This is a genomic window from Shewanella frigidimarina NCIMB 400 (assembly GCF_000014705.1).
GTDB lineage: Bacteria > Pseudomonadota > Gammaproteobacteria > Enterobacterales > Shewanellaceae > Shewanella > Shewanella frigidimarina.
Map to the genome: position 1 here is coordinate 403,413 of NC_008345.1, position 230,686 is coordinate 634,098.

Consider the following 230,686-nt stretch of genomic DNA (forward strand, 5'->3'; position numbering starts at 1 on the left):
GTAGTAGGTGATTACCATCAAATGGGTAATATGGTTAGTGGCGTTGCCAAGTTACCCCGAATTGTCAGTCTGCATGATTTTAGTATCAAGCAGAATGATGCCGGTGGATTATCGATGGATATTCTCGCTAAAACGTATCGTTTTAAAGAGGGGGCTGAATTAACACAACAGGCCAATAAGGGGCAGAAATAATGAAATTTTTGCCTTTATTGTTATCAATGGTGTTTTTATTGAGTGGTTGTATTGGCGAACGCAGCGATTTAGAGCTATTTGTTACTACTACAAAAGCGCAACACGTTGCCCGTATACCACCATTGAAACAAACACCGAAGTTCGAACATTTTGCTTATCAAGCTGAATTAATGCGCAGTCCGTTTGTTCCACCATCAAGGGAATTGACAGAAGAGGTGGTTGATACATCTAGAGATTGTTTACAACCAGACTTGAAACGTCGCAAAGGTCGCTTAGAAACTTATGCATTAGACAATTTAAGAATGCGCGGAACATTGAGTGAAGATAGTACTATATGGGCTTTAGTCGAATCTAGTGATGCCAATGTTTATCGCATGGGTGTAGGTGAGTATTTAGGGCTTTATCATGGCCGAATTGCTAAAGTAACGCCGCAATTTATCGAAATTATAGAATTAATCCCTGATGGTTCAGGTTGTTGGGCAGAAAGATCCAGCAATTTAGAATTATCAGGAAAATAACGTGCGAAGGATGAGAGAATAATGGAATCTTCTGCCGCGATAAAAAAAGCAATAACAAAGTTATTATTTTTTAGAGCGTTTTTAGGCGCAGTATTATTAATGGGTTTAATACCTAGTGCGATAGCTGCTAATCGTCTTATGGACGTCAAATATCATTCAATGGTTGATCACCAATTAGAATTAGAGTTGATTTTTGAATCATCAATCATGTCACCGTCTGTTGATTTATCAGCAGACCCAGCTGAAATTATGTTGAATTTCTCAGACACTATTTCTAATTTAAGTAAAAGTAAAATTCCGGTAAATGCTGTTGGTGTAAAAGAGTTAACCACACAACAACAAGGTGGCGATTTACAAATCATTGTTGCAATGACAAAAGTAAAACCATATCAAGGTAAAATTGTTGGTAATAGTTATCGATTAACTATTAATGATGATGTGTCTGGTCCGGTTGAGGCAAACAATCCATTTGTTAATGGTATTAGCAGTATTGATTTTCGCCGCAATAAAACCGGTGGTGGAGAAATATTATTTAATCTTAGCAATCGTTCTGTAGCAGCGAATGTGGAACAAGTTGGTTCAAAGCTTGAGATAAAACTCTATAACACCGATATTGGTAATGACTTACTTTACGTTATGGACGTACAAGACTTTGCTACACCAGTGAATAGTTTTGAAACTTTTAAAGATGATTTAACTGCCCGTATTTTGGTTGATGTTGACGGCAACTATGACTATAACTATCGCCAAGATGGCAATGTGTTTAAAGTTAGCGTAGATAAAGTTGAGCGTGTCTCTGTAGCTAAAGAGGCTAAAAAATATAATGGTCGTTCATTGTCACTAAACTTCCAAAACATTTCAGTTCGTACTGTGTTGCAAATTATTGCTGATTATAACAACTTTAACCTGGTGACGAGCGATACTGTTGAAGGTGAGATTACCTTACGTTTAGATGATGTGCCTTGGGATCAAGCTTTAGATCTTATCTTGCAAACTAAAGGCCTCGACAAGCGTATTGAAGGTAATATTTTAATGGTGGCACCGAGTGAAGAACTTGCCATTCGCGAAAGCAATGACCTGAAAAATCGCCAAGAAGTAAAAGAATTAGCACCGCTCTATTCTGAATATTTACAAATAAACTATGCTAAAGCTATAGATATTGCCGAGTTACTTAAAACTACGGATTCAACGTTATTATCATCTCGCGGCAGTGTCGCTGTTGATGAGCGTACAAATACGTTACTGGTAAAAGATACCGCTGAGATTTTAGAAAATGTACACCGCTTAATAGAAGTATTAGACATTCCTATTAAACAAGTACTAATTGAAGCGCGTATGGTGACAGTGAAAGACGATGTATCTGAAGATCTCGGTATTCGTTGGGGCATAACTGATCAACAAGGTTCTAAAGGCACATCTGGCACCATTGGAGGAGCAACGAGTATTGCTAACGGTACTATTCCAAGCATCGATGATCGCCTCAATGTTAATTTACCGGCAGCAGCAAGTTCAGCGACCAGTATCGCTTTCCATGTGGCTAAATTGGCAGACGGTACAGTACTCGATTTAGAGTTAAGTGCATTAGAGCAAGAAAACAAAGGTGAGATCATTGCCAGCCCACGTATTACCACATCTAACCAGAAGTCGGCATACATTGAACAGGGTGTTGAAATCCCTTACGTAGAGTCTGCATCTAGCGGTGCTACAACAGTAACCTTTAAGAAGGCCGTGTTATCGCTACGTGTAACTCCGCAAATCACTCCGGATGATAGGGTGATCCTAGATCTTGAAATAACCCAAGATTCTCAGGGAACAACTGTTGCTACAGCAACGGGTGAAGCGGTTGCTATTGATACTCAGCGTATTGGTACTCAGGTACTAGTCGATAATGGCGAAACAATTGTGTTAGGTGGTATTTACCAACAAAATCTCATTAGCCGAGTAAGCAAAGTTCCGGTACTGGGTGATATTCCGTTAGTTGGTTTCTTATTTAGAAATTCAACCGACACAAATGAGCGTCAAGAACTGTTAATTTTTGTAACCCCTAAGATTGTGGCTGACAAACGTTAATTTTTTACACGCTAAAGTAATAGTAAAAAGCCAGCGACTTTCTTGCTGGCTTTTTTTATGACGGTTATTTATGGGAAGTAATGACCAAACGCGTTAAATGGCGCATCACTAAATGTTACTCCAATTGAACAAATTATCGTTTTAGTGGTAATAATAGTAACTTCCTTAAAGTTTTAAGGTATTAACTTTAATTAGATAGCGCAGTGCTAATCGACCTATAGTCTTTGCATTAACAAAGACTTAATCGAAAAAATTACCTTTTATTTGAGGTTTTAAACATCAGTGACATAATAAAATCATGATAAATAGCTGTGATGACTTGCAAGCGGTAGCCCTTAACTGAGATAATCCTCCGTCAAGTCTCATTAGAGCAAGGTTAAATTATAGGTCGGCTTGAGTTTAAGTCGATAAGGCATTCTTCCATATAAGATTCAGACGTATACGAAATGGCTGAAAAACGCAATATTTTTCTGGTAGGCCCTATGGGCGCAGGTAAAAGCACAATTGGTCGCCATCTGGCGCAAATGCTGCATTTAGATTTCCACGATTCAGATCACGAGATTGAACAACGTACCGGTGCAGATATTGCCTGGGTGTTTGATGTTGAAGGTGAGGAAGGCTTCCGTAGACGTGAAGCTCAAGTCATCGGTGATCTTTCAGAAAGGCAAGGTATCGTTCTCGCGACAGGTGGTGGTTCTGTTCAGAGTAAAGATATCCGCAACTATCTTTCTGCTCGAGGTATAGTAGTTTACTTAGAAACAACTATAGACAAGCAAGTCGCGCGCACTCAGCGTGATAAGCGTCGTCCGTTGTTACAAGTAGATGATCCACGTGAAGTGCTTGAAAGCTTAGCGGAAATTCGCAATCCTTTATATGAGGAAATTGCGGATGTTATCGTTAAGACAGATGAGCAAAGCGCGAAGATCGTCGCAAACCAAATTATCGAGCAACTTGGCTTTTAGGTAACAACATGCAACAAATTCAGGTTCAATTAGGTGATAGAAGTTACCCCATTTATATTGGCCAGGATTTGATGAATGATAGCGAGCTATTTGCTCGCTACCTAACAAACAAAAAAGCCTTAATTGTTTCAAATGACACCATTGCTCCGTTGTATCTTCAACAGATACAACAAGCGATGAGCGCTTGCGCGCGCATTGAAACGGTTATTTTGCCGGATGGCGAAAAATTTAAAGACTTACAACATCTAGATTATATTTTTACTGAGTTACTTGAGCATAATTTTGCCCGAGATTCAGTATTAGTTGCACTAGGTGGTGGTGTTGTTGGTGATATGACTGGTTTCGCGGCTGCGTGTTATCAGCGTGGTATTGAGTTTATTCAAGTGCCAACTACATTACTGTCCCAAGTTGATTCTTCTGTTGGTGGTAAAACGGCAGTCAATCATCCGCTTGGGAAAAATATGATTGGTGCATTTTATCAGCCTAAATCAGTGATTATTGATACGTTTTGCTTACAGACATTACCCGCAAATGAGTTTGCTGCAGGTATGGCTGAAGTGATTAAGTACGGTATTATTTGGGATGCTGACTTTTTTCAGTGGCTTGAAGCAAATGTTGATGCGTTAAAATCGCTTCAAACAGATGCGTTAAACTATGCCATTGCGAAATGTTGTCAGATTAAAGCTGATGTTGTCGCACAAGATGAAACGGAACAAGGTGTAAGAGCGTTATTAAACCTTGGGCATACTTTTGGGCATGCTATCGAAGCTGAAATGGGCTACGGTGTTTGGTTACATGGCGAAGCTGTCTCTGCTGGTACTGTTCTTGCGGCTCAAACAGCATATAAGTTAAATCTATTAGATGAGCAAAGTGTCGAGCGTATTTGCCGATTGATGCAAGCGTTTGATTTACCTATAACGGCTCCAGAGTCGATGGGTTTTGAACAGTTTATCAAGCATATGCGTCGAGATAAAAAAGTATTAGGTGGTAAAATCCGCTTGGTATTACCTACAGAAATAGGCAAAGCTGATGTCTTTAGTGATGTGAGTGAAGACTTATTGAAACAGGTTATTAGCTGCGTATAAATTATTCCGTATATATCTATGCTAGCTATAAATTATAGTGTGGTGAATCATTGACGACTCCAGGACTATTACTACTCCCTACCCAAGAAGCGCTCATTCAGCGTTTACAGCATATTGCTAGTTATAGCGAACAGTTGTTGGTTATTTGTGGTGATAACGGTTCAGGTAAGTCGACACTGACGGCTGCATTAGCCAGTGAGCTAGATGATTATAATTCAGCATTGGTCATTTGTCCTCAACACGCTGATAGCGCTGAAATTCGTCGAAAAATTCTGGTTCAATTAATCTCCGCGCCAATTTTTGATGATGAACGTCCTTTGATGGACACCGTACTGAGAATCCAATCTAGTTTAAAAAAACCGTTACATATCATTATTGATGATGCTGATTTATTGCCTAAAGATATTTGGGCTGAGTGCATTCTGCTGAGCCAAATTCACTGTGCAGGTAAACCTGTTGCAGTAACAGTGACCGTCACTCCTAGCTTTTGGCATACTTTAGTGGCTGAGTTAACTGATGAGACTCGTGCTAGATTACTGCCTGTGACGATTGAGCCTTTATCTGTACCTGAGCGTGATGGTCTTTATCAAAGTTTATTACTCCGTAGCCAGCAAACACCGTTTATCCCGCGTGAAATTATTCATAAGCAATTAGAGAAGCAACGGGGTACGCCAGCTGAAGTAGTTCAATTATTAGCGTTAGCATTAGAAGAGCCACAAACAGTGCGTTCATCTTGGTCTGCGTCTATTAAAATGATGATTGCTTCTGTCACCATATTAGCTGGCGTGGCGATGTGGTGGGGGATTAGTACACAATTACCTCCTCCGATTTCAGCATCATTGTCGCCAGTATTAACAGCCGAGCAATCCGCTGTACGTGTAAAAGCCGCTCAATATGTCATTGATTATGCCGACAGTTCATTAAGCGCTTATTTTGCCCATAGGCAATTGGTCTTAGCTAAGTCGAGTGCCAATGAACAAGCACATTTTATCATCGAGCAGCAAATGACTGCTGATAGTTCACTAGTAGAGCAAGGTGAGACTAATCTCATAGAAGAGGTTCCTGCAGATAATCACATTGACGTAGTGGTTAATTCATCATTAAAAGGTTTGTCTTTCCGAGGTAAGTTACCCAAAGCGCAAGTTAACACTGTAAATAAGCCGAATGATATTGTTGAGCGTGATAATACCCCTAACCTAAAGGTGAAAGGTTTTACGCTGCAACTTGCTAGCGTGAATGACAAAGACTCACTTACACCAATTTTAGTTAAACTGGCACAAGAGCCGCAAGTTTACATAATGAAATACAAACAACGCCACGTTATATTACTGGGTGATTTTGATACCGCATCGGCAGCTAGCTCAAAAGCGAAAAGTCTTCAGAAAAAATATAGTTTAGCGGCTCCATGGGTAAGAAAGTGGGCAGACTTAAGTGATTATAAGCGACAAGATTAACAATCTTCATATTCCGCAGCATCCAAGTCAATAGGATGAAAAATCAACTAATAAAACTGCTTTATCCGATGATAATTATCGTTAAACAGAGTACAATCATCAGCTTTAATTTTGCTGGCATAATTCCTATTCATGATAAAAAAGCATAGAGCCTTTCTAAAGTGGGCAGGCGGTAAATATAAGCTCGTTGATGAGCTAGCAAAACACCTTCCAGCTGGAAATAGACTGATTGAGCCTTTTGTTGGGGCGGGTTCGGTATTCCTCAATACACAGTTTGATGATTATTTATTGTGTGACATCAATCAAGACTTAATCAATTTATACCAAATTGTTCAGCAACAGCCAGATAAATACATTAAAGCGGCCAAGGCCATGTTTGTCGATGAGATGAATGACAAAGATGCTTATTATCGTGTTCGTGCTGAATTTAATCTCTGTAGCGATCCTTTCATTCGTTCGGTTTACTTCCTGTACATGAATCGCCATGGTTTTAATGGCTTATGTCGATATAATCGCAAAGGTGGTTTTAATGTACCGTTTGGTTCGTACAAAAAACCGTATTTCCCTGAAGCTGAAATTCGTTACTTTTCATTAAAAGCGCAAAAAGCGACCTTTAAATGTATCAGTTACGAACAAGCCTTTGATATGGCAAACAGTGGTGATGTTATTTATTGTGATCCGCCTTATGCGCCGTTATCAACCACAGCCAGTTTTACCACTTATGCAGGTCCGGGTTTTAGCTTAGATGATCAAGCATTACTTGCTCGTCATTCACGGCTCATTGCCCATGAGAGAAATATTCCGGTATTGATCAGTAATCATGATATTCCGTTAACGCGAGAGTTATATCGTGGTGCATCTTGTTCAACGATTTCGGTGCAACGTAATATTAGCCCTAAAGGCGGTTCACGCAATAAAGTGGATGAAATTATGGCGCTATATGATCATCATTATCGTGAAGAAGAGTAATGCTGCAAAGCGTGGATAACGAAAGCTAGCGGTTAACTTAAGACTTGGTTTACGATTAGCATTAATGAAATGACTAAGGCTATGGCTAAGATAATACCCATAATGATAAATGGTAATGGGGATTGAGTTTGAAAATCTTTTTGGCGATTTTGCTCCGTCTGTACGCCGAAGAAGGCTGCTACAGTGCTACTAAACACTCGCCAAATAGACATTAACGCGATATCTGAGTTGGGTTGCCTGAGGTAGGCATATCATTTAAAGGTTTGTCTTTGTGACCGTGGATTAACTCAAGTAAATCAATAAAGTGAAACTGACTAGAGCGGCTATTACCTGTAATCCAATTCCCCCAACTGACATCATTTGATTGTTCTGCACAGCGATTTGTAGGGTGACTACTGGGTAAACTCGCATTGTAGTTGGTGGTGCTATTACAGACACAGGCCTTACTATTAGCCGAATTACTTTCGGTTGCCATCAATACTTGGCTTAACAATAACGCCAATGCAGACGTTGCAAATACAGCAAAAACCGGTGCTGACAATAATTTGCCATCACGACCAGAAAGCTTGCGTAGTAAGTGCTTTACCATAAAGTGTGCCCTATCCATGGTGTAAACTCGAATGATGCTACAACAGGTTTTAAATCTTCAGTTGGACAACTAAGATAACAACTTTTTACATTATAGCAAAATAGCTTAGTTATTGAACACTGGTTTCTGTATAAAAAATAGCAAATCCGACTTATTGTCTAGTTTTTAACTAAATTCTATTGAGGATAGTGGTTATTTCCCTTGTTAGACTAGAGGCTTGCGGCTGCAAAGGGTAAAATGTCGTCACTTTGATCTGCCAATAGAGAAGATTATGCGCCCATTTTTAATTGCACCATCGATTTTGTCTGCTGATTTTGCCCGTTTAGGTGACGATGTGAAAGCCGTATTAGATGCGGGTTCGGATGTTGTTCATTTTGACGTTATGGATAATCACTACGTACCAAATTTAACAATAGGTCCTATGGTATGCACCGCGTTGCGCAATTATGGGATCACCGCTGATATTGATGTGCATTTAATGGTTAAACCCGTTGATCGCATTATTCCTGATTTTGCCAAAGCCGGTGCTTCAATTATCACTTTTCATCCAGAAGCATCAGAACATATCGATCGTACACTGCAGTTGATTAAAGAATCTGGCTGTAAGGCCGGATTAGTCTTTAATCCTGGCACACCACTGCACTATTTAGATCATGTAATGGACAAGCTCGATGTTATTTTATTGATGTCAGTTAATCCTGGTTTTGGTGGTCAGTCTTTTATCCCGCATACGCTAGAAAAACTTCGCCAAGTTCGCGCGATTATTGATGCCAGTGGTTTTGATATTCGCTTACAAGTGGATGGTGGTGTTAAGGTCGATAATATTGCTGAAATAGCGGCTGCGGGTGCAGATATGTTTGTGGCAGGTTCGGCAATTTTCAATCAACCTGATTATAAAGTTGTTATTGATCAAATGCGTGCAGAACTCGCTTCGATATCATAATTTCTTTTTCCATATCCAGTGGGACTCTACATGATGCAATGGTCAAATATTCGTGCAATCGCCTTTGATTTAGATGGTACGCTGATCGACAGTGTGCCTGATTTGGCCGCGGCCACCAATGCCACATTAGCACAGAACCAATACCAACCAGTGACAGAAGCATTGGTTCGCAGCTGGGTAGGTAATGGTGCCCAAGTACTAATGCAACGAGCGTTAAGTTATGTGTCTGCTATGCCAGAAGATGCTCCTGAGCTGCAGGTAATGCTTGAGCAAATTATGCCGCAATTTATGCATCATTATGGTGAACACTTACAAAAACATAGCCGTTTGTATCCGGGAGTTGTCGACACGTTACAGCTGTTAAAACAAGCAGGTTTTAAACTGGCTATCGTTACCAATAAACCATATCGTTTTACAGTGCCGTTACTAACCGCCTTTGGTCTTGATGACCTATTTTCCGAAGTTCTCGGTGGCGATTCATTGGCAAAAATGAAGCCAGATCCAATGCCATTACAACATTTGCTTAAACAATGGCAGTTGGATGAATCGCAATTACTGATGATAGGTGATTCAAAGAATGATATTTTAGCGGCTAAAGCTGCGAATGTTATGTCTATTGGCTTGACCTACGGATACAACTACGGCGAAGATATCGGTCTTAGTCTTCCGCATGCGATATGCGAAAACTTTGCTGATATAGAGCAATACTTACTTTCATAATAATTTGAATTTTATATAGATAATCTGGAGCAATAAACACATGACCAAACCCATAGTTCTTAGCGGTGCGCAGCCATCAGGCGAATTAACCATAGGTAATTATATGGGCGCACTTCGTCAATGGGTTGCCATGCAAGATAGCCATGATTGCCTATATTGTGTTGTTGATTTACATGCGATTACCGTGCGTCAAGATCCTAAAGCACTGCGTGAAGCTTGTTTAGATACGCTAGCCTTATACCTTGCTTGTGGTGTTGACCCTAAAAAAAGCACCGTGTTTATTCAGTCGCAAGTACCACAGCATACTCAACTCGGATGGGTATTAAACTGTTACACCCAAATGGGTGAGTTAAACCGCATGACCCAGTTTAAAGATAAATCGTTAAAGCATGCCAATAACATTAACGTGGGCTTATATGGTTATCCTGTTCTAATGGCGGCAGATATTTTGCTTTATCAAGCCAATGAGATCCCTGTTGGGCAAGACCAAAAGCAACATTTAGAGCTTACCCGCGATATCGCAACCCGTTTTAATAATGCTTACGGCGACACATTTACTATCCCAGAACCGTTTATTCCTGAACACGGTGCTAAGGTCATGTCGTTGCAAGACCCGCTTAAGAAAATGTCGAAGTCTGACGATAATCGTAATAACGTTATTGGTTTACTCGAAGATCCTAAAGCGATTTTAAAGAAAGTTAAAAAAGCCATGACCGACAGCGAAGAGCCACCAGTAGTGCGTTTTGATATGGAACAAAAGCCAGGTGTGTCGAATCTACTCAGCTTAATGTCAGGGTGTACTGGTCAGTCGATTGCGTCTTTAGAAGCAGAGTTTGAAGGCAAAATGTACGGTCATTTAAAAGTGGCTACTGGTGAAGCTGTCGTAGGAATGCTTGAGCCATTACAAGCTCGCTTTAAAGAGTACCGCGCCGACCATGCTTACTTAAGCCAAGTGATGGCGGAAGGTGCTGAAAAAGCTCAAGCTCGTGCAGAAGTCACCATTAAAAAAGTGTATGAAAAAATTGGTCTTATTGTGTAAGTATTATTTCAGCTAATGTTATCTATAAGCCAGCAACTTGCTGGCTTATTTTTTGGTTAACCATTGTACAAATGCAGCGATAGCGGGCTCCTTTAAACGTCGCTGTTTACAACTAAAATTGAATTCAAATCCAGTCAACATAGCGGGTAAATCAAGTGCGACTAATGCTCCCTTACTAATATCTCGTTCTACCATAAAATCTGACGCTAGCGCGATCCCCTGACCAGCAATTGCCGCTTCAATAGCTAACAACACATGGCTAAATACATGCTGTTGTTGCGTAGCCGCTATGCTGATGCTGTTAACCTTTAACCAGCGCTCCCAATCAAAGCCTATTGGCCCTTCATCTACAGTGAGTAATGCATGTTGCCGTAATACACTCAGCGCCGAGTGGTCGGTATTTAATAGCCCCGGGCAGATCACTGGGATCAGTCTCTCTTGGTGTAACATGCGATGTACATAACCCGGTTGGCCACTTTGACCAGTAATAAACATATCAGCAACACTATCACTCATCTGTGGGTCGTCGGTGATCATATCTAGGCGAATTTTAATCTGTGGATGTAAACGATGGAAATCGCTTAAGCGAGGAATCAGCCACTTAATGGCAAATGAACTGTATACCGCTAAGCGGAGCTGATCATTACAATCGCCAGTGATTTGCATGCTTAAATCATTCAACTCATTAAATATTCGCTCCAGTTCATGGTAAAGCACATTGCCTTTACTGGTTAAGCAGAGCTGCCTACCTTCGCGGATAAATAATCGTTCGCCAAAATGTGCTTCAAGCAGTCTCACTTGGTGCGATACCGCACTTTGAGTAATGCACAGCTCAGTTGCCGCCCGAGAAAAGTGAGCATGCCTTGCGGCCGCTTCAAAAATTTGTAGTGCCCGCAGTGGTGGCAGTTTGCGCATATACACCTCAAATATGAATTTATTTTATTAAAATTTATTAAGTATGAATTTAACTCATGCATGGATTAAAAACATCATTATTCGATATTAATTGATAACTATATGATGCAGCCAATTATTGGTCCTAAGGTTGTAAGTGTAATGAAATCCACAATAGCGATTGGCATGATGTTATTAGTTGTCGGTAACCTTTTTAGTGCTATGTATGATGTGTCTATAAAATGGCTCCCAGATGGCAGTAGCGCTGCAACATTTCTGTTAATCAGACAGTTAACATCAGTATTAATGTTGCTGCCATTGTGGTTTGCAACTAAAAAACCAATCAGTCGCCATATAAAGGTGCACTTAGTGCGAGCTAATACTGGCGCTATTGGAGCTGTATGCTTAATTATGGGGTTAATTGCGCTACCTATCGCCACTGTAAGCTCGTTGTTTTATTCGGCGCCATTAATGATTGTATTAATGGGATTTCTATTTTTAAAAGAGAGCGTCACCGCTACACATTGGCTGGCAGCTATTTTAGGATTTCTGGGCATCATTATTTTGCTACGACCAAGTGAAATTAACTGGTTTGGAATTGCAGTACTTATCTCTGCATTTATGTTTGCGATAAACCAGTTGGCATTGCGCAAACTCCCCAGTACAGAAAGCCCTGTTGTAACGTTAATGCTATATAACTTACTCAGTATTCCTTTGGTGTTGGTCATGGCATTGGTGCAAGGCATAGAGGCAATCAGTTGGTCTTTAGTGGCTATTGCGGTGTCGAGTAATGTGTTTTTATTGGCGTATCAGTGGTTTTGCGCGTTGGCTTATCGTCAAGCACAAGCCAGTCAAATAGTGGTGGCAGAATATACAGGACTATTATTTTGTGTCTTTTTTGGTTGGTTGTTTTTTGATGAATGGCTTGATGGTTTAAGTTGGGTTGGGGCTGGGTTTATTGTGTTGCCGTCGCTGATTATCCCGTGGGTACAAGCAAAAAGATCCCAAAAAAAATTCATCGAACAAAATGCAGGATGAATTTCTAAATCGCGATAATAAAAATGTACAGCAGGATTAAGATTCAGTGTATTCAAAAACCTTAATCACTTTGCGAACGCCTGCAGTATTTCGCGCGATATCAACCGCTAAATCAGCTTGCTTGCGGTCAATTAACCCAAGCAAAAAGACTTCGCCGTTTTCGGTAATCACTTTCACTCGAGTAATATCGAGTGATTTTTCATTTAACATGCGGCCTTTCACTTTGGTTGTTACCCAAGTGTCGTTGCTGCGTGTGGTAAATGACGTTGGCGTGCCAATACGAATTTGGTTATGTATTTTGCCGCCAATTTGTAAATCTTGTACCACTTTAATCGCTTTATCGCGCAGCATTGAGTTAGGTGCTTGGCCTATCATCAATACATTGTTGTTCATCACAACCGCGGCGATATTGGTTTGATTATTAAGGTCATCATGTTTTGATAGCGCACTAGCAATAACAAAGTCAGCATTAGTGTCGCTGATTTGAGTGCTCATGCTGCGCTCATCATTTACCATCTTGGCACCGCTAACGGCGCCAACCATGACAGCACCAGCACACCCCTGCAACATCGCCAGGACTGAGATGATGAGTAACCTTCTTATCATGCTTGTTCATCCTGTGGGAACAAGGTGCGGTCGATGTTATCGCATAAGCAGTGAATAACCAGTAGGTGAACTTCTTGAATACGTGCAGTAACGTTTGACGGTACGCGGATTTCGACATCTCCTGCGCTCATCAAGCCAGCCATTGCGCCGCCATCTTTACCTGTTAGGGCTACAATAGTCATGTCGCGGCTTAACGCTGCTTCCATGGCTTTAATAATGTTGCCAGAGTTACCGCTGGTTGAGATAGCCAATAAAATATCGCCTGGTTGACCCAGTGCAAAAATCTGCTTCGAGAAGATTTCATCGTAGCTATAATCGTTGGCGATAGCGGTAATCGTTGAAGTATCACAGCTTAATGCTATAGCAGGCAGCGGTGGACGTTCAATTTCGTAACGGTTTAATAATTCAGCTGAGAAGTGTTGAGCATCGCCAGCACTGCCACCATTACCACATGACAGAATTTTATTACCGCCAAGTAGACATTGCACCATCATCTCTGCAGCTTTTTCAATAGACTCAGGTAATGCTTCTGCAGCATCAATTTTAGTCTGAATCGATTCGGTGAAACTATCTCTAATACGTTCTAACATGCAACAATCCTTACGCTAAATTATGTCTACGTATGTCTCTGATTAGCTTTTTTATCATTGCTCATCAGTTAGACTCGGTAATTTGACTATATGATGCCATAAATCAAGGTTATGGTAATCAATTGCCGCTTAAAAACAGCCTTGTAGCCAGTTTATTTCATCAATATTCATCGCAATGACATCAAAGCGACAAGGTGGATTTAATTTTTGTCGTTGTAAATAATGTTCAGCGGCTAATCTTATCCGGGTAATTTGCTTACTTGTTAACGCATTTAAGGCGCCGCCAAACTGATTTGACGACCTAAATTTTACTTCAACAAACACCCAGACATCTTGCTGGCGCATAATTAAATCTATTTCACCAAATGGATATCGAACATTAGCATCTACAAACGTTAGACCTTGTTGCTCAAGGTAAGTTCGCGCATGTTGCTCAGCTAATTGTCCACTGTTCATAGTGGTGTTAATTGTCCTTGGTTATATTTGCCCCAAGACAGTTGACGATCAATGACCCCATTAGGCTTCACTGATAATGCACCACTGCGGCCGATAAATTGATAACCCGGGAAAGCGCGCATTTGCGCTAAACGATTAACCAATTCAAGCGCATCATAACCCATTGCGTATAGGCGTTTTTGGCTGTTATTCCAACCACTCCATAGCTCAGACACCAGTTGGGTTTCGCTGTTAGATTGCATTAGCCATGGTACATCGCTAATGATCAAGTTATTCAGTTCTTGTGCCGACTGCGCTGACTCGCTTTCAAGACGGCTACGGCTAGTGGTATATAAGGTTACCGGTTCAGAGAACACACTAAAGTTAACGTCTAAAAAGGGTTTTAGCAGGGCTAAATCTTGTGAACCCGAAATCATGTAAATCGCATCAATATCCTGGCGAGAACGAAAATCTGATTCTAAGCGGCTACCCAATAAATCACGCATTCTGCTAATACGTGCTTGGCTATCTTTCACACCTAATGCTTCTTGAACTGTGACCTTCATTTGATCGCCAGCATCATAAAAATACACTTCGGCATCATTGCTGGTTAAGGTTAGCCAAGTTTGCTTAAAACTGTCGGCCATACGTTTGCCAATGGGATCGTTACTTGCCAATAGTAGTGGCAGCTTTACGCCATCGCTATACAGCTTATGTGCTGCATCACTGGCTTCTTGTGCTGGTGACAGTGAAAAGTAAAATAGGTTTGGTTGTGGCGTAAACGTATCCGTTTGGTTCAAATACAGCTGCGGCACTGTGGTCTTTTGTTTATCGTTGATTTTCTGTAGTTCTTCAACTTCATTGGGTAACAATGGCCCAATGATAAACTCTGCGCCTTTGGCTACAGCTTGTTGATAAGCGGCAGCAACCCCTTGCTGCGTGTCATAAAAGTTAATTGACACATTTGCATCATAGTCAGACAGATAGCTCGACATAAGACCTTGACGAATAGGTTCAGCAACCACAGCGCGTGGGCCACTTAACGGTAATAATACTGCTATATTTTGCGGCCTAAACGGTTTGGCATTGAGGGCTTTTTCTAAATCAGCAGGTAATTTCACTGCACCTGGATGATAAGGGTTGTTACGCTGCCACTCACCTAAATAACGCACCAATTGCGTCGGCTCAACCGCGTAATGTTTAGCGATAAAGGTTAATTGTAACCAACCAGCAAAAATCGGATTTGATTGATCGCGCATAAACGACTGCACGGTTTCTTCATGTAGTGGTTGCAGTAGCTTCCAAATAACATTATTGATCGCCGTGGTTTCAGACTTTGGCAAGTAATTGCTTAATAGGCTTAATTGCTTAACTTGGTCAATTGGCTGTTGAGTATTTTTGTACAATTTGGCTTTAAATTGGTGATAACTTGCCATTTGCCAGCGTGGGAGCTGCCAATGTGGTGGATACTGTAAAATATCTAATGCGGCCTGGCTGCTATTGGTTTTTTCAGCAATGCGAGCGCGCAGATAAATATGCTCCGCTTGAAGCGAGGGCACGTTCACCATCGACTTTTGCATTGACGTTAATACATTAACGGCAGAATTAAAGTTACCATCATTAATATAAGCATGAGCGGCGAGTAATAAATAACGATCACGCTTTTCTGGTAAACTGCTATTCGTTGCCTCGGCTAAATAAATTTTAGCCGGATGTTCAGCGGCAACGAGCGATGCGCTAGCGTCAACATTATCTTGCTGTTTTTTGGTGGCACAACCAACCACCAATACAGAGAAAATCAACGCGCACACGAATTTTGTAGTATTCAGTCTTTTTAACACTTGGCTTCACTCTGGTAAGATGCTGTCACTAGTTTAACCTGCTCTTACGCTTGGCGAAAGTATCAGGTAGATTCATTATCGAGGTAATTATGGACCAAATGGTCGCGCTGTATATTGTTCCCACCCCAATTGGTAATTTTGGCGACATCAGCGCTCGAGCAATAGAGGTGCTGCAACAGGTTGATTTAATCGCCTGTGAAGACACACGCCACAGCGGAAGGTTGCTGAGCCACTTTGGTATTGAAACCCGTAAAACGGCATTACATGATCATAATGAACGTGATCGAGCGCAATGGATAGTTGAACAATTAAATGAAGGCAAATCAATCGCGCTCATTTCTGACGCGGGTACGCCGTTAATTTCAGACCCTGGCTACCATTTAGTTAACCATGTTCGTCAAGCTGGCCACAGAGTCGTGCCTTTGCCTGGAGCATGTGCAGCGATAACAGCCTTAAGTGCATCAGGATTACCGTCTGATCGTTTTAGTTTTGAAGGTTTTTTACCCTCAAAAGAAAAAGCCCGTATCGATAAACTTGAATTTCTTAAAGAAGATCCTCGTACTTTGATATTTTACGAATCTCCTCACCGCATACTTTATAGCCTTGCCGCTATTGTTGACGTTTTAGGCGCCGATAGGCAAGTGGTAATGGCACGTGAAGTCACTAAAACCTTCGAAACCTTCTTATCTGGCACCGCTGCAGAGGTATTAGCGCTGGTTGAAGCTGATGATAATCAACAAAAAGGCGAAATGGTCATTATGTGCCATGGCTTTACATTATCTGATGAAGAAGGGATTCCAGCAGTTGCAGTTGCTACGCTAAAGTTACTTTGTGAAGAATTACCGCTTAAAAAAGCTGCCGCTATAGCAGGGCAAATCCATGGTTTAAAGAAAAATGCCCTATATAAATACGGTTTAGAACTGGATTTATAAAAAGGCAGTCGCTTTGGCATTGGTTTGTTGCGCAGCTTAGGCTATAATCCGCGCCGAGTTGGCCAGACAGTTGCCGCGTACGCAAGTACGGGGAGGAAAGTCCGGGCTTCAAAGAGCGGGGTACCAGGTAACGCCTGGGCGGTGTGAACCGACGACAAGTGCAACAGAGAGGAAACCGCCATTTTGGCCTAGGCTAAGATGGTAAGGGTGAAAGGGTGCGGTAAGAGCGCACCGTGCGGCTAGTAATAGTCCGTAGCAAGGTAAACTCTACCCGAAGCAAGACCAAATAGGGTTCCGCATGGCGCTGCTCGCGTTGGAACCGGGTAGGTTGCTTGAGCCTGTGAGCGATTGCAGGCCTAGATGAATAACTGTCCACGACAGGACCCGGCTTATCGGCCAACTCACCTCTTTATAAAAAAAGGCCTCGCAGCAATGCGAGGCCTTTTTTTCGTTAACACGAAAATATTGGTGTCTTAACCTTATATAGTCAACCCGAGTAGATGTTGGTTATTGTTTCTCTATATTTTAACTTCAGTGTTATCCATTATTTTCGCCTCATGATCTAACGTTTGAGTTGACTGCATCCGTTCAGTAAACGTTGCCGGAACATTGAGGGTTTACAAAGGCTGATTTATTAACACGAATGCTCTTGCTCTGTTGTGACCTCTATCTTAGTGGCTATAGCCCATAATAAATACCCTCTCAAACCACAAAGTCTCTAACCATTAACACTATCAATTAACAAACAAGCACAAATGTAAACTGTCAAATGAGAATAGTTTCCATTAGCGTTTAATGTTATATTGCGGCCAAATTTTACTGTTGCTGATGAGTAAGCTGTTATGCATTTGAACGTGATCAATCTTGGGATATTAAGTCTGCTGTTACCTGTACTGAGTGTCAGTGCGAACGAGAAAGCGGCCGACGTTGATTTGACTGAGTCGATTGAGAAAATAACCGTAATGGGGCGGGCACAAACCTTTTATCGTGAATCTTCTACGTCCGTGGGTGCCAAAGTTGAAACCGATATTATGGATTTACCGCAATCGGTGCAGGTGTTGAATGAGCAGTTGATTGTTGATCAAGCCGCACGTGAAATTACTGACTTATACCGCTCTATAGCAGGAGTGAGCATTTACAGTTATTCAGGTGTGACCTTTCGTGGTTTTCGTGATGACAGCAATGTGTTTTATGACGGTGTAAGAGGCGACCCTTTTTCTGGTTTTGGTGTACCACAGTTATTTAATATTGAGCGAGTTGAAGTGTTAAAAGGTCCTGCCGCTGCGTTATATGGTGGTGGTGAGCCTGGCGGGATGATTAATTATGTCAGTAAAAAACCGAGTTTTGTCCAAAATACTGAAGTGACATTAACCACAGGTGATAACGACCGTATGGGCGGGTCAATTGATTCTAAAGGTGGTTTAACGGATTCAATTGCTTATCGTTTAGGCGGTTTTTATGAACAAAAAGACAGTTTTCGAAATAATGCCGACTCTGAAAATACCGAATTAACAGGTGGATTATTATTTCAACTTGGCGATGACACCACGCTCACAACAACGATTGATTACATCAAACAAGACTTAGGTGGTAATCGTTTACGGGGTGTACCCGTTGACGATGATGGTAATTTTTTAGTTGATCCAAGCTATAACGCAAATGAAAAATCCGACTATCAAAACTTAGAGGCAACTGTGCTTCAAGCGGAATTAAAACACTTTTTCAATGATGATTTGAGCGTGAATACCACGGTTCGCTATCTCGATAATGAACGCGAGCAAGCCTACCATGAGTCCAGAAGTTGGGCTGATGTTAATGGTGACGGTGTGGCCAATATTGACGATAAAACCATTAAGCGTGAATACCGCAAACAATACCGAGCCAACAAAGAGATAAGCGCAACATCTGATTTTGTCTATCGTTTATCTTCTGGCAGCATTGATCAAACTTTGTTATTTGGTGCTGATTATCATCATGTTGATTCTGACTACGATTATTGGTTTGCACGTTATGAAGCTGATGGGATTAAAAATTTGAATATTTTTGATCTTAATTATGGTGAAACCGATCCTTCAACTTATTCACTGACAGACCAAAATCGTGATGGTGCAAAAACCGAACGCCTTGGTTTATATGCTCAGGACCAAATAGCATTAACTGAACAATGGTTGTTAATGGTGGGATTACGTTACGACCATTTTGATGATTTTGATAAAGAAACCGGTTTTGAATATAACGATAATCACGTATCGCCACGCGCAGGTATTGTGTATAAGTTTTCACCAGATCAGTCGTTTTATATTAATTATGCCGAAAGCTTTAACCCGACATCGATTGGCGACCAAGATACGGCAAGTGCTGATGGTGGCTTATTACCTGAAGTTGGTAAACAGATAGAACTTGGGGTTAAAAGTCAGTGGTTTGATGGCAGCGTAATGACCACAGTAGCGGTTTATCAAATTGATAAAAAAGATGTTGCAATGAACAATCCCAATTATACCGATGGCAGCAATGGTGCTCCAGCGTTGGTCAGTCTTGGGCAAGTTGAAAGTAACGGTGCTGAATTTACGCTAACAGGGGATATTACGGAAAATTGGACCGTTATGGCCAACTATGCTTATAACGATACCCGAGTTACTGAAGGCGATGTGGGTGACACTTATGCCGACGGCAGTAAGTTTATCAATGCGCCGCGCCATCAAGCAGGTTTGTGGACTCGTTACGATATTGACAGTTTGAACTCAGCCATTGCGTTTGGGGCCGATTATGTCAGTGAGCAAATGAGTGGCGGTGCGCAACGTGTTAAGCCATTTACCGTATTTGATATGAGCTGGACCACGACATGGCAAGAGACACAATTTCAATTAAACGTGAAAAACTTGTTTGATAAAGAATATGCCGTGAGTGGTTTTTCTGAGCGTAATGGTCATTTTCCTGGTGCGCCAAGAGAAATGGTATTACAGGTATCGCATCACTTTTAACTTAAGACTAATAACGTAAGACCATAAGGTCTTCTTGAATAAAAAGGGAGTAAACAATTTATTGTTTACTCCCTTTTTGCTATCTTGCTGAAGGTTAAAAGCTGGCTTTTATACCTACATTGATAGTGGTACCCAGTGCTTGAGTATAGTAACTCGCGTTAGTAGAAGCTTGTGAGCGAGCAGAAAAATAATCTTCATTAAGTAAGTTTTCTACACCTAATGAGAGCTGCCAATTATTGAGTTGATAACTACTGGTTAGGTTCACAACGTTATAATTTTCTATAGGGCCTTGAGAACCAATATATGCGCCATCAACCGGCTCAAATCGGTCACGGTCACCAACATACATGTAGTTAATACCAATACTCGCTTCTTCAACGGGCTGCCAACTAATATAAGCTGTTAATTTAGGAGGGGATATGGTGCCACCATCTATATAAGTATCCGTTTCAGTGTCTTTACCTTCAACCCAACTATAGCTTAAACCTGTATTGAGATTATCTAACACTCGATAGTCAACTTGTGCTTCGTAACCCCAAATTTTTTGTGGTGCGCGTACAGGTAAGTAAATGCCTGTTGTTGCATCAAAGCTGTTACTTGTGCCTAATTCTGACTTACTTCGGTAGGCGGCAATTTCATAATTCAGATCACCAAGTTGGCCAGAAAAGCCGATTTCATAGTTATCAACAATCGATGATTCAGTGCGGATTAACGCAATATCATCGACAGTGGCGGTTCGTAAAAGACGGCCAATATCTGAAATATCTGCACCTTGGGAAAAGCTCATAAACGGGTTAAAAAACTCGTTCATATTGTAACGTAAGCCAATATTATAGGTGGTTGAGTTATATGTTAATTCTCCGCCTGTGACATCAAAAGGTACTGAGCACGTACTTGGCGTTCGGCAAAGTTTTAAGGTTTGATAATCATCGACCGTTAAATCAACACTGTCTTGGCGGATACCGGCTTTAATAACCCAATCATCGGCAATAACAAACTTAGTTTGTAAATAAACCGCTAAGTTACGCATGTCCATTTCAGGCACCCAAATTCGGCCGTCTTCTAATGGTTGTGAACTGATGTCTTGCAGCGCATCAATACCGTAAATGAAGGTTGATTCAACATTATCCCAATCAACTTGGGTAGCAAAGTTAACGCGTAAGCCTTTCTTTTCTGACTTGATGAATGATTGTCCCCCTTCGTAACCTTCGCTTAGGTTAGCTAGTGCAGTTGAAAAGAAAAACATGTTTTCAATTTTTTGCAGATAACCATCAACGGTTAATTGGGTGTTAGTGAATATATCTTGGTCGACGTATTTTAACATTAGGTTATGATTGCCACGCGGCCCTTGAGGTACGCCCAGCTTTACAATCCCAGTAGTATTGTCTATCGAGTAAGTTTTTTCGCCTGTGTTAGCATTGCCAACAACATCTATGTAGTCAGATTCTTGTTGGGCTTCGTAGTAGTTATACGTCAGTTGAATCGACTTGTCGTCGTCGAGTTGATAGCCGAGTTTGGTAAAATAATTATTCGATTTAGTTTCTGATAAACCATAGACTAATCCGATAGCGTCACCTTCTGAATCACGTTCAACACCTGTTTTTTCGGTAATGGCACTAAATACGTAACTGAAATTATCAACCGTGCCGTCTATTGATGTATCCACTCGATAACCGGCACTGTCTTGTAATTTTACCGCACTAAATTTACTGGAAGCCCCAACCTTAACTCGTGCTTTATCTTCACTGGCTCGTTTAGTGATGTAGTTGATGATGCCGCCTGAAGCGCCATTGCCATAAATTGAGGTCGCTCCTTTAATCACTTCAATACGCTCAATGACCCCTGCATCGATAGAGCTTATGCCTAATTTTCCATTTCGTAATGGGGTAGATTGTGGCACGCCGTCAATCATGACTAGTGCGGCACGACCGCGTAAGTTTTGTCCCGAGTTACTTGATGTGCCAGTGCTTGGCGCTAATCCAGGAACGCGAAATGCGAGTAAGTTTTGTAACTGCGAAGTCATTAACATGTCTTGTGCGAGGGTTTGTTGCTCAATAAGCGTGACTGAAGAAGGGACTTCCTCTATCCGTTCAGCAGAGCGACTACCAGTAATAATCATTCGCTCCATTGAAGTTTGGTTTTCTGTGGCTTGTGTTGAAGATTCTGCATTGGCATGAGTTACGGGGAGTACTAATAAAAATAATGCACAATGTGTCGCAATAGCCAATTGGCTAGGCTTAAATAACATAGGTATACCGATTAACAAATAATGAAAAGTAGTTAATGATATTCATTATCATTAACTAGTACACATTATTTACATTTTTTACTTTTTTGCATTAAATCAGTTAGATATTAATAATTCATTTAACTAAGGGCTGTAGATCTTCATTATGAATTTCACTGCTGCTTGTCGTCATTGTATAAAAATCTGAACGCGTGATATGTCGTTGCTCTGTAGGAGTAAGCGATAATGCAGAAAACTGAAACCATAAGTTCAGTTAGAAGAGACCTGTTAAGCAGTCTTGCTTATTTTATCGTAAAAAGTTTGCAACAAGTGATTCGTGCATAATGACGATATAACCTTGCTGTACATGGTTGTATAAAGTAAATCGTTTTGTTGGGCGGATCATAACCGCCAAAGATCAGCAGCACCTGGTGCGTTTTAAGCGTTTAGCCTAAATTTTTCACACGTTAGTACTAGCTGTTCTCGTTAGATACGATAGCAATCGAACGGTTTGCCGGATTAAAAATGGTCTTTAACTTGGAATCTGAACTCCCAAGCGTTGATGTCGTTGCCCGTAGTGATCGGGACGGCAATATCAACATGGGCTACGTTACCGTAACTGGATTTAGAAGAGTAAATCCGTGCGCCAATACCAATACTACCAATAGGGCCATCAACTTCGTTTTGCTCATCTGGGCCACCGCTTGCTTGACCTATATCGGCAAAAACAGCCCAACCTAACTCGGCCAGTTGATATAAATTGATGTTTGGATAGTATCGGATTTCACTCGTGAGCAACCATTGATTGTCACCATGTTGGTAGTCGTTAGGATATCCCCGTACACCGGTTTCGTCGCCAAGAGCAAACGTTTGATCAAGATAGTTATTGTGTGAGGTTGCTATACGCGCCTTGGAATAGGCTGTCCACTTAGGGCTGATTTGGTGGAAAAATTCAGCGGCTAAACCGACATTATAAAAATCTTGTTGGCCAGTTTGAATATCCGTTCGAGCATTAAGGGTCATTAGCAATAATTGATTGTCTTCCTGCCAACCGCGACTGCTTGAAGCCGTTACGTGATAACCCACAGCAGCACTGTCGGCAACGTCATTGGTTTCCAATCCTAAACTTACAGTGTGGTGCCAACCTAAGTTAAAGTCTTCGTTATTATTAATTAGATGAATATTGTTCAGCACTGTGTATTGGTCTTGCAGGTATTCGTAGCTGATCCAAGGGTAAACAAACTCACGATCAAACGGTAATGGTGAAATAGGGTAATCGTCGATGTTATTGAATTGATGTTGGTCTTGGGTTATCCCTAGGCTAATACGGTGCAATTGATCTGGCGTTTTATCGACTAACCAACCAAATCCAACGTTAGCATAATCAATAACATGTTCAAATTCGTTAATGTCTTGGCCATTTTGTCTTATGGTGTCGATGCGGGTATCTGTTAACCATGACAGGGCGTACATGTTTTGAGTGTCTAAAGTATAAAAGGGCTTATTAAAGGCGATAGCAGATGCTTGGCCGTCACTGTTGTCGTAAAAATCGACCGACACATTACCGTGTTTAATCCATCTTACTGGAGCATCAAAGGCAAACTTATATCCGGTGCGGTCGGCACTCGATTGGTATTTTATTTTAGTTTTAACCCCTAAACCCAGTAAGTTATCTTCCTTCATACCAAACGAGTATTTAGTGTCGCCGCCATTTTTACTCAAACTGACTGTTGGCAGTAATGACCAGTTATCCCATGTCTCTACTAATACCACGTCTTCAACGTTGTCGTCGGCTAGTGGATCTTTTCTGGCAATGTTGATATCTGCATCGCGAATGTAAGGTTCATAGCGCAATAAGCGCTGCGCTTCTTCAAGATCTTTTTGAGTAATTTTTTCGCCTTTTTCAAAGCTTAAGCTATTGAGGATGGTCGACTCTTTGGTATTAATATGCAGATAGTTTGCCCAACGGTGAAGGAAAATAGCGTCCGGAGCTGACTCATCAAAAATAGGATGACTAACAATTACAATGTTCGCGACTTTTTCGACATCATGCTTATTGATTGTCGATGGACTAGAGGGCGTAGTGACAGAGTCATCGTTGGCTTTTAACTGTGCCGCACTGTTAGCAATAGTTGCTTGAACAGCAGGCGAAGAAAGCAGGATGACGAAAAAAAATACTGCCATAAATATGATTGGCATAGCTTCGTCCTTATTTTTATTGTTATATTTTTTTGAGAGGTCTGTAAGAATAGAACTATTGTTTTCAATATGAACTTTTTATGTTGCCTCTTTGTTTCATATCATACCTGAATAACATAATAGTCAAGCATTTAGCTTGAATAAAATTTCATTAATCCATTTAAATTATGTGGGTATTTGAGTTGTTAAAAAATAAGGGCAGCCTTTATAGCTGCCCTTTAATACCGATAGGAAGGTAATGTTAACTTGTAAGATTTATAACGAACGGCGAGGGGGCACGATAACGTTAGCAAAAATAAGCCCAGCGATTAAGGACATAAAAATTAAGAATATTTGTGAGCCCAAATGGGCTTGATTGAGCATGGTTTCGCCCGAAATTAATGCATTGAGACCAATATAGGTTTTGCTACCAGGAACGAGAATAACGATACCTTGCAGTAACGCAATCGACACAGGCGCTTTCATCCAACGCGCATACAGATTTGAATAGATACCCACGGCTAGTGCACCGACAAAAATACCAATAGACTCACCGAGATAAATCCCACCTAGCATGGCAGAGAAAAATGCCACAATGCCAGCAAATATGCCCCAAGGAGAGTCTTTTAAGCGTGCTTTAAATATAATAACCAACGACATAGACAGTAACGGCACCGCAGACCAAATCGCCCAGCGAGGCAATGGTATTGGTTCAACATAGATAGTTTCACCAAAGATAGCTTTACCAATGGTCATGCCAAGCACGGCACCAAAATACAGTTTAAATAACTGCATCACCGCATCCATAATACGTGCCGTACCAGAGATTAAATCTCGGGCGGCCAGTTCTGCTAAGCCGAGAGTGAGTGCAAGACCGGGAACAAAAATAATAATCCCCGATAAAATGGTTACAGGTAAATTGATACTCGGGTCTAATTGCGCAATCCCCGATGCCAAGATAGCGCACACTACCGCTGCCATCGGTTCGAGCATTTCTGCGATACGTTTTGAGCGTTCGGCCCAAAAAACTAAGCTGTATACCAGTAAACCAAAAATAGCTGACCAAAAAACGTCATGCCAACCGGTACCCATTAACATGGCGAAGGCACCCGCGCTTGAACCAAAAGCTAACAGCGTCAGTTTATGGCCATAAGGATTGGGTTTATTGGCGATTTCTTCTAAGCGTTCTAACGCTTCTTGTAAGGTTCGCTGTCCAGAACTGAGCTCTTCAACCAACTCAAAGGTACGAGCTAACGAGCCTAAATCTAAGTCGCCAGGTTTAACGCGTGCAACGTGATTGTATTCTTGCTCAGTGTCATGTTGGAGTACAAATGTCATCGATGTTGGCGATATTAAAAAATATCCTTCAATACCAAGGGTATTACATACCGTTTGCAAATGGGATTCTAAGCGATACGCAGGAGTACCAAATTTGTGCAGGTACTTACCTAATTTAATGATAAATCTACGTTTTTCTAAAAAATCCTGATTATCCACTGGGCAGTAGTCACTCTTGTTAAGGTATTGAGCTTATTTTGGCGCGAATATTAACCGATTAAGGCGTGTGTTTACAGCCAAACTGATTCAAAATGTAGTGATAACATCAACAAATCAAAGATTAGTATAATAACAATAATATAGACGACTTAAGGAATAACACATGACATTGATGGTATCGGGTTTATATGCGGGCTTAACGGCGCTGTTGGTTTTAGCATTATCTTATAAAGTGGTTAAATTTCGTCGAGCAAATAAAATTGGTATCGGTGATGGTGGCCATCAAGGATTATCCATTGCAATAAGAGCTCATGGCAACTTAATTGAAAATGCGCCCATAGCACTAATTTTGTTAGCACTGGCTGAACTGAATGGTATGCCGGTTTACTTGATTCACAGTTTGGGCACGGCATGGATTGTTGCGCGTTTATTACATGCTATTGGATTAAATCAAGGTCAAGGCGGCCATCACTTCGGTCGTTTTTGGGGCGTGTTAACCACTTGGATTGTGCTATTGGTTTTAGCGGTCGCTAATATTGGCTTCTTTCTAGGGTTATAGCATTGAAAGTATACGGGAATAGCAATATTCCCGCGTGTTTTACAGGGTTATAAAGGGATAAAAATATTTCACTTTTGATGTTTTTTTAGTCACACTTAGTGTCGCTGTACTGCTATACTCCGCGTCCGTTAAATTCAGCCATAGGCTGATGTTGTCATCGGATCAGCTAGGCTGGTTTTCCCCATTTATGTAGGTCATATACATGCAAGTTGAGTCAACGTTATTTAATTATCCAAAGTTTTGGGCTGAATGCTACGGAACGGCACCTTTTTTACCCATGTCTCGTAAAGAGATGGATATTTTAGGTTGGGATAGTTGCGATATTATTGTCGTGACTGGCGACGCGTATGTAGATCACCCAAGTTTTGGTATGGCGGTGATTGGGCGAATGTTAGAAGCCCAAGGTTATCGTGTGGGTATTATTTCGCAGCCTGATTGGTCAAACAAAGAAGACTTTATGCAACTAGGTCGCCCAAATCTATTTTTTGGGGTAACCGCTGGTAACATGGACTCGATGATTAACCGTTACACCGCTGACCGTAAGTTACGTCATGATGATGCTTACACTGCCGGCGATATTGGTGGCAAACGCCCCGATCGTGCCGTGACCGTGTATACCCAGCGTTGTAAAGAAGCTTTTAAAGACGTACCGGTTGTTATTGGTGGAATTGAAGCCAGTCTTCGCCGTATTGCCCATTACGATTATTGGTCAGATAAAGTGCGTCGCAGTGTGATTTTTGACGCCAAAGCCGACATTCTAATCTACGGCAATGCTGAACGGCCATTAATGGAAGTTGCACGCCGTATTGCTGCGGGTGAAGCCATTGGCGATATTGACGATGTTCGTGGTACCGCAACAATGCGTAAAGAGCCTATGCCAGGTTGGCGCGGTATGGATTCGCGTAAAATAGACCAATTACATAAAATTGAGCCATTACCTAGCCCATATGGTGCTGATGATGTTGGTTGCAGTAATTTGTCAGGTCCAACAGACGAAAAGATTTTTGATAACGAGGCTCCTAAGGCCATTAGCGTTCAACCGCCTCGTCCAAAGCCATGGGAAAAAACCTATGTGCTACTTCCTGCCTATAACAAGGTCAGCGAAGACAAGTATTTGTATGCCCATGCCTCGCGTATTTTGCACCAAGAGCAAAACCCGGGTTGTGCCCGTGCGTTGTTTCAACCACACGATGCCAACCGTGGTGTATGGGTAAACCCACCTGCGTGGCCATTAAACACCGACGAAATGGATGCGGTATTCGATTTACCTTATCAACGCATCCCGCATCCGATGTACGGCAAAGAAAAAATTCCTGCCTACGATATGATTAAGACATCTATCAATATCATGCGCGGTTGTTTTGGTGGTTGTTCATTCTGTTCGATTACCGAGCATGAAGGACGCATTATTCAAAGTCGTTCGCAAGAGTCGATCATCAAAGAAATTAAAGATATTCAAGAAAAAGTGCCTGGTTTTACCGGCGTCATTTCTGACTTGGGTGGCCCAACGGCGAACATGTACCGTTTAGGTTGTACCAGTGAGAAAGCCGAGAAAACCTGTCGACGTTTATCGTGTGTGTTCCCGTCTATTTGTGGCCATTTAGGCACAGACCATAAACACACCATCGACTTATACAAAGCGGCACGTGAAGTACCGGGCATTAAAAAAGTGTTAATTGCTTCGGGCGTTCGTTACGATTTGGCTATCGAAAACCCTGAATATATTAGAGAGTTAGCTAAGCATCATGTGGGCGGTTATTTAAAAATTGCCCCTGAACATACCGAAGAAGGCCCGCTCAGTAAAATGATGAAGCCAGGTATGGGAACCTATGACAAGTTTAAAGAACTGTTTGATAAGTTTTCTAAAGAAGCGGGTAAAGAACAGTTCTTAATTCCGTATTTTATTTCGGCGCATCCTGGTACTACCGATGAAGACATGGTTAATTTGGCATTATGGTTAAAAGGGCAGAAATTTAAGCTCGACCAGGTGCAAAACTTTTATCCATCTCCGATGGCAAATGCGACCACGATTTATCATACCGAACTTAACTCACTGAAAAACATTAAGCATGATAGTGAACAAGTGACAGTACCGAAAAAAGGCCGTCAGCGTAAATTGCATAAATTCTTATTGCGTTACCACGACCCAATGGGTTGGCCGATGATCCGAGAAGCGTTAGTGGCTATGGGTAAAGAGTCGTTAATTGGTAATGGTCCAAATCATTTGGTGCCACCCGAAACGCGTAACGAGCAAACTAAAGTGAAGTGGGGCCAAAAGCCATCGGCTAAAGCGAAAGAACAAAGCGGCCAAAAAGCCATGACTCGTTTTTCTGCCGATCAGTTTGAAGACCGTAAAGGTAACGCTAAAGCAGATAAAGGCAGTGCTAAGCCTGTAGGGCAAAAAACCAAGTCTCCAGCTAAGGCTTCGGGCCAAGTGGCAAAAGGGCAAGCGCCTAAAAGCCAAGGCGCTAAGCGTCCAGCTAAAGCGACCACTTGGGCGACTAAGTCTAAATACGCCAAGTAAGCTAACACGTTAACTTATTGTCATAAAAACCCGCATTAACGTTGCGGGTTTTGTTTTTCTAGCAGCAATAGATTCAATAACAAGGTAATCTGCTTCGATACTTACGTCTTTTAATTTAGTCTGCTCAGTAGTCGTTTTGTTATACTACTGTACTTATTGATTAAATTACCCAATGGTTTGATAAACAAGGAACGATCATTATGCCAACGTTAATTAGGCTTAGCGCATATCTCAGTGGTGTATTGCTGTGTGGTAGCACTTTGTTGGTTAATCCTGCTTATGCCGCAAACTCGGTACAGCAACAGCAATTTTTTGAAGCTATTAGCGCTCTGTGTGGCAAAGCTTTTGCCGGTAAGATCACTGCTGGTGGCAGTGAAGGAGATGGTTTTAGTGGCAAACCATTAGTTATGCATGTAAGAGATTGCACCAATCATCAGTTACGTATTCCATTTCATGTTGGCGATGATCACTCTCGCACTTGGGTGATAACTCAAACCGATACCGGATTGCGCTTAAAGCATGATCATCGTCATAAAGATGGCACCGATGATAAAGTGACTATGTATGGTGGAGAGACCCGCGATACTGGCACTGCCAACTTACAAACGTTTCCTGTGGACGATGAGTCTATTGCCAACTTCAAGCAACATGGCTTAACACAATCGGTCACTAATGAGTGGCAGATGATGATTGAAGCGCATACTTTTACTTATCGTTTAACCAGAGAGAATCGCGATTTTAAAGTTGAGTTTGATTTATCTCAACCAGTGGCATTACCGCCAGCGCCTTGGGGATATAAATAGGTTTTTGATAAGTATATCGTGCGGCCACTAACGTCGTGGCGCTTCGCCCACACCAGATTTATCAAACTTCGTTTGAATTAAGACCGCAAGGTTCCACCCTGCACGGGCCAAAAGGGGATCAACAGCAATCCCCTCTTGGATCACCCCTGCCGTTCCGGCAACATTTTCGCTATTTAACCAAACAACAGCAGCGAAAAAGTCGCGACGGAAATTAATCCAGCTTTAAACTTCATTTTAGTGTTCTTCGGTCTTATTCGAAAATGCTAACGCTTCCGATGGGGCGTCCCTTCCCCTCGAAAGCTAGCTGGCCATATATGGACGCTCCCGGTGAGTCAAGATAATACTCTGCTTACCCAAAGCTTTTTGGCCTTAGTTTTCTATTCTATTGCTTCACACTTGTCATTGTTTTTGATGCGGCTCATTTACCGCTAGAAGCGGTTGAACTGCCATATATACGGGCTTAACAGTCAAGCTGCGCCCCTAATGAAATCCGTACCACTGCGCCTATCAATTGAAACATCCATGCGGATTAGGTTTACACTATCCTTGGCCTATTCAGGCTAGCACTGGTTGGACTGAGCCATTTATTCATCGTTAACAACAACCTTGGTGAGTGTTTAATGTGCTATCTTGCGGCTATTATCATCCAGTCGGGTTTATTACCCTTGGCCAGCCCGAGCTCAGCAAGATAGCGACAACAGTGTTAACAAGTACCATGGTTTACACCTTGATTTGCAGCATATTGCGGAACATAAGGCACTTGTTTTTGTAATAAAATCCATATTAGTCTGGCGAGTCTATGGGCGGTGGCAACCACCGTACTGCAGATGCTTTTTCGGCTTCTTAACTGCATTATCCAAAGGTTTAAATCATCTTGTTTTTTACTAGCGTGGCTGACGACTGCTCTGGCACCATGAATAAGTTGCTTGCGTAAATAGCCATTGCCTCGTTTGGTAATACTGCCATTAACACTTCTATGGCCAGAGGCAAATTGTTTAGGAGTTAACCCCAGCCACACACCCAACTCTTTAGCGGTATTAAAAGCCTGGCCTCGGCCAATTGATGCGACAAATGCTGAAGCGATGATGGGGCCGACACCTGGAATACTCAGTAATATTTTGCCATTAGGGTCACGCTCAATAAGCTTTTTTATCAAGGTATTAATTCTGTCTAAACGTGTATTTACACTTTGATATTCACCCCAGAAGTCATTTGCCATCAGCTTGATTATGGGACGTTGTGATGCATCATTAATGATGTCCCAAATGGCCACTTCAAACGCTTTATAGCCTTGGGCAAAACAAATGCCAAAATCAACTAAGACACCTCTAATTTGGTTAGTACAGGCGGTTTTCTCCTTTACTAATCGCTCCCTGATACGGTGCAACATCAATATCTCTTGCTGCTCTTCGGTTTTCACTGGCACGAAACGAATGTTAGGCCTAAAGCTGGCTTCATAAATCGCCATAGTGTCATTGTTATCATTTTTACTGCCTCGCACGAACGGGGTGACATGTTGGGCAGGAATGAGCTTAACGTTATGCCCCATAGCGAGAAACTTACGCCCCCAGTAATGGGATGAATAACAAGCCTCGAAGACCACATCGCAATTGGGTTGTTGCAGCATAAATTCGGTCAGTTGAGTGCGATTTAAACGCTTATTGAAGACTTGTTTTGCATGACAATCCATCCCAAGGACTTGAAATACATTCTTGGCCAAATCAATCGAAATAGTGGTAACTTTCATGGTGGACGCTCCTTAAGTAACTGTGTGGTTCAACATCAGTTTGGCGCATTAGGGAGCGTCCATCTCATCATCCTTGGCCAGCTCACGTAATTTCTTCAACGTCCTCAAGTTCAGAGTTGAACCCGTCTATTTCCAAGTAAAGAAAACTAACTCGTTTTTGCCCCAAAGCTTGCTAACACTCGTTTAGTGAATAGATATTGACGAACGAGTTGCCTTACAAAATCTCATCTATTAACTCTGCATTTAGCGCTTTATCTAATTGTTTGAAATTGGATAGCTATACAATCGTATTAAAACCGAATGGGTTTTAAGTGTTTTTAAAATCATTAGATTACGCGTTTTTTCGGATGGTGTATTTGATGAGAAGCTGATAAGTTACGTGTAACACAGTTAGTTAACTGTGCACGTTTTTACTGCTCTAATTAGGTAAACGCGCATGCGCACTATACAAATGTTATGTAGTCTGAGCTTGAGCTACCCTATATCTAAGTGTCCAAAAAGGTTAATATTAAATTGGCATCATCGTCTAACGGTAAGACATCGGTTACTAAAAGTTATTATTTAAACCCGAAAATGCAGGTTCGAACCCTGACAATGCCACCACTAAAGGCCTCTATGTCTGAAACAACATATTTAAAAGTGTTTTTAGATGATATTGGACACAGTGTTCATTGTATGAACACGATTGCAGTATCACTTTCACAATTAACACCTGAAACTACTCCTCCAAAAGAGTTGAATATTTCTTGGAAGCCCGGAAATGTTACTAGCTCAAGCATTAATGCTAGGCGATTTGCAATAAAATCATCGATTGTCTACTCGGTCGAAAGTCTGTTCGAATATCTATCAAAGATAAGTAAAGACAACTTTTGGTCAGGAACCGGAAAAAACTTTAATGAGTCATCTAAACAAAACATATCGAAAGCAGATAGAGTTGCAGACTTCTTAACAGGCATTCCAGATATTAAAAAAGAATGGATCATTTTTACTGAACTGCTCTGCCACTGGCGTAATAAAGTAGTTCACGCTAACTCATCAAATGCTTGTATCTCGAAATTATCTAAGCAGTATTTAGTCGAAAATTCACAACGAATATTCGATGATTTTTATCATTTTGATGTGAATCTTGCCTTAGATAACTTCGGCAACAATAAATTTACACTAAAGGATGTCACGACCTTAATTACTATGCTTATTAAATGTGCGAGGGCGGTCGACGCTTACTTTATATCAACTGTAAAATCACAAAGTGATGATGCTATTTATGAAGTAATATTAAATAACCATTCGTTCCAAACCATTATGAAACAGCAGGAAAGTGATAAACGGTTTCGTCAAGCTATTAAGTGGGCCGAATTAAATTATGGATTTTTAGGAATGGGTACAATTACACGTGTTATTAAAACCACATAACAAATCAATCAACTTCACGCCTTTCAGGTGCCGGATGCAGCAAAGCTGCACCAGTTATTGAGGTTTTTAACTTAACGGTCTCACAATGAAGTATAAAACTAAACCAAGAATACAATCAGAATTAGAACTTTCATTTCTAGCTGAAGTAAAAAAATATGATGATGTTTTAAATGCAACAAAGCTCATCTCACTAAATCAGCATGGAATAATGACTACTGGTCGTGGTTTGCGAGCAACAAGAATATTTACTAGGCAAACAGTACTAGGAGTTAGTCTTGAGAAAATATTACCAAGACCTACTAAAAAAAAACCTCTAGATTTCTGTCATTGGGATGTTGTTTCATTGGCATCATTTGCCAGAAACATACTAGAAGGCTATTTAAGCTTTCATTACTTTGGCATTGAAGATATATCTAATGAAGAAGCAGAGTTACGCTTTTTCATATTACAACAGCACAGAAATACTGAATGGTTTGAGATCCAAAAACTCAATAATGAAGATAACCTAGATGAATTTGAAAAAGGCATACCTGAACAAAAAGAAAGAGTAAAAAAACATCCATTTTTATCTTCACTATCAAAATATCAACAGGGACTTGCCCTTAAAGGGCTAGAGATGTACAAGACAAAACAAAACTTTGAAGAATCCCTCCCAATATGTAAAAACCTTCGTAGAGATTATCGATTGCTGTCCAATTTGGTGCATCCATTACCTATTGCAATTGAACGCATAGATAATGAAAAAGGTAGAGGTATAGGTTCTGACGCGGATATTAGTTTTTCACTTTTATGCCTCATCATTGCCAGACAATATTTAGCAGCAAGTACAGTTGGTATGGCAGATTTTTTCCACGAAAAATTTTCTGATAAAAAATACTCTTCATCTATTGCTGCAATTAGATCGTTTGTGTCGGAGTAGTCGTCAAGTTTAACAAAAACTTGAAACTAGACGGTACTACGTGCCGCCATTTAAGTAAAAGTTAATACATAGAAATTTTAATCTGAAACTGACTGAACAGAGCAAAGGAACTATCACGTTTATGTCCATAAATGAGTCAGAAGTCATGATTTAAAATGGATAAATTCAACTCTGAAATTGAGGCCGTTGAAGAAAATAGCGTGAAGCTCACATGGATGTGAGCTTAGCTTTCGCGGTACAGGATGTACCATCGGAAGCGTTAGCATTTTTGAATAAGGCCGAGGTAGGATTCAAATGAGGTTTCAAGCTGGATAAATTTCCGTGACAATTTTTTCGCTGCTGTTGTTTGGTTAAATAGCGAAAATGTTGCCGGAACGGCAGGGGTGATCCAAGAGGGGATTGCTGTTGATCCCCTTTTGGCCCGTGCAGGGTGGAACCTTGCGATGTTAGTCTGGTGTGGGCGAAGCACCGCGACGTTAGTGGCCGCAGGCCATAAGTACAACGTATAAAAAAGCTGGATTCCGGCTTAAAAACATTGCCGGAATGACAAAGTATTTGGCCCGTGCAGGGTGGAACCTTGCGATGTTAGTCTGGTGTGGGCGAAGCGCCACGACGTTAGTGGCCGCAGGCCATAAATACAAACACCTAGATCCCGGCTCAAAAGCATTACCGAGATGACGAGAAGGTTGTCCACAAATATATCAGCAAGGTTAATTTGGCCACTGTGCATATGCTCATTCCATTGTTTGGACTCTGCGATAATAAACCACTTATTCCAAATAATTCAGGCTGCCAATGGCAGCCTGAATGTTATGTACTTAACGAGTGTTAAGACTCGCAGTGGTTACTTACCATCAAAGGTAAACGACTGACCTGCAAGAGCGGCTTCAAACATTAACCCACCCTTTGCGGCGGTAAATATCGCCATACCATTAATATAGGCTGCTGCAGCGGCATGATTACTGCCTGCTTGTCCTGCGCCTGCTGAATTACCTGTGGTACCTACTTGCGCATTGGCACCAACGTTAATTGCCACTGCTGACGCTTGCGCGCTAAATTCAAAGCTACCGCTGGTGAACTCATTATAAGCTTTGGCATCTTTAAAGAAGATAATTTCACTATAGGCTTGTCCGCCTAACTGAAAACCAATGGATAGCTGGGTTAATGTGGAATCCCCCATATAAGCATCGCTTTGGTATACACGACCATTACCATATGCGGCACCAATCCCGATGCCGCCTTTGGCTACGGTAGGGAAGACGGCATAACCGTAAGCCGTATCAAATAAATGTCGGCTTTCATTGGCCTTTTTAAAATTAGTGATGGCATCGTTATAAGCATCTTCGTCTGCAAAACTAGGAGCTGAAAACGCGAAGCTTAATAACACGAGTAAACTGGAAACAACTAAGCTAATTGAACGTTTCATAAATAACCTCGGTGACTAAATTGTCATGGTAAAACTCACCTTAGAGTAGCATAACCCTTAATTGGCGCGAGTTAATAAACATTTATACTTGGCGATCATCGGTAAACAGTGATCATTATTTTTAGGGTGATGAGCACGGGAAAATCAGTCTGTTTTCTGCCTAGCTAATCCTTTTTTTTATCCCTATCTATAACTGAGTTATCGTTTGGGTCGCTCTCATCTTCATCGCCCATTAGATGGTGCAAATAAGTTATTTCTTCCTCATCGAGTAGCGGATCAGTGTGCGGCTCTTTGGTTGGTGGCGTAGCTTGACTGGTGGCATTGAGCGAACCGCGCAAATAGGCCGAACGGGTGACTTGTTGGATGCCATATAATGCAAACACATATACGGTCAGTAATAGGCTTAAACGCGTTACCGCTTGGGTTAATAATAAAACTGAGTCGCCTAAGTAAAACGGTAAGTAGACCAACACGATACGCAATACCCAATTAATGAGAATGCCGATGGTTAATACACTTAGCCAGCGAAATCGAATCACTTGTAAGTTAGGCTGCCTATTGGCCAAATATTGTGGGCGATAACGGGATAATAAACGATAAATAGCCCAGAAATACCCAAAGGTTTGTAGCATTAATAGGATGGGTAAAACCATGGCTAATAGATTAATACTGCTTATTTCCCCCAGAGTTCCAATGCTGTTATTTGAGTTTTTGGGATCGATACCAATATGAAATAATATGGTTGAACTGGTGACTAATGCAATGATGATGGCAAAGCCAAAATGTTTGATTAACAGTGGTTGATAATCTTGTGCTGTTAGGCTGCTTTTACAATATAAATACAGCATTGGCATTAGCAGAAAATAGATTGGAATAAACAGCGTAAGGGTTAAATGTATCGGGATAGGGGTGGTTTCTGGGGTCAACAAACCCGTTAAAAAATAACAGCCGATAAGTAAAAAGATCCCAGCCAGCAGGCTATGGCTGCGGGTGGCACTTTGGTAAATATAATGAACATACAAGCCGACTCCAAGACAATGAATGCCTCCGAGCAAGGAGAGCCACCAGTATGTTTGAATGAATAAATCGTTAAATTGGTTCATTTTCACTCTCTTTGACGATAGTGAATACTAACCTACTTTGTGTAAACCGAGTAGTTCTCGGTTATTAACTTTGCTTTAATTTACGTAAATGTCTGTTTGAGACTCTTTCTGGTGGTAGACCTGGTGCCGGTTTGCGTTCTGCCAATAAATGCTTAATGGCAAAAATTGGATGAGGCAATAACATTCTTGGTCCTGCATACATCATGATTTCTCGTGCTCTTTGTTTCATATGAGGTTTGTAGCAATGTACAGGGCATTTATTACACGTCGGTTTATCTTGGCCGTAGGGGCAACGATCGAGTCGAGTATTGGCATAGCTTAAAAACTCGCTACATTGCAGGCATACACCTTGGGAGGGTTTAAGAGGATGGTGCGCTTTACAGTAGATTTCGACCATTGCTTGCATGGTTCGAAATTCGTAGAGTAACTTGCCACTTAATAGTTCTGTATCAGCCATAGCGTTATCTCTTATTAAATACCTTAGTAAAACAGTCGGATATTTAATAGTGTAAGCTTGCCAGTAGTAGCAGACAAACTCCGTTTATTTAACTTTGATCTTAGGCTCAAAATGTCCTTTTTTTGAGGTTGGGATCGCAAAAATGATTAAAACTGATGTGAAATGGTGAGTAGTCTACGACTTGTTACAGATTAAAATAGATAAATACTTGATTTTATAGTGTACATTGAAATAATAATGGCTAGTGCTTAAAAAAACAGCGCGGTATCATTAAAACCATTACATTGCCTCACAATGAATGCAGTTGTGAGTGAGATAAAATAATGTGCTCTGGCACATAATCAGCAAGGTGGAAGCCTAATGAAGGTAATTTTAACTGTCATATTGATTGCAATTGCTCTGTATTTATATAGACGTACTCAAGCTGTGGCAAAACAAGAACGTGATAAAACCGATCGTAATGCCACATCGCATTCATCTAGTGAGGTTGCTCAACCTTCAACGGCAGCAGACGATACGACTATGGCAGAATCTGAGCATGTCGGTATGGATAAGTCGGCAGCAGATGAGGTATTAACTGAAGCTACCCTGAAGACCGATGAACTTGTTTCTGTTGATGTAGATCTTGTTGATCCTGTTAACGAGTCCAGCGAAAAATCGAAAACGCCTGCGGAGCAGGTTAGTGAGCCTGTTGATGTTGTCGAAATTGCTCCTGAAGCGATTCTTGAATCCGAAAGTAAAGTAACTGACGTGGTTTCTGAGCCTGAAGTTGTCCCCAAGGATGTTGCCGCGGTGGCTGACGTGAGCAAAGCGAGCGTTAGCAAGGCAGATGTCGAGCCTAAAGTGTCTATTACAACAGCCGTTGATGCGCCAAGTGATCAAGGCTTGTCCTTGAACCTAAACCGTGTTGAAGGCGATTGGGCCAGCGAAAGTTTTCTGCAACAGATTGATGCTGCCAACAACGCTAACGATCTTCAAAGCCAGCATAATGGCTTAGCCAGTGTGATTAATCATTGCTATAAAATGCGTAAACAGGCCGATTATTGCCAATATGGTGCGGCGTTACAGTTGACCTATTTAGATTTATATCGTTCATTACATCAACAATATGTTTCTCAAAAAAGCACTGATGAAATCAAATCGCCAGCGTTTATGCAGTTATCGACATTGTTAAATGATGTAGGTCAGTTTGATGAAGCTATTAAGGTGTGCGAGCAAGCGCTTGAATATCAGCTAACCGACGGTACTGTCACTGGCTTTGAAGGACGCATAAAGCGGATCGAAAAGGCCAAAGCCAAAGCGAACTAACAGGCTAATCAATACTGTTGGATGGATATCAGGTATGATATTCAAAAGGAAAGCGGACCTTGGTTCGCTTTTTTGTTGCTTCAAATCCAATGCTTTCAAGGTTTAAAATGACATTAATGACTCGTACATTACCAAAAATATTGCTGTTTACTGCCACTGCGGTTTTACTGGCCGGTTGTATTCGTACACCTGAATGGACCTTATTTTATGTTGCAGACAGAACGCCTATACCGACGACAATAGTACTGCAAGACCACATTTCTGGTTATTACGATTCATTGGAGCAATGCCAAGCTAAAGGCGCCGGAATGTTACGTTTACAAGCCTCGTCAGTGCCAGCAGAACAAGCATTTGTATGTGGAGAGTTGTGTCAGATAGATGAAAAGCAACAATTGCAGTGTAAAACTCAGGTTGTGGGTATAAAACATAATGCAGTTTAAGCAAGATTTCTTTGAACAATTAGAAGGCTTTTATTCGCAAGTTTATCCTTTACCCATCAGTAATCCTCATTGGCTGGGTTGGAGTGATGACGCGGCTCAATTAATTGGATTAGAAAAGCCCAATGCTGAACTGTTGATGCAATTATCGGCCAACTATGCGGCTCCGGGTGCCAGTTATTACGCTCAAGTTTATAGTGGCCATCAATTTGGTGGTTATACACCAAGATTGGGCGATGGTCGCTCAATTATATTAGGTGAAGCTATTGGTCCAAATGGGGCTTGGGATGTCGCGCTAAAAGGCGGTGGCCCAACACCGTATTCTCGTCAAGGTGATGGTCGGGCGGTAATGCGCTCAGCTGTACGGGAGTTTTTAGTATCCGAAGCCCTTGCTGCGCTAAATGTACCTACCAGCCGTGCGTTAGCGGTTATTGGTTCCGATTTGCCCGTATGGCGCGAAAGCCAAGAAACTGCCGCTATAACGGTACGCTTGGCTAAAAGCCACATTCGGTTTGGCCATTTTGAATATTTTTTTCATAGCGAGCAAGGTGATGCAGCCAAACTGACTCAATTAGTTAATTTTACCATTCAACAGCATTTTCCACATTTATCAACCGATGCCGCAGGTTACAAACAATGGTTTTATGAGGTAGTGCAGTCTACCGCTAAAATGATTGCCCATTGGCAGTCTGTTGGTTTTGCTCACGGGGTGATGAATACCGACAATATGTCGATACTCGGTGATACTTTCGATTTTGGCCCATTTGCTTTCTTAGACACTTTTAAAGAGGGCTTTATCTGTAATCACTCCGATCACGAGGGGCGTTATGCATTTGGCCAGCAACCGGGCATTGGATTGTGGAACCTCAAGCGTTTGGCACAAACATTAACGCCTATTATCGAGTCTGACGATTTAATCGCAGCGCTAAATACGTATCAATTTGAATTAGTTCAGCAGTATTTATTACTCATGCGCGCTAAGTTAGGGTTTTCTCAACCAAATCAAAGCCCAAATGCTATTAACGCAGAGGAACAGGCTGATCTCGGTAATAAAGATTTGCAGCTTGTGGGGCAATTAACCGGATTACTTGAAACTAATCAGCTTGATTACACCAATAGTTTACGCCGTTTTGGCCAGCTGGACCCGAGTAGTGCGCATTCTAGTTTACGGGACGATATGGTCGACCTTGCTGGTTTTGATACTTGGTATCAAGCTTATCAAAGCCGAGTAGGTGAAGTGGCGGATGTGAATGCATGGCAATGTGAGCGTAATAGTGCCAACCCTAAATATATTTTGCGCAATTACCTCGCCCAGGAAGCCATTATCGCGATTGAAGAAAATGGCGACAACAGCAAGTTATTGCAACTTCAACAACTTTTACAACGTCCTTTTGACGAACAATCCGAGATGGAAGATTTTGCCAAACGCCCACCCCAATGGGGACAAGGTTTAATTATGTCTTGTAGCAGTTAATTGATGTATTTTATCTGAGTCGATTATGAAATTATTGTCAGCCAAATTAGATCCAGCAGCATTAAGTATTGTTATTCAAGCAGAAGTGGATTTTGAGCAATTTGAACAATTTGCAGAACCGCTAGCGGCTGCACTTGATTGCGACATTCGTGAGCGCCAATGGGGCGCAGATCGTCACCAATGGTTACTGAATTTTGAAGGCAGCCCTTTATGGTTACATTATGAGTTTTATGGTGATATTTGTTGGATTTCCACCGATAGCGCAAACGAGTTAGACGTATTAGCGTTTTTATTAACGCTACTTGCCCCACATATTCAAACTGCTTAAGAAGGTATACATGGACAACGGTACAGGCGCAGAGTTTCATTTTCAGGCATTGAGACCCGATCTCATTTTAGATGCCATCGAAAGCATCGGCGTCTTCCCTGAGACAGGGCTATTAGCATTAAACAGTTACGAAAATCGGGTGTACCAATTCCGCTGCGATCAAGGCATTCGTTATGTGGTGAAGTTTTATCGACCACATCGTTGGAGTAATGAACAAATCCAAGAAGAGCACGATTATGCCTTGGCTTTAGCGGCTGAAGATATTCCTATTGCTGTTCCTATGGTTATTGAAGGTAAAACCTTATTTGAGTATCAAGGTTATCGTTTTGGTCTTTTTCCGTCTATTGGCGGGCGGGCATTTGAAGTAGACAATCTTGAACAACTTGAATCGGTAGGCCGCTTTATTGGTCGAATTCATCAATATGGCGCGATGCAGCCTTTTAAATATCGTGAATCGCTGACCCCTGCCATTTTGGGAGATGAGTCTTATCGCTATTTACGTGAAAGTGGTATTGTTGCCAGTTCGATGCAAACGGCTTTTTTTACCGTTGTAGAGCAAGTTTTAGATAAAGCCAAGCAGATATGGCAGCAGCACAATTTTACCTCTATACGCCTGCACGGAGACTTACACCCTAGTAATATTTTATGGACACCAGACGGACCTGGATTTGTTGACTTAGACGATGCTAGGCAAGGGCCCGCAGTACAAGATTTATGGATGATGTTGACTGGCGATCGTCAGCAGCAATTATTACAAATTGATATTTTATTAGAGGGATATCAAGAGTTTTGTGATTTTGATGCGAAACAGTTGGCACTCATTGAGCCATTAAGGGCATTCAGGATGGTGCACTATAATGCGTGGTTAGCCAAGCGCTGGGATGACCCTGCATTCCCGATGAATTTCCCATGGTTTGGCGATATTAAGTATTGGGAGCAACAAACACTGGCGTTTAAAGAGCAGTTATCTGCGCTTAATGAGCCGCCATTGAGTTTACCTAGTTTTAATTAACATTATTTCATAATCACTACCTAATCGTATTTAGTTACAAATACAATTGGCTAGCGATTGAGTTACAGGCTAACGCTAGACTATGATAGAGCCAGCGTATTTATATTTTTGCCTATTTAGAAGGAAGTAAAATGAAAAAAGCATTACTGATGGCTGCTGCACTACTGCTAGCGCCGATGGCTGCGATGGCTGCCGATTATAAAGAAGGTGTACATTACACTGTGATTAATGACGGCCCTGAAACAGCCAAACCAGAAATTACTGAGTTTTTCTCATTCTATTGTCCGCATTGTTTTAATTTTTCTAAAACAGTAGTACCTAAAATTGAAGCGAACTTACCTGAAGGTGTGGCATTTAATCAGTCGCACGTTGAGTTTATTGGTCGTGATATGGGCGTAGAAATGTCTCGTGCCTTTGCGGTCGCTCAGCAGCTAAATGTTGAGAAAAAAATGGATGCAGCTCTATTTACTGCTATCCACGACAAGCGTCAGCAATTTACTCGCCCAGACGATATCAGAGCAATATTTATCGCTAATGGCGTAGATGGTAAGGCTTATGATGCAGCGGCAAGTTCATTTATGGTGAACGCTCAAATGTCGAAAATGAAGCGCGATACTGAAAATGCTAAAATTTCTGGTGTACCAACATTAGTGGTTAACGGTAAATATCGCGTAGAAACCAGCTCGATTAAGTCTTATGACGAATTAATTGATATCGCATTTTACTTAACATCAATGAACAAAAAGTAATCTACACAACTTATGTTTGTTAAATGAGGAGCTTCGGCTCCTTTTTTGTTGTCCAAATTTTAACAAAGGGTATTGGAGAGTACTGACACTTATGAAGAAGAGGCGACGCTGTTATTTAGGCGGATTGTTGATTAGCGCGCAGTGGAAGTTTATCGCAGGCAAAAAAAAACCGTATGTCTATAAAAGACAATACGGAGATGAGTCAAGTGACTCTTTTTTACCCTGAGTAACGTCAAAGATCTTAACATGGCGTCAAAATATTGGCAAGCGGCATTAAACTGTCATTTTTATTTTGTTCGATGGATCTGAACAATAAAAATAACCTATTAATGAAACTCTTTTGGCTTCGGGTGGTCAAATTCGATGACATTGAAGTTGTGCTTAACAAGAAAGTGAATAGTGGTTTTATATCTGCTTTGGACATTTACATTTCTTATTTATACATGGCTTATCGTCGTTATTTCATTGCACCTCAGTGCATGTTATTTTCTTGGAGGAAGTCGTATGAGAATGTTCCCTGTTTATGCACCTAAACTGATAGTTAAGCATGCCAGGATTTTTTTGAGTGGCGTTATTTGGGTAAAAGACTTAGGGTTGATCGAGTTTGATAAGGGGCGTTTTTTGCAGACGAAAAAAAGCCTGCCGGAAGTTAAGCAGGCTATCAGCGAATTAAATGCTTTGATTGAAATACAATCAAAACAGCATTAATCCATTTAGATTTCGTTATTCAATAAACCAACAAGGCCGTTGACCTTATCACTCCAAGAGTTTAGGTCTTGCTGCAATTGTTGGTTTTTTTGTGTCAATTCTTGTTGCTGTGAAAGCAACGCTTCGTTCTTTTGCTTCTCTTCATCAAGCTCCATTTTTAGTAGCTCAATATTTTCGAGAGTTGCCTGGATTTTGGTTTCCAGTTGGGACAATAATTCGAGGCTCATGGGGAGTCCTATACGTTTCTGGATGGAATCCCGATTCTAGCAGTGACAAGGCCTATAGGAATAGCCTTTAAAACTAAGTGGCTAAAATATATTCAATAAATCGTACTATATTGTGCTTTATCTGAGATCGCGCTATTTTCATCTGCTAACCAAGACAGTAAAAGACCTTTTTATGACAATTACCCGACTCGATGTTAACACTCGTATGAGCAGTATTGTGATCCACAATAATACCGTTTATCTGTGTGGGCAGGTGGCTAAAGACAAGTTCACCGACATTAATACCCAAACTATTACCATGCTAGAAGAGGTCGAAAGCTTACTCGCACAATCTGGTAGTCGACGCGATCATATTTTATCAGCCACTATTTACCTTAAAGACATGGCCGATTACGATGCTATGAATCAAGTGTGGGACAGCTGGTTGCCTAAGGGGCATGCACCTGCAAGAGCTTGTGTGCAAGCAGCGATTGCCGAGCCAGAATATTTGGTTGAAATATCGGTAATAGCGGCAGTGGTAAGTTAGCCATTAATGGTTAATCATCCTGATGACAATAGACTGATTTATTTTGATTGATCCATTGTGATTGGCTTGAGATAAAATGATAGATGCACTGACAGTTTGTCTGTTGCAGTATGAATAAATATATTGATGCTTGTTACGTTCAATTGACGTATTTTGATTTAGGATCTAGGGCTGCGACTTGACATTAATCTCTAGCCTCCATAGTCTGCAAGCTCAGTTTTTAAGGTGGTATGCAATGGACATAAAATATAATTTAAAATCAGCGTCAGAGCGCCGCACAGAACCATTTAAGCCAGAAGGCGATGTAGGTTTCGGTAAGCTTCGTACTGATCACATGTTTTTGATGGATTATCGTGATGGTCAATGGTGCGATCCGCGCATAGTCCCTTACGGTCCGTTTGAAATGGCACCAGGTGCAATGTCATTGCATTATGGCCAATCGATTTTTGAAGGCGCTAAAGCCTTTATGCACGAAGACGGCGAGATTTACACCTTCCGCTTAAATAAAAATGCTGAGCGCATGAACCGTTCTGCCGATATCGTGTGTATTCCCAATATCGATGAAAGCATGCAAGTAAAGGCTATCAATGCCCTTATTGATGTTGACCGTTTATGGTTCCCACAGCAACAAGGCGCGTGTTTATACATTCGACCTTTTATTTTTGCAACAGAAGATCGTTTGTCTGTTAGCCCTAGTCAACAATATACATTCTGCGTAATGCTAAGCCCATCTGGAGCGTATTATGCCTCTGGGGTTAATAATGGTATTCGCTTGTTAATCAGTACTAAGTACCACCGTGCAGTATCTGGTGGTACTGGAGCTTCAAAAGCTGCTGGTAACTATGCAGCCTCACTGCGTGCAGGTAAAGCGGCTGTAGAATATGGCGCATCGCAGGTATTGTATTTAGATTCAACCAATACTCAAATTGAAGAAGCTGGCGCGATGAATCACTTCCACATTTTAAAAGATGGCACTGTGATTATTCCAACGTTCACTGATACCATTTTAAAATCCATTACCTCTCAGTCCATTATGGAACTTGGGGATATGCTGGGTTGTGAGGTGAGACAAGAGACGGTGATGTTAGATAAGTTCATTGCTGATATTGAAGCGGGTGAAATTATTGAAGCGGGTGGATTTGGTACAGCTGCAGTGGTATCGCCTGTAAGCTCATATATCTTCGAAGATGGCCGAATTTTGACGGTTGGCGACGGTAAAGTAGGTCCCAATATTCAGCGTATTTATAAGCTGTTTACTGATCTACAAAAAGGCAACGTCGCTGCACCGCAAGGCTGGGTAAAACGCGTTGAACGTGTTGCTCCGTAGTTTATTTAATCAATAAAATACACTTAAAAGCTCCTAAATGGAGCTTTTATTTTGCCTTATGAATGGCTAACCTCTGATTTGTCTTGCGTTAATAATGCCAGGCAATCAACCGCACTCAGTGGTTTACTGAGCAAGAAGCCTTGCACTTGATCACAACCTCCCTCACGTAAGAAATTCAATTGCGCTTGGGTTTCAACGCCTTCAGCCACAACGTTAAGCTCTAAACTGTGGGCCAAGGTTATAATGGCGCTAGTGATGGCAGCATCGTCAGGATCTTCAGTTATATCACGCACAAACTCACGATCAATCTTCAAGGTATCAATTGGGAAGCGTTTCAAATAGCTTAAGCTTGAGTATCCGGTACCAAAGTCATCAATAGCAATGGTCAAACCTAAGGCTTTGAGCTGCGATAACACGGTCACTGAATCTTGTGGGTTACCCATAATCATTGACTCGGTTAATTCGAGTTCTAGAGCACTTGCCGGTAATCCAGATACCGCTAATGCGACTTCTATAGTCGAAATGATATCGGCCTTCAATTGTCTGGCTGAAAGGTTAACGGCAATAGAGATATGCTCAAACCCTTGTTGGTGCCATTGCGCCAGTTGGTTACAGGCTTGTTGAATAGCCCAATGACCAATCTGATTAATGATGCCTGTTTCTTCTGCTAGCGGAATAAACTCAACCGGTGAAATAAAACCAAGTTCTGGGCTTTCCCAGCGCATTAACGCTTCCAGTCCGATAATTTTTTCAGTTTTTACATCATATTTAGGTTGATAAACCAAATATAGCTCATTGTCTTGAATCGCTTTTTTAAGACCAGCCTCTAACTGAACATGACGTGTTGCATATTGGTTTAATTGCTCGGTATAAAATTGGAAGTTATTGCGTCCCAGTGATTTTGCGTGATACATGGCGGTATCAGCATACTTAATTAATGAGGTGGTATCATCTGCATCTTCTGGGTACAAACTGATACCAATAGACGGTGAGATAGTCAGTATTTTATCATCAAGTAAAAAAGGTGTTTGAAAAGCATGTAACACTTTTTCGGCAATAATGGTGGCGGCTTTCGTTTTGGCAACGCCTTCTAAAATAATGGTAAATTCATCCCCACCTAAGCGTGCAACAGTATCACCATCTCGAACTGCATTTTGCAGGCGATGTGCGACGGCTTTAAGCAGTAAATCACCGATGTGGTGCCCCATTGAATCATTGATATGTTTAAATCGGTCAAGGTCTAAAAATAACAATGCCACGATGCTATTGGCACGGTGTGCTTTAGTCACGGCTTGATTGAGCCGGTCCTGGAATAAAGTGCGGTTAGGCAGTCCAGTCAGTGGATCGAAGTTAGCCAGTACTCGTAAATCTTCTTCGGCTTTTTTACGTGCTGTAATATCGGTGAATACTGCCACAAAGTGACTTGTTTCACCTTTATTATCGATAACTTGGTTGATTTCTAGCCATGCAAGAATGCCGCGACGGTTGCGGGTTCTAATGTGAATTTCACCGGCCCAATGTTTGTGTCTTAATAGTTGGGTTTCAACTGAGTTATAAAACTCGCGCGACTGCTTTCCCATGGTTAAAAACAAGAAATGCTTACCGACAACATCACGGTGTTTAAAGCCAGTAATGCGGCTAAATGCTGGATTTATTGAGCGTATTTGATAGTCCAGTTCACCGACGACAACGGCTTCGTTCATGCTAAACAGTACTTGTGATGATAGCTTAAGTTCGTTTTCTGTGATCTTTCGGCTAGTAATGTCTTTATGAGTTCCGGCCATTCGCACTGGAATATTATTGCTATCACGTTCAACAATTTGGCCACGGTCGAGCACCCAAGCCCATTGTCCGGGTTTAGTTTCAACGCGATACTCTGCTTCAAAAAACTCACTTTCACCATTGAGGTGATCGTTAAGCAATTTTTGCACTCGTGGTCTGTCTTCCGGATCAATGTTTTTAATCAATAATTGATCTTTTAACGAAAAACTCATCGGCTCGACCATGTTGGTGCGATAGACTTTATCGTCTTTAATGTTCCAGTCCCACATTCCGTCACCAGAGGCCCAAAGTGCCAGTTTTAGTCGCTCTTCAGAGGCGCGAATACTGTTATCAAATTCGCGCTGCTTGGCCACTTTTTTCTGTCTTGCATAAAAAAACCAAATAATAATCAATAACCCGACTGTCACATACAGTATATAGGCTGTGCTGGTCATATACATTGGTGGCACTACTGACACATTCACATTGAGGGTGTATTCACTGTATCTATTCGTTCCTAGCGCATGGCGAACCGCTAATTTGTATTCACCCGGTGGTAAGTTGGTATAAGTGATTTCGTTACCATGGGATAGTTCACGCCAATCGTTATCATAACCGTCTAAAAAGTAGCTAAAACGGCTTAATCCAGGGTAACTAAAATTGAGTGAGCCGATCTCAAAGCTGATGAGTTGTTGTTCATAAGGCATGATAATGCGCGGAGCATGGCTTAAGTCGCGAATAGGGTGTTGGGTTTCACCAATAGTGTATTTTGTCAGTGCCAGTTTGTTTTCAGCTCTTTGGCTTGGAATAGTGCTTGGATTAAACTGGTTAAGGCCTCGAATACCACCAAACCATAAGGTACCGTTAAGCTCTTTAAACTTGGCTGCACCATTAAACTCATTGGCTTGCAAACCTTCGAATTTATTATAGGAAATAAAGCTTCGAGTACTAGGAGTAAAACGTGAAACCCCCGAGTTAGTACTTAGCCACAAATCATGCTTATCGTCTTCTAAAATAGCATAAACCGTATTACTGCTGTTATCAGCATTGACGTCCATTCGTTCAAATTTAAACGTACCATATTCAACTGTTAGCTTGTCTATACCACCATGAGTGGCCACCCAAAAATCGCCATTTTCTGCCTGTAAAAAGTCTCTCACACGATTGTCACTAAGACTGTAAGGATTTTCTGAGTCATGGCTTAAAAAATCTAGTTTTCGTTCTTCAACTGAAAGCCTAACCACTCCGCCCATTGTGCCGAGCCATAAATAACCCTGGCTAAAATAGAGCCTAATAATTTGGTATTTGAATGGTGAGAAATCAGCCTGAAAGCCAAAGTTATAAGCCATCATACGATTTGTATATTCAGAGATAAAATACAAACCTTGTGAGCTGGCTATCCATAAACGGTCTTTGTCATCAAAGGCTAAGCTGCGGATCTGGGTATCGGTATGAAATTGTCCGTTTGCCGGTTTAATTTGCTGCAGGGTATTACTCTTATCTAAGGTAAACAGCCCTACATTGGTGGCAAACCACAGTACACCTTGTTTATCTTGTTTAATATCATGCACTATCAACGATAATTGTTCTGTTGGTATTGCTAATTTTTTTGCAAATAAATCGTTGATATAGTGATATTGGTTATCATTGGGGGCCAAATACTTAAGCCCCGCACCATCGGTACCTATCCATAGGCGTTGCTGTGTATCCCGCAAAATCACGCGGATCATGTTTGCCATGCCTGGAGCATTAGTTTGGTAGTCGTAAAAGTGGCTAAAATATTGATGGCTGAGATTCAGTTTATCGATGCCCGAATAACCTGTACCAATCCATAGGGTGCCGTTTTGATCTAGCATTAGGTTTTGCAGGGTATTAGCACTGATGGTATTGAGTTTTTGCGGATTATGCTTATAAAGCGTGCTGCGCCACTTACCATCAATAAAATCGAGTTTGAATAAGCCTGTATTGTTGCCGATAGCAAATATCTGATTGGCATTCACCACGACAAAATCAATAATCTTACGGTTATTACCCAAACCATTGTCATGCGACCATATTAATTCTTTTTTATGAGTATCGAGATTGTAACGCCAAATTTGGTTGTCGATGGCTAGCCAGACGGAATAAACAGAGCTGGATTTGATTTGGTTTACCGTCATATTGACCGGGATATCAAGCCGAATAATGGTATTACTATCAATGGCAAATGTGCCATGTGATTGAGTGCCTATGACAATATATTTATCGTCAATATTGGCAATGCTGGTTATATTTGGAGTGATATTATTACCTAAACTGACAGGAATAATTTTTTCGGTTTTTAAGGATAATATGTACAGACCCGAACGCGTTCCCACCCATAAGGTATCTCCAATCACTGCAAGATGGGTTACCTGAAGCTCAGTTAAGCCTTGAGGTTGTTTAAACGCAGTGAATTCCCCTGTAGTGAGGTTGAGTCTATTGAGTCCATTGTTGAAGGTGCCTATCCATAAATCGCCGTCAGGTGACTGCAAAATATCTGTGATAAAATTGCCTGAGATAGAGTTGATATTTTTTGACTGTTTTAAGTATAAATCAAACTCAACACCATTATAGCTGTGTAGACCGTCTTGAGTTCCTATCCATAACATGCCAGAACTGTCCATAAACAGACGAGTAATTGAGTTTTGATTAAGGTCTCCCTCGGTACTGAAGTGATCAAACTTTACTTCGGTTAGGCTGTCATAAGGATCATTTTTTTGCGCTGAAACAGACACTGAAAAACTCAATGTTATGACTAAAATTAGCCAGTGTGTTAAAAGCGTGAATGCACGAAAATTCAAATTTCACCTATAAAAAATTCATTGGGAAGGCTGTGACAAATTTCAATTATATAAACAATAAAATGCTACATTAAGTCTTGCACATTTAATTGTTAATTCATTTTATCAATTTAGTTATCGATAAACTCTTTTTCCTTATAAAACTGACAGTTTTACACCTTCAACGCAACAGAAAATCGTCATTTGTCGGTTTTATGACAGTTTAATCTCTTTAATGCAGTTATTGCTGTTGGTAAGCTTTTATTATGTCATCAATTTGCTGATCTTTTTCGACCCAAAGCTGATTCAACCAACGTTGAAATTCAACACGAGTTTCTGGGCTTGAAAAGTAAACTTCTGAATCCACTTTTGGCACAGGCAGAGTTTCAATACGAACCACAACTTTTTTAGTGCGTCCATGCATGACATTAGTCAGCACTTTTTCCGACGTTTCAGGATAAACCAAGGTGATATTTAATAAGCCGGTAAACTGTTCGCCCATTGCTGAGAGTGTAAAAGCTATCCCACTGGCTTTAGGACGTAATAAATGGCGATAAGGTGAATTCTGACGTAGTCGTTTTTCTTCGGTAAACCGACTGCCTTCAACATAATTAATAATCGAGGTTGGCATGTGCTTAAAACGTTCGCAAGCTTTGCGGGTTGTTTGCAGATCTTTGCCTTTCAATTTAGGATTTTTTTTCAGCTTAGCTGCGCTAGTACGATCCATAAACGGCATGTCGAGCGCCCAGCAACCTAGCCCCATTATTGGTACATAAAGTAGTTCTTTTTTCAAAAAAAACTTCAACATTGGGATATGGTTACGCAATAAATATGTTTGGGCTGCAATATCAAAGCCGCTGACATGATTACTGATCAGTAAATACCAACCGTTTGGATCGAGTTTCTCTAACCCTTTTACATCCCATTCAATATTAGATATTAAATATAAAATACCGCCGTTACATGTGGCCCAAGACCACATAAAACGGTTCATTATTCGAGTGAGTAGTTGGCGTGCAGGCAAGAAAGGCAGTAATAATTTTGCTACCCCACCAATCGTTAATAATGTGCTCCACACAACAGTATTAATGATTAATAGCGACAGGCTGATAATAAACAGTATCGGACCAGGTAAAAAAGCCAGCATATGTCGTTAATCCTCTTGTTTTGCTTGTGAAGCAAAATTCTGTAATTGCAGGTCTTTTTCTAGCCATATTTGATTGAGCTGCTCTTGAAACTCAATTTTAAATTCGCGATCTTTCAGATAATCGCCACGCATACGCTGAGGGATATCAGTGATTTTAATGTCCACTCTTACTTCGGATAATCCACCACAAATATAGTGCCAATAAGTCGGTACGGTATCAGGATAATATATGGTGACATTAACCAGTTTATTAATGTGCTCTCCCATAGCAGAAAGTGCGAATGCCATTCCTCCAGCCTTAGGTTTTAAAAGGTGCTGAAAAGGTGACCCTTGTTTATCATGTTTAGCTTCCGTAAAACGTGTACCTTCAACAAAGTTCATAATACTCACAGGTTTCGTTTTAAATTTCTCACAGGCTTTGCGAGTAATTTCAATATCTTTACCCTTCAACTTGGGATTTTTTCGTAACTGTGATGTGCTGTAACGGCGCATAAATGGAAAGTCTAATGCCCACCAAGCGAGGCCGAGTACCGGGACAAAAATAAGTTCTTGTTTGAGGAAAAACTTTAAAAAGGGAATTTTGCGGTTAAATACTCGCTGTAAAATGAGGATGTCGACCCATGATTGATGGTTAGCAATAACCATATACCATTCTTGTTCAGAAAAAGATTGATCGCCTGTGACATGAATACGCATTGGATGAAAAATAGATTCTACTATCGTATTGACACTGATCCATGCCGTAGCGCAATTATCGAGAATATAGCTACAGATTTTTTGACAAATGCCAATCGGGATCAATTTAACAATACTGAACGCCAAGATAGGGATGGTCCAAAAAATGGTATTAAATAAATAGCATAAGAATGCGATTGAACCTTTGATTTTCGAAAGCAGCGACATTTTTCTCTCCTATTAAACGGAGGGCTATGTTACTCGTAGTCGCAGTTTTGCTCAATCTATACGATAGGTTAAATTACGTTTATTGCTGATTCAATTTTGCCAGTAATCGGTCCATGGCCCGATAACCAAGGGCTTGAGCAATGTGACTGCGCTCGGTAGTAGGGGATTGCTGCAAGTCGGCAATGGTGCGTGATACCCGTTGAATACGATGAAAACTACGTACTGACAACCCTAAGCTCACGACACTTTGTTCCAAAAAAGCCAGATCTGGCTGAGTAATCGCGCCATCTTGTTTGAGTTGTTTTGGGGTTAACTCACTGTTTAATACACCAGAACGGCTGAGTTGTAGATCGCGTGCTTGCTTGACTCGCTTAGCTATTTCAACGCTAGACTCACTGGGCTGGTGTTGTTGGGTTAACGTACCTGCAGGAAGTTTGGGAACATCAACGGTTAAATCGAAGCGGTCTAAAAAAGGCCCCGATAAGCGCGATAAGTAACGCTGAATTTGATCTGGGGTCGAACGTGCTCGCTCCGTATCACCGCAAGGGCTTGGGTTCATGGCGGCAATGAGTTGAAATCGACTTAAAAAGGTCAATTTTGCTGCGGCTCGAGAAATCTCTACTTGGCCAGTTTCTAAAGGCTCACGCAGACAATCCAGTACCTTACGAGGAAATTCTGCTATTTCATCAAGAAATAATATCCCACGATGCGCTAATGATATCTCACCTGGTTTGGGATGGCTGCCGCCACCAATCAGTGCAATAGATGATGATGTATGGTGCGGCGAGCGAAAAGGGCGATTAAGGAAGTTTTGCGGTTTTACATGTAATCCAGCGACAGAATGAATGGCGGCTACTTCAATGGCTTCGTCGTAGGTAAGTTTTGGCAGTAATGGGATAATTCGATTGGCTAACATACTTTTCCCCGTCCCTGGGGGGCCAATAAACAACATGTTATGTCCTCCGGCCGCGGCGATTTCAAGCCCGTGTTTGGCCTGATATTGGCCAATGACATCGCTCATGCACAGCGATGATTGCGCTTGAATTTCTTCTTCAATCCATTCGGGCAAGGTGTCGAGTAACGGTAATTGTGCTTGGCCATGTAAAAATGCCGCTAAGTTTTGTAAGTGGGCGACAAAATAACTGTGCTTATAGCCAACGAGCTCTGCTTCATGGCGGTTTTCGATGGGCATAAAAAAATGGTGCTGATCATTGCGCGCGGCAATAATGGCTGGTAATAATCCACTGCAAGGGCGAATTTGCCCAGAAAGAGCCAGCTCACCCACAAATTCGCATTGGTGCAATGCTTTAGCTGGAACTTGATTTGATGCGGCGAGAATACCGACTGCAATAGGCAAATCATAGCGGCCACCTTGTTTTGGTAAATCTGCTGGGGCCAGGTTGACGGTAATTCTTTTCTGAGGGAATTCAAATCCTGCATTAATCAACGCACTTCTGACACGCTCTTTGGCTTCTTTAACTGAGGTTTCCGGTAGCCCCACTAGATTAAATGCGGGTAAACCGTTGCTTAGATGAACTTCAACAGTGACTCTTGGCGCTTCTACACCGCAACTTGCTCGAGTAAATACACAGGCTATCGCCATCAACAATTCCTTTTGTTTGAATAATATACAAATGAATGGGTGGTTACAGTCTAGCAGCGATGTGTTTTTTTGCGTGATAAAGGCTAAATAAGTGAGATAAAGTTGTGCTTGTAAGCTAGTTTAAATGACTGATGTTGAGTAGAATACCGTCGCTTTATAGTTCGCAAGGACCAAGTATAAATAGGTCTGTTGTCGTGAAACACTATAATGATATTCCATCATTCGTTATTTCTATCTGCATTGAATCATTAGCCTTATTAATTTGAATGTTAATAAATGGCTGAGGTCTTGCATTTGCCCATTTTGCAACAAAGATATGTACATACATTCCTGATATTTTGGCTAGTATTCGGGTAAAGGTAAACTATGAGCCTCTCTGATAATTTATTGATCATCTTGTGCCTGATCGGCATTAGTTGTTTTTTTTCTATGTCTGAAATTGCCCTAGCGGCATCACGAAAAATGCGTTTACAATTAATGGCCGATGAGGGCGATTTGCGCGCCGCTAAAGTGCTTAAACTTCAGGCGCATCCAGGCAGTTTTTTTACCGTGGTACAAATCGGACTCAATGCGGTCGCGATTATGGGCGGTATTGTGGGTGAATCGGCCTTTAGACCTCATTTTGAACAATTACTGTTGCCTTTACTCGGCAATGAATGGGGTTTACAGCTGAGTTTTGTTTGTTCATTTGTGACGGTTACCTCGTTGTTTATTTTATTTGCTGATTTGATGCCTAAACGAATTGCGATGGTGATCCCAGAGCAAGTCGCGGTCACTTTTGTAATGCCAATTATTTTGTGTATTAAAGTGTTAAAGCCGTTTGTGTGGATTTTTAATGGCTTGGCCAATGCAATTTTTAAATTGTTGCAAGTTCCTACAGCACGTAACGACCAAGTCACCCATGATGATATTTACGCCATGATGACAGCAGGTACTGAAGCTGGGGTGATGGATAAAGGCGAACAACAAATGATGGAAAACGTGTTTGAAATGCAGTCTGTTTCGGTAACCTCTGCAATGACGGCGCGTGAAAGTTTAGTGTATTTTTTACTGCAAGACAGTGAAGATGACATTAAACAGAAAATTGCTAAAAATCCGCATAATAAGTTTCTCGTTTGTGATGGCCAACTGGACATGATCAAAGGTTTTGTTGATGCAAAAGAGTTACTGATTAGGGTAATTAACGGCGAGAACATTACCTTAAAAGGTAGTACGTTAGTGCATAACTGTCTCATCATTCCTGATACGTTAACCTTGTCTGAGTCGATGGAATATTTTAAGAATAATCGTTCCGACTTTGCGGTGGTGATGAACGAATATGCTTTGGTTGTTGGCATTGTTACCACCAATGATTTACAAAGTGCCGTTATGGGCGCTTGGTCATTACATGAAAGTGAAGAACAAATTGTTGCCCGTGATGGTAACTCTTGGTTAGTCGATGGGGTGACACCGATTACTGATGTAATGCGAGCATTTAATATTGAAGTGTTTCCGCATAATCAAAATTACGAAACCATTGCTGGTTTTATGATGTATATGTTGCGCAAAATTCCTAAACGTACTGATTTTGTCAATTATGCGGGTTACAAATTTGAGGTAGTCGATATTGATTCATACAAAGTCGACCAACTACTGGTTACTCGGCTAGACATTGAGACGCCGCCTCTGCCTTAAGTCAATTAGCTTAAAAAATCTAACCGACACCATTAAATGATGTCTAAGAACGCACGAATGATAGGATCATTGGTGCGTTTTTCTTTGCAGCAGCAACCTAATTCAAATGGTGGGATCGGGATTGGCGAAGCTAGAGTTTGGATGCGATCGCGTACCGGACTATTGTGGATCACCGCTTCTGGGCTTATACCAACACCACAGCCGAGTGCGACCATAGACACAATAGCTTCCTGACCAGAGACTTGGGCATAAATATTGGGTTTTATGCCCATTTGCTTAAACCACAAATCAATCCTTTTTCTGCCGGGACCATGGTCCGGTACGATATAGGGCAGTTTAGCCCAGTCAATTTTTGCTTGGCTTACCCATTGCTGAACTTGGCATTGTATTGTGGGCGCAATGACGGAAATCGGTACTTTATCAATCGGGGTAAAATGCAAGCTACTAGGAAATGCCTCCGGTAATGCAATAATCGCGATATCGGCGCGATTTTTTTGAATTTGGTTTACCGCATTGGCTGGATCTCCGGTGTTGAGATTGATATCGACATGGGGATGCTCACGTCTAAACCGATCTAACAGTGCCGGTAAATGGCTATAAGCTGCGGTAACTGAGCAGTACAAATTAAGATTGCCGCGTAAAAATTGCTGGCTTGGGTCAATACGACTGCGCAGCTGGGTCCATTCCGATAATGTCTGTTCTGCAAAACGTTTAAATTCAACGCCCGCGTGGGTAATAGTGACGCTTCGATTGTCACGGTCAAATAATTTACTACCCACTTCATCTTCTAAACGCTGCAACGCACGGCTTAAGGTTGATGGGCTGACATGCGATTGCTCCGCCGTTTTGGCAAAATGCAGGCTATCGCATAAGTGTAAATACATTTTAAGTGAACGGATATCCATCACAGCACCTTCAAGCACGCATTAAGTTGAGTGTAAGTTAAATATTAGGTTAAGCATTCCATGTTGCATTAATTGCAACGTCATGTCCCGAATATATCATTTTAAGCAATCATATGCATGCGCTATAGTGACTTCAATCACAACGCTTAAGGTCGCTGACTTATAAGATGTTGAGTCCCAAATTACTAAATTTTATAGGTGGTATCAGATGGCTAACTATTTTAACTCTCTGAATTTACGTCAACAATTAGCTCAATTAGCACAATGCCGCTTTATGGACCGTACTGAATTCAGTGACGGTTGCCAATATATTAAAGATTGGAATATCGTGATTTTAGGTTGTGGCGCACAAGGCCTTAACCAAGGTTTAAACATGCGTGATTCAGGCCTAAATATTTCTTTTGCCTTACGTCCGCAAGCTATTGCTGAAAAGCGTGCATCGTGGCAAAAAGCCACCGATAACGGTTTTAAAGTTGGCACCTTTGAAGAGCTTATTCCTGCAGCTGATTTAGTGTTAAACCTTACACCAGACAAGCAACACACTAACGTCGTTAATGCGGTTATGCCATTAATGAAGCAAGGTGCTACGTTATCTTACTCACACGGTTTCAATATCGTTGAAGAAGGCATGCAAGTTCGTCCAGATATTACTGTGGTTATGGTTGCACCAAAATGCCCAGCGACGGAAGTTCGTGAAGAATACAAGCGTGGTTTTGGCGTACCGACATTGATTGCAGTACACCCAGAGAATGATCCAAATAGTGATGGCTTAGCGATTGCTAAAGCTTATGCAAGTGCTACTGGTGGCGACCGTGCCGGTGTATTAATGTCATCGTTTGTGGCTGAAGTTAAGTCAGATTTGATGGGCGAGCAGACCATTTTGTGTGGCATGTTACAAACGGGTGCCATTTTAGGTTACGAGAAAATGGTGGCTGATGGTGTTGAACCTGGTTATGCCGGCAAGTTAATTCAGCAAGGTTGGGAGACTGTTACCGAAGCACTTAAGCACGGCGGCATTACCAACATGATGGACCGCTTATCAAACCCAGCCAAAATCAAAGCATTTGATATGGCTGAAGAGTTAAAGGTTATCCTTAAACCGTTGTTCGAAAAGCACATGGACGACATTATTAGCGGTGAGTTTTCTCGCACTATGATGGAAGATTGGGCTAATGATGACACCAACTTGTTACGTTGGAGAGCTGAAACTAACGAAACCGCATTTGAAAATGCGCCAGTGTCATCTGAACATATCGATGAACAAACCTATTTCGACAAAGGTATTTTCTTAGTAGCAATGATTAAAGCAGGTGTTGAGCTGGCGTTTGATACCATGGTTGCCGCAGGTATTGTTGAAGAGTCGGCTTACTATGAGTCGCTACATGAAACACCGTTAATTGCCAACACTATTGCGCGTAAGCGTTTATATGAAATGAACGTGGTTATTTCAGATACGGCTGAATACGGTTGTTATTTATTCAACCATGCAGCAGTACCGATGTTACGTGATTATGTTAACGCTATGTCATCTGAGTACTTAGGTGCTGGACTTAAAGACCAAGCAACAGGTGTTGATAATCTGCGCTTAATCGATGTAAATGATCAGATTCGTAATACAGAGGTTGAGTTTATCGGCGCTGAGTTACGTGGTTACATGACAGATATGAAAAGCATTGTTGAAGCAAGCTAACGTATAAATTGGCTGGTGAAGTACCTGTTCAGTGTTTTTTGCAACATGTTTATGTTGCCGTTGTCGGACAGGCATCAATCGAAACGTCCTAATCTTATTGATTGGGACGCTGAAAAAACAAATATTAGATTGAGTTCTAATTAATTATTAGTAGAACTCATACGTTAAGTTTTTGTTGTTGTTTGCATTGTCTCGGCAGGGAAGCTGAATTTTTTTTACAAAGGCAATTTTTTAGTTGTGTTCGGTAAATCTTTTATGGTACTTGTTAGTTATACCGTAACGTTATTTGAACATAACCAAACGAATTATTTAGAAACTTAGGATACTGTCTAAAACATGTTAAACCACACAGCCATTCTCATTCTCGAAATTATTACCGTAGTGATTATTAAGTCACAGCGGGGGTGGCGTTTTGGCAACTAGACTGACCTAAGAGTCACACAGATTGCAAAAACCCCCGCTCCGAAAGGACCGGGGGTTTTTTAGTTTTAGGCTTAAGTAAAACCACAGATCCAATATTACACAGCAGAGCAGCAGATACATTGACGAAGTAGAGAGCAACATATGGAAGCAGGACAGAAAATGCGCGGCGCGGATGCAGTAATCAAAGTACTAGCAGCACATGGTGTGACAACCGTATTTGGTTATCCTGGTGGGGCGATTATGCCAATCTATGACGCCCTTTACGGCGGTCCTGTGGAACACTTGCTTAGCCGTCATGAACAAGGTGCCGCGTTTGCTGCCGTAGGATATGCTCGTGCGAGTGGTAAAACAGGGGTGTGTTTTGCAACATCAGGCCCAGGGGCCACTAATTTAATCACCTCACTTGCCGACGCTTTACTTGACTCGGTGCCGTTAGTTGCCATAACGGGCCAAGTGTCTACCAGTGTTATCGGCACTGACGCATTCCAAGAAATCGATGTATTAGGCATGTCGTTGTCATGCACCAAACACAGTTTTATGGTCACCGACATCAATGAGCTTATTCCCACCTTATATCGCGCTTTCGAAATTGCCGCCGAAGGACGTCCTGGTCCGGTGTTAGTAGATATACCCAAAGACATCCAACTTGCAGCATTAGAATATAAAACTCCCCTTCAAAGTGTTGCTGATGAATTACAGCCTCAGGTTAATGACTTAGATGCCGCCGCAGAGTTAATTAAGCACGCTAAAAAGCCTATGTTGTATGTCGGTGGTGGTGTGGGTATGGCTGGCGCCGTTGCGCATTTACGTCAGTTTATCGACACCACAGGCATTCCATCAGTGGCGACGTTAAAAGGTTTAGGCAGTATTGCACATGGCACTAAAGGTTATTTAGGTATGTTGGGTATGCACGGTGGCAAAGGGGCAAACCTTGCAGTGCAAGAATGTGATTTATTGATGGTGGTTGGCGCACGTTTTGATGACCGTGTTACCGGCCGGCTTGCGAGTTTTGCCAGTAATGCCAAAGTGTTACATTTAGATATCGATGCCGCCGAAATTGGTAAATTACGTCAAGCTGACGTGGCGATAGCTGCTGAACTTAGCATAGTGTTACCTGCATTAACGGCCGCCGTTGCTGATACGCTAGACATTGCTCAATGGCAAGCTGATGTAGAGGAGTTATCCCGTAAGCACCAATGGAATTACCAACATCCGGGTGATTTAATTTATGCGCCAGCAATGTTACGCCGTTTAGCTAATAAACTACCAGAAGACAGTGTTGTTGCTTGTGATGTCGGCCAGCATCAAATGTGGGTTGCACAGCACATGTGGTTTCGTCGTCCTGAAGATCATTTATCCAGTGCTGGCTTAGGTACTATGGGTTTCGGCTTACCTGCTGCTATTGGTGCCCAAGTTGCCCGACCTGATGCGACGGTGGTCACTGTCTCTGGTGATGGTTCGTTTATGATGAATGTTCAAGAATTGACCACCATTAAGCGCCGTAAATTGCCGGTAAAAATCTTACTGATTGATAATCAAAAACTGGGTATGGTTAAGCAATGGCAACAGCTATTTTTTGAAGAACGATACAGTGAAACAGACTTATCTGACAATCCTAACTTTGTCCTTATGGCATCAGCATTTGATATTCCAGGTCGAACGATAACGCGAGCAGATCAAGTTGAGCAAGGGTTAGATGATATGTTGAATAGTAGCGGTCCTTTTATGTTACATGTGTCGATTGATGATGCTTTTAATGTATGGCCTCTAGTGCCACCGGGTGCGAGTAATAGTGAGATGATGGACCAAATGGAGAAGCAAACATGATGCATGCATTAGAAATAACCGTTCAACAACGTCCTGAAGTACTGGAACGGGTGCTGCGTGTTACTCGCCATCGTGGGTTTAAAGTCACCCAAATGCAGGTTCGCATAAATGAAGACGCCAGCATGGCGGTCGACTTATGGGTTGAAGCCGAACGTGCCATTGAATTGCTCAGCAACCAGTTAGATAAATTAATTGATGTCACTCACTGTAAAGTGCTATCGGCGGCACCATTAAACCAAGTCGCCAACGGTTAAGGCTTACTATTAAGCCAAGCATGATTTAGTTAGATACTATTTAGTTAGAGATTGTGTAGTTAGAGATTATTTTAGTCGTTATAAGGTGAATAAACCGATAACGCGCACCACATTAAACAAAGGATATTAGCAATGCCAAAATTACGTTCAGCTACCAGTACCGAAGGCCGCAACATGGCAGGCGCCCGCGCACTATGGCGTGCCACTGGCGTGAAAGAAAATGATTTTGGTAAACCTATCATAGCGATTGCCAATTCGTTCACTCAGTTTGTCCCTGGACATGTGCATTTAAAGAATATGGGATCATTGGTTGCAGGTGCCATTGAAGAAGCAGGCGGCATTGCCAAAGAATTTAATACTATTGCCGTAGATGACGGTATTGCGATGGGCCATGGCGGCATGCTGTATAGCTTACCATCGCGCGAGTTAATTGCAGACAGTGTTGAATACATGGTCAATGCGCATTGTGCCGATGCATTAGTGTGTATTTCTAACTGCGACAAGATTACTCCTGGCATGTTAATGGCGGCGCTACGGTTAAATATTCCGGTGGTATTTGTATCCGGTGGGCCAATGGAAGCGGGTAAAACCAAGCTATCCGATCAAATTATTAAGCTTGATTTAGTTGATGCCATGATCGCTGGTGCAGACTCTAATGTCAGTGACGAAGACAGTAAGCAAATCGAACGCAGTGCTTGTCCTACTTGTGGGTCGTGCTCGGGTATGTTTACTGCTAATTCAATGAATTGTTTAACCGAAGCCTTAGGATTGTCATTACCAGGTAATGGTTCAATGTTAGCGACTCATGAAGACCGTCGTGAATTATTTTTAGAAGCCGGTCGCCGTGTGATGATGTTGGCAGAACGTTATTACAAGCATGACGATGAAACGGCATTGCCGCGCAATATTGCTTCATTTAAATCATTTGAAAATGCCATGGTACTCGATGTTGCCATGGGCGGTTCATCTAATACAGTGTTGCATTTAGTGGCTGCAGCGCAAGAGGCGGAAATTGACTTTACTATGGCGGATATTGATCGCATATCGCGCTTAGTGCCTCATCTATGTAAGGTTGCACCATCAACGCCTAAATATCATATGGAAGATGTTCACCGTGCTGGTGGGGTGATGGGTATTTTAGGCGAGTTAGATAGAGCAGGTTTAATCCATAACGATGTACCGCATGTGGCCGCAGACAATGGTGGCGATTTAAAATCAGTGTTAGCTAAGTACGACATTAAACAAACTAACGATCCAGATGTAATCCGCTTTTTTAGTGCCGGCCCTGCTGGTATTCCAACCACTAAAGCATTTAGCCAAAATTGTCGCTGGGATAGTGTTGATGACGACCGTGAAAATGGCTGTATTCGTTCGCGTGAGTTTGCCTTTAGTCAAGAAGGTGGCTTAGCCGTATTGTCAGGTAACGTTGCCGTTGATGGCTGTATTGTGAAGACGGCAGGGGTTGATGAGTCTAATTTAACTTTTGTTGGCAGTGCCCGCGTGTATGAAAGCCAAGATGATGCAGTTGCTGGTATTTTAGGCGGCGAAGTGGTTGAAGGCGATGTGGTGGTGATTCGCTACGAAGGCCCTAAAGGTGGCCCTGGTATGCAAGAAATGCTGTATCCAACAACCTATTTGAAATCGCGTGGTTTAGGCGCTAAATGTGCGTTAATTACCGATGGTCGTTTTTCAGGTGGCACTTCTGGTTTGTCTATTGGCCACGTATCACCAGAAGCGGCGTCAGGTGGCACTATTGCACTGATTGAAAATGGCGATCAAATTGCGATTGATATTCCCAAGCGTAGTATTCAACTTAATGTCAGTGAAGCAGAGCTTACTCAGCGTCGCACAGCCATGGATGCAAAAGGCCCTTTAGGTTGGAAGCCGGTGTCTCGTGAGCGTTATGTGTCATTAGCCCTTAAAGCTTATGCATTACTTGCAACCAGTGCAGATAAAGGTGCGGTACGCGATCGCACTAAGCTGGAGGGGTAATATGTTGGCTTTGGCGTCTCAAACTCAATTAGATTTAGCCCACTATTATTTACAGAAAATTTTACTATCGTCTGTATATGATGTGGCTAAAGTGACGCCACTGTCGAGCATGAATAAATTGTCTGCTCGCTTTGGTTGTCAGGTGTATTTAAAGCGTGAAGACATGCAACCAGTGCATTCGTTTAAGTTACGTGGGGCTTATAACCGTATCGCTGCCTTGACTCAAGATGAATGTAATAAAGGCGTAGTGTGTGCATCGGCGGGTAACCATGCTCAAGGTGTGGCAATGTCTGCCGCCAGCCGGGGTATTGATGCGATTATTGTTATGCCAAGTACCACGCCCGATATTAAAATTGATGCAGTAAAGCGCTTAGGTGGCACGGTAGTGTTACACGGGCAGGCGTTTGATCAAGCCAATGATTATGCAAAAAATCTGTCGGCAACAGAAGGGCGTGTTTATATCGCTCCTTTTGATGACGAAGCGGTTATTGCAGGCCAAGGCACAATTGCTCAAGAAATGGTGCAACAGCAGCGTGATATTGAAATTGTGTTTGTACCCGTTGGCGGTGGTGGATTAATTGCCGGTATTGCTGCGTATTATAAAGCGGTCATGCCACAAGTGAGGATCATTGGGGTTGAACCCGAAGATGCCGCTTGTTTAAAGGCGGCATTAGAAGCCGATGAACCAGTGACACTGGCCCAAGTCGGTTTGTTTGCTGACGGCGTAGCGGTTAAACGCATTGGTACTGAGCCATTTAGGTTAGCGCGTGAATATGTTGATGAAGTGATTACGGTTACTTCTGATGAAATTTGCGCAGCGGTTAAAGATATTTTTGAAGATACCCGTGCAATAGCAGAACCGGCAGGGGCCTTGTCAATTGCTGGGCTTAAAAAGTACATGGCGCAACAAGGTGACTCCATTGACGCGCCGAAAAAAGTAGCGGCTATATTGAGTGGCGCCAATGTGAATTTTCATAGTTTACGTTACGTGTCTGAACGCTGTGAATTAGCTGAGCAAAAAGAAGCGGTTTTAGCGGTAAAAATACCTGAAAAACCAGGCAGTTTTTTACGTTTTTGCGAGTTACTCGATAAACGGGTGATGACCGAGTTTAACTACCGTTTTAGTAGCCGTGATATAGCAGTGGTGTTTGCGGGTATTCGTCTTACTGGTGGCCAAGCGGAGCTAAGTGAGATTATTGCTAAACTTGAGTCTGAAGGCTTTGAAGTTCAAGATTTATCCCAAGATGAAACCGCTAAACTACATGTGCGTTATATGGTCGGCGGTCACCCACTCGAACCTTTAGAAGAACGCTTATTTAGCTTTGAGTTTCCTGAGCATCCAGGGGCATTGCTGAAGTTCTTAACCACTTTACAGAGTAAATGGAATATTAGTTTATTTCATTACCGTAACCATGGTGCAGCCTTTGGTAGGGTGTTAACGGGGTTTGAAGTTCCGGCTAAAGACGATGTGGCGTTTGCACAGTTTTTAACGGAGCTAGGTTTCGTTTATCAAGAAGAAACCCACAGTCCGGCATATAAGCTCTTTTTAAATAGCACTAAAGCAAAATCGTAAGTCATTTTTAACTGACCTGAACTAGGGATAAGAGACGAAGATATGATATTAAAGATCATAGACTTAGAGGTTTATCACTATCAAACTAGTCATTTGTTTTACTAACAAGGCGAATTGACGCGTCAATAGCGGGTCTATTGCAAGTTAATTCAACACCGTTAGTAAGACAAAGGGCTGTTTGAGAGGCGTTTTTTATCCCGAGTTCAGGTTGACTACCATTCTGAGGAGATTTAGTGCCTCAATGTGGTATTGTCAGTTCGCCTAAAACGAAAAAATATTCGTGGGTTTGTAGAAACTATTACCAACGACCACTAATAAGTTGATGTTAATGTATTTTGCAGCAACTGATTGGTATAGTTTGCTTTATATGTAGGGTAAATTTTTCCAAATTCATACATAGTTATGAATTTTCGACCTCATTTTAAGGAGACTTTGATGTTACCCGTACCAACAATTCAAGCTTTTATGCCACCGCGCCGAATCTTAATGGGTCCTGGCCCATCTGACGTGTATCCCGAAGTGCTTGCGGCACAATCAAGGCCGACTATTGGCCACCTTGACCCATTATTTGTTGGCATGATGGATGAGCTAAAAAGCTTAATTCAATATGCTTTTCAAACCAAAAACGAAATGACCTTAGCTGTATCTGCTCCAGGCAGTGCAGGCATGGAAACCTGTTTTGTCAATTTAGTTGAACCAGGTGAAAAGGTAATCGTGTGTCGTAATGGGGTATTTGGTGAGCGCATGCGCCAAAACGTTGAGCGCGTTGGCGGTGTTGCGGTAGTCGTCGACAATGAATGGGGCGAACCTGTATGCCCAGATAAAGTTGAAGCTGCACTTGTCGCACATCCTGATGCCAAATTTTTAGCCTTTGTACATGCAGAAACCTCAACGGGTGCGCTGTCGGATGCCAAAACATTATGCACCTTGGCGCAATTACATGACTGTATCAGTATTGTTGATGCGGTGACCTCATTGGGTGGCGTTGAATTACTGGTGGATGAGTGGGGCATTGATGCCATTTATTCAGGCAGCCAAAAGTGCTTATCTTGTGTGCCCGGTTTATCTCCAGTGTCATTTTCACCTAAAGCCGTTGCTAAACTAAAAGCTCGTACCACCCAGGTGCAAAGTTGGTTTTTAGATCAAACCTTAGTGATGGGTTATTGGGGTAATGGCAATGGCGCTAAGCGCAGCTATCATCATACTGCACCAGTTAATGCATTATATGCCCTACATGAGTCTTTACGTTTGTTAGCCAATGAAGGGCTCGAAAATGCCTGGGCAAGACACCGTAAAATGCATCTGTTATTACGCGATGGATTAACCAAACTTGGATTGAAATTTGTGGTTGAAGAAGCGTCTCGTTTACCGCAACTTAATACCGTTTATATTCCAGATGGTGTTGATGACGCTGCAGTGCGTAAGCATTTATTGGAAGAATATAATTTAGAAATTGGTGCAGGCTTAGGCGCTTTAGCGGGTAAAGCATGGCGCATCGGCTTAATGGGCTATGGTGCCCGTCGTGAAAACGTCTCCCTTTGCTTACATGCACTAGAAGAGTCTCTTAACCAGAACTGAGGTTAACAAACTTAGTGGATATAAAAAAATGACGCTAAATAGCGTCATTTTTTATGTCTGTAAACTGAGTAAAAACGATTATAGAGTCAAAAATATCAATCGTTATCCCTCGTTCAGGTTAGTTACTCAGCAAACTTTTTTCTAACTCATTCACTTGTGCTTGCAATGCTTCAAGCTTTTCGCGAGTTTTAAGCAACACGTGTTGCTGCACCTCAAACTCTTCGCGCGATACTACGTCCAGTTTCATCAATTGGTTTTGTAATATCTGCTTGCTGCGTTCTTCAAACTCACCGGCAAATTGCTTAACACCGCTGGGTAAGTTATCGCTTAGCTGCTTAGCGAGTTCTTCTATTTTCTTTGGATTAATCATGATGATTCCCTACTGAGACATTGATTTAATTGTAACCGAGGTAAGCGCTTTTCCAAACCCTAACTGTGATTTTTCGTTAACCGTCACCAGTTGATTCTGCTATGATCCGCCTTCGTTTAAGGCTAAGCAAGGTGTAATGATTAATGAAACTCAATCCAGGGCAAAATGAAGCCGTACATTATGTATCGGGTCCATGCTTAGTGCTCGCTGGCGCGGGGAGTGGTAAAACACGTGTAATCATTAATAAAATTGCTTACTTAGTTGAAAAATGTGGCTATAAAGCTCGCAATATTGCCGCAGTAACCTTTACCAACAAAGCCGCCCGAGAAATGAAAGAACGTGTTGCTCAGTCGATGGGCCGCAAAGAAGCGCGCGGATTATGGATTTCTACTTTTCATACATTAGGGCTCGAAATTATTAAGCGCGAACATAAAGTGCTTGGGCTTAAAGCGGGTTTTTCATTGTTTGATGATCAAGACACTTTCGCGTTATTAAAAGAACTGACCGAAGATGAGTTAGATGATGATAAAGACCTGATTAAATCTTTGGCATCAGCGATATCGAATTGGAAAGGGGGATTAGTGATCCCTCAGCAAGCAAAAAGTATGGCAAAAGACGAGCAAAGCCAATTATTTGCCATGTTATATGCTAGGTATGCTCAGCATATGAAGTCCTATAATGCGCTCGATTTTGATGACCTAATCTTAATTCCAACATTATTGTTGCGAATGAATGAAGAAGTGCGCACCCGTTGGCAAACTAAAATTCAGTACTTGCTGGTGGATGAGTATCAAGATACCAATACCAGCCAATATGAGTTAGTTAAGTTACTGGTGGGTGAGCGTGCACGTTTTACGGTGGTAGGTGATGATGATCAGTCCATTTACTCTTGGCGTGGTGCAAAGCCACAGAACCTAGTGTTATTAGGAACTGATTTTCCAAGACTTAAACTGATCAAATTAGAGCAAAACTATCGTTCAAGCCAACGAATTCTCCGAGCAGCCAATATTCTGATTGCTAACAACCCTCACGTGTACGACAAGGCGTTATTTAGTGAGTTAGCTTATGGTGAGCCATTAAGAGTATTAATTGCCGCTAACGAAGAGCAAGAAGCTGAGCGAGTGGTGGCGGAGATAATTCGACATAAGTTTGTTGGCCGAACTAAGTTTGGTGATTACGCCATTTTATATCGAGGTAATCATCAATCTCGTTTACTCGAACGATCGCTTATGACCAACCGTATTCCTTATAAGCTTAGTGGCGGTACTTCATTTTTCTCTCGTGCAGAAATTAAAGATATCATGGGGTATTTGCGTTTAGTGGTTAACCCGGACGATGACAATGCTTTTTTGCGGGTGGTTAACTTACCTAAGCGTGGTATTGGCCCCGCGTCGCTGGAGCGTTTAGGTAATTTTGCCAATCAAAAGCATATATCATTATTTGAAGCTATTTTTGATGTTGAACTCAATCATCATTTAGCGCCTGCAGCGGTTAACTCTTTATATCAGTTTGGTAAGTTTATTGTTGATACCGGTGAAGTCGCCTCGCGGGGTGAGCCTGTTGAAGCGATTAAACAGCTTATTCGTAAAATTAATTACGAAGATTATCTGTACGAAACGAGTACCAGCGCTAAAGCGGCTGAAATGAGGATGAAGAATATTTCGGAATTATACCGCTGGGTTACCGAAATGCTCGAAGGTGATGAGTTAGATGAACCTATGACTTTGCCAGAAGTGGTTACTCGATTAACCCTGCGCGACATGATGGAACGCAACAGCGAGGATGAGGGTGGCGATCAAGTTCAGTTAATGACGTTACATGCCTCTAAAGGACTGGAATATCCCTTTGTATTTATGGTGGGCGTTGAAGAGCGTATTTTGCCGCATCAGTCGAGCATTGACGAAGACAATGTTGATGAAGAACGACGTCTGGCGTACGTGGGTATTACCCGTGCACAACGTGAATTGTGGTTTGTAATATGCCGTGAACGTCGCCAGTTTGGTGAAACGATGCGATGTGAGCCGAGCCGTTTTTTACTTGAGTTGCCTCAAGATGATTTAATTTGGGAAAACCGTAAGCCTGTTCAAACAGAAGAGCAGCGTGTCGAAACCAGTAAAAGTCACATCGCCAACATACGCGATATGTTTAAAAAATAGTGCTAATTGGGTTGGTCTTATTGATTAGGCACAGGCCTTATGTGGCTTTTTTTTTTCGTTAAATAATTTACTGATTGCTCGGCCTTGGCCACGTACATAGCCAAGTTCTAAAAACTGCCTTACTTGTTGTTGTGTGTCTACTGTGGTGGCGTACATATCGAAATTAAGTGTTTGTGCCGTCAGTTGGTAAGCTTTGACTAATTGTAACTGTTTGTCATTGAGTAAATGCTTACTGATGTCATCATCTAGCTTTAATGCCTTAATTGGTAAAAAACTCAGGCAACTGAGTGAGCTGTAACCTGTGCCATAGCCATCGATACCGATTTGCACGCCCAGTTGCGAGATAAGCTCGAAGCCATTGATGTGATTTTCGGTGTCTTGCACTAGTGCTTTTTCGTTAAAGAATAAGATTAATTTCTCAAGATTGATGTGACTACTTTTAATGGTTTGTTTGAGATTGCGTAATACGAATTTATTTTTGATATGCTGGCTGCTAATGGATAGATGTAAGTATACAGACGGTCCATGTTTTGATTTAAGAAACTGATATTGCTCATTTAAGTTAGAAAATATATAACCGTCTATATTAAGTGTGAGCTGGTATTGTGCGGCAAGCTGCTTCATCTTGCCATGTTCAATTAAGCCTTGCTCAGGATGATGCCACTCAATGTGAGGTTCAATGGCAATGATTTCACCAGTAGTAAAATCGACCACTTCAACGTAGTTAATTTTAAATTCTTGTTGGTCTAAGGCCTTTTTAAAATCAATTTCCAATTCATGTTGTAGCTTAGATTGTGCGCTGAGTTTGTCGTCAAAAATAACATAACAACCTTTACCATTGGCTTTAGCCTGATACATGGCAGCGTCAGCATCACGTAGTAGTGACTCGCTGGTGACTAATTTATTGCGTCCACTAAATGCAATTCCGATACTGGCACCTGAGATGAACTCTTGTTTGGCGAGCTGATAGGGCATCGACAACGCTTGTAAAATACGATCACTTACCTCGATAGCATCTTCCGTGGCGTTAATAGAATCCAGCAAAATAACAAATTCATCACCGCCCATTCTTGCTAGTGTGTCGTTTTCACGCACACATGACTTGATACGTTGTGCGGTTTCAATTAAAAAGCGATCGCCTTCGAGATGACCAAAAGAATCATTGATCACTTTGAACCGATCAAGATCGATAAATAATAATGCAAATTGATCTAATCCATGTCGGCGCAAGTGTTTTAATGCTTGTGATAATCGTTCCATTAAATAGCTGCGATTGGGTAAACCAGTCAGCCCATCATGCTGAGCATCGTGTAAGAGCTGATTTTCAATCTTACGGCGCTGATTGATTTCTTGTTGAAGATTGTTGTTCAGTTCAGCGAGTGCTTTAGTGCGTTTAACCACCTTATCTTCTAGCTGCTCATGGCTGTTTTTGAGCGATTCAGTCGCCAATTTACGCTCAATAGCGTTGGCCATATGTTGGGATACGAATGTCAGTAGCTCTAGATCTTTAAATTGATAAATATGAGCGTCATCCAAGCTATAAATCGTTAACGCACCAGCAATATCACCATTAATGATCAGCGGAATGCCTATCCATTGATGCATTCTATCGGTTTTGTTCAATTCTGGAGATTTTGCGTATATTTCGCCATTAGCAACCATATCAGCGATATCTTTAGAGGATAAGAGCCGAGGCAACTTATGTTCTAGAATGTATTCTGTTAGCCCATCCTGCATAGGACGAGAGGCTGGATATTCGGTTGTCATCTGCGAAACATAAAAAGGAAATGACAACATATTGTTATCGTTTATCAATGAGATAAAGCAGTTATCAGCCGGTATTAATTGACTCATAATAGTGTGAAGTCGTAAATAGAAGTCTTGTTGGAGTACATTTGATGCAGATAGATCGGCAATTTCGAATAAAGCTTTTTGTAATTTTTCGGCTTTAACGCGCTCAGTTATTTCTTTTTTGACTTTTTCATAAGCCTGGCTGAGTTCTTTAGTGCGTTCAACAATAGCTTGTTCTAGCTGTTCATGATGCTCAAGCCGTTCCATAACCCCAGAAATATGATGACAAATGAAACCCATTAATTCTAATTCAAGTTCACCGTAAGTATTGGCTTCGTTATAGCTTTGCACAACAAGTACACCACTGACGATTTCCTGGTTCTTGATGGGGACACCGAGCCATTGGTGACTTGGAGAGCCTAGACTTTTAATATCGCCACTGGCGATCAATTCATTAAACTTAATATCGTCGCATAATAAAGGTGTGCCATTACGGAGCACATAACCTGTTAAGCCACTATTGAGTAATGCCGATATTTCTTGGTCTGGGTAGAGTTCCGTTGGGTGAGAATCTTGTTGGTCGGCAAAAAAAGGTAAACTCGTCAGTCCGGTTTTAGGGTCTTGAGAGGCAATAAAAAAGTTCTCAGCAGGGATAAGTTGCTGCAGATGTAAGTGTACTCGTTGATAAAAATCATCAAGAGAAGTGACCTGGGTCGCAATATTGGAAATACCCAGTAAAGCGTTTTGAATAATTTCAGAACGCTTATATTTTTTAGCCAAACGCTTTAAACGAGCTATCCTTTTTTGCAGATGCTCGACTCGTGGAGAAGCTATTGAGTGACTTATTGCAGTATCCATACCCTTGTTGACCGTTATCCTATTAATTATGCGAACAAATTATTGTTGAACAACCATTATAATTACCATAAATACAAATGTGATCCAAGCTAAATTAATGTCAGTATAAAGTTAAGAAGTCTCGTAAATGAGTGCGAATAAGTAAGAAGTGAGCAAATAGTTAGCGCAAATGAGTCAAAAGTTAATCAGTCAGTTAAAAAAAGCAAATCAGGGCTAGACGTGGCGGTGTTTTATCCCTAATATATGCGTCGCTAACCAAGGCGAGCGCCCATAGCTCAGCTGGATAGAGCGTACCCCTCCGGAGGGTAAGGCCGAAGGTTCGAATCCTTCTGGGCGCACCATTCGGCATGTACTGTTTCTGTCGTATTGGTTAGTAGAATTGAAAGTCAGTGGTGATTGTAGCTCAGTTGGTAGAGTCCCGGATTGTGATTCCGGTTGTCGTGGGTTCGAGCCCCATCAGTCACCCCATTCAATTTACAGCTTTATTTTCGGTGATTAGCGCAGCCCGGTAGCGCATCTCGTTTGGGACGAGAGGGTCAGAGGTTCGAATCCTCTATCACCGACCACTTTTATGTATTCCAATTAGTGTCATTTCCAATTGGCCTACCGCTCAAAAATTAAAGATAGATTTCGGTGATTAGCGCAGCCCGGTAGCGCATCTCGTTTGGGACGAGAGGGTCAGAGGTTCGAATCCTCTATCACCGACCACTTTTATGTATTCCAGTTAATATTTTTCAATTGGCTTACCGCTCAAAAATTAAAGATAGATTTCGGTGATTAGCGCAGCCCGGTAGCGCATCTCGTTTGGGACGAGAGGGTCAGAGGTTCGAATCCTCTATCACCGACCAATTAACAAAAAAGCCACTCTAATGAGTGGCTTTTTTGTTTTTCGCGATTTGATTGGTCATTATAATCGTATATTTGATTACTTAATATTGTGCATTAAAAGTGATGAATACCAATTACACCAGCTATTTATATTCGCTACCCTCATTAACTATTCATATTAATGGCGCTAACAGGGCCGACATACAATATTCCATGTCGTTTCCATATCTTTTAACCGCAACGTCGTAGCGCATCTGTTGTAAGTGGGTGGTTGATACAATCCCGCCAACGATAGACATAAATGCCTCTACACTGCTATTTAGGTTGTCAGAGTCGTGCAATGGCATGACTAAACTCCATAGAGCAAGCCTTGGTAGTCGATTAAGTCGCATCACGCCTGTGGAGTTGACTGACCTCATGCTTAAGCTTGAATGAGTTCTCCAGAGCCGTGTAGTACGGCTAGTACAGTGTTATCACTGCTTGGATAACCTCATAGATGACCTTAGTGAGTTTGTCGTTTGTCAATAACTCTGGATATAAAAAAACCACTCCGAAGAGTGGTTAGTCTTAGCTGGTCCAACTGTTCGATATTACTTAGAGACTTAGAGCTTCACATTGACCGGCGGTACAATAAAGCCTTGATAAGCATCGACTCTGAGTTCAGTAAATCGTGTTAACTGCTTTGCTTCTTGGATCCCCGTGACAATCACTTGAATATCTAATCCTTTAGCTACATTCACTAAAGCACGACATAATTCACTGTTGTGTTGATTCTCTTCAATATAAGCAAATGACTGGTCTAGTTTGACATAATTTGGACGCAGGCTTTGTAAGTAGGCCATTGAGCCGAATTGACGGCCAAAATGATCGATACCAAACTGAGCACCAGAATCTCGAATGACTTTGCAGAGATTTTCGCAAGATTCTAAATCGCTATATACACTCGCCTCTGGGATTTCAAAGCAAATACGTTCAGCGTATTTATTTGCCCGAAGAAACTGTTTTAGCCAAAGATGAAAATCAACATCGCTTATGCTCTGATAAGTAAGGTTGATGGCGACGCGTTCATAATTGCGCTCGAGTAAACGATGTTCATTGACTGTTTCTATTAAACAACGATCGAACATAGTGCCTAGTGAAAGTAATTCTATGTATGGTACAAACTGACCTGCGTGCAAGATTGTGTCGCCAATTTGCAGTTGGCAATATAGCTCACGCTGACAAATTTCATCTTTGGCACAAAGTTGGATCGACTGCCAACGAAATTGGAATTTTTTGTTCTTTATGGCATGACTTAAATTATTGCGCCATTCTTCACGGGTAAACAGCTGCTTTTGGGTGTTCTCAAACCAATGGAACACTTTGTCGTCTTTAATGGACTGCTGGAGTGCGTTATCTGCTTGTGCCAACATATCTGACACTGTCATTTGTCCTAGACGTTCTGCGACACCAATATAAAACTGTTCGTTTGGTTTACAGCCAGCTTTAGATATTTCTTTATTAACAGTACGTATGAGGCTTTGTAAATACTTAGCCAGTTGGTCATGTTCACAGTCTTCAACAAGGAAGGCGAATTCATACGCTGCAATACGGGCGATAACAGAAGAAGCTATTTCATCTTGATGATGTTGCAGCTTTTCAGCCAGTATGCGAATAGTCTCATCGCGAACTTGGAAACCGTATTTGCTATGTACATCCTCTAGCCAATCCATTTTGACTAAGTAAAGTGCGCCTGTACTGGGTTCGCTTAACCAACCATTAACTCGACTGACCATATATTGTCTATTTGGTAGCCCTGAGACTTGATCAACAAGATTTTTCTTTCTTAATGCAGAGACTTCTTCGTCAAGAGAATTAAATACTTGTTTTAATTGCGCTGACATACTGTTAAATGCGTTGACTAGCTCTTTAAGCTCCCTCGTTTTTGGCGTTGGCATATCGGGGCCAAATTGTTGTGCTGCTATTTGCTTGGCATGTAAGGAAAGTGTGTTTAAAGGTTTTAAAATCCAGCTTAATCCCACTCGCGCAAATATAATGGCGATAAGAAATAAGATTGAAAATAGAATAATTATGTCGGAAATAATCCGCCATAATTCCTGATAGCCAAACCCTGGGTGAGCTGTAATTTCAAGTGTAGCAAGCTGTAACCAACCAGAGGTAATAGTGGTTTGTTTTTTAATGGTTTTAAACAGGTTAAGATTGATAAACCATTGAGGAATATTATCGACTTTAACAGAGTTATTCCACACTTGTTGCTTACCATCTACCAACCAAGTCAATTTGATTTGTTGATAATAGCCGCCTTCAAAAATAACATTCACTAATGTTTCTGCACCGGCATCATCACCAGCCTCTAAAACAGGAGTAAGCATTAATCCTAATGAATTACTGGCATTATTGAGGTCAGATTCCATTTGTTTGGATAAGAAACCTTGGGTTTCTGAAAATTGTACATAGGCTACGCTTGCAATCGTTAACAAGAAAAGCCCGAAAAGTAACGCATAGATCTGCCTGAACAGGGTCATGTTGTCACTACTCCATGTTGAGTTTGGGTTGGCGTAAGCGGTCTACACCTAATCTAAGTTTAAGGTCAGTCCATTTTTCAAGGCGTGATGATGAACCTGCTAACACACCTCGGCCTCTTTCTTTGTTTAGCCATAATTGTTTACCGTTAAAACTGTAAACAGGCAGAAGATCTTTTCGTTTTGTTGCCAATTTTATGGTTTTATCCAAATTATCGAGCACTAACGGAATCGAATTAGGCTTTTCGTAGTACGCTAATACCATATGATACTGATTCAGCGATGTGGCTTTTACCATAGTGATTCGGAGTTTATCCTCCGGGATACCAAGCTGGAGAAGGGTAAAATACTTTGCGATTGAGAAGTCTTCACAATCACCTCCGTTAACCCCAATAAACTCCATCGGTGATGCCCAATAATTGGAATCACCCCATAGTGTTTGATCATCAATGAATCGAAATAAATTAAAAAACTGATTAACTTTTTCTAACTTATCAATTTCAGCAAGTTGTTGCGAATCATTGACAATTTTAAACCAAGCGTTTGCTCGTAATCCTGCTCGATCGCCATAACGTTTCGATAAAGCCGACACGGTTTTTTGCTGATTTAATTCTTGTGTCGGTGCGGCATATAAACATGAAACTAAAAGGGCCGATGTCATAATAAAAATATGACAGACCCTTTTATGCAACAATGTCGTTACTTTGCTGTCGTCGCGACTCAACTAATCAATGCCTTGTCCGTTAGTCAATCTGCTCATCAACTGTGTAGATATTCCATCTCATTTCTGGAATGGTGTCATCGGCTGTGACTTCCGCTACCACACGGCGATTACGTTCTTCTGCTTCTGGTGTACCACTGTTATCGATAGGGCGATCAAAACTATAACCCGTCGCGTTTAGACGGCTTGGATCGATACCAAATGTGTTTTCTAACACTTCAATAACCGCTTTAGCGCGTTTTTGAGATAACGCTAAATTAAGCTCATAGCTACCACGTTTACTTGTATGACCTTCAATCGTTACCTTAGTGGTAGGGTAGGTTGTCATAACATTAGCGACGCGTTCAATTTGGTTATAATACTGAGGTTCGATAACCACGGAATTATTACTAAAAAGGATTTTTAAGTCTTGGCGTTCATTGATATCTTTGATGCTACCACAACCATAGTTGTCGACAGCAGCGCCAATGAGCGTGCTCGCACAACGCTCTCTGGCCATTATCACACCATCACGATCACTGTCGGCAAGATCAAAATTTTGTTGTGTAGAAGCATTAGACTCGACAATATCGTTTACTGAACAACCTGTTGTAATCAATGCGAGTAAAATTATCAAATATTTCATTATTTAACACCTCCCTCATATTCACGCTCACCACGCCATTCTCCTGGACGTGTAACTCGAAGTGAGTCCAGTAGATCTCCTGTCGCATTCAATACTCGATAGCGAGCTGCAATTTCATCATACTCGGTTTGCAAGTAATCCTTACGCGCTTCAAATAGTTCATTCTCGGTATCGAGCAAATCGAGCAGAGTACGTTGGCCCAAGTTAAATTGTTGCACATAAGCCACTTGAGTCTGCTTTGCTGCCACAACATGTTCACGGATGAACTGTTTTTGTGGGGCTAGCATTTCATAAGCATTCCAAGCTAAAGAAACACCCTCAACAACTTGGCGGTAAGCACGTTGTTGGATCTCTTTTGCTTCGTTGACTTTATAGGCTGTTTCTCTGTCTTTTGAGACGTCTTTACCACCTGAGAAAAGGTTATATTTAACTCGAACCATAGCAACTAAATCATTGTTATAGCCGTTAACATTTTGGCTGTTAATTGCGCTGTAGCCATCTTCACCGTCAGTATCATTATTCCAGTTACCATTAAGTTCCAGGCTTAATTGTGGAAAATAGTTGGCTTGGGCTGAGCTACGCTCTTTTTTTGCGGCATTAATATCGCTTTCTGCTGATTTTAATACTGGGTGTTTCGATTTTGCTGCCATGAGGCCTTTATCTAAACTTTTTGGTAGCATATCGGCATCAGGCACTGGCAATATTAAGTCATCAGGCTTTGCTTCAACAATTCTGATATAAGCTGCTCGAGCATCTTCTAAATTGTTTTGAGCCGAAATCACATTGGCGTTTGCGCGGGCAAGACGACCAGTGATTTGCGATAAATCGGCAATTGATCCTAAACCAGAGTCAGTGCGCTGTTTTATTTGATCGTAAATCTCTTTATGACTCGCAAGGTTTTTCTCGGAAAGTAATAATACTTGTTCACTACGGATGTAGTTCAAGTAGACCTTTGCAACATCCAATGCCATATCTTCAGCTGCAGCAAATAATGCCCACTGGTCAGCACTAGCTTCAAACGAATAACGATCGACTTCGCTACTAGTATAAAAACCATCAAACAGCATTTGTTTGATACTAAAACCGGCTTCGCCACGTTCTAAATCAATCATACCGTCATTATCAACATCGCCTTGGCCTACCTTACGACGAGTTGAAGGGCTATCGGTTTGCTCCCAGCCATAGCCCGCAGAAATATCTACGGTTGGCATATAGCCTGCTACTGCTTGATTAACTTGCTCTTCGCGCGCTTTAAAACGATTAAAAGCAATACGTAAGTCTGGGTTTGTGTCTAGCGTATGCGCAACAGCTTGCTCAAGAGTCTGGCTTGAGGCAGTTGGCGAGACCAACATTAATAAAGCAAGAGCAACAGCGCTTAGCTTTATTTGTTGATTTATAATAGTTGTCATTAAAAAACCCTCCTGGTTCTTCTTAGCGCTCTCTAAGGGCGGTATCTTTCGCTCTTAAAATTGGATTTAAAATGTACTCAAGTATGGATTTCTTTCCCGTAATGACATCTACTGATGTGAGCATTCCAGGGATTATTGGCATCTCTGTGCCATCGTCTTTCATTAAACTGGATTCTTGTGTTCGCACTTTTACAATATAGAAGCTGTTGCCTTCTTCATCCTGTGATGTATCGGCACTAATGTGTTCAACGGTTCCTTTTAGCCCGCCATAACGGGTAAAGTCATATGCGGTGACTTTTACGATAGCGGGTAATCCTGGATGTAAAAAAGCAATATCTTTAGGAGTGATTTTGGTTTCTATCAGCAGTTTATCTTCTGATGGAACAATTTCCATAATCTCTTCGCCTGGCTGCACAACGCCACCTAAGGTATTAAAGTTAATTTTTTTAATTGTTCCTATAACCGGAGAGGCAATGACAGCTTTACTGACCTTATCAAATGCGCCTTTTTGCGCCTGATTCATACGTGATAATTTGGTTTGCATTTCATTAAGCTGTGCACGTAAATCAGTGGCATAAACAAATACGGCTTCTCGGCGCTTTAAGATGGCTTCATCCATAGACGCTTTCACTTTTGGACGCAAGAGTCTAACCGATTGTAGTTCACCTTGAATATCATTTACCGTACGCTCAAGTTTGAGCAGTTCAACTTCAGGAACAATGCCTTTACGAGCCAATGGGCGAGTTAACTCAAGCTCGCGAGATACTAATTGATAACTTGTCGTAAGGGTACTAATTCTAGAGGCTAACTCTTCAATTTCTTGTTGGCGCTGTTGGATCTGACGTACAAGAATTTCTAATTGGTTGCTTAAATTATCCAATCGAATCGAATATTCTTCTTGTTGACGCTTAACCAGTTCTGGCTCTTCGTCAATAATGGTCTGCGGAAATACCAAGTTCTGTTTGGTTATTTTTACCTGTTGGCGCCAGTCTGAAGACATATCTGAAATAATAATACTGTCTAATTCAGTGCGCATGCGAATAATATTAGTTTGTAATCCGAACACTTCTTGTTCTTGTTGGTCGAAATCTGAGCGGAACCGAGTGTCGTCAATCCGGGCTAAAGGTTGTCCTTTAGTGACTATCCCCCCTTCTTGGACATAGATTTCCTGTAAAATTCCGCCATCTAGACTTTGGATAATTTGAATCTGTGAAGACGGAATCACTTTACCGGTTCCTGATGTCACCTGATCTAATTCGGAGAAGTAAGCCCAAATAAAAAAACACACCATCATGGCGGCCAGTGACCAAATGATAAGACGATGTCCTGACGGGGCATCGGTCATCATGGCACCATAAACGTCATCAACCATTTCTAAGTCGGCTACGGTAAGATGCTTACTCATGAGTTTTGGGCTCCAGCAATTGTCCCTGCATTGAGTTTAGCTAGGACTTCATCTTTAGGACCATCAGCCACTATATGACCACGTTCGAGCACAATAATGCGATCGACTAGATTTAATAAATGCATCTTATGGGTAATGAGTAATAATGTTCTGTCGCGACTAACCAGTTGCATTGAGCGAATAAACTGTTTTTCTGCTCTAGCATCTAAGCTGGCAGTCGGTTCATCCATTAATAATATCGACGGATCATTCAATGTTGCTCTGGCTAAGGCGACGGTTTGCCGTTGGCCACGACTGAGTGACAAGCCTCCTTCACCAACTTGTTGATCTAAGCCTTCGGACTCTAGGTTAGTAAACATACTGACACCAGAAAGCTGGATAGCTCTTATTAACTGATGTTCAGTCACTTGCCGAGAACCGAATAAAATATTGTCGCGAATAGTACCGTGAAACAAGGTGACGTCTTGAGGTAAATAGCCAAAGTTACGTCTAAGATCGCTTGGGTGAATTTGTCCTGCATCTAGGCCATCATAGCGCAGGCTACCTTGAGTCGGTTTGTACAGTCCGAGTAGTAATTTGGCTAGAGTGCTTTTACCTGAGCCATTACGGCCGATAATGGCAATACGCTCACCGGGATTAATCTGTATTGATAAAGGGTGTAAACTTGGTTTTTCGGAGCTAGGGAAGCTAAAACTGATATTGTCAGCTTCAATTTTTCCCATAAATCGTTCTTTGCTGGCTAGATTTCCTTTGTCTTCAAACTCATCTTCTTGTTCCATAATGGCGTCTAATTGGCGCAGTGAGCTGATGGTATGATTACCTCGAGTAATTAACCCTGCTAATTGAGCCATCGGAGATATCGCTCGGCTAGATAGCATTACCGCAGCAATGATCCCACCCATGGATATTTCGTTTTCAGCGAGTCGATACACTCCTAATATCACCACTAGGACAACGGTTAATTGCACCATAAAATTAGCAATATGGCTGACATAGTTAGACAGTTTTTTGGTTTTGAGTTGCCAATTGGCTGTATGGCCAATCATTTGTTGCCAGCTTTTTTGTACTAATCCTTCGGCACCATTGGCTTTAATTGACTCTAACGCGGTTAAACTTTCAATCAAATGGCCATGCTTTAAACTGGCAAAGCGATTACTTTCTTCAATTGCTTGTTTCAGTTTAGGTTGTAGATAAAAGGTGACTGCAATAATTACTAAGCTGCCAATCACCGGAATAATGGCTAAATCGCCAGCAACAATATAAATGATGATCACGAATAGTAATGCAAATGGTAAATCAACTAACGCAGTAATGGTTGCGGAGGTTAAAAACTCCCGAATACTGTCAAACTCACCTAGCTGCCTAGCCATACCTCCGACACTTGGTGAGCGTTTAGATAATGGAATACCAATGGCTTTTGCAAATAATTTTGAAGAAACAATAATGTCGACTTTTTTACCTGCGATATCGATTAAATAGCTGCGTAATTGGCGCATGATAAAGTCGAATATGTAGGCAATGCTTGCCCCAATGGCTAAAACCCATAGTGATTCAAATGCAAGATTGGGCACCACTTTATCATAGACATTCATAATAAATAGTGGTGAAACCAATGCAAACAGGTTGACCAATACTGAGGCTATAAGTGCATCGCGGTAAATAGGAGCAGAGTCTTTAATACTTTGTAGCAGCCAATGCGTACTGCTGTCATGCAGGTGAACATCAAAACTTTTGTCACCACGGTAATCTTGTTTAACTAAAAATAAGTAACCTACATATAAGGTTTCTAAGCCTTCAATTGTCAGAGTCTCTTCGCCGCCCGTTTCAGGTAATTGTATAACGGCTTGGTCTTGCTCTAGATCGATTTTTCTTAGAATACAGGCCTTTTTATCTTTTAATAATAAGATACAAGGCAATAATATGTCAGAAATTTGATTTAAATCTTTGCGTGATAACTTAGCTGAAAGTCCAGCTCTGGCTGCAGCTTGAGGGATTAAATCCGGCGTAATGACTGCACCAGACAAAGGAAGACCTGCCGCAAGAGAATCTATTGAGCAAGGACTTCCAAAATGTTCAGTTAATAAAACCAAACAATCGAGTAATGGATCGACGGTTACCCGCTGGGAAGCAGAGATCGTCCACTGCTCACTTTTGTTAGACGCAGTTATAGGCACCTAATCATTATCCTTAATGTCTATTGTTAGAGTAATCAAATATGCGCCACATAATACTATGTGACGCAGTCAATGTGTTGTTATTAAGGAATAATATTTCCATTATGTTGATCAAATAGATCAGCATGACTGGTTCCTGGCGACGGTGCAGGGTTGACGGTTGCAGTATCTACAATGAGTGCACCATCATTAAGCAAACCGTTAATGATCACTCCGTCAGTGGTGCTACCGTATTCTTGCGACAGGTCGACACCATCCAGAACAATAACTTGGTCAATACTACCATTATGGTCGGCATCGATAGAAATTGTCGTGCTGCCATTATTGAACGAGAAATCTAAGTAGTTATCTAAATCGCCGTTCTGTTCATTCTGCAATAAATCACTGATATGAAGGGAGTCATTATTGACTTCGAAGTCTTTAATCGTATCGGTACCAGTATCGCCCTTAGACCATACAAACGTATCGTTACCCAAGCCACCAATTAGCGTGTCATTACCTAAGCCGCCAATAAGAACGTCATTACCTTCACCACCATAGATAACATCGTTGCCACCTTGGCCAAACAGAATATCGTCACCTATACCGCCATCGAGAATGTCGTTACCATCATTTTGGTTGTTGATATTAAATTCATTTACATGGTCACGAATGTAATCATGCACTGCTCTTACATCAACATCACCAACGTTTTGGCCAGTTTTGTCTGCGACATAGGTTTGTAAAGCCACATACCCTTGCTCTGATGAACCGCTAAATCTAACTAAGTCACCAAAGATAATGTCATCACCTTGGTTACCGACAGTATTGTCGTCACCTTGTGATTGAAGTGTCTCAGAACCTGTGATGATGCTTGATAAATCAGATACATCAATCGACGCACGAACATTGCCGTCGGTATCGTATAGCTTAAGATTAGCTTCGCCTACAGGTGTCGAACCATCAGCAGCTTTCAAACTAATAGCTTCTACTTCAGATACTGCTGCTAAAAGGTTGAATGCATGTAATGCTTCGTTTTGAGTGTTTGTCGTACTTGTTGAATCTGTATCGCTGTACGAAGCAAACTTACCGTTACTAGTGAAAGTCATTTTCCCTAGTGTTTTACCGGTATAAATAGAGTACACATTACCATTAGCGTCGACCACTAGCTTGCCATCAAATTTGAGTATTGTACCTTTACTATAATTACTGCCCATCAAAGAACTTAATGATACATATTGAGAAGCGTTGACATCATAACCAATTAATATTTTGGTTATGTCTGTTTCAATTGTACTGCGATTCACTGTACCGTCGGTGATGAAAAATGACAAATTATGCCCGACATTTTGTTGAACTGTACTGCTACTAAACCAATTTATTGCAGCATCAAAGCCTGCTTCATAATTAGTCCATCCATTAGCTGATAGTGAATTTAATTTACTCACTAATGATTGAACTGCATTTGGATCGTCCATGTTTACGGATATTGAAATATTCGACCCTGTGGCAAAGTTGGTTAGCAGCACATTAACAACACCGCTATGGGATCCAGTAGCACTATCTGCTAATGAATTGAATACCGACTCTAATTGCAATTTTGCTGACGCAATTAGATTCGACATACTGCCAGAGGTATCTAATATAAATGCAATATTGTAGTTCTCTCCAGCAACAATCTGTAAACCTTGCTGATCACTAACAATAATATCGTTATTTGGTGTTCCTTTAATAACGTCATTGCCAGGATTACCGTTATAACTGACGTAAGTGGAGCTAGCGTCTGCTTCTCCAACAATGTTAATCGTCACAGTCGCTGTGTCAGTAGCGCCATATTGATCAGTTACAGTATAAGTAAAGGTATCAGTTGCAAGTTGTCCAGCGGTAAGTGCTTCAAATGAATCGTTTGTGTCATAAGAATAAGTACCATCACTGTGAATAGTTAGCAGTGCCCCGCTTGGTAATATAACTACCTGACCATCTGTAACTATTGCGCCATTTACACCTGTTAGAGCAAATGTATTTGTTTGGGCATCAGAGTCATTATTAAGTAGACCTTGACTCGTGCTTGAAATGGTTAATACACCATCCTCTGAAACTAAGTAGGTTCCCATAATAGCAGGACCAGATGCGGTAACATTTGTTAGGAAATAATCCGATGAGTCAACTAATGCTGCGCCACCATTAGCTTCACTAATGGTTTTAGTTGCTTCAAATACCAGTTGGTCGAAGACAATATTACCGGTATCAATACTGAAAGTACCAGCATCACCTGAAGTTGTCTTAAACGTATCACTTGCAACTAATTGACCATTGTAATAAGCCTTCCAAACACCTTGTTCACCATTGTTTTCATTAGAGAACATGTTTGAAACACTGAATGTGGCCTGATTAACTAAGCCATTAAAATCAATCACAATTGATTCAGATGTCCCTGTAGCTGAATCATATTCGATTTGACCTGCAATTTGACCTGAAGTCCTTGGTGAACCAGCAACACCGAGTTTGTTAGAACCAGATTCTATGTTTACTACACCCATTGAGCCATCGGCTGTACGAGCTGAAATTTTCATTAAGCTCTCGCCGTTTGACTGAGGAATGGTCCAAGCGTTAGTTGCACCTGCTGTCACACTAAATGATGTACCAGGAAGGTCATCATTAGCATCAACATTGTTAAGGTCAAAAGTAACAATTGCAGTATCAGTTAAACTGCCATCACTTGTTTCAACATTTAAATTGATTTGGCTGCCATTGTCGTAGTCAATTTTAGTTGTGTCATTAACTGAAATCACACCAGTCTGAGCATTAATGATAAATGCACCATCTTCACTTATTAGACTATTTGATCCATTAGCAAGCACAAAAGAATAAGACAATGTGTCGCCGTCTATATCAGTATCATTTCCGGTATTCGCTTCGTTAACATTATATACATCAGTTCCATTTGCAATTGAATCATTGATTGTGCTGCGATAATCAACAATTACAGGGGCCTCATTGACATCGAGCTCAGTGAGGGTGACGTTAATGTTGGTGGTGTTGACGCCATCAGAGGCGCCGACCACTAAATTGTGCACGTTAGCCAGGGCTTCAAAGTCATTGGCCACCGCGGCAACGCCGGCAGGGGTCAAGCTGATGACGCCGGTCACGGGATCAATCTCAAACCAGCCGTTGCTGTCGCCGCTGACGATACTGTAGCTGACGTCTTTGCCTTCTGGATCGGTGGCGACAACGGTGCCAATCACGGTACTGTCGCTGCTGTTTTCCAAGTAGTTAAAGCTGTAGCTGGTTTCGCCCGCCGGTGGGGTGAACTCAGGGCCTTCATTGACATCGAGCTCAGTGAGGGTGACGTTAATGTTGGTGGTGTTGACGCCATCAGAGGCGCCGACGACTAAATTGTGCACGTTAGCCAGGGCTTCAAAGTCATTGGCCACCGCGGCAACGCCGGCAGGGGTCAAGCTGATGATGCCGGTCACGGGATCAATCTCAAACCAGCCATTGGTGTCGCCGCTGACGATACTGTAGCTGACGTCTTTGCCTTCTGGATCGGTGGCCGCAACAGTGCCAATCACGGTACTGTCGCTGCTGTTTTCCAAGTAGTTAAAGCTGTAGCTGGTTTCGCCCGCCGGTGGGTTGAACTCAGGGCCTTCATTGACATCGAGCTCAGTGAGGGTGACGTTAATGTTGGTGGTGTTGACGCCATCAGAGGCGCCGACCACTAAATTGTGCACGTTAGCCAGGGCTTCAAAGTCATTGGCCACCGCGGCAACGCCGGCAGGGGTCAAGCTGATGACGCCGGTCACGGGATCAATCTCAAACCAGCCGTTGCTGTCGCCGCTGACGATACTGTAGCTGACGTCTTTGCCTTCTGGATCGGTGGCCGCAACAGTGCCAATCACGGTACTGTCGCTGCTGTTTTCCAAGTAAGTAAAGCTGTAGCTGGTTTCGCCCGCCGGTGGGGTGAACTCAGGGCCTTCATTGACATCGAGCTCAGTGAGGGTGACGTTAATGTTGGTGGTGTTGACGCCATCAGAGGCGCCGACCACTAAATTGTGCACGTTAGCCAGGGCTTCAAAGTCATTGGCCACCGCGGCAACGCCGGCAGGGGTCAAGCTGATGACGCCGGTCACGGGATCAATCTCAAACCAGCCGTTGCTGTCGCCGCTGACGATACTGTAGCTGACGTCTTTGCCTTCTGGATCGGTGGCGACAACGGTGCCAATCACGGTACTGTCGCTGCTGTTTTCCAAGTAGTTAAAGCTGTAGCTGGTTTCGCCCGCCGGTGGGGTGAACTCAGGGCCTTCATTGACATCGAGCTCAGTGAGGGTGACGTTAATGTTGGTGGTGTTGACGCCATCAGAGGCGCCGACGACTAAATTGTGCACGTTAGCCAGGGCTTCAAAGTCATTGGCCACCGCGGCAACGCCGGCAGGGGTCAAGCTGATGATGCCGGTCACGGGATCAATCTCAAACCAGCCATTGGTGTCGCCGCTGACGATACTGTAGCTGACGTCTTTGCCTTCTGGATCGGTGGCCGCAACAGTGCCAATCACGGTACTGTCGCTGCTGTTTTCCAAGTAGTTAAAGCTGTAGCTGGTTTCGCCCGCCGGTGGGTTGAACTCAGGGCCTTCATTGACATCGAGCTCAGTGAGGGTGACGTTAATGTTGGTGGTGTTGACGCCATCAGAGGCGCCGACCACTAAATTGTGCACGTTAGCCAGGGCTTCAAAGTCATTGGCCACCGCGGCAACGCCGGCAGGGGTCAAGCTGATGACGCCGGTCACGGGATCAATCTCAAACCAGCCGTTGCTGTCGCCGCTGACGATACTGTAGCTGACGTCTTTGCCTTCTGGATCGGTGGCCGCAACGGTGCCAATCACGGTACTGTCGCTGCTGTTTTCCAAGTAGTTAAAGCTGTAGCTGGTTTCGCCCGCCGGAGGGGTGAACTCAGGGCCTTCATTGACATCGAGCTCAGTGAGGGTGACGTTAATGTTGGTGGTGTTGACGCCATCAGAGGCGCCGACCACTAAATTGTGCACGTTAGCCAGGGCTTCAAAGTCATTGGCCACCGCGGCAACGCCGGCAGGGGTCAAGCTGATGACGCCGGTCACGGGATCAATCTCAAACCAGCCATTGGTGTCGCCGCTGACGATACTGTAGCTGACGTCTTTGCCTTCTGGATCGGTGGCCGCAACGGTGCCAATCACGGTACTGTCGCTGCTGTTTTCCAAGTAGTTAAAGCTGTAGCTGGTTTCGCCCGCCGGTGGGGTGAACTCAGGGCCTTCATTGACATCGAGCTCAGTGAGGGTGACGTTAATGTTGGTGGTGTTGACGCCATCAGAGGCGCCGACCACTAAATTGTGCACGTTAGCCAGGGCTTCAAAGTCATTGGCCACCGCGGCAACGCCGGCAGGGGTCAAGCTGATGACGCCGGTCACGGGATCAATCTCAAACCAGCCGTTGCTGTCGCCGCTGACGATACTGTAGCTGACGTCTTTGCCTTCTGGATCGGTGGCCGCAACGGTGCCAATCACGGTACTGTCGCTGCTGTTTTCCAAGTAGTTAAAGCTGTAGCTGGTTTCGCCCGCCGGTGGGGTGAACTCAGGGCCTTCATTGACATCGAGCTCAGTGAGGGTGACGTTAATGTTGGTGGTGTTGACGCCATCAGAGGCGCCGACCACTAAATTGTGCACGTTAGCCAGGGCTTCAAAGTCATTGGCCACCGCGGCAACGCCGGCAGGGGTCAAGCTGATGACGCCGGTCACGGGATCAATCTCAAACCAGCCGTTGCTGTCGCCGCTGACGATACTGTAGCTGACGTCTTTGCCTTCTGGATCGGTGGCCGCAACGGTGCCAATCACGGTACTGTCGCTGCTGTTTTCCAAGTAGTTAAAGCTGTAGCTGGTTTCGCCCGCCGGAGGGGTGAACTCAGGGCCTTCATTGACGTCAAGCTCAGTGAGGGTGACGTTAATGTTGGTGGTGTTGACGCCATCAGAGGCGCCGACCACTAAATTGTGCACGTTAGCCAGGGCTTCAAAGTCATTGGCCACCGCGGCAACGCCGGCAGGGGTCAAGCTGATGACGCCGGTCACGGGATCAATCTCAAACCAGCCGTTGCTGTCGCCGCTGACGATACTGTAGCTGACGTCTTTGCCTTCTGGATCGGTGGCCGCAACAGTGCCAATCACGGTGCTGTCAGTGCTGTTTTCCAAGTAGTTAAAGCTGTAGCTGGTTTCGCCCGCCGGAGGGGTGAACTCAGGGCCTTCATTGACGTCAAGCTCAGTGAGGGTGACGTTAATGTTGGTGGTGTTGACGCCATCAGAGGCGCCGACGACTAAATTGTGCACGTTAGCCAGGGCTTCAAAGTCATTGGCCACCGCGGCAACGCCGGCAGGGGTCAAGCTGATGATGCCGGTCACGGGATCAATCTCAAACCAGCCATTGGTGTCGCCGCTGACGATACTGTAGCTGACGTCTTTGCCTTCTGGATCGGTGGCCGCAACAGTGCCAATCACGGTACTGTCGCTGCTGTTTTCCAAGTAGTTAAAGCTGTAGCTGGTTTCGCCCGCCGGTGGGTTGAACTCAGGGCCTTCATTGACATCGAGCTCAGTGAGGGTGACGTTAATGTTGGTGGTGTTGACGCCATCAGAGGCGCCGACCACTAAATTGTGCACGTTAGCCAGGGCTTCAAAGTCATTGGCCACCGCGGCAACGCCGGCAGGGGTCAAGCTGATGACGCCGGTCACGGGATCAATCTCAAACCAGCCGTTGCTGTCGCCACTGACAATACTGTAGCTGACGTCTTTGCCTTCTGGATCGGTGGCGACAACGGTGCCAATCACGGTACTGTCGCTGCTGTTTTCCAAGTAGTTAAAGCTGTAGCTGGTTTCGCCCGCCGGTGGGGTGAACTCAGGGCCTTCATTGACATCGAGCTCAGTGAGGGTGACGTTAATGTTGGTGGTGTTGACGCCATCAGAGGCGCCGACCACTAAATTGTGCACGTTAGCCAGGGCTTCAAAGTCATTGGCCACCGCGGCAACGCCGGCAGGGGTCAAGCTTATGACGCCGGTCACGGGATCAATCTCAAACCAGCCGTTGCTGTCGCCGCTGACGATACTGTAGCTGACGTCTTTGCCTTCTGGATCGGTGGCCGCAACAGTGCCAATCACGGTGCTGTCAGTGCTGTTTTCCAAGTAGTTAAAGCTGTAGCTGGTTTCGCCCGCCGGAGGGGTGAACTCAGGGCCTTCATTGACGTCAAGCTCAGTGAGGGTGACGTTAATGTTGGTGGTGTTGACGCCATCAGAGGCGCCGACGACTAAATTGTGCACGTTAGCCAGGGCTTCAAAGTCATTGGCCACCGCGGCAACGCCGGCAGGGGTCAAGCTGATGATGCCGGTCACGGGATCAATCTCAAACCAGCCATTGGTGTCGCCGCTGACGATACTGTAGCTGACGTCTTTGCCTTCTGGATCGGTGGCCGCAACAGTGCCAATCACGGTACTGTCGCTGCTGTTTTCCAAGTAGTTAAAGCTGTAGCTGGTTTCGCCCGCCGGTGGGTTGAACTCAGGGCCTTCATTGACATCGAGCTCAGTGAGGGTGACGTTAATGTTGGTGGTGTTGACGCCATCAGAGGCGCCGACCACTAAATTGTGCACGTTAGCCAGGGCTTCAAAGTCATTGGCCACCGCGGCAACGCCGGCAGGGGTCAAGCTGATGACGCCGGTCACGGGATCAATCTCAAACCAGCCGTTGCTGTCGCCACTGACAATACTGTAGCTGACGTCTTTGCCTTCTGGATCGGTGGCGACAACGGTGCCAATCACGGTACTGTCGCTGCTGTTTTCCAAGTAGTTAAAGCTGTAGCTGGTTTCGCCCGCCGGTGGGGTGAACTCAGGGCCTTCATTGACATCGAGCTCAGTGAGGGTGACGTTAATGTTGGTGGTGTTGACGCCATCAGAGGCGCCGACCACTAAATTGTGCACGTTAGCCAGGGCTTCAAAGTCATTGGCCACCGCGGCAACGCCGGCAGGGGTCAAGCTTATGACGCCGGTCACGGGATCAATCTCAAACCAGCCGTTGCTGTCGCCGCTGACGATACTGTAGCTGACGTCTTTGCCTTCTGGATCGGTGGCCGCAACAGTGCCAATCACGGTGCTGTCAGTGCTGTTTTCCAAGTAGTTAAAGCTGTAGCTGGTTTCGCCCGCCGGAGGGGTGAACTCAGGGCCTTCATTGACGTCAAGCTCAGTGAGGGTGACGTTAATGTTGGTGGTGTTGACGCCATCAGAGGCGCCGACCACTAAATTGTGCACGTTAGCCAGGGCTTCAAAGTCATTGGCCACCGCGGCAACGCCGGCAGGGGTCAAGCTGATGACGCCGGTCACGGGATCAATCTCAAACCAGCCATTGCTGTCGCCGCTGACGATACTGTAGCTGACGTCTTTGCCTTCTGGATCGGTGGCCGCAACAGTGCCAATCACGGTACTGTCGCTGCTGTTTTCCAAGTAGTTAAAGCTGTAGCTGGTTTCGCCCGCCGGTGGGTTGAACTCAGGGCCTTCATTGACATCGAGCTCAGTGAGGGTGACGTTAATGTTGGTGGTGTTGACGCCATCAGAGGCGCCGACCACTAAATTGTGCACGTTAGCCAGGGCTTCAAAGTCATTGGCCACCGCGGCAACGCCGGCAGGGGTCAAGCTGATGACGCCGGTCACGGGATCAATCTCAAACCAGCCGTTGCTGTCGCCACTGACAATACTGTAGCTGACGTCTTTGCCTTCTGGATCGGTGGCGACAACGGTGCCAATCACGGTACTGTCGCTGCTGTTTTCCAAGTAGTTAAAGCTGTAGCTGGTTTCGCCCGCCGGTGGGGTGAACTCAGGGCCTTCATTGACATCGAGCTCAGTGAGGGTGACGTTAATGTTGGTGGTGTTGACGCCATCAGAGGCGCCGACCACTAAATTGTGCACGTTAGCCAGGGCTTCAAAGTCATTGGCCACCGCGGCAACGCCGGCAGGGGTCAAGCTGATGACGCCGGTCACGGGATCAATCTCAAACCAGCCGTTGCTGTCGCCACTGACAATACTGTAGCTGACGTCTTTGCCTTCTGGATCGGTGGCGACAACGGTGCCAATCACGGTACTGTCGCTGCTGTTTTCCAAGTAGTTAAAGCTGTAGCTGGTTTCGCCCGCCGGTGGGGTGAACTCAGGGCCTTCATTGACATCGAGCTCAGTGAGGGTGACGTTAATGTTGGTGGTGTTGACGCCATCAGAGGCGCCGACCACTAAATTGTGCACGTTAGCCAGGGCTTCAAAGTCATTGGCCACCGCGGCAACGCCGGCAGGGGTCAAGCTTATGACGCCGGTCACGGGATCAATCTCAAACCAGCCATTGCTGTCGCCGCTGACAATACTGTAGGTCACTGGTGTGCCTTCTGGATCGGTGGCCGCAACGGTCCCAATCACGGTGCTGTCAGTGCTGTTTTCCAAGTAGTTAAAGCTGTAGCTGTCAGAAACAGGAGTATCATTTATTGGAGTTATCACCGGCGTGTCACTGTCTTGACCGGTTAAGTTGCCATCCGAGACGGTTAAGTCCACTGGCGGTAAGGTACCTTCGTTGTTAACGAGGTCAGCACCGGCTTGGGTTAACACCACTTCGCCGTTGACTAACGCATAGTAACCGTCGTCATTGCTGCCTGGGGTGAAGTCCACGGTCAGTGCATCACCGTCTTCATCAAAGGTGGTGTAGGTTGCGGCCACATCGCCATCGACGGCGCTGTTTTCAGTAAAGTCATTGGCGACCACATCAATGGTCGGCGCATCGTTGGTCGGCGCGATCACCGGTGTGTCACTGTCTTGACCGGTTAAGCTGCCATCCGAGACGGTTAAATCCACTGGCGGCAGGGTGCCGCCGTTGTTCACGAGATCCGCACCGGCTTGGGTTAACACCACTTCGCCGTTCACTAACGCATAGTAACCGTCGTCATTGCTGCCTGGGGTGAAGTCCACCGTCAGTGCATCACCGTCTTCATCAAAGGTGGTGTAGGTTGCGGCCACATCGCCATCAACGGCGCTGTTTTCAGTAAAGTCATTGGCGACCACGTCAATGGTCGGCGCATCGTTTTGACCCGCAATACCCGGCGTGTCACTGTCTTGACCGGTTAAGCTGCCATCCGAGACGGTTAAATCAACTGGCGGCAGGGTGCCGCCGTTGTTAACCAAGTCCGCACCGGCTTGGGTTAACACCACTTCGCCGTTGACCAACGCATAGTAACCGTCGGTATTGCTGCCTGGGGTGAAGTCCACCGTCAGTGCATCACCGTCTTCATCAAAGGTGGTGTAGGTTGCGGCCACATCGCCATCAACGGCGCTGTTTTCAGTAAAGTCATTGGCGACCACGTCAATGGTCGGCGCATCGTTTTGACCCGCAATACCCGGCGTGTCACTGTCTTGACCGGTTAAGCTGCCATCCGAGACGGTTAAATCAACTGGCGGCAGGGTGCCGCCGTTGTTAACCAAGTCCGCACCGGCTTGGGTTAACACCACTTCGCCGTTGACCAACGCGTAGTAACCGTCGTCATTGCTGCCTGGGGTGAAGTCCACCGTCAGTAAATCACCGTCTTCATCGAAGGTGGTGTAGGTTGCAGCCACATCGCCATCAACGGCGCTGTTTTCAGTAAAGTCATTGGCGACCACGTCAATGGTCGGCGCATCGTTGGTCGGAGTGATCACCGGTGTGTCACTGTCTTGACCGGTTAAGCTGCCATCAGAAACGGTTAAGTCCACTGGCGGCAGGGTGCCGCCGTTGTTCACGAGATCCGCACCGGCTTGGGTTAACACCACTTCGCCGTTGACCAACGCATAGTAACCGTCGGTATTGCTGCCTGGGGTGAAGTCCACCGTCAGTGCATCACCGTCTTCATCAAAGGTGGTGTAGGTTGCGGCCACATCGCCATCAACGGCGCTGTTTTCAGTAAAGTCATTGGCGACCACGTCAATGGTCGGCGCATCGTTTTGACCCGCAATACCCGGCGTGTCACTGTCTTGACCGGTTAAGCTGCCATCCGAGACGGTTAAATCAACTGGCGGCAGGGTGCCGCCGTTGTTAACCAAGTCCGCACCGGCTTGGGTTAACACCACTTCGCCGTTGACCAACGCGTAGTAACCGTCGTCATTGCTGCCTGGGGTGAAGTCCACCGTCAGTAAATCACCGTCTTCATCGAAGGTGGTGTAGGTTGCAGCCACATCGCCATCAACGGCGCTGTTTTCAGTAAAGTCATTGGCGACCACGTCAATGGTCGGCGCATCGTTGGTCGGAGTGATCACCGGTGTGTCACTGTCTTGACCGGTTAAGCTGCCATCAGAAACGGTTAAGTCCACTGGCGGCAGGGTGCCGCCGTTGTTCACGAGATCCGCACCGGCTTGGGTTAACACCACTTCGCCGTTGACCAACGCATAGTAACCGTCGGTATTGCTGCCTGGGGTGAAGTCCACCGTCAGTGCATCACCGTCTTCATCAAAGGTGGTGTAGGTTGCGGCCACATCGCCATCAACGGCGCTGTTTTCAGTAAAGTCATTGGCGACCACGTCAATGGTCGGCGCATCGTTTTGACCCGCAATACCCGGCGTGTCACTGTCTTGACCGGTTAAGCTGCCATCCGAGACGGTTAAATCCACTGGCGGCAGGGTGCCGCCGTTGTTAACTAAGTCCGCACCGGCTTGGGTTAATACCACTTCGCCGTTGACCAACGCGTAGTAACCGTCGTCATTGCTGCCTGGGGTGAAGTCCACCGTCAGTGCATCACCGTCTTCATCAAAGGTGGTGTAGGTTGCGGCCACATCGCCATCAACGGCGCTGTTTTCAGTAAAGTCATTGGCGACCACGTCAATGGTCGGCGCATCGTTTTGACCCGCAATACCCGGCGTGTCACTGTCTTGACCGGTTAAGCTGCCATCAGAAACGGTTAAGTCCACTGGCGGCAGGGTGCCGCCGTTGTTCACGAGATCCGCACCGGCTTGGGTTAACACCACTTCGCCGTTGACCAACGCATAGTAACCGTCGGTATTGCTGCCTGGGGTGAAGTCCACCGTCAGTGCATCACCGTCTTCATCAAAGGTGGTGTAGGTTGCGGCCACATCGCCATCAACGGCGCTGTTTTCAGTAAAGTCATTGGCGACCACGTCAATGGTCGGCGCATCGTTGGTCGGAGTGATCACCGGTGTGTCACTGTCTTGACCGGTTAAGCTGCCATCCGAGACGGTTAAATCAACTGGCGGCAGGGTGCCGCCGTTGTTAACCAAGTCCGCACCGGCTTGGGTTAATACCACTTCGCCGTTGACCAACGCGTAGTAACCGTCGGTATTGCTGCCTGGGGTGAAGTCCACCGTCAGTGCATCACCGTCTTCATCAAAGGTGGTGTAGGTTGCGGCCACATCGCCATCAACGGCGCTGTTTTCAGTAAAGTCATTGGCGACCACGTCAATGGTCGGCGCATCGTTGGTCGGAGTGATCACCGGTGTGTCACTGTCTTGACCGGTTAAGTTGCCATCAGAGACGGTTAAATCCACTGGCGGCAGGGTGCCGCCGTTGTTAACCAAGTCCGCACCGGCTTGGGTTAACACCACTTCGCCGTTGACCAACGCATAGTAACCGTCGGTATTGCTGCCTGGGGTGAAGTCCACCGTCAGTGCATCACCGTCTTCATCAAAGGTGGTGTAGGTTGCGGCCACATCGCCATCAACGGCGCTGTTTTCAGTAAAGTCATTGGCGACCACGTCAATGGTCGGCGCATCGTTTTGACCCGCAATACCCGGCGTGTCACTGTCTTGACCGGTTAAGCTGCCATCCGAGACGGTTAAATCAACTGGCGGCAGGGTGCCGCCGTTGTTAACCAAGTCCGCACCGGCTTGGGTTAATACCACTTCGCCGTTGACCAACGCGTAGTAACCGTCGTCATTGCTGCCTGGGGTGAAGTCCACCGTCAGTGCATCACCGTCTTCATCAAAGGTGGTGTAGGTTGCAGCCACATCGCCATCAACGGCGCTGTTTTCAGTAAAGTCATTGGCGACCACGTCAATGGTCGGCGCATCGTTGGTCGGAGTGATCACCGGTGTGTCACTGTCTTGACCGGTTAAGCTGCCATCAGAAACGGTTAAGTCCACTGGCGGCAGGGTGCCGCCGTTGTTAACCAAGTCAGCACCGGCTTGGGTTAACACCACTTCGCCGTTGACCAACGCATAGTAACCGTCGGTATTGCTGCCTGGGGTGAAGTCCACCGTCAGTAGATCGCCGTCTTCATCAAAGGTGGTGTAGGTTGCGGCCACATCGCCATCGACGGCGCTGTTTTCAGTAAAGTCATTGGCGACCACGTCAATGGTCGGCGCATCGTTGGTCGGAGTGATCACCGGTGTGTCACTGTCTTGACCGGTTAAGCTGCCATCAGAAACGGTTAAGTCCACTGGCGGCAGGGTGCCGCCGTTGTTCACGAGATCCGCACCGGCTTGGGTTAACACCACTTCGCCGTTGACCAACGCATAGTAACCGTCGGTATTGCTGCCTGGGGTGAAGTCCACCGTCAGTGCATCACCGTCTTCATCAAAGGTGGTGTAGGTTGCGGCCACATCGCCATCAACGGCGCTGTTTTCAGTAAAGTCATTGGCGACCACGTCAATGGTCGGCGCATCGTTTTGACCCGCAATACCCGGCGTGTCACTGTCTTGACCGGTTAAGCTGCCATCCGAGACGGTTAAATCAACTGGCGGCAGGGTGCCGCCGTTGTTAACCAAGTCCGCACCGGCTTGGGTTAATACCACTTCGCCGTTGACCAACGCGTAGTAACCGTCGGTATTGCTGCCTGGGGTGAAGTCCACCGTCAGTGCATCACCGTCTTCATCAAAGGTGGTGTAGGTTGCGGCCACATCGCCATCAACGGCGCTGTTTTCAGTAAAGTCATTGGCGACCACGTCAATGGTCGGCGCATCGTTGGTCGGAGTGATCACCGGTGTGTCACTGTCTTGACCGGTTAAGTTGCCATCAGAGACGGTTAAATCCACTGGCGGCAGGGTGCCGCCGTTGTTAACCAAGTCCGCACCGGCTTGGGTTAACACCACTTCGCCGTTGACCAACGCATAGTAACCGTCGGTATTGCTGCCTGGGGTGAAGTCCACCGTCAGTGCATCACCGTCTTCATCAAAGGTGGTGTAGGTTGCGGCCACATCGCCATCAACGGCGCTGTTTTCAGTAAAGTCATTGGCGACCACGTCAATGGTCGGCGCATCGTTTTGACCCGCAATACCCGGCGTGTCACTGTCTTGACCGGTTAAGCTGCCATCCGAGACGGTTAAATCAACTGGCGGCAGGGTGCCGCCGTTGTTAACCAAGTCCGCACCGGCTTGGGTTAATACCACTTCGCCGTTGACCAACGCGTAGTAACCGTCGGTATTGCTGCCTGGGGTGAAGTCCACCGTCAGTGCATCACCGTCTTCATCAAAGGTGGTGTAGGTTGCAGCCACATCGCCATCAACGGCGCTGTTTTCAGTAAAGTCATTGGCGACCACGTCAATGGTCGGCGCATCGTTGGTCGGAGTGATCACCGGTGTGTCACTGTCTTGACCGGTTAAGCTGCCATCAGAAACGGTTAAGTCCACTGGCGGCAGGGTGCCGCCGTTGTTAACCAAGTCAGCACCGGCTTGGGTTAACACCACTTCGCCGTTGACCAACGCATAGTAACCGTCGGTATTGCTGCCTGGGGTGAAGTCCACCGTCAGTAGATCGCCGTCTTCATCAAAGGTGGTGTAGGTTGCGGCCACATCGCCATCGACGGCGCTGTTTTCAGTAAAGTCATTGGCGACCACGTCAATGGTCGGCGCATCGTTTTGACCCGCAATACCCGGTGTGTCACTGTCTTGACCGGTTAAGCTGCCATCCGAGACGGTTAAATCAACTGGCGGCAGGGTGCCGCCGTTGTTAACCAAGTCCGCACCGGCTTGGGTTAATACCACTTCGCCGTTGACCAACGCGTAGTAACCGTCGTCATTGCTGCCTGGGGTGAAGTCCACCGTCAGTGCATCACCGTCTTCATCAAAGGTGGTGTAGGTTGCAGCCACATCGCCATCAACGGCGCTGTTTTCAGTAAAGTCATTGGCGACCACGTCAATGGTCGGCGCATCGTTGGTCGGCGTGATCACCGGTGTGTCACTGTCTTGACCGGTTAAGTTGCCATCAGAGACGGTTAAATCCACTGGCGGCAGGGTGCCGCCGTTGTTAACCAAGTCAGCACCGGCTTGGGTTAACACCACTTCGCCGTTGACCAACGCATAGTAACCGTCGGTATTGCTGCCTGGGGTGAAGTCCACCGTCAGTGCATCACCGTCTTCATCAAAGGTGGTGTAGGTTGCGGCCACATCGCCATCGACGGCGCTGTTTTCAGTAAAGTCATTGGCGACCACGTCAATGGTCGGCGCATCGTTTTGACCCGCAATACCCGGTGTGTCACTGTCTTGACCGGTTAAGCTGCCATCAGAAACGGTTAAATCCACCGCCGGCAGGGTGCCGCCGTTGTTAACCAAGTCCGCACCGGCTTGGGTTAACACCACTTCGCCGTTGACCAACGCGTAGTAACCGTCGTCATTGCTGCCTGGGGTGAAGTCCACCGTCAGTGCATCACCGTCTTCATCAAAGGTGGTGTAGGTTGCGGCCACATCGCCATCAACGGCGCTGTTTTCAGTAAAGTCATTGGCGACCACGTCAATGGTCGGCGCATCGTTGGTCGGCGTCACTTCAATGGTTAATGTTGCGGTAACGCCAGTATTAGTGGTGTAGGTAATAACAGGAACGGTACCGTTCCAATTTTCATTGGGTGTGAAAGTATAAGAGCCATCTTCATTGATGATGAGTACGCCACCTTCAAGAGTCACTTCAGTGCCGGCAGGATAGGTTTGGCCGTCAACTTCAAATGTCACCACGCTTAAATCTGAATCTGGATCGCTATCATTATCTAATACATTGCCTGATGCGGGTGTGTCCTCAGATACAGTGACAACATCATTAACTGTTACCGTTGGGTCTTCAACAGGGGTGATTTCAATGGTTAATGTTGCGGTAACACCAGTATTGGTGGTGTAAGTAATAACAGGAACTGTACCGTTCCAATTTTCATTGGGTGTGAAAGTATAAGAGCCATCTTCATTGATGATGAGTACGCCACCTTCAAGAGTCACTTCTGTGCTTGCAGGGTAGGTCTGGCCGTCAACTTCAAATGTTACGACGCTTAAATCTGAATCTACATCGCCGTCGTTATCTAATACGTTTCCAGTGGCGACAGTATCTTCTGCAACAGTATTGCTGTCATTAACAAGTACAGAGACATCATCAACGGGTGTTACTTCAATGGTTAATGTTGCGGTAACACCAGTATTGGTGGTGTAGGTAATAACTGGGACTGTACCGTTCCAATTTTCATTGGGTGTGAAAGTATAAGAGCCATCTTCATTGATGATGAGTACGCCACCTTCAAGAGTCACTTCTGTGCTTGCAGGGTAGGTCTGGCCGTCAACTTCAAATGTTACGACGCTTAAATCTGAATCTACATCGCCGTCGTTATCTAATACGTTTCCAGTGGCGACAGTATCTTCTGCAACAGTATTGCTGTCATTAACAAGTACAGAGACATCATCAACGGGTGTTACTTCAATGGTTAATGTTGCGGTAACACCAGTATTGGTGGTGTAGGTAATAACTGGGACTGTACCGTTCCAATTTTCATAGGGTGTGAAAGTATAAGAGCCATCTTCATTGATGATGAGTATGCCACCTTCAAGAGTCACTTCTGTGCCTGCAGGGTAGGTCTGGCCGTCAACTTCAAATGTTACGACGCTTAAATCTGAGTCAGCATCAGTGTCGTTAACTAAAACATTACCTGATGCAACTTGATCTTCACCAACTGTTATTGCGTCATTGACTAATACTGAAGGGGAATCATTTTCAGTAAGTGCTTCTTCTTGAGTAACTGCTGTTGGGGCAGCAGCTTGTCCGGTTGTGTCGTATCCAGAATTCGCAAGTGTTTCATCACCATCTCTTGTTACAGCAACATAACCAAAGTCACCTTGGTTGGCAGTAGGGGTGCCAGCGGCGGTTTCAGGTAAGTCAGTAGTTGGGTCTTCACCAGATGCAATCAATGCCTGTAAAGCTTCGATTTCATCTAATGCTTGCTGATCTGCTACTTGTGCAACAATCGTGTCATCGAGATTATCGGCTAATGTATTAATCGATTCGTCATTAGGGATGTTAGCACTATTAAAAATAGTACCGTCATCAAACGTAATAACGAAACCAAGATTATTACTGCTGGCAACTATTGCACCAGCCGGCACAACTTGACCGAGTTGTAGTTCCTTGGTTTCATTGTTAATCGTTATTGTTACTGAACTTTCTGAAGCAGAAAGTATTCCATTTTTTGACGTAGTTATCGATCCCATTTGAAGCTCCCAACAGCTTTAATACACTTAAATACCAATATACTAAGATGTACAATAACAGCTTAGTTAAATACTAGTATTAACATTAAAATAAATTTAGACACAATCTGGTAATAATATCATTTGCTGCTAAAGTAGTCAATTTTTTGACGTTGAAGTAACATTAATAATATATTGAAAATATAGAGATAAATACCACCACATTTGTATATATTGTGTACGTTTTAATCTCATAAAAAGTTCATGATTACGGATTAACTCTTCCGCCTTTATATCGGCACCAATAGCAGTAAGATGAACCAATAGATAACAAAAAAGCCTGCAACATTGCAGGCTTTTGGTTTGTACAAAAATAATACTTATTGTTTACAGAATATTAGCTGCATTACGATAGCTATGAGCCGCTGTTGAATTTTCACCTAACTGTTCTTGTGTTTGAGCTAAAGCCAGCCATGATTGATGAGTTGGTGCTATGCGACATACATTTTGCCAATGAGTTTTGGCTTGTTTAGTCTCACGACTTTGAATGGCAAGCTTGGCAAGGCACATTTGATAGTCAGCATCATTTTCATGAGTGGTTTCTAACTTGCTGAGCAATTTACGGATATCTTGATCTTGAGCGGTAATTAAATCAGGTATTGCTGTAAATAACGCTGCTGATGGCGAAGCATTGAGTTGTTTATTAATTAATTTTAGCGCTTGATCTTTATGACCATACTGAATAAGTCCACGAGCATAGGCTAATATCAGTTCATCTTCTTTACGTTCTGATTTATTTAACCAATGCCAACATTTGGTTAACTCCGCTTCAGATATTTTGGCTGCATTGATCATTAAAATACTGTTGGTTTTAGTATTTAATTGGTTGAACTCAGTTTCAGCTAATAATTGACGCTTTTTAAGAATAGGTAACAACAACTTCAATGCCTGCCAGTCTTGCTGCTGTAAGTATAATTCTTGCGCCAATTTAAGCACTGGAGAGCTGCTTTTACTTGTCGGGTTCAGTTTATCTAATATTGCCCGTGCCTTAACCAGTTCACCTTGCTTCATTAAATAACGGGTGCGCGAAGTATAAACCGCTGTCTTTGCAATTGGGTTTTTCTCTGCTTGAGTTAAATAATGATCGCGAGCTGTAATATCACCTTGATAATGTGCTGCTCTAGCTGCTGCAAATAGATTTAATACCGGGATTTCACCTTTTTCAGCCCCTTTTGCCATTGCTTTTTCTGCCGCAGGCCAATCTTCTTCTGCCAGTGCTAAAGCACCGATTAACGTATGCTTTTTAGCGGCTTTTCTTCGCCATTGTTCTGGAAGGTATCGGCTACTTAATACAATATTTAATAACAAGATGATTAACCATTCGAGTAATTGTAGTGCAAAATAAAACACAATTAAGCCAACAATACCGGTCACTAAACTGGTTTCTATTTGATATTCACCAATTGCGATGTAAATGTAACCGCTTTGCCCAATAATGAGTGGGCTTATACACAGCCCAATTAAAATAAGAACAACATAAACTAGCGTCTTAATCATTGCGCAGGCTCCTGTGTAGGCATAATTTCACCATAAATAACCAGTTGCTGCAGTAGTGGCGATGCTTGAAATTTATTGAGCGAAATTTTCTCAATGTTAACCTTGGTAAGCTTATCTAAAGACTCAATCATTGATTTGGTCTTTGGATCTCTCAAGTCAAAGTACTGTTGTAACCATTTGTCTGCTAACGATATAGACTGTTGATAATTCACTTGGTCAAATCGGTACAATGCTAATTGTGCTTGTAATAATTTGTTGCGAATATTTTCGACCAAATACCATTGCTGCTCAGGTGATAATAGTGGTTCTAGATCAGTAGTCCGTTTACGGATAGTGATGAATCCATCAGTTAAATCGTGCCAAGTTCGGGCCAAATTCTGTTGCCAGTCATCAATTGAATCAGTTACTTGTTGAGTGCTTTTATTGTCAGCAAAATTTTCATCAACACGATTTAATGGTAATTGTGTGAAGCCATCAATAAGGGTATCTAAGTCAAAGATAGTATTAGTGATGTCAGTCGTTTTTAATGCTTTAACTTTGGTGATGTCATCTGCTAACGCTTTGCGTAATACTGTTAATGCAGGATCTTTCATCGCACTAATGCGTTCATCTGCCGATTGTAATAAACCAATAGCGGTTTGTGGATCGTTTTCTAACCACAGTTTTCTACCCGCCATGCGTACAAGGTATTCAGCTTCTGATGCCATCCAATGGTTAGGACTGCGCTGTGCAATCACCGCAACACGCTCTTGCAATTGTTTATTCGACTGCTGCAGTTGGGCTAATTTCGCATAAGCTTTGGTATCATTCAGTTGTTGTTGCTCTAACGTGCCAATGCGTTTATTAGTTGCCATTGCCGTTTGCTGTAATTCATATTTTAACGATTTATTTTGGGTTACTTGCTCAGAGATATTTTGCCCTAACTGAGTTTGGCCATTACTTTGTTGATCCAGTTGCAAATACAGCCAATAACAAGCTGCAATAGCCACTATTGCTACGAGTAAACTGAACAGTACTCCAAGACGGATCCACCAAGAACTAGGTTTCGCTTTGCGTCGACTATTATTTACAGGTGAATTAGCAGAGGAGTTTGCCTGGTTATTATGGGTTTTGCTGTCAGCAGATTTTTGGCTGGTTGCATTGCCTTTTTTGGTCTGAGTCGGTTTTTCTACAGGACTTGGTGCAGGAGAAATTACTTTCTCATCCTTGTGAGCAGGCGGGTTTGGATCTTTTTTATTGTTTTCCATGAACAGTCCTTGAAAGCAAAAATACAACCAATAAAAGCAATATTAATAAATGCGTGTCGATGCAAGATAACAATACAATAACAAATTATAACGCAAGACTCGCTAGTATAGCTTGAGTATTTGCTCCATTTGCATTGGAGATATGGCTTAAGCCCATTGCTTTTGCTTGTAATTCGACGCGATTACTGGGGACTATGATATGACATGCACGTAGCCATGCAAATAATTCTTTTGGTACAAGCTCAACTAAGTTGGATAATATTTCACCGCTGGTGACGACAATGGTGTCAATTCCAAACGATTTCCACTGTTGAGTTATCGCTTTACCGTCAAGGTTTGGTATTGCTCGTTGGTAGACTTGCCAATAGTTCACATTGGCGCCTCGCAGCTGTAATTGCTCTGCAAGTGTTTCTCGTCCGCCTAAACCCCGAACAATAATAAATGACTGTTTATCGACATCTTGTAATTGGGCTAGCGACAATAATCCTTCGCTATCTTGACTGTGTTCTGGTGAGGTAAAAGCATTGATATTATATTGAGCTAGACTATCTGCCGTAGCTTGGCCTACAGCAAAATAACGACAGTGAGTCGGAAATTGCTGTTGCAGTTTTTGTGCGGCAAAGTCCACTGCATTGCTACTAATAAACAGTAAGTTGTCAGTGTTATTTAAGTGGGTAGGATTGAGTTGTTCTGTGGTTTCTACAACCGATAATAGCGGAGTAACAAGATAAGCAACGTCTCGCAGCGAGAGTTGCTCTTCCATTGCTTGATTGCGCCCTTGTGGGCGCGTTAACAAGACTTTCATGGTCTGTTATCTTGATAGCACAAGATTAACTGGCATACACAGCGTCTAAAATAGTTTTAGCACCGCGACTCAGTAAATCCTCTGCAAGCGATTCCCCAAGTGCAACCGCATCGGTCTTAGAACCCGAGACAGTGCCTATAATGATTTGGCTGCCATCAGGATTACCAACTAAACCACGTAGAGTTAAATTATCACCGTTTATTTCAGCAAAAGCACCAATAGGAACTTGGCATCCGCCTTCTAAACGAGTATTCATTGCTCGTTCAGCAAGCACTCTATAACGGGTTTCTAAATGTTCTAGTGGCGCTAATAACGCTTTAACTCGCGCATCATCAGTACGGCACTCAATTCCTACCGCACCTTGGCCATTGGCTGGCAGTGATTCTTCGGCAGAAATAAAGTTAGCGATACGTTCGTTTAGCTTTAAGCGAATTAATCCGGCGGCCGCTAAAATAATCGCATCATAGTCACCACTGTCTAGCTTGGCTAAACGAGTACCGACATTTCCGCGTAAATCTTTGATAACTAAATCAGGGCGAGCAGCTCTAATTTGGCACTGACGGCGTAAACTTGATGTACCTACCACAGCGCCCTGAGGTAATTCGCTGATAGATTTATAATTGTTTGACACAAATGCATCACGCGGGTCTTCACGTTCACAAATCACTTGTAAGCCCAAACCTTCTGGAAACTCTACCGGCAAGTCTTTCATGGAATGCACAGCAATATCGGCGCGATTTTCAAGCATGGCAACTTCCAGCTCTTTAACAAACAAGCCTTTGCCACCGATTTTAGCTAAAGGAGTATCTAAAATGACATCACCTTTAGTACTCATTGGCAATAGCTCAACCGTAAGCCCAGGATGAATGCGCTCAAGCTCAGCTTTAACAAATTCAGCTTGCCACATTGCAAGTGGACTTTTACGTGTTGCGATACGAATTATATTTTCAGACATGGTAGTAGATCCAATCAGATAGCCTCATTGAGGTAATGCTATCACCGCTCAAGCTTTGATGTAACAAATCGATGGTAATTGTTTGAAGTCCGTAGGGCTTATTTTTGATTAATATTGTTTGTTAGCTACTGGAGTTATAAAAAATAAATGCTACGATGATCACCATTTCGGTAAAAATGTGATCTTGATTGGCAAAAGTAGTCATAAAGGGTTAGTCTTTTATAATTAGTTGTTACCAGATTGTTGCTTTAGAGAAAAATAAAGGAAGTGAGTCTTGACCGATAAAACGGCTTATTACCAAAAGGATTTAGCTGAAAAGCTCAATGGCATCAGATTGGCAAGAGTGCTCAATGTGTTGCCTGAATCACAGCTGCATTTATTTCATCTTATTCCTTTTTTAATCCATCATAATCAAATCAATGTGCCTGGTATTATCGATCCCGATACACCTTGTGGTATTCACGGTTTTACCTTGTCAGATGCGATAGTGTCGGCATGTGATGCATTGTCTTTATCCATTCCTGAGATGATCCAGCCAAGTGATTGTGTTTTTGAAGGCATATATGCCATGGGAAGCACTGCTAGTTTTGGACAAAACCCTCAAAGTGACGTTGATATCTGGTTGGTTTACAATAGCAAACTGACTGATGACCAGCTAAAGTTAATTGAATATAAAAATAAACTTATCAGTGACTGGTTTGCCGGTTTTGAGTTTGAAGTGAACTTTTATCTTGTGCATCCGATGCAATTTAGAGAGTGCAGCGCATTTGATAATTGCCAGCCAGTAGGATTAGAACACAGTGGTAGTAGCCAGCATTGGCTATTATTAGAAGAGTTTTACCGCTCTCACATCCGGCTTGCAGGTAAAGTTGTTGCTTGGTGGCCTGATGCCAATAGTCAAAATACCGAGTTTGATGCCAGTTTACTTTATCTTGGCGATATCAATTCTTTGCCAGCAGCAGAGTATTTCGGAGCCTCATTATGGCAGCTGTATAAGGGGCTCAATAAACCCCATAAAGCATTATTAAAAGTGTTGTTGCTGGAAACTTACGCCTCGGAATATCCTAGTACAACATTGATTACTCAACAAATTTGGCAATATTGTGAACAACAAGATTTTAGTGTTGATAACGATGCTTATTTATTGCTTTATCAACGTATTGAAACCTACTTGATAGCTCAAGGTGATGATAATCGTTTAGAAATTGTTAGGCGTTGTTTTTACTTAAAGTCAGGTGTCACGCTATCGTGTTTATCACCTAATAGTGCGGCAGACTGGCGGGTAGAGAAAATTCAAAACTTGGTTAAGCAATGGGCATGGAGCCATGAGTTGGTAGCCACATTGGATAATAGTCCTTATTGGCATGCAGGTCAGCTTAAATGGTTCAATCAACAGCTCAGTGAACTGCTATTAGTCAGTTACAAAAATCTATTGCAATTTGCCTCAAAACAAACACTAAGTGAACGTATGCGGGTTGAGGAATTAGGCTTGCTGGCGCGTAAGCTACACACTTATTTTAGTGAAGATACTCATTTGTTACAGCCTTTAAACCGCTTATGGAGTCTATCTACTGCTGAAAAATCGTTGACCATCTTCCATTGTAGGCAAGCATCACGTTTTTATCTTTATCGCCAAGCATACCTTGATAAAGATCCGTCTCAAGCGGTTGATAACGATCCTGCACATGAGTTCGACGATCATTCAATTCACGAAGCGGATAATATATGCAATTTAGTTGCCTGGTCAGTGTTGAATGGCCTCGCAACGGCAGATACTCAATGGTTTCAAGTTGGACGAGGTAAAAGACGGACAGATAAATTAAGTTACTTAACGCGTAAACTTATTCCTATTATGCACAATGTACCCACTGTTTATAAACGTGATTTATGTGAACCATGGTGCTATCAAAAAATTGTGTTGATTACTAATATGGATAGAGATCCGACAACTCAATTGAGTGAGCAAGAATTGATATTGGAACATGTTAATGCCAATATTCTCTCTTTTGGTCAGACAAAAATAAGTATGGTGTCATCTGTCGCAATTGTTTGTTTGAACAGCTGGGGTGAATGGCAGAGTCATCGTTTTAATGGAAAAACCGCATTACTGGAAGCCATTTCATTTATTATTTTGGGATTAAAACGCTCAAATGAGCAGGTTGATTTATCGATTATTAGTTGCTCGGCAAAATTAAAACAACCGATTTTTAATCAGCTCAAAACACTCCTGTTACGTTGTTATGGTTTAATGAAGAAGGTCAATCAGACAAATACATTAATGCACCCGATAACCATTGGTGAGCAGCATTATAGTATGCATTTCAATTCATTAGGTATGATGTATCGTAAAGTTGATTTAATAACAGGTACCGGAAATTTTAATTCATCTGTGTTGCCATATGCAGATTTAGCTGAAGACCCCTATTTGAATTCACCATCGGTAATCCAAAAGTTTATCGTGATGGGAGCGAAGCAGTATTTTTTACGTGAACGTCATCAAACTCTTGATGTGTTTATTGCGGACGATAATAATCAGCTTGAACATTTACAATATCAACACACTAGCATTAATGATTTTGTTGCCAAAGAAAGTCATTTATATGTTTTTGACGAGCAAAAACAACGATCCCCTGTTTTTAATATGCCGCAGTTTTTTCAACTTGTGGATATAGAAGGCAAGTTAACCGTAATACCTTTTGGTTTGTCAGTAGATGAGATGGGCTCAGCTTTTTAAGCATAAGCCCAATCTCAATGACAATTAAATGACTCACTTGGCACTTTGTTACGCTAATTTATTGCGATGTTTATGCGCTTATCTCGAGCAAAATGCCACTTTGTTTGTTGATGGCGTCAATCACAAAAGACATAAACTCCAATCCATTACGAGTATCTAACCATTTGCCATCGTTGTAATTAAAGTGATAACCACCTGATTTTGTGGCTAACCAAATTTCATGCAAAGGCTCTTGTTTATTGATGACAATTTGCGAACTATCTTCAAAAGCCAGCTGTAAAACATTGCCGCTGGCATTGATATCTACATCGGCATCTTGCTCGTCAATTGCTTTTTCTACCGCGTTCTCTATTTCGCCAAACATTTCATCGGCTAATCGATGAAACTCAGTATCTGTAATAGCCATGTATTTCTATCCTTTGCTTTCTGCGTTATGAATGCGATTATAAGACCATTATTCACTAGATGCACAGATGTTGAGAAAAATGAGACTGCTTTTATTTATTATGCTTGCTAGCCTATTGGTAACCGCATGTGGTCAAAAAGGGGTTTTATACAAAACTCCTGAGCCAGTGGCCAATAAAGTCGCCCCAAAACCTGCCAGCACTGATGTGCCGAAGCAAACTGAGGAACTCGACTCTCAACCCTCAACTTCACAACAAGAATAGCATTTATAAGGGACCGCATTTTGGATTACTTTTCATATCAAAATAATTCACTATTCGCAGAAGACTGCGATGTAGCAAAACTGGCCAAAACTCACGGTACGCCGCTGTACATTTATTCTCGTGCCACATTAGAGCGCCATTGGCATGCCTTTAATAATGCCGTTGCTGATCATCCGCATCTTATTTGTTATGCAGTGAAGGCGAATTCAAACCTTGCGGTATTAAATGTATTGGCTCGCTTAGGCAGTGGCTTTGATATTGTGTCTGGCGGTGAACTCTCACGTGTGCTGCAAGCTGGCGGCGATCCTAAAAAAGTGGTTTTCTCTGGTGTGGGCAAAACCGTTGCCGAAATGGAGCAAGCTCTTAATATTGGCATTTACTGTTTTAATGTCGAGTCAAGTGCCGAACTTGAACAGCTTAATGAGGTCGCGAGCCGCTTAGGTAAAGTGGCACCTGTTTCATTGCGAATTAATCCAGATGTTGATGCCGGTACTCATCCTTATATTTCGACGGGCCTTAAAGAAAATAAATTTGGTATCGCCATGGAAGAAGCTGAAGTGGTTTTTGCCCGTGCAGCAGAATTAGCTCATTTACATGTTAAGGGTGTGGATTGCCATATTGGTTCACAGCTCACCGAAATAAAGCCATTCTTAGATGCCATGGATCGCATGCTTGCATTGATCGATCGTTTAGGCGAACAAGGTATCCAAATTGAACACTTTGATGTGGGTGGCGGCTTAGGGGTAACATATAACAGTGAAACTCCACCACATCCAGACGCATATGCCGCTGCATTACTCGAGCGCTTAAATGGTCGTAAATTGAAGTTAATTTTTGAACCTGGCCGTGCTATAGCCGCCAATGCGGGTATTTTTGTCACTCAAGTACTTTATCTGAAAGAAAACAGCGATAAGCGTTTTGCGATTGTTGATGGTGCAATGAATGATCTTATTCGTCCGTCGCTTTATAGCGCATGGCAAAATATTATTCCGGTACAACAAAATGATGCGCCAACTTTTGCTTATGATATTGTAGGCCCAGTATGCGAAACGGGTGACTTTTTGGGAAAAGACAGACAGTTAGCGGTAAAGTCGGGTGACTTATTAGCGATACGTTCAAGTGGCGCTTATGGTTTTGCTATGGCCTCAAATTATAATTCTCGCCCAAGAGTGGCTGAAATTATGGTTGATGGTGGTAATGATTTTGTTGTTCGTCAGCGTGAAACGCTAGAACAACTTTGGCAAGGCGAACATTTACTGCCATAGGCAGTAAGCTAGCGGCATAACGTTTTATAAGGAAACTTTTGTGATCCATTTCACTAAGATGCACGGACTGGGTAATGACTTTATGGTCGTTGATGGCGTAACACAAAATGTGTTTTTTTCGCCTGAACAAATTCGCCGTCTTGCCGATCGGAATTTTGGGATTGGTTTTGATCAACTTTTGTTGGTCGAGCCGCCTTATGATCCAGATTTAGATTTCCATTATCGTATTTTTAATGCCGATGGCAGTGAAGTTGAACAGTGTGGTAATGGCGCTCGTTGTTTTGCTCGTTTTGTTCGCAATAAAGGTTTAACGCAAAAGAATAAAATTCGCGTGAGTACTAACTCGGGTAAAATAACTTTACGAATTGAGCGTGATGGTAACGTGACCGTTAATATGGGCGTTCCTGTCATCGAGCCAAGCCAAATTCCATTTAAAGCCAAAAAAAGCGAAAAAACCTATTTATTGCAAACGCCGATGCAAACTTATTTATGCGGTGCCATTTCAATGGGTAATCCACATTGTGTGATTCAAGTCGAAGACGTACAAACGGTTAACGTGGACGAAATTGGTAGCAGCTTGACCCGTCATGAGCGCTTTCCTAAAGGCGTAAATGTTGGTTTTATGCAAGTGATTAACCCTGGGCACATTAAGTTACGTGTCTATGAGCGCGGCGCAGCAGAAACCTTAGCATGTGGTACAGGTGCATGTGCCGCGGCAGCAGTTGGACAATTGCAGGATAAGCTAGACAAACAGGTGAGAGTCGACTTACCTGGTGGCAGCTTAATCATAAATTGGGAAGGCGAGGGTAAGCCGTTATGGATGACCGGACCGGCAGAACATGTATATGATGGACAAATACAACTATGAGTGACATTACCTCAAAAGTCAGTTTGACTAATGTGGCCGCTGACAATACGGTTAGCAGTGAGCAAGCAAAAGATATTAATTCAATTGGACAAGATCTTGGCATCGACATGATGGCGAGCCTGCAACAAGCACCGTTTGATGAAATGTTGATCCGCGAATATTTATTGGATAATCCTGATTTTTTTAATCGTTATCCTGAGTTATTAGTTGCTATGCGTGTACCGCATGCGGAACGTGGCGCGGTATCATTAGTTGAACGTCGACAAGAGCTGTTACGTCAACGTGTTAGCCAGCTTGAAGAAGAAATTACCTCGCTAATGAATATTGCCACTCATAATGAGAAAATATTCAAATTTAATACCGAATTGTCGTTTAAAATGCTTGCGAGCCAAGATTTAGGTGAGCTGCGTTTAGTGTTGTCAGAAGGATTAAAAAACGAGTTTGGTTTTAGTCATGTCAGGTTAATTACTGTGCACGATATTGACAGCGAATTAGCTAAAATTTGGCGTCATCGCGTCCAAAGTGGTTATTATTTTGGTCGGTTAACTCAATCAGAATCTAAGCGTTTGTTTGGTAGTGAAGTTGGCTCTGTGGCGTTAACTAAATTATCTGATGAAAATGGCCAAGTGATATTTGCTATAGCCAGTAATGACCCAACGCATTTCCACCCCGATATGGACTCATTGTTATTCAGCCAATTGCGTCGTTTATTAGACCATATGTTGCCGAAAATGTAATCGTTAAGCTATGTGTTTTAAATGAGCATTTTTCAACGATGAAATTGACTTAAATGGCGACGGCCTGAGTCGTTACAATCTGGGAGTACCTTGATGAAGCCAACTGACTGGCAAACGATATTTAGCCAACATTTGTCTTCGGAAAGACAGCTCTCAGCCTATACCGTGCGCAACTACCTGTTTGAATTACGTCGTGTCGAAGACATGTTAGCTGAATCAACTCAACTGATTGAGGTTAGCCGTGATCAGCTGCAATCAGTAATGGCAACATTACACCGTAAAGGGCTGAGTCCCCGATCTTTATCTTTGTGTTTGTCTGCCTTAAAACAGTTCTTTGATTTTTTGCTGCGCGAAGGTGCTGTTACGGTAAGCCCGGCACAGACGTTAAGTGCACCTAAACAAAATAAACCCTTACCGAAAAATATGGATGTGGATGCTGTCAGCCATTTATTGTCCATAGAGGGCGATGATCCTTTGAGCTTGCGTGATAAAGCCATTATGGAACTATTTTATTCAAGTGGTTTACGTTTAGCTGAGTTAGCCAGCTTAGATTGCGTTGACATTAAGTTTGATCAAAGCGAAGTTAAAGTGATGGGTAAGGGCAGTAAACAGCGTGTTGTGCCCATTGGCCAAGTGGCATTAACCGCGATCAAAACGTGGTTGAATTGCCGTAACCAGTTATCTTGTGTAGAAGCTGGGGATGCGTTATTTGTTAGCAGCCAAGGCAAGCGATTGTCTCATCGTAGTATTCAAGCGCGTATGGCTAAGTGGGGACAAGAGCAAGCCATGGCGGTAAAAGTTCACCCACATAAGTTGCGTCATTCGTTTGCAACTCATATGCTTGAATCAAGCCAAGATTTACGTGCAGTACAAGAGTTACTCGGTCATGCGAACTTATCGACCACACAAATTTACACCAGTTTAGACTTTCAACACCTTGCCAAAGTGTACGATAACGCGCATCCAAGAGCGAAAAAAGACAGGGGGAAATAATGACATTGCAATTGCCTAAAGCTTCGATGATCCAATATCAGCGCCTACAACCTTTTAGCGCGATTAGTTTTGATTTAGACGATACACTCTACAATAATCTTCCTTATGTAATACATGCCAGTGAGCAGCTGTTCTCGTTAATAAATCAAATCTATCCTGCCACCACAACATGGGACGCTGCTCAATGGCAGCAACTCAAACATGCACTGTTCAAACTACATCCAGAGTTAGCTCATGATACCAGTGCAGCGCGCTACGCCATGTTACATCAAGGTTTATTACACTTTGGTTATAGTGAGACAGAAGCCAGCCAAGGTGCACAAGATGGCATGACATGTTTTCATCATCATCGTAGTAATTTTACTGTTGATGAGAGCGTGCTGGAGTTACTAGAACGTTTAAGCCAACGTTACCAACTTATTGGTATTACTAATGGTAATGTCGACACCCAGCGCATCGGGTTAGATAAAGTGATGCAATTTGTGCTACATCCTGGTCATGGGGTTAAAATGAAACCTGCTGCCGACATGTTTAGCCTTGCTTGTCGTCAATTAGATATTAAGCCGTCGGCGTTATTGCATGTGGGCGATCATCCGTTGTCTGATATCGCTGGAGCTAAAATGGCGGGCTGTCAAAGTGCGTGGCTAAACCCATGTATGCAGCAACGGCATAAAAAGGCGCAACCGGTATTACCGCATATCGAGATTAACCAATTGGATTTACTGCTTCAGTTGCTTTAGCTTCAAATCGATACCGGCTTTTAAGCTCATTTGTTCAACTTGCTCACGGCTCGCATGCATATCGGCATCGCCCACTCGAAAATAGGTACCGCTGTAAGGATCGGTGCCAACATAGATGGGCCTGAGTTTTACATCCACGCAGGGCACATGGATACGAATCAGCTTTTTAGCCATAATTTCGATAATTTGTACGTCGGTAGGCGCTAAAATATTGTGACTGATTTTTTTTGGGTCATGTAAAATTGCCCAAATTTCACTGAGCATCGGCATCGGATTAATAATTCCCTCAATCGTAAAGTCACCTTGCTGCTCTTTTACCCCTAAAATAATTTCCCCGCCTAAGGTGTTGGCAAAAGCGCTGTAGCTTTCCCACATACCTTCGGGCAACATTCCATTACCATCTCTTCCACCTGCTAACTTAAATTCAACTTGGGCAGATTCATGTAAGTTTGCAATGTCATCTAAGGCAAAGGTTGGGTAATGATGAGGCGACATTTAGGCTCCATATTGAGGTACGTAAAACTCATTATGTACTGTATGAAGTTTCGCAAAAAAAAGGAAGCAAATCCGTAAGGATGATCTCGAAGTTGCTTCAAAATGGGGAACCAAGGAGGATTATAGTGCTAAAGCTTTTGGGAATAATAAAGTGTTCTCAATCTCTATATGAGTTTGCAAGTCGGCATCAAATTCAGCCAAGGTGCGATAACATGTTTGCCATGTATGGCAGACACCTGCAGGTGGTGTGTAGTTATTGGTTAAGTTTCGAATGGTTTGCAACATGTGGTCTGCGTTATCGTGTTCATGCAACATCATGTTGATAGGGTTACTAATATGACCAAAGCATCCATCAACGGTTTTGCCTAAGCTGATCGATTTAATCGCCGGAAATAAAATGCGTTCTTCTTTCATTAAATGCGGCATTAATTCGGCAATTAACTCATTAACCGCATGCGCCAGAGGCTTTATCTCGCTGTGATCATCACCGTGCGCGCGGACCATTTTATCTGTGTATTCCACTAATAATGGAGCGGTTTCACGAATGTATTGATGATGAGTCGCTTCAATATGATCTATCAAATCAATTAATGATAAGTGCTGTAATGCGGGTGCTGCTTGTTCGGTTAACATGGCAATTCCAAAGGTGCACATAATTTACATGTATTTTATGTGCATCTTTAACAATGCTCAATTTATTCACCACTAATCTGTTAGCTAACTCACACATTAATCGAAAATTGATGCATTATTGAGTGCAAGACTCGCCTTGCGCCAATGTGCTTAGCAGTACTTTTGAACTGACTTTTTGTTGCTGTAGCATACCGCCGACTCTTAATAAGCTACCTTGCCAACACACTAACCCACGGTGATCCATGCTTGGCTGCGATAGTGTCTGCGGTGTGAGCCATTGCTTAGTAGCCAAGTCGAATCGATAACCATACGAGCTTGCCTCGCTAGGTTCACCGTTATAACCAATACCTGAATAGTTATACGGATTATCACTTCCGCCTAAAAATACAATTTGGCCACCAGTTGTTGTTTTAATCCCGGTAGCTGCCATGCGGTAATGAGCCGTAGCAGTTGCAGCAGTGTTTGATTTGGCAGTGTTTGCTATTGCTTGATTTACGTTTGATTCAGTTATTGTAGATTTACTTACGTTGATATTAGCCGCGACAGAGTAATGCGGCAGTAATTGCCAATCAATTCGCAAATGATTATCTGGATTGACTTCACCATACAAACACACGGGTGATGCTTGGTAACTGCGGCGCGCGTTGATATTAGCTTGTACTTTTACGCCGTCGCATAACACCAGCTGATTACCTACCATTCCTACTGCTTGACCAAATACAGCCGGTGCAGGTATTGGGCTTGCTTGAGCCCAAGTGTTGGTCTGGGTGTCATACACTTGGACTAAATTGACGTTGCCGTCGTTGTGCCAGCCGCCAAATAAATAAATGTATCGCTGTTGGTACGTTGTTGCAGTGGTGTCATCAACGGCCACTGGCATGTCCACAATACGAGTATATTGATTGGTCTTAATCGAGTATTGGTAATTATCAATTGTGCTAATTTCGTCATGATTTTCGGACACGGTATAACCGCCAAACACATACGCCTTATCATTAATACCTATGGCAATTGACGCCAATCTGCCCGCTAAAGGCGCAATGTGAGGGACATCTGCAATTGACTTCCACTGTGAATTTTTTTCTGTAAGTGATAACGCCCAAGCATGATTGTGTACCGCGAGATGGTTTTTTTCTGGGGCTAGTCCCATAAAACTGAGTAAATAGCTTTTGTTGTTACTGTGTACCAATGCGATGGCATTATTACTCACAGGTTGGGGAATAGTGGCAATTGATGTGTTTTGCAGTGGTGCTGCATCAACTGTAGTAATACACAAAGCCCCGATGAGTACTAATGATTGAATAACACTAGAAGTACCTTTTAATGACGATAGCATCGATGTCATCATTGGCGGTAATGAAGCGTTGTGCATGGGTTAATCCTTAAGTGCGAAGTCAGTAATGTATGCAAAAAGCAGATATTATCTCGGTTAATGTTTAATCCCAATCCCGACGCAGATAACGAATAATTTATTCACCCTTATTCGTGAGGCACCACAACATTCTGGTCTAAGTCGGGGATTTTTACGTGAGTGAATTTTGTATTGCATTAGCTGTTTTGTGAATAGTATTCACCGTTAACGAGTGAGATTGCAACAAGCCAGAGTAACAAAAATAATAGAATCATTGTGATGTATTTTTACATAAAACTGCCATGCAGTAGTTGACGTTATTTTATAGCGTAAATGTGCAATTTTGCTTGTATGTGCTGTTTTTTATCATGAATTAATACAACATCATTCGCCATAGTGTCTCAAACACCGTTGATCATCAAACTGCTTACAGCATGTTAACGTTATATTGAGTCAAACTACCGCTATAAAAAATACCCGTTTTGTTTGTTTAGGTTAAGCCGAGTTTTACCAACCGTATTCCCTGAAACGCTCACAGCGGGTATTATCAAGTTAAATCCATCATTGCTCATTATTTACTGTAACGTTATCTTAAATATGAGTCGGTTACCCCCTGAAACCATTTAGTCGTAGGTTTTACTTTGTCATCAGAAAATTCAGTTAGCTTTATCCCTCATAGTTGGTTTGGGCATTTGTATCAGCGTGACGTAAATGCGATCAAATTGACGCAAGAGGGTATTACCTTTATACCTGGCCATGGCCAATTTTTAGCAAGATTTCGGCATAACAATAAGCAACTTATTATTGGGCAGTTATCATGGCAGCAATTAGATCACCCGCCACTGTTTAGTGCCAGTTTACTCGGTAACTTATTGAGTTTTAATGCTGCAGGTACCCATTATCAAATTCCATTTTTAAGTTATTTTGCTAAATCTCATTTTAAGCAACAGGTCGAATTACTCTGGGCTTTATCTCATCAAAAATCGCTGTGCGATTTGATATTACGAGTTGAAAAAGCCACATCGAGTCGGTATTTACGCCAGTCATTAGTAGACAAAATGCGCGCTAGAATCGAACGTGAGTACTTTCGCTGGTTCCCTTGGAGTGAAGGGGCTGAGCTACCCGCTAATATACGTACCGCATTAACTCAATTACACGATTTTTATCACTGGAATAAAGCGGATATAGAGCGCTTACGTGAAAGCTATATTCAATCACAGTTGCTTGCATTTGCGGGCTTTTTTGATCATGTTGAGTCAAATCCACTAACCAATAAACAGCGTCGAGCATGTATTATCGATGATGATAGTAATCTGCTTCTCGCGGGCGCTGGAACGGGGAAAACCAGCGTAATGGTGGGCAGAGCAGGTTATCTAGTGAATAGTGGTCAAGCTCAAGCTAATGACATTCTATTGCTTGCTTATGGCAAAAAAGCCGCCATGGAAATGGATCTGCGAATTAAACATAAGCTGGGCAGTGATGATATTAAGGCCAGTACTTTTCACAGTTTAGGCCTGAAAATTATTGCCGATGTTGAAGGCGTGAAACCTAGCTTATCAGCGTGGGTAAATGATGAACCCGCCAAAGACAAATGGGTGCATGATAGATTAGAAGTTTTGATTAAAAATGAATCTTATCGTAAACAACTTTTTGACTATTTTAGTCGTTATTATTACGTTGAAAAAAGCCCATTCGAATTTTCAACACAAGGTGAGTATTTTGAATATTTAAATGATAACGACATTCGCTCATTGAAAGGTGAAAGGGTCAAAAGTTTTGGTGAGTTGCATATCGCCAATTGGCTGTTTACCAATGGCATTGAATATCAATATGAAGCCAAGTATGAATTTGATGTCAGCACGGTTGATTTTCGCCAGTATCAAGCTGATTTTTATCTACCTGAATATGAGGTTTATATTGAATATTATGGCATTGATGAAGCCAATAATACGGTTCCTTTTATCGATCAAGCTGCATATTTAACATCAATGGAATGGAAACGGCAGTTACATCATCAGCGCCAAACCAACTGCATCGAATTATTTTATTATCAGCACAAGAAAAGTCAGTTAATTAATAAGCTTGAACAAGCTTTAACGGTATTTAAGGTTAACTATTCACCTTTACCTGATGAAGCGATATTGGCAACTCTTTATGAACTGGGACGAGTCACTGAGCTGGCAAAATTGTTTAGCCAGCTCATTGGCTTGTACAAAGCCGCTTGTATTGACGAGGCCGGGCTGGAAAAGGTATTTGCCAATGCTACCCAAACGCGTAAAGCATTTGAATTACTCCAACCCATTTTACAGCAGTATCAACAGTATTTATCTGCTCACGGTGATATCGACTTTGAGGACATGATAGCCAAAGCGCTCGCATACCTGCAAAGTGGTCAATATGTCAGCCCATGGCAATATATCATGGTCGATGAGTTTCAAGATATTTCAGAACCCAGAGCACGTTTAGTGCGAGCCTTGCGAGATTCGCGCACGAAAAAAGGTAACAGCGATACTTCATTATTTTGTGTTGGCGATGATTGGCAGGCTATTTATCGCTTTAGTGGTGCGGATGTCCGTTTAACGACTCAATTTAAACGTTATTTTGGCCATGCCAGCGAAACGTATTTGGATCTTACTTTTAGATTTAATAACCGTATCGGTGAAGTGGCTAGCGCTTTTGTGAGTAAAAATCCGCATCAACTCAACAAAGATATCCATTCATTGGTACAAGTTGCCAAGCCTGCAGTATCAATACTTCGTCGTGGTACCAATGAGGGCGCAACTAAAGATGAGCCGAGTAACAACGCATTAGAGCAAGTCTTAAATGCTCTGTCCGTCCGCGTTACTCAAGCTGTTGATAAGCTTAAAGCTAAACCGACAGTATACTTACTGGCACGTTTCTGGTTTCAGTTGCCAGATAAAGACATGTTGCGTCAGTTAACGGCTAAATACCCGATGTTCGTGATTGAGTGTTTATCGTTTCATGCTTCAAAAGGTAAAGAGGCCGATTATGTGGTGATCATGGGAATGACCCAAGGCATACATGGATTTCCGTCGAAAAAAATAACGCCACCTTTACTTGATGCGTTTTTACCTAAAGCTGAAAATTTTGAGTTTGCAGAAGAACGACGTTTATTTTATGTCGCGCTAACCCGTGCAAAGCACCGAGTTTACGTTATCGCCGATATGACCAATGTGAGCCCATTTATTGTGGAACTGATCCAACAAGATTATGCCGTTGAACAACAAGAATTTAGTACGTCTTTAGTGCAATCCTTGTTCGAACAAATTAACTGTGTCCGATGTACAACTGGGATATTAAAACCACGAGTGGGCAAGTTCACATCATTCTTTTCTTGCTCACACTTTCCATTATGCGATCACAAAGAAGCAGGCTGTGACGAATGCGGCAGTCCGATGACACGCAAACGTTTTGTCGGTTTCAAGGTATGCCTCAATGACAGTTGTGCCCATATGGCGCCGATATGTAACGTTTGTGGCAGTGAGATGAGCTTAAGAGAAAGTGCTAGAGGGGCTTTTTGGGGCTGCAAAAATTATCGGGGTAACAACGTGCCTAGTTGTAGCAATACCATTAATACAGCCAAAATATCTCCGCAACAGGTGCAGTAGTCATTAGACATGAATGACCGTTTCTACTCGTATTTAACACTTGCTGATAAGTGATGTGTTACTACGAGTGTAACTGATAAAACAAAACGGGCTTATCATTGCTGATAAGCCCGTTTCATTACAATCACTTAGACGCTAGTCTTAGTTCATGCCATATTTCTTTAATTTTTTACGTAAAGTACCACGGTTGATACCTAACATATTAGCAGCGCGCGTTTGGTTGCCACGAGTGTGTTGCATGATGATGTCTAGTAAAGGTGCTTCAACTTCGCACAATACCATTTCATATACTTCAGAAGCTTCCTGACCGTCTAACTGAGAGAAGAAGTTAGTTACGGCACGTTTAACTGCGTCACGTAATAACTGCGGCTTGATAGTGCCGTTTGCTGTTTCGATTTTGCCTACGGTAAGCTGGTGAACTTCTGTGTTAGTTGTCTGATCAAACATTCTATTCTGCTCTTTATTAAATTCTAAACTAATTCATCAAAATAACATTCTACGAGGGAATGTTGCTGGGCAGCGGTTTCAAGCCGATTGAAGTCAGCACGAAATTGGCGCTGTTCCTCATGGTTTAGGTACCACCCGACATGCTTTCTAGCAAATCGGACACCTTTGTATTCGCCATATAAGTCATAAAGTTTCTTAAGGTGTTCAAGCATCACACTGCGTTGCTCTTCTGCCTTAATTGGCGCTAACTTTTTACCTGTTTCCAGATAATGTAGGATTTCTTTAAAAATCCAAGGCCGTCCTTGTGCACCTCTTCCTATCATCAGGGCATCGGCGCCAGTGTAGTCAAGTACAAACTTGGCTTTCTCTGGTGTGTCGATGTCCCCGTTAGCGACAACAGGAATTGAGACATTCTGTTTAATTGCTTTAATGGTGTCGTACTCGGCAAAGCCTTTGTACATGCATTGTCTGGTTCGGCCGTGAACGGCGAGCGAGACAATGCCACAATCTTCAGCAATTTGGGCTATTTCAACACCATTACGATGTTCAGGCTCCCAACCTGTGCGTATCTTTAACGTTACTGGCACATCTACTGCAGCAACCACTGCTTGTAAAATCTCTTTTACTAAGCTGGGGCTTTGCATTAACGCAGAACCAGCAAATTTTTTATTCACTTTCTTTGCTGGGCAGCCCATATTGATATCAATGATGTGCGCACCTTGTTCAACGTTGAACTTAGCGGCATTAGCCATTAAATCAGGATCTGCACCTGCTATTTGTACGGAGCGTATACCTTCTTCACCAGAATGCATCATGCGCTGGCGGCTTTTGTCGCTGTCCCAAACGTCGGGATTCGATGAAAGCATTTCTGATACGGCTAAAGCTGCGCCATAGCGTAAACAGAGATTTCGGAAGGCCTGATCGGTGACACCTGCCATTGGTGCCACAATCAGCTGATTAGACAGTTGATACGGGCCAATTTGCATTTCGGACTTCACCTTGCTCTCCAAAGGGGCGCTATAGTAGCCCTTTTTTACGGCCGTGAAAAGGTCAATAAATGACCTAAATGCAACTTTTTTGCTTGACTTTTATTAGCCGTCACATCTTTGACTAATAAATGGCGTTTTTTGGCCATTTTTGAGCACTGGTGCGTGTTGCAGAGAGATGTTTTCCTATATACAAGTGTCAATTATGAATGTTAACAACCTGTAAACGAGAATTTACGCACTCAATTAGCTCGTAATATCGCCAATTATTGAGTGCATTTTAGGCTTACGAGCTGACTACTTGCGTATTCCTGTTAAGCGACTCCAGTCTTCTTTGTTGCTTACTGGATCCATGATGAACCATTGGCTGTAGAAGTCGGATACTTCTTGTGCTTGTTCTTGCAATAAACCCGATAGCGCCAGTTTTCCACCTATTTTGACTTTCTCAGCTATCAAAGGTGCTAACTCTTTTAACGGACCAGCAAGAATATTAGCGACTAATACGTCTGCTTGTAAGTTGGCTGGTTGATCTTCTGGTAAATATAGGGCCAATTTATCAACTACATCGTTACGTTCAGCATTGGCTTTTGAAGCGTCAATAGCCTGATAATCAATATCAACACCGGTCACTTTTTTGGCGCCGAGTTTAATGGCGGCAATAGCCAAAATACCTGAGCCACAACCAAAATCGATGACTTCTTGGTTTGATAAATCAAGGCTGTCTAACCATTCTAAACATAAGGCGGTGGTAGGGTGAGTACCTGTACCAAACGCTAAACCTGGATCGAGAATGACGTTAACAGCGGTCGGGTCAGGAATTTCACGCCAGCTAGGGCAAATCCATAAGCGTGAACCAAATTGGATTGGGTGAAAGCTGTCCATCCATTCGCGGATCCAGTCTTTATCTTCGACTTGTTCAATTTTATGATTAAAACCTTTGCCTAAAAATGGCATTGATTCTAAAAACTCGATTGTTGGTGCTAAGTCAGTACCCGCATCAAATAATGCAATCATTACGGTATCTTGCCACAGTGGTGTTTCACCTAATTTTGGTTCGAAAATAGGCTCGTCTTGGCCATCTTCATAGGTGATGGAAAGTGAACCTTGATCCATTAATAAGTCGCCAAGCAAGTCGGCGTTATCGCGATGTGTGTGAATGCGTAATTGGATCCAAGCCATGGGATTTTCCTAACTATGGTAAAAGTAATATCAAATTGGCGCTTATTATACCCAAGTTATTTTAAGATGCTCGTTTAGGTGAGAGTTTATTGGTTTTTTACTCGGTTAAGATTGACCATTTACGGTCTCGTTTATATTAAAAATCGCGCAGGATATTGCTGATGATTAGAAAACAGGTGAGTCAGTTGCGTTAAATTTGATCTGTCCTAGTCGCGATCATATCACTCCGGTCATGTTGTTATTACGCGATAAGTTACGTCAATATTGCGAGTAATTATTACCATAAAGCCACATTTTTAGATAAAATACTCGATTGTTTTCTCTACCGGAAACTCGTTTCGATATTGAGTTAACTATCAGTATTATTTAAGTTTTTATTTTCTGGTTTGTGTGACCCGCTTCTAACTCCCGCTTAATAATAGGTGAACATTATCACGGTTTGATCATTGTTCATTGCCGCTATTCAAAAACTCTTGATATGGTCAATACTTGTGATTGTGTATAACAGGATATGATGATTTATGGCTGCGAATTCTTTGCAAACGAAAGTCGACAGGGCGGTAAATACCGATAAAGGTTTTGCTCACCCTCTTTGGGCTGCTCGTGCAGATAAACTACAAAGTTTGTCTGGTGTATTACTGGGGCTTTTTCTAGTGATGCATTTGCATTTTGAGTCGAGTATTTTGTTTGGCAAAGAAGCTTTCTACCAAGTAGCACAGTTTCTAGAAGGTGGCATTTTCAGTGAAACTGGCCATGGCTATCCTCTGGTAACAAAAATTTTTTCCTGCTTTATGTTATTGATTCTGCTGATCCATGCGGTATTTGCATTACGGCGATTTCCTACTCAATTAGGGCAATGGCGAGCCTTACGAAATCAAATGCGTTTTTTACCCCATGAAGATACCAAAATTTGGTTTTGGCAAATGATCACTGGTTTTTTATTGTTCTTCCTCGTACCAACGCACTTATTCACCATGATCACCAACCCTGAAATAGGCCCACATCTTTCGGCTGAACGGGTGTATCACCTCAATGCTTGGGCTTTATATATCCTGCTATTACCTGTTGTAGCAGTGCATGCCGTATTTGGTTTATATCGCGTCGTGGTGAAATGGGGCTTGGTTGAGCAACGTTTTGCTATGCTCAAATTTGCCAAGGTGTTGCTAGTGTATTTAATGGTGCTAGGTGTGGCGAGTTTGCTGACGTATATTTTTATTGGCCGCTCTTTAGCATTACCTGTAGTGCCATATGTGTCGATGTTGTAAGGAATTAACATGAAAATTATTTATACCGACACCTTGGTGGTTGGCGCTGGACTAGCTGGATTAAGAGTCGCGATAGCCTCAAAAGAGCGCGGTCTTGATACCTTGGTGTTATCGCTGGTTCCCGCTAAGCGATCGCACTCTGTAGCAGCCCAAGGTGGCATGCAAGCCAGTTTAGCCAATACCATAAAAGGTGAAGGTGATGATGAAGACATCCATTTTCAAGATACGGTTAAAGGTTCCGATTGGGGCTGCGATCAAGATGTTGCTCGAATGTTTGCTCACTGTGCACCCAAAGCGGTAAGAGAGTTAGCTCAGTGGGGCGTTCCTTGGACTCGAGTAACTAAAGGCGATAGACAAGTAATTGTTAACGCTGAAAAAGTCACCATTACCGAGGCCGAAGCGGCTCATGGACTCATCAATGCGCGTGATTTTGGTGGTACCAAAAAGTGGCGTACTTGCTATACCGCAGACGGTGCAGGTCATTCTTTGTTGTATGCTGTCGATAATAAAGCCATTTCGTTAGGCATTCCAGTGCATGAACGGATGGAAGCATTATCGCTTATTCATGATGGTGAACGTTGCCACGGTGTAATCGCTCGCTGTTTAATTACGGGGGAATTACGCGCTTACATTGCTAAATCGACCACTATTGCCACAGGCGGATACGGACGAATCTATTCTGTATCAACCAATGCCGTTATTTGTGAGGGGATTGGCCAAGCGTTAGCGCTAGATACCGGTATCGCGACATTAGGAAATATGGAAGCGGTACAGTTTCATCCGACGGCTATCGTTCCAGTGGGGATTTTAACTACCGAAGGCTGTCGTGGTGATGGTGGTGTGCTGCGCGATAAAGACGGTTACCGCTTTATGCCCGACTATGAACCAGAGAAAAAAGAACTGGCTTCGCGAGATGTTGTGTCTCGTAGAATGACCGAACATATGCGCAAAGGAAAAGGCGTAAATAGCCCTTATGGGCCGCATTTATGGCTGGATATTACCTTATTAGGTCAAAAGCACATTGATACCAATTTGCGTGAAGTTAAAGAGATTTGTGAAAACTTTTTAGGTATTGATCCGGTTAAAGATTGGATCCCAGTTCGACCTACACAACATTATTCTATGGGCGGTATTCGTACTAAAGCCAATGGCGAAAGCCCGCAATTATCAGGGCTGTTTAGTGTTGGAGAGGCTGCTTGTTGGGATATGCACGGCTTTAATAGACTCGGTGGCAACTCCCTCGCAGAAACGGTGGTTGGTGGAATGATTATCGGTAAGTATGTTGCTGACTTTGGTGAGCAAACTAGTTTAGTCGTTGATACTGATTTAATCGCCCAGTTTGGTAAGCAGTTACAAACAGAAGTTGATCAGCTTATTGAGGGTGAAGGAACAGAAGATCCATTTAAACTTAAAGCTTCAATGCAAAAAATTATGATGGACTACGTCGGGATTTTCCGCAATGGGCCTGAACTTGAAGTGGCTGTTAACCAATTAACCGAACTGCTTGAACGTTCGAAAAACCTCGGTTTAAAGTGTAAAAAACGCCACGCTAACCCTGAATTAGTTGAGGCGTTAAGGGTTAAACGTATGTTGAAAGTTGCCCTGACGGTAGCCTGCGGGGCTCATGCGCGTACCGAAAGCCGCGGCGCGCATTCACGAGAAGATTTTCCACAGCGTAATGACCAAGACTGGTTGAACCGTACCTTAACAAGTTGGCCAGATGCTAATAGTTTACGACCAGAAATGAGTTATGAAGCTCTTGATGTGATGCGAATGGAATTGCCGCCTGGTTATCGAGGCTATGGTGTTGATAATGCGATTGCTCATCCTGATACCCAAAAACGTCAGCAACAGGTTGAAGCTATTTTAGCTGAATTAGGTGACGATGCAGATAGGTATGCCAAGCAAGCGGCATTAATGCCTTTTGAGCTACCTGAAGAATATCAACCACGTAATCAGCGCTTCACTGATACTGTAGCCAAAACCGACGCTGAGTCTGGAGAAAAGTAATATGAGCCAAGCACGCACGTTAACTTTTTCAATTTTTCGTTATGATCCGCAAGAGCCTGGCGACAAACCTAAAATGGTGACTTATAGCTTAACAGAAGCACCCGGTATGACGGTGTTCATCGCGTTGAATCAACTACGCGAAACACAAGACCCATCACTACAATTTGATTTTGTTTGTCGCGCGGGTATTTGCGGCAGTTGTGCGATGGTGATTAATGGTTTCCCTACGTTAGCTTGTCGAACTTTAACCGCTAATTATCCAGATGGACATATTAAATTAATGCCATTACCTGGCTTTGATTTAATTGGCGATCTGTCGGTGAATACCGGTAAATTTATGCGCGAATTATCTGAGCGTTTGTCGCTGTGGTTGCATCCTAATAGCGCAGATAATGATATTCATCGTATAGAAGCGCCGATGTCACCAGAGGAAGCCACTAAGCTTTATGAGTTAGAGCGATGTGTAGAATGTGGTGTATGTGTCTCTGCTTGTGCGACTAAACAAATGCGTGACACTTTTGTTGGCGCAGTAGGTATGATGAAAATTGCCCGTTTTGAATTAGACAGCCGTGATACTCGAACCGCTGATGATTTTTACCATGTGATTGGTAATCAAGATGGTGTGTTTGGTTGTATGACGTTACTCGGCTGTCAAGATACTTGCCCAAAAGATTTACCGCATATGCAGCAAATTGCGTATTTACGCCGGAAAATGGCATCTGTTTAGGGGCTGAACGGTAACAGGCGATAGCAAGCGGAAAGACTAGATGCTAGAGCGCTTCGCTGCTAGAAACTATACGAGCTAAAGCTTTAAAGGCTGGAAGATCGATAACAAGCGGTAGAATGATAACAGGCGATGGTAAGTGGAAAGACTAGATGCTAGAGCGCTTCGCTGCTAGAAACTATACGAGCTAAAGCTTTAAAAGCTGGGGGATCGATAACAAGCGGTAAAACGATAACAGGCGATGGCAAGCGGAAAGACTAGATGCTAGAGCGCTTCGCTGCTAGAAACTATACGAGCTAAAGCTTTAAAGGCTGGAAGATCGATAACAAGCGGTAGAATGATAACAGGCGATGGCAAGTGGAAAGACTAGATGCTAGAGCGCTTCGCTGCTAGAAACTATACGAGCTAAAGCTTTAAAAGCTGGGGGATCGATAACAAGCGGTAAAGCGGTAACAGGCGATGGCAAGTGGAAAGGCTAGATGCTAGAGCGCTTCGCTGCTAGAGGCTATACAAGCTAAAGCTTTAAAAGCGGGGGATCGATAACAAGCGATAGAATGATAACAGGCGATGGCAAACGGAAAGGCTAGATACTAGAGCGCTTCACTGCTAGAGGCTATACGAACTAAAGCTTTAAAGACGGGCAGAGTGGTAACAAGCAATGAATGATAACAAGCGATAGCAAGCGGGAAAGGCCAGATGTTACTGCATTTATCGCCGCGAAGCGAAGTTGCAGGACTTAGTCTGCTCTAGGTCTTAGATATATTTTATCGATAATTAGACATAAAAAATGCCGCTAAATTAGCGGCATTTTTGCGATTATTTTGCGTTTAGGTAATGAATTACTTAGCGCGCTTCATTGCAGTGAAAAATTCTTCGTTAGTTTTGGTCATAGCCAATTTATCGATTAAGAATTCCATTGCAGAAACTTCGTCCATTGGATGTAAGATTTTACGTAAAATCCACATTTTCTGAAGTTCTTCTGGCGTCGTTAGTTTTTCTTCACGACGAGTACCAGAGCGGTTGAAGTCAATCGCTGGGAATACGCGTTTTTCAGCAGCTTTACGAGAAAGGTGTAACTCTTGGTTACCAGTACCTTTAAATTCTTCGTAAATTACTTCGTCCATTTTCGAGCCTGTATCAACCAGGGCTGTGGCGATAATGGTTAAGCTGCCACCGTGTTCAATGTTACGTGCAGCACCAAAGAAACGCTTAGGACGATGTAATGCGTTAGCATCAACACCACCGGTTAACACTTTACCCGATGAAGGGATGACGGTGTTATAAGCACGGGCTAAACGAGTAATCGAATCTAACAAAATGACGACGTCTTTTTTATGCTCAACTAAACGTTTTGCTTTCTCGATAACCATTTCGGCTACTTGAACGTGACGGCTGGCTGGTTCATCAAAGGTAGAAGCAATGACTTCGCCTTTAACCATACGCTGCATTTCGGTCACTTCTTCAGGACGTTCATCGATAAGTAATACCATTAACACCACATCTGGGTTGTTATAAGTAATACTTTGAGCAATATTCTGTAGTAACAATGTTTTACCGGCTTTTGGCGGCGCAACAATCAAACCACGCTGGCCTTTACCGATTGGAGAACAAAGATCAAGGATGCGAGAGGTGATGTCTTCTGTTGAACCATTACCGCGCTCCATGCGAAGACGCTCTTCTGCATGTAATGGGGTTAAGTTTTCAAACAGGATTTTGTTGCGAGAGCTTTCTGGTTTATCAAAGTTGACTTCACTGACTTTCAACAGTGCAAAGTATCTTTCGCCTTCTTTCGGCGGCCTGATTTTACCAAAAATACTGTCACCAGTACGCATGTTAAAGCGACGAATTTGACTTGGAGAAACATAAATATCGTCAGGACCCGCAAGGTATGAGCCATCTGAACTTCTTAAAAATCCAAATCCGTCTTGGAGGATTTCTAATACACCGCCACCGAAGATGTCTTCTCCGCTTTTAGCGTGAGCTTTCAAAATTGAGAAGATGATATCTTGTTTACGGGTACGAGCCATGTTTTCCAGATTCATGCTTTCAGCAAGCGAAACTAGATCTGAAATTGGCGTGTCTTTTAATTCTGTTAAATTCATGTATGGGAGTCTTGTTTTGCGCGACGAAGCTTACCGCAATCAATCAGCAAGTTTGAAAAGATATTTTATGATTGATAAACGAGAAGAGGTTAATTGAAAAAATCTGATGAATAAATTAGCACTTTATGTGTTGGTCGTCCAGAAATTTAGCGTAAATAAAACCTAAAAATGGCACAAATTGTTTAAAACTTGTGCCATTTAACGTTTCTAGGCTAATTCTAGTTAGATCTTAGCGTCAATGAACTCTTTTAGTTGCGTCTTTGATAGTGCACCAACTTTAGTTGCTACTAGCTCGCCGCCTTTGAACATTAACAATGTTGGAATACCGCGTACGCCGTATTTCGCTGGTGAAACGTTGTTTTGGTCAACGTTTAGTTTTGCGACTGTAAGTTTGCCTGCGTATTCTTCAGCAACGTCGTTTAGGATTGGGGCAATCATTTTACAAGGACCACACCACTCAGCCCAGAAGTCGACTAATACTGGTGTTTCAGACTTTAATACGTCGTTTTCAAAGCTGTCATCGCTTAGGTATACAATTTTATCGCTCATGTAGTTCTCCAGATTTGGTTCCATTGCTAGTTTATTAATGGCTTACCATGTATATTGGGTCAGTTAAATAGCTTTTCAAGAGACCGTTTTAGTAATGTAGCTATTTCAAACGATCGAATCTTTTTTTGCAACCCCTACAGGTATGCTTGTGCTATGAGCCAAACACATTTATCGACCAAGAAATTCGCCGACTTCCCTTTAAAGCCCGAAATACTCGCGGCATTGAACGAGAACGGCTTTGAGTTTTGCACGCCAATACAGGCGTTATCTTTACCTATTTTACTTAATGCAAAAGATATTGCCGGACAAGCCCAAACCGGCACCGGTAAAACTATGGCATTTTTAGTGGCCACATTTAACCACTTACTTAATGTTGCTGCACCTGAGAGTCGCAAAGCAACTGAACCCCGCGCTATTATTATGGCGCCTACACGTGAATTAGCAATTCAGATTGCTAAAGATGCCAAGTTATTAGCGGCACATACAGGCTTAAAAGTTGGCATCGTTTACGGTGGCGAAAGCTATGAAACTCAGCGCGCTGTATTAGACAAAGGCGTTGATATTCTAATTGGTACCACCGGACGTATTATTGATTATGTGCGTCAGGGAGTGATTAGTTTAAGCCACATTCAAGCCGTTGTGCTTGATGAAGCTGACCGTATGTTTGATCTTGGCTTTATTAAAGACATTCGCTTTTTATTCCGCAGAATGCCTGATGCTAAGTCACGCTTGAATATGCTGTTTTCTGCCACGCTTTCAATGAAAGTGCAGGAATTAGCATACGATCATATGAATGATCCTGAAAAAGTTGAAATCGAACCGTTAGAAAAAACCTCTAAAAATATCAAAGAGGAAATTTTCTACCCGTCGATGGAAGATAAGATGCGTTTATTACTGAGCTTAATTGAAGAAGATTGGCCAGATAAAGCGATTGTGTTTTCGAACACAAAACACAGCTGTGAAAAGTTGTGGTCTTATTTAGAAGGTGACGGTCATCGTGTGGGTTTATTAACCGGTGATGTTCCGCAAAAGAAACGTATCCGCATTCTTGAGCAATTTACCTCTGGTGAAATCGATGTATTAGTGGCAACAGATGTAGCCGCACGTGGTTTACATATTTCTGATGTGTCACACGTATATAACTATGATTTACCTGATGATTGTGAAGATTATGTGCATCGTATTGGCCGAACCGGTCGTGCGGGACAGAAAGGTATTTCAATCAGTTTTGCTTGTGAAGAATATGCACTGAATTTACCTGAAATTGAAACCTATATTAACCATTCTATTCCTGTGTCTAATTACGATAAAGATGCGCTATTAGATGATATTCCGCCTCCGGCGCGTATTCATCGTAAGCCTCCTACATCTCGGACTCGTGATGGTGGAAGTAAAGGTGCTCATCGTAGTGGTGGAAATACTTCACGTCCGCCACGCCATAGGACTCGTAGACCATAGTCAATGCCATTGTTAACTGTATCTCAGCCGTATGCGGCGATAACATTAGGTTCTAACAGTTTTAATATGTTAGTGGCTAATTCGGTAGGTAATAAGCCGATTGTTATCGCTAAATATAAACGTAAAGTGCGCCTTGCCGAAGGTATAGGCGAAGATGGCATGTTGTCTGAGCATGTTATGCAACGTGGTTTAGAGTGTTTAGCCATGTTTGCCGACATGTTAGCGCAGCACCATATTGATAGTGCCAATGTAGCTGTATTTGCAACCGCTACTTTGCGTGTTATCCGTAATGCCGATGAATTTCACCAACGAGCGATGCCAATATTGCAGCATCAAATCGAGGTGATTTCGGGGTTGCGTGAAGCTGAACTGATTTATCAAGGTATGGTGGCCACCACTAAGGGTGAGGGGCGCCGGTTAGTGATTGATATTGGCGGCGCCAGTACTGAGTTTATTATTGGTGATGGCAGTCAGGTGTTGTTTAAAACCAGTTTGCCAATGGGGTGTGTGCTATTTAATCAACGATTTTTTGCTAATGCACCGCTTCAAGCAATCGACTTTGAACAGGCCGTAGATTATGTTAATACGATTTTAGCAGAACATCGTCCTCACTTACTCGATTTAGGTTGGCGAAGTGTTGTGGGGGCTTCTGGTGCGGTTCAATCAGTGGTATCGGTGTTACAGCATCGACAACGGCCAGAAGTGATTACCCTTAAGATTTTGTTTGGTTTTCGTAATGAGATATTATCGCAAGCGGATGCCAGACTTAGTGGCATTAACGGCTTAAATGCCGAACAAGCTCCTACATTTGCTGCCGGGGTTGCGATATTAATTGCGTTGTTTGAAAGCTTATCAATTAGTCGTTTACATCTTGCTGGTGGCGCACTTCGCGAAGGCGTATTACAACTGTTAGCTGATCGCATAGCAGCAAAAGTCTCGATATAGTCACTGCATAATCGTAATAAAAAATAGGTCGCCAATGGCGACCTATTTTTTATTACGATTATTAAGTTATTACTTTTAGTTGTTTAAACAAACATTTTCAATAACTTCTTACATAACTACTTTAAAATCTCAACTAAATCGGCTTCCAATGTAGCTTGAGGGCGTTCAACGATACGGCCTAGCTCTTTGCCTTGTTGCTTAACGATAAACGTTGGGATTCGGCTGAACGCATATTTTGCCGCTAAACCTTCAGGGTCTTGTTTACTTCGATCGACACCAATGTATTCAACTTCAATATTGGGATTGGCTGCCGCTTCAATGATTCGCATAAAGTGCGGTGTTTCGCGATGGCAATCTGGGCACCAAGTGCCAATAATCACGACTATTTGCGTCGGTTCTTTAATGGCTTTGAGTACATCGATCGCTTGCGCATCAACTTGGTAATTGGTAAACCCTTCAGTATAGCCGGGTAATTCAGTTGTTAGAGTTTGTGGTTGGATTACGCCAGTTAAAATCACTTCTTGTTTCTCCTCGCTGCATGTTGCAATAAAGCCTTGTTGATCTTTTTCAAATGCGCAACCTGAATTCGCTGATGCGGCCATAGGCAGCATTTGGGTACTGAAAAAGAGCGCTGTTGTGGCCAATAATGTTCTAACGTTATTGTGCATGATAATGTCTCGGTTAAGAAGAAAATACTGTACTTGACTGTATTCAAGCATGCTTAAACAGGGCTGTTAAGAGACTATGACTTATGATGTAGAGTTGATCACGATAATGAGATGTATGAGACTTGCCTTATGATGTAATTGAATTGCAATTGACGTAGTGCGCAGTGTTGTCTAGTCCTAAAATAGGTTGACGGTTTTTATTAAGCCAGTTGGAACTCCCGACTGGCTTTTTCATGCACTTCGTTTGGGGTTTTCATTCCTAAACTAAGGTGCGGTCTTAACTCGTTATAAGTCCTAATCGATTCTTTGATGAGTATTGCCAGCTCCTTCATCGTACGACAGCGGTAAAGTAAAAACTCTTGCTTCAAAATACCATTCACTCGCTCAGCTAACGCATTCTGATAACAATCATACCCATCTGTCATCGATGGCCTTATCGCATTCGCAGCCAATTTATGTTGATATTCTGCTGAGCAGTACTGTATCCCTCTATCTGAATGATGAATGACATCAGTGGTTGTCTGACGATTCTTTATCGTCATCTCCAATGCTTTAACGACATCACTGGCTTTCATTTCATCACTTAATTCATAACCCATTATTTTTCTTGAATATGCATCTGTGACTAATGATAAATAGTGAGTTCCTTCGTCTGATTTTACATAGGTTATGTCACTGACAAACACCTCTTCACCCCCCTTCACCACTCTGTCTTTGAGTAAGTTTGGGTGTTTTCTCAACCAATGATGGCTATGGGTTGTCTTGGTGTAATTCTTCCTAGGCCTTACTAACATATTGTGTTGTTTCAAATACCGAAATAGGCCGTCCCTACCTAGCTTTATGCCTTGTTTAAGTAACTGTGGCTTGATGAGTTGATAAAGCTTACGCGTACCCACTCTGGGCATGAACTGACGCCAATACATAACCATCGTCATCACCGGTTTTAACATGTCAGCTCTTGCTGCTAAGCGCTGCTTCCATTGATAAACAGCTTGTCTTGATAGGTTAAACTGCCGACTCGCTGTCGCTAGCTTTACAGTGCCTTTTTCTTTGGCAAGCCAGAGCGTTCGGCTAAGTACTTTTTTTCTAAATCAATACCGTACTCATTTTTAAGTAACTCGACCATATCGCCATAAATCATATTTTTCATTTCGAGATTGGAGACTTGTTTCTCTAATCGTTTGATTTTCTGGGCGGGTGTTTCTGTAGATTTGGACATAGGTGAATGCTCAATCGGCTGGGACCAATCTAATCTACCATGTTTTCGTAACCATGTTAGGACGGTACTTCTCCCTTGAATGCCATAATGGTCTTGAGCTTGCTTATACGTTAGCTCGCCTTTTTCTACTTGACTAACAACCGCTAATTTAAAGCCTAACGTGTAATCTCGTTGAGTACGTTTTATATTGATTGATACTGAAGGTTTCATAGATAAGTCTCCAATGTGTCAACTTATCTCAGGACGGGACATGTTAAAATAAAAAAGCCAACCCTAGATGGATTGGCTTTATAACTACGCAATATCGGAGGTTTACGAGTTTTGCTCTTTAAGCCACTGAGCAGCACGTTTGGCAAAGTAGGTTAGAATACCGTCCGCTCCAGCGCGCTTAAAGCAAAGTAATGACTCCATCACAATGGCTTTTTCTGCCAACCAACCATTTTGAATAGCAGCCATGTGCATGGCGTACTCTCCGCTGACTTGATAAGCAAATGTTGGCACTGCTAATTCTGTTTTGACACGGTGTACAATGTCTAAATAAGGCATCCCTGGTTTAACCATTACCATGTCGGCACCTTCTTGGATATCTAATGCCACTTCGTGTAATGCTTCGTCGCTGTTAGCCGGATCCATTTGGTAGCTGTGTTTATTGCCACCTTTTAAGTTACTAGCCGATCCGACAGCATCGCGAAAAGGACCGTAATAACTTGATGAATACTTAGCGGAGTAAGCCATGATTTGAGTATTCACAAAGCCATTTTCTTCAAGTGCTTGGCGGATTGCACCGATACGACCATCCATCATGTCTGATGGCGCGACAATATCTGCTCCTGCAGCGGCATGAGATAAAGCCTGCTTGACTAGGATCTCGGTGGTGATGTCATTCATGATATAGCCAGTGTCATCGATAATACCGTCTTGACCATGAGTCGTGTACGGATCTAAAGCTACATCCGTCATGATACCAAGTTGTGGAAATGCCTGCTTTAATTCACGGACTGCACGTTGTACTAATCCATCAGGATTGTAAGACTCTTCTGCAAGTAAACTTTTTTTATCTGCTGGCGTCACTGGAAATAGTGCAATAAGCGGAATGCCAAGTTCAACAAGTTCAGCGGCTTCTTTTAATAATAGATCAACCGAGAAACGTTCAATTCCTGGCATTGAAGCAATTTTTTCTGAGCGTTGAAAACCTTCTAACACGAACATCGGATAAATGAGATCGTTAACTGTTAAGGTATTTTCAGACATTAAACGACGGCTAAATTCATGTTTACGCATGCGGCGCATTCTGCGCTGTGGAAAGGCACTAGTAATAATATTCAATTTCGACTCCTGGTTTAGATCTCGTCTGTTTCGAGCGGGTAATAGCAGACTTTGTTTCGGCCGCTGCGTTTAGCTTTATACAGGGCTTTATCTGCTTGTTCTAGTAATAGCATTGGGTGCTCATCACTTTCGATAATTGTTTCACTGACACCGATACTGACCGTTAAGGGTATCGTGTGGCCATTATGGACAATAGTAAGCTCGCTGATGGCTTGGCGAATTTGCTCTGCAACTAGCAGGGCACCTTCAATATCTGTACAAGGTAAAATAATAGCAAATTCTTCACCACCAAAACGTGATACGAGATCCGTTGGACGTTTTACGTATTCACATAATGTATTTGCAATCATCTTTATGGTGTAGTCGCCACTAAGGTGACCGTATTGGTCATTGATATTTTTAAATTTATCGATATCAATCATTAACAAAGACATAGGTGTTTGTTGGCGACGGCTAATACGGCCTTCTGCAATTAGACGACGATCAAAAGCACTACGATTTTTCACTCCGGTAAGGCTGTCTATAGTGTTTTGCTCAGTCAGCTTTTGATTGACCTCATTGAGTTCGCGTAAGGTAATTTCTAATTCAAGTGTTCGTTCTTGTACCATTTGTTCAAGTTTTTCACTGTTTTCAGCTTCGTTACGCAGCGCTTCTTCACGGATCTCTCTAAGTCGTTGTGCTTGTTCTAATGTCTGTTGCTGGATCTCAAATTTAGCTTTTCGCTCATCGTTATAACGTAAGGCGAGCACTGCAGCCATAGTGATTACTTCAAAAGTGAGCCCTATCATTACGGGTATCTGTGGCGATATGCTCAGAGTGATTAGGCCGAGATAAATTAGCCCTGTGATAATGCACCCAACCATTAAACCCATACGGCCTATGGCGTATAAAGGAGCATTACGTTGGCCGCCAAAAGCTTGGATCAAGGAGAAAGCCATTAAAATTGTACTCATAGTTAATACTACAAATGCTAGAAAATACAGTGCAAAACTGTAGTTAATAAATGGCATGATGATAGTTAAGCCAAAACAAAGCACTGCCATGATGCGGCAAATACGCAGCATTTTTAGATTATGATATTTTAGCTGTAATACTTTCTCAGTAAACATCAATGAAAACCCCAGTGTTAATGGGATGATTATGATGAAAATATACTGCTGTATGATGGGCCATTGAGGCCATAAATAGCGAAATGATACGCCATGTATTGTCGCCGTGAGTAATGTAAGTCCTAATACATAGCCGCTGTAATAACTGTAACTATAAGATGCTGACGCAAGGGCAATAAATAAACTGAACAAGCAAATAGCGAGTAATAAGCCTATTTGCATACCACTAAACAAGTTCTTGGTTTCGGTTAGCCGTGTTAGGTCGTTTGATGACCACAACACTAATGGCAAACTGATACTACCTTTACTGTCTATTTTCAGATAAAAAGTATGAGTATCACCAGGTTCAAAATTGACTGGATATAAAAAGATATTGCTTTCTAATGGTCGTTGCTTAAATGGCAAGGAGTCGCCCATGACTTCAGTACTGACCAGCTCCCCATTGATCAGGTGGTATATTTTAACACTGTCGAGTAATGGATTATCTAAGGCAATAATGCGTGATAGATGGTCGTTGGGATTAAATATACTAAAACTCACCCAATAGTTTTTAATGCCTATTTTGTATGGTTGATTGGTATCGATTTTTTTCCAGCTGTTTTCTGGCCGTTGTAATAATGTGGTTAGGTTTTCAATATCATTACTTTGATTGGCATAAACCCAGTCTTGTAACTCAATTTTTGTTATGGAATCTGATGTAAGTCTAAGCGGTACCCCAGAGAGTGTACTAGCCCAACAGTTTTGGCTAATCAACAGCAAAAATAATCCAATTAACACCCTAAAGTGATATTTACATTGCTGTTGTAACTGATGAGTTATGAGGGGCATCATCAGTTATTATTCACGTTTAGATGAACTGGCAGTTGGAAAAAATCACAACTGTTTTTATAACATTCTTGCGCCAATGTTTGCGGTGATTGTTGGCGTAAATTAGCCATATACTCGACAATATAAGGTAAGTATTGGGGTAAGTTTCTACTCGACTTAGGTTTAGGCCGCATACTACGAGGTAATAAGTAAGGACTATCGGTTTCTGCCATAATGCGATTACTAGGAATCAACGGCACTAATTGAGCGAGCTCTTGTCCTCGGCGTTCATCACAAATCCAACCTGTAATGCCAATGTATAAATCAGCCGCTAAGCATTCAAATAACTCATCTTTACTGCCAGTAAAACAGTGCAATAAAGCATTAGGGAGTTGAGCTCTGTACTCATTTACAATGGCGATAAAATCACTATGTGCTTCACGACAATGCATAAGTACAGGCATATTGAGTTCGCAAGCCAGCTCTAATTGCGCTGCAAATGCCTTTCTTTGTGCAAGACGAGGTGAAAAGTCGCGATTGTAGTCAAGTCCACACTCACCAATAGCAACCACTGTTTCTTGTGTGGCAAGCTGAGTTAAACGTGCTTTGCTGTGTTGATCCCAAGACGATGCATGATGCGGGTGAACACCTGTAGTGCAGTAGAGTTGTTGCGGGTATTGTTGGCAGAGAGATATTGAGTCGGAGCTTTCATCGAGATCGCTGCCAATAATAATTAACGGCGAAACATGATGTTTCGCCGCGTCATTGATAATAGTGTCAATATCGTGCTTAAGCCTGTCGCTAAGCAGATTGACTGCAATGTCGATGTATTGAGTCATGTAATAAAAGTGCTGTAGTTACTTTAATCTTCTAACTCGGACAGTAGCATTGCGTTCATCGCTACCCAATAAAAATGAATTCAATGCACCCGTTTCAATAAAGATGCGTTGACCTTTTTTTATTTTATAATTCTTTGAATTACTTTGCTTCCATACTTGGCCATTGCTGAGTGTTATCACAAATGCGCCTAATGCATCTTTCTTGACGCTAATGACTTCAGAATAAATCTTATCGACTTCATCTTCTATTACTTTCTTTTGTAGGCCAAAATCATCAACGCTGAGCACTTGAGGGCTTGCTGCAGCTATAGGTGCCACAACTATTGGTGTAGCTGGCGGCCTTGGAGCTTCTGATGGAGCTATCTTAGTTGTATTTGTCGTCGTCATTATATGAGCACTGGGTTTAGCATTAGCTGCTAATTCGTCATAACAAGTTAATCGCACGGTTTTGTCCGTTTTAGCGGCACATATAGACAGTTGCTGACCAAGATTAGTATTGGCATGTGCATTAGCCGACATCAATATGATCCCGACGGCAATTAAACTTAAACGCATTGATTCTTCCTTATTATTTTAGTCAGTAGAGCCTTTCTTTATCGCTTAATTCTCAGCTTGTTCGTTTTCTGGCTCATCTTCTTTTTTGCTGTAGAAACGTGCGGCGATTAGTCCACCTTCAAACAATAACAGCATTGGTACGGCTAGCATAGTCTGCGAGATAATATCGGGCGGCGTGAGTACCATGCCAACAACAAAAGCTCCTACTACAATATAAGGACGTTTTTGGCGTAACTCATCGGGTGTGGTAACACCAGCCCAGCATAACAAAACCACTGCTACAGGTATTTCAAAAGCTAAACCAAAGGCAAAAAACAGTTTTAAAATAAAACTCAAATAGCTGCTGATATCAGTAGCAACTTGCACGCCATCTGGAACTACACTAGTGAAAAAACCAAATACAACGGGGAAAACAATATAGTAGGCAAAGGCTATTCCAAGATAAAACAACAGGGTGCTGCTGGCTAACAAGGGAACAACTAAGCGTTTTTCATGTTTGTATAATCCAGGGGCGACAAAAGACCATACTTGATAGAGTACATAGGGAATGGCGATGAAGAATGCTAGCACGAGTGTTAATTTAAAGGGTGCAAAAAAAGGCGCGGCAACGTCGGTTGCAATCATGCTGCCTGTTTCTGGAAGCGAACGCATTAGTGGTAGAGCTATGTAGTGATAAATATCGTTAGCCCAATACACAATAGTAATGAATACCAATAACACGCTGCCAATGGCTCTAAGCAATTTGTTACGTAATTCAAGCAAATGGCTAATAAGCGGTTGCTGCTGCGACATGGATTATCCGTTTTATTTAGGGGTTGAACTGTTTTCGCTAGTCGCTTCAGATGACTTAGCTTCTACGACTGAAGGAGACTCGTCAGGTGATGCTTTTGGCGCTACAGGTGATGTGTCTTCAACTTTATAAGGGCGATTCACTGACTCAGCGGCTTTTTTCAGCTGATCAATCGACTCTTGTAGCTCTGGCGACAAATTGGCTAAACCTTTGCTTTCAGCTTTTTTTAAATCAGCATGTAACTGATCAATTTTTAGCTCTTGCTCAAGTTCATCTTTGACAGAGTTAGCCATGCGCTTAAGCGCGCGGATCCAACCTGTTAACGAACGTACTGCAACCGGTAGTCTTTCGGGGCCTAGTACTACTAGCCCCAAAATACCGATCAGCAGCAGCTCCATAAAGCCGATACCGTCAAACATAATAAATTACGCCTGTTTATCTTTAGATTCTGTTTCAGGTTGCTTTTCTGCAGCCTGTTGCGAAGTCGCTGCAGTTTGGTCTTTTTCTTTGTCATCTAAAGATTTATTTTCATCTTCTGGAGTCATGGCGTTTTTAAAGCCTTTTACTGCTCCACCTAAATCACCGCCCAAAGAACGCAATTTTTTAGTCCCAAATAATAGAATGACAATTAACGCTACGATTAGAAGCTGCCAAATACTGATGCCGCCCATGAAGATTTTCCTCTTTAAAGTAAAATGGTTTTTGTAGAAAAGTTATTTCAAAATCCATAATAACACTCAATTCTTTAAGTATTATGAACCTCTAATAAATTAGTGCTAGCTAAAATTTACGATTCTTTGGCCTAGATCTCCATCCTATCGCCCAAATCAATATACCTGCACCGATACAGGTATATGCAGGCCATAGTGTAACTATTTGAGTAAATAAAATTGTGCCACAGATCAATAATACAGCCGATGTGATAAGTAGATAATTACTCTTGTGCGATTTCTGTTGGTAGCGCAAGTACTTATCTAACATTTGCTGTTGAGTGCCGAGTAATTTACGACCTAGTTTTAAATTGTCGTAAATCAATTCAGGAAACTCAGGGAGTTTATCTGCCCAAAACGGCGCATTTGATTTTACTTTGTTGAACATGGCTTTAGGGCCGACTTGTTCTGACATCCAATTTTCTAGGAAGGGTTTGGCTGTTTGCCATAAATCTAGTTGCGGATATAACTGGCGGCCTAAACCTTCAATATACAGTAAGGTTTTTTCGAGTAGCACCAGTTGTGGCTGCACCACAATATCAAAATGACGTGCGGTTCTAAACAGCTCCAACAGTACATGACCGAATGAAATTTCATCTAATGGTTTATTAAACATGGGTTCGCAAACTACTTTTACCGCTTGTTCAAACGCAATAATATCAGTGTGTTCCGATACCCAACCTGACTCAATATACAGCTGGGCGATACGGTGATAATCGCGATTAAAAAAGGCTAAAAAGTTTTCTGCAAGGTATCGTTTATCCACTTCGGTTAACGTGCCCATAATGCCGCAGTCTAGACCGATATAAAATGGGTCGTCTGGATGTTCACGACTGATAAAAATGTTGCCAGGATGCATATCTGCGTGGAAAAAATTGTCTCGAAACACTTGGGTGAAAAACAATTCTACACCGCGTTCAGCAAGCAGTTTAAAGTTGGTACCTTGAGCTCGTAACGCTTCGGTGTCAGATACTGGAATACCGTAAATGCGTTCCATGACCATAAGGCGTTGATAACTGTGTTCTTCGTAAACAAAAGGCACATACAGCGAATTGGAACCCAGAAAATTATTGCGCAGCTTAATGGCGTTGAGTGCTTCGAGCTTTAAGTTTAGCTCGCCTAGAATGGTGGTGCGGTAATCTTCAATCACTTCTGCTGGGCGTAAACGATTACCGTCACCTAATAAGGTTTCGAGTAAGTTAGCCGTTTGAGTCATTAACTGTAAGTCAGCTAATATCTGCTGCTCAACATTAGGCCGCAGCACTTTAAGTACCACCGCTTTACCGTTAGATTTTAAGGTAGCAGTGTGCACTTGTGATATGGATGCCGAGGCAAGTGGTGTATCGTTAAAATCGTCGAAATAGGTTGCGATAGGAGCACCAAGCTCAGCTTCGATGGCTTCTCGTGCTAAAGCGGAATCAAACGGAGGTACTCTGTCTTGCAACATGGCCAACTGATAGGCCCATTCGTCGTCAAGTAAATCACGGCGAGTCGACAACATTTGCCCTAGTTTGATGTATACAGGCCCTAAATCTTGCATCGCTAATTTTAAGCGTTCTGCTGGCGATTTAGTTTTATGTTTATTACGGACCCAAAATAAACTGTTGCGCACAATGGCGAAATACCAAGGCTTTTTGTGTTTAGGTATTAAGTCATCTAAGCCAAAATGCAGAATGGTTTTAATGACATGGTAACCACGCCTGATACTTGCAGTTGTCATTGCGTTATTTGATCTCTTAATTGGGCTATCTTGGCTTCGATACGTTCGGTTTGACTGACTAGTTCGTCCAGATTATCACGAAAGTGTAGCCATTCAATTTTATGCGGTGCCAAGCGATATTCTTCAGTGGTTAACTGGCTGATGTGTGAGCGAGTTTTTTGTAAAACCAGTTTGATATCATGGTTAAATTGTTTTGCTGTAGCAACGAGTTTATGCGTCGGAGCATCACCAATATAACGTGATAATGGTTCAGCAAAATCAACGTGAATATTCTGTAAATAATGGCTTAACGATTGCAGTAATTGAATATCGCCTTCCAAACTGAGTTTATCTTGTTTGATAAGCTCCGTTAAATTAGCGCCTTCAGTCAGCTGATATAATGTTGATGCATCAGCTCGTACGGTTACAGCAACATCAGCTTCGTAATGGCTCAGCACTTGAATTTGTTTGGCAAACACCAAATAAATGGGCCAATTTAACTGACTCAATTGAATACAAAATACTTTGCCGTGCAATGACTTTTGGCGAGCATAGTCACTTTTAGCCTGTGCTGGCAGTTGGTTAAAAGCGGTTTCAATGGCTGCACAAGTTAACAAAGCAAAGTGATTAGGGGTCATTAGAACTTATAACCTCTATGCAATGCGACAACGCCGTCTGTCATGTTGGTGTAGTCGACTTGTTCAAAACCTGCATCGACCATCATTTGTTTAAGGGTTTCTTGATCAGGATGCATCCGAATTGATTCGGCAAGGTATTCGTAGCTGTCAGCATCTTTAGTGATTAATGCGCCCATTTTAGGTAACACCTTAAAGCTATACATGTCGTAAACTTTACGCATTAATTCATGTTTAGGTGTTGAAAATTCAAGCACGAGTAGTTTTCCACCAGGCTTTAATACTCGCTGCATTGAACGTAACGCCGCATCTTTATCGGTAACATTACGTAAACCAAATGCGATAGTGATGATATCAAAATGGTTATCAGGAAACGGCAGTGCTTCAGCATTAGCTTGAACATAGCTGACGTTATTGACGATACCTTTGTCACGTAATTTAGTGCGACCGACCTTGAGCATTGAATCATTAATGTCAGCAAGAACGACTTGACCTCTATCGCCGACTAAATGCGAAAACTTAGCCGTGAGATCGCCAGTACCACCAGCTAAATCAAGCACTTTCATACCAGGTCTTGCAGCCGCTACTTCAATGGTGTGGCGCTTCCAAAAGCGGTGAACTCCAAAAGACATCACGTCATTCATAATGTCGTATTTTGCCGCGACGGAATGAAACACGTCAGCAACTAAGTCTGCTTTTTTATCGGCTTCGACAGTTTTATATCCAAAATGAGTGTTTTTCGGTTCGCCTTCAGACATCGGTATATTCCTATAATGTGCGATAATTAATAGCGAGTGTATGCCATTGCGAATGATTGCTGAAATGCTGCGGTGCGAGAGTGTGACAACAATCAATTAGTTGTCTTACCTTACACCTAAATATACATTTCACTTCAACTTGAACGCAGCAATGAGCTTCGCGTCGATTAGCCCCAATAAAAATCAGCAGTTAAGGCTAAAAAATTGTCTGCATTAGAGCATAAAATTAGCCTTTAATGAATAGCCGCAGCTGATTCTAATTCAGACAGGTTAATCGACCCTGAAGATAAGCATAAATTAACTCACTGAGACCTTGACCAGCATCGCGGTAACCCGCTTCTAACCCCGCGTGATGACATGCTGGAGCGGTTTCAGCAAAATGGGCGTAACGGCATGGACAATGCTTAGCAATATAATGCACATAATGGCACGCATCGAGTATCGATATACCGGCAAAAGTCGCTGCGCTACTGGGCATATTGGCAATCGCATCGACATCGAGCTCTAATGCTACTGGCAGTTGGGTTTGATTTAATGATTTAGCAATTTGTTTCAATGCGGTTTCTAGCGACAATTCACGCCGGATCCAAATTTGTTGAAAACTGTTCCATGTGGCGCCAAATAGGCTCAGTTGTTCTAGGGTTTCTTCGCTGTTTTTTAATTCATGCAAGCCGAGAATATGATAATGGTCGAGGGCGCCATTGGCGGCGGCATAACTAAATCCATTACCGCTGTGGCGACCTTCTCGTGGTCTAAAATCACTGTGTGGATCGAGGTTGACGGCTGCGACAGGTAGGCCTGTAGTGGCTTTTGTTGCCATTAATAAACCATAAGCATTATTGTGGCCGCCGCCGATAACGATGGGTTCTAATCCTGCTTGCATGATTTCACTTACAGCAGCAATAACGATGTCATCTAGTTGTGCGGTTGCTTGGCGTAATTGTTCAACGGTAGCGGTTGTTGGTAACGATGTATCAAGACTGATTTGGCCTAAAATGGCACATTCGTTACCATTAAGAAATCGATTGGACTGTAAATTGATCAACTGTTTCATGCTAGCGATAAAGGCATCATCAGCCCCGCCTCGGCCAAGGTTGGCCCGTGGCCCCACATCTTCTGCAATGGCAATAATGGCAAACTGAGCGCCACTAGATTTAGCCCGTTGGGCATTTTGCGCTAATGACAGTTCAGCAGATGCCAGATAAACCTGTTGGCCTATTTTGGTTTCATTAGGGCGTAAATTTAATAATGCATCGCAATGCTGCTGAGTGAATGCGCTAAACATGGTTATTCTCCGAATTACAGCCACAAAAAAACCAGCATAGCTGGTTTTTAAAGGAATTGTCTGCCAGCTTTTTACAAAGCTAAATTGGCTATGACTGATTATTCAATATCTAATGGTTCTGGAGACAGAATAACGCCAGTGTTATCAGCATAGATATGGTCACCCGGTAAGAAGGTCACGCCACCAAAATTAACTGGAATTTCGACTTCGCCCACACCGTTACTTTCAGCACCGACAGGAATCGAAGCAAGCGCCTGGATACCAATATCAAGTTCTTCAAGAGCGTCAACGTCACGTACTGAACCGTAAATGAGGATACCTTCCCAATTGTTGGCTACAGCAATTTCAGCAATTCTAGCATCGAGTAGGGCACGTCTTAACGATCCACCACCATCGACCAATAGTACTTTACCTTCACCGTCTTCTTCTAAAGCATCAGCAATCAGACCATTATCTTCAAAACACTTAATTGTACTGATTGAGCCACCGAAGGAGCTGCAACCACCGTAGTTACTGAACATTGGTTCGACGACATCGACTACATCTATATACATGTCGCAGAGTTCTGAGGTGTTGTATTCCATATTTCACTCCTGTTGGACAGCAAAGGTAAATTGCTGGGTAAAGCAAAGTTAAATGAATTATATGAGCTTTTTATGAAAATAAAAGCCTTATCAATCACTGGATTGTTATAAATCAACTTATGGTGTTACTTATGCCCAAATGACGCATTGACCTAAATAGAGAACAAAGATCAAATTTGTAAGTAATTTTCTTTCAAATTGAACCAATTAGTCGATATATGTTGATTTAGGTCATCCTAATACGTTTTTTAATTACATTTTTGTTCAACAGTTTGTTAGCATATTGCTAGATTTATTAATGTTAGTTTACAAAATAATACTAGCTTTAGGGGCACGGATCCCCCGTTACGCATACGGAAGGCAGAGAGCCTGAAACAGAGGTTCTTATGGAAAATATCAATATTATTGAAGTCTTAGGTTATGCAGCATCAGTTATGGTTGCCATTTCACTAATGATGAAAGACATCGTTTTACTAAGATGGTTAAACTTTGTCGGCTGTTCTTTTTTTGTTGCCTACGGATATGCAATCGAAGCGTGGCCAGTAGCGGGCATGAATGCCTTTGTTGCATGCATTAACATTTTTCACTTAATTAAGATTTATCGTAATAAAAGTGCACAGCCACAAACTGCATAATTGCACGAGTCATATTAAGTTATCGTGTTAGCGAATGACGATAACACGGTCGCGATTGATAACCCCTCAAGCCAAACTTGAGGGGTTATTGCTTTAAATCGCATTAATTTAAACCACAAACAGATATCAAACCGCTTTTCATTCTACTGCCTGCGTTATAACCGCCCGCAATAAGCTCCCTATGAACGTATTAATGCTTCTTTTGAGTAACATCAATTTGTCTAATCTCTTATTCTCAGTTGAAATGATCTCGCCAGTAAACATCGGCAGTTAAGCTTCTACCATGGTGACTTTCTAACGTTAAATTCAGCTCTGGGCAGTGTCATAAAACTTTAGGCTAACTGTCACCTCGTGTTCATTACCTCTGTCTATTATCTAAACTGTTAACAAATACATAACTTTAGTCGGATTAATATTAGGTAAATGATATTGCCGACGTTTGATATGGAGTCAGGCATGAAGAGTATCAGCCAGTTAGATAAATATTGGTTTTATTGGGTAGTGCAATTTAGTCGAGATAACGGTTTAAATCAGGCTGCTAAACGTGTATCTGCAACCGGTGATGGTCACTATTATGCTTATTTATCTGTTGCGCTGTTATTTTTCCATCCCAACGGTCAGCACTTTTTTAATTTAGTGTTGGGGAGTTTCTTGGTTGAGTTGCCGTTGTATCTACTGTTGAAAAATAGCATTCGACGTCATCGTCCTTGCCACGCTTTAGCAGGGTTTGAATCATGTTTTGAGCCAGCTGATAAATTTAGCTTACCCTCAGGGCACACAGCTAGTGCCTTTGTGTTTGCTAGCGTAGTGAATCTGGTGTTTCCTGCCTTAGCACCTATTGCGTTTGCTTGGGCTTGTTTTGTTGGCTCATCACGTATTGCTTTGGGAGTGCATTATCCTGTGGATATTATCGCTGGCGCTGGTTTGGGGATCGGCTCGGTATTACTGGTCGATCAACTCATGCTGTAAAAACTTATGTTAAGAACGCTCATGTAGTAATCGCTCATGCCGTCACAGTACATGTGGTAAAGGTTCTGTAGTCACTCCTCATGTAGTAACTGTTTATGTAGAAAGAAGTACAACGTTTTAATCTTGATCATTCAGCCGTAGAGGGATGTAAGGCAATATGAAAATTTTGTACGGAGTTCAAGGCACAGGGAATGGCCATATCAGTCGCGCACGCGTGATGTCTAAAGCGCTTAAGCAACATAATATTGATGTCGATTTTCTATTTTCAGGCCGAAAACAACAACACTACTTTGATATGCAATGCTTTGGCGATTATCAGACCCGTAATGGTATGACATTCATAACCGAAAATGGTCGAGTTAATTCCGTAAAAACCGCCAAAAACAATTTAACTACTCCTATTTTCTCTGAAATTAAGCAGCTAGATTTAACGGGGTATGACTTAGTATTGAACGATTTTGAACCTGTGAGTGCTTGGGCGGCCAAACAACAAAATATTCCATCAATCGCCATTAGTCACCAAGCAGCATTACAATATCCAGTCCCTAAGCAAGGCAACAGTTGGTTTAATGAATTTTTGCTTAACCATTTTGCACCCGTCGATATTGCTTTAGGTTGTCATTGGCATCATTTTGGCTTTCCTATTTTACCTCCATTTGTAGAGGTGTGGCCCAATGGTGGTGATCATAGCCATCAAATTTTAGTCTATTTACCCTTTGAAGAGCCTGATCGTATAGCGGCATTTTTAGCCCCATTTGATCAATACCACTTTTCTGTTTACCACAGCACTAAACCATTGAAACCATTAGCAGAGCATGTTCATTGGCATGGCTTTAATCGTGAAGGCTTTAAACAGCATATGGCTCAATGTGGTGGGGTGATCGGCAATGCTGGTTTTGAGCTGGCCAGTGAAGCGATGACGTTAGGTAAGAAGTTATTAGTAAAACCGTTACTGGGGCAGTTTGAGCAGTCTGCTAACGTTGCGGCGTTAGAATTACTTGCCGCGGCAGAAAGTATGCAAACTTTAGATTTTGCCGTACTCAAGCGTTGGTTAAAAAGCCCATCACCTAAGCCTATTGCGTACCCACAAGTCGGCGATGCATTGGTAGAGTGGTTAAAAATGGGCGATTGGCATCAGTCACAAAATTTATGTCAACATTTATGGTCACAAGTCGAGTTGCCTGAAAACTGGCATAAACGGCAATAATGTTTGCTGCAATCAAGTTTCCGTATTAAAAAAGTGCGTCAATTTATCGCACTTTTTAATGGGCTGACTTAATTAAGGAAGACGTTGATATAGTAATTCAAGAAGCTGATCTTCTAATTCGAAACGCGACTCCATTGCTTGTGCTAAATGTGATAAATCGTTGTCTAGTTGATACAGCACTTGTTCATCAGATGCATCAGTATATTTATCATTAAAATCCAATGCCGCGTCTGTGCTTTCGCTAATCAGCGGTAATAAGGCGTTGGCTGTTTCGATGCTCGTTTCACCAAACTTCTCGCAAGCTTTAACAACGTTGTCGTAAACCTCAAAGTGGCCTTCTGACACATAATCAACTAATTGGGCACAAAATTGTTTGACTTGATCCATGCTTGGCAGTGATTTTTCGCTGCGCGAATAAGGCGCTAATCCGGCAACGATAAAATATTGGATTAATAATTTGCGGCGATGATTAAGCCATTGATCAATTAAATTATGAGAACCGCCCCAGCGTTTTTCTGCTTTTTCTAATTTTGTTAGCATGTCTTCTCTCTAATTGGCAGTCATTCTGTAACAACTAATGTATTGGACAAAGTGTATTACGATCAACTGTTTTATTTTTATTTGCTTATCGACTAGCTTGCTTTGGGGATGAAAAGAATAGAGGGCACTAATCGGAATAATAAAAAACCCCGTGATGGCATGCCATCACGGGGTAACGAAGTTTTCAAAGGCTCGATTTATCGGGCTTCTTGATTGTTCTTGCTAGCGCACACTTTTTATACCAAACCACTTAGCGTGACGCAACTTATAATCGGATAAATTGCGATTTACACATCAGTATTGTGTGTTTTGTGAGCATAGTAGCGATTGTGTTAATAAAATCGACTATAGATTTAGGAATAGCTCACATAAATTCTGCATGAGTGGTTACATTAATCGCGTAAGTGCTAAACTAACGCCCAGCAGAAATCATAACAGTCTAGGAACAAAGTCCACATGGCAGAATTAAAGAATGATCGTTATTTACGTGCGTTGCTAAAGCAGCCTGTTGATGTCACTCCAGTATGGATGATGCGTCAAGCGGGACGTTATTTACCTGAGTATAAAGAAGTTCGTGCTCAAGCGGGTGACTTTATGTCTTTATGCCGTAATGCCGAATTGGCTTGCGAAGTCACTTTACAGCCGTTACGTCGTTATGACTTAGATGCTGCGATTTTATTCTCAGATATCCTGACCGTGCCAGACGCAATGGGCTTAGGTTTGTATTTCGAAGCAGGTGAAGGTCCGCGTTTTGAACGTCCAACTGACACCATCGATGCAATCAAAAAATTATGCATTCCTGATCCAGAAGATGAATTAGGTTATGTAATGCGAGCTGTAAGTACCATTCGTCGTGAACTGAATGGCTCTGTGCCGTTAATTGGTTTTTCGGGTTCACCTTGGACTTTGGCCACTTACATGGTTGAAGGCGGTTCAAGCAAAACTTTCGAAAAAATCAAGCGTATGGCGTATGCAGAACCAGCTGCATTGCATATGTTATTAGATAAGTTAGCAGACTCTGTGGTGTTATATCTTAACGCTCAGGTGGCTAACGGCGTACAATCGTTAATGATATTCGACTCGTGGGGCGGTGCGTTATCACATCACGCTTACCGTGAGTTCTCATTACGTTATATGCAAAAAATTGTTGATGGCTTAACTCGTTTTGCTGATGGCCGTAAAGTGCCAGTTACTTTGTTCACTAAAGGCGGCGGATTATGGTTAGAGTCTATGGCTGAAACCGGTTGTGATGCATTAGGTTTAGATTGGACTGTTGATATTGGTGACGCTCGTCGTCGCGTAGGTCATAAAGTGGCTCTACAAGGCAACATGGACCCATCAATGTTGTATGCTACGCCAGAGCGTATTCATCAAGAAGTTGATCAAATTCTAGCGAGTTACGGTGAAGGTACTGGCCATGTATTTAACTTAGGCCATGGTATTCATCAACATGTTGATCCTGAGCATGCTGGTGCATTTATCAATTCTGTGCATGAGTTGTCAGGTAAATACCACAAGTAATTCAGTGGTATTGGATAAAAAAAGCGAATCTTCGGATTCGCTTTTTTGTTGATCGTTTTTTGTTTTTTAGCTTTTGAATGTGAGCAGTTAGTTTTTCTATTTTTCTATTTTTCTATTTTTCTATTTTTCTATTTTACGTCTTTCCGGTAATGCTTGTGAGCCGGAATCCAGCTGTTTTTTATGATTTTGATTTAGGTTTTATGGCCTGCGGCCACTAACGTCGTGGCGCTTCACCCACACCAGACCAAGAGGAAACCAACGGCTGCTCCCTCTTTACTCTTGATAAAAAAATTGGCCTCGCCGCCCCGCAATATTTTCGCTATTTACAAAACAATAGCGACGAAAAGGTTGCCATGGAGATTGATCCAGCTTTGAACCTCGTTTTGTAGTTGGCCCAGTCCAACGAGCGATTTATGACTTTCACACAGCGTAACGTACAGATTCTAATATACGAGGCAATATATGAAACAGCAGACATACAAGAATGATAAAAACATATTGATGACGAAACATTGAGATAAGTATGGTACTTTCACTAAATTGATGCAGGGACTGTCTGTTGGTTTTCGCTACTTTATACCATTGATTCGCCAAATTCCGCACCACATTCACAACAACCAAAATGCAATTTAGCAAATCGTTATACGCATTAAATAGGATTGAGTTCAATGGAAGAACAAGCAGTTAAAATTCAACGTAGTTCAAACCTTGTTAAAGGTTTTATGGCTCTGGTAATAATATTCCAAGTAGTTCAGTTTTATCAAACTCGAATGTTAGATTTTGGCGAAATAGCTGGGGTTTTTGGAATATTATTTTTCTTGCGTGGTTTACTCTCGTCGCCATTATTATTAGTAGCTCCGCTTAAGCACTGGTTTAAATCAAATTTGGTTTTTTCTACTGCAAGCTATAAATATTTTATATGTGCTTTTGCGTTAGTTGTAGTTAGTTTGTTTTAACAATATTTATAGTCGGCTACTCGGAGGTAATCTAGTCTCCTCCGGCCTTACATGACACGATTGCTTCGCAAGCGATTTAATCATCCAGAAGTAGAGCAATAGCAGAGTATGTTGCCAAACACTGTTTATTTAGATATTCAATCGCAACAAATCTAACCTCAACCTCAACCTCAACCCCTAACCCTGCGTTACAAGCTCTATCTTAAATTCGCTGCCAACGCCGGGTTGGCTGTCGATTTCAATTCTGCATTTCAATAAGCCCAATAATTGCCTGACAATGGCGAGTCCGACGCCGAGTTGTGGCAGGCTTTGATTCGCTTCAAACGACAACCTTGTCATCGACAATTGCTTCAGGGCGTCAACTTCATGCTTGTGCATGCCAGCGCCAGTGTCACGCACGGTTAACCATTGTTGGCCGTTGTGTTGTGCGTTGACGATTTGTATCTTGCCACCAGCGGGGGTGTAGCGCAGGGCGTTATCGACCAAGTTATTGAGTATGCGGCGCATTAGTGCGGGGTCGGTATAGATTTGGCTGGCATGGTTGATGTCAAAATCTAATTGAACCCCGAGCTTTTTTGCTCGTGGGGTAAAGGTTTGTTCAATATCGCTAAGCAGTTCGCTTAGGTTGACTTGTTGAAGTTGTGCATCGATTTGACCATTTTCTAGGGCGGCCAATTCTAATAACTGTGCTAGTAGTTGTTGCAAGGTTTGGCCTGAGTTTGCTGCATATTGGATCAACGCTTCGTCCCGTTCGTGCTCGGGTAATATTAACCAAGTATCGATATAACCTAACAATGCAGTAAGCGGGGTTTTTAAGTCATGAGACAAATGCAGTAAAAAGTCATGCTTAGCTTGTTGTTGGCGTTTAACTTGTTGTTGCTGCAATTGGATTTCTTGCAATAAATGATTGATATGATGACTCAGTTGGCTTATTTCTAAGCTGCCACGATAACGCTGGGGTAACATCAGTTTGTCTGACATTGGGGTGTTTTTAAGTTCGGTTAAGTCTTGCGCGAGCTTTTGGATTGGGCGGGTAAAATAGCGCAATAAAATCACGAATAGCACTAAGGCAAAAATGATCCAAAATCCGATTGTAGCGCCCCAGATTTTAGGTTGATTTTCGGCGTTAATCAGTGCCTGCCAGCTGTCGTAATCTTCACCGCCAATGATGACATACAAATAACCGCTATGAAGCCCATCTTTGGTGACAAGTTTACTGGCGGAAAAAATCTTGTGGGTATCTACGCTACGCGGATCGGTACCAAGTACAGGTAGGCTGACGCCATTTAAAAACTGCTGAATGATTGCCGTATCGACTCGGTGAGTTTTAATTTTTTCTTCTTTGGCGTCATAAGCAATCACGTTGCCATCAGGGTCTAAGGTGTAAATTTCAAAACTTGGGCCTAGCAACATAAAGTCGTGAAAGGCTTCTTTAAGTGCGGCGTCTGACGTGATCCCTTGCGATAATAAAGGATTGATGTGCGCCATGTGCTCGGCAAGTTGTAGGTGCAGTGATTGCTGAATTTGGTTACGGCTAAATTCATGGTTAAGTTGTAGCCATTGCCATAACGCGACAAACAGTAATAACACGATGATTGTGGATGCTAAAAACAACCGATTAAATAAGCGATTCATTAGTGGGCTTGCACCTCTGGTGGTGAAAATTTGTAGCCTACGCCCCACACGGTTTTGACAAGATCATGTTCAGGCGAGCACAAAGAAAGCTTGTTGCGTAAACGGTTGATGTGGCTGTTTACAGTGTGCTCATAGCCATCGTAGTTATAGCCCCATACCGCTTCTAGCAGTTGCATGCGGCTAAAGACTTGTTGCGGGTGTTTGGCTAAAAATAGCAGTAAATCAAACTCGCGGGCGGTGAGGGTTAACGCTTTATTAAAGGCGGTAACTTCACGGGTGCTGGAGTTAATGGATACGCTGTTAAATTCAATTTGTTGTGTTTGTTCATGTTGCGTTTTGCCGCGTCTTAATAGTGCTTTTACTCGTGCGCGCAGCTCTAATACGCTAAAAGGTTTGACGAGGTAATCATCTGCCCCAGCTTCAAGACCAAGTACCACATCTGCTTCTGAATCTTTGGCGGTTAGTAGCATCAGTGGAACTTCCTTACCGTCTTGGCGTAGTTGCTCACACAGCATAATGCCATCACCATCGGGGAGCATGCGATCCATTAATATAAGGTCGAGCTTTTTATGCTCGATTATGTGCATGGCTTGCTTCAAGGTGGTGGCGTGGTCGACGCTGTAGTTGAGTGCTTTGAGGTTAAGTATGATTAACTTAGCCAAGTCTTGTTCGTCTTCGACTAGCAAAATATGTTGCGGACAAACATGGCCATTATGTTTCGCGGTTCCATTCATGGTGACTTCCTCAAAGCAAATCCAGTAATTGCATTAATACTTAGACCCGCTTTGAGGAGAATAAATTTCAATGTGGTTGAAATTCATTCAGTCGATACGACTGATTAAGATTATTCAGTACGCATAATAGTGACAGCTAACACCGGGTTATCAAAACGGTGCGATGCACCCAGTACCGAATCTGTTAAGCCGTCGTACATTGAAATAACACCCGGATGAATATGCACAAAGTCGACATCATCACGGCTGGCGTTAAAGCCTTCGCCGCCATCAGCGGGTCCTGGCATAGTGCCTTTGGCTTCGCTGTTGGCTTCAGTGCCAGCATCATAAGCCATAAACTTCATCGCGGTTGTAGCGTCCACTTCCATTCCGGCAATGGTGTAACTGTTAATACCGGTAAAGGCATCGTTAGTGTTAACCAACATGGTGGCTAAACTAATGCTCGCTACGTCGGCTTCATCTAGGGTCAAGGTCAGCGTTTCTGACATACCAGGCATTAATAAGCCTGTGCCGTTAACGCTGCTTTTGATCACGCTTAGTGCTGCTATGTCGGCAGTATCACCACCTTCAGCTATTTTCTCTATCGCTTCGCTGGCCATTTCACCGGCGTTCCATAACATGGCATCACTAGCATGAGAGGCTAAGATAACCGGCGACATTGGTTGGTTAGCCGTCAGGTTAGTCACGGTCACCGTGAAGGTTTGCATCACTGGCGCAGGCGGGGTGACAACAACAGTAGTATCATCATCGTTGTCATCGCCACAGGCGGTAAGCAGGGTTGCAGCAGCCAGCATGGCAATTAAGCTGGGCTTAAGTGTAAAGTCAGTGCGTTTCATGGGCTACCTCCTTATTTTACTGTCACCACAACTTTGGCTACAGGATTCAACCAGCGATGAACGCGACTGTCTAAATCACTCATTCCACCAGCAGGGTCCATGTCACCTAAAACGCCAGGGTGAGTATGTACATTGCTATTGTCAGAGTTATCCATCACGCCAGTGCCATTAGCTCCACCGTCACCACCTGGTGCTGCAGGAATACCCGGTACGCCTGACATGCCGCCGCCATTGATGATTTCATCATTGGCTTCTGTGCCAGCATCATAAGCATTGACGTACATAGTGTACGTGCCCGCTTCAGTAGGGATTTCCCAACCATCTAGCCCCATAAAAGCATCGTTAGTGGGTAACACCATAGCTACGATAGATAAATGGGTGTTGTCGCCAGTATCAAGCATTACGCCACTAACATTTGCACCTGCGGCAAGTAACCCCGTTGCAGGATTTGCTGATGTGACGCCTGCATTGCCGGTTACCGCAGCATCTAAGTCGGCAATGTCGCCGCCTTCAGCCATTTTTTGTAAGGCTGCGGATGCTTCAGTTCCGACTTGAAATAGGTGGCTGTCAGCGTCGTGGGCTGCGATCAAAATAGGGGTGAAGTGATTTCCGTGAGTTAAATTGGTCACGCTAACTTCAATATCCGCTGCCAACGTTGGAAGGCTAAATAATCCAGCAGCCATAAGACTTGCAGTCACTAGTGTACGTTTCATAACCGAGCTCCTTTTGTTTAATTGCAGCCAGTATGCACAGGTGATCTCACCTACTTATCGCCAAATTATCACAAAAGATTAACATCGTTAACTTACCGATAATAACGTGTGATAAAGTGAGTTTAAACCAACAAAAATAATAATGATTATGATTAGACAACTGACTCCCGCTGACTTTGATGCAGTGATAACCCTAGGTGAAATAGTCCACGGCAGTGGTTATATGGATATCGCTGAACTGACAGCGATTTATCACAAAGGCATTAAAAATGGCATTAATGCCAATTTTGTCGCGCTTGAAAATGAACAACTTATTGGCTTTCGGTTAACGTATGCCGCGGGACAATGGCCGCAAGATCAGTGGTGTACGGTTGATAAGTGGGGTGTGAAATTTGAAGATGTGTGTTATTTCAAATCAAATACCATTGCTGAATCTGGCCGAGGACAAGGGCTTGGTGGCAAATTATTAGCTGCCTCTAAAGCTGCGGTTATTGCCCAAGGGGCTAAAGCTGGGGTGAGTCATTTATGGCAGCAAAGCCCTAATAATGCTGCGGTGCGATATTTTACTAAGGCGGGTGGTAAGTTAATTAAACAGCATCCGCAGCGCTGGCATCAACGTTATATGGGTGATGATTATATTTGCGTATTATGCGGTGAAGATTGCCACTGTGTTGCCTGTGAAATGCTGTTGTTATTTTAATGTCTGCTCTGTAAATCAATAATAAAAAAGAAGACCAATATGTACGATCCGCTGATTAACTCGCATCCTAATAATCAAACGTTTGCCCCTAGCTATTGGGCAAACACTCAAGCCTTACCCGCACCAGCTGCTGCATTGTCTGGCCGCCAACAAACCGATGTGGCTATTGTGGGTGGTGGCTACACAGGCTTATTAACAGCCTATTATTTGGCAACCGAATTCAATATAGATTGCCATGTGTTAGAGGCCAATCAAGTAGGTTTTGGGGCGAGTGCGCGCAATGCTGGGTTTGTGTTAAAAGGATCGGGGCGTTTAGGGTACGCCGCCATGACTGAGCGTTGGGACTTAGCAACGACCAAGGGCATATACGATGAATTTACCCAAGCCGTGGCTAGAGTCGATGGGTTAATTAAACAACATAATATCGCCTGTGAACCGCAAGAAGCGGGCTACTTAAAGGTGGCGCATAATCCTAAAGCCTTAGTCACGCTGCAAAATGCCGCTAATTATATTCAACAACACTTAGCCAGTAGCCAAGACTCGGGCGCCGAGTTTATTTCAAGCCAAGATTTTCGATCCCAATATTTAGATCATCATCAAGCTTTTGGTGCGCTGCGTTTAAAAGACGGTTTTGGTCTTAATCCGCTTAAATTGTTATTAGGTTATAAGGACATGGTGCAAGCTCAAGGCGTGACTATTTCTGAGCAATCTTGCGTATTAGATTGGATTGAAGAGGGTGGTAAACATCGTTTAATTACCGATAAAGGCGAACTGATTGCCAACAAAGTGATTATGGCGGGTAATGCTTATACGCCTAAACGGTTTAACCAGCGCATAGACGATAAATTTTTGCCAATATTAAGCAATGTGATTGTCACCGAACCGCTTACCGCGCAAGAGCTTGCAGAGGCGGGTTTGCATACTCATCAAGTGACCATGGATACCCGTATTTTAAAATACTATTACCGTTTATTACCCGATAATCGATTGTTGTTTGGTGGCCGTGGTGCGGTGTGGGGCAAAGATGCTGCGAATCCCGTTTATGGTGAGCGTTTAAAAATGGCGTTAAATAAGTGCTTTCCAAGTTTAACCAGTAAAGCTATTGCTTATAATTGGACCGGATGGATTGCTGCTGCAATGGATGATATGCCCCATGTGTATAGCAAAGACGGCGTAGGGTACAGCTTAGGATATTGTGGTGCGGGAGTGTCGTTTAGTAGCCAGGCTGCGTATCGCTTAGCACAAAGTATTGCCGGAGAAACATTACCCAATTTGCCTTTGTATCAACAACCCTTGCCTAAGTTTCCCTTCACCCAAGCAAGACGGCTTGGGCAATGGGGTTATTATCATTATGGTTGGTTAAAAGATCGTTTTGGTTAACCGCCCATTCCTAGGTTAATAACGACTTGTTAATTAACCAACGACTTCGCCAGTGCTTATTTTAGTTTCGTCTAATGGTTCAATTTTGAAATTGAAATAAGCATAAGATGCACTGATAAACGGACAAACTAAGTTAAAGAAGGCATAAGGCAGGTAAGCGATAGTGGCTACGCCAAGTGTACTGGCCATAAAGGCACCACAGGTATTCCAAGGCACTAGCGGGCTGGTTACTGTTGCTGAGTCTTCTAACGTGCGGCTTAAATTAACTGCGGCCAACTTACGGCGAGTGTATTCCACCTTTAACATTCTGCCTGGCAGTACAATGGCAATATATTGATCGGCAGTAATGATGTTAGCGCCAATACACACACCAAGAGTAGTAATAATCAAGCTGGCCGTGCCAGTGACGACGGTAAGAATACTTTCTAAAATACGATTTAATAATCCGGTGACTTCCATCACGCCGCCAAATGCCATCGCACACAGAATAAGCCAAACCGTTGTTACCATGCTGCTCATGCCACCACGACTCAATAGATTATCTAATACCTCATCGCCCGTGTTAGCGACATAGCCGTCAAACATGGCTATCCATAAACCTTTCACTAACGCGACCATTGGCAATAATGTGTCGTCGTGTACAAAGGCAATCACGTTATCAAACTGAAATAATGCAGCGCATACCGCGCCAGCTAACGTACCTAATATGACCGTTGGAAACGCTGGCATTTTGCGGTTAGCTAAATACAACACCACTAATAACGGGATCAATAAATGTATTCCTGGGCTGTAGGTTTTATCCAATAAAGCCAATGTATCTACGAGTTGATTTTCAATTGGTACGACATCTGCTGTAAGGCCTAAAAAAGTAAAGCCAATAAGGGCAATGATAATGCTCGGCACAGTGGTCCAGGTCATGTGGCGGATATGGCTAAAAATGTCCGTTCCCGCAACAGCAGGTGCAAGGTTTGTGGTGTCAGACATTGGCGACATTTTGTCGCCAAAATAGGCGCCACTGATAATAGCGCCAGCAGTAATGTTAACGTCTAGTCCCATAGCAGACGAAATACCGACTAAGGCAATACCTAAGGTACCTGCAACGGTCCACGAGCTACCAATACTCAGTGCAACCACCGCACACAATAAACAGCAGGCAGTATAAAAGTAGTCTGGGTTAAGGATTTGCATACCATAATAAATCATCGTCGGAACTGTACCGGCTAAAATCCACGTACCAATGAGCGAACCTACGCTGAATAGAATTAATAAAGCACCGGTCGCCACTCCAATACTTTTGACGATACCTCGTTCCATTTGATTCCAGCTATAACCATTTTTATAACCGATTATCATCGCAATACATGCTGCTAACACTAATGCGATTTGATTGGCGCCTGATGAACTGTCTGAAGAAAACAGATAAACTGCTGCCGCGAGCATAAGAATAAGGGCAAAAACGGGGATAAGTGCATCAAGTAAGCTGGGTTGCTTGTGCTCCGATGAAGACGGTTTGAACGACGCCGATTGAGACATACTACTTCCTTTGTTGTTATTATTTTTGACCAATATCTCATTCGTGTGAGTTGGCTAAGTGTTATCATAATAAGTTAGTAACTTATTTGTAACAGAAGCACATCCTGACATAAAAATGCCTGTTAAGTCGAACATTGTTAGGCTTGAGTAATCATTTATTGATAGGGAAATTGTTGCAGCTTTTCAATCGTATGCTTGGTTAATTACTTTGCGTGGTTATATATGTCAAATAGGTCGGTTAATGTGAATAAATAGCCGCTGAGGATATCTGGTGGGACCAGAAGTATCCTCATGAAAACGTGCAGATTTGATCGTTCTTTGGACGCAATTTATGGCTATTAATGACAATATTAAGCCAGTTATTTATTTAAATGTTTTAAGATGGCCTTTTCGGCATCAGCTTTAGTGGCTTCACCTTGAGGAATATCAATTTTTTCTAGGGCTTTATGGCCTGTCATATCTTCTGCAATATGTAACCAATCTGGATGCCAATAGAAAGAGGTGCCCGAGAAGGTGTCCCAATTATGCACTCCGGCTTTTTCACCTTGATAAATCAGGTCGCTAGTATTAACTTTCATTTTATCCTCCAATAATCATTACGAGTACGTTATCTAAAGTTCAGGAGTTTGAATAACAGCCAAGGTAATCACACTCCTTTTCAGTTACTAGCTTGCGCCTTGAGTAGGGGCATTTTTGTGATCTAAATCATAAAAGTTGCGGGTTATGGATAATGTAAACAGTAATTAATCTTTTGCGTTACAAGCGGATATAAAAAATCCCTGTGATGTTGTTGCCATCAAAGGGATTTTCTAACAAGCTAAACCAAATCTACTATTAGGTTTTAGCTTGTTCACGAGCAATGGCGCGGTAAGCTATATCAGTACGGAAGTACACGTCATCCCAATGAATGGCATCCACTAAATCGTAAGCGGCTTGCTGGGCTTCGGTTACTGTGTTGCCCAGAGCAGTAGCGCATAATACGCGGCCGCCGTTAGTCACCACATGGCCATCTTTCATACTTGTTCCTGCATGGAACACTTTACCGTTAGTGTCGCCAAGGGTTAGGCCGTCAATCACATCGCCTTTATTGTAAGCATCTGGATAACCGCCAGCTGCCATGACAACACCTACTGCTGCACGTGAGTCAAACTCTGCTGTGACTTTGTCTAATTCTCCACGAGTTGCGGCTAAACAAAGTTCAACGATATCTGATTGCAAACGCATCATAATAGGCTGGGTTTCTGGGTCGCCAAAGCGGCAATTGTATTCAAGTACTTTGGCGCTGCCATCTGGTGCAATCATTAACCCGGCATATAAAAAGCCGGTGTAAACATTACCTTCAGCTGTCATGCCATCAACTGTTGGGCGAATAACATTAGCGATAGTCCAATCGTGTACAGCTTGTGTTACCACAGGAGCTGGTGAGTACGCACCCATGCCGCCAGTGTTAGGGCCTTGGTCTGCATTGTCGCGAGCTTTATGGTCTTGGCTGGTGGCCATAGCAAGAATGTTTTTGCCGTCTACCATTACGATAAAACTGGCTTCTTCACCTTTTAAAAACTCTTCAATCACTACGCGTGAACCGGCATCACCAAACTTATTACCCGCGAGCATGTCATCAATCGCGGCATCCGCTTCAACTTGGTTAGCTGCGATAATCACACCTTTACCTGCTGCTAAACCGTCGGCTTTAATCACGACTGGGAAACCCGTTTTAGCGGTTAATATTGCCGCATAAGCTTTAGCCGGTGCAATCTCAGTGAAGTTTGAGTAATCAGCAGTAGGAATGTTGTGGCGCGCTAAAAAGTCTTTGGTGAACGCTTTTGAAGATTCAAGCTGTGCCGCGCCTTTAGTTGGGCCAAAAATAGGTAAGCCTGCAGCATTAAAAGCATCAACTACGCCCAGTGATAATGGCACTTCTGGGCCGACGATGGTAATTGCGATGGCGTTATCTTTGGCAAAGGTGACAAGTGCGTCAATTTGTTCAACATCAATAGCCACGTTTTCTAACTTAGGTTCTAAAGACGTACCAGCATTACCGGGTGCAACAAACACTTTTGTTACTTGAGCTGACTGAGCCGCTTTCCAAGCTAGAGCATGTTCACGACCGCCGCCACCAATTATAAGTACCTGCATCTTCAATCCTTTTATAGCTGCGCTATGTTCTCTATTTCTGCTTCAAGCATGCTCACTTATACTTATAAGCTGCGCGTGCTTTCATTGAACTAGAAAAAATAGCTATGCTCTAATTCGTTTAAACAAAATTTAAAAAGTATCGCTTGTTATCTATTTTTGCAAAAGCATTTAGCAAAAACATGATTGATAAGCGATACCCATATTTGATATTAGCGTTGCTTAGTGGCGGAAGTGACGCATGCCAGTAAACACCATTGCCATACCGTGCTCGTCTGCTGCGGCGATGATTTCTTCATCGCGAATTGAACCGCCCGGTTGAATGATGCAGCTAATACCTGCCGCTGCTGCTGCGTCGATACCATCACGGAATGGGAAGAAAGCGTCAGATGCCATTACTGAATTTTCAACCACTAGGCCTTCATCGGCAGCTTTTATACCCGCTATTTTAGCTGAATATACGCGGCTCATTTGGCCTGCTCCGACACCGATAGTCATGCCGTCTTTAGCGTAAACAATGGCGTTAGATTTAACAAACTTAGCCACTTTCCAGCAGAACATTAAGTCTTTTAACTGTTCAGCAGTTGGTTGACGCTTAGACACGACTTTAACGTCTTCTAAGTTCACCATGCCTTGATCGCGGTCTTGTATTAACAAGCCACCATTAACACGTTTGTAATCAAGCGTTGTGGTTTTAGTATTCCACTCACCACATTCTAATAAACGCACGTTAGCTTTAGCAGCAATGATGTCGCGTGCGGCTTGGCTCACTTTAGGGGCAATGATGACTTCAACAAACTGACGGTCAACAATGGCTTGCGCCGTTTGTGCATCTAACTCTTGGTTAAAGGCAATGATGCCACCAAAGGCTGATGTTGGGTCGGTTTTAAATGCGCGGTCGTAAGCTTCTAATAAGTTAGCGCCTAATGCCACACCACAAGGGTTGGCGTGCTTAACGATAACGCAGGCTGGGCCTTCGAATTCTTTTACACATTCAAGAGCTGAATCGGTATCAGCGATATTGTTGTAAGACAAAGCCTTACCTTGTAGCTGAATCGCGCTGGCAACTGAAGCTTCATCAATTTGCGTGTCGACATAAAACGCCGCTTTTTGATGGCTGTTTTCACCGTAACGTAAGTCTTGTTTTTTGACAAACTGACTGTTGAAAGTACGTGGGAACGTTGAATCGTCATGACATTCGTCGTTACTGTGCGCTGGCACCATAGTACCAAAGTAGTTAGCAATCATGCCGTCATACGCTGCGGTATGTTCAAAGGCGGCAATGGCTAAGTCAAAACGCGTCTCTAAAGTAGTGCTGCCGTTGTTGGCTTGCATTTCTGCAATCACGCGGCCGTAATCTTTAGCGTTAACGACTATTGTTGTGTCTTTGTGGTTTTTAGCCGTAGAACGCACCATGGTTGGGCCGCCAATGTCGATGTTCTCAACAGCGTCCGCTAAGGTGCAACCTGGTTTTGCAACGGTTTCAGCAAATGGGTATAAGTTAACCGTAACTAAGTCGATAGGCTTAATGGCGTTTTGTTCCATGACGATTTCGTCAATACCGCGGCGAGCTAGAATGCCACCGTGAATTTTTGGGTGTAGGGTTTTAACACGGCCATCCATAATTTCTGGGTGACCCGTGTAGTCAGACACTTCCATTACCGGGATATTATTGTCTGCAAGTAACTTTGCAGTACCGCCCGTTGATAAGAGTTCAACACCTTGTGCATGCAGCGCTTGTGCAAACTCAAGGATTCCAGTTTTATCTGATACGCTTAATAGCGCGCGACGAATTGGTCTGACATTATTCATGTAGGTACAGGTCCGCTAGTTTGATTTTAAGGAGCTTTAGTAAAACAGAGTCAATTAAAGTCTGCTTTACCAAAGTCCCTCATAGTGTTTTTTAGATTGCTTAACACCGTCGAGGCTTACTGTGTTGTGATCAGGCGGGCGTATTTTATCGTAAACCGCTTCTATTGGGTGTTTTTTCTGTGTGATTTCACAATATTGAAATAAGAACAAAGGTACGCAAAAATAATTATCCAATAACCCTTGACCTTGGATTAAACTCCAAGGTTTATACTCAGGTAAAATTCAGATCATGATGGTGAGTTAACATATGTATCGAATAGGCAAACTTTCTGCTTTATATGACATTAAAGCAGACACATTACGGTTTTACGAAAAGCATGGTTTGTTATCACCTTCAAGTCGCTCTGATTCTGGGTATCGGTTATACAACCAAGCTGACTCTGAACGGCTCAAGTTTATATTACGCGCTAAAGCGGTTGGTTTCTCGCTTAACGATATTGCCGATTTATTATCTATCGAAGTGGACAAGTCCAATCGTGCATGTGCAGACGTTAAAGGTTTGGTTGATACCAAGCTTGAGCAAGTGGAAGCCAAACTGGCCGAGTTACAACACTTTGCAACATCGCTAAAAAGTTTATCGAATACCTGTTGTGGTGGCCCTGATAGCGCCGAGCATTGCTCGATACTTGAAGCGTTAGAGTCGTCTGACAAACACATTATTGCTAAAAAAGAACATCATCATTTTGCTCATTCAGGTCATAAGGATTAAGTATGTTATTGACCAATTTTCTTCATTTATTTTTAGAATCTGCTCCGTGGTTGTTACTGGGCTTGGTGCTGGCCGGGTTGCTAAAAGTATTTGTGCCGATGGCATGGATGCAAAAGCAACTTGGCGGCCATGGAATGAAAACCGTCGTTAAGGCAGCATTATTAGGTGCACCTTTACCTTTGTGTTCGTGTGGTGTTATCCCCGCAGCAGTTGGTTTACGTCGAGCTGGCGCCTCAAAAGCCGCTACAACCTCTTTTTTAGTGTCTACACCCGAAACTGGCGTTGACTCAATTACCGTATCCTATGTATTACTCGGGCCTTTTATGGCGATAGTGCGTCCGATAGCGGCGATTACTAGCGCGATAGTGGCGGGTTTATTAGTGGGCCGAGATGACGATGATGGTATTCCTGCGTCAACATCTGCTAAAGCGAAAACGGCCACAGATTCATCAGCGAGTGCCAAGCCGGTATCATCATGCTGTGGATCCAAATCAACTGCTAGCTCAGACGCCAGCGCAGAAGCTAGCACTGAAACGACATCTATAGGTAAAACAACCACTAGCACTATGCAAAATGCTAGCGTGAAAATGACAGCGATTAAATCAGAATCAGTTAATTCAGGATCGATATTGAGCCCGATGACAGCAGCGCAATCAATCGGTGGCAGTCGTTCGCAAGTAAAGCAAAGCAGTTGCTGTGGTAGTAAAGCTGCGGATAAACCAGCCGAGTCTGCACCTGCTGCCTGTTGCAGTACAAAAGTAAAAGATGACGTAAAAGATGAAACACCAGCTGCAACCGTTACATCAAGTTGTTGCAGTAGCAAAGCTGAGCCAAAGGTCGAAGCGATATCGACAAGCTGTTGCAGCACAGCAGCGACAGTAAACCACGCAGCAAGTAAAAGTAGTGATGAAGCCAGTTGCTGCGCATCGACCCAAGATATGGCAACAGAGTTGAAGCACAACAGTGTATTCAGCCGTGTGTTATCGGGTTTGCATTACGCCGCCACAGATTTAGTGAAAGACACCACCTTGTGGTTATTAGTCGGGTTATTTTTTGCAGCCATAGTACAAACTTATGTACCGGCTGACTTTTTAGTCAAATGGGGCGACGGCATTCCGGCAATGTTAGTGATGGTTCTTGTGTCGATCCCAATGTACATCTGTGCTACGGCTTCAACGCCTATTGCTGCAGGCTTGCTATTAGCAGGGGTGTCACCCGGCGCGGTACTGGTATTTATGATGGCAGGCCCTGCAACCAATATTGCAACCTTAGGCGTGGTGACTAAAGAGTTAGGCAAGCGTGCATTATATGGTTACTTAGGTGGCGTTATCGGTGTGGCGTTAGTATTTGGCGTATTGGTCAATTATCTAGTGGATACCTTCGGTTTTGAAGTGATGCCGCAAATTGGCGAAGAGCATGCTTTATTACCGCAAGGTGTCGTGGCTATATCTGGTATCGTGCTGGCGGTGTTAATGGCCAAAGTCTTGTGGGACATGATCCCAAAAGGCAATAAAGAGAAAGGCTGTTGCTCATAAGTTAAGCCAAATGGGTTAATCAAAGCGAGTTAAGTGCATATGAAAGCCAGTGATAAATGTCACTGGCTTTTTATCAGGGTAAAATATTGCGGATGGCCCTGTTAACATTAGAGCTAGTTAACAATAGTGCTAGGTAAAAATAGCGTTGAGTTTTTCGGCAAGCCTTAATGTTTTTCCAAATCGCGGTAAACTTTCGATGATATCGCCATTTGGGTTACATTTAACCGTTTTCTACCTTTCATCGTCTTTAATTTAAATGTAATACCATTGCGCAGCGCGATCTTAAGTTTTAACGGAACTGATTTTATCTGCCCAAGTCGACATTTGCGCTAGGCTTTTACCATTCGCCAGTTGGTTTATTTTCTGTTGAGTCGTTTGGGATAAAGTGGCTAGAGCGATTTTAATTAATATTCTGTTAAGTAGGGTGCTAATAAATAGGCTGCAAACAAAAATACCGAGCAATTAGCTCGGTATTTTTATGTGCTCAGTATGTCTACATCAAGCTATTTACTCGTTAAACGACGTGTAAATTATTTGATCTTACTGGCAAAATTTTCAGGTGAATTTTTCGATTGCTTAACCGCACGTTTCTCTTTTAAAGATAATGCCGGTTTTTTCTTCGCTTCTTTTGAATTATTACGTTCTTTGCTCATTTGTATGACTCCTAGCACGCATAATACGTGACTAATAAATGGTAATTTGTGTTGTTAGTATCGAATGAACCAAAATTAATCAGCCACTTAAATACTGACTTAGCCTTTGAACAATTTACTGAACCAAACTTATCATTGATATTGCGAATTAATGATGTGCGAAAACTTACCTCTATGATCTAAATTAATCACCTGATTGAGTTGATATTAGCACCTAGTCAGTAAAAAATATCTATTTATTCTATAGATTATTTTGTGCTTAAAAACTCATCTTTAATTATGATTGCTTTGGTGAACAAAATCGGGAATTTCGAGCACGCCTTCACCCCAATGCTCAAACAGAGCTGCATATAAAAACTCTACAAACACTCGGTATTTTCGGGGTAAATACACACGCTGCGGAAAGCTCAGGGTGACCTTGGTTTGCATCATTGGAAAGTCTTCTAGTATCGGTATCAGTTGCTTACTGTCTATGGCTTCTTGTGCAATAAAAACCGGTACCGCAGTAATGCCTAAGCCTTCAATTGCCGCTTCTCGGGCAAAGGTGACATTATTGACTTTTAGCTGCGCAGGGGGATCGAGATCAAGCCATTGGTTACCATCAAAAATACGCCAGCCACCATTAATGTGGGCCGACTGTAATTTAATTGCGGTATGGAGCATTAAATCTTGCGGTATTTGTGGTGTGCCATGCCGCTTAAGGTAAGTTGGGCTTGCCATTAACAGCCTGCTGGCAGTGACTAATGAGTAGCTTTGCAGCTTAGGATCATGCTGTTCAGTAATTTGAAATAGAAAATCGACCCCTTCTTCAATCACATCAATTTTACGGTTAGTCAGTTCTGCATCAATGGTGATATTGGGGTAAGCCGCCAGAAACCGCGCAAGGATACGACCTAAAAATAATTGTCCTAGCTCGATAGGGCAAATCACTTTTAAGTTGCCTTTGATGTCTTGCTGGCTCGCGCTGAGAAGATCTTCGGCGTTTTGTAAATCTTGTAAAATTTTACTGATGCGATGGTAATAGCTCGAACCCGCTTCAGTGAGTTTCAATGACCTTGTGGTGCGAAACAGTAATTGCACACCAGCATCTGCTTCTAGATCTGCGATTTTACGACTCACAGTGGCTTTGGTTATCCCCAGCGCCTTAGCTGCACCGGTAAAACTGCCTTGTTCTACTACTTGCGAGAATATTTGAACGCGGTTGAGATCCATATTGTTACACCTGTGAAACAGTGGGTTGAATTTTTACTATCTAATAAACTTAAGGAAACAGTAGTAAACTAGAGCAGAATAAATTAGGAGTCAAATATGTCTATCAATAAGCGGTTAGTGTTAGTGCCAAGTATTATCGTTGTGTTAGTTGTTGCAGGCGTTTATTGGTGGTCACAAGTTCGATATATCGAGTCAACGGACAATGCGTATGTTGAGGCTGATATTTCAAATATCAGTGTAAAAGTCCCCGGCTACATTGTGCAGTCTACTGTGGTTGATAATCAACATGTCAACAAAGGTGAACTACTGGCTCAACTGGAAGACAGTCAGTTTGTTGCTAAGCTGGCTCAAAGCAAAGCTGTGCTAGCGAGTACCCAAGCAAACTTGCAAACCTTGGCCGCAAAGGTTGATTTACAGCAAGCATTAATTAACCAAGCTAAGGCAACCGTTGTGGCCTCACAGTCAGAGCAGTTAATTGCTCAACAACAGTTGAAGCGTTCACAGAAATTAAAAATCAGTAATTACAGTTCACAAAATGATGTTGACCAACTTCAGGCTGGTTTCGATTCAGCATCAGCTCATGTCGATGAGGCGCAAGCTGCATTAGTGGCTAAGCAGCGTGAATTGTCGGTATTTAACGCGCAATTATTACAAGTACAAGCGGATGTCGATCAGGCAATGGCCAGTGTCGAGTTGGCCAATATTCAATTGGTTGATACACGTGTTACGGCACCGTTTTCAGGGATTATAGGTAAGCGTGGCGCAATGGTGGGCCAGTATGTTCAACCTGGACAAGCATTGTTTAGCCTAGTGCCAGATGCACAAGTGTGGATTACGGCTAACTTTAAAGAAACTCAAATTGAGCACATGCAAGCCGGACAAGCCGTTAAGGTGAGTTTAGATGCTTATCCTGATTATGTGTTTAGCGGATTTATCGACAGTTTAGCACCTGCATCGGGTTCTAAATTTAGCTTGTTACCCGCAGAGAATGCGACGGGTAACTTTACCAAAATTGTTCAACGTATTCCGGTGCGTATTCGTCTTGAACATGATCAACCCTCATCTGCAATTGGGCGTATTTTACCTGGCTTAAGTGCCTTGGTTGAAGTTGATACAGAGTCAGCAACTCAATCTCATGAGCTTGCTAAGGCATCTGCTGTTCAAGCAACATCTGTGACTGCAGGGCATTAATATGAACCAGTCAGCCACTGAGGCAGATGCATCGCAAGTCGGCCCTGTAAGTACTGTGGATGATAAACCGACCGGTTATCAGCGCGGTAGCACACGTTCTTGGATTGCTGTTGCTGGCGGTTTAATCGGTGCTTTTATGGCGATTTTGGATATTCAAATCACCAACGCGTCGATGAAAGAGATTCAGGGCAGTTTAGGGGCGACGCTAGAAGAGAGTAGCTGGATTGCCACTGCTTATTTAGTAGCCGAGATGATTGCCATTCCTTTATCTGGTTGGTTAAGTACTGGTTTATCTACTCGTCGTTACTTACTGTGGACTACTGCTGCCTTTATCGTTGCCTCTGTATTGTGCTCAATGTCTTGGAACCTTGAGTCGATGATCGCTTTTCGTGCCTTGCAGGGTTTTTTTGGCGGGGCATTAATTCCGTTAGCTTTTCGATTAATTCTTGAGTTTTTACCCGACGACAAACGCGCCATGGGTATGGCTCTGTTTGGAGTAACCGCAACATTTGCGCCTTCTATTGGGCCAACATTAGGAGGTTGGTTAACCGAACAATTTAGCTGGCACTATTTATTTTATATTAATGTTCCGCCAGGTTTATTAGTGATGGCGATGTTGGCTTATGGTTTAGAGCGCAAACCGATTATTTGGGACAAGTTAAAAGACGCCGATTATTCTGGCATTGTTACCATGGCGTTGGGTATGGGCTGTTTAGAAGTCGTGTTAGAAGAGGGCAATCGTAAAGACTGGTTTGGGTCAGATCTTATTCGTAATCTTGCCATTATTGCCGCGGTTAATATCAGTTTATTTATTTGGATCCAATTACGTAAAGCTCAGCCATTAGTGAATATTCGTCTGCTTGCGCAGCGAGATTTCGCTTTATCCACTGTGGCGTATTTCTTACTGGGTATGGCGTTGTTTGGGGCGATCTACATGATCCCGCTGTATTTATCACAAATTCATGATTATACCCCGTTAGAAATTGGTGAAGTCATTATGTGGATGGGCTTCCCGCAGTTACTCGTACTGCCATTAGTGCCTAAATTAATGCAGAAGTTTGATCCGCGATATTTGGCAGCACTTGGATTTGCTTTATTTGCGACCAGCTATTATATGAATAGCCATATGACCATTGATTTCGCAGGCGATCAGATGATTGCTTCGCAAATCGTACGGGCGTTAGGGCAACCGTTTATTTTAGTACCTATTGGTATTTTGGCGACAATGCATCTTCAAGCACATGAAAATGCCTCTGCATCGACGGTACTCAATGTGATGCGAAATTTAGGTGGGGCTTTTGGTATCGCGCTGGTTGCAACCTTAACTGATAATTTAGCCCGAGTTCATTTGGCCCATATTAAAGAAACGTTGCCGACTGTCAGCTCCCAAGCTTACAACTATATTCAGCATACCAGTTCGATATTGCAAACTGCGGGTTCTGATGCGGTGAGTGCTAACTCACAAGCCTATGCTTTACTTGCTAAAAATATGTCACAACAAGCATATATACAAGCCTATAATGATGTGTTTTTTATTATGGCATGTTTTCTATTTATTGCGGTTGTGGCGGTTTTATTGATCCGTAAACCTGCGGTGAAAAGTGATACAGATCAACCTAATGAAATGCATTAATCATGTTAGTATTATCTTAATTGATAGCAATAAATTAAGGTGAGAGATGACATTAACATGGCTAGATGTTGGTTTTACTGAACTGTCTTTAGAGCAGCTTTATGGGTTAATGCAATTGCGTGTAGATGTATTTGTGGTTGAGCAAAATTGTCCTTATCCTGAATTAGATGGTAAAGATAAACACCCGCAAGCAAGACACTTACTTGGGCTAAATGACCAAGGTGAGATCCTTGCATATAGTCGCATATTAGCCCCAAACGTCAGTTATCCTCAAGCCAGTATTGGCCGTGTTGCCGTTGCTAAATCGGCTCGTGGCCAAGGAGTGGCGAATCAATTAATGCAAGGTGCCATTGCTATTGCAAAACAGCATTGGCCAAATGACAATATTCAGATTGGGGCGCAAGATTATTTACGCCAATTTTATCAACAACATGGGTTTGTAGTTAATTCAGATGTATACCTTGAAGACGGTATAGAGCATCTTGATATGTTGTTAATCTATAATAGCTAATTGGTATGAATAGCGTTGGGTTCAGAGATAGCATAATCAACTTTGAGTTGAGTCGTTATTTATCTGGGTTCGGGTAGGTCTTATTAAGGAAAAACGATGTCAGATTATGTAATTAATACCCAGCAAATTGTTTGTGTCGCTCAATTTGTGGCGAAAGCAGGGAAACGTGATGAGTTAGTGGCGGTATTGGCAAGCTTGATCCCTGATACTCGTCGTGAATCTGGCTGTATTCGTTATGAATTGAATATCAGTGTAGATAACGACAACAAAGTTGCCTTTGTGGAAAAGTTTGTCGATCGTGCTGCGTTTGATCAACATTGCGCTAAAGATGCTATTCAGCATTATTTCCACAATGTAATGCCTGAGTTGGTTGAATCACATCATGTTGAAGTGTTTAATCAAGTGATCGCTTAATTGGCGGTAGCTGTTAAGTACGTCAATTTCTTATCTGTAATTTTTAAGTGCTGTAATTTCAAGTTCTGGATGTCACGATTAGATTTGAAGCGCTAGAGTTCAGCATTGGATTACAGATACAAAAATGCCAGTCTATACAGACTGGCATTTTTAATCATTTATACTGTTAAGCCGAAGCTCTTATATCATAATGATTAGAAGTCGTAACGAGCACCGACAGTGAAGATGTTGTCATCTTCTAAATCAACTGTAGCAGTACCAACTTTATGGTCGCCTTCATACATAGCATAGTGACCATAAACTAACGTTGACTTAGATATACGGTAGTCAGCACCCACAGTAATTTGAGTGATGTTTACGTCTGTACCAGTCGCTTCTTTAATATTTTTGTAGTAGCTACCAAAACCAGCTTCATCTTGACCGTATTCAGCTTTTAAGTTTACGCCGTTTAGGTTGTAAGATACGTTAAGGAAGAAAGAATCACCTTCTTGATCAGATGTTTGGCTTTCAGTGTTTTGGTATAAACCACCAAGCTTGAACTCACCTAGCTTAACTTGTGCCACACCACGGTAAGCATCAATGCCACCAATAGTGTTATAAGCTGCAGCTACGTAGTAAGGGTGTGCTTTAAGACCTTTATCACCAAGAGTTGCACTTAATGCATATTGATCATCATATGATTCTTTACCAGCATCATCTGTGTAGTTGTCTTCCATTAAATAAGTCGCGTTTAATGTGACTAAACCACCAATAACAGGTGAGTAGTACCAAAGACCGTCAGCTTTACGTAACTGGCCGCCAATCATACGATCGATATCGGCGTTAAAGTTACCGAATAAATCGATGCCACCTTCAGACTGTTTAAATACCGTATCGTTACGGCCTACTAACACAGTACCAGCGTCACTTTTTAAACCTAAGAATGTGTTACGTGCTTTAAATACAACTTCGTCACTGCCATTCTTACCTTCAGTTTGAGTAGTATTTTCAACTTGGAATTCCATTTGGTATAACAGTTCGATACCGTTAGCAAATTTCTCGCTACCTTTAACACCCAAGTTAGAAAAGTTGTTTTCTAATACTGTGCCTTCTTTACGGTTTTGAGTAGTGGCACCTTGATCAGAATTCGATACTGCTAAATCTAAACGACCATAGAAACTTGGGCCTTCAGCAAGTGTAGCGAAAGAAACTAATGTAAGTACAGATGCTACCGATGCAGAGATTAAGGTTTTTTTCATCTTTCATGCTCCCTAGAACGTTATGTTCTATATTCCATTTTTCATGGTTTTAGTTAGTGAACTTTGTTGCAGATTCAATTCTGTAACAAGCTGGTGCAGATTTTTACAGATTTGATACCTTCATAGTGTGGCCTAGATCAAATAAACAGGGCCTACTTGAAAAATTGTGTATAAATCTGTGATAACTGCGACCATTTGTATAATTAAATAACATTATGGCGTAGATCTACCTCTTTAGGGATGTTCCTATTTGATTAGAAATAGGCTAGCGCACAACCACAAAAAGTTGCAGAAATGTATTTTAGCTCATGTTAATTTAATCGTTGTGAATATTCGATGTTAAATTTTATATCTTTAGTCTAATAAGGTTAAAAATTAAGCATGATTTAATGTTTGTTGTGATCGGAATCTTTTTGGCAGATAAATATATTTAGCTCAAGCTGCTTCTGCTCGGGTAATAGAATGTTATAAAACGGCTCTTTGTCATGTTATCTGAGTTAAATGGCTCTTATCATAGTTACACTATTAAAGGGTCAACCTATCTTGATGAGTTTAACCAATAGTTAGTGTGATATTTAAGCTGCAATAAACTAATTTTATCACTTTATCCTATATGCCATAACGAGTGAGCTGAATTACTAGCCAAGAATATGAGCATGCGGTGCTTTTTATTAAGCCAAAAATTCTCCTTAACCAAATTCATCTAAAGTGAATCATGACAAACGTTTAGCTTTGAGGAGAAATCATATAAAATTGGCCGCGAAAATAGTCGTTAATTAAGGCGTAACTAATGTTGTCAGAATCTTATACTCATCGTTTTGCTGGTGTCGGCCGTTTATACGGTCAAGCAGCACTAACGACTTTTTCGCAGGCGCATGTTGTGGTGGTTGGCATTGGTGGTGTCGGTACATGGGTTGCCGAAGCGTTAGCGAGAAGTGGTATAGGGCAGATTACACTAATTGATTTAGATGATATTTGTGTTACCAATACTAATCGCCAAATACATGCATTAACCTCGACTATTGGCCAATCAAAAGTTGAGGTTATGGCAAAGCGCATTGGCGAAATTAATCCTGAGTGTATGGTTAATGAAATAGAAGATTTTATTACCTTAGACAATCTTGCTGAACATTTTAAGCCGACCTCACAAGGTGGCAATATTGATTATGTGGTTGACTGTATTGATGCAGTAAAGCCTAAAGCGGGATTAATTGCTTGGTGTAAGCGCAATAAAATTCCCCTAGTGACCATAGGTGGTGCTGGAGGACAAACCGATCCGACTCTTATTCAAGTGACTGACTTGGCTAAAACAGTACAAGATCCATTATTGGCAAAAGTACGTAACATATTACGCAAAGATTATAATTTCACTAAAAATATTCAACGACGCTTTGCTGTCGATGCAGTATTTTCGACCCAACATTTAGTCTACCCTCAAGCTGATGGCAGCGTGTGCAACACTAAAGCAGATGCAGAGGGCAGTATGCGAATGGATTGCGCATCTGGTTTTGGTGCTATTACCATGGTAACGGGAACGTTTGCGTTTGTTGCCGTTAGCCGTGTGCTGAGTAAATTAGCCGCTAAATCTGCTTAACATCGTTGAACTAAGCTGTTGGTAATCTCGGTACGCTAATCACGAACATGGGCCCACCAAGTGGTGAAATAGGTACATAACTGATATTGCCTTTAAGCTGAGCCACTGCGTTAAACGCTGCCGCGAGCCCTAAACCTACTCCTCCTTTATGACGAGCTGTAGTGAAGAAGGGTTCGAAAATATGTTCGACGATGTCATTAGGAATAGCCGCGCCATTATTTTGAATTTCTATATGAATACTCTCTGGCTCAGTAACGACATTAATGTGGATCTTTGCTTGAGTAACATCTTTAAATGCATGTGAAAATGCATTTGATACAACATTAGTAATCGCTTGGCTTAATAAACTGGCATTACTATTAAGTTGCAACTGTTCATCAATACTGATCGTTATTTCGACTTCTTGCGGTGAAAAGATCATTAATGTTGAATCAGTAATATCGCGTAATTGATGACTCAAATTAAAGGTCGTGTTTTGCTCATGGCTTTGTTCTGCGGCAATAGACTTAAATTGTTGGATCAAATAACTCGCACGAGTGATATTACTGACGATTAACTGACTGCTTTGTTGATATTGCTCTAAAATTTCATTTATTTGTTCTAAAGTGGCATCATCGCTATGGATCAATTTGATCAACTCTTCTATATGAGACAATTGCGAGCTGGCAGCCGTTAAGCAAATACCAATAGGGGTATTAATTTCATGAGCTACGCCAGAAACTAAGCCACCTAATGCAGCCATTTTTTCTTTTTCTATAAGCACTTGTTGAGTTCGTTTCAACATCTGCAATGATTGTTCAAGTTCTTTGGTCTGTTCTTTAACTTGGCGCGTGAGCTCATCTTTATAGCTGCGTTCTAACAACAGTAAACGATCGCGATCTTCAAGAGCATGCTGGAGATCGACTTTTGATTGGCGCAATGCTTGATAAGAGCCTCTGATTTGCCGTTGCATAGTATTAACCGCATCTGCTACTAAACTGAATTCATCATGTTGCGGCTTTCGATTAAAATCCAAGGGAGTAAAGTTGTGGTCTAAGCTAATATCATCACAATATTTACTTAAATGACGAAGGTGCTTGGTTACATTGAACCACACCAGAAACAAGATAAAGCCTGCTACCAAGAAGGTTTTAATCGCGTTGGATAATAAAATCAGTATTGTTTTATTATACAAACGATCATAAATGACATTTAGATCGGCTTGTACGATGAGCGTACCAACAGGAATGTTTTCATTATTGGTATAAATTAATGGGTATTTTTTCTCAATAACAGCCGTGTTCTTATATTCACCAAAATGCCATTCTTGATTACTGTCATCACGGATAGAAATATAGTTTATATCAGGTAATTGACTCAAACCACGGAGTTGCGTGTCGATCAAGTGTTCATCTATTACCCATAAGCTGGCTGCCAGCACTTCTAAATTTACCGCTTCTATATTCGAAAAAACGCGATCAATTCTACTTACATCATTTTGATAATCACTTACTAGCTGATAAGCCGTCGTCACTAGCGTAATTAAAGAGCTAAAGATCACGATCGAAAGCGTTAATTTTCGAGCTATAGGACTTTGTAATAACTGTCTTATGGATATCAGCATAGTTTCTTCATTGTGATTTATTAATAGGGAGAATCTACTTATGAGAGTATTGATTCTACAATGTATTTCGCTGGTGTTAGTTCGAGTCTCATACCTTTGGTTCAAGCATAGCCTGATAGGCAATATATAGTGATGAAAAAATAAATAAATATCAGCTAATCAATTAATTTTTCTGGCATATATTTTGCTTTGTCTTAGTAAGCTCAAAAATCTGACACTGCGGGTAAGCTATGATGAAAATTAAAGTAGGTTCAATAAAGTTATTGAATAGTAAGCGTTTGTTCGTAAGTTCTATGTCATGGCTTATCGTAGCATGTGCAAGTTTATTGTTTGCGCCTAAAGATTTATTGGCGTTTTTATCATTAGACCAACTCGTACATCAATATGGTCAGTTTATTGGCTTAGGGTTGATTATGGGGGTTGCATATTTTTTAAGTCAGATTTTTGCCTTTATCGTCGATGAAGCAATCGTATATTTACGTCAAAAACGTACCGTAGAAACCATTGACGCAAAAGTGAAACTGCTTGACCCTGCTGAAAGAGCCTTGCTACGGGAATTCTTTTTACAAGGGCAAACAATTTTAACCTTGCCACAAAATGAATTAGCGGTTAAAAATTTAGTTAACACCAGTATACTTGAAATGCTTGGAAACGAGCGTCACTACGCGATTCAAGGGCCAACGGCTGAATACAAAATTTCGATGCAAGCACGTAATTATTTAAATCGTGATGTACTACGTTTACCTGCGGGTGAACCCAGTGCAGAAGAAATGAATCATTTGATTAAAACGCGACCACATTTTATTAATGGATTGATTCAATCGCGTAAGCATGCGGTGTAATAGCTAATAGCGCGGAAAATAGTGCTGTAGATGAATAAGTTTATGAATAAAAAGATGGGGGCATTTACGGCCCCCATTCTGGCATAAAAACGCATCATGTGTTTTGTCGCCAATGTATCATTCACAAGGAAGTATCCATATTGAATATGAATAATAAGCAGTAAAAAACTTAGCCTATTAAGAGACTCACTTAGTAGGTGCAGACTTCACAATAAACATCCACATTAGATAAGACATTATTCCAAAGGTGCAAAAAATTACAGTCATAGAAAGTAATCCTATCGCGTTACCAAACATTAAATCTAACCAAAATGCCATGATATTTATCCTTTAGAATGTGAAGACACGATCATCATAAAGTCAAAATAACGTCGTTATACTGATCTTGATCAATCTTCAGCCGTCATGATGTTAACTTAGTGTAAAATTGCCAATTAGCTCACAAAAAACTACTATCCTTCTCAATTGAGGGGGGATGAATGACTTTTGAGCAGTTGAGTGTTTTTTATAGAAAAGAATAGGTAAAGGGCTTGCCATTATGAAATGCAACGGTATAATCGCCAGCACTTAATTGTGACAATGATTGTTGCAGTCATTACTGTTTAGTTAGTTTTAAATTGAGTGCTCGCAGTTAGGGTTAAATTACGAGTGTTGTTTTGCAAAGATATTTGGATTTATCAGATTACTTTGCAAAGCTAAAATAGCTGCTAAGTCTTTGCCTGAGTGATGAAATTGGTATACATGGGGGATTCAAAATCCCCTGCTTCACGGCGTGTCGGTTCGAGTCCGACCTCAGGTACCATCATTTGAAAGCCCCGTTCTTAATTGAACAGGGCTTTTTTATATCTGCGATTTATTGATTTTATTATTTCTATCAGATGGACTTATTTGTAGCCGTGTTTGTTGGACTGGTTTGTAACATGGTACCAATGTTGAGCCTTCCCGACGTCGACTCGATAGCACCTGAAACTTCTTAGCTCATCAAGATGATAAAACTCTTAATCTATTTGTTATTCAAACAAACTTAATGTCCAGTGTATTCATTGCTTGATTCATGTCCGTCGTACAATGATTGCTCGGTGAATAAAACATCGTGATGGTAGTCTATCTTTATCTCTTTGTTACGTAGATTTAGATTATATCGCTGTCTTTTAATAGTTTACTAAATGATTTATGTTAATCGAAATTTTGAAGTTCATCATATTCTTTCAACTTTCGATATAGGGTCGCGAGGCTCATTCCGAGTTTTTTGGCTGTGAGTGCTTTGTTATTATTTAGGGTTTCTAATACCGAGACTATATAGTCTTTTTCAATGGTATTAAGTGGTTTAATACCATTATTTATCGATGGTTTAGTGATATTTTGATGAAATTCTTCTGGTAAGTCTTCAGGCATAATCTGTGGCCCGGGACTTAACACTACCGCCCGTTCAATCGTATTGGCGAGTTGACGAATATTGCCTGGCCAGTCGTAGTTGAGTAATAAATCTGCTGTTTTGTAGTTAAAACCAGTGATTTTTCTACCCAGTTTTTCATTGAAATCGGACAGAAAACAGCGCGCTAAGGGTAAAATATCTTCTCCTCGATTCCTTAGTGGAGGGATTTTGAGTTCGATAACATTGAGTCGGTAGTAAAGGTCTTGACGGAAATCACCTGCTTCAACCGCAGCTTCTAAATCTTTATTGGTTGCCGATATTATTCGAACATCGACATCTTTGATATTGTTGTCACCCACTCGGCGAATTTGTTTTTCTTGAATCACTCGCAGTAGTTTAGTTTGCATTGAGGGAGAAAGTTCGCCGACTTCATCGAGGAATAGTGTTCCACCGTTGGCACTTTCGATCAATCCCATTTTGTTATTTTCAGCCCCTGTAAACGCGCCTTTTACATGACCAAATAGTTCACTGTCTAATAGAGATTCAGTTAGTGCACCGCAGTTTATCGCCAGTAACGGTTTATTATTTCTATCGGAGAGGCGATGAATAAAATCAACTAATTTCTCTTTGCCGACACCACTTTCGCCAGTGACAAAAATAGATGTGGGTACTTTGGCGACGTTAATGGCCATTTCAATGAGTTTTTTCATCGGATAACTATTGATAATGGGATAGCCACTTTGGACATAATCATTTGGAGTGTCTAGATCAATATTAGAATGAACATTTCGTGGGAAATATTCTTCTATTTTTAATATTTCTTCTACTTCGGTTTTAATATTTTCTATGTTGATACCATTATAATAATGGAGTGAAAGAGTGTCTTTTTCAGTCCATTTTTCGGCATAATTTCCGATAAGGTGACAGTGGCAATCACCTTTAGCTTGGCATTCTGACTCAATGAAATAGACCGTACGTTGCTGAACGTGAGAAACATAGCCACTCGCGAATCCAACTTGTTCCCAACAAACTACATCTTGAGATTGGCCACTTAAACGTAGTTGCTGTTCTGCTTCATAGGAACCGATAAAGTAAGTTTCAACCAGTGGTGCGCCTGACAGGCCATCGGTGCGATGACTCGTAAGCACCTCGCCAAAGCCAAACATAGAACAAACCATTGGGCCTAGTTTCCCCTGTCTTGCTTCTGACCATACTTCAGGCATTTTACGTTTTATTTGTTCCGCTAATAACCATCCTCTAATGAAACCTGAACGAGTAATTATTGTGCGAGTGACGTTAGAATCGACGGTGCTGAGTAACTCTTTTCTGAGTATTCCATGGGACACCATATCGGTGAGGTAAGTTCTCTGACCAAGAAAGCTCATCGTGCCGCCACGAGGTTTAAATGCTAGGAGTTCACGAAGATCTAATTGTGATGTTTTCATCTACATCCATCTATTTAACTGTTGTAGGGAGCGTAACATCACTAATGTTGCATTTCAGTGAGGATCTTCTTACTTATATGATTTAAAAAAGTATCTTAATTGTTACTGACTAAAAAGAGGGGAGACGCCTTAAATATGTCTAAGGCGTTATTTGTAGTGACTTGTTTATAATTAAAAAATTATGGACATGTTAATTATTTAAGGTACGTTAAATTCAAACTCATGGCAGTTATTACAAAAGTTTTCTGACGTTTCATGTTCTGCATGACAGTTCTCACACTCAAGTTCTACGCCGTAATGAGGTGAGTCATGTTTGTCGGGGGCACCATGATAGTCTTGTTTTTTTTGCGGTAATTCGTGACACGTTAAACACTGTTCCATTGGTGCTGCTTCAAAAGTTTTGCTGATGTGACAATCTGCACAGTTCAATCCCGATTTTTTGTGGTGAGATTTCATTGTTTTAGCGCTTGCATAGTGTGTAAAAAAAAGCGTGAGTACAGTAAGTAACGTTAATATCAGTTTTTTGTCCATAATGGTCATCCAGTCAGAGAACACGCAGCGGTTTTTGCCATCACCGCTGCAATATTGGTTTGTTAGAAGGTATATTTCACATAAGTTTGAAAGCGTGTCATATCACCTTCTTTATCGGCCATGTTTTCGACATCACCCATGGTGACGCCTACTGCCCATTCAATATCCGGTGTAATATTCCAAAATAGATTGGTATGCCAAGAGAAGGCTGTTTTATTGGCATATTCAGTAAGGATACCGTCTTCAAGGCCTTTCTCGTCTTGTTCTGAATAACCTGCACCAATGGCTAATCGCATATTTTGTTGAAGCGCAAAAACGACTCCGCCAGTAATGCTGCTGTATTCTAAGGTATCTGTTTCCCCATCAGCATTGATACCGGCACCGGCATTAAAACCTAGACCAGCATAACGACCAATACCATCACCGTACATTAAGCCGAGAACTGCCTTATGACCGTCTCCAAATTTAAGGCTAGTGTTTAATGCTAGGCCATAACCAAAAGCATCATCACCTTCTAGTTCAAATCGACGGATCACGACTCTTGGTGAAAAAGTAACTCTACTATTAGCGTAAAAGTACTTGGCGATAATATCTGGCATGACATCTTCACTTGAACCGTTATTCACTAGGGTATAAGGGCCTGCGGCTGTTAGTCCAAGCGTTGGGTTTTCAAGACTGATTGAAGTGTATTGACCTTTACCTATATTGTATTGGTAGCGAACTTGAGGCTGGCGGACAAACGTGGTTCCAGGATCGGTGGCGAAATCCATCGATGGCATGATGCCTGCAAAATCCATGAAGTTAGACCATGTTTGCCCCGCTAGAACCACGTGTTTACCCATGGTCATCTCACCATATGCATGGCGGATCCTGAAGCCGTTACTATTAGACCAAGTTGGGCCATCACTATCGATGTCGGCAAAAAAGTCTCCTTCAACATAAGTCTTTAATGTGCCATATTTATTTTCTGATGCGGTTTTAATGAATAAGCGGCTTTCTCTTGCCGTCATGTGTAAATCCGATTTTTCAGCGTTGGCAGAGCCATCAATTGGAGTGGTATAAACACTATAAAGATCGCCATTAAATGGGGCCGTTATCGTACCGTCGGTATCGTAATTCAGCATAAATTTAGCGTAACCACCGACAGCCACTTTAGTGTCTGCGATATCAAATTCTGCCGAATTAACCGAGGCCGTGCCAAGCATAAGCGGTATTGCAATAGCGACAGCTATTACTAATGGTTTACGTGCATATAATTTATTCATAATGATTTTTCTCTTTCATAAGTTCATCAATATTCGTCGACTGGGCATTTTGCCCAGTCGTTATAGTTGTTATGCTTTTGCTACATTTTTACCGGCAATACGACCAAACACGATGCAGTCGGGAATGGCTACAGTACCTAGGCGACAAGCACCATGCGTACCCCCAGTAGATTCACCACATGCAAACAATCCTGGAATGGTTTCTCGTGTGGCAATGTTGATGACTCTTGCTTCTGTATCGATTTCAACACCGCCCATTGTGTGATGTGCTTTAGGCCATAAACGAACAGCATAGAAAGGTGCTTCGACAATTGGTTGCTGATTCATTGAGAACGGTTTATTAAACTCAGGGTCATTTTTTGCTAAAACATAGCTGTTATAACGTTGTATTTGTGCCTCTAGCGTTTTAGCCGACATATTATAGTGAGCAGCTAGGGCTTGAATGGTGTCAAAGGTATGTACTACTTTTCGATCAAGTAGCTTAGGCATAACATGCATAGAAGCTTTGACTCCTTTTGCATCACAAATCGCGACGGCGACATTACCGGTTTTGATAATGGCATCGGCACGCACTTTACGGTCAGCAAGTTCGTCAACAAAACGTTCACTGGTTTCAGGATTAACCATCACCCCGTGAGTAAAGGCTGAGTAAGCAGCGAAAATAGGAGCAAGACCAAAGCCTTTTTCATCTGGTGAAGCCCATGGCCCTAATTGGATCCAAGAAAGTTGCACTGGATTTGCGCCAACACGGATCATTTCTTTTAAACATTCAGAAGTGGCTCCCATGTGATTTGTTGTTGCAAGCTCTTCTGTTAATCTAGGATCTTGGGATGAGCGATAAACCACGTCGGTAGCAAAGCCACCAGATGCCATTACAACGCCTTTATTGGCTTTGATGAAATGTGTTGCAGTAGAGTTTTCTTTACCAGGCTTGAATTTAGTGATCACCTCAAGTCCTACAATTCTGCCTTCTTTATTGCTTATTAGGCGTTTTACGAAGACTTTCTTTTTGAGTGGGATACCTAGTTCTTTTGCTTTTTCTAACATTGGGTGCACGATACCTGAACCAGATTGGTTATAAGTGGTATGTGTTCTTGGGATTGAGTGCCCGCCGAATTGTGCGAGTTTTTCTTTGAATTTCACACCAAGATAATCTCGGCACCATTCAAATGCATCGTTAGATTGTTCGGCAACCATACGTGCTTGTTTAGGGTAGTTAAGACCAAGACCCGCTTTATACATATCAGCAAGCATTGCATCAACAGAGTCTGTTACACCATTGGCTTTTTGAATATCACTGCCGACGACGGCCATACCGCCACCATTGATGGTTGAGTTGCCACCAGGAACAGGCATTTTTTCAAGTACCACAACTGATGATTTAGCATTTTTAGCTTCGATGGCGGCAGATAAACCTGCAAATCCACTACCGACAACAACGACATCATAGGTCTCATCCCATTTATCTGGTAATGACGTGCAGCTTGACTCTGTTTTGGCAGAAGCAAAGCCGGATAAAGCTAATCCAGCTGTTGCGGTAGTAATACTGGTTGCTTTTAAAAAGTGGCGTCTTGATAGATTTGTTTTAGTGTCTGTACTCATTATCGTCCCCTTAATATTAATGATTTTTAAACGAGGTGAATATTTACCTATTAACCTGTTTATTCATTTTCTTGTTTGAAAATGTAAGCATTAAAGTAAGAGCATGTAATGTGCCAGTTATTTTTTGTTTTTAATTAATTGATTTGTTTAGGTAAAGTTATAATGTGTGATGTTGGTTACTGTATTGTTGAGAATTAATTTCTCACAATAATGTATCGAGGGTTTTACTTATAATTGATACAGATCACGCCTTTGTTTTGCTGACAAGCCGTATAGGCGCTTCTATAGCGAGCTTATTGAATCTTGATACAACACTGCTTAGTGGAGCAACGGATTGTGAGATATCATTTATTATTCCAAGTTGAGGCCAACTATCAGGCAAACGGTTATCGCTTTAAATAAGTTAAGAGGAAAGTTAGGACTGTAGTGTTTACCACAAACTATGTCGGCAGTTATGAGTGGGAAGTGATACTCGTGGTGGTACTGATAAAACCTATCTTTTGTGTCCATGCTTTTAAAATGTGAAGCTTCTTGGATAGTCAGTCAGCTTGTTAGCATGGATAACTGATCATGAGGGGGCGTAGTGATTTTGCTAATAAAGTTAACATGCAGAGTTAGGGGCGGAATAAAAGGTGTGAATCATTATAGATTTTCTTAGTCATATCTAATTCTATTACTATTCAAGATAAAATGTGATTTGTTTCATTTATGAGCTAAATTTATATTATATAAACAAAGTTTAATATAATTGTTAATATATTTTATTTTTAATAAAGCATTATAAATCATGTCTTTATATTTATTTAGTTCTCTATCGATACGACATGGTTTGTTTTTGCACGTATACAGTATTGCGATTGTACATGTTGGGTATTAGTTTGACCTGTCTTCGTCACTTTTGACGCTTATAAGAAGGAGTTTCCATGCAAGCACAATTTAATGTTCAAATTGGTTCTTTTCGTAAAATCAATAAGATCCCGAATGCTTGGTCAAATGAAGACTACCTTCAGTTGATGGCTATTATGGGCTTAGATGATGGCCTAGAAGGAATGGAGGCTACCGAACTTAGAGAAATGTGCATGATGTCTCTAAATGATTTAGAGGCCAATGAAGCCGCTAAAATCGTCTTGACGCATTTATTCAGTGAATTGACTGAAGGGAAAATTGATCAATTAAGTAATGACATGATCGGTGACAGAATGTGGGAAGAATATTCTGATTGCTTGCTCCATGAAGGTTTTTTTAGCGCTTATGCCTTATTGAGAGAAGCATTTAATGGTGTTTTTGCCGAGCCTACCGGTGTTGAGTTTATGGTTAATGTCACAGCAGCTGACGCAGCAGAGCTAACTATTTTTGATGAATCATTACATGCATCAATGGTACGTCTTCTCGCATCTGGGCTATCTCCCGATGCGCTCTTACATCGATTATATGAAGACCAAATTACCGGTACGCAATTTCCAGAAGCCTTAGGGATATTGTGGAAGCTAGAATTAGTATCAAGTGAAGGTTTATCTCGTCAGTTTAAGATGGTGAGTTCAGATTTCTGGTTTGGGAAATTGGCGAATGTAGAGCAGTTTGAAGCTTCTGCTCATGCTGATGAATCGGATGAAAATGAATAACTAACGCTACCTAGTTTCATATTTTTATCCCATAAAAAAACCAGCTGATAACAGCTGGTTTTTTCTTATATTAATTTGGCAATGCCAAATTAATGATTACTATTATGAGTGCTTACGACGACGTAATGCAGCTAATGGAACTAATAGTGCAGTTAACCAACCCATAGAACCACCAGAAGATTTCTCTTCTTTCTTGGTGACTGTAATAGTTGCTGTACCAGCAGCACTCTCTAAACGAGTATCTGAAGCCGTTACTGAGAACTTAATGGTATTATTACCTGATGGTGCAGTAAAGCTAATAGCTGGACCGCCATTACCAAACGCAACAGTAGGACCACTTGTTTGAACCCAGTTATACGTTAGGGTATCACCGTCAGCATCTTTACCATTGGCTTTAGCTGTAACAACAAAACCTTCAGTACTAGTCATGCCTGTAGGCGCAACAGTTGGTTGAGTGTTGTTAATCATTACAGAAACCGTAGCAGGCTCTGAGCGATTACCCATGGTATCAATAGCAATAACTTGTGCTTCCATTGTTTCGCTCATTTGGTCGATAACAGCTGTAGCACTTAGGCTGACTTTACCTTTGCTGTCGATCATGAACATGCTTGAGTTTGAGCTCATAACAATAAATTCAGACACTGGGCTGGTTAGCATATCAGGGTCAGTAGCAATTACTTGACCAAGTTCAGTACCTGCAGCTGCACCTTTGTCTACATAAACGACTAAGTCTTCAACCGTAGGTGCTACGTTGCCTTCATCAGTAGTGTTGGCAACGACTGACATTGAGCCGCTATCAGACAGTAGCATGTAACCTAAAGAGTTATTGCCAACTTCATTTATAAGTATAGCGCTTTCGCCAGGCTTAAGTTCAGTTACTGGCTCACCTTCAGCATCAACTAATCCAGCAGTTGCATCTGAACCTACTAATGCTAAAGTTGCTTCAATTTCGTCGCCAGTACCTGTAGATGTTGGTTCCCAGTCAGATTCTTCGACACGGAAGCGTACACCAATAGTTGTACCAAGATCCGCAGCTGTTAGGCCGATATCTTCGAAACAAGCTTTGGTTGTTAAGAAGTCATTACCAGTTACATGGTAAGCAGGTGAGAAAGCTCCATTACCTGTTCCATAAGCCATAACAAAACCATAAAGAGCTCGAGGATATGTAACTGCATCATTGCTGAACCAGTCTAGGTTGATTGTTGTAGCCGTGTAATCATAAACACCATCATTATCTAGATCATAATCAACGTTATAGCTAGCAACTAAACCATGTACAATTGGATCGCGCATTTGGAAGGTGTTCCAAATTGCAATTCCTTCATCACATGTCGCACTACCTGTTAATTCACTCGATGCATTGAGTAAGTCATGGCGTTTAGTCATGTCTTTCGGGCTAGTCGCAGTCAATGGTGCACTAAATGGGTCAGTGATTGAAGTTGCACCTACGTTAGTCAACGTTCTTACAATACCGTCAGCGGTTACTTCTGTTGATACTGATGCAGCTGCAGCGGCTTTTGGTAGAATATGATAAACAACATTTAAAGCTTGTTCTTCACCATCCATAAACTTAATCGCACCGTCATATTCAGATAAGGTTAGCGCATCTGAAGCTTCAAGTGCGGTACCACTCAGTTCATATGATGAGTCTAATGTCCATTCAGGTAGTTTTGTTGGATCAATTGTGACAGTCACGTCAAACGTTTTAGTTTGCCCTGCAGGAATTTTGATACTTGCTGGCATATCAAATGTGACAGCCGCTGAATCGATATCATTCTGGAAGCGTTGTTCTGCCATTAATGTGTAAGTTTTCGCTTCTGCAGAGAAGTTTTTCACCGAAATAGTTTTAGTCATAGATGATGTTTCACTTAGTGAAACAAGACCAAATGCTAAAGCTGCTTGCATAGTCGCTTTGTCATAAGCAATAACTGGTAGATTGATTGATTTCTCAATATCAACAAGACCAGCACCGATATAGCTGATTGGCGCTAATTCAGCGTCTGCATTTAATTCAATAGGCTCAACCGTGACATTTAAGTTAGCTGCGTTCATCATTGTCGCTTTAATTTCTAGCGCGCTACGATTTGGCAAAGCTTCTTTTACTATACTCATTGCACCAGCCGTAATTGGGCTAGAGAATGAAGTGCCGCTGATAGGAGACAAACCGTCGCCAAGACCTGGGTGTGCAGTCATAATTGACGTACCAGGAGCTGTAATTTCAGGCTTTAATGTACCAGCAATAGAAGGGCCGCGTGATGTAAACGTAGCAATGGCACCAGCAGTAGTGACTTCTACAGATGTAATAGAGAAGGCTACATCACCTTTTGCTATTTCCGCTTTTAGAGCATCACCTTCTTCTTTAGAAATCATTACAGATGGAATTGTAACTAGAGGATCTGAACCGCCCATTGTGGATGCACCAGCACCAGCAGCATTATTTGCAACAATAACAAAAGGTGCGCCTTTGGCTTGGGCATTAAGTACTTTGCTCGTAAAGTTACAAGCGCCGCGATCAATAATAGGAATTTGACCGCTAAAATCTACGTCACTAGCAAATGCAGTACAGCCGTTCAAATTGGATGTAGGCACGACTAATTTTGCTGTAGTGCTATCGAAAGAGTAAGTATTTGTAGTATTGAAACCCGCGGCAACCGCTGTTAACTCAACACCTGCGGCCGTCGCGTCAACTTTACCAACGGGGGTGGCCGGATGAGTCATTGCGCCAACAGATAATGCATTAACTGATGTACTTGGACCACCAACAACAAATGGTGTCGCGCCATCGTTACCAGCAGAAATAACTAGGTTTACGCCTAGTTCAACCATTTCATCAATTAGCTCTTGTACTGCACCGCCTTTAGTATCACCAAAGTCACCACCTAATGACATGTTAACCGTGTTAACACGGTCAGAAATATCGCCATCATTGTTTGGATCCATTGCTGCTTCTAACGCATAAAGCTGAGCAAGACCTGGACAACCAGAATTACATACAGAGTAAACATACAATTCGACATCTGGCGCTATACCAACAACTGAATGGCTAACATGAGTACCGTGGTTTGTATCAACATCAATTGGATTTGGATCGTTATTGATGAAATCGTAACCACCGACAATTTTGCCTTGTGGCCAGTTTGGCATGTCAGCTTGAGCAGCAACTGCTGCTTCATAGTCAGCAACAAGACCTGAACCGCCTAATGATTTATGGGTGTAATCAACGCCTGTGTCTAATACCGCTACTTTTTGTCCTTTACCTGAAGCAATTCCAGCTTCAATAACTGCGGTAGCACCAATGTAATCAGCGCTATCAGCAACATCTAGCTCGTAATCGTAAATAGGTAAAATATCTGCAACGTCTGAATTCTTTAGTAAAGATATTAATTGTTTTTTATCTGCTTTTACTAAAATAGCGTTAACTAATTTTGACGTTTGACCAACTACTTGTATATCAGCATCCAAGCCGTCAATTGCGCTTAAAACGCGTGATTGAGACTCTTTAACTGATACAGTTGCTTGAACTGACGATACTTTAGATAAACGTGATTGTTGTGATACTGAGGGAGTATTTAGCTTGATCATCCAAGCTGAAACTGTTGACTGTTTTTCTGTTTTGGTTGCTTTTATGCCAGCATACTCGCTGTTGACACGGTCGGTAGTGTTGTATTTATTTGCAGGCTCTGCAAAGCAAGTTCCTGATATTAGTGCTGCTGAAATGGCTAGGGCTAATTTTGTCTTCACAACTTCTTCCTTGTTTTTAGACACCACTCAATCTGAGGGGGATATCGCTGTAACACGATGAATATTAAGTGATGGTGTTTATAATATTTTCGGTTTTTTGCTGCACTCTATGGCGCATCAGTAGCATTTGTAGCACAAAGATTTAACAAAAGTAACACTGTAACTTAAAAAGTCGGCAATTAATTGTTAATAAGTATGTGCTGGTTTGTGATTGACGTTGTGTTATTCACTAGTGGGAGTTGACAATTTAGGGGTTGATGCAGGGCTTGAGGGCTACTTAGCCCTCCATGATCTATGGCTTTACAGATCTTACGATGGGATTTTGTAGGCTAATAAGTGTTTCAGTAGACTGGATTTCATCAATAGATTGAATACGATTAATCAGCACATGCTGCAATCCATCGATAGATTGGCACATTACCTTTACAAATACCGAGTAATTTCCGGTGGTGTAATACGCTTCCACTACTTCTTCTAATTCATTTAGCTTGGCAATAGCAGCGGGATAATCGCCAGCACTCTTCAAGTTGATACCGATAAAACAGCAAACATCATAACCGAGCGCTTTGGGGTTTACGGTAATTTGCGCACCAGTAATAATGCCAGCTTGTTTCATTTTTTCAACGCGAACATGAATCGTCCCTGCACTGACATTAAAACGTTTCGCCAGTTCCGCAAAAGGTGTTCTGGCGTCTTGCATAAGTGCGGTGAGAATATGATTGTCTAATTCATCACGTTGAAATGAGCTATCCACTGTATAAAGCCTAATAAACCATTAATTGGCCATAAATTTACGACTTTCATTGCATAATAGCTACTAAAATTAGCATGGTTATTAACAATGTTTAATTTTGTTATTGATCCGCCGTTGGAGTCATGAACGTGACGGGTGACTCAAAATGCATTACTTGCTGAGAGTAAGGATGAGTTATCGATAATGCCGCTGCATGAAGGAGTAATCTAGGTGATAAGCTTTTTGCTAAAGGATCGGCATAAAATCCATCACCCAGAATAGGGTGGCCTAATGCCATCATATGAACTCGAAGCTGATGTGAGCGTCCAGTAATAGGAGTGAGTTTGACTAATGTAGACTTAGCACCATAGCTCACGACTTCAACTAACGTCACCGAAGGCTTACCAACTGTGTGGTCGACTTTTTGTTTGGGTCTATTAGGCCAATCACAAATTAGTGGTAAATCGACTTTCGAGATATTGGATTTCATATGACCAGCCACTCGAGCAAAATAGGTTTTGGCTGTTTCTCTATCACGAAATTGACGTTTTAATTCTCGTTCAGCACTGCGCCGTAGTGCGACGACAATGACTCCAGAGGTTGCCATGTCTAATCGGTGCACAATTTGTGCATTTGGATGTTCAGCTAAAACTCGAGAATAAATACTGTCATGGTAAATAGCTTCTCTTCCAGGAACCGAAAGTAGTCCAGAGGGCTTGTTTGCGACCAGAATATCCTTGTCTTGATACACAATATCTAACCAAGGGGTGGTAGGTGGGGTGTAAATGAAATCAGCCATAGTTGCTCTCGTGAGTCAATTCGCGGCAAAGATACCGCTAGGGCTTATGATGTGCAAGTATAGAATGGTATTGCTGGGAGACTAAAATAACGATTTAAGAGAATGCATTACCGTTGACGTGCATGATGGTGAATGTCCACACTACAAATGCGAGTGGGATATGTACCAACGCATAAAAGCATTGATCAAGACGGCTCATGCCTTTTGCTTGCCAAATTAAATATAGATGCGCACCAATAACTGTCGGAAATAGCGCTAACAATGGATAAAGTGAAAATGGACTGGCATCAGTAAAAATGGCATGAGTCATCAACGCCCAAACTACCATCAAAGCGGTAGTCATTGGCGGCATAGCAACGCGATATTGATCTGGGTAAGGGAACATCCCATGTCCTTAAAGTCATCTGTTGTGGCGTATTAGCCTTTTATTTCTTTTTTGCTCTGAATCACTTTTCGATGAACTACCGAGTAATGGCGTAATCCAGCAGGTCCGTGAGATACAATAACAGATAATAAAATAATAAAGATGACTAATTCAGAATGACACTGACTTATTTGAATAAAAAAACCTAGCAATATCACTTTTAGTAGGGTTAACACTCCTTTGAGTTGTATCAGCCAGCGCCAATCTCTAATGATTTCCCAACTCATTAGTAATACACCGGATATGATTGCAACAAGCCAATAATTCAACCATAGAGATAACTCAAGATTAAATATTATGCCACCACCACTGCCCACTACACCAATAATATGTAGTGCTCTGAGTGCAGTTTTGCTTATCCGTTCAATCCAAAATCGACGGTCTGATACTGGCAAGTTTTTTTTCTGATTCATAGTTTCGTTGTTAGATTAACATTGCGATAACACTAGCAATGTTAACTCGTGAAAACAGTGATGGGTACAGCAATTCTTCTCATTCTCAATAGTGATTATTCAATTTATTAAGTTAACGCCGTAAATAGATATTCTTTGCCATGTGTTCTTGCAATTTTTGTATAGCTTAAGAAGTTAATTCTCTCTTGAGTATTCGCGGATCGTGAGAAGAGAATATGTTGATGTAAGAATGCAATCTACACTCGTTATTTTAGCTTTTGGCGGTATCACAGGAATAGTGAATGCGGCTCCAGATAACTTGGCTGAATCCATGTTGATATGGTTAAGATATGGATGATGTTTATAACGTCAATAAGTTGTTTTTTTATTGGCATTATAAGCAAACTATACAGTAGAGTGATTATTGTTGTTGCTATTCACAAGGCCTAGCCTGGATCACAATTTCATCTTTATCCCGTGTGATATTGACGACAATAACTGTTAATTCACATACAATTAACTTCTGTTTTGAGCGCGACTATTGCGGTAAATCGTTGTAAACGATCGCGATAGCGCCATTAACGCATTTGGAGCCTTATGAGAATTGGATTTTTTAGCGCAAAGCCTTACGACATCCGCCATTTCAATAGTATTAACGAAACCTTTAAGGTTGATATTGAATTCTTTGATTACCGACTTTGCATGCAAAACGTAAAATTAGCAGAAGGCTATGAAGTTGTGTGTGCGTTCGTCAACGACTCTTTATGTGAAGAAGTGTTAGTTGAGTTGGCAAAAGGCGGTACAAAAATTATTGCCATGCGTTGTGCCGGTTTCAATAATGTTGATTTAATCGCTGCCGAGCGACTCGGTATGAAAGTCGTTAATGTACCAGCATATTCACCTGAGTCAGTTGCCGAGCATTCGGTGGCCTTAATGTTGACCTTAAATCGTAAAATTCATAAAGCTTACCAACGTACCCGTGACGCCAATTTTGCTTTATCGGGTCTTGTCGGTTTTAACATGTTTGGCAAAACCGTTGGGGTGATTGGTACTGGTAAAATTGGTTTGGCGACCATTAAAATTTTGCTCGGCTTTGGCTGTAAAGTGATCGCCCACGATCCTTATCCAAACCAAGCGGTAATTGACCTAGGTGTTGAATATGTCGATTTAAATACCTTATACCCACAATGCGATATCATTAGTTTGCATTGCCCGTTGACCAAAGATAATCATCATTTACTCAACAAGGTCAGTTTTAGCCAAATGAAGCAAGGCGTGATGGTGATAAATACCAGCCGCGGCGGATTACTTGATGCATTTGATGCCATGGAAGCGTTAAAAGATGGCCAAATTGGCTCGTTAGGGCTAGATGTATACGAAAATGAAAAAGGATTATTTTTCGAAGATAAATCAAATGAGATTATTCAAGATGATATCTTCCGTCGCTTGTCTGCTTGTCATAATGTGATTTTTACTGGTCACCAAGCCTTTTTAACTGAAGAAGCATTAAATGCGATAGCCTCAACAACATTAACTAATGTGACGCAGTTGACCACTGGGCAAACTTGTAATAATGAGCTGTTTTAATTCGCATGGGTTAACCTGAATACTTACGAGTTCATAAACTATAATCACATTCTGTCCAGCCTGATAAAGATTAGGCGCAGAGCAAAATAAATGGAACATTATGATTACAACAACAGAAATCCACGACATTAAAACGGCTACGGGCTTAATGCGTACCACGCTTTATCGTCCAGACACTAAAGGCCAATTTGCGACCATTATTTTCTACTCAGAAATATTTCAGCAAACCGCGCCTATTGCTCGCTCGGCGGCAATCTTAGCTGGTCATGGTTTTGTTGTATTAGTACCAGAAGTGTTTCATGAGCTAAATCCTATCGGAACCGTGTTGGCGTATGACGAAGCTGGTAAAGATAAAGGTAATGCAGACAAGTGGGCCAAGCCTTTGGAACATCATGATAGTGACACTTGTGCGTTAGTTGACTTTGCACGGGCACAGTCATTTTGCAACGACAAAGTCGGAGCTATGGGCGTTTGTATCGGTGGTCACTTAGCTTACCGCACCGCACTTAATCCAGACATCAGCGGTGCTTTTTGTTTATACCCAACCGACATTCATTCAAACACATTACCTTGCCAAGAAGGTAATGACTCACTGAGTCGCACTGGCGATATAAAAGGCGAGTTAGTGATGGTGTTTGGTAAGCAAGACCCGCATGTTAGTAAAGAAGGGCGAAAGCTTATTTACCAAAAGCTTGAACAGGTAAATGCAAACTTTACTTGGCAAGAGGTCAATGCACAGCATGCCTTTATGCGTGATGAAGGCGAGCGTTACGATGCTGCTTTGGCTTTGCAAATGTACTTACAAGCTGTGGCATTTTTTCACAGAGTGTTAAACTAGCTATGTAAGATACAATCAAAAAGGCGCTAAATGCGCCTTTTTTGTGTCTGAATATGCGGGAAATAACGGTTATTTACGTTTAGGTATCACACGTTTTATCGGCTGTACTTTCTTTGCTGGCATTTCATTTGGCAGTTTTATAACCCCTTTTTGTAATAGCAGGCTGTTGGGGTAAGTCATCACGTCACCGGACTCGCGTTTAATTAAAATGTGAAATAATGCGATTTCTACAATCACCCCAGACATGTCCTCGTCTTTTTCAACAATTCTAATTCTGTCGCCAATGCGATACGGAAAAGCAAAAAATATTAGTACCCCAGCGGTAATGTTACTGAGGATTGACCACTGGGCAAATAATGCCACGCCTAAAACGGCAAACGCCGAAGAGACAAATAACGATACCTCTTGATAACCTAACCCGAGCGATATCGCCATGATTGAGATTGTGACAAAAAACATAAAGTAAGAAATAAGCCGAGTCACTAAGCGACTGCGCACTTCGTTAACCTGTTTTTTCTCAGCTTGTTGCCTAATCCATTTACTCACTTGGCGCTGAGGAAACAAAAATACCGCTAAATACACAATACACATCAGCAACTGGTTAAGCATGTAAATTCCCTGTCGAATAATGAAGGCCAATAAATTCTATCATCAGTAATAAATTGGCTAATAAGGCTCGGACTTGGTACTTCATTCTGAGGTACAATGCGGTTTTATTGCTTGCTTAATAATGATTGCAAGCCAGCCAACAGAGTGAAGTATGTCCGATTATAAAGTATTGCATGTCGACAGTGATAGTGTTGGTGATTTTTGTGTGCTCGATGATGGTGATTTTAGAGTGTTATCTTTTGGAGATAACGACGAGCAAAGCAAAATGGATAAAGCCCAACCACATGTGCCGCAGCATACTTATGTTCAGGCAATGCTTGCGGTATTATTATTTACTCAACCTAAAAGTGTGATTATTTTAGGCTTAGGCGGCGGAGCATTAGTCCACTCGCTTCGACATGTTGATGCCGCGATTAAAATTACTGCAGTAGAGTTACGAGAAAGGGTAATTGAGGTAGCCAAACGATTTTTTCAATTGCCACTGGGTAAAAAATTGAACTTAGTTCATCAAGATGCCAATGTCTTTTTGGCCAATGCAGAACACAAAAAAGTCGATGTCGTTTTTGCCGATATATACAGTAACAAAGGTGTCGATAAGCAACAGCTATCAACGCTATTTATTGGTCAGGCAAAGCAACTTTTAAAAACGGATGGTTTTTTAGTGCTTAATTGTTGGAAAGAGCATAGCCGTGACACCCAACTGCGTGACACTCTTTATAGCCATTTTACCCATGTTTATGCTTGTTTAACTGGCGGTGGTAATTGGGTTGTATATGCCACTAATGGTCATACTGGGTTTGCCGCCGCGAACAATAAGCAAGCCTTACAAGCATTATCGCAAAAGCTCGATACCAACATCAGCCGCGTATTAACTCGTTTTGGTATTTGGGAATAACTCACCTTGATAATAGAACGTTGCTCATTACGACGTTCTGTTTTATTGATTAACATTAAGTTCAATATGAAAAATCGATTAAGGTGATAGTTTTTATCCGTTATACTTAATTCATCTCCATCGCTATTATGATTCACATCAGATGACGAGCACATGTTCATCATCACCGACACCACATGGTATCGGGTTAACGTAAATCTTAATTCCAATGGAGCATGACATGACACAATCTATCATCAACAGCACTATCAAACCTTTCAAAGCAACAGCATTCCACAATGGTGCTTTCGTTGAAGTTACAGAGCAAGATTTATTAGGCAAGTGGGCAGTAGTATTTTTCTACCCAGCTGACTTCACTTTCGTATGTCCAACTGAATTAGGCGACATGGCTGATCATTATGAGAAGCTACAGGCAATGGGCGTTGAAGTTTACTCAGTATCAACTGACACTCACTTTACTCATAAAGCTTGGCATTCAAGTTCAGACACAATCGGTAAAATTACTTACCCAATGATAGGTGACCCAACTGGCGCAATCACTCGCAACTTTGGTGTGATGATTGAAGAAGACGGTTTAGCCCTACGTGGTACTTTCGTTATCAACCCTGAAGGCCAAGTTAAAGTAGCTGAAATTCATGACCTAGGTATTGGCCGCAGCGCTTCTGAACTAGTTCGTAAGATTCAAGCTGCACAATATGTTGCAACTCACGATGGCGAAGTATGTCCAGCTAAATGGCAGCCTGGTGAAGAAACATTAGCTCCTTCAATTGACCTAGTCGGTAAAATCTAACCGCTAAGTTCACCCTTAGGTTAGTAATATCATCTCCAGCTAGTCGGTGTTCCCCCGGCACTGACTAGCACTTTTAAACTCATCGATTATTCCCCATTTTTTAGGAGTTGTTATGTTAGATGCGAATGTAAAAAATCAACTGAAAACCTATCTGCAAAACCTCAAGCGCCCAGTTGAACTTGTCGTATCTGCAGATGACTCAAACAAAGGCAAAGAATTAACCAGCCTAGCCCAAGACATTGTTGACTCATCAGACTTAGTTTCAGTCACGTATCAGCAAGGCAAGCGCACACCAAGCATGAGTGTGATTAACCCACAAGCTGCAACCAACATAACCTTTGCTGGATTGCCAATGGGCCATGAATTTACCTCACTGGTGTTGGCGTTATTACACAGCGGCGGACATCCGATTAAGTTGGATGCGGATATCATTGAACAAATCCGTCAGCTACCTGGTGAATTCCATTTTGAAACCTATATTTCGTTAAGTTGCCAAACCTGTCCAGAAGTGATCCAAGCACTGAATATGATGGCGGCAATTAACCCCAATATTACTAACGTGATGATTGACGGTGCGCTTTTCCAACAGGAAGTCAGCGATCGCAATATCATGTCAGTTCCATCAGTATTTTTAAACGGCGAAGCCTTCTCTGTCGGTGCCATTAGCGTTGTTGAAGTACTGAATAAATTAGATAAAAATGCTGCGGGCAGACAAGCCGAACAATTAAACCAAAAATCAGTTTTTGATATGTTAGTGGTTGGCGGCGGCCCAGCTGGTGCAGCCGCGGCAATTTATTCTGCTCGTAAAGGCTTAAACACCGGTATTGTTGCCGATAAATTTGGCGGACAAGTCGCCGAAACAGTAGGTATTGAGAACTTTATTTCAGTGTCTAAAACTGAAGGTCCTAAACTAGTTGCTAACCTTGAAGCCCACGTTAAAGATTATGACGTCGACATTATGCAAAACCAACGGGCGTTGAGTTTAGCTAAAAATGGCCTGTTTGATGTGACCCTAGAAAGTGGCGCAACCCTAAGCAGTAAAACGATAATCTTGGCAACGGGTGCACGTTGGAGAGAAATGAACGTCCCAGGTGAGCAAGAATACCGTAATAAAGGTGTAGCGTATTGTCCACACTGTGACGGCCCATTGTTTAAAGGTAAACGTGTTGCGGTTATCGGTGGTGGCAACTCAGGAATTGAAGCGGCTATCGATTTAGCCAATATCGTTGAACACGTCACCGTACTTGAGTTTGACAGTAAGTTACGTGCCGATGAAGTGCTACAGCGCAAAGCTAAATCAATGGGTAACATCACGATTATTACCCAAGCGATGACCACAGAAGTAAAAGGTGATGGTATCCGCGTAACCAGTTTGATCTACACCGATCGTGCAACAGGTGAAAGCAATACCGTTACCTTAGCCGGTATCTTTGTGCAAATTGGTTTAGTGCCCAATACTGAATGGTTAAAAGGTGTGGTTGATATGACACCTCGTGGCGAGATTATTGTCGATGAGCGTGGTCAAACCTCAATTCCAGGGGTATTCGCCGCAGGTGATGTAACCAATACCCCGTTTAAGCAAATTATTATCGCTATGGGTAGCGGCGCAACAGCATCACTGGGTGCATTTGATTATCTGATCAGACATTCAGAAGAAGAGGATGTAAAAGCTGCATAGCAGATTGTAAGATTTGTTATATGTGGTTTTATTTCAACCACCGAATAAGAATAGCCTGCATTTTTGTGGGCTATTTTTTTGTTTATTCATTTACAATTTTTCATCGTAGGGATTGGCAGTTTATCAATAACTGATAAAGAAATTGATATATTAGAAAAGTTTCAAGTATATTGGACTTAGGTCGATAGCCTTTACGTACATATAGACATAGATAGTCATTTACGCATGAGCTTTATTTCGTTAGAAAGTATTTTTATAACAATAAAATAGTACCAGCTATGGTGAATTGACTAAAGATTGATGTGAAGCGGTATCCGTAGCAACACAATAAACAACCTCAAGGATTGAGACTAGGCATCACAGTTCTCAATAGCAATATCTCAGTAGCTGTATTGATAAGCTCTACATTGGTTTTATCTTCATTTGATTATCGCTTGGGGGCGGAATATGAATTGGTTTAGTAACATGTCAATCTTTAAAAAGGTTGGATTGATTTTTGTGTTATCGGTTATTATTTTTGCCGTTAACCTTGGTATCAGCACTGTTGCGATTAATAAAAATCGTGACACCTTGTCTTTCATGGAAACCAAGGTGGCACACCGGGTTGAACTTGCAAATCAAAATGTCATTTATGTACAACGCTTAGATGAGTTATATACTCAAGCGGTATCGTTTGCAGATGAAGATTTACTTGAGAACGCCAATAAAACGTTTGTTTCACTTAACGATAATTTAACCGACTTATCAACTACCGATCAGCAAGAAACTGCAGTTTTATCGCAATTATCTAACAACCTCAATGAATACAATACCATGACACTATCATTGGCTAGAGGCATGCTTGATGGCACGATCGATATGGCAGATGTGGGACAAATTAGTCAGAAAAAAGCTAAGATTTTCGATAAACTGACCAACGGAATTACTGTTTATAAAGCCGACAAAGTGGATGAGTTTAGCTCTACCATTAAAGAAGCTGGCGACCGTTCAGAGCAAAGTTTATATCTTTCATTTAGCATCGGTATCGCATTATTGGTATTTATGGCACTTGCTACCATTTCTATTGCACGTGCCATCAGTGGTTCTGCTGGTGATGTGGCAAACTCATTGGGTGAGTTAGCAGATGGTAAAGGTAACTTACGCCACCAATTGACGGTTGCAGGTACTGATGAACTGGGGCAAGTATCGAGTAATTTTAACCGTTTTTTACGTTTATTAGCTGACTCTATTCAACGTGTAGTCAGTGTAACCAGTCCATTATTAGACAGTGCGTCATCGCTAAAAGAACGTATGGCTGTAGCGACTAAGGCAACCAAGCAACAAAGCCACGATGCTAAAGCCGTGCATATGTCGATGGAAGAAATGCGCCACTCGGTGAATGACATTTCACATAGTGCCCAGCAAGCGGCAGAAGCTGCGCAAGTTGCTGAACGAGAAGCGACGGAGGGCTTGGCTGTAGTACAACGTACAGTGAGAATTTCACAAGAACTTAACTCCGGTATTGAGCTGGCATCTAACTCCATTCATGAATTAGCCAAAGATACCGAAAGTGTTGGCTCTATTTTGAACGTAATTACCTCTATTGCAGATCAAACAAACTTATTGGCGTTAAATGCCGCTATTGAAGCAGCTAGAGCGGGTGAGCATGGGCGAGGTTTTGCCGTTGTTGCTGATGAAGTTCGTGCACTTGCTTCTAAAACGGCAGACGCGACTAAAGAAATTCGTGGTGTACTAGAGAAGCTTAAAATCGCAGCTGAATCATCGGTAAGTACTATGGATGTGGCGATTACTAAGTCATCAGAAAACGAACGTTATGCTAAAGATACCGGTGAAGTATTAAGCTCAATTCAATCTAAAATTGTCAGTATTAATAGTATGAATACTCATATTGCTTCAGCCACTGAACAGCAATCTTTGGTTGCTGCACATGTGGCGAATAATGTGGTTGAAATGAATGCATCATTTGAACAAACATTGGGTATTCTTGCAGAAGTGCAGGGCATTTCAGAAGGATTAGATGGTTTTGCTAATGAGCTTAACCACGCTACCTCACAGTTTAAATTGTAATATTGCTGACAACTCAGATCCAAATGTGAGTGGTACACCATAAAAAAACGCACAGAGAAATCTGTGCGTTTTTTATTTTATCCCGAACCAAAAAGCCTTCTGCTCCGCAGTGTTTATCCTCTCTGCCTGACGACATATGTTGCACATAAACAGTTTCTGGCTGTTTGCTGCATTGTTAGCCGCCATTTTTGAATTATTTAGCGTATTATAAAGCCAATTTTTGTGGGGGAAAATTGCCTCCAGCCTGCGTTTGTTTTACTTTATTTAAATTGAATAAATAGACGTTATTTTTTCATCCGTATTTTGCTTCTTTGTCACTGCAATGTGAGCTGTTTGGAAAAGGATTATCATGCCAAGCTTGATTAGAATCGTGTTAATTAATACCCACCTACCAGGTGTGGTCGAACTGTTATTAAATGGTCACACTAATATTTGTGGTACCAATGCCTCTGGTAAAACAACCTTACAACGGTTAGTGCCGGTATTTTATGGCGAGTACCCTAGCCGTGTTGTGCCGTCAACGCGTGACAGTTTCGAACGTTGGTATTTACCCCATGACTCAAGCTACATTATCTATGAATATCAAAAAGATGATGGTTTACTTTATCAAGCGGTTTTAGCATCAGCGGGTGACGGTAAAGGGGTAAATTACCGCTTTATTGGCCGTGCTTTTGAGTTAGAGCATTATATTAAGTCGCGTAATGGCGACACCATCATTTGTCATTCAATGGCAGGGTTGGGCCGTGAAGTAAAACGTGATGGCGTAGCCCATACAAACTTGTTAAACACTCGCGAGTTTCGAGCGATCATCCAGAACGATCGTAGCTTATTAAATACCGGCAGTAACCGCAATGAGCTGCGGACTTACGCGCGTCAGTTCTCGTTGTGTGACGGCGAACATAGCTTGCGTCATATCGAAAAACTCGCTAAAGCCGTGCACTCGAAAGAGGGCAAAATGGAAACGGTTAAATCAATGATCGCGGCCATTTTAGAAGAAGATGGGGTAAACCCACCGACGTCTAGACTGAATCCACAACGAGTAGAAACGTGGATCCGTGAAAGTCAGCTGGTGCAAGGTTTTGAACAAATCCGCCCCGAATACGAAAAGCTCGAACAAGAATTTAATCAGCTATTAAGCGCCGAGTTACGCTTAGCCAGTTTATCGCGCGGTTATCGCGCTGACGAAACCTTAGAAGCTGAGCGCCAAGATCGTAACCAAACTCATGGTAAAGAACTAAACCTCAAGTTGCGCTTATTAGATGATGAGTGGAAAGATGTTCGTGATGAGTTAAACCAGGAATTATCTGCCGCTAAAGGTGACGCTGGCAAGTTTGAAGATGAACTCAATGCCATTGAAGACCAGCATGCTGCCTTTTTAGATGCCGACATTGAACAAGCCAAAGCTGATTTAGATAATTTGCCTAATTGGCGCAGTGATGTTGAGAACCTTAACGAGCGTCATAAATTACAAACCGAAAAACACCAAGATATTGAAGCCGCCTTTAATGCCCGCCGTAGTAAAATTGCTGAGCAATTACATCGCGAACTTGAAACGCTACATCTTGAGCAAGACACCCAACGTGAAGCGCGTGATAAGCAACGTGAGCTTGCCAATGACGATATCGCTAAACTAGAGCTGCAATGGCGTGAACAAACTGATGCTGGTAAAGCTAAATTTAGCGAACAAGAATATCAACTTAAATTAACCGCTGCCGAGCTTAAGCATCAAGTTGATGGTGTGACTTACACCGAAGATGAAAAAATGCGCTTAGCGATTTTCGATGAGCGTATAAGTCTAGCTGATGAAGAGCAAGAAACCTGTAATCAAAAGGTCGATCGTTTAACCACAGAAGAGCGTAAACAACGGGCCAAGCGCGACCAAGCTAACGAAGCGCTGCGTATATCCAGCATTCGCGTTAGTGACCGAGAAAATGCCAAAGAAGAACTGCACCATATGTTGTTCCCACAGTCGCATACCTTATTGGAGTTTTTGCGTAAAGAAGCCCACGGTTGGGAGCACACCTTTGGTAAAGTTATCGCGCCAGAGTTGTTGCATCGCAGCGATCTACACCCAAGCCTAACCAAAGACAGCAGTGAAGCATTATTTGGGGTTAACCTCGATCTTAAAGCCATTGATGTACCTGAGTATGCCGCTACAGAGCAAGATTTACGTATTCGTTTAGCCAAAGCAGAAGAAGCACTAAAAAGTGCGCAAGAAATGCATGCCGAAGCGGAAGATCAACTGGTTGCTATGAATACGGCGCTCGATAACATCACCCGCGAACTGACCTTTGCCCGTACAGCGTACAAGAATAGCCGTGAAGATTTACGCCGTGTGTTTGACGAGAAGCGTAACGAACAACAAAAAATCAATCAAGCTGTGGCAGATCGTAAAGTCGATTCGAGCAAGCGATTAGTACAACTTGATAATGAACTTAAGCTGCTTAGCAATCAGCACCTTGGTTGGTTAAGCGAGCAAAAAGAGCAGGCGCTTGAAGCGCGCATGGAAAAAAATGCCTATTGGCAAGAAGTGGTCGGCGCCATTGATAATCAATTAGGCCAGATTAAAGCCAATATTGAACAACGCCGTGCAAATGCAAAAACCGAGCAAAAAGCAGGTGAAACTTGGTACAAAAATGAGCTTAAATCACGTGGTGTTGATGAAGGCACCATTTTGGCGCTTAAAAAACAGATCCGCGATCTTGAAGCCTGCATCAGTAATGCAGAACAACGCCGCAGTGAAGTGCTGCGTTTTGATGATTGGTATCAACATACCTGGCTTGTTCGAAAGCCTAAAGTGCAAACTCAATTAACTGATGTTAAGCGCGCTACGCTGGAATTGGAGCAACTGCTAAAAGCGAAAACGGCAGAAATAAAACACCGAAGAGACAGTTTAGAAACCGAACGTAAAGCCTGTGATGCCGCCCAAGTAGAGGCGTCTGAAAACCTCACTAAGCTGCGTGCAGTGATGCGCAAGTTAGCTGAGCTCAAATTGCCAGCTAATAACGATGAAGCGATGGGCAGCATTGGCGAGCGTTTGCGCCAAGGCGAAGATTTATTGCTAAAGCGTGACTACTTAATGGGTTCTGTTAAACAATATGTTGAACACTTTGACTCGGTCATTGCCAGTAAATCAGGTTCAAGTTTGGCCGAATTTTGGGAGCGGGCCCGTGATGAGTCTAGCTTTGTTAACGACAAAGGTATTCGTCTACTCGACTATCGCAAGTTAGTGCCACAGCTTGAGCAGTTATTGAATGTGATGGTGCCGCAATCGTTAATGGCAATTCGCGAACAAGGGCGTATTTTTGGTATTGATTTAACGGCGTTCTATGACGTGTTAACCGATATTGACCGCCGTATTGCCAGCCAAAGCGCGCGTATTACCCGTGAAGTGGGTGAAGAATTATTCCTCGAAGGAGTATCAGAGTCGGCTGTGCGAATTCGCTCTCGCATCAGCGAACTGGAATTTTGGCCTGAACTTGAAGTGTTTGTTAAAGCCTTTAAAGCGTGGAAAGCAGATGGTTTCAGCCTACTACCGGACGAGCATTACACTAACTCAATGCGCCGTGCATTAGACATTATTGGCCGTGCGGCATTAACCGGCGGTATTGCGAAACTGTTAGAAATCGAACTGCGTTTAAAAGAAGGTAACAGCGACTTAATTATTCGTACCGACCGTCAGTTAAACGAGTCTTCAAGTCATGGTATGGCTTACCTTATTTTATGTAAGTTTTTATTGGCCTTCACCCGTTTATTGCGCGGCAAAGCCAATGTCACTATCCATTGGCCAATTGATGAGTTAGGTACGCTGCATCACACTAACGTGAAGAAAATCTTCGATGCCTGTGAGAACAACAATATCAGTGTATTAGGGGCTTTCCCAAATCCTGAATCTGAAGTGCTAAGTCTATTTGCTAACCGTTACATTATTAATAAGCAAACTAAAAAGCTGCAGGTCGTTAAACCTAAAGCCAACCCGTTAGCGGCCCGTTTATCGCAACGTAACACTAAAACCGAAATGCCTACGGCGGAAATGACTCGCGCTGAAACTGCTAAGGAGCACATCTAATGTCTGAATCGACTGAAACTACCTTAGTAGGTACTGGCGCATTAATAGAGCAATTGTTGCGTGGTGAGTTTATTTGCCGAGTGACCAATGAAGACGGTTGGCGGGCATTAAAAAACAACAGCACTCGCGACAGAGTTGAAACCTACCTTAACCAAATTAATCGCACCATTGCCAGTGCTGGTGAGGGTGAAGTCTTTTTTTGCGGTTATTTGCAGCTAGGCGAGGTTGAGCGCAAAGTTATTTCATCGCAATTTAAAGATATTTGCTCAGGCCTTATTCCATTAGTGGAATGGCTAGTATTAGTGCAAGAAGCCAGTGGTCAAGATGCTCCGCTGAGCGAAGGCGCGCCGATCCGCTTAACCGATTTACAAGCGCGTATTGAAGACACGCCAGCCTTTAGAGAGCAACTCACTAAGTTGAGCCATTACCGATTATTCGGTTCAAGCAGTACTAACGTTGACGGCCAAATTAAGTTGGTGTTTAAGCGCTTAGTGGAACTGGGTTATTTAACCAAACCCAATAGTGAAAAACAGATTTATATCGCCACGGGTAAGTTAGATTATCTATACGAAGTTATCCGCTTTATTGATGAGACCGAAGGCTTAAGTCTTGAGGCTCAGGCAGAAACCGCGACCCAAAGGGACTTGATATGAGCAGTAACTTACACCAAGCTGGGGTAAAGCTGCTCAAACAACTTGGGCGCCATGCCGATGTTGTCATGGATGCATATTTGGCTGGGTCGATTAACGATACAGCCCATGATGCTGGCGTTATCGAAAAACTGAAAAAAAGTGGCATTTTATGGCGACCAGAACCGGATCAAGAACTGCGCTTAAAGCGTTCGGTGCGGGCATTATTGGAAGAAGCATTAAGCGACGAACGTAATCGACAGATTGATGCCAACGTCGGCTCAGCGCTAGCGACAATAAAAACCTTAGCCGATCATTATAAAGAAGCGCGCCGTGATGTGGATTTCAGTGCTGCAGAAGCCTATTTAGCCGATTTAAATGAACATGTGTACAGCTTTACCGACAGTTTACGTTATTCAATCCGGGTGTTATGGAGCCGAATTAATAACGAATTTGGTTATGTTGGGACTATAAGTGCCAAAATTCGCGAAAACGAATTAGCCCAAAGCCAGGTGTCAGAGCTGCTAAACGGCTTAGAAATGTTTCAATTTAGCGAGTTAGGTGAAATTGCTGGTGATATCCGTGAATTGCGCCGTTTGTTGATGACCAGCTTGCAAGAAACCTTAAGTCAATGTACTCAAGAGTTGAGTATTGTCCAAGCGAGATTGTATGAGTTACTAGGGCGATTTAGGCAAATACAAGGGCGCACCCGATTACTAAAAGGTTGGTTACTGCACACCAACATGCATCCTGATTATCAACCTGAAAACCATGTAGTGCATAAAGCGGTGCCGGTATTATTTAATTGTGCTGAAGCGCTGATAGCCCCTGCAAGTGTTGATGTGTCAAACCCTCATCACGAACTAGAGCTGATGGGGTTAGTGGCACAAGTTAAAGCCATTAGTCGCGACTCGTTACCTGCGGTACTTCGTGAGCACAACGTGACCTTTGAAATGGGCGACCGTGAGGATTTCGATATCCCTGAAAATCCCCTTAAAATAGCCGTGGATGAATATTTTTGTGAAGTGATTGATTCTGGTTTACGTCAATCGGCATTAAGCTATTTGCAAGAGAAGCAATTAACATGGGATGCCGAAAGTTGGCTTTATCAAGTCATTGGCGGTTATGAAGGTTTAGCCGATGAGCATAAAAATTACTTTGAGCTTGAACCGATAGGTAAACCTGATCCGGTTTATAGCGGTAACTTTATCATTAACGATGTTGAGTTATGGCTAGCTTAAGCAAAAGACAGTTACAGCTAATGGAACACGCGGCAAAGCAGCGCTTGCCGCGAGTGAAGTTCACTGCCGATTGGAACAAGTTGTATCAGTTGTGGCAAATAGGTGAGACCGATGGAACTGACAAATACTTGTATTTGACTGCAAACGATTATGTTTTACTGCGTAACATGGCCCAAATTGATTCGGGCTTAGATATTCTGGCCCTTGATTTTGATGTGCCCCGCCAACAGATGTCACAACTTAGCGCTAATGAAAAATACGCTAACATCAGCCCTGAAGCTGACTATGTATTAATTAAGCTAGCGCCTAGTTTATCTCAAGACCAAGTGACTGATTTAGCGCCAGGTTCCGTTGCCGATTTATTATCTGTACATAATTGTTCACTGCGATTAAAGGTCGACAGTGCGATTGCGCTTTGTCAGCAACTCAATCTAACGAACCTCATCGTGGTAGAGAACCTCGACAGTTTTGATCACTTTTTTGCTAATTCATTTACCCCAGATTTACAGGTCATCATTAATAACTGTATGGTGTTATACCGTGGTAGTCATGACTATTCGCCAGCAGGTCGAAAGCGTTTTTTACACTTACTTCAACCACTCAACATCAATGTAATTAGCTTTACTGACCTTGACCCTGCAGGATTAATGATTGCTAATACCCTTGAGTCTTGCAGCAGCATTATAGTGCCGCAACTTGCGCTAGAGTCGCCTGATAAGTTATTAGCGTTAGCCCAGACAAATTCGACGGATGATTTTCATAAACAACACAAGCAATGGGCTTACCTTAATAACTTACATCGAGATGCACATTCTGGCGAACAATCAAAGTCTCTATCTGCTTATCAATCTTCCTCTCAATCAATAAAATACAGCTCGCAGTGGTTAGCGTTAGTGCAATGGCTCGGACAACATTGCGTGAGCATTAAACAACAACATATGTTAGCCAAATCCATGTCACTGACGTTGCTTAATATCCACTGTTCAGAATAAAACCACTCTTCATAATAAAACCACTGTGCAGAATAAAAAAAACACTACGCTGATTGAGCCAGCTAACCCCATTTATTAAACAGAGTCGAGCTCACTTAATCAGCAAGTAAAACCTTCAAATTGATTGTTACTCTCGTTGTCGGCTTGATTTTAATGCTATACGCACAAATTTTAGCTGTTTTCGTAGTAAATCTGTCACTGGTTCTACCATCGTTAATGATTAACTAAGTATATAATCTGTTGTTATATCTAACTTTTATATTGCACGCTTGTTAAGCGTCGATTAAGTAATCACTTTTGTTCATAAGGTGATTGAAATATATTGCGCTATGTCTCAGTATTTCAGCGCTCGAAAAGAATAAACACCAGGATTGGTATAACAATAATTAGCAACAGAAGTTGCCATTTCGAAGGGAAATTTATAGATGACAAAATCACTTTCAGCACGGATCTTTATCGGTCTGTTTTTTGGGGTTCTGCTTGGTAGTATTGTGCAGTTTTTACTGGCAGATAATGCTTTTTTGGTGGCACGTTAGTTAGCCTAGCCAGTGGTGTTGGCACCATGTTCGTCAATATGATTATGATGCTAGTGGTTCCACTGGTGTTTGTGAGTATTGTGTGCGGTGTGTGTGAGTTACAAGATTTAAAAAGCTTTGGCCGTTTAGGGGGTAAAACCTTTGGGTTTTATATTATTAATACCATGGTAGCGATTTTAGCTGCTTTTACCGTCGCAATGATATTTGAGCCCGGTAAAGGCGTGGATATGTCGAGCAACGGTTCGCTGGATATTACCGCCACAGAACTGCCTGATTTAATGTCGTTAATTGTGAGTATTGTACCAAACAACCCGTTTTCAGCCTTTACCTCTGGCAATATGTTGCAAGTGATTTTTATGGCGCTATTAATGGGCGGTGTCATTAAATCAATGGGGCAATCGGTTGAGGGAGCAGTTAAAGGGTTTCAAACCGCCAATAAAATCATGATGCGTTTAATTTCAGTGGTAATGAGTTTAGCGCCATACGGTGTATTCGCCTTAATGTTTAAATTAGGCGCAACCTTAGAGCCTGAGATTTTTGTCAGTGTAGTTGAATATTTAGTGCTTATTTTGGCTTTATTATTGATTTGGATTTTTATCGTATACCCATATTCTGTTAGCCTGTTCACTCCTATTTCAGCGAAAACTTTCAGAGATAAAACTCAAGAACAAATTCTATTCTCATTGTCTACTGCTAGCTCAAACGCCACTATTCCGGTAACCATGCGTACTCTTACTGACAAGCTAGGTGTGAGTCAAGCTGTGGCTGGTTTTGGTGTGCCACTGGGGGCAACCATGAACATGGGCGGGGTGTCGATTTATATCACTATTGCGATTTTCTTTGTTGCAAACGCCTTTGGTATGCCAATCAGTAATGATCAAATTCCATCGTTATTGTTCAGCGTATTTTTACTGTCGGTGGGTGCTGGTGGTGTTCCTGGTGGTGGGATGGTGATGATTGGGGTATTGATTTACCAATTAGGCTTACCAGCAGAGGCATTTGTGATTGTTGCAGCATTAGACCGTATTATTGATATGGTATTAACCTCATGTAATGTGGTCGGTGATACTGCGGTACTAACCATTGTTGATCAAACTGAACAAGCGCATCAGCTTGAGGCTGCAAAAGCTGCAGCTGAGAAAGTATAAGATTCGCTTAGCAGTATGAATAAAATGGCCTGCTATGCAGGCCATTTTTTATGTCTAAGGTTTAAGGCCTTATGTTTAAGGTCATATGCTTAAGGCTTTAAATTGACGAATCTGTTACAGGGTCGCTGTGTCGAAAATAGTAGATGCTATCTATGCTGCATTTTATTTTCTATCTTGGTCATCAGCTTGAATGTCGTCTTTTCTAAATCATCTAATCCGCGATGAGCAACCTGCTCGTAAGAGCGATTAATATAGCGATAAGCTTGTGGGTAGTTGAACTCAATTATCTCAAGTTCTGCCAATTCATTCAGCGCCTGTGTTTGTCCTATGGGATAGTTCATCATTTGATGATATTCAATGGCTTTTTTAAACTGCTCTCTGGCTTCATCATTACGACCTATGCGCTGGTTTATCATGCCCGCAAGCTGTGAAATATAGCCCAATGTTAGCCAGTCTTTCACTTTAGCAGCATTGGTTTTGGCAATGGTAAGTACACCTAATGCTTGTTCTATTCTGTCGGTTTCGGTGTAGCTTTGCGCTAATAACAATCTTAGTCTGGCTAGCTCTCGCTCATCTTGCTGATGCGTAGCTAGATCGATTGCTGCTATCAATGTGGTATTAAGCTGTTGATATTGCTGTTGCTGCAATTGGATGCTGGCTAGCAGACGTATGGCAACTAAGTTGTCTGGTGTGGAGCGTATGAGCTTGGATAAGTGCTGCTCAGCAGCTTTAATGTCGCCAAGTTGTAGCTGTGTCATTGCATTGAACAACAGCGGTTCACTAAGACGTGAATGGTATTGAGTTGTTGTCTTTTTATGATGTTGATTCTGTTGTAAATTATTTTGTAAATTGTGTTGTGGATTGATCCGCTCAGTAATCTCGTTTGCTGCTGTTAATAACGCTTGCTCGATGCTTGAAGCGTTAATGACTCCCACTTTTGTATGATGCTGCTGATGTAATGTATATGCTAATTGATATTGATTATTGGCACTGGTAATACTGGATTCAATCACCAACCCCGCACCAGAAACAGCCATTAATTGCTGAATGTCGACAGTTTGGCTCAAGTGGTCATTAGCGATAAGCGAGATGATATTTATAATATCTTCGGTTTGCAGCAATGGGTAACTAACACTGACATTGAGCTTATTGATAAGCATATCCATCGCGGCATAGCGATTCCATTGTGAGTCTGTATTGTCTGTTGCGAGTTGCACTGGAAGTACTAAAATAGTGCCAGTTTCTATTGTAGGTGCTTTAGTGGATATCAGATAAGCATAAGCACTCATGCTAATAAGCAATAAGAGTAAAATAGCCGCAATATATTTATTTTTATTCGATGATCTGGCGTGCGGCATCGTTATAGTCCCTTATTAATTTCCTTAAAATAACTTAGTGGGTATTTAAGTTATTGTAAAGAAATGATTCTTTACTCTCGTTTCCTGACCACAATGCAACATTGTGGTTCACTGTATTTGTTCACTTTAGTCAGATCATCAATGAGTTCAACAGCAGCGCATAAATGAAAAAACCGCCAGAAGGCGGTTTTTCTACAGCATAATCAATTAATCAATTGATGGCTCTTCGCTGTAATCAATACCATGGTAGCTCAAGCAGGTATCAACTTCGTTAGCGCTACCTAAAATCACCGCAACGCGCTGATGAATTTCGGTTGGCTGAATGTCCAAAATAGTTTCATAACCTGTTGATGCCTTACCGCCAGCTTGCTCAACTAGCAATGCCATTGGGTTGGCTTCATACATTAAACGTAACTTGAACGGTTTGGCTGGGTTTTTATTGTCTGTCGGGTAAGAAAATATCCCGCCACGGCACAATACACGATGCACATCACCGACCATTGCTGCAATCCAACGCATGTTAAATGATTGCTCACGAGGTCCTATTTCTCCGAGTAATAAGTCGGCAATATAGGTTTGCATTGGTGCTTCCCAAAAACGCTGGTTTGACATATTAATGGCAAACTCGGCAGTGTCTGGGGTTATTTGCACGCTATCGTCGGTCAGTAAAAACTCTTGGCTGTCTGGAGCAAGAGTATAAAACTGAGTGCCTTGGCCTGTGGTTAGCGCCATCATGGTTGATGGGCCATACAACACATAACCCGCAGCAACTTGTTTGCGGCCAGCTTGTAAAAAGCTTTGTTCGTTTAACTCACCAGCGGGTGCAGGTAATACTGAAAATATAGTGCCCACTAATGAGTTGATGTCGATATTTGATGAGCCATCGAGTGGATCAAAACACACCAGGTATTCACCTTTAGCATTCACCTCAACCACATAATCTTCTTCTTCAGACGCTAAACCACGTACATTGCCATCGGCTTTAAGGGCATCTTTAAGCATGTCATTGGTGATTACATCCAGTTTTTTCTGGGTTTCGCCTTGAATATTTTCTTGCTCTGTTGCACCCAAAACGCCCGCTAATGCCCCGTGACGAACCGCACCACTAATGGCTTTTGAGGTATCAGCTAAGGTTAATAGTAGTTGTGTTAAAGACGCGTTTACGGCTTGTACGCTAAGGGTTTGTGCCAAAGTCTGCATGATTTTTCCTATGAGATTTTGCGAGGTTAAGGTCGATGTTGTTAATTCTTATCAGTTATGTGCAAATCATACCCCACAATGACGCTAATTTCAGCGATTGTTATCTGAGGTTTTGGTTTTACTGTTAATTGAGGCAAAATGTGGGCGGATTGAATTGCCCCAAGGATTAATAATAATGACAACAACATGGAAGCATCATGCTTTAGCGGCAGTGTCTGCCGTGCCACTTCTTTTTACTAGCTCGGTTTTTTCAGCAACAGCAACCGCTCAAGGCAGCATAATGAACTCATCAACTACCGCGACACTGACTGCAATCAACGGTAGCACTACACCACTGACCATTGAACGTATTCATGCGTCACCAGCCGTAGCAGGCTCAAGCCCTCGTGGGTTGGCCTTATCGCCTAACGGAAAGCGTGTAACCTATTTATCGAACCGAGCCGATAATCAACATTTGTATGATTTATGGCAAATGGATATCGCTACGGGTAAGCGCAGTATACTGATTAATGCTGATCAATTAGAGGCTGGAGAACTGTCTGATGAAGAAAAAGCTCGCCGAGAGCGCCAACGAATTTATGGCCAAGGGATCATGGAGTATTTCTGGTCTGAAGACAGCCAACATATTTTAATCCCTGCTGCGGGTAAGTTGTATTTATATGACGTTGCCAGCAATAAGGTGGCTGAGCTTGCAACCGGTGACGGTTTTGCAACCGATGGGCGTTTGTCTCCAAAAGGTCACTTTGTGTCGTTTGTGCGCGATCAAAACTTATTTGTATTGTCATTGGATAGCCAAAAAGTAACGGCACTCACCACAGATGGTAAAGGGCCAATTAAAAATGCCATGGCAGAGTTTGTTGCCCAAGAAGAAATGGACCGTATGACAGGCTATTGGTGGGCGCCCGATGAGTCTGCAATTGCCTTTACTCGTATCGATGAATCCGGTGTTGAGTTAGTGACTCGTAATGAAATTTACGCCGAGGGGATTAAATTAACCGAGCAGCGTTACCCTTATGCAGGTAAAGCCAATGTTGAGATAGCACTGGGTGTCGTGACCTTAAAAGACCGCTCCATTAGCTGGATTGATTTAGGCAAACAAAAGGACATGTATTTACCTCGCGTAGATTGGCTACCCGACAGCCAGCATGTGTCGTTCCAATGGCAAAGCCGCGATCAACAAACGCTGGATCTACGCATTGCTGCAATCTCTCAGCCGACACAAGCTAAAACGGTGATTGAAGAGCGCAGCAAAGCATGGGTAAATTTAAACAATGATTTACACTTCCTAAAGCAACAAGCGGCCCTTATTTGGGGCTCTGAGCGTGATGGTTTTAATCATCTGTATTTATTTGACTTACAAGGCAAACAACTTAAGCAATTAACCCAAGGTGATTGGGCTGTTGATACACTTGAGTTTGTCGATGAAGCAACGGGTTGGGTATATTTTAGCGGTCGAAAAGACAGCGTTGTTGAGCGTCATTTGTATCGGGTTAATCTTAATAAAGGTATGGATTCTATTGAGCGAATTAGCCAAGCATCGGGTATGCATGAGGCTGTATTTGCGGATAAAAAGCCCGTTTATTTAGATTACTTTAGTAGTTTACAGCAACCGCCGCAGATAAGTTTGCACAATGATTCTGGCAAGCAGTTAGCTTGGGTTGAGCAAAATGACATTGATAAAAATCATCCGCTTTATGATTATGCAGGTTTATGGCAAATGCCTGAGTTTGGTCAATTAAGCGCTGAAGATGGTCAAGCATTGCAATACAGATTGTTTAAACCAGTGCCTTTTGATGCCGCTAAGCAGTATCCGGTTGTGGTGCGTGTATATGGTGGGCCGCATGCTCAGCTAGTGGTCAACAGCTGGAGCGAAGCAGATTATTTTACTCAATATTTACTGCAGCAAGGCTATGCGGTATTTCAATTAGATAATCGTGGTTCAGCGCACCGTGGGACTCAATTTGAACATGTGATTTATCAAAACATGGGTGATGCTGAAGTAAACGATCAAAAAGTTGGCGTTGATTACTTACGTAGCTTGCCATTTATTGATGGTGACAACATTGCTATTTATGGTCACAGTTATGGTGGTTATATGGCGTTGATGAGTCAATTTAAAGCACCAGGTTATTTTAAAGCGGCAATATCGGGTGCGCCAGTAACGGATTGGCGTTTGTACGACACTCATTATACTGAGCGTTATATGGGTAACCCACTAACCAATAAAAAAGGTTACGACGCTAGCAGTATTTTACCTTATGTAAAAAATTATCAATCGGGCTTATTGATGTATCACGGTATGGCTGATGATAATGTCCTGTTTGAAAACAGCACTAGAGTATATAAAGCGTTACAAGATGAGGGTAAGTTATTCCAAATGATGGATTACCCAGGGTCTAAGCATTCAATGCGTGGCGAGAAAGTGCGTAATCATTTATATAAATCATTAGCGGCATTTTTAGATCAACAGCTGAAGTAATCACTATGGCGTTCCATGATTAACTAAAAAGCAGATATAAAAAAACCAGGTGATTCACCTGGTTTTTTATTGCGGCTAACCTTAAAAGATTATGCTTCTAAGTCACCACAAAAACGATAGCCTTCACCGTGAATTGTCGCGATGATTTCTGGCGTATCAGGCAAGCTTTCAAAGTGCTTACGGATACGACGAATTGTCACATCAACAGTGCGGTCATGGGGCTTTAATTCACGGCCAGTCATTTTTAACAACAAGTCAGCTCGTGTTAAAATTTTACCTGGGTTTTCAACAAAGTGAAGCATCGCACGGAACTCGCTGCGTGGAAGCTTATAAGCTTCGCCCTGTGGGTTTACCAAAGAACGGCTATTGATTTCTAAGCTCCAACCGTTAAAACGGTAATACTCAACAGAACCTTTTTCTTCAGTTTCTGCTGCAGCATTATTAACGCGAGTTAATAGGTTGCGAGCACGAATCGTTAATTCGCGAGGGTTGAACGGTTTAGTGATGTAATCATCAGCACCAATTTCAAGACCTAGAATCTTATCAACTTCGTTATCACGGCCAGTCAAGAAAATAAGACCGATGTTATTAATTTCACGTAGCTCACGAGCTAATAATAAGCCGTTTTTGCCTGGTAAATTAATATCCATAACAACAAGGTTAATCTTATTGTCTTGCATGGCTTTATGCATTTCTGCGCCGTCGTTAGCTTCAGTGACAACATAACCTTCAGCTTCAAAAATACTGCGTAATGTATTACGAGTTACAGCTTCATCTTCAACAATTAAAATGTGCGGATTTTGCATGATATTTACCTGATTTTATAAAATTCGATTCTAGCCACAGTGTGCTAATTAGATTGCAATAGCGCTTTAGCTAATGCGCTAACATTCCGATATTTTTTGGTGTTTATCTATGTCTACCCTGAATTAAACACTCTCTATAAACTCTATTATGTAACACTTAATGCTGGTTACTGAGTCTGCTTACGTCGATTAATTTCCACTACGCCAAGGTACGTGTTTGCACTTATGCATGATGGTGTAAAATTTGTTGCACTTAAGCTTACTTACTATGAATGCGATTTAGAAAGATAGTTCCTTCTATAGCAAACTTATTTAATCGTATTAATGTTTTATCAAATGTAGAACAAATTTAGTACGACTGTAAACTTTACATCAAAAAATCATCACACTCACAACAACATTTGCTGAGTTTTTGAGGTGTATGTAGCTAACTTTGCTACAGTGATTTAATAGTGCGTGATGGTTATTGTACTCGTTTTAGGCATTTGTTAACAAATTAAATGTTAAAAAATTAATATAACACTCAAGTATATGAAAGATTAACCTTGCTAAGACAATAATAATTAATGGTTTTCTAATATAATACTGTTGATTTAGATAGCAGACCTTTTAGAACTCTAACCTATCTGCTAGACTAATTTTGGCTTAATTGACGAAAATTTATTATGGAAAATGTTATAGATACATTGTGGAATGAGTATCAAAGCACTCATTTTTTGTTCACTCAACGCCTTTCACATGATTTCCCATTTGCTATTGTTACTGCTCATAACCCTCGTGGTTCAAGACTCTCTCCTAGTCAAAATCGCTTACTCGATCGTCAGCTTCAATCTAAAATTCAACAATATAACCGCCCCTATCGTGCGCTAATCGGTGCAGCACCTGATTTGTCGCATATGGAAAAGAGTTGGGCGATTTTTATTGATAAAGAACAGGCTATTGAGCTTGGCAGAGAGTTTAATCAACATGCAATTTACTACGTTAATCAAGGTTTACTATCTTTGATTGCGTGCCTTGATATTATCAAACCTGAAGTTGATATGGGGATGTTTAACCACCGATTAAGGGTGGTGAGTGAGTGGCCTGAGATAGGCTCGTATACTGGGTAAATAATGGCGTAATTTAAACTGCACCGTTGTAGAAGAACAACTGATGTATTATTTGGGGACAATCAATGTTCGATTGTCTCGGTAATTTACCATTCATAATATTTTTTGCATATATATTGGCGTTTTTTCGTAATAGAGAACAATCATTAATTAGAGGGCACAGCAACAGAATATCTCAACGCAACGATATTTTTTATCGCAGCAGTGTATTTTTACTGTGTTTGCTGATTGACTTGATAGGTGATTTGTTGCTATTTTCAACCCACTCCTTCGGGAGGAACAGAAGAGGAGCGTTAACTAGGTAGTAAGTGAGAGGATGCCAATCCGATGACCACTTATGATGGAGATTAGCGCCGAGGTATCAGTTTGTTTGGCAAACATTGATATCGGTCGATTAGGCTGAATCCTAACGATTGTCACCTATTTTTTTGGTGGAGAGCTTCTGGTGATGATTGCTGTTTCCCTTCTATAAGGGTGCGTTATCTTAGCACCAGGCTCTTCGAACGTAGTGTGTTCGGAGCGTATATCATGTTAGTAAATCACATCTTATTTTTTAGTCTTTCGCAAACAGCGGAGGCATCAGTATGAGCTTTGTTCAGTCTGAAATAGATACCCCAGAATTAGTCGTTGCCAAATTTGGCGGCACGTCAGTTGCTGATTACGCCTCTATGAGCCGTTGTGCAGATATTGTGTTGGCTAATCAAGCTACTCGTCTTGTGGTAGTAAGCGCCTCCAGCGGAGTGACCAATTTATTAGTTGAGTTAACTCAAGCTAATGTTAATGATGAACGCCGTTTGGTATTGCTTAAGCAAATTGCTCAAATTCAATATGCGATATTAGATGAACTCGGTCGTCCGCAAGACGTGGCAGCCAGTATTGATAAAATACTCAGCCGGATGTCAGTACTCAGCGAATCGTTAGAGCTGAATCGCAGCAAAGCGGTTATGGACGAGTTACTGTCGACGGGAGAGCAATGTTCATCGATTTTATTTTCTGCGGTTATTCGGGAAAAGGGCACCGCTTCAAATCATTTTGATGTGCGCCAAGTATTACGTACCGACAGTCACTTTGGTCGCGCAGAGCCACAAATTGAAGCTATTTCAACGTTAGCGGGTGACTTTTTACAGCCATTACTTGCGCGTTACGTTATCGTTACTCAAGGCTTTATTGGTGCAGATGAAGAAGGACGAACAACAACATTAGGCCGTGGTGGCAGCGACTATTCGGCGGCATTACTTGCCGAAGCGCTTCGTGCCACAGCGGTTGAGATTTGGACCGATGTAGCCGGTATTTATACCACTGATCCACGCCTTGCCCCTAATGCCCGCCCGATTGCTGAAATTAGCTTTAATGAAGCCGCTGAGATGGCTACCTTTGGCGCTAAAGTATTGCATCCCGCCACCATTTTACCGGCAGTAAGACAAAAAATTCAGGTGTTTGTGGGTTCAAGTAAAGCGCCTGAATTGGGCGGTACTTGGATACGTCATCAAGTTGAAGATACTCCGGTGTTTAGAGCGGTGGCATTACGCCGCGATCAAACTTTACTTAACTTGCATAGCTTGCAAATGTTACATGCTCAGGGCTTTTTGGCTGAAACGTTTGCGACATTAGCGCGACACAAAATATCAGTCGATTTAATCACGACCTCGGAAGTTAACGTCTCGCTAACCTTAGATAAAACGGGTTCTGATTCAAGTGGTCAAGGGTTACTCAGTGAGTCATTACTACAAGAGTTGTCGCAACATTGTCGTGTAAGAGTTGAGGAAAATTTAGCGTTAATCGCCATCATCGGTAATCGTATTGCCTCGACGGCTGGCATTTGTAGTCGGGTATTTAAAGTGCTTGAAAACCACAATGTTCGGATGATTTGCCAAGGTGCAAGCCCACATAATTTATGTGTGTTGGTAGCAGAGTCGGAAGCGGCGCAAGTGGTTAATGCCTTGCACCAAAACTTGTTTGAGTAATACCAATCCTATTAAAGATGTGATCTTTCAGCGGGAGTTCAAAGTGCTGTAGGCAAGGCAGATGATTGAAGCGAATAGTGATTCTCGGTAACAAGCTCCTGCATTACTCACCTCCAGCATCTGACCGCCATGAAGGGTGGAGATGTCTTATTTTTTATGGAAAAAAATAGACCATGCAGTCGTATTTTGAAAACATCTAACGCAGCATAAAGTACTTTGAAACCCGCCAGAATGGAGTCTCTCAGGTATTCCACTTCTGTGTTGCATCGATTTAAAAGGGAACAGCCATTTCTACATCAATGCGCCTTGAATTGAAAAACCTGAGAGACTCTGAACTGACCAGATATTTAATGAGATTGGTATCATCATATGACTAAAGCAATACAATCGTCAGTTCAAGTTGGAGAACTGGCGACAGGGCAAGCATTGACCGTTCCAATATATTCATTCATGGGTAGCGAAAATTCAGCGCCGAGTGTGTATATTCAGGCCAATGTTCATGGCGCAGAAGTGCAGGGTAATGCGGTAATTTATCAACTGATGACCTTGTTGGAAGGTTATCAGGTTTTAGGTGATATTACGCTTGCACCCTTAGCCAATCCTTTAGGAATTAATCAAAAGAGTGGTGAGTTTACTTTAGGGCGTTTTGATCCCATTACAGGGGTTAATTGGAACCGCGAGTATTTTGATCACAACGTCGATATTCAAAATTGGTATGCCGAGCACCAACATTTAACCAATAGTGAACTGTTTTGCGCCTATCGTTCAATGTTGGTAGAAACTTGCCAGGCGCGTCTAACTCATTCTTTTGGGATTTCAACAGGTCATCGGTTAGCGGTAAATTTACAGGCTATGGCACACCAAGCAGACATCGTGCTTGATTTGCATACCGGCCCTAAATCATGCAAACACTTATACTGCCCCGAGTATGATATTGATGCGGCGAGATTTTTTTCGATACCATATACATTGATTATCCCCAATAGCTTTGGCGGCGCGATGGATGAAGCGACCTTTTGTCCTTGGTGGCAATTAACCGAGTATGCGACCAGTCAAGGCCGAGAATTTTCCGTACCTGTGTCTGCATTTACCTTAGAGCTTGCAAGCCAAGAACGGATTGATTTAGCAGATGCGTTAGAGGATGCCAAAGGCATATTGGCCTATTTAAGCCACCGCGGCGTGATTGCTGAAAAAGTTAATCCAGCCAGTATGGAAAGGTTTGGGTGTTACTTGAAGGATTATAAGAAGTTTCATGCACCTAAAGCTGGCTTAATTGAATATTGTGCGAGTGTTGGCGAACCATTAACAGCTGGTAAACCTTTAGTGAACATTTTACGCATAGACTTGTATGGTTCTGAGCAGGCTTACCAAGCCATTAGTTTACCCATGGATTGTGTGCCTATTTTGCACTTTGCTTCAGCATCGGTACTTCAAGGAACGGAGTTGTATAAGGTGATGACTAATGTGTTTCCATTACAACCTAGTTGATTAATAGCTTTGGCTAAGTAAAACAAAAACGCCTACAATTGCAGGCGTTTTTGTAGATGTGTAAATTACAATTAACTGCCTAAAATCTGCAGCGGAATCGCTAACATTTCGTCGCCAGAAGCAGCAAAATACCAAATAATACCCACTAAACTTGCTACCGTGAGCAAATACCATACTGTAGAGAAAATTTGCCCGTAACGATCTAGCGGCAATAAATGACTTTGATGACGACCGCGCCATTCAAATACAATTTCTACACTGCCGATCAGTAACAAAAAGCCAAGTAAGGCTAGCCCTAAGCTATAGCTAATGAACACACCGATAGCGGCACCAGCAATACAAGCAACTAGACCGACAACACTATTCATCGAAAAGCTGATACTTTTTAAAATATGCCCGCCATCGAGAGGTAAAATGGGCAGTAAATTAAACAGATTTAGCAGTGCATTGAATGCCGCTAACCCAGCAAAGAATACGTTACCGGTTAGCCAATAAAGTCCTAGTGAGATAATCGATAAAATGAGTCCAAAAGTGGGGCCCATAATCGAAATATACACATCTTGCCAGCGGGTGTTGATGCGTTCATCACTTAGCGCTAAGCCGCCAACAAAAGGGATTAAATAGATCCCTTTGGTTTTCATGCCGAAATGTTTCATCGCTCGAATATGACCATATTCATGAAATACTAAGCAACCGATGAGAGCTAAGGCAAATTCAAATGAAAATAACCAAGAATAGGCCGCTACACTGGCTCCAGCAAAAAGGACCTTAACCACCTTGGCACTTTTTAGTAGCTTAAAACCTAATGATGCCAGCCCAACAACACTGAGCTTTTGATTTTTTACTGCTGCAATTTCAGGTGTTTGACGCTCAATATCTTCAACGGTGCGTTGGCCTTGGGTTATGGATTCATCATCTATTAATAAACAATAATCCAGTTGAAATGGTTGCCAGTTAACATCGATTTCTAATCGTATCGGTAGTGAACCAATATTGGGGTTAACGGGGTCGTCGTTGTTGATATTTGTTTCAGTCGGTACCGATGTTTGAGCGGTCAGTTCAAATGAATGGATATGAAAGGCTTGGTCACTAGCGCTTGCAGACTTTTGCGATACAAGTTGATTATCCCAATAAAGTTGCTGCCAACCCGCAATCGAGCCTTCGAGTCGCAGACGTTTACCTAGACATTCAATATTTAGTAATTCCATTAAGGATTCTCAGGGTTTATGGACGGTGAGCATGGGGGCATTTTGCCAGAGCTATGTGTGTTGCTCAATGGGTTCGTCAATTATATTCGTTAATCATTAGCTTGGCTTTATGATTGAGTTCAGGTTAAGTATTAAACATGAGCCCGTTGTTAGTCAGTTAAAGGTAGGTAATGCTAAAAGGAAGTATTATGTAAATTTTCAGTCTGAATACGTTGCTAATAAAGCTGTTCTAATTCAGCCACAGTCGCAATACCTTGCTCAATGGTGGTAAAGACTATTTTCGCACTGCAGCAATGCCCTTGAAACTGACCATATTGGCGCACAAGGGGGAGTAACTGTAACACGCTCATATCTTGACTCAGTTTAACCAGTGCAGGCAGTTCTGCCACGGATGGATCCTGGGGTGGATGTTTTTGGATGCTATACACATGGCCAGCATTGTCGATAAGTTTATCTTCGGCGTGGACAGTAAATTGATTGGCACAAATAAAGCCCAACCAATCCTGATAGTTAACCAGATACATGAGCTCATCATCTTGATCAAACTGCAGTATGGCTGGCCAATTTATTTGTTGCATAGTTACCTGTTTATCCACATTTGATTTACCTAATCCACTAATAGCTAGCGATTACTGTAATCGAATGATACTTCTTGATTGACGTTTTTTACAATACACGGACCATGTTCACGTTGGCTGCGATTAAATGCAGCACCTATATGAATTTCGACGTTGGTAAAAATGTGTTTTTCAGCTTTGATGACGTAATTATTATAGTAGCCTTCAACTTCGTTAAGATGTTGAGTGTATTCTACTTCTTCTTTAATGCGTTCTTCTGCCATTTGATTTTTTTGATCGAGCATCATTTTGACTTGCTCAATCATGCCGGCATCGCTTTGCCATTCGGTTTTGGGCGGTAATTTACGTAATCTTGCTTCAATTTCTAAGCCCGCAACAACCATGCCTTTAATGCTGTCATCTAATTCTTTAAGCTCTTGCTTTAATTCACCTTGATGCATGGCACAAAACAGCTCAGTTTTGGTGCCGGCAGTCGCTCCAAATGCAATGGCTCTAATGCCTTTTGCCGCAGTAGCAATGCCGCCGACTAAGTCGCCACGTCTTCCTTGTGGATCACTCACGGTTATAGTGTCACCTGATGTTGAGTTACTGTGAAGTAACTGCTTGGTGACCAGAATATTACCGAGAGCCTCTAAATGGGAATACTGCACAAACTGGGCACAAATTTGTCCGGTAGCTTTTATTTTGGTGCTGAGTTCGTGCTCTTTAATTAAACGGCCAATAACACCTTTGCTGACAATGACATCACCTTGAGCTTCAATAGAAGCAGACTCAACAAAGCCCATCACGGTCACGTCACCGCTAGCTTTTACTTCCATACCTTCGTGTACATCGCCGGTGATTAAAACACTGCCTTTAAAATTAACGTGACCATAGCGCACGTCTACATCTTTAATTTGCAGCATATCGTCAACTTGCATACCGTTGCGATTTTCAACCGGTTGACCTGACACTGTTGCGATGAGTTTATGTTGATCTTTAGGGTGTAAGCTGGTGCCTGTGCCAGGTTCCATTGGTTTATCTTTACCTGGAATTTGTTGCAGTACATCGCCGTGAACATTAAAACCAGGGGTACCGATGGTTGAAGGGTTTTTAACCATCAAGACATCGTTGGGCTTAACGGTAATCAATGCGCCTAAATTACGCATATCGACTGAGCCATCTTCACGTTCTTGTGGTTGTAATAAGCGCTCACGAGCTAAAGCAACTTTACGGGTTAATATCGCATTTTCGCCGTTAACGGCCGCTTTGCCGCAGGCGATGATGCCTTCACAGCTTTCTCCTGGTGGCAATATCGACAAACGTTGCATGAGTGCCATGATTTTAGGTTTACTCAATCCCATTTTTATTTTTTGATTTTTAAGGGTATTAAGCACATCTGGTAGGGTGATATCTTTGCCGCCCCAGGCTGAAGTGATTTTCATGCTAGCTTGCATTTTATCGTCGCTGACATTGATATTCACTACACCGTCTTTGCGCTCTGCAATGGCGAAAAATAGTTCGTGATCCCCAGGGTTTTGACCGCAAAGGGCATTAACTTCCGCTACGGCTTTAGTAATTGCTGGGGTAATAGGAAAAAGCATAGCAAAAGCAGCCTGTGTAAGTAAGGCGTTGATATCCTCTGCTGACACAGGGCCGTGAGTATTGGGAATTATACGTAATTCCACTTTATTTTTATCTGCACTTAGTGCGACGAGTGAAGGCTCTAGCATAACATCCTTTGTTTTTATTTTTATATCAGGTCATAAGAGGCAAATAGAATACCAACGAAATGAATCCGAAAATGTGCGTTATTTTGCCTTTGAGTCAATTTAGCTGATATTAATCTGCATTTCCAGCAGTAAGCTAGCTTTGTCGCTTATAAGTGAAGCTGAGTCGCGTTGTTGGAATTATCGTTGATGGAGATACAATTTATACTTATTGTTTTCTGCTACCACATTCACTTTGCCAAAATGCGTCGCTATAGTCTCTGAATAAGGTAAATGACGATTTGCGACAATTTGCCATATGCCATTTGATGTTAGCCTAATGGCACTTTGCTGGACAAATTGTGTAGCAATATCTGTCGTGCTGGTTAACCCATCATGAAACGGCGGGTTGGAGATAATGCCATCGAACTTGCCTGTGATTTGATTAAATCCATCAGAAGGATAGACCTTTGCTTGCATACTATTGGCTGCTAGGGTTAATTCACATGAGAGTAACGCCATTGCATTGATATCAATGCACTCAATGGTTAACTCTGGATTGGCTTTTAGCAGCGCAGCTGTAATGACCCCTGCACCACAACCAAAATCGAGTACTCTGCCGCGTAAGTTATCCGGTAAATGTGACAGCAGTAAATCGGTACCCTGATCAAGACGTTTCTCGCTGAAAACACCGACAGCATTACAAATTTGCAGTGTTCCCTGTGGAGTCTCTAGTGAATATTGGCTTACCCAATCTCTTATCGATAGCGTTGGTGCTGCTTGGATTAAATAACTGACATATACCAAGCAGTGGCGGGCATTATCTTGTTTGATTGGCTGCGAATAATAATCAGGTGTGAGTTTTGCAATCGATTTAATCCCACCTTTATTTTCACCCACAATGATCAATTGGCCGTCAACATTCAAATGCTGTGCAGCCAGTTGCAGTAAATAACCCATTAACGGTTTTGCTTTGGGAAAGTAAATAATGACGCTATCAAATTTTGTATCAGCTAATGACTCTGGCAGTTGATGACCAAAATAGCTTTGTAATTTTTCATTGGCGCAAGAGGACAATGTGAGATGATGATTATAATCTAGCGCTAGGGCGGTGACATTATCGGCAAACTCAAGACATTGATGTGCAAAGGTATCAGCTTCATAATTGAGCACTAACACACTATGTTGCTGAAAGTATTTACTGTTTCTAATTAACGCTTGAGATGGATTTGTTAACACGTCGGTTGCTCATAATGCTAGTGATAAGATAAACACACTGATATTAACACAACCCTTGACGTTGATAGCGGAGGATTGTGTTAGACATAGCCGTCAGTCATTGATTAAGGTGTTTGCACCGATTGTGGCAATAAGCTAAACATTTTAATCGCAATATCAATATTGTCTTGATGACCGCTAAATAATCTAGCGCCAGGGCCTTCAGCAAAGACTTGGACATCCATAGCGGTATGACCGCCACTTGTCCAACCGGTATTCGATTGAATATCAATTAGCTTACGCAGTGCGATTGATAATGGTTCATTACCTTGCATGCGTGCGCTTTGTAATTGACTGTATTGCGCTTCATTTGGAGTAAAGCCAAGAAGCGTTGCCGTTAAAGGCTGCCAATTGTCTTCGGCAATAGCACGGGTAGCAATGACATCAGGGCTGGCTTTAACCTTATGCAGTACTTCAGGGTGCCATTCGTATTTGTCATGTGCGCCAACTGATAATCCACCGGTATTATGATCTGCTGTCACAACCATCAAGGTGTCTTTACTTTGACGAACAAATTGTTCAACCACTTCGATAGCGGATGCAAATTCATCCATTTCACCCATAGCGGTAGCAATATCGTTACTGTGGCCAGCCCAATCAATTAAGCTGCCTTCAACTAACAATACAAAACCTTGCTCATTTTGTGACAGTAAATCTAATGCCTTTTGGGTCATATGACTGAGTTTATGCGCTTGTTTATCATTAATGGCCCAAGGCAATTGTACATCTGCAAACAGCCCCAATACTTTTGGCGTAGTCACTGATGCTAGCTCAGAGAATTCACTGATGTGCTGGTAGCCTTTAGCGCTAAATTGCTCAAGTAATGTTGGAGTGAAATATTGCTGGCCACCACCAAGAATCACATCAGCATCAGATGTTAAATAAGCCTCAGCAATATCTATATAATTACTACGGCTTTCATTATGAGCCAAAAATGCTGCAGGTGTAGCATGGTTTACTTGGGATGTAACTGCTACACCCGTTGACAAGCCTAATGCTTTGGCTTTTTCCATTAAGGTTGTGAGTGGGCGTTTTTCGGTATCAACGGCAATGGCACCATTATAACTTTTAACCCCAGTTGACAGTGCTGTGGCAGATGCGGCAGAGTCGGTGACATAACCACTGACGGAAGCTGGGTAAGTGCTTGCCATACCAACGAGTAAGCGATCAAACACAGTTTGTTCAATCTCTTCTGTGTCAGGATTATCTTTATAATAACGATAGGCGGTGGTGTAAGCCGGTCCCATACCATCACCTATCATAATGATGATATTTTTAGGTCTTGATGGACCCACAGTTGGTACATTATTACTTGCTGTATTAGCAACTGCAGGCGGCATAATGACTTCATCAGCCATAGCCCCCGTTACGATCAAGCTAGATACCAATAATAATCTGCTGATTATCCGTTGGTAGGTAGATAAAAAATGCATGATTAATCCTATTTTTGCTGACTAATACGGGCTTCGATGGCATCCATAAGCATGCCGGTAATATTAACGTCGAACGCTGCTTCAATTTCTTTAATGCAGGTTGGGCTAGTTACATTGATTTCAGTTAACTTATCGCCAATAACGTCTAAGCCGACAAAAATAAGGCCACGTTTTTTCAATTCAGGACCAATAGCACGCGCAATTTTCCAATCACTTTCTGACAATGGTTGGGCTACACCACTGCCGCCAGCAGCTAGGTTGCCACGGGTTTCACCTTTCATCGGGATACGGGCTAATGCATAAGGTACCGGTTCACCGTCCACCACTAAAATACGCTTATCACCTTGAGTGATTTCTGGAATAAAGGCTTGCGCCATCGCGTATTGTTGACCATAACTGGTTAATGTTTCGATAATCACGCCAACGTTAGGGTCATCTTTTTTCACTCTAAAAATAGACGTGCCGCCCATACCATCTAGTGGTTTTAAAATGATGTCTTGTTTTAGCTGGTGGAATGCTCTGATACGTTTCGCATCACGAGTCACAATGGTTTCAGGCGTAAATTCAGAAAACCATGCCGTAAACAGTTTTTCATTGGCATCACGTAAGCTTTGCGGTTTGTTAACAATCAACACACCTTCTTCTTCCGCACGTTCAAGCATATAAGTCGCGTAGATGAATTCGGTATCAAATGGTGGGTCTTTACGCATTAAGATCACATCAAGTTCGGCCAACGGAGTATCAACAGACTCGCCTAAAGTAAACCATTGATCAGCATCTTGCTTAACCGATAATTCACGCATCGTGGCCATGGCTTTACCGTTGACCATTGCAAGGTCATGCATTTCCATATAAAACAATTGGTAGCCGCGTGCTTGTGCGTCTAATAACATCGCAAAGCTCGAATCTTTTTTGATGTTAATGTCGCTGATCGGGTCCATAACAATACCGAGCTTAATCATGTGTGTATCCTTTAATAAAGTGCAGGGAAGATATCGGTTTACCCAATATCACCAAATTTAACTTGTAATGCGGTAATGGCAGTTAATGACGCAGTTTCTGTTCTAAGTACCCTTGGCCCCAATAAAATATCGGTAAAATGTTGGGTTTCTGTCATGGCAATTTCTTCGTCAGACAAACCGCCTTCTGGGCCAATTAATAATCTTACTTTGTGGTGTTGACCAGATAACTGCAAGCCATTAATACCGTGTGAGGCTCTCGGGTGCAAATTCAGTTTTAAGGCTTCGGTGGACTCTTCACACCATTGCGCCAATGTCATTGCTGGACGAACAATCGGAACAATACTGCGGCCAGATTGTTCACAGGCACTGATAACAATTTTTTGCCATTGTTGCAGTTTTTTCTCTAAGCGCTCACCACTCAGTTTGACACCACAACGGTCAGAAAATAACGGAGTAATGGTTGTTACACCCAACTCTACTGACTTCTGAACTGTAAACTCCATCCTGTCTCCGCGTGAAATCACCTGACCTAAATGTAGGTCTAATGGTGATTCGCTATTATTAGCTTCACAACTTAAGACCGTGACAGCGATCGATTTCTTACTGGTTTCAATGATTTCAGCTAAGTAATCGTTGCCATCACCGTTAAACAAGCTGATTTGGTCACCCATCCCCATTCGCAATACTCGGCCAATGTGGGCGACGCCATCCTCATCTAATTGAAGAGTTTGCCCTTGCTGTAAATTGTCTAGGGGCTGAAAAATACGTGGGACTCTCATCAGTGTTGACCTTATTTAACCAATTGTTCAAGGGAAAGCTTGATCGCCAATTAACGAACTAAGCCGTTATTTTGGCATTGTTTGAATACAAAATCATTATGATTACCTTGGTTAGCAGCGATTAAGGTATCACGCTTGCACTCAGTTGCCGTCACTGGCTGCATTTTGTCCCATGCATTAAACAATTTTTGCTGACTGCTGCTAATTTGAAGACCATAGATTTTTTGCATATAAAGGTAAGTGCGAGCAATAGGACCTCTTGCTCGTTTAGGCGGTTGTGCTTTGCGGCCTTTAAAGTCGACAATCATTTCACATTGCCCGTATTGATCCGCTTTTCCACCCCAATCACTAAACCTAAAGTTGCTGCGATCGCCATTGACCTCACCGACAGCAGGAACGAGATTATGTAAATCGGCTTCCATTTTTTTGAATTGCTTGTTGTTTTTACCACAATTTTTACGGCCGCCATCTTGCCAACATTGCAGTTGATGACCAAATTCCCAAGCGGGAACCACGTGCTCCCATTCAATACGGTTGGCTCTAATAATTTGTTTTCTAACCTGATAGCCACAGCTAGCATGATCTGCTTGCCATAATTTGCCTGCTATGGCGATGTCGCAGCCGCAATAAAAGGAACTGAGAGGTAGGTGTTGTTGGTAAATCTTTTTGGCAACTTTTTTCGCTTTACCAAAACTACTTGGATGTTCTGCTGCGATAAGTGTGGATGAAAAAATGCCGCACAGAAGCGACACCCCAAATAACCAAGAGTGTGTGGATGATAAGCGCAAAATAAACCCTAAAATTAACAAAAACATCGTTACAGCGCAGGCTTAGCCTGTCATTTTTGCTGATGTTAAGCCATCAGATGCGATGACGCAATTGATACTGTTTATTATTACGAGCAAAGGTTATTTAGGGTTAAAAGAGGTTAATGTTTGTTGGCAGTGGCGACAGCGATATTGAGTTTGGCCTCGGACAATTCTGTTGTGACGTCTTATGGTTAAGTTGATGCTGCCACAGCCACAAAAATATTCGAATTGTTGTCCGCTGACCGACTGAGTATTGAGTTGATGAGTGGTCTTGGGAGTAATTTTAAATGTTGTCAGCATTACGCTCTGCCATTCTTTACCATGAGGTTTTACTTTACCAAATAGATGGAAACACAACAGGTGGCTAATTTCATGTGGCACCACTTCGTTAATGAAAATGTCATGATTTTCAGCGAGTAATACTGGGTTAAAACGTAATTTATTGGTTTGTAAGTGCGCCGTTCCGGCGCTTTTTCCACGCAAGCTGAAATGTACACTAGGGCGTGGGAATTGACGTTTGAAATGTTGTTCGGCTAACAGGTAGTCAGCTTCTACTTTGGCCAAGATCTGCAGTTGTAATGGATTACTCACGGTAGTGTTCTGCGTTTGGTGGGGGCGAGGCCCTGTTGATAATGAAGACCCCTTTTCGTGAACATCTTGCGTTAGTGTTTGGTGCGCGCGCTGGGTGAGATTGAAAATATTTTTAAACATGTTGGTGAGCTTCACTTGCTTGAATGATTAATGAAAGATTCAGGCAAGTAAAGTATTGGCCTGTTAAGTTAGTTTGTAGGCATTACAGTGTGCTCGCTGCTGCAGCTATCATGGCACGTATCTGCTCGACAATGTCTGACTCTACTTGTGAGTCGTAGCCTTTAATACGTGGAGTATGAATGTGTCCTACCGGTAAATTCAAGTTAAATTGATCTCGAAGTAAAATACTGCGATAGGAAATTTCATTGGATAAATAGCCGCCACCAGAGCCTTCTACAGAAATTTCATTTTGTAATTCTGCCAGTGATGATGCCTTAAATTGGCCCCGAGATAAGGTGCTAATTTGATTATTGTCATTGACACTCCAATGACCTTTCACTGCCGCCATTGCTTCAATAGGCAAAGAGAATTGCACAAATTCAGGGCCATTTAATTTGCCGTCTGTAGAGGTTCCATTATTAAACAATGGCGCTTTAGGATTACGTTGACTGGCACCGGTTAAGACATTTAAATTGTCTGGAGCTTCTGCACTGCGGTTACGTCCAGGAAAACGTTCAATATCGAAGTTTTCACGACCCATACTAATGGTAAATACCATGTCGACACTGTTGTCACGGTAAAACGGTGTGAGTAACGACTCGATAATACCATTGTCGAAATCAGCATATCTTACTGGAATCATCACCGTTTCGATCTGTGCTTTTTTACCATTTACGTCAAAACGATAGCCATCGAGTGCTAACGCTGCTAAACCTGATGGATTGCTTTGGCCGATGTTTCTATCAAGGAAAAAAGGGTCAAAACCGGTCACTAAAATATTAATTTGTGTATCGGGAGAAAACTCAATATCACTAAAACCGCGAGAGGATTTTTCAACAGCTTTGACTAAAATATCACGTTGCCAATCGGCCACATTGAACCCAGCTTTTTCTTGCTTTAGGACGTTACGCATACTTAAACGACTCCAGTACAAGGAGCGATCATCACTGTGTCCCGATTGCACATCACGTACAGCTTGCTGCCATAACCTATGCCCTTGATGCGCGGCCATTTCGGTAACCGCTAACTCATCAGTGGATTGGGCTAACTTGACCTCTACAGTATCACTGATAGCTTGATAACGATTAACCACATTAGGCATTGTTTGCCCAGCTTTTGATACTCGCATCTCTTCAACATCTTTTGAGAGCGGCCCTGCATTAACTGCAGTAGATAAGGTGACTAATGCCAAAGAACTTAACATTATAAAAGCACTGTGTTTAATCATGATGGTTCCTTTAGGATTATGAGTATCCTAATACGCGTTAATTTTATTTAGGCTGTTCAACAATAAACCATATTTTTATCTTACATTTATAGCACAGTTGCTTAGGTGATTTAATAGTGCAACTAATACCAATGATATAAGTTTTACTTTTAGTACGAAATTTTGCATTACCCGTCGCTAAATCTAGATAACCTCAACCGGCTTATTTAGGCCATTTGAGGTTATTATTTGAGATTGCTATTTAAGATTGTTATTTGAGCTAATCACTCTGGTATTGATACTAAATAATATAAGCAAAAATAAAGTGTCGATCACGAGATGTTTGTCGGTGTATCGCTTAACTCATCATCGAATGTAGTGATTCTTGGCTGGTATATCGTTTGGTAAAGAAGTCTAAAAAAGCACTAATATTACTGGCTAGCTGACGGCGACTTGAATACACCCCGTATACTTTAAAGGGTTCCATTGGCCATTCCTGTAAAATGGGCACCAGGCTTCCGGTTGCAAGTTCTTGCTTGCAACTAGTATTAGAAAGCATGGCAATACCATAATCATCCAACGCTAAGCGCTTCACCATACTGGCGCTATTAACTCGCACTTTACGTTTAAAGGTCGCCATTATTTTACGGTTACCTTTACCTAATGCCCAAATGGGTGCCGACAATGTAGTGCCGAGTAAAATGCCGTTATGCTGAGTTAATTCTTGTGGTGTTGCAGGACTACTGAATTTTTTAATGTAACCAGGGCTTGCGACCAAAATAGGTTGGCGTTCAAATAATAACCTGGCCACAAGATCAGATGACTGTAGAGGACCATATTTGATCGCGATATCGTAACCTTCACCCACAAGCCCGACATCGTTATCGGTAAATTGAATATCGAGTTCTATATTGGGATAAAGGCGCATAAAACTAGAACATAAATGGCCGATAACATCTTGTGAAAAAGACACCGGAATGGCGATGCGCAACGCACCAGAAATATCATTATGGGTGTTTTCTATGGTGGCTTTGGCCGCTTCAATTTCATGACTAATAGAATCACAGTGCTGAAAAAATAATGCGCCTACTTGAGTCAGACTTAAATTTCGGGTGTCTCGTTGCAGTAATCGTACTCCGAGTTGTTCTTCTAATTGAGCAACTTTACGACTAATGGTTGATTTAGGTTGTCCGATCTCTCGTGCTGCTTGAGAGAATCCTTTTGCTCTAACAACGGCTGCAAACAGCATCATACCGTTCAAATCGGGCATTCAAACCTCACTGTCTCAATTATGGAACAAAGCGTCCAAGCTAGTTTATATGGTAATTTACCCATTAACAAAGTTATATTTACGGGCTAAAAAATTTTTTCAGAGGCTATATAAGCAGAGGATCTAAGGATGACCAGCAAAAAGCAGCCCGCTAACAAGACTCAAGCACTATCGGCTGACCCACTTTTCTTACAAGCTGAACACTTGGCTAAAGACTTTTCATTATTTCCTGCTCATAACAAGCAGAGTTTATCTGAAGAAGTGAAAGGATTATTAACAGAAGATTCCATTCAATCAAACTTGAAAAGTTTGGCATCTTTAGACGTTGACGGTTATGTCAATAAAGTTATCCAACCGACCTTGGATAAAAACCGCCCAGGCGCGAAGCGAATGATCGCTGACTTAAAAGGCAAGATTATTGCCGAAAGTCATATCGGACCGTTTTATCGTGCTGAAGTGGAACTTAATTTTGGTACTCGTACTCGCCGTATCGGTTTTATTGCGCAAGAGCGCACGACCGCAAACGGTGCATGGATGCCTGAACACCATCTTGCAGCATGTAAGGCAATCCGTCATTTCGCTGAATTGTCTATGCCGATTGTATATTTAATCGATACTCCTGGTGCAGATGCAGGGGAAATTGCTAATAGCCAAAATCAAGCGCATACCATTTCTAAAGCGATTGCTGAAAGTGCTAATGTTGATGTACCGACAGTCGGTATTGTGATTGGTGCAGGCTATTCTGGTGGTGCAATTCCATTAGCTGCAGCGAACATTCTATTATCTGTACGAGATGGTATTTTTAACACCATTCAACCACAAGGTTTGCAGAGCATTGCGCGTAAGTACAACTTGTCATGGCAGGAATGTGCTAAATCGGTAGGCGTGTCACCAGAAGAGTTGTATACCGCTGGGTGTATTGACGGCATTATCGATTTTACTCCATCAGATAAAGATGAGCGTCAGCATAATTTCCGTCGTGCGATTATCAGTTCTATTGAAGCCGTTGAACGTGCTGCAATGAACTTTGTACGCGAATCTACAGATTTAAGAGAGCATTATGATCGCAGTTTACAGCGTTATTTAGCGCCGTCGGCTAATCTGCTCACGCTTGAAAATAATACCCGCTTATCTGTCGCCAATAACCCAACGATGTACCACAATATTTTTGGTAGTGCATATCGTTATTTACGTTATTTGACCTTGCGTAGCCGCATTCATTCAATCTCACAAGAACAGTACGGTCGCTTATCAAAAGTGAGCGTGCCAGAAGGTGATTTGTTAGCGCGCATTAAGCAAGAACAAGAACGCGTGTTCCAGGCGTGGTTAACCAACCCTGATAAGCTCGTTTACGATGAAGAACTGAATAAACTTTGGGGTACATTCAGCGCTAAACGTAAAGACATTTCTGCAGAGCGTAACGTGATTACACGTTTTATTTTGGGTGAACCAAAAGAGAACTATAAAAAAGCACGTAAAGCATTGTTATTTAACATTGGTTGGTCGTTATACCATCGCTGGAAAAGTAACGCCGCTAACAATTTCAATGGCTTAATTAAGCATTTAGAGTCACTGCCTAAGTCTACAACGCAAGCTCCATGGCCTGAGCTAAGCCAGCTTACCGTGTTGGATATTGTGGTTAATGACGAATTACGCGCAGACTTTATTTGGCAGTGTCATAACGTGCTTATTTTCAATGCGCTATATGACAATGTGGTAGGCAGCTTGGCATCAATTTCGAAAGAAGCCATGATGTCAAAAAGTTTGTCTCGTGAATCAGTGGATAAATTACTCCACAAATCAATTGATAACGCATTATCGACAAGCGACAAAGCTAATGACAAGAGCAAGTTCTATAAGTGGCTTAAATACTTTATGGATCAATCGAATCGTGCTGAATTGCTTACTCGTGTAGAGCAATGGAAGAGTGTGGGTTTCCCACAGTTAAACGATTCGTTATTTGTAATCTTAACTTATTTCTTCGAGCGTTTATTACCAGAGTACTTTGATAGCGAAGATGAACACGATAAATACACCGGTACAATTAACCCTGTACGTATTGGTCGTCGTAAAGATTTTTGGAACCGTTTAACAATGGGTTACCAAGACTTACTGATCCAAAAAATACTTCGCGAAGAGAAAAAGCAAGGCAAGATGGGCTGGGAAAATATTATCAAACAGTTCTTTACTAAGTTTGATGAAATTGATGCCGACAAAATGTCAGCTAACATGCTTAACTTCCCTGGTTTCCGCTTATCGATTGAAGATGCTATTGATAAAAAGATCCGTCCTTGTGGTTTAATTACTGGTCTGGCTGACTTTAATAATAACGGCAGTAAGTTACGTGTTGGTGTTGCTGTTTCAAATACGGCATTCCAAGCAGGTGCATTTGATATGGCCAGTGCTGAGAAATTCAGTTCGCTATTAATTGAATGTGCTAAACGTAAATTGCCGGTAATTTGTTTTATCAGCTCTGGTGGTATGCAAACCAAAGAAGGTGCTGCGGCATTGTTTTCAATGGCGGTCGTGAACGACCGTATTACGCGCTTTATTCGTGATAACGAATTACCTGTATTGATGTTTGGTTTTGGTGACTGTACTGGTGGTGCTCAAGCCAGTTTTGTAACCCATCCTTTAGTGCAGACTTACTATCTTTCTGGTACCAACATGCCGTTTGCTGGTCAAATGGTAGTGCCTGCGTACTTACCATCTACAGCAACATTGTCGAACTACTTATCTAAAGTGCCAGGGGCAATGACTGGGTTAGTTCATAATCCATTTAGCGACACCTTAGACACTCAGTTGTCGGGTATTGATCCACTAATGCCATTACCGACAATTAATATAGAAGAAGTGATCAGCAAAGCGTTGTCGACTTTAGTGCCTGAAGTGATTGAGCTAGAAGACGTTATTGTACAAGACGATCCTCGTGCATTGATGAAGCCAATTAATAAAGTGCTGGTGCATGCTCGTGGTTGTACGGCAGTTAAACTGATTCGTAAAGCACATGACAACAACATTAATGTAGTGTTGGTGGCGTCAGATCCAGACATGACATCTGTTCCTGCAGATATGCTGAAAGACACTGATAAACTTGTGTGTATTGGCGGTAATACTTCAGATGAAAGTTACCTCAATGCTTACTCAGTATTGAAAGTCGCTGAGTATGAAAATGTTGATGCGTTGCACCCAGGTATTGGTTTCTTATCAGAAAGCCCACAGTTTGCGGCATTATGTGTTAACAATGGGGTCAACTTTGTTGGTCCTAGCGTGCATTCAATGACGACCATGGGTAACAAATCTAATGCTATCCATACTTCTCAAAAGCAAAATGTGCCGGTTGTTCCTGGCAGTCACGGTATTTTGACTAACGCAGAACAAGCTGTGAACGTAGCGTCTGAAATTGGTTACCCTGTGCTGTTAAAAGCGGTGCAAGGTGGTGGCGGTAAAGGTATTCAGGTCGTTAAACGCCCTGAGGACATGATTGGTTTCTTCCAGAAAACAGCGACAGAAGCCGCCGCGGCATTTGGTAATGGTGATTTGTATTTAGAAAAATACGTTACATCATTGCGTCATATTGAAGTGCAGTTACTGCGTGATAAGTTTGGCAATACTAAAGTATTGGGTATTCGCGACTGTTCAGTACAACGTAATAACCAGAAAGTGATTGAAGAGTCTGGTTCAACGATGTTGCCTGAAGAGCTCAAACAGCGCGTGATGGAATACACTCGTGCATTAGGTGATGCGACCGATTACATGGGTGCAGGTACCGTTGAGTTTATTTATAACTTAGATGCTAACGAAGTGTACTTCATGGAAATGAACACACGTCTTCAAGTTGAACATCCGGTTACTGAAGCGACATCTGGTATTGATATTGTAAGCGCGCAGTTTGATATTGCTGCGGGTCGTTCAATTGAAAATCTAGAACCCGTAGACCAAGGTTACGCCATGGAAGTGCGTGTGACTGCGGAAAAAGCGGCGCTTGATAGCCACGGTATTCTTCAGCTTATTCCTAATCCAGGTAAAATCACTGAATGTGTATTGCCTCAGCGTGACGATGTCGAAATTATTTCGATTGCAGCAGCAGGTAAGGAAGTATCACCATACTATGACAGCTTGATCGCACAGATCATTATACGTGGTACTGACCGTGCCGACGTTGTGTCTAAAATGTATGCGTATCTCGATAGCGTAGTGATTAAAGGTATTGCGACTAACATTCCATTGTTGAAGCTTATCCTTAAAGACCCAACCTTCAACGAAGGGGTATATGACACTAACTACTTGCCACGCTTAATGGCTGAGTTAGATATACCTGCACTGATTGCTGAAATGGAAGCGGCAGCAGAAGCACTTGAGGTTGATACTGAATCATTACGTGTTGGCGAAAGCAACGAGTTGAAAGTATTGGCTCAAGGCGCAGGTATTTTCTATACATCTCCAGCACCAGGTGAAGCAGACTTTGTTAAAGAAGGTGACATTGTCACGGTTGAACAAACATTGGCATTGATGGAAGCAATGAAGATGTTCTCTCAATTAACGTTAGCGGGCTTTAATCGTCAAACAGGTGTGTTATATCCTGAAGACCAAAAGTATCGTATTGAACGTATTCTTAATAGCAATGGACAGCAAGTTTCGCAAGGCGACTTACTGTTTGTGATATTACCCATCGAAGCGTAATACCTTCGATTGATTGTTGAATAAAATACCCGCTAAATAGCGGGTATTTTTTTGTCAGACTTTCGTATGTTGTAATACACTTAATAGCATATACACTTTTGGTTCAACTAATCTGTTGGACCATATTGTTGGAGCATACTATTTTGAAAAATAATGCGAACATTGAGTCGGCTTGAGTTCTCTAGCGTATTATTGATTACGCTGTTGATTTTCATTACTTTGATTAACGCTAAGCATGCTAGTGCTTCGGTGGTAGAGACTCAGTCTTTTATCAATTTAAAAAACCGTAATATCATCCGTTACTGTGTTGATCCCGATTGGTTACCTTATGAAGCTATTGTCGATGGCCGCCATACTGGGATTTCATCTGATTATTTAGCATTATTAGCAAATTATACCGATCTGACTTTTGTGTTAATGCCCACCTCGTCTTGGCGACAGAGTTTAGAATTACTTAAACAAGGTGAGTGCGAGTTAACCCCCATTTTAAATCAAACCCCCAAACGCGACGCATATCTCTCTTTTAGCGATATCTTTTTTAAATCTCCAAATGTATTGGTGTCATTAAAATCCCAGCCTTTTTTGCAAGGATTTGAAAATATAGGTGATCGCTTATTGGCTATACCCAAAGATTATCGTCTAGTGGAATATATCCAACAATTTTACCCCACTATCAATACCGTATTGACTAAGAACGAGCGACAAGGATTAGAAAAGGTTGCTAATGGTGAAGCGGATGTCTTTGTAGGGTCGATGTTTTCTGTTAACGCCTATATTCAACAACATGGGTTAACCTCGTTAAAAATAGCGGGGTGGGGGGGTCCTGAAGATGAGCTACGCATTGGCGTTATTCATGCAAAACAAGATTTGCTGTCACAGATTAATGCTGGATTAGCAAAAATCACTCAGGCAGACCATATTTCAGTTTATAAGAAATGGCATAACATTACAGTTGTTGAGGACATCGATTATAGCTTAGTGGTTCAAGTGGTGACTGCACTGGGGATGTTTATCTTATTTCTGCTTTACCGAACAATGTGTGTTAGCAAATACAATGTTCATTTAGAAACCAGCAACAAGCAGTTGCAAAAATTACAGTTAGAACTGGAGAAGAAAAATTGCGATCTCGATTTTTTGGCTCAACATGATCCGCTGACAAAATTGTATAACCGCCAATATTTTAATCAAACCTTTTTAGATGATGCTAGGCAGCCACAAAAAAAAATGCGTCAAAACAATATGAGTTTGATTATCATTGATATAGATTTCTTTAAAGCGATTAATGACAAGCATGGGCATACAATTGGTGACAAAATATTAGTTCAAGTCGCGCAAGTGCTACAAGCATCAGTAAGAGAACTTGATGTTGTTGCAAGGTGGGGCGGCGAGGAATTTGTGGTGGTTTGCCAACATGTAGCGTTACACGATGCCACTGAGCTATGCCAACGAATTACTGATGAACTTAGTCATTTTCATTTTTATCACAATATTAAAGTGACCTGCAGTTTCGGAATTGCCTTGCTGGGTGAGAATGAACCGATCCAAGCTTGCTTTGAACGAGCCGATGCCGCGTTATACAAA

General features: G+C 42.3%; 175 protein-coding genes, 7 tRNA genes, 1 other RNA gene, 1 pseudogene and 1 riboswitch (2 of these 185 only partly in view). Of the genes and pseudogenes, 89 read left to right on the forward strand and 95 right to left on the reverse strand.

The window, feature by feature from the left end; all coding sequences use genetic code 11:
* The 7 genes from SFRI_RS01930 to SFRI_RS01960 all read left to right on the forward strand — a co-directional run.
* On the forward strand, positions 1–192 hold the end of the coding sequence (locus SFRI_RS01930) for a type IV pilus inner membrane component PilO (RefSeq protein WP_011635862.1). The gene continues 426 nt to the left of window position 1, outside the view; only the last 192 of its 618 coding nucleotides appear in the window; its start codon lies off the left edge, out of view; it ends in the stop codon at positions 190–192.
* Entirely contained in the window at positions 192–710 is a 519-nt protein-coding gene (locus SFRI_RS01935) for a pilus assembly protein PilP (protein ID WP_011635863.1), read from the forward strand. The genes SFRI_RS01930 and SFRI_RS01935 overlap by 1 nt, the downstream gene beginning before the upstream one ends.
* Before the next feature lie 21 nt (positions 711–731).
* Entirely contained in the window at positions 732–2,780 is a 2,049-nt protein-coding gene (locus SFRI_RS01940) for a type IV pilus secretin PilQ (RefSeq protein ID WP_011635864.1), read from the forward strand.
* A 446-nt stretch (positions 2,781–3,226) separates the two neighbouring features.
* Positions 3,227–3,742: a shikimate kinase AroK gene (gene aroK, locus SFRI_RS01945; protein WP_011635865.1), complete on the forward strand. Its 516-nt coding sequence runs from the start codon at positions 3,227–3,229 to the stop codon at positions 3,740–3,742.
* A gap of 8 nt (positions 3,743–3,750) precedes the next feature.
* Positions 3,751–4,827: a 3-dehydroquinate synthase gene (gene aroB, locus SFRI_RS01950; RefSeq protein ID WP_011635866.1), complete on the forward strand. Its 1,077-nt coding sequence runs from the start codon at positions 3,751–3,753 to the stop codon at positions 4,825–4,827.
* A 50-nt stretch (positions 4,828–4,877) separates the two neighbouring features.
* Positions 4,878–6,281, forward strand: coding sequence for an ATP-binding protein (locus SFRI_RS01955; RefSeq protein ID WP_011635867.1), 1,404 nt, complete (start codon positions 4,878–4,880; stop codon positions 6,279–6,281).
* 132 nt (positions 6,282–6,413) lie between these two features.
* Positions 6,414–7,250: a Dam family site-specific DNA-(adenine-N6)-methyltransferase gene (locus SFRI_RS01960; protein WP_011635868.1), complete on the forward strand. Its 837-nt coding sequence runs from the start codon at positions 6,414–6,416 to the stop codon at positions 7,248–7,250.
* 32 nt (positions 7,251–7,282) lie between these two features.
* Here the strand turns inward: SFRI_RS01960 and SFRI_RS01965 are convergent, their stop codons facing one another.
* Positions 7,283–7,462: a DUF2970 domain-containing protein gene (locus SFRI_RS01965; protein WP_011635869.1), complete on the reverse strand. Its 180-nt coding sequence runs from the start codon at positions 7,460–7,462 to the stop codon at positions 7,283–7,285.
* A complete protein-coding gene (locus SFRI_RS01970) occupies positions 7,462–7,839 on the reverse strand; it encodes a hypothetical protein (protein WP_244262852.1) in 378 nt (125 codons plus the stop codon). Before SFRI_RS01970 ends, SFRI_RS01965 begins: the two co-directional genes overlap by 1 nt.
* Before the next feature lie 271 nt (positions 7,840–8,110).
* Between SFRI_RS01970 and rpe the strand changes: the two genes are divergently transcribed.
* Genes rpe through trpS form a run of 3 tightly spaced genes read left to right on the forward strand, consistent with a single transcriptional unit; the run spans position 8,111 to position 10,541 of the window.
* Positions 8,111–8,782, forward strand: a complete 672-nt coding sequence (gene rpe / locus SFRI_RS01975; RefSeq protein WP_011635871.1) for a ribulose-phosphate 3-epimerase — start codon at positions 8,111–8,113, stop codon at positions 8,780–8,782.
* A gap of 30 nt (positions 8,783–8,812) precedes the next feature.
* On the forward strand, positions 8,813–9,502 hold the full coding sequence (locus SFRI_RS01980) for a phosphoglycolate phosphatase (protein WP_011635872.1): 690 nt from the start codon (positions 8,813–8,815) through the stop codon (positions 9,500–9,502).
* A gap of 40 nt (positions 9,503–9,542) precedes the next feature.
* Complete coding sequence (gene trpS, locus SFRI_RS01985; RefSeq protein WP_011635873.1) at positions 9,543–10,541, forward strand: tryptophan--tRNA ligase; 999 nt, start codon at positions 9,543–9,545, stop codon at positions 10,539–10,541.
* Positions 10,542–10,586: 45 nt separating this feature from the next.
* Here trpS and SFRI_RS01990 read toward each other — a convergent pair whose 3' ends face one another.
* Positions 10,587–11,456 (reverse strand): LysR substrate-binding domain-containing protein, encoded by an 870-nt coding sequence (locus SFRI_RS01990; RefSeq protein ID WP_011635874.1) that lies wholly within the window; start codon positions 11,454–11,456, stop codon positions 10,587–10,589.
* Between the two features lie 141 nt (positions 11,457–11,597).
* On the opposite strand from SFRI_RS01990, the gene SFRI_RS01995 reads away from it, so the two are divergent.
* A complete protein-coding gene (locus SFRI_RS01995) occupies positions 11,598–12,473 on the forward strand; it encodes a DMT family transporter (protein ID WP_011635875.1) in 876 nt (291 codons plus the stop codon).
* 36 nt (positions 12,474–12,509) lie between these two features.
* Here SFRI_RS01995 and SFRI_RS02000 read toward each other — a convergent pair whose 3' ends face one another.
* The 4 genes from SFRI_RS02000 to SFRI_RS02015 all read right to left on the reverse strand — a co-directional run bounded on the left by SFRI_RS02000 (position 12,510) and on the right by SFRI_RS02015 (position 15,945).
* Positions 12,510–13,079, reverse strand: coding sequence for a BON domain-containing protein (locus SFRI_RS02000; protein ID WP_011635876.1), 570 nt, complete (start codon positions 13,077–13,079; stop codon positions 12,510–12,512).
* Positions 13,076–13,669: a phosphoheptose isomerase gene (locus tag SFRI_RS02005; protein WP_011635877.1), complete on the reverse strand. Its 594-nt coding sequence runs from the start codon at positions 13,667–13,669 to the stop codon at positions 13,076–13,078. The genes SFRI_RS02000 and SFRI_RS02005 overlap by 4 nt, the downstream gene beginning before the upstream one ends.
* A gap of 129 nt (positions 13,670–13,798) precedes the next feature.
* On the reverse strand, positions 13,799–14,125 hold the full coding sequence (locus tag SFRI_RS02010) for a YraN family protein (protein ID WP_011635878.1): 327 nt from the start codon (positions 14,123–14,125) through the stop codon (positions 13,799–13,801).
* Positions 14,122–15,945, reverse strand: coding sequence for a penicillin-binding protein activator (locus SFRI_RS02015; protein ID WP_011635879.1), 1,824 nt, complete (start codon positions 15,943–15,945; stop codon positions 14,122–14,124). Before SFRI_RS02015 ends, SFRI_RS02010 begins: the two co-directional genes overlap by 4 nt.
* An 89-nt stretch (positions 15,946–16,034) precedes the next feature.
* On the opposite strand from SFRI_RS02015, the gene rsmI reads away from it, so the two are divergent.
* From rsmI to SFRI_RS02025, 3 genes are all read left to right on the forward strand, one after another.
* Positions 16,035–16,877, forward strand: coding sequence for a 16S rRNA (cytidine(1402)-2'-O)-methyltransferase (gene rsmI / locus SFRI_RS02020; protein ID WP_011635880.1), 843 nt, complete (start codon positions 16,035–16,037; stop codon positions 16,875–16,877).
* A gap of 54 nt (positions 16,878–16,931) precedes the next feature.
* An RNA gene (gene rnpB / locus SFRI_RS21135) (RNase P RNA component class A) lies at positions 16,932–17,285 on the forward strand.
* 434 nt (positions 17,286–17,719) lie between these two features.
* Entirely contained in the window at positions 17,720–19,858 is a 2,139-nt protein-coding gene (locus SFRI_RS02025; RefSeq protein ID WP_011635881.1) for a TonB-dependent siderophore receptor, read from the forward strand.
* Positions 19,859–19,952: 94 nt separating this feature from the next.
* On the opposite strand, the gene SFRI_RS02030 is transcribed toward SFRI_RS02025, so the two are convergent.
* The 3 genes from SFRI_RS02030 to SFRI_RS02040 form a co-directional block, all read right to left on the reverse strand.
* Positions 19,953–22,106 (reverse strand): TonB-dependent receptor, encoded by a 2,154-nt coding sequence (locus tag SFRI_RS02030; RefSeq protein ID WP_011635882.1) that lies wholly within the window; start codon positions 22,104–22,106, stop codon positions 19,953–19,955.
* A 498-nt stretch (positions 22,107–22,604) separates the two neighbouring features.
* Positions 22,605–24,284: a ShlB/FhaC/HecB family hemolysin secretion/activation protein gene (locus tag SFRI_RS02035; RefSeq protein WP_011635883.1), complete on the reverse strand. Its 1,680-nt coding sequence runs from the start codon at positions 24,282–24,284 to the stop codon at positions 22,605–22,607.
* Between the two features lie 255 nt (positions 24,285–24,539).
* A complete protein-coding gene (locus SFRI_RS02040; protein WP_011635884.1) occupies positions 24,540–25,760 on the reverse strand; it encodes a threonine/serine exporter family protein in 1,221 nt (406 codons plus the stop codon).
* A 163-nt stretch (positions 25,761–25,923) separates the two neighbouring features.
* Here SFRI_RS02040 and SFRI_RS02045 point away from each other — a divergent pair, with 163 nt between their 5' ends.
* The 3 genes from SFRI_RS02045 (at position 25,924) to SFRI_RS02055 (ending at position 29,646) form a co-directional block, all read left to right on the forward strand.
* On the forward strand, positions 25,924–26,319 hold the full coding sequence (locus SFRI_RS02045; protein ID WP_011635885.1) for an MAPEG family protein: 396 nt from the start codon (positions 25,924–25,926) through the stop codon (positions 26,317–26,319).
* Between the two features lie 202 nt (positions 26,320–26,521).
* Positions 26,522–28,843, forward strand: a complete 2,322-nt coding sequence (locus SFRI_RS02050) for a YgiQ family radical SAM protein (protein WP_011635886.1) — start codon at positions 26,522–26,524, stop codon at positions 28,841–28,843.
* Between the two features lie 200 nt (positions 28,844–29,043).
* A complete protein-coding gene (locus SFRI_RS02055; protein ID WP_011635887.1) occupies positions 29,044–29,646 on the forward strand; it encodes a hypothetical protein in 603 nt (200 codons plus the stop codon).
* 703 nt (positions 29,647–30,349) lie between these two features.
* On the opposite strand, the gene SFRI_RS02060 is transcribed toward SFRI_RS02055, so the two are convergent.
* A complete protein-coding gene (locus SFRI_RS02060) occupies positions 30,350–31,393 on the reverse strand; it encodes an IS110-like element ISShfr3 family transposase (protein WP_011635888.1) in 1,044 nt (347 codons plus the stop codon).
* A 515-nt stretch (positions 31,394–31,908) separates the two neighbouring features.
* Between SFRI_RS02060 and SFRI_RS21500 the strand changes: the two genes are divergently transcribed.
* The 3 genes from SFRI_RS21500 (at position 31,909) to SFRI_RS02070 (ending at position 33,725) form a co-directional block, all read left to right on the forward strand.
* A tRNA-OTHER gene (locus SFRI_RS21500) sits at positions 31,909–31,996 on the forward strand.
* Between the two features lie 12 nt (positions 31,997–32,008).
* Complete coding sequence (locus SFRI_RS02065; RefSeq protein ID WP_041412738.1) at positions 32,009–32,806, forward strand: hypothetical protein; 798 nt, start codon at positions 32,009–32,011, stop codon at positions 32,804–32,806.
* An 85-nt stretch (positions 32,807–32,891) separates the two neighbouring features.
* Positions 32,892–33,725, forward strand: a complete 834-nt coding sequence (locus SFRI_RS02070) for a DUF5677 domain-containing protein (protein WP_011635890.1) — start codon at positions 32,892–32,894, stop codon at positions 33,723–33,725.
* Between the two features lie 844 nt (positions 33,726–34,569).
* Here the strand turns inward: SFRI_RS02070 and SFRI_RS02075 are convergent.
* From SFRI_RS02075 to SFRI_RS02085, 3 genes are all read right to left on the reverse strand, one after another.
* Positions 34,570–35,151, reverse strand: a complete 582-nt coding sequence (locus SFRI_RS02075; protein ID WP_011635891.1) for a YSC84-related protein — start codon at positions 35,149–35,151, stop codon at positions 34,570–34,572.
* Between the two features lie 164 nt (positions 35,152–35,315).
* On the reverse strand, positions 35,316–36,254 hold the full coding sequence (locus SFRI_RS02080) for a hypothetical protein (protein WP_011635892.1): 939 nt from the start codon (positions 36,252–36,254) through the stop codon (positions 35,316–35,318).
* 64 nt (positions 36,255–36,318) lie between these two features.
* Positions 36,319–36,711, reverse strand: a complete 393-nt coding sequence (locus tag SFRI_RS02085) for a nitrous oxide-stimulated promoter family protein (protein WP_011635893.1) — start codon at positions 36,709–36,711, stop codon at positions 36,319–36,321.
* 360 nt (positions 36,712–37,071) lie between these two features.
* On the opposite strand from SFRI_RS02085, the gene SFRI_RS20940 reads away from it, so the two are divergent.
* The 7 genes from SFRI_RS20940 (at position 37,072) to SFRI_RS02120 (ending at position 42,727) form a co-directional block, all read left to right on the forward strand.
* On the forward strand, positions 37,072–38,019 hold the full coding sequence (locus tag SFRI_RS20940) for a hypothetical protein (protein ID WP_011635894.1): 948 nt from the start codon (positions 37,072–37,074) through the stop codon (positions 38,017–38,019).
* Positions 38,020–38,126: 107 nt separating this feature from the next.
* A complete protein-coding gene (locus tag SFRI_RS02095; RefSeq protein WP_011635895.1) occupies positions 38,127–38,459 on the forward strand; it encodes a hypothetical protein in 333 nt (110 codons plus the stop codon).
* Entirely contained in the window at positions 38,449–39,930 is a 1,482-nt protein-coding gene (locus tag SFRI_RS02100; protein ID WP_011635896.1) for a protein adenylyltransferase SelO, read from the forward strand. The genes SFRI_RS02095 and SFRI_RS02100 overlap by 11 nt, the downstream gene beginning before the upstream one ends.
* A gap of 25 nt (positions 39,931–39,955) precedes the next feature.
* Positions 39,956–40,258 carry a DUF3630 family protein gene (locus SFRI_RS02105; RefSeq protein ID WP_011635897.1) on the forward strand — a complete coding sequence of 101 codons (303 nt, stop codon included), beginning with the start codon at positions 39,956–39,958 and terminating at the stop codon, positions 40,256–40,258.
* Positions 40,259–40,268: 10 nt separating this feature from the next.
* Positions 40,269–41,270 (forward strand): serine/threonine protein kinase, encoded by a 1,002-nt coding sequence (locus tag SFRI_RS02110; protein WP_011635898.1) that lies wholly within the window; start codon positions 40,269–40,271, stop codon positions 41,268–41,270.
* Positions 41,271–41,401: 131 nt separating this feature from the next.
* Positions 41,402–42,019 carry a thiol:disulfide interchange protein DsbA/DsbL gene (locus tag SFRI_RS02115; RefSeq protein ID WP_011635899.1) on the forward strand — a complete coding sequence of 206 codons (618 nt, stop codon included), beginning with the start codon at positions 41,402–41,404 and terminating at the stop codon, positions 42,017–42,019.
* A 504-nt stretch (positions 42,020–42,523) separates the two neighbouring features.
* Positions 42,524–42,727: a DUF1107 domain-containing protein gene (locus tag SFRI_RS02120; RefSeq protein ID WP_011635900.1), complete on the forward strand. Its 204-nt coding sequence runs from the start codon at positions 42,524–42,526 to the stop codon at positions 42,725–42,727.
* Positions 42,728–42,732: 5 nt separating this feature from the next.
* Here the strand turns inward: SFRI_RS02120 and SFRI_RS02125 are convergent, their stop codons facing one another.
* Positions 42,733–42,954: a cell division protein ZapB gene (locus SFRI_RS02125; protein ID WP_011635901.1), complete on the reverse strand. Its 222-nt coding sequence runs from the start codon at positions 42,952–42,954 to the stop codon at positions 42,733–42,735.
* Positions 42,955–43,126: 172 nt separating this feature from the next.
* Between SFRI_RS02125 and SFRI_RS02130 the strand changes: the two genes are divergently transcribed.
* Together SFRI_RS02130 and SFRI_RS02135 are read left to right on the forward strand one after the other, a co-directional pair.
* The gene (locus SFRI_RS02130) at positions 43,127–43,480 is read left to right on the forward strand and encodes a RidA family protein (protein WP_011635902.1); all 354 of its coding nucleotides are present in this window, start codon (positions 43,127–43,129) and stop codon (positions 43,478–43,480) included.
* Between the two features lie 235 nt (positions 43,481–43,715).
* A complete protein-coding gene (locus SFRI_RS02135; RefSeq protein ID WP_011635903.1) occupies positions 43,716–44,807 on the forward strand; it encodes a branched-chain amino acid aminotransferase in 1,092 nt (363 codons plus the stop codon).
* 56 nt (positions 44,808–44,863) lie between these two features.
* Here the strand turns inward: SFRI_RS02135 and SFRI_RS21835 are convergent, their stop codons facing one another.
* The 4 genes from SFRI_RS21835 to SFRI_RS02155 all read right to left on the reverse strand — a co-directional run bounded on the left by SFRI_RS21835 (position 44,864) and on the right by SFRI_RS02155 (position 53,022).
* Positions 44,864–49,324 (reverse strand): EAL domain-containing protein, encoded by a 4,461-nt coding sequence (locus SFRI_RS21835; RefSeq protein WP_011635904.1) that lies wholly within the window; start codon positions 49,322–49,324, stop codon positions 44,864–44,866.
* 286 nt (positions 49,325–49,610) lie between these two features.
* Positions 49,611–50,516: an acyltransferase gene (locus tag SFRI_RS02145; RefSeq protein WP_011635905.1), complete on the reverse strand. Its 906-nt coding sequence runs from the start codon at positions 50,514–50,516 to the stop codon at positions 49,611–49,613.
* A 6-nt stretch (positions 50,517–50,522) separates the two neighbouring features.
* Positions 50,523–51,419, reverse strand: a complete 897-nt coding sequence (locus SFRI_RS02150) for an acyltransferase (protein WP_011635906.1) — start codon at positions 51,417–51,419, stop codon at positions 50,523–50,525.
* A gap of 79 nt (positions 51,420–51,498) precedes the next feature.
* The gene (locus SFRI_RS02155) at positions 51,499–53,022 is read right to left on the reverse strand and encodes a YifB family Mg chelatase-like AAA ATPase (RefSeq protein WP_011635907.1); all 1,524 of its coding nucleotides are present in this window, start codon (positions 53,020–53,022) and stop codon (positions 51,499–51,501) included.
* 366 nt (positions 53,023–53,388) lie between these two features.
* Between SFRI_RS02155 and paeA the strand changes: the two genes are divergently transcribed.
* Positions 53,389–54,696, forward strand: coding sequence for a polyamine export protein PaeA (gene paeA / locus SFRI_RS02160; RefSeq protein ID WP_011635908.1), 1,308 nt, complete (start codon positions 53,389–53,391; stop codon positions 54,694–54,696).
* A 32-nt stretch (positions 54,697–54,728) separates the two neighbouring features.
* Here the strand turns inward: paeA and ilvY are convergent, their stop codons facing one another.
* On the reverse strand, positions 54,729–55,601 hold the full coding sequence (gene ilvY / locus SFRI_RS02165; protein WP_011635909.1) for an HTH-type transcriptional activator IlvY: 873 nt from the start codon (positions 55,599–55,601) through the stop codon (positions 54,729–54,731).
* Positions 55,602–55,809: 208 nt separating this feature from the next.
* Between ilvY and ilvC the strand changes: the two genes are divergently transcribed.
* From ilvC to SFRI_RS02195, 6 genes are all read left to right on the forward strand, one after another.
* Positions 55,810–57,291 (forward strand): ketol-acid reductoisomerase, encoded by a 1,482-nt coding sequence (gene ilvC, locus SFRI_RS02170; protein WP_011635910.1) that lies wholly within the window; start codon positions 55,810–55,812, stop codon positions 57,289–57,291.
* Positions 57,292–57,855: 564 nt separating this feature from the next.
* Positions 57,856–59,541, forward strand: coding sequence for an acetolactate synthase 2 catalytic subunit (gene ilvG / locus SFRI_RS02175; RefSeq protein ID WP_041412740.1), 1,686 nt, complete (start codon positions 57,856–57,858; stop codon positions 59,539–59,541).
* The gene (gene ilvM, locus SFRI_RS02180; protein WP_011635912.1) at positions 59,538–59,795 is read left to right on the forward strand and encodes an acetolactate synthase 2 small subunit; all 258 of its coding nucleotides are present in this window, start codon (positions 59,538–59,540) and stop codon (positions 59,793–59,795) included. The genes ilvG and ilvM overlap by 4 nt, the downstream gene beginning before the upstream one ends.
* Before the next feature lie 132 nt (positions 59,796–59,927).
* Complete coding sequence (gene ilvD / locus SFRI_RS02185; RefSeq protein WP_011635913.1) at positions 59,928–61,787, forward strand: dihydroxy-acid dehydratase; 1,860 nt, start codon at positions 59,928–59,930, stop codon at positions 61,785–61,787.
* Between the two features lies 1 nt (position 61,788).
* Positions 61,789–63,360, forward strand: coding sequence for a threonine ammonia-lyase, biosynthetic (gene ilvA, locus SFRI_RS02190; protein WP_011635914.1), 1,572 nt, complete (start codon positions 61,789–61,791; stop codon positions 63,358–63,360).
* Between the two features lie 435 nt (positions 63,361–63,795).
* Positions 63,796–64,938: a pyridoxal-phosphate-dependent aminotransferase family protein gene (locus SFRI_RS02195; protein WP_011635915.1), complete on the forward strand. Its 1,143-nt coding sequence runs from the start codon at positions 63,796–63,798 to the stop codon at positions 64,936–64,938.
* A gap of 118 nt (positions 64,939–65,056) precedes the next feature.
* Here SFRI_RS02195 and ubiK read toward each other — a convergent pair whose 3' ends face one another.
* Complete coding sequence (gene ubiK, locus SFRI_RS02200; protein ID WP_011635916.1) at positions 65,057–65,308, reverse strand: ubiquinone biosynthesis accessory factor UbiK; 252 nt, start codon at positions 65,306–65,308, stop codon at positions 65,057–65,059.
* Positions 65,309–65,451: 143 nt separating this feature from the next.
* Between ubiK and rep the strand changes: the two genes are divergently transcribed.
* Positions 65,452–67,464: a DNA helicase Rep gene (gene rep / locus SFRI_RS02205; RefSeq protein ID WP_011635917.1), complete on the forward strand. Its 2,013-nt coding sequence runs from the start codon at positions 65,452–65,454 to the stop codon at positions 67,462–67,464.
* A gap of 24 nt (positions 67,465–67,488) precedes the next feature.
* On the opposite strand, the gene SFRI_RS02210 is transcribed toward rep, so the two are convergent.
* Positions 67,489–70,113, reverse strand: coding sequence for a sensor domain-containing phosphodiesterase (locus SFRI_RS02210; protein WP_011635918.1), 2,625 nt, complete (start codon positions 70,111–70,113; stop codon positions 67,489–67,491).
* 264 nt (positions 70,114–70,377) lie between these two features.
* Between SFRI_RS02210 and SFRI_RS02215 the strand changes: the two genes are divergently transcribed.
* The 5 genes from SFRI_RS02215 (at position 70,378) to SFRI_RS02235 (ending at position 70,961) form a co-directional block, all read left to right on the forward strand.
* Positions 70,378–70,454 (forward strand) — tRNA-Arg (locus SFRI_RS02215).
* 51 nt (positions 70,455–70,505) lie between these two features.
* Positions 70,506–70,581: transfer RNA gene (locus SFRI_RS02220), tRNA-His, on the forward strand.
* A 21-nt stretch (positions 70,582–70,602) separates the two neighbouring features.
* A tRNA-Pro gene (locus SFRI_RS02225) sits at positions 70,603–70,679 on the forward strand.
* 65 nt (positions 70,680–70,744) lie between these two features.
* Positions 70,745–70,821, forward strand: a tRNA-Pro gene (locus SFRI_RS02230).
* A gap of 63 nt (positions 70,822–70,884) precedes the next feature.
* Positions 70,885–70,961: transfer RNA gene (locus tag SFRI_RS02235), tRNA-Pro, on the forward strand.
* Positions 70,962–71,114: 153 nt separating this feature from the next.
* Here the strand turns inward: SFRI_RS02235 and SFRI_RS21610 are convergent.
* From SFRI_RS21610 to hemC, 12 genes are all read right to left on the reverse strand, one after another.
* Positions 71,115–71,288, reverse strand: coding sequence for a hypothetical protein (locus SFRI_RS21610; protein WP_167526081.1), 174 nt, complete (start codon positions 71,286–71,288; stop codon positions 71,115–71,117).
* A gap of 255 nt (positions 71,289–71,543) precedes the next feature.
* Entirely contained in the window at positions 71,544–73,466 is a 1,923-nt protein-coding gene (locus SFRI_RS02240; protein WP_011635919.1) for a bifunctional diguanylate cyclase/phosphodiesterase, read from the reverse strand.
* A gap of 7 nt (positions 73,467–73,473) precedes the next feature.
* Positions 73,474–74,124: a transglutaminase-like cysteine peptidase gene (locus SFRI_RS02245; protein ID WP_011635920.1), complete on the reverse strand. Its 651-nt coding sequence runs from the start codon at positions 74,122–74,124 to the stop codon at positions 73,474–73,476.
* An 82-nt stretch (positions 74,125–74,206) separates the two neighbouring features.
* A complete protein-coding gene (locus tag SFRI_RS02250) occupies positions 74,207–74,809 on the reverse strand; it encodes an OmpA family protein (RefSeq protein WP_011635921.1) in 603 nt (200 codons plus the stop codon).
* The gene (locus tag SFRI_RS02255) at positions 74,809–76,161 is read right to left on the reverse strand and encodes a TolC family outer membrane protein (protein ID WP_424540186.1); all 1,353 of its coding nucleotides are present in this window, start codon (positions 76,159–76,161) and stop codon (positions 74,809–74,811) included. The genes SFRI_RS02250 and SFRI_RS02255 overlap by 1 nt, the downstream gene beginning before the upstream one ends.
* A gap of 79 nt (positions 76,162–76,240) precedes the next feature.
* A complete protein-coding gene (locus tag SFRI_RS02260) occupies positions 76,241–77,623 on the reverse strand; it encodes an HlyD family type I secretion periplasmic adaptor subunit (protein WP_011635923.1) in 1,383 nt (460 codons plus the stop codon).
* Positions 77,620–79,797, reverse strand: coding sequence for a type I secretion system permease/ATPase (locus SFRI_RS02265; RefSeq protein WP_011635924.1), 2,178 nt, complete (start codon positions 79,795–79,797; stop codon positions 77,620–77,622). Before SFRI_RS02265 ends, SFRI_RS02260 begins: the two co-directional genes overlap by 4 nt.
* Positions 79,798–79,880: 83 nt before the next feature.
* Positions 79,881–97,244 (reverse strand): retention module-containing protein, encoded by a 17,364-nt coding sequence (locus SFRI_RS02270; RefSeq protein ID WP_011635925.1) that lies wholly within the window; start codon positions 97,242–97,244, stop codon positions 79,881–79,883.
* A gap of 366 nt (positions 97,245–97,610) precedes the next feature.
* Positions 97,611–98,780, reverse strand: a complete 1,170-nt coding sequence (locus SFRI_RS02275) for a heme biosynthesis HemY N-terminal domain-containing protein (protein ID WP_011635926.1) — start codon at positions 98,778–98,780, stop codon at positions 97,611–97,613.
* Positions 98,777–100,027: a uroporphyrinogen-III C-methyltransferase gene (locus tag SFRI_RS02280; protein ID WP_011635927.1), complete on the reverse strand. Its 1,251-nt coding sequence runs from the start codon at positions 100,025–100,027 to the stop codon at positions 98,777–98,779. The genes SFRI_RS02275 and SFRI_RS02280 overlap by 4 nt, the downstream gene beginning before the upstream one ends.
* A gap of 85 nt (positions 100,028–100,112) precedes the next feature.
* Positions 100,113–100,832: a uroporphyrinogen-III synthase gene (locus SFRI_RS02285; protein WP_011635928.1), complete on the reverse strand. Its 720-nt coding sequence runs from the start codon at positions 100,830–100,832 to the stop codon at positions 100,113–100,115.
* 25 nt (positions 100,833–100,857) lie between these two features.
* On the reverse strand, positions 100,858–101,787 hold the full coding sequence (gene hemC / locus SFRI_RS02290; protein ID WP_011635929.1) for a hydroxymethylbilane synthase: 930 nt from the start codon (positions 101,785–101,787) through the stop codon (positions 100,858–100,860).
* Between the two features lie 274 nt (positions 101,788–102,061).
* Between hemC and SFRI_RS02295 the strand changes: the two genes are divergently transcribed.
* On the forward strand, positions 102,062–104,521 hold the full coding sequence (locus SFRI_RS02295; protein WP_011635930.1) for a class I adenylate cyclase: 2,460 nt from the start codon (positions 102,062–102,064) through the stop codon (positions 104,519–104,521).
* A gap of 70 nt (positions 104,522–104,591) precedes the next feature.
* On the opposite strand, the gene cyaY is transcribed toward SFRI_RS02295, so the two are convergent.
* Entirely contained in the window at positions 104,592–104,927 is a 336-nt protein-coding gene (gene cyaY, locus SFRI_RS02300) for an iron donor protein CyaY (protein ID WP_011635931.1), read from the reverse strand.
* A gap of 79 nt (positions 104,928–105,006) precedes the next feature.
* On the opposite strand from cyaY, the gene lptM reads away from it, so the two are divergent.
* From lptM to SFRI_RS02330, 6 genes are all read left to right on the forward strand, one after another.
* Positions 105,007–105,189 (forward strand): LPS translocon maturation chaperone LptM, encoded by a 183-nt coding sequence (gene lptM, locus SFRI_RS21510; protein WP_049763506.1) that lies wholly within the window; start codon positions 105,007–105,009, stop codon positions 105,187–105,189.
* A gap of 20 nt (positions 105,190–105,209) precedes the next feature.
* Entirely contained in the window at positions 105,210–106,454 is a 1,245-nt protein-coding gene (gene lysA, locus SFRI_RS02310) for a diaminopimelate decarboxylase (protein WP_011635933.1), read from the forward strand.
* A gap of 40 nt (positions 106,455–106,494) precedes the next feature.
* Positions 106,495–107,322 carry a diaminopimelate epimerase gene (gene dapF / locus SFRI_RS02315; protein ID WP_011635934.1) on the forward strand — a complete coding sequence of 276 codons (828 nt, stop codon included), beginning with the start codon at positions 106,495–106,497 and terminating at the stop codon, positions 107,320–107,322.
* Positions 107,323–107,432: 110 nt separating this feature from the next.
* Positions 107,433–108,059 carry a DUF484 family protein gene (locus tag SFRI_RS02320; RefSeq protein WP_208855595.1) on the forward strand — a complete coding sequence of 209 codons (627 nt, stop codon included), beginning with the start codon at positions 107,433–107,435 and terminating at the stop codon, positions 108,057–108,059.
* A gap of 93 nt (positions 108,060–108,152) precedes the next feature.
* The gene (xerC, locus tag SFRI_RS02325; RefSeq protein WP_011635936.1) at positions 108,153–109,052 is read left to right on the forward strand and encodes a tyrosine recombinase XerC; all 900 of its coding nucleotides are present in this window, start codon (positions 108,153–108,155) and stop codon (positions 109,050–109,052) included.
* Entirely contained in the window at positions 109,052–109,792 is a 741-nt protein-coding gene (locus tag SFRI_RS02330; protein ID WP_011635937.1) for an HAD-IA family hydrolase, read from the forward strand. Before xerC ends, SFRI_RS02330 begins: the two co-directional genes overlap by 1 nt.
* On the opposite strand, the gene SFRI_RS02335 is transcribed toward SFRI_RS02330, so the two are convergent.
* From SFRI_RS02335 to SFRI_RS02345, 3 genes are all read right to left on the reverse strand, one after another.
* Positions 109,772–110,287, reverse strand: coding sequence for an AlbA family DNA-binding domain-containing protein (locus tag SFRI_RS02335; RefSeq protein WP_011635938.1), 516 nt, complete (start codon positions 110,285–110,287; stop codon positions 109,772–109,774). The genes SFRI_RS02330 and SFRI_RS02335 overlap by 21 nt on opposite strands.
* Before the next feature lie 120 nt (positions 110,288–110,407).
* Positions 110,408–110,920: a hemerythrin domain-containing protein gene (locus SFRI_RS02340; protein WP_049763507.1), complete on the reverse strand. Its 513-nt coding sequence runs from the start codon at positions 110,918–110,920 to the stop codon at positions 110,408–110,410.
* A gap of 115 nt (positions 110,921–111,035) precedes the next feature.
* Positions 111,036–112,292 carry a Kelch repeat-containing protein gene (locus tag SFRI_RS02345; RefSeq protein WP_011635940.1) on the reverse strand — a complete coding sequence of 419 codons (1,257 nt, stop codon included), beginning with the start codon at positions 112,290–112,292 and terminating at the stop codon, positions 111,036–111,038.
* A 620-nt stretch (positions 112,293–112,912) separates the two neighbouring features.
* On the opposite strand from SFRI_RS02345, the gene SFRI_RS02350 reads away from it, so the two are divergent.
* Positions 112,913–115,900, forward strand: a complete 2,988-nt coding sequence (locus tag SFRI_RS02350) for a UvrD-helicase domain-containing protein (protein WP_011635941.1) — start codon at positions 112,913–112,915, stop codon at positions 115,898–115,900.
* Positions 115,901–116,041: 141 nt separating this feature from the next.
* Here SFRI_RS02350 and fis read toward each other — a convergent pair whose 3' ends face one another.
* From fis to prmA, 3 genes are all read right to left on the reverse strand, one after another.
* Positions 116,042–116,347 (reverse strand): DNA-binding transcriptional regulator Fis, encoded by a 306-nt coding sequence (gene fis, locus SFRI_RS02355; protein ID WP_011635942.1) that lies wholly within the window; start codon positions 116,345–116,347, stop codon positions 116,042–116,044.
* A gap of 23 nt (positions 116,348–116,370) precedes the next feature.
* Positions 116,371–117,333 (reverse strand): tRNA dihydrouridine synthase DusB, encoded by a 963-nt coding sequence (gene dusB, locus SFRI_RS02360; RefSeq protein ID WP_011635943.1) that lies wholly within the window; start codon positions 117,331–117,333, stop codon positions 116,371–116,373.
* A 297-nt stretch (positions 117,334–117,630) separates the two neighbouring features.
* Entirely contained in the window at positions 117,631–118,512 is an 882-nt protein-coding gene (gene prmA / locus SFRI_RS02365) for a 50S ribosomal protein L11 methyltransferase (RefSeq protein ID WP_011635944.1), read from the reverse strand.
* Between the two features lie 521 nt (positions 118,513–119,033).
* Here prmA and SFRI_RS02370 point away from each other — a divergent pair.
* The 3 genes from SFRI_RS02370 to SFRI_RS02380 are packed head-to-tail and all read left to right on the forward strand — an operon-like array spanning position 119,034 to position 122,514.
* A complete protein-coding gene (locus tag SFRI_RS02370; protein ID WP_011635945.1) occupies positions 119,034–119,777 on the forward strand; it encodes a fumarate reductase cytochrome b subunit in 744 nt (247 codons plus the stop codon).
* Positions 119,778–119,786: 9 nt separating this feature from the next.
* Entirely contained in the window at positions 119,787–121,787 is a 2,001-nt protein-coding gene (locus SFRI_RS02375) for a fumarate reductase flavoprotein subunit (protein ID WP_011635946.1), read from the forward strand.
* 1 nt (position 121,788) lies between these two features.
* Entirely contained in the window at positions 121,789–122,514 is a 726-nt protein-coding gene (locus SFRI_RS02380; RefSeq protein ID WP_011635947.1) for a fumarate reductase iron-sulfur subunit, read from the forward strand.
* Positions 122,515–123,350: 836 nt separating this feature from the next.
* On the opposite strand, the gene rho is transcribed toward SFRI_RS02380, so the two are convergent.
* Together rho and trxA are read right to left on the reverse strand one after the other, a co-directional pair.
* A complete protein-coding gene (gene rho / locus SFRI_RS02385) occupies positions 123,351–124,613 on the reverse strand; it encodes a transcription termination factor Rho (RefSeq protein ID WP_011635948.1) in 1,263 nt (420 codons plus the stop codon).
* A 222-nt stretch (positions 124,614–124,835) separates the two neighbouring features.
* The gene (gene trxA / locus SFRI_RS02390; protein ID WP_011635949.1) at positions 124,836–125,162 is read right to left on the reverse strand and encodes a thioredoxin TrxA; all 327 of its coding nucleotides are present in this window, start codon (positions 125,160–125,162) and stop codon (positions 124,836–124,838) included.
* A 153-nt stretch (positions 125,163–125,315) separates the two neighbouring features.
* On the opposite strand from trxA, the gene rhlB reads away from it, so the two are divergent.
* The gene (rhlB, locus tag SFRI_RS02395) at positions 125,316–126,620 is read left to right on the forward strand and encodes an ATP-dependent RNA helicase RhlB (protein WP_011635950.1); all 1,305 of its coding nucleotides are present in this window, start codon (positions 125,316–125,318) and stop codon (positions 126,618–126,620) included.
* A gap of 3 nt (positions 126,621–126,623) precedes the next feature.
* Positions 126,624–127,565 (forward strand): Ppx/GppA phosphatase family protein, encoded by a 942-nt coding sequence (locus SFRI_RS02400; RefSeq protein WP_011635951.1) that lies wholly within the window; start codon positions 126,624–126,626, stop codon positions 127,563–127,565.
* A gap of 116 nt (positions 127,566–127,681) precedes the next feature.
* On the opposite strand, the gene SFRI_RS02405 is transcribed toward SFRI_RS02400, so the two are convergent.
* The 14 genes from SFRI_RS02405 to rraA form a co-directional block, all read right to left on the reverse strand.
* Entirely contained in the window at positions 127,682–128,233 is a 552-nt protein-coding gene (locus tag SFRI_RS02405) for a thioredoxin family protein (protein ID WP_041412741.1), read from the reverse strand.
* 200 nt (positions 128,234–128,433) lie between these two features.
* A protein-coding gene (locus tag SFRI_RS21160) for an IS3-like element ISShfr4 family transposase (protein ID WP_086019734.1) occupies positions 128,434–129,662 on the reverse strand; the annotation gives its coding sequence in 2 pieces (ribosomal slippage) (positions 128,434–129,311 and positions 129,311–129,662; 1,230 coding nt in all).
* A gap of 102 nt (positions 129,663–129,764) precedes the next feature.
* Positions 129,765–130,778, reverse strand: coding sequence for a porphobilinogen synthase (gene hemB / locus SFRI_RS02420; protein ID WP_011635955.1), 1,014 nt, complete (start codon positions 130,776–130,778; stop codon positions 129,765–129,767).
* Positions 130,779–130,792: 14 nt separating this feature from the next.
* On the reverse strand, positions 130,793–132,718 hold the full coding sequence (locus tag SFRI_RS02425; protein WP_011635956.1) for a sensor domain-containing diguanylate cyclase: 1,926 nt from the start codon (positions 132,716–132,718) through the stop codon (positions 130,793–130,795).
* Positions 132,718–133,533, reverse strand: a complete 816-nt coding sequence (locus tag SFRI_RS02430; protein ID WP_011635957.1) for a TatD family hydrolase — start codon at positions 133,531–133,533, stop codon at positions 132,718–132,720. Before SFRI_RS02430 ends, SFRI_RS02425 begins: the two co-directional genes overlap by 1 nt.
* An 18-nt stretch (positions 133,534–133,551) precedes the next feature.
* Complete coding sequence (locus SFRI_RS02435; RefSeq protein WP_011635958.1) at positions 133,552–134,088, reverse strand: fimbrial protein; 537 nt, start codon at positions 134,086–134,088, stop codon at positions 133,552–133,554.
* 45 nt (positions 134,089–134,133) lie between these two features.
* Complete coding sequence (gene tatC, locus SFRI_RS02440; protein WP_011635959.1) at positions 134,134–134,880, reverse strand: twin-arginine translocase subunit TatC; 747 nt, start codon at positions 134,878–134,880, stop codon at positions 134,134–134,136.
* Between the two features lie 12 nt (positions 134,881–134,892).
* Complete coding sequence (gene tatB / locus SFRI_RS02445) at positions 134,893–135,297, reverse strand: Sec-independent protein translocase protein TatB (RefSeq protein ID WP_011635960.1); 405 nt, start codon at positions 135,295–135,297, stop codon at positions 134,893–134,895.
* Positions 135,298–135,303: 6 nt separating this feature from the next.
* Positions 135,304–135,549, reverse strand: coding sequence for a Sec-independent protein translocase subunit TatA (tatA, locus tag SFRI_RS02450; protein ID WP_011635961.1), 246 nt, complete (start codon positions 135,547–135,549; stop codon positions 135,304–135,306).
* A 109-nt stretch (positions 135,550–135,658) separates the two neighbouring features.
* Positions 135,659–137,308 (reverse strand): ubiquinone biosynthesis regulatory protein kinase UbiB, encoded by a 1,650-nt coding sequence (gene ubiB / locus SFRI_RS02455; protein WP_011635962.1) that lies wholly within the window; start codon positions 137,306–137,308, stop codon positions 135,659–135,661.
* Complete coding sequence (locus SFRI_RS02460) at positions 137,305–137,925, reverse strand: ubiquinone biosynthesis accessory factor UbiJ (protein ID WP_011635963.1); 621 nt, start codon at positions 137,923–137,925, stop codon at positions 137,305–137,307. Before SFRI_RS02460 ends, ubiB begins: the two co-directional genes overlap by 4 nt.
* On the reverse strand, positions 137,925–138,680 hold the full coding sequence (ubiE, locus tag SFRI_RS02465; RefSeq protein WP_011635964.1) for a bifunctional demethylmenaquinone methyltransferase/2-methoxy-6-polyprenyl-1,4-benzoquinol methylase UbiE: 756 nt from the start codon (positions 138,678–138,680) through the stop codon (positions 137,925–137,927). Before ubiE ends, SFRI_RS02460 begins: the two co-directional genes overlap by 1 nt.
* Positions 138,681–138,936: 256 nt before the next feature.
* Complete coding sequence (locus tag SFRI_RS02470) at positions 138,937–139,971, reverse strand: formimidoylglutamase (RefSeq protein WP_374702310.1); 1,035 nt, start codon at positions 139,969–139,971, stop codon at positions 138,937–138,939.
* A gap of 92 nt (positions 139,972–140,063) precedes the next feature.
* Positions 140,064–140,549, reverse strand: coding sequence for a ribonuclease E activity regulator RraA (gene rraA / locus SFRI_RS02475; RefSeq protein WP_011635966.1), 486 nt, complete (start codon positions 140,547–140,549; stop codon positions 140,064–140,066).
* Between the two features lie 386 nt (positions 140,550–140,935).
* On the opposite strand from rraA, the gene SFRI_RS02480 reads away from it, so the two are divergent.
* From SFRI_RS02480 to SFRI_RS02490, 3 genes are all read left to right on the forward strand, one after another.
* Positions 140,936–141,184 carry a YgjV family protein gene (locus SFRI_RS02480; RefSeq protein ID WP_011635967.1) on the forward strand — a complete coding sequence of 83 codons (249 nt, stop codon included), beginning with the start codon at positions 140,936–140,938 and terminating at the stop codon, positions 141,182–141,184.
* A 456-nt stretch (positions 141,185–141,640) separates the two neighbouring features.
* The gene (locus tag SFRI_RS02485) at positions 141,641–142,153 is read left to right on the forward strand and encodes a phosphatase PAP2 family protein (RefSeq protein WP_011635968.1); all 513 of its coding nucleotides are present in this window, start codon (positions 141,641–141,643) and stop codon (positions 142,151–142,153) included.
* A 157-nt stretch (positions 142,154–142,310) separates the two neighbouring features.
* Positions 142,311–143,360 (forward strand): MJ1255/VC2487 family glycosyltransferase, encoded by a 1,050-nt coding sequence (locus tag SFRI_RS02490; protein ID WP_011635969.1) that lies wholly within the window; start codon positions 142,311–142,313, stop codon positions 143,358–143,360.
* 72 nt (positions 143,361–143,432) lie between these two features.
* Here the strand turns inward: SFRI_RS02490 and SFRI_RS02495 are convergent, their stop codons facing one another.
* On the reverse strand, positions 143,433–143,900 hold the full coding sequence (locus SFRI_RS02495; protein WP_011635970.1) for an Rsd/AlgQ family anti-sigma factor: 468 nt from the start codon (positions 143,898–143,900) through the stop codon (positions 143,433–143,435).
* A gap of 456 nt (positions 143,901–144,356) precedes the next feature.
* Here SFRI_RS02495 and hemE point away from each other — a divergent pair, with 456 nt between their 5' ends.
* Positions 144,357–145,421, forward strand: a complete 1,065-nt coding sequence (gene hemE, locus SFRI_RS02500) for a uroporphyrinogen decarboxylase (protein WP_011635971.1) — start codon at positions 144,357–144,359, stop codon at positions 145,419–145,421.
* 668 nt (positions 145,422–146,089) lie between these two features.
* Complete coding sequence (locus SFRI_RS02505; protein ID WP_041412743.1) at positions 146,090–146,377, forward strand: hypothetical protein; 288 nt, start codon at positions 146,090–146,092, stop codon at positions 146,375–146,377.
* Positions 146,378–146,554: 177 nt separating this feature from the next.
* Here SFRI_RS02505 and SFRI_RS02510 read toward each other — a convergent pair whose 3' ends face one another.
* The 4 genes from SFRI_RS02510 to SFRI_RS02525 form a co-directional block, all read right to left on the reverse strand.
* Positions 146,555–148,012, reverse strand: coding sequence for a sensor histidine kinase (locus tag SFRI_RS02510; RefSeq protein WP_011635973.1), 1,458 nt, complete (start codon positions 148,010–148,012; stop codon positions 146,555–146,557).
* On the reverse strand, positions 148,012–148,746 hold the full coding sequence (locus tag SFRI_RS02515; RefSeq protein ID WP_011635974.1) for a response regulator transcription factor: 735 nt from the start codon (positions 148,744–148,746) through the stop codon (positions 148,012–148,014). The genes SFRI_RS02510 and SFRI_RS02515 overlap by 1 nt, the downstream gene beginning before the upstream one ends.
* A gap of 110 nt (positions 148,747–148,856) precedes the next feature.
* Complete coding sequence (locus tag SFRI_RS02520) at positions 148,857–149,582, reverse strand: spondin domain-containing protein (RefSeq protein WP_011635975.1); 726 nt, start codon at positions 149,580–149,582, stop codon at positions 148,857–148,859.
* A gap of 11 nt (positions 149,583–149,593) precedes the next feature.
* On the reverse strand, positions 149,594–150,295 hold the full coding sequence (locus tag SFRI_RS02525; RefSeq protein ID WP_011635976.1) for a spondin domain-containing protein: 702 nt from the start codon (positions 150,293–150,295) through the stop codon (positions 149,594–149,596).
* A gap of 142 nt (positions 150,296–150,437) precedes the next feature.
* Here SFRI_RS02525 and SFRI_RS02530 point away from each other — a divergent pair, with 142 nt between their 5' ends.
* Positions 150,438–150,995, forward strand: a complete 558-nt coding sequence (locus tag SFRI_RS02530) for a GNAT family N-acetyltransferase (RefSeq protein WP_011635977.1) — start codon at positions 150,438–150,440, stop codon at positions 150,993–150,995.
* 39 nt (positions 150,996–151,034) lie between these two features.
* Complete coding sequence (locus SFRI_RS02535; RefSeq protein WP_011635978.1) at positions 151,035–152,375, forward strand: NAD(P)/FAD-dependent oxidoreductase; 1,341 nt, start codon at positions 151,035–151,037, stop codon at positions 152,373–152,375.
* 33 nt (positions 152,376–152,408) lie between these two features.
* Here SFRI_RS02535 and nhaC read toward each other — a convergent pair whose 3' ends face one another.
* From nhaC to purH, 4 genes are all read right to left on the reverse strand, one after another.
* Positions 152,409–153,908: a Na+/H+ antiporter NhaC gene (gene nhaC, locus SFRI_RS02540; protein ID WP_011635979.1), complete on the reverse strand. Its 1,500-nt coding sequence runs from the start codon at positions 153,906–153,908 to the stop codon at positions 152,409–152,411.
* Between the two features lie 359 nt (positions 153,909–154,267).
* Positions 154,268–154,486, reverse strand: coding sequence for a hypothetical protein (locus SFRI_RS02545; RefSeq protein ID WP_011635980.1), 219 nt, complete (start codon positions 154,484–154,486; stop codon positions 154,268–154,270).
* Between the two features lie 256 nt (positions 154,487–154,742).
* Complete coding sequence (gene purD, locus SFRI_RS02550; RefSeq protein WP_011635981.1) at positions 154,743–156,044, reverse strand: phosphoribosylamine--glycine ligase; 1,302 nt, start codon at positions 156,042–156,044, stop codon at positions 154,743–154,745.
* 219 nt (positions 156,045–156,263) lie between these two features.
* Positions 156,264–157,853 carry a bifunctional phosphoribosylaminoimidazolecarboxamide formyltransferase/IMP cyclohydrolase gene (purH, locus tag SFRI_RS02555; protein ID WP_011635982.1) on the reverse strand — a complete coding sequence of 530 codons (1,590 nt, stop codon included), beginning with the start codon at positions 157,851–157,853 and terminating at the stop codon, positions 156,264–156,266.
* 307 nt (positions 157,854–158,160) lie between these two features.
* Here purH and zntR point away from each other — a divergent pair, with 307 nt between their 5' ends.
* Together zntR and SFRI_RS02565 are read left to right on the forward strand one after the other, a co-directional pair.
* Positions 158,161–158,622 (forward strand): Zn(2+)-responsive transcriptional regulator, encoded by a 462-nt coding sequence (zntR, locus tag SFRI_RS02560; RefSeq protein WP_011635983.1) that lies wholly within the window; start codon positions 158,161–158,163, stop codon positions 158,620–158,622.
* Between the two features lie 2 nt (positions 158,623–158,624).
* Complete coding sequence (locus SFRI_RS02565; protein ID WP_011635984.1) at positions 158,625–160,157, forward strand: permease; 1,533 nt, start codon at positions 158,625–158,627, stop codon at positions 160,155–160,157.
* Positions 160,158–160,687: 530 nt separating this feature from the next.
* Here SFRI_RS02565 and SFRI_RS21840 read toward each other — a convergent pair.
* On the reverse strand, positions 160,688–160,810 hold the full coding sequence (locus SFRI_RS21840) for a hypothetical protein (RefSeq protein ID WP_011635985.1): 123 nt from the start codon (positions 160,808–160,810) through the stop codon (positions 160,688–160,690).
* A 273-nt stretch (positions 160,811–161,083) separates the two neighbouring features.
* The gene (locus SFRI_RS02570; RefSeq protein WP_011635986.1) at positions 161,084–162,022 is read right to left on the reverse strand and encodes a LysR family transcriptional regulator; all 939 of its coding nucleotides are present in this window, start codon (positions 162,020–162,022) and stop codon (positions 161,084–161,086) included.
* Positions 162,023–162,118: 96 nt separating this feature from the next.
* On the opposite strand from SFRI_RS02570, the gene SFRI_RS02575 reads away from it, so the two are divergent.
* The 4 genes from SFRI_RS02575 (at position 162,119) to SFRI_RS02590 (ending at position 165,771) form a co-directional block, all read left to right on the forward strand.
* On the forward strand, positions 162,119–163,213 hold the full coding sequence (locus tag SFRI_RS02575) for an HlyD family secretion protein (RefSeq protein WP_011635987.1): 1,095 nt from the start codon (positions 162,119–162,121) through the stop codon (positions 163,211–163,213).
* Position 163,214: 1 nt separating this feature from the next.
* A complete protein-coding gene (locus tag SFRI_RS02580; protein WP_011635988.1) occupies positions 163,215–164,846 on the forward strand; it encodes a DHA2 family efflux MFS transporter permease subunit in 1,632 nt (543 codons plus the stop codon).
* A gap of 46 nt (positions 164,847–164,892) precedes the next feature.
* On the forward strand, positions 164,893–165,357 hold the full coding sequence (locus SFRI_RS02585) for a GNAT family N-acetyltransferase (protein ID WP_011635989.1): 465 nt from the start codon (positions 164,893–164,895) through the stop codon (positions 165,355–165,357).
* A 96-nt stretch (positions 165,358–165,453) separates the two neighbouring features.
* Entirely contained in the window at positions 165,454–165,771 is a 318-nt protein-coding gene (locus SFRI_RS02590) for a putative quinol monooxygenase (RefSeq protein WP_011635990.1), read from the forward strand.
* Positions 165,772–165,965: 194 nt separating this feature from the next.
* On the opposite strand, the gene SFRI_RS02595 is transcribed toward SFRI_RS02590, so the two are convergent.
* Entirely contained in the window at positions 165,966–167,009 is a 1,044-nt protein-coding gene (locus SFRI_RS02595) for a porin (RefSeq protein ID WP_011635991.1), read from the reverse strand.
* A 790-nt stretch (positions 167,010–167,799) separates the two neighbouring features.
* Between SFRI_RS02595 and tcdA the strand changes: the two genes are divergently transcribed.
* The gene (gene tcdA / locus SFRI_RS02600; protein WP_011635992.1) at positions 167,800–168,603 is read left to right on the forward strand and encodes a tRNA cyclic N6-threonylcarbamoyladenosine(37) synthase TcdA; all 804 of its coding nucleotides are present in this window, start codon (positions 167,800–167,802) and stop codon (positions 168,601–168,603) included.
* 10 nt (positions 168,604–168,613) lie between these two features.
* On the opposite strand, the gene SFRI_RS02605 is transcribed toward tcdA, so the two are convergent.
* Complete coding sequence (locus SFRI_RS02605) at positions 168,614–170,206, reverse strand: sensor histidine kinase (protein WP_011635993.1); 1,593 nt, start codon at positions 170,204–170,206, stop codon at positions 168,614–168,616.
* 230 nt (positions 170,207–170,436) lie between these two features.
* On the opposite strand from SFRI_RS02605, the gene SFRI_RS02610 reads away from it, so the two are divergent.
* The gene (locus SFRI_RS02610; RefSeq protein ID WP_011635994.1) at positions 170,437–171,048 is read left to right on the forward strand and encodes a superinfection exclusion B family protein; all 612 of its coding nucleotides are present in this window, start codon (positions 170,437–170,439) and stop codon (positions 171,046–171,048) included.
* Positions 171,049–171,234: 186 nt separating this feature from the next.
* On the opposite strand, the gene SFRI_RS21165 is transcribed toward SFRI_RS02610, so the two are convergent.
* The gene (locus SFRI_RS21165) at positions 171,235–171,366 is read right to left on the reverse strand and encodes a DUF3149 domain-containing protein (protein ID WP_011635995.1); all 132 of its coding nucleotides are present in this window, start codon (positions 171,364–171,366) and stop codon (positions 171,235–171,237) included.
* A gap of 399 nt (positions 171,367–171,765) precedes the next feature.
* Between SFRI_RS21165 and SFRI_RS02615 the strand changes: the two genes are divergently transcribed.
* Positions 171,766–171,850: transfer RNA gene (locus SFRI_RS02615), tRNA-Leu, on the forward strand.
* 374 nt (positions 171,851–172,224) lie between these two features.
* On the opposite strand, the gene SFRI_RS02620 is transcribed toward SFRI_RS02615, so the two are convergent.
* From SFRI_RS02620 to SFRI_RS02635, 4 genes are all read right to left on the reverse strand, one after another.
* Complete coding sequence (locus SFRI_RS02620) at positions 172,225–173,868, reverse strand: sigma-54-dependent Fis family transcriptional regulator (RefSeq protein WP_011635996.1); 1,644 nt, start codon at positions 173,866–173,868, stop codon at positions 172,225–172,227.
* Positions 173,869–174,066: 198 nt separating this feature from the next.
* A complete protein-coding gene (locus tag SFRI_RS02625) occupies positions 174,067–174,324 on the reverse strand; it encodes a cytochrome c3 family protein (RefSeq protein ID WP_167526082.1) in 258 nt (85 codons plus the stop codon).
* A 137-nt stretch (positions 174,325–174,461) separates the two neighbouring features.
* On the reverse strand, positions 174,462–175,664 hold the full coding sequence (locus SFRI_RS20945; RefSeq protein ID WP_011635998.1) for a DcaP family trimeric outer membrane transporter: 1,203 nt from the start codon (positions 175,662–175,664) through the stop codon (positions 174,462–174,464).
* Between the two features lie 69 nt (positions 175,665–175,733).
* Positions 175,734–177,266: a flavocytochrome c gene (locus SFRI_RS02635; protein WP_011635999.1), complete on the reverse strand. Its 1,533-nt coding sequence runs from the start codon at positions 177,264–177,266 to the stop codon at positions 175,734–175,736.
* A gap of 923 nt (positions 177,267–178,189) precedes the next feature.
* Here SFRI_RS02635 and SFRI_RS02640 point away from each other — a divergent pair.
* The gene (locus SFRI_RS02640; RefSeq protein ID WP_011636000.1) at positions 178,190–178,888 is read left to right on the forward strand and encodes a hypothetical protein; all 699 of its coding nucleotides are present in this window, start codon (positions 178,190–178,192) and stop codon (positions 178,886–178,888) included.
* 102 nt (positions 178,889–178,990) lie between these two features.
* Here SFRI_RS02640 and SFRI_RS02645 read toward each other — a convergent pair whose 3' ends face one another.
* From SFRI_RS02645 to SFRI_RS02665, 5 genes are all read right to left on the reverse strand, one after another.
* Complete coding sequence (locus tag SFRI_RS02645; RefSeq protein ID WP_011636001.1) at positions 178,991–182,629, reverse strand: S8 family serine peptidase; 3,639 nt, start codon at positions 182,627–182,629, stop codon at positions 178,991–178,993.
* A gap of 292 nt (positions 182,630–182,921) precedes the next feature.
* Positions 182,922–183,383: a transcriptional regulator AsnC gene (gene asnC, locus SFRI_RS02650; RefSeq protein WP_011636002.1), complete on the reverse strand. Its 462-nt coding sequence runs from the start codon at positions 183,381–183,383 to the stop codon at positions 182,922–182,924.
* A gap of 100 nt (positions 183,384–183,483) precedes the next feature.
* Complete coding sequence (gene rluA / locus SFRI_RS02655) at positions 183,484–184,161, reverse strand: bifunctional tRNA pseudouridine(32) synthase/23S rRNA pseudouridine(746) synthase RluA (protein WP_011636003.1); 678 nt, start codon at positions 184,159–184,161, stop codon at positions 183,484–183,486.
* A gap of 94 nt (positions 184,162–184,255) precedes the next feature.
* A complete protein-coding gene (locus SFRI_RS02660) occupies positions 184,256–184,546 on the reverse strand; it encodes a hypothetical protein (RefSeq protein WP_011636004.1) in 291 nt (96 codons plus the stop codon).
* Positions 184,547–184,578: 32 nt separating this feature from the next.
* Positions 184,579–184,998 (reverse strand): hypothetical protein, encoded by a 420-nt coding sequence (locus SFRI_RS02665; RefSeq protein WP_011636005.1) that lies wholly within the window; start codon positions 184,996–184,998, stop codon positions 184,579–184,581.
* Between the two features lie 576 nt (positions 184,999–185,574).
* Between SFRI_RS02665 and SFRI_RS02670 the strand changes: the two genes are divergently transcribed.
* Together SFRI_RS02670 and SFRI_RS02675 are read left to right on the forward strand one after the other, a co-directional pair.
* Positions 185,575–186,564 (forward strand): 2-hydroxyacid dehydrogenase, encoded by a 990-nt coding sequence (locus SFRI_RS02670; RefSeq protein ID WP_011636006.1) that lies wholly within the window; start codon positions 185,575–185,577, stop codon positions 186,562–186,564.
* Positions 186,565–186,664: 100 nt separating this feature from the next.
* On the forward strand, positions 186,665–187,402 hold the full coding sequence (locus SFRI_RS02675) for a dienelactone hydrolase family protein (RefSeq protein ID WP_011636007.1): 738 nt from the start codon (positions 186,665–186,667) through the stop codon (positions 187,400–187,402).
* 69 nt (positions 187,403–187,471) lie between these two features.
* On the opposite strand, the gene SFRI_RS02680 is transcribed toward SFRI_RS02675, so the two are convergent.
* On the reverse strand, positions 187,472–188,011 hold the full coding sequence (locus SFRI_RS02680) for a mechanosensitive ion channel domain-containing protein (RefSeq protein ID WP_011636008.1): 540 nt from the start codon (positions 188,009–188,011) through the stop codon (positions 187,472–187,474).
* A gap of 151 nt (positions 188,012–188,162) precedes the next feature.
* Here SFRI_RS02680 and SFRI_RS02685 point away from each other — a divergent pair, with 151 nt between their 5' ends.
* The 9 genes and pseudogenes from SFRI_RS02685 (at position 188,163) to SFRI_RS02725 (ending at position 202,056) form a co-directional block, all read left to right on the forward strand.
* Positions 188,163–188,906, forward strand: coding sequence for a spermidine synthase (locus tag SFRI_RS02685; RefSeq protein WP_011636009.1), 744 nt, complete (start codon positions 188,163–188,165; stop codon positions 188,904–188,906).
* A 220-nt stretch (positions 188,907–189,126) separates the two neighbouring features.
* Positions 189,127–189,696 (forward strand): alkyl hydroperoxide reductase subunit C, encoded by a 570-nt coding sequence (gene ahpC / locus SFRI_RS02690; protein ID WP_011636010.1) that lies wholly within the window; start codon positions 189,127–189,129, stop codon positions 189,694–189,696.
* Between the two features lie 112 nt (positions 189,697–189,808).
* Positions 189,809–191,374: an alkyl hydroperoxide reductase subunit F gene (gene ahpF, locus SFRI_RS02695; protein ID WP_011636011.1), complete on the forward strand. Its 1,566-nt coding sequence runs from the start codon at positions 189,809–189,811 to the stop codon at positions 191,372–191,374.
* A gap of 447 nt (positions 191,375–191,821) precedes the next feature.
* A complete protein-coding gene (locus SFRI_RS02700) occupies positions 191,822–193,441 on the forward strand; it encodes a methyl-accepting chemotaxis protein (RefSeq protein ID WP_011636012.1) in 1,620 nt (539 codons plus the stop codon).
* A 349-nt stretch (positions 193,442–193,790) separates the two neighbouring features.
* The gene (locus SFRI_RS02705) at positions 193,791–197,510 is read left to right on the forward strand and encodes an ATP-binding protein (protein ID WP_049763508.1); all 3,720 of its coding nucleotides are present in this window, start codon (positions 193,791–193,793) and stop codon (positions 197,508–197,510) included.
* Entirely contained in the window at positions 197,510–198,163 is a 654-nt protein-coding gene (locus SFRI_RS02710) for a condensin complex protein MksE (RefSeq protein ID WP_011636014.1), read from the forward strand. Before SFRI_RS02705 ends, SFRI_RS02710 begins: the two co-directional genes overlap by 1 nt.
* Entirely contained in the window at positions 198,160–199,380 is a 1,221-nt protein-coding gene (locus SFRI_RS02715) for a hypothetical protein (protein WP_011636015.1), read from the forward strand. The genes SFRI_RS02710 and SFRI_RS02715 overlap by 4 nt, the downstream gene beginning before the upstream one ends.
* Positions 199,368–200,372, forward strand: coding sequence for a DUF7281 domain-containing protein (locus SFRI_RS02720; protein WP_011636016.1), 1,005 nt, complete (start codon positions 199,368–199,370; stop codon positions 200,370–200,372). Before SFRI_RS02715 ends, SFRI_RS02720 begins: the two co-directional genes overlap by 13 nt.
* 425 nt (positions 200,373–200,797) lie before the next feature.
* Positions 200,798–202,056 (forward strand): annotated as a pseudogene (locus tag SFRI_RS02725) (dicarboxylate/amino acid:cation symporter).
* Between the two features lie 146 nt (positions 202,057–202,202).
* Here the strand turns inward: SFRI_RS02725 and SFRI_RS02730 are convergent.
* The gene (locus tag SFRI_RS02730) at positions 202,203–203,414 is read right to left on the reverse strand and encodes a hypothetical protein (protein ID WP_011636018.1); all 1,212 of its coding nucleotides are present in this window, start codon (positions 203,412–203,414) and stop codon (positions 202,203–202,205) included.
* Between the two features lie 207 nt (positions 203,415–203,621).
* A complete protein-coding gene (locus SFRI_RS02735) occupies positions 203,622–204,614 on the reverse strand; it encodes a class 1 fructose-bisphosphatase (protein WP_011636019.1) in 993 nt (330 codons plus the stop codon).
* A 175-nt stretch (positions 204,615–204,789) separates the two neighbouring features.
* Between SFRI_RS02735 and SFRI_RS02740 the strand changes: the two genes are divergently transcribed.
* Positions 204,790–207,093, forward strand: coding sequence for a S9 family peptidase (locus SFRI_RS02740; RefSeq protein ID WP_011636020.1), 2,304 nt, complete (start codon positions 204,790–204,792; stop codon positions 207,091–207,093).
* Between the two features lie 89 nt (positions 207,094–207,182).
* Here SFRI_RS02740 and arcA read toward each other — a convergent pair whose 3' ends face one another.
* Positions 207,183–207,899, reverse strand: coding sequence for a two-component system response regulator ArcA (arcA, locus tag SFRI_RS02745; RefSeq protein ID WP_011636021.1), 717 nt, complete (start codon positions 207,897–207,899; stop codon positions 207,183–207,185).
* Positions 207,900–208,564: 665 nt separating this feature from the next.
* Between arcA and SFRI_RS02750 the strand changes: the two genes are divergently transcribed.
* The 3 genes from SFRI_RS02750 to SFRI_RS02760 all read left to right on the forward strand — a co-directional run bounded on the left by SFRI_RS02750 (position 208,565) and on the right by SFRI_RS02760 (position 212,460).
* Entirely contained in the window at positions 208,565–209,008 is a 444-nt protein-coding gene (locus SFRI_RS02750; protein ID WP_011636022.1) for a DUF3293 domain-containing protein, read from the forward strand.
* A 275-nt stretch (positions 209,009–209,283) separates the two neighbouring features.
* Positions 209,284–209,458: riboswitch (Lysine riboswitch) on the forward strand.
* 134 nt (positions 209,459–209,592) lie between these two features.
* Complete coding sequence (gene lysC, locus SFRI_RS02755) at positions 209,593–210,972, forward strand: lysine-sensitive aspartokinase 3 (protein WP_011636023.1); 1,380 nt, start codon at positions 209,593–209,595, stop codon at positions 210,970–210,972.
* Positions 210,973–211,341: 369 nt separating this feature from the next.
* Positions 211,342–212,460, forward strand: coding sequence for a succinylglutamate desuccinylase/aspartoacylase family protein (locus tag SFRI_RS02760; protein ID WP_011636024.1), 1,119 nt, complete (start codon positions 211,342–211,344; stop codon positions 212,458–212,460).
* Positions 212,461–212,531: 71 nt separating this feature from the next.
* On the opposite strand, the gene SFRI_RS02765 is transcribed toward SFRI_RS02760, so the two are convergent.
* From SFRI_RS02765 to SFRI_RS02815, 11 genes are all read right to left on the reverse strand, one after another.
* The gene (locus SFRI_RS02765; RefSeq protein WP_011636025.1) at positions 212,532–213,668 is read right to left on the reverse strand and encodes a site-2 protease family protein; all 1,137 of its coding nucleotides are present in this window, start codon (positions 213,666–213,668) and stop codon (positions 212,532–212,534) included.
* A 215-nt stretch (positions 213,669–213,883) separates the two neighbouring features.
* On the reverse strand, positions 213,884–214,264 hold the full coding sequence (locus tag SFRI_RS02770) for a DUF4144 domain-containing protein (RefSeq protein ID WP_049763509.1): 381 nt from the start codon (positions 214,262–214,264) through the stop codon (positions 213,884–213,886).
* A gap of 26 nt (positions 214,265–214,290) precedes the next feature.
* Entirely contained in the window at positions 214,291–215,958 is a 1,668-nt protein-coding gene (locus SFRI_RS02775) for a DUF342 domain-containing protein (RefSeq protein WP_011636027.1), read from the reverse strand.
* A gap of 177 nt (positions 215,959–216,135) precedes the next feature.
* Positions 216,136–217,173 carry a methyltransferase gene (locus SFRI_RS02780; RefSeq protein WP_011636028.1) on the reverse strand — a complete coding sequence of 346 codons (1,038 nt, stop codon included), beginning with the start codon at positions 217,171–217,173 and terminating at the stop codon, positions 216,136–216,138.
* A gap of 104 nt (positions 217,174–217,277) precedes the next feature.
* Positions 217,278–218,570: an alkaline phosphatase gene (locus SFRI_RS02785; RefSeq protein ID WP_102035892.1), complete on the reverse strand. Its 1,293-nt coding sequence runs from the start codon at positions 218,568–218,570 to the stop codon at positions 217,278–217,280.
* An 83-nt stretch (positions 218,571–218,653) separates the two neighbouring features.
* Positions 218,654–219,607 (reverse strand): glutathione synthase, encoded by a 954-nt coding sequence (gene gshB, locus SFRI_RS02790; RefSeq protein ID WP_011636030.1) that lies wholly within the window; start codon positions 219,605–219,607, stop codon positions 218,654–218,656.
* A gap of 38 nt (positions 219,608–219,645) precedes the next feature.
* Complete coding sequence (rsmE, locus tag SFRI_RS02795) at positions 219,646–220,386, reverse strand: 16S rRNA (uracil(1498)-N(3))-methyltransferase (protein ID WP_011636031.1); 741 nt, start codon at positions 220,384–220,386, stop codon at positions 219,646–219,648.
* A gap of 50 nt (positions 220,387–220,436) precedes the next feature.
* Positions 220,437–221,201 carry an endonuclease gene (locus tag SFRI_RS02800; protein WP_011636032.1) on the reverse strand — a complete coding sequence of 255 codons (765 nt, stop codon included), beginning with the start codon at positions 221,199–221,201 and terminating at the stop codon, positions 220,437–220,439.
* 93 nt (positions 221,202–221,294) lie between these two features.
* Positions 221,295–221,906, reverse strand: coding sequence for a SprT family zinc-dependent metalloprotease (locus SFRI_RS02805; RefSeq protein WP_011636033.1), 612 nt, complete (start codon positions 221,904–221,906; stop codon positions 221,295–221,297).
* A gap of 82 nt (positions 221,907–221,988) precedes the next feature.
* Positions 221,989–223,173: a C15 family peptidase gene (locus tag SFRI_RS02810; RefSeq protein ID WP_011636034.1), complete on the reverse strand. Its 1,185-nt coding sequence runs from the start codon at positions 223,171–223,173 to the stop codon at positions 221,989–221,991.
* A 337-nt stretch (positions 223,174–223,510) separates the two neighbouring features.
* The gene (locus tag SFRI_RS02815; protein WP_011636035.1) at positions 223,511–224,422 is read right to left on the reverse strand and encodes a LysR family transcriptional regulator; all 912 of its coding nucleotides are present in this window, start codon (positions 224,420–224,422) and stop codon (positions 223,511–223,513) included.
* Positions 224,423–224,551: 129 nt separating this feature from the next.
* On the opposite strand from SFRI_RS02815, the gene SFRI_RS02820 reads away from it, so the two are divergent.
* Both SFRI_RS02820 and SFRI_RS02825 read left to right on the forward strand, forming a co-directional pair.
* Positions 224,552–229,105, forward strand: a complete 4,554-nt coding sequence (locus SFRI_RS02820; protein WP_011636036.1) for an ATP-binding protein — start codon at positions 224,552–224,554, stop codon at positions 229,103–229,105.
* 153 nt (positions 229,106–229,258) lie between these two features.
* Positions 229,259–230,686, forward strand: the 5' portion of a protein-coding gene (locus SFRI_RS02825) for a diguanylate cyclase (protein WP_011636037.1). 39 nt of this gene lie beyond the right edge of the window; the window shows 1,428 of its 1,467 coding nt (coding positions 1–1,428); its start codon is at positions 229,259–229,261; its stop codon lies beyond the right edge, outside the window.

Bases quoted from the DNA above. Each gene is read 5' to 3' on its own strand.
- SFRI_RS01935 (WP_011635863.1), top strand. From the start codon at position 192: ATGAAATTTTTGCCTTTATTGTTATCAATGGTGTTTTTATTGAGTGGT.
- SFRI_RS01940 (WP_011635864.1), top strand. From the start codon at position 732: ATGGAATCTTCTGCCGCGATAAAAAAAGCAATAACAAAGTTATTATTT.
- aroK (WP_011635865.1), top strand. From the start codon at position 3,227: ATGGCTGAAAAACGCAATATTTTTCTGGTAGGCCCTATGGGCGCAGGT.
- aroB (WP_011635866.1), top strand. From the start codon at position 3,751: ATGCAACAAATTCAGGTTCAATTAGGTGATAGAAGTTACCCCATTTAT.
- SFRI_RS01960 (WP_011635868.1), top strand. From the start codon at position 6,414: ATGATAAAAAAGCATAGAGCCTTTCTAAAGTGGGCAGGCGGTAAATAT.
- SFRI_RS01965 (WP_011635869.1), bottom strand. From the start codon at position 7,462: ATGTCTATTTGGCGAGTGTTTAGTAGCACTGTAGCAGCCTTCTTCGGC.
- SFRI_RS01970 (WP_244262852.1), bottom strand. From the start codon at position 7,839: ATGGTAAAGCACTTACTACGCAAGCTTTCTGGTCGTGATGGCAAATTA.
- rpe (WP_011635871.1), top strand. From the start codon at position 8,111: ATGCGCCCATTTTTAATTGCACCATCGATTTTGTCTGCTGATTTTGCC.
- SFRI_RS01980 (WP_011635872.1), top strand. From the start codon at position 8,813: ATGATGCAATGGTCAAATATTCGTGCAATCGCCTTTGATTTAGATGGT.
- trpS (WP_011635873.1), top strand. From the start codon at position 9,543: ATGACCAAACCCATAGTTCTTAGCGGTGCGCAGCCATCAGGCGAATTA.
- SFRI_RS01990 (WP_011635874.1), bottom strand. From the start codon at position 11,456: ATGCGCAAACTGCCACCACTGCGGGCACTACAAATTTTTGAAGCGGCC.
- SFRI_RS01995 (WP_011635875.1), top strand. From the start codon at position 11,598: ATGAAATCCACAATAGCGATTGGCATGATGTTATTAGTTGTCGGTAAC.
- SFRI_RS02000 (WP_011635876.1), bottom strand. From the start codon at position 13,079: ATGATAAGAAGGTTACTCATCATCTCAGTCCTGGCGATGTTGCAGGGG.
- SFRI_RS02005 (WP_011635877.1), bottom strand. From the start codon at position 13,669: ATGTTAGAACGTATTAGAGATAGTTTCACCGAATCGATTCAGACTAAA.
- SFRI_RS02010 (WP_011635878.1), bottom strand. From the start codon at position 14,125: ATGAACAGTGGACAATTAGCTGAGCAACATGCGCGAACTTACCTTGAG.
- rsmI (WP_011635880.1), top strand. From the start codon at position 16,035: ATGGACCAAATGGTCGCGCTGTATATTGTTCCCACCCCAATTGGTAAT.
- SFRI_RS02025 (WP_011635881.1), top strand. From the start codon at position 17,720: ATGCATTTGAACGTGATCAATCTTGGGATATTAAGTCTGCTGTTACCT.
- SFRI_RS02030 (WP_011635882.1), bottom strand. From the start codon at position 22,106: ATGTTATTTAAGCCTAGCCAATTGGCTATTGCGACACATTGTGCATTA.
- SFRI_RS02035 (WP_011635883.1), bottom strand. From the start codon at position 24,284: ATGCCAATCATATTTATGGCAGTATTTTTTTTCGTCATCCTGCTTTCT.
- SFRI_RS02045 (WP_011635885.1), top strand. From the start codon at position 25,924: ATGACATTGATGGTATCGGGTTTATATGCGGGCTTAACGGCGCTGTTG.
- SFRI_RS02050 (WP_011635886.1), top strand. From the start codon at position 26,522: ATGCAAGTTGAGTCAACGTTATTTAATTATCCAAAGTTTTGGGCTGAA.
- SFRI_RS02055 (WP_011635887.1), top strand. From the start codon at position 29,044: ATGCCAACGTTAATTAGGCTTAGCGCATATCTCAGTGGTGTATTGCTG.
- SFRI_RS02060 (WP_011635888.1), bottom strand. From the start codon at position 31,393: ATGAAAGTTACCACTATTTCGATTGATTTGGCCAAGAATGTATTTCAA.
- SFRI_RS02065 (WP_041412738.1), top strand. From the start codon at position 32,009: ATGTCTGAAACAACATATTTAAAAGTGTTTTTAGATGATATTGGACAC.
- SFRI_RS02070 (WP_011635890.1), top strand. From the start codon at position 32,892: ATGAAGTATAAAACTAAACCAAGAATACAATCAGAATTAGAACTTTCA.
- SFRI_RS02075 (WP_011635891.1), bottom strand. From the start codon at position 35,151: ATGAAACGTTCAATTAGCTTAGTTGTTTCCAGTTTACTCGTGTTATTA.
- SFRI_RS02080 (WP_011635892.1), bottom strand. From the start codon at position 36,254: ATGAACCAATTTAACGATTTATTCATTCAAACATACTGGTGGCTCTCC.
- SFRI_RS02085 (WP_011635893.1), bottom strand. From the start codon at position 36,711: ATGGCTGATACAGAACTATTAAGTGGCAAGTTACTCTACGAATTTCGA.
- SFRI_RS20940 (WP_011635894.1), top strand. From the start codon at position 37,072: ATGAAGGTAATTTTAACTGTCATATTGATTGCAATTGCTCTGTATTTA.
- SFRI_RS02095 (WP_011635895.1), top strand. From the start codon at position 38,127: ATGACATTAATGACTCGTACATTACCAAAAATATTGCTGTTTACTGCC.
- SFRI_RS02100 (WP_011635896.1), top strand. From the start codon at position 38,449: ATGCAGTTTAAGCAAGATTTCTTTGAACAATTAGAAGGCTTTTATTCG.
- SFRI_RS02105 (WP_011635897.1), top strand. From the start codon at position 39,956: ATGAAATTATTGTCAGCCAAATTAGATCCAGCAGCATTAAGTATTGTT.
- SFRI_RS02110 (WP_011635898.1), top strand. From the start codon at position 40,269: ATGGACAACGGTACAGGCGCAGAGTTTCATTTTCAGGCATTGAGACCC.
- SFRI_RS02115 (WP_011635899.1), top strand. From the start codon at position 41,402: ATGAAAAAAGCATTACTGATGGCTGCTGCACTACTGCTAGCGCCGATG.
- SFRI_RS02120 (WP_011635900.1), top strand. From the start codon at position 42,524: ATGAGAATGTTCCCTGTTTATGCACCTAAACTGATAGTTAAGCATGCC.
- SFRI_RS02125 (WP_011635901.1), bottom strand. From the start codon at position 42,954: ATGAGCCTCGAATTATTGTCCCAACTGGAAACCAAAATCCAGGCAACT.
- SFRI_RS02130 (WP_011635902.1), top strand. From the start codon at position 43,127: ATGACAATTACCCGACTCGATGTTAACACTCGTATGAGCAGTATTGTG.
- SFRI_RS02135 (WP_011635903.1), top strand. From the start codon at position 43,716: ATGGACATAAAATATAATTTAAAATCAGCGTCAGAGCGCCGCACAGAA.
- SFRI_RS02145 (WP_011635905.1), bottom strand. From the start codon at position 50,516: ATGCTGGCTTTTTTACCTGGTCCGATACTGTTTATTATCAGCCTGTCG.
- SFRI_RS02150 (WP_011635906.1), bottom strand. From the start codon at position 51,419: ATGTCGCTGCTTTCGAAAATCAAAGGTTCAATCGCATTCTTATGCTAT.
- SFRI_RS02155 (WP_011635907.1), bottom strand. From the start codon at position 53,022: ATGGCGATAGCCTGTGTATTTACTCGAGCAAGTTGCGGTGTAGAAGCG.
- paeA (WP_011635908.1), top strand. From the start codon at position 53,389: ATGAGCCTCTCTGATAATTTATTGATCATCTTGTGCCTGATCGGCATT.
- ilvY (WP_011635909.1), bottom strand. From the start codon at position 55,601: ATGGATATCCGTTCACTTAAAATGTATTTACACTTATGCGATAGCCTG.
- ilvC (WP_011635910.1), top strand. From the start codon at position 55,810: ATGGCTAACTATTTTAACTCTCTGAATTTACGTCAACAATTAGCTCAA.
- ilvG (WP_041412740.1), top strand. From the start codon at position 57,856: ATGGAAGCAGGACAGAAAATGCGCGGCGCGGATGCAGTAATCAAAGTA.
- ilvM (WP_011635912.1), top strand. From the start codon at position 59,538: ATGATGCATGCATTAGAAATAACCGTTCAACAACGTCCTGAAGTACTG.
- ilvD (WP_011635913.1), top strand. From the start codon at position 59,928: ATGCCAAAATTACGTTCAGCTACCAGTACCGAAGGCCGCAACATGGCA.
- ilvA (WP_011635914.1), top strand. From the start codon at position 61,789: ATGTTGGCTTTGGCGTCTCAAACTCAATTAGATTTAGCCCACTATTAT.
- SFRI_RS02195 (WP_011635915.1), top strand. From the start codon at position 63,796: ATGTTACCCGTACCAACAATTCAAGCTTTTATGCCACCGCGCCGAATC.
- ubiK (WP_011635916.1), bottom strand. From the start codon at position 65,308: ATGATTAATCCAAAGAAAATAGAAGAACTCGCTAAGCAGCTAAGCGAT.
- rep (WP_011635917.1), top strand. From the start codon at position 65,452: ATGAAACTCAATCCAGGGCAAAATGAAGCCGTACATTATGTATCGGGT.
- SFRI_RS02210 (WP_011635918.1), bottom strand. From the start codon at position 70,113: ATGGATACTGCAATAAGTCACTCAATAGCTTCTCCACGAGTCGAGCAT.
- SFRI_RS21610 (WP_167526081.1), bottom strand. From the start codon at position 71,288: ATGCCATTGCACGACTCTGACAACCTAAATAGCAGTGTAGAGGCATTT.
- SFRI_RS02240 (WP_011635919.1), bottom strand. From the start codon at position 73,466: ATGACCCTGTTCAGGCAGATCTATGCGTTACTTTTCGGGCTTTTCTTG.
- SFRI_RS02245 (WP_011635920.1), bottom strand. From the start codon at position 74,124: ATGACATCGGCCCTTTTAGTTTCATGTTTATATGCCGCACCGACACAA.
- SFRI_RS02250 (WP_011635921.1), bottom strand. From the start codon at position 74,809: ATGAAATATTTGATAATTTTACTCGCATTGATTACAACAGGTTGTTCA.
- SFRI_RS02255 (WP_424540186.1), bottom strand. From the start codon at position 76,161: ATGTTGGTCTCGCCAACTGCCTCAAGCCAGACTCTTGAGCAAGCTGTT.
- SFRI_RS02260 (WP_011635923.1), bottom strand. From the start codon at position 77,623: ATGAGTAAGCATCTTACCGTAGCCGACTTAGAAATGGTTGATGACGTT.
- SFRI_RS02270 (WP_011635925.1), bottom strand. From the start codon at position 97,244: ATGGGATCGATAACTACGTCAAAAAATGGAATACTTTCTGCTTCAGAA.
- SFRI_RS02275 (WP_011635926.1), bottom strand. From the start codon at position 98,780: ATGATTAAGACGCTAGTTTATGTTGTTCTTATTTTAATTGGGCTGTGT.
- SFRI_RS02280 (WP_011635927.1), bottom strand. From the start codon at position 100,027: ATGGAAAACAATAAAAAAGATCCAAACCCGCCTGCTCACAAGGATGAG.
- SFRI_RS02285 (WP_011635928.1), bottom strand. From the start codon at position 100,832: ATGAAAGTCTTGTTAACGCGCCCACAAGGGCGCAATCAAGCAATGGAA.
- hemC (WP_011635929.1), bottom strand. From the start codon at position 101,787: ATGTCTGAAAATATAATTCGTATCGCAACACGTAAAAGTCCACTTGCA.
- cyaY (WP_011635931.1), bottom strand. From the start codon at position 104,927: ATGGCTATTACAGATACTGAGTTTCATCGATTAGCCGATGAAATGTTT.
- lptM (WP_049763506.1), top strand. From the start codon at position 105,007: ATGAGACTGCTTTTATTTATTATGCTTGCTAGCCTATTGGTAACCGCA.
- SFRI_RS02320 (WP_208855595.1), top strand. From the start codon at position 107,433: ATGGCGAGCCTGCAACAAGCACCGTTTGATGAAATGTTGATCCGCGAA.
- xerC (WP_011635936.1), top strand. From the start codon at position 108,153: ATGAAGCCAACTGACTGGCAAACGATATTTAGCCAACATTTGTCTTCG.
- SFRI_RS02330 (WP_011635937.1), top strand. From the start codon at position 109,052: ATGACATTGCAATTGCCTAAAGCTTCGATGATCCAATATCAGCGCCTA.
- SFRI_RS02335 (WP_011635938.1), bottom strand. From the start codon at position 110,287: ATGTCGCCTCATCATTACCCAACCTTTGCCTTAGATGACATTGCAAAC.
- SFRI_RS02340 (WP_049763507.1), bottom strand. From the start codon at position 110,920: ATGTTAACCGAACAAGCAGCACCCGCATTACAGCACTTATCATTAATT.
- SFRI_RS02345 (WP_011635940.1), bottom strand. From the start codon at position 112,292: ATGCACAACGCTTCATTACCGCCAATGATGACATCGATGCTATCGTCA.
- fis (WP_011635942.1), bottom strand. From the start codon at position 116,347: ATGTTTGATCAGACAACTAACACAGAAGTTCACCAGCTTACCGTAGGC.
- dusB (WP_011635943.1), bottom strand. From the start codon at position 117,333: ATGCAAATTGGCCCGTATCAACTGTCTAATCAGCTGATTGTGGCACCA.
- prmA (WP_011635944.1), bottom strand. From the start codon at position 118,512: ATGGCTTGGATCCAATTACGCATTCACACACATCGCGATAACGCCGAC.
- SFRI_RS02370 (WP_011635945.1), top strand. From the start codon at position 119,034: ATGGCTGCGAATTCTTTGCAAACGAAAGTCGACAGGGCGGTAAATACC.
- SFRI_RS02375 (WP_011635946.1), top strand. From the start codon at position 119,787: ATGAAAATTATTTATACCGACACCTTGGTGGTTGGCGCTGGACTAGCT.
- SFRI_RS02380 (WP_011635947.1), top strand. From the start codon at position 121,789: ATGAGCCAAGCACGCACGTTAACTTTTTCAATTTTTCGTTATGATCCG.
- rho (WP_011635948.1), bottom strand. From the start codon at position 124,613: ATGAATTTAACAGAATTAAAAGACACGCCAATTTCAGATCTAGTTTCG.
- trxA (WP_011635949.1), bottom strand. From the start codon at position 125,162: ATGAGCGATAAAATTGTATACCTAAGCGATGACAGCTTTGAAAACGAC.
- rhlB (WP_011635950.1), top strand. From the start codon at position 125,316: ATGAGCCAAACACATTTATCGACCAAGAAATTCGCCGACTTCCCTTTA.
- SFRI_RS02400 (WP_011635951.1), top strand. From the start codon at position 126,624: ATGCCATTGTTAACTGTATCTCAGCCGTATGCGGCGATAACATTAGGT.
- SFRI_RS02405 (WP_041412741.1), bottom strand. From the start codon at position 128,233: ATGCACAATAACGTTAGAACATTATTGGCCACAACAGCGCTCTTTTTC.
- SFRI_RS02425 (WP_011635956.1), bottom strand. From the start codon at position 132,718: ATGATGCCCCTCATAACTCATCAGTTACAACAGCAATGTAAATATCAC.
- SFRI_RS02430 (WP_011635957.1), bottom strand. From the start codon at position 133,533: ATGACTCAATACATCGACATTGCAGTCAATCTGCTTAGCGACAGGCTT.
- SFRI_RS02435 (WP_011635958.1), bottom strand. From the start codon at position 134,088: ATGCGTTTAAGTTTAATTGCCGTCGGGATCATATTGATGTCGGCTAAT.
- tatC (WP_011635959.1), bottom strand. From the start codon at position 134,880: ATGTCGCAGCAGCAACCGCTTATTAGCCATTTGCTTGAATTACGTAAC.
- tatB (WP_011635960.1), bottom strand. From the start codon at position 135,297: ATGTTTGACGGTATCGGCTTTATGGAGCTGCTGCTGATCGGTATTTTG.
- tatA (WP_011635961.1), bottom strand. From the start codon at position 135,549: ATGGGCGGCATCAGTATTTGGCAGCTTCTAATCGTAGCGTTAATTGTC.
- ubiB (WP_011635962.1), bottom strand. From the start codon at position 137,308: ATGACAACTGCAAGTATCAGGCGTGGTTACCATGTCATTAAAACCATT.
- SFRI_RS02460 (WP_011635963.1), bottom strand. From the start codon at position 137,925: ATGACCCCTAATCACTTTGCTTTGTTAACTTGTGCAGCCATTGAAACC.
- ubiE (WP_011635964.1), bottom strand. From the start codon at position 138,680: ATGTCTGAAGGCGAACCGAAAAACACTCATTTTGGATATAAAACTGTC.
- rraA (WP_011635966.1), bottom strand. From the start codon at position 140,549: ATGGAATACAACACCTCAGAACTCTGCGACATGTATATAGATGTAGTC.
- SFRI_RS02480 (WP_011635967.1), top strand. From the start codon at position 140,936: ATGGAAAATATCAATATTATTGAAGTCTTAGGTTATGCAGCATCAGTT.
- SFRI_RS02485 (WP_011635968.1), top strand. From the start codon at position 141,641: ATGAAGAGTATCAGCCAGTTAGATAAATATTGGTTTTATTGGGTAGTG.
- SFRI_RS02490 (WP_011635969.1), top strand. From the start codon at position 142,311: ATGAAAATTTTGTACGGAGTTCAAGGCACAGGGAATGGCCATATCAGT.
- SFRI_RS02495 (WP_011635970.1), bottom strand. From the start codon at position 143,900: ATGCTAACAAAATTAGAAAAAGCAGAAAAACGCTGGGGCGGTTCTCAT.
- hemE (WP_011635971.1), top strand. From the start codon at position 144,357: ATGGCAGAATTAAAGAATGATCGTTATTTACGTGCGTTGCTAAAGCAG.
- SFRI_RS02505 (WP_041412743.1), top strand. From the start codon at position 146,090: ATGGAAGAACAAGCAGTTAAAATTCAACGTAGTTCAAACCTTGTTAAA.
- SFRI_RS02510 (WP_011635973.1), bottom strand. From the start codon at position 148,012: ATGAATCGCTTATTTAATCGGTTGTTTTTAGCATCCACAATCATCGTG.
- SFRI_RS02515 (WP_011635974.1), bottom strand. From the start codon at position 148,746: ATGAATGGAACCGCGAAACATAATGGCCATGTTTGTCCGCAACATATT.
- SFRI_RS02520 (WP_011635975.1), bottom strand. From the start codon at position 149,582: ATGAAACGCACTGACTTTACACTTAAGCCCAGCTTAATTGCCATGCTG.
- SFRI_RS02525 (WP_011635976.1), bottom strand. From the start codon at position 150,295: ATGAAACGTACACTAGTGACTGCAAGTCTTATGGCTGCTGGATTATTT.
- SFRI_RS02530 (WP_011635977.1), top strand. From the start codon at position 150,438: ATGATTATGATTAGACAACTGACTCCCGCTGACTTTGATGCAGTGATA.
- SFRI_RS02535 (WP_011635978.1), top strand. From the start codon at position 151,035: ATGTACGATCCGCTGATTAACTCGCATCCTAATAATCAAACGTTTGCC.
- nhaC (WP_011635979.1), bottom strand. From the start codon at position 153,908: ATGTCTCAATCGGCGTCGTTCAAACCGTCTTCATCGGAGCACAAGCAA.
- SFRI_RS02545 (WP_011635980.1), bottom strand. From the start codon at position 154,486: ATGAAAGTTAATACTAGCGACCTGATTTATCAAGGTGAAAAAGCCGGA.
- purD (WP_011635981.1), bottom strand. From the start codon at position 156,044: ATGCAGGTACTTATAATTGGTGGCGGCGGTCGTGAACATGCTCTAGCT.
- purH (WP_011635982.1), bottom strand. From the start codon at position 157,853: ATGAATAATGTCAGACCAATTCGTCGCGCGCTATTAAGCGTATCAGAT.
- zntR (WP_011635983.1), top strand. From the start codon at position 158,161: ATGTATCGAATAGGCAAACTTTCTGCTTTATATGACATTAAAGCAGAC.
- SFRI_RS02565 (WP_011635984.1), top strand. From the start codon at position 158,625: ATGTTATTGACCAATTTTCTTCATTTATTTTTAGAATCTGCTCCGTGG.
- SFRI_RS21840 (WP_011635985.1), bottom strand. From the start codon at position 160,810: ATGAGCAAAGAACGTAATAATTCAAAAGAAGCGAAGAAAAAACCGGCA.
- SFRI_RS02570 (WP_011635986.1), bottom strand. From the start codon at position 162,022: ATGGATCTCAACCGCGTTCAAATATTCTCGCAAGTAGTAGAACAAGGC.
- SFRI_RS02575 (WP_011635987.1), top strand. From the start codon at position 162,119: ATGTCTATCAATAAGCGGTTAGTGTTAGTGCCAAGTATTATCGTTGTG.
- SFRI_RS02580 (WP_011635988.1), top strand. From the start codon at position 163,215: ATGAACCAGTCAGCCACTGAGGCAGATGCATCGCAAGTCGGCCCTGTA.
- SFRI_RS02585 (WP_011635989.1), top strand. From the start codon at position 164,893: ATGACATTAACATGGCTAGATGTTGGTTTTACTGAACTGTCTTTAGAG.
- SFRI_RS02590 (WP_011635990.1), top strand. From the start codon at position 165,454: ATGTCAGATTATGTAATTAATACCCAGCAAATTGTTTGTGTCGCTCAA.
- SFRI_RS02595 (WP_011635991.1), bottom strand. From the start codon at position 167,009: ATGAAAAAAACCTTAATCTCTGCATCGGTAGCATCTGTACTTACATTA.
- tcdA (WP_011635992.1), top strand. From the start codon at position 167,800: ATGTTGTCAGAATCTTATACTCATCGTTTTGCTGGTGTCGGCCGTTTA.
- SFRI_RS02605 (WP_011635993.1), bottom strand. From the start codon at position 170,206: ATGCTGATATCCATAAGACAGTTATTACAAAGTCCTATAGCTCGAAAA.
- SFRI_RS02610 (WP_011635994.1), top strand. From the start codon at position 170,437: ATGATGAAAATTAAAGTAGGTTCAATAAAGTTATTGAATAGTAAGCGT.
- SFRI_RS21165 (WP_011635995.1), bottom strand. From the start codon at position 171,366: ATGGCATTTTGGTTAGATTTAATGTTTGGTAACGCGATAGGATTACTT.
- SFRI_RS02620 (WP_011635996.1), bottom strand. From the start codon at position 173,868: ATGAAAACATCACAATTAGATCTTCGTGAACTCCTAGCATTTAAACCT.
- SFRI_RS02625 (WP_167526082.1), bottom strand. From the start codon at position 174,324: ATGAAATCTCACCACAAAAAATCGGGATTGAACTGTGCAGATTGTCAC.
- SFRI_RS20945 (WP_011635998.1), bottom strand. From the start codon at position 175,664: ATGAATAAATTATATGCACGTAAACCATTAGTAATAGCTGTCGCTATT.
- SFRI_RS02635 (WP_011635999.1), bottom strand. From the start codon at position 177,266: ATGAGTACAGACACTAAAACAAATCTATCAAGACGCCACTTTTTAAAA.
- SFRI_RS02640 (WP_011636000.1), top strand. From the start codon at position 178,190: ATGCAAGCACAATTTAATGTTCAAATTGGTTCTTTTCGTAAAATCAAT.
- rluA (WP_011636003.1), bottom strand. From the start codon at position 184,161: ATGGCTGATTTCATTTACACCCCACCTACCACCCCTTGGTTAGATATT.
- SFRI_RS02660 (WP_011636004.1), bottom strand. From the start codon at position 184,546: ATGTTCCCTTACCCAGATCAATATCGCGTTGCTATGCCGCCAATGACT.
- SFRI_RS02665 (WP_011636005.1), bottom strand. From the start codon at position 184,998: ATGAATCAGAAAAAAAACTTGCCAGTATCAGACCGTCGATTTTGGATT.
- SFRI_RS02670 (WP_011636006.1), top strand. From the start codon at position 185,575: ATGAGAATTGGATTTTTTAGCGCAAAGCCTTACGACATCCGCCATTTC.
- SFRI_RS02675 (WP_011636007.1), top strand. From the start codon at position 186,665: ATGATTACAACAACAGAAATCCACGACATTAAAACGGCTACGGGCTTA.
- SFRI_RS02680 (WP_011636008.1), bottom strand. From the start codon at position 188,011: ATGCTTAACCAGTTGCTGATGTGTATTGTGTATTTAGCGGTATTTTTG.
- SFRI_RS02685 (WP_011636009.1), top strand. From the start codon at position 188,163: ATGTCCGATTATAAAGTATTGCATGTCGACAGTGATAGTGTTGGTGAT.
- ahpC (WP_011636010.1), top strand. From the start codon at position 189,127: ATGACACAATCTATCATCAACAGCACTATCAAACCTTTCAAAGCAACA.
- ahpF (WP_011636011.1), top strand. From the start codon at position 189,809: ATGTTAGATGCGAATGTAAAAAATCAACTGAAAACCTATCTGCAAAAC.
- SFRI_RS02700 (WP_011636012.1), top strand. From the start codon at position 191,822: ATGAATTGGTTTAGTAACATGTCAATCTTTAAAAAGGTTGGATTGATT.
- SFRI_RS02705 (WP_049763508.1), top strand. From the start codon at position 193,791: ATGCCAAGCTTGATTAGAATCGTGTTAATTAATACCCACCTACCAGGT.
- SFRI_RS02710 (WP_011636014.1), top strand. From the start codon at position 197,510: ATGTCTGAATCGACTGAAACTACCTTAGTAGGTACTGGCGCATTAATA.
- SFRI_RS02715 (WP_011636015.1), top strand. From the start codon at position 198,160: ATGAGCAGTAACTTACACCAAGCTGGGGTAAAGCTGCTCAAACAACTT.
- SFRI_RS02720 (WP_011636016.1), top strand. From the start codon at position 199,368: ATGGCTAGCTTAAGCAAAAGACAGTTACAGCTAATGGAACACGCGGCA.
- SFRI_RS02730 (WP_011636018.1), bottom strand. From the start codon at position 203,414: ATGCCGCACGCCAGATCATCGAATAAAAATAAATATATTGCGGCTATT.
- SFRI_RS02735 (WP_011636019.1), bottom strand. From the start codon at position 204,614: ATGCAGACTTTGGCACAAACCCTTAGCGTACAAGCCGTAAACGCGTCT.
- SFRI_RS02740 (WP_011636020.1), top strand. From the start codon at position 204,790: ATGACAACAACATGGAAGCATCATGCTTTAGCGGCAGTGTCTGCCGTG.
- arcA (WP_011636021.1), bottom strand. From the start codon at position 207,899: ATGCAAAATCCGCACATTTTAATTGTTGAAGATGAAGCTGTAACTCGT.
- SFRI_RS02750 (WP_011636022.1), top strand. From the start codon at position 208,565: ATGGAAAATGTTATAGATACATTGTGGAATGAGTATCAAAGCACTCAT.
- lysC (WP_011636023.1), top strand. From the start codon at position 209,593: ATGAGCTTTGTTCAGTCTGAAATAGATACCCCAGAATTAGTCGTTGCC.
- SFRI_RS02760 (WP_011636024.1), top strand. From the start codon at position 211,342: ATGACTAAAGCAATACAATCGTCAGTTCAAGTTGGAGAACTGGCGACA.
- SFRI_RS02765 (WP_011636025.1), bottom strand. From the start codon at position 213,668: ATGGAATTACTAAATATTGAATGTCTAGGTAAACGTCTGCGACTCGAA.
- SFRI_RS02775 (WP_011636027.1), bottom strand. From the start codon at position 215,958: ATGCTAGAGCCTTCACTCGTCGCACTAAGTGCAGATAAAAATAAAGTG.
- SFRI_RS02785 (WP_102035892.1), bottom strand. From the start codon at position 218,570: ATGGCTGATGAAGTCATTATGCCGCCTGCAGTTGCTAATACAGCAAGT.
- gshB (WP_011636030.1), bottom strand. From the start codon at position 219,607: ATGATTAAGCTCGGTATTGTTATGGACCCGATCAGCGACATTAACATC.
- rsmE (WP_011636031.1), bottom strand. From the start codon at position 220,386: ATGAGAGTCCCACGTATTTTTCAGCCCCTAGACAATTTACAGCAAGGG.
- SFRI_RS02800 (WP_011636032.1), bottom strand. From the start codon at position 221,201: ATGTTTTTGTTAATTTTAGGGTTTATTTTGCGCTTATCATCCACACAC.
- SFRI_RS02805 (WP_011636033.1), bottom strand. From the start codon at position 221,906: ATGTTTAAAAATATTTTCAATCTCACCCAGCGCGCGCACCAAACACTA.
- SFRI_RS02810 (WP_011636034.1), bottom strand. From the start codon at position 223,173: ATGATTAAACACAGTGCTTTTATAATGTTAAGTTCTTTGGCATTAGTC.
- SFRI_RS02815 (WP_011636035.1), bottom strand. From the start codon at position 224,422: ATGCCCGATTTGAACGGTATGATGCTGTTTGCAGCCGTTGTTAGAGCA.
- SFRI_RS02820 (WP_011636036.1), top strand. From the start codon at position 224,552: ATGACCAGCAAAAAGCAGCCCGCTAACAAGACTCAAGCACTATCGGCT.